We start from the raw sequence: 229057 nt of genomic DNA, 5'->3' as shown, positions 1-229057 counted from the left end.
GCTGCAGAAAAGCGATTTTGCCGCTAGAACGCTTATTGGCGATCCATGCGCCGATTGTTACTTCTTTATCTACAAATTTGCTTACTTCTTTAATCGTTGTTTTCACGTTATGTCCCTCCAAAAAAACCGCAGATCAAAATATATGTACATGCTTCCTATTATACCTTATGGCATCTCCAAACAAAAGAGCGGACCGTCAATTGACGGCCCATCTGCCCATTAGTTTGAACTGTTTTCTTTTACAAACCGTTCGATTCTCTCAAGTGCCGCTTCAATGATGTCAAGAGACGTCGCATAAGAAAGTCTCACATTTTCCGGAGATCCGAAACCTGACCCTGGAACAATGGCAACTTTTTCTTTTTCAAGCAACGCTTCTACAAATTCATCCACTGATGCAAAGCCTGTCATTTCAGCTGCCTGCCTTGCATTCGGGAATAAATAGAAAGCACCTTGAGGCTTCAGGCATGAAATACCCGGGATGGCAACGAGTTTATCATAGATAATGTTAAGCCTCTCTTCAAACGCCTTCCGCATTTCCTCAACAGGCTCCTGTGATCCCGCGTATGCAGCAATCGAGGCATATTGAGCAATGGAAGTCGGGTTAGAAGTGCTGTGGCTCGCAAGATTCGTCATCGCTTTGATGATCTGTTCATTGCCTGCTGCATACCCGATTCTCCATCCTGTCATCGAATGCGATTTGGAAACACCGTTGATGATGATTGTCTGATTTTTCAGCTCTTCTGACAATTCAGCGATGGAAACATGCTTATGAGTTCCATAAATGAGTTTTTCATAAATCTCATCGGAAACAATCAGAACATCATGCTCCAGGCAAATTTGTCCAATCGCTTCCAGTTCTTCCTTCGTATAGAGCATCCCCGTCGGATTGCTCGGAGAGTTAATGATGACAGCTTTTGTCTTCTCGGTAATCGCTTCTCTCAGCTGTTCAGGAGTTAATTTAAATTGGTTCTCTTCAGATGCCTCTACATAAACCGGCACTCCGTCGGCAAGTTTAACCTGCTCAGGGTAGCTGACCCAGTATGGTGCAGGGATGATGACTTCATCACCTTCATTTAAAAGAACCTGAAACAGGGTGTACAGAGCATGCTTTGCGCCGCTGCACACAATCACTTCTCCCGGTTTATAGGCAATTCCCTGGTCACGTTCAAACTTGCTGATGATTTCTTTTTTCAGCTCGGCCAGGCCGCCTGCAGGTGTATACTTTGTCTGGCCGGCATTCATTGCGTTTACGGCAGCGTCCATTATGTGCTGCGGCGTATTAAAATCAGGCTCGCCTGCACCGAGGCCAATCACGTCATGTCCTGCAGCTTTAAGTTCTTTTGCTTTTGCAGTAATGGCCAAAGTGGTTGATGGTGTTAATGCAGATACTCTGTCAGCTAGTTTCATGACTAATAGTCCCCCTATTTCCTGATGGCAATATGCTTTCTGATTTCTCCGTCTGTAAATTGCACAAGATCATATGTATACCTGTTCTGATCATCAATATACTTTACTTCCCAGACAGGAACGTTTCGCTCCATGCCAAGCTGCACGCTAATCAGCTTTTGCGGATTTTGTTCCGATCTGACAGCTTCAAGTGCTTCCTTTTCTGAAATGCCGTCTGACACAAGCTTCAGTACAGGCTTTTTCTTTTTGTCTGAAGGAACAAATACATAAACGGGCTTTCCGCTCTCATCAGATCCTGTAATGACGATGTATTGTTCCAGGCCGTTAAAAGTTTCAGCACTCTCTGCCTTTTTCAGCTCCGTTTCTTGTTCGGCTCTCTGAATGGCTTCTGCATGGCCATCCTTCTTCTGAGCCATAGCCGTGTTGTAGACATTCATAAAAACAGCCGCGGCAATAAGCAGCAGAATTCCTGCAGAAATGGATGCAATCGCTATTTTTCTCCCCATTGTTTCAAATCCTTACGTTCTGTATATCGTGAAAACAGCTTTATTTTTGTCTTCCTGATCAAGAGCGAGCCCAAACATCAGATTTTCTCTTTTCAGCGTCCGGTTCAGCCCGTCGACAATTTTATAGAGATCATCCGAATGCTCCACGGTTACAGTAGACAGAATTTCAATCTTGCTTTCCATGGTCTATACCTCCAGTGCAAAAACAAAAATTGTAACTTATATCACAGCCGCAAACGGCCACAATAAAAGTACAGACAACGACATGTTGTTTTATGTACCCATTATAACAGCATCATGATCATTTAGTGAAAATAAATTTTCTCCTACCCACACCATTGCCTGTGCGCTCACACAGGCTTTTTTACGTTCTGCTGTTTTTCCAGTCTGCCATTTTTCTGTGCAGACGGTTCATCGGCTCAACTGCGACTTCAATGTCGGGCAAAGAATCAATGAAATGCCTGCCGTACTTGGCTTCAATAATTCTTTTGTCAAAGACAAACAGAAGGCCTTTGTCGTTTTCTGTCCGGATCAGGCGTCCAAATCCCTGCTTAAACTTCAGGACCGCTTCCGGAAGCGAATAATGATAAAAGGCATTCTTTCCTTCTTTCGTCAGCTGTTCGCATTTGGCTGCTGTTCTCGGATCATCAGGCGGAGAAAACGGCAGCCTGACAATCACAAGCGTTGTCAGCTCATCGCCCGGAAAGTCCATTCCTTCCCAAAACGTGCTGGTTCCGAGAAGAATGGCCTTTTCAAACTGACGGAAGTTTTTAGTCAGCTTCGTGATACTGCCGCCCCCCTGCCCCATGATGACAAAATCATCCAGGCTCTGATCATTTTTAAGCAGCTGCTGCGTTTTTTTAAGCATATCATAGGCATTGAATAAGATAAGGAGCTTTCCTGACGCCGCTTTGGCTATTTCAGAAACCCTGCCGGCGATTGCTTCCGTATACTCATCAAGCGTAACATGCTGGACAGACGGGAAATCTGTTGGAATCATCAGCATTGCCTGCTTCTTATAATCAAAAGGTGAGTCAATTTTGTGGACAGAAGGATAGAAATCACTCAGCCCAAGCTCAGAAATCATATAATCAAACGTACCGTTTACAGTGAGAGTGGCTGATGTAAGAACAGCGCTTTTCATACTCGCAAAAAATCCGTCAGCCAGCTGATCAGACACAGAAACAGGCTGTGAATACACACTTACTGCATTTCTCGCTCCCCTTGATTCAATCTCAATCCACTTCACTTCTCCCGGGCTGTCCTTAAAGAAGAGGGAATCCAGGCTGTTATATGCAGCCTTAAACCGGTCAATCACTTCCCAGTATTCATAAAGATCGAACGATTCTTCTTTTTCTTCCAGTTTGCTGAAAACATTCTTCTGTTTATTCATAATGGACATCACATCATGCAGCTGAAATTTCACTCTGGCAGCAAGCTCTAAAATGGCCAGCCACTTTCTGCTTTTTTTCTCATCATGCCTGAAGCGGCAGGAGATCCTGTTTGATGAAGAGTCCTTTTCATTCTGCAGCACATAGCTGTGAAGGGTTGTAAACAGGAGCTGATTGTCTTCTGTCAGCTGCTTTAGAATCGTGTCGATTTCAAGAAATGGTTCACTCCATTTCTTTTTGTTAGAAAGCTGCTGCGTTTTGCGGAGCAGACCGTCTGTGTATAGGTTGCCCAGCTGATTTGTCAGGGATTGGAGAGTCAGGTAATGAATTCTTTTCCCTAAATGCTCACTTGCTGTCCGCTCAAAATGATGGGCCTCATCAATGACGACTTCCTCGATGCCTTCAAGCATGTCTGAAGAAGAAGAAACAGCTGAGAGCAAAAGCGAATGATTCGTCATGATCACATCAGCCTGATTTGCCCGCTTATAGGCTCTTGTATAGAAACAGCGTTCCTTCCAAGGATTGGAGGGAGAACCCGACAGCTTAGGATCGTAGTGGAGCCTTTGCCATAGGAGTTTCCCGCCTGAAGGCAGGTTCAGTTCATCCACATCGCCTGTTTCCGTCTCGGTCAGCCAAATAAGCAGCTGCGCTTTCGTCAAAAGATTATCATAATTCATATCTTCTTCATGGAGGTACTTTTCAAATTTCCTTAAGCAAAGGTAATGAGATTTCCCTTTAAGAACAGCCATCGAAAACGGCACCCCGGCTGCCTGTTTTAAAAGCGGATATTCTTTTTCCATCACCTGCTGCTGAAGGGCTGTCGTATATGTGCTGATGAGCACCCTCTTCTTTTCAGTCATAGCATAATAGACAGCGGGAACAAGATAGCCCAGTGTTTTCCCCGTCCCTGTCCCTGCTTCGATCAGACTGTGCTGATGGCTTGAAAATGACTTATAAATCGTTTTCATCATGTTTACCTGTTCACTGCGCTTTTCATATTGCACAAAGTGGGCTGCGACAGAGCCATTTTCATTCATAAGCTTCTCTGCAAACGCATTGAAAGGAAGTTTTTCAGTCCCGGACTGATCCGGATTCTGCTCGATATCGGCCATTTTTCTGACAGCAACGGACCGGTAAACCTCGATATCCCCCGCCTCTTTCAGCCTCAGCTCACTCATTGTTTGAAGCTCCTCAAGCATTTCCTCTGCATCGCTGATAAAAGATGCTGATAATCTTTTGAGGGAATGAAGAGTAACAGACGGCAAGCTTGAAAGCCTGGAAAGAATATGTATAAGCAGTTCTCCCGTTACTTCAGCATCGCTGTCCGCCCTGTGCGGATTCATGTGCTGGATCCCAAGGTCTCGGCACAGCTCGGAAAGCTTGTAGCTGTCAGCACTCGGAAAAACAATCCGGGAAAGCTCAACTGTATCTAAAATCGGCCCTGTAAACATTTGGATTCCGCACCGGTTCAATTCCTCCTGAATGAAAGAAAGATCAAAATGAACATTATGTGCAACAAAATAAGCATCGTTCAAAAGCGATGACACTTTATCTGCAATCTCTTTAAATGCAGGGGCATGTTCCACCATTTCTGTCGTAATGCCTGTCAGCTGTTCAATAAATGAGGGAATCTTTTTCTTCGGATTCACAAAGCTTGAGAAGCGGTCAATGATCTTTCCTTCTTCAATGACAACGGCAGCAAGCTGTATAATCCGGTCTCCCTTTTTCGGAGAATTACCTGTTGTTTCCACGTCAACTACAACAAATCTTTGTTTCATCTTTGCTACACCTCAATTAACCAGGGCTCATAAAAGCCCTATCCAAAAAACCAATATCGTTATTTTACCACTTATAATGCAAAATCCCCCAAGATTTTGGGGGATTTTTTTGAAATCGGTGCTATTTGTTCATTACATGATGGTTGAGGCCGGCTCCTGGCCCAGCATCTCCACGATTTCATTGTTTTCATTCATGATGGCAACCTTCGGCTTGTGTGTGCGGACTTCTTCTTCTGACATCATGGCATAAGTTAAAATAATCACAACATCACCTTCTTGAACAAGTCTCGCTGCAGCGCCGTTCAGACAAACTGTGCCGGAACCTCTTTTCCCGGGTATGATGTAGGTTTCAAAGCGGGCTCCATTATTGTTATTTACAATTTGGACTTTCTCATTTGGAAGCATATCCACTGCATCGAGCAGATCTTCATCGATCGTAATGCTGCCTACATAATTCAAATTGGCTTCTGTCACCCTTGCACGGTGTATTTTTCCCTTCATCATGGTGCGGAACATCACTATCTCCTCCTGAATCTTTCTCTATAGCTGTAACGTAATATTATCGATCAATCTTGCCTTGCTGAATTTGACAGCTGCTGCAAGAATGATGGTTCCTTTTGCTTCCTGCAAAGGCTGCAGTTCCGGATAGGAATAAACCTCGACATAGTCAATCTCGCCGGCTGTTCTTTCTTCAATCCTCTTTTTCACCAAATCAGCCGCATGTTCCGGAGAATGGCCTAAAGCAAGCAGCCCGGCACCTTCGTTCAAGGCTTTATACAGTTCAGGCGCCTGTTCTCTTTCTTCTCCAAGCAAATTAACATTGCGGGAACTTTTGGCTAGTCCGTCCGGTTCTCTGACCGTTTGAACCTGAACAAGCTCAACAGGAAAATGAAAATCTTCAATCAGTCCGCTGATCACCGCAACCTGCTGAGCATCCTTCATTCCAAAATATGCCCTGTCCGGCTGAACAAGATGAAACAGTCTGGTCAGGATTTCAGCCACACCGTCAAAATGACCTGGTCTTGATTTCCCGCAGAGGACATTCGTGCGCTTAACGACCTTCATTGCGACAGATGGTTCATCAGGATACATTTCTGCTGCAGAGGGGGCAAACAAATAGTCTGCACCCTCACCTTTTGTCAGATTAGAATCCCGTTCCATATCCCGGGGATACGAATCAAAATCCTCATTTTCTCCAAACTGCAGTGGATTGACAAAAATGCTGACGACAAGCAGATCATTGTCTTCCCGTGCTTTTTTCATCAGGCTTAAGTGGCCCTCGTGAAGATAGCCCATCGTTGGAACGAAGCCAATGGTCCGGTTTTCTTTTTTATGATTTTTTATAATCTGCTTTAGTTCTTTTATGGTTGTGACAGTTTTCATTTTGCAGCAGTACCCCCGTACAGCGCCTGAAGTTCTTCGTCTTTCATCGTGAATGTATGTTTTTCTTCAGGAAATTCTCTCTTTTTCACTTCCTGCACATAAGCAGTCAGAGCGGACTTCATCTCGCTGCCGGCAGAAGTGTACTGTTTTACAAACTTTGGCACCCGGTCAACACCGTAGCCAAGAACATCGTGGTAGACAAGGACCTGTCCGTCGGTTGAGGCTCCTGCCCCAATTCCGATGACAGGAATGGATAATGTATTTGAAATTTCTGATGCAAGCTGGCGCGGTACACATTCAAGCACAAGCGCAATCGCACCCGCTTCCTCGCACTGCTTTGCATCATGCATTAATTTTTTCGCACTTTCTGCATCTTTTGCCTGAACTTTATATCCTCCAAGCACTCCTACTGACTGCGGTGTAAGGCCAAGATGGGCAACCACCGGCACTCCCGCGCATGTAAGCGCTTCAATATTTTGAAGCACCCCATCTGCCCCTTCTAGCTTTAGAGCATGTGCCCCGCTTTGCTGCATAATCTCCGCTGCATATTTAAGGGTCTGTTCTTTTGAGACATGATAAGACATAAACGGCATGTCAGTCACGATAAACGTGGAAGGCGCCCCTCTTTTGACAGCTTTCGTGTGATGAATCATATCCGCGACAGTAACAGGCACAGTTGAATCGTATCCGAGCACGACCATGCCGAGTGAGTCACCGACTAAAATCATGTCCACACCTGATTCTTCTGCAAGCCTGGCTGAAGGATAATCGTAAGCAGTGAGCATGACGATCGGTTCATTTCCCTGCTTCATTTTGACAAAATCAAGTCTCGTTTTCATTTTTTTCCCTCCCATGTAATGCAGAGGAATTTCGTAACCAGCAAATGGCTGACCGCAAAAAAACCTTCTCCAATAGGAAGAAGGATTGATGGTCTCATCATATCTGGCTGGATATCCCTCTGTCCCAGTCCGAATTCCGGATCAAGGCAGAACTATTAAAATCTGGTTTTCATTGCCCGCAGGTGCAATTCCTTAAAAAGGATACTGCCCGCCTTGAATTATACCAGAAAGTAAAAGGGGATACCAAGTATTTATGACTGGATTTCGATATCAGCAGAATAGATCTTTTCAAGCTTACCTTCATCTGTTTCAAGAAGAAGAACGCCCTCATCATCGATTCCTGCAGCCCTGCCGCGCAGGGTTCCCTGCAGAGTTCTTGCAATCAAATTTTTATTCAGGCTGATGGCGTAGCTTTCCCAAAGAAGCTTGACAGGTTTAAATCCGTGCGAGAGATAGCTCTTATACAGCTTTTCAAAGCGGATCATGACAGACTGTATCAGCTTTGCCCTGTCAATCTGCTGCCCTGTCTCTTCAGCTAAAGATGTAGCAATATGCTGAAGTTCTTCCGGAAATTGCTCCTTTGTATGATTCACATTGATGCCGACCCCGATAATGACAGAATGGACCCTGTCAGCTTCAGCCTGCAGCTCTGTCAATATTCCGACGGCTTTTCTGCCATTAATAAGGATATCATTCGGCCATTTAATTTCAGGAGTCAGTCCCGTGACATCTTCAATGGCCTGAATCAGCGCAACCGCCGTCAGCAGTGTCAGCTGCGGGGTTTTATTGATCGGAATTTCAGGCTTCAGAATCATGCTCATCCAAACGCCGGTCTGTTTCGGGGAATACCACGCTCTAGCAAGCCGGCCCCTGCCTTCTGTCTGCTGGTCGGCTACTACAAGAGTCCCTTCTAATGCGCCGTCGCCTGCCAGAGTATGGGCAATCTTTTGTGTAGAAGCCACCACTTCCTCGAAATGAATATGCCTGCCCATGAATTCCGTTTTCAGCCCGAGCTGTATTTCATTCCCGGTAATTTTGTCCGGCTTGCGGGTAATTCTGTAGCCGCGTTTTCGGACCGCTTCAAGCTGATATCCCTCGCTTCTCAAGTCCTCAATATGCTTCCAGACAGCCGTTCTTGAGCATCCGAGTGTCTCACTCAGTTTCTGTCCGGATAAAAATTCTCCCTCGGCTTCTGAAAAAGCCTGAAGCAATCGCGTTCTTAATTCAGATTGCACGATTTCAACATCTCCTTAATCGCTTCCTTGCTGTTTTCTACCTGACCATTAACTACGGCAAGTTCTATTTTTTCCATATACTCACTCAGCCACGGTCCGGGATTCCGGCCTTCAATAGCCATCAAATCATTCCCGTTCACTGCAAGCTCCCTCTTTGAATGGACAGGAAGTGAATGATAACGCTCTTTGATCTCGCGGATCTTTGATTCACTGAACGGCAGATCGCTCAGCAGACAGAATACAGCTTCCGTCTGCAGCGCACACTGCAGGCCTGCCCTGTACAGATTAACCTTTGGCCAGTCAGACTGCCTGCGCTCCTCCAAGAAGAGAAGATTCTGCCTGATGGACCCAATTTGCCTGTTGGAAAGCTTCCATTTTTTTAAAAAAGCTTCAATGCTGTTTATTCCAATGACGTCCAGGAAGGCGGTCCAGCGCTCTTCATTCGAACTCAGGCAGTAAAAAGGGAGTTCGGCCGCTTGAAGAATCTGCTGCTTCTTTTCTTTTAAGCCAGGAAGGTAGTCACTCATTCCCGTCTCTGCAATCAGCCTCATGCCTTCGCTGCATCCAGAGCCTGCCATCGTTTTTTCAAATTCGGCTGTTTTGCGTTCTGCCGATATATGCTGAAGCAGGGATATATGACTGACAATGGCATCATGTGTACCTCCGCTTAGAGAAAATCCGAGCTGACTGACAAAGCGGACAGCTCTCATCATCCTTAGCGCGTCTTCTGAAAATCGTTCGGCAGGACTGCCCACTGTGGATATCCGTTTTTTTTCAGCGTCTTCCCTGCCGTTAAAATAATCGATGATGCTGCCGTTCTCGTCCATCGCCATAGCATTGATCGTAAAATCACGGCGTTTTAAATCTTCTTTTAATGAGGAAACAAACGTCACTCCGCTTGGCCTGCGGTTATCTTCATACGCCGATTCTGTCCGGAACGTTGTGATTTCGTAGTGAATCCCGTTTTCAATCACGATTACCGTGCCGTGCTCTGAGCCGATATCAATAGTTTTGTGAAAGAGCTGCTGTACCTGATCCGGTGTCGCGGATGAGGCGATATCGACATCTTTAATCGGTTTGCCGAGGAGCTGGTCGCGGACAGAGCCACCGACAAAATAAGCCTCAAAGCCGTGTTTTTTCAGCTTTGAAAGAACAGGAAGCGCCTCCTGAAATTCTCTATTCACCCTTCTCACCTGATTCCAGCAGTTGATAGTAAAGTGTTTCATACTGTTTGACAATATGGGCAGAATGAAAGGTTACTTGTGCGATTTTAACGGATTCCTTTGACATTCGCTCATGTAGTTCATGATCCGTTAACAGCGAAATCGTTTTTTCTGCTATAGCTGAAATATCACCTACATCGCACAGGTATCCGGAAACGCCGTCCTGAACGACTTCAGGAATACCTCCAATATTGGCTGCCACACAGGGAACCCCGCATGCCATCGCTTCAAGAAGGACAAGTCCAAAACTTTCTTTCTGTGAAAGGAGCAGCTTCACATCACTTAAGGAATAAAGTTCTTCAAGGTGATTCTGCTTTCCAAGAAACAGAACGTTTTCACTGATGCCGAGTTCCTTCACGAGTTTGCAGACAGACGTCATCTCCGGTCCGTCTCCGACAAGAAGAAGCTTTGACTTTACTTCTTTGGAAACGCGTGCAAATACCCTGACCACATCCTGCACCCTTTTTACCTGCCTGAAGTTTGAAACGTGAATCAGTACTTTTTCATCCTCCGCAATGCCATATTCCGCTTTTAGATGATTCACATCTTTCTTTTTGTAAATGCGTTCATCGATAAAGTTGTAAACGGTCTGTATGTCTTTCTCGGGATGAAGAAGCTCATACGTCTGATCAGCAAGTGCCTTTGACACAGCCGTCACTGCATCTGAGGCTTCTATGCCGAACTTGATCATATTGGACAGGGACAGATCATGGCCAAGGACGGTAATATCGGTTCCGTGCAGAGTTGTAACGATTTTCAGATGGTCACCTGTCATCTGTTTTGCGAGATGGGCGCAAATCGCGTGCGGCACCGCATAATGAACATGAAACAAGTCCAGCTCTTCCCTTTTCGCCACTTCAGCCATCTTGCTTGCGAGCGCAAGATCATAAGGAGGGTGCTTGAAGACAGAGTATTGATTCACTTCCACCTCATGAAAAAAGATATTGGGATACATTTTATCAAGCCTGAAGGGCCTGCTGGTTGTGACAAAATGAATACTGTGTCCTTTTTCCGCCAGTTTTTTTCCAAGTTCGGTTGCCACTACCCCTGAACCGCCGACAGACGGATAGCAGGTAATGCCGATTTTCAACTTTTTCATAGGTGTTCACCGAGCAGGTCCTTATCAAGCAATAGAGGTGACCTTGAGAAAAATCCCTCTGCATAAGTAACTCCCGCTTCTTTCCCAAACAGCCGCTCACGGCTCTCGACACTTTCTATGTATCCGTTCGTAAGAGGAGTATCAACGGATGATTCCCCTTTAACGAACTGGCTTTCGTACGCATTCAGACTCAATCGCTTTTTCTCCATCGTACCGGTCACATCAACGACAAAATCAGGTTTGTGAAAACCGTTGATCATATAAAAATAGACGCGGCTTACTCTGTGATGAGCCTGTGATTTTGAATCACGGACATTTTTTACACCTGCAGAAAAGCTTGCTTCCTCTACAAGCTTTGCACAATTCCCGTGATCCGGATGACGGTCCTGAAACCAGGGTGCAAATACGAGCTTAGGTTTATACTGCCTGATAACCGTTATGATCTTATCTATGTATTGTTGGTTCATATAAAGTCCCCTGTCAGGGAGGTCCAGGAAAATCCGTTCCTGCAGACCCAGTATGTCTGAAGCAAGCTGCGCTTCTTTTTTCCTGAGGGCAACTGTTCCGTTTGAAGAAAGTTCTGCCTCCGTTAAATCGCAGATTCCCACTCTGTACCCCTGCTCTGCGTATTTAGCGAGAGTTCCCCCCATCCCGATTTCGGCATCATCGGGATGAGCTCCGAATGCAAGGATATCAAGGTTATTCTTTTCCATAGTCATCTTCAATTTCTTTGTCATTTACTATTGCTCTCCATTTCAAATCACCGCGCTCCAGTCCATGAATCAGAATTTCCGCTGTTCCCATATTCGTCGCAAGCGGAACTGCATAAACATCACACAGACGGATTAAAGCGGACACATCAGGCTCATGAGGCTGGGCAGTCAGGGGATCACGGAAGAAAATGACCATGTCCATTGCATTGTTTGCGATGCATGCGCCAATTTCCTGATCACCGCCAAGCGGCCCGGACTGGAATCTGTGTATTTCAAGGCCCGTCGCCTCTGTTACTTTTAAACCTGTAGTTCCGGTCGCATAGAGTTTATGTTTTCCAAGGATGCCTTTGTAGGCCAGTGCAAACTGAATAAGGTCATTTTTTTTCTTATCATGAGCTATGAGTGCGATATTCATCAGACATTCCCCTTTAGTCGATTAAATTTTCAAGGCCGTATACAAGAAGATCCAGCTTCATTACCTGTTCCACGCACAGTTTTACCCCCGACATAAATGATGCGCGGTTAAATGAATCGTGGCGGATCGAAAGTGTCTGTCCGTCTCCCCCGAACAGAACTTCCTGATGGGCAACAAGCCCCGGAAGACGGATGCTGTGCACGTGAATCCCTTTATAGTTGGCACCGCGGGCTCCATCTAATATCTCTTTCTCATCCGGATGGCCCTGTTCTTTCTCTTCTCTGACAGCAGAAATCATTTCTGCCGTTTTCAAACCCGTCCCGGAAGGTGCATCCAGCTTTTGATCGTGGTGCATCTCAAGAATTTCTACATCCGCAAAATACTTGGCGGCCATTTGTGAAAATTTCATCATTAAGATTGCGCCGATTGCAAAGTTTGGGGCAATAATGGCGCCGATGCCTTTTTCTTCTGTCAGCTGCTCGAGTTCTTTCAGGTCAGCATCCGAAAAACCCGTTGTGCCGACTACAGGCCTTACCCCGTATTCAAGAGCTTTCTTCGTATGAATCTTCCCGATCTCAGGTGTGGTTAAATCAATAAGCACATCAGGCTTTGTTTCCTGAAAGCATGCTTCTATATCCGTATAAATAAGGGCTTCGCTTTTGAAATCACCGGCTTCTTTAAGCGTTTGACCTCCGAATTTATGATCAACTGCCCCTACCAGAGTAAAATGCGGCGTTTCTTCAGCAAGCTTAACCGCTTCTCTCCCCATTCTTCCTCTTGGTCCTGCAATGACAACTTTAATCTGTTCCATAGCTGTTTCTCCTTATGACTCTTTTTTTGTCCAGCGGTCTTTATCTCTTGTTGTGAATTTTTTCATGACAAGATCATGCGCTTCTTCAAGATCGATTTGAAGAGAATTAGCAAGGCAGATCAGCACAAACAGAATATCTCCCGCTTCCTCTTCAATCTTCTTTTCTTTTTCTGTATCCTTTTTCGGCTTTTCGCCGTATGTATGGTTTATTTCCCTTGCAAGCTCTCCCATTTCTTCGGTCAGCCTTGCCATCATCGCAAGCGGGCTGAAATATCCCTCTTTAAACTGGCCGATGTACTCATCTACTTCTTTTTGAAGGTCTTTCATTGTCTTTTGGCTCATAGAATCACCTCTTCATTCTTCTTCATGTTAGCGGGTTCAGGACATTTTGACAAATTTTCCGGCTTGTACAAAAGGCGTGATTGCACCTTTTGTTTCCATCATCTATACTATTATCGCAAAGTACATAGAAAAGAGGATGATCGACATCATGTTTCTTCAATTGAAAATACGGAATATTTTCTTTATTTTACTCGGTTCAGCGATTTTTGCATTCGGACTAGTTCATTTTAACATGCAGAACAATCTTGCTGAAGGCGGATTTACCGGAATAACCCTTCTTTTATACTTTCTTTTTAACATTGACCCCTCGATATCCAACCTGGTGCTGAACATCCCGATCTTTTTCATCGGTTGGAAATTGCTCGGCAGGACGACCTTTCTCTATACCATTATCGGTACGGTTGCACTGTCTGTCTTCCTTTGGCTCTTCCAACGATTTCAGATCTTCATGCCGCTTAAAGATGACTTGACCCTTGCTTCATTATTTGCAGGTGTTTTTATCGGAGTCGGCCTCGGCATCATTTTCAGATACGGCGGCACAACCGGCGGTGTTGATATTATTGCAAGACTGGTACATAAATACAAAGGCATCAGCATGGGAAAAACGATGTTCATCTTTGACTTTGTCGTCATTACACTTTCCCTCATTACCTACTTATCCTATAAAGAAGCAATGTATACCCTTGTGGCAGTCTTTATTGGCGCAAGAGTGATCGACTTTATGCAGGAAGGGGCCTATGCAGCAAAAGGAGCGACAATCATCTCGGAGAAAAACGAAGAAATCGCAGAAAAGATCATGCAGGAGATGGACCGCGGCGTCACGACTCTAAAAGGCATGGGATCCTATACAAAAATGGACCGGAACATCCTTTACTGTGTCGTTGCAAAAAATGAAATCGTCCGCCTCAAAGCCGTCATCACATCCGTCGATCCCCACGCATTCGTAGCCGTCAGCGACGTCCACGACGTCCTCGGAGAAGGATTCACGCTCGATGCGGATAAGAATCCTATACAGCGCTAGAAAAGCGGAATCGCCCGTTTAGCTCCGGGGGTCAGATAAGGAAATGGCGGTGAAGGCGCTTTTTGCCTTTGCGGACAGTTCCGTTCTGACAGAGGAGTTGGGCGATGGAGCTGGCCAACAAGAAAAGCGGAATCGCCCCGCCAACTTCATATAAAACAAGTAAGAGGCCTCGTTCACGAGGCCTCTTACTTGTTAAAGTCACGTTCTCTATTCATTTTGTCTTTTTCGCCTTTGTACTTTCTCCACCCTGTATAGGAAAGCGCCATAAAGATAATGCTTCCGGTAGATATCATGACCCACCAGAGAGACGGATCCGCTTCATCTTCTTTTACTCGTTCAAATAAGCTCTGCAAGTCTTCCTCCATTAATGTCAGCTGATTGACTTGTGATTCTACAGGAATTTCTGCAAAAAATGAATCTTCCACCACTGACTTGTGGGCTTCAATTCTCTTAAGCTGCTCAGAATCAAGATCCATCAGCATGCTGGGATAAACCGTTTCATAAAGAGAGACAAATTCCTCCCAGTTCTGTTCAAAAGCCTGATTATTTCCGTCCTGCACATCATCTTTCACTTGTGTGAAGGCACTCATAACAGGCGCTTCCATTGAACTCCACAGAGGCTGATGCTCCGATGCAGCTGCATCGACAACGAGCCTGAGCCGGATCAGGGCTCTTACTTTTTGATCAGGCGAGGAAGCTGTTTCCTGCAGCTTGTCAACTGCCGTCTGCTGAGAAGCCGAAATCGTCCGGATCTCGTTTGCTGAAACTTCGTTATTACCTTTTATGGTTTTCTCGAATTCTCTGCCAAAATAATTGACAAGCTGAAGCGATTCTTCAAATCTGTTTTGTTTCGTCAGCTGAAGTGCTGTATCCGTGAGTTTATTTAAATCTTCCCAGCTGCTTTCCATGTGCCCTGCACGATGATCAGCCAGAGAATAAAACGGCAGAGCCATCGCCATGATCATAAAAACTGCCAATGCGGCTATTCGTTTTTTCATCCTTGTCCCTCCCACAGCTTCTACTTAAAACTATGAAAAAGTGGACAAGGATAGACCTTCTTTTTTGATAAAAGAAAATCTATTTCAGGAGGTCCAGCTTATACGAATCTTTTCTGACCACAAAATAATAAGCCAGAAAAATAGAGAAAAGACTAAGCCAGAAAGTAAAATACCCGATCTCAGGCAAATAGTTCATCAAAACACTGTACTTCGGCATTTGCCCAAACACATAATCAATGATTTCATTATGCAGTGTCCAGACAGCTGCTGCCGCAAGATGCCAGGCTTTAAACCTGTAAAACGGTGCATAAAGCAGCCCCTGAACGGCCATGCCAAGATGGGACAATATCAGCATGTAGCCGACAGTGTCCAATACCCCTGTTTCATTCAATACGAGCAAATTCATGACAACTGCCCATATTCCATACTTAAACAGCGTAATAATGGCAAGGGCTTCAATTAAAGGGAGATTCCTCTTAAAAAGAAAGCCGAGCATGACAATCGTAAAAAAAAGACTTGCCGTCGGGCTGTCCGGCACAAACGGCAGGAAAATGGCCGGCGTTTCGTACAGCTGATATCTGTACCAGTAATACCCGTAGATGGTTCCAAATAAGTTGACCGTAAACATCAGAAAAAGAAAAGGCTGTCTTACAAGCAGATAGTGCATCCATTTCATAATGGTTTCAACTTCCTTTATATGTAGTTCACAACGCAGAAAAAAGCTGACATTTCGTCAGCTTTTTCTGATTATTTTGCAGTAACACTGGAGACAAACTCAGAAAGCACTTTCAATTCTTCATCTGTTCCTTTGAAGATGCCAGCAGGCATGCCGCCCTGACCTTCTACTGCGATCTTGGCAACCTCTTCAGGACTTAAGCCAGTATCGACCAGTGAAGGACCGGCTGCGCCGCCGGCTAAATTGTCGCCGTGACAGGAAACACATGTTTGTTCAGTGAAGATTTTGTAGCCATCTGATTCTTTGTCAATCTCAGCTTCTGCTTTAATTTTTCCTTGTTCAGCAGCTGCTTCCCAGTCGTGAGTTGCAACAGATTCCCAAGTCAGGAAAATCGTTGCCGCTACGCCTAGAAGCATCATTCCGACTGCAACAGGGCGTTTTGCAGGTCTGCGCTCAGGCCCGCGGTCAATAAACGGTGCAAGAAGCAATGCACCAAATGCAAGACCCGGCATGATAAATGCGCCGATCACTGTGTATGGACCTGCAGCATACGTGTACTTGAGCAATTGGTATAAGAATAAGAAATACCAGTCAGGCAATGGAATGTAACCAGTGTCCGTCGGATCTGCAACACGTTCAAGCGGCGACGGATGCGCCACAGTCAAACACAGGAACCCAATCAGGAACACAGCTCCAACCAGCCATTCTTTCAATAAGAAGTTCGGCCAGAACGCTTCCGTTTTACCCGGGAATTCTGAATAGTCTTTTGGAATATTCGGTTTTCTTTCAGCTGGAACACGAGAGTCTCCAACAAATTTCATCCCTTTTCCGCGATGCATGATTTCCCCTCCTTCTTTGGCAGTTCCGCATACTTATGCGGCTGATCATCATTTGTATTTTACAGAGGTCCGGATATACCCTGTTTGCGGATCATGATAAAGTGAGCCCCCATTAAGCCAAACAGCGCTGCTGGAAGGAAGAACACGTGAATCGCAAAGAAACGGGTCAGTGTCTGTGCACCGACGATTTCCGGATGGCCGGCAAGCAATGTTTTGACCTGAGTACCAATCAGCGGCGTTGCTTCAGCGATTTGAAGACCAACTTTCGTCGCAAATAGCGCTTTCATATCCCAAGGCAATAAATAGCCCGTAAATCCAAGACCAAGCATGACGAAGAAAATCAGTACGCCGACAACCCAGTTAAGTTCGCGCGGTTTCTTATATGCACCCTGGAAGAATACGCGGAGAGTATGTAGGAACATCATGACGATAACTAGACTTGCTCCCCAGTGATGCATGCCGCGGACGATTTGCCCGAAAGCGACTTCATTTTGAAGATAATAAACAGATTCCCATGCATTTTTAATGTCGGGAACATAATACATTGTCAGGAACATGCCTGATAATACCTGAATAACCGTTACAAAGAACGTCAGTCCGCCAAAGCAGTATACGAAAGCTGAAAAATGGTGAGCCGGATTTACGTGCTCAGGCACTTCATGGTCAGCAATGTCTCTCCACATAGGCGTAATATCAAGCCGTTCATCAACCCAGTCATAAATTTTGTTTAACACTTATTACGCCTCCTTTCGCGGTTTAGCCGAACCAAGATACAGGAATCCATCCTTCACTTCACTCTTGTATACATCAAGCGGAGCAAGCGGCGGTGTACCAGGAACATTCGTGCCATCTTTATCATACAGGCCGTAGTGGCATGGACAGAAGAATTTGTTTGGATTCGATGGATCACTGTTCCAGTTAACTGTACATCCCAAATGCTTGCAGACAGGAGAAAGCGCTATAATATCCCCATTATCGTTTTTGTAAACCCAGGCGGCCCTAGGCTCTTCAGATTTGTACCAAGCATCAACCTGTTTAATTTTAAAGTTAAAACGGGTTGGTTCATTTGTAATTTCATCTACACTGACAACCTGAACCAGATCCTGATCTTCGACCTTGCCAAGTACCGGATCCAGCGCAAAACGTACCATAGGCATTAGCATACCCGCAGCCATGAAACCGCCTACACCAGTAAGTGTATAGTTGAGAAATTGCCGTCTTGATACCCGATGTTTTTTCTCGCTCATCATTTTCCCCCCTCTATCTTAAGCTGAAGTCCGTCAGGACATACGATAAAACCATATAAAACTAGGACAATCTCATGATATATCAATCTTCCAGTAAGGTCAATATTATCCTTTTTTGGAACTTAATAAATATGTAAGGGTTTTTATTTCCCTCTCCAAAATTGTAAGAAAATGTTCATAATTTGACCGACCTGATCCTCAACCATCTTTCTCTTCAGTGATTCATCCATATGCTCCATAGGTACCTGAGGAAGGTAAATGACTTTTCCGTTTGAAAAAGCTTCTTTGGTTTTCCAATGAGGATCACTTGTCAAAAAAAAGATATGGCTGAAACTCTTTTCAAGCTCACTGTACCATTGCTGCACCGTATTTTCTGCATGTTCGGCTGTCTCTTTGAGATAAGAGATCGGCGGCATGAGGAAAACTCTTCCTTTAAGCTGCCTTTCAAGGTCTTCAGCAATCAGCAAAGCGTATTCACCCTCTGCAGCAGCATGCTTCAGGCCTGTTCCGAAATTGGCCTGGATGAGCGGCACGACTGCCGTATCCACATAATCTGCCGACTCCAGATAGGACGCTGCGTCCCCGGCTGTCCATTTCATTCATTTCAGCTCCTTCAAGTTGTGTTGCTTTTCATTATATAGGTTTTGCAGGAATCGGAAAAGAAGATTTGAAATCTCTACGTTTCTTTGAGACCTTTAATCTTCAAGCAGGCAGCAGATATATGGTGAATGCACACTGCCAGTCAGGAGGCAGCTGGAACCTTTCTAGTAAACACCCGTTTCCAGCAAGTAACGGATCTGTTTTTTCAAGTAAAAGAGGAATTCTTGCATGTATTTTGCTATTTGTGGCAAGTAAGGCACTTGGTGATGCACATTTACCGCCTCCAGCCACTTATAAAAAAAGTGCCCCTGCATCAAATCAGGGACACCTTTCATTCACGTCGGCACTCTATTAAACAGCACGTTTTACAATGCGCCTTTTCAGCACCCAGCCGCTGAAGCCGGCTGCAAGCAGCACGATTCCAATCAGCATGATGCTGTAGGACGCTGTGGCTGTTTCAGGAAGTCCTTTTCCTGCACCGGGAGATGACGTGCTGCCTGATGAGCCGTTTCCGCCGCCAGCATCTCCTCCTTTAGCCGGAGGGGTTCCTTGTCCATCCTTATCATCAGGCTGAACGGCGCCGTCAGGTTTTTCGTCTTTTCCAGGAGGTTTTGGCTGACTGTTTTTTTCAGCCAGAATAAAGGTGCCTCCCGCTTCCCTTTCAGGCAGGTCTGCTGTCACTTTTCCGCCTGCAGAAACTTTGTATTCCTTTCCGCTGTAAAGATCAATCACTTTCGTGTTCTTTTTAAACGGAACAGATACGGTCACTTTTTGAGCCTTTTCTGTTGTATTCAGTCCGACTGCAACAGATTGTTTGCCGTATGATCTGGTGAACACGAGGTAGCCTTCATCGTTGCTGCCCCCGATTTTTGCGCGGGTTCCTTTTGAAAAGACCTTTGAGTAGTCTTTACGGATGTTCAGCAGCTTCTGATAGTGCGTTAACAGGTCATTATTCTCTGTTTTGTCCCAGGCAAAATCGTACCGGTTTTCATTATATTCGCCTTTGTCCATGTCTCCGGCATGCTTGCCCGTCTGTCCAATTTCCTCCCCGTAATAGATGACCGGCTGTCCTTTTGCCGTAATCTGAAGGGCTGCAGCAATTTTCTGCTTGCTGATGTCACCGCCTGCATGAGTCAGAAGGAATCCATCCTCATCGTGGCTGCTGAGAAATTGTCCCATTGTGGCAGAGCTTGTCAGGTTTCCATTGCGTTCTTCGAGTCTTGCTTCTACTGCTTCTACATCACCGTTGATGAAGTCTCTCGCATCGTACTTAAAGTTAAAATCAAGCAGAGAGTCCATCTGGCCGCTGTTTAGGTAGCCCCCGGTGTTGCCGATGCTGCCTCCGTAATATTCACCGATCAGTTTAAAATCAGGATTTATTTTCGTCAGTTCATTTTTAAACATTTTCCACGTTGTATCCTCGACATGCTTGACTGTATCTACACGGAAGTAGTCAATGGCGTTGCCCTTTTCAGTCCGGTGAGCAGCCCATGCCGTCTGCCAGTCTATTATTTGTTTGCGGACAGCAGGGTCTTCTGTCATCAGATCCGGCAAACCGGCGAGCTCGCCTTTGATGACGTCCGTTCCCCCGCTGCGGATCATACCGCTGAAACGGCTTCTGTCCTCATCTGTCGGATAGTTTGAAATTCCCGCATTTCCTGCATCCGTCTCTTTTAAACCGTAACCTGTATGGTTAAGAACAACATCCACCATAATTTTGATGTTTTTTTCATGTGCTTTATCAAGCAATTCATTCAGGTCATCCATTGAGCCCAGATGTTCATCAAGCTTTGAAAAGTCCTTTGCCCAGTACCCATGATAGCCATACTGATGCCCGTTCTTGTCATGGCGCAGGTCCCAGTCAATGTTGTCAACGACAGGAGTGATCCAGATCGTGTTGATGCCAAGGTCTTCAAGGTAATCTAGTTTGTTTGTAATTCCTTTAAAATCACCGCCATGATACGTTTCTAAATGGCTCGTGTCATAGCCTTCCCCGTTTGGATCGTTGTTTGTTTTGTCCCCGTCATTAAAACGGTCTGTCAGCATAAAATAGATTCTTGCTTCATCCCAGTCAAAGTCCCCTTCTCCTTTAGAAACACGCGGTTTAACTGTGATGGATGCAGTCTTAGTATGTTTATTCCCGTATTGGTCAACAGCAGTCACAGGAATTTGTTTTTCACCTGCCGTCACGGTATCCGCAACTGAGAGTGTTGCTTCCATCAGCTGCAGATCAATTTTCATCGCCTGTGGTCCGCCAAGTGCGGAAACGTCAGCTGTCAGCTCGGTAAATTTGACCTCCTGATCTGTTTCAACATCAAGGCTCAGCACAGCATTTTGATTTGAGGTTACGGCCTTCGGCGAAACAGACACATTCATGGATACATCCGGCACAATGTAGTCTACAGATGATTTTTCAAAATACGGGTCTCTTACTTCTGTTTCTGTCCCATTGACAGTGACCAAATAACTGTAGTCATAGGTACCTTCCCCAGGGAGGGCTACTGTATGGGAAAAGTACTCATTTTTTTCGTCATAGGTCATCTCATATTGCTTCCCTGCAACTTTAAGGCTCACTTTTTCAACCGTATCCATTGCATTATCCGCAAACAGCTCGGGATCTCTGTAAAAGAAGGTCGCTTTTCCTTCTGACAGAACAGGGCCTTTTACGGCCGGAACGGTATGAAAGTCCCCTTTTCCGCTTTCAACAACTACCTTTGTGAGAGCTTGTCCCGCTTCTGCAGTGATGTATCTGTCCCCATCAAATGGATCTTTAACAGCCCAGTCCTGGCCTTTTCTGATGACAAAACCGACAGCCGTTGCATCTGAACTGATCTCAAATTTCGAGACGGCGCCTTGTTCTGTTATGTCAGAAAACAGCTTTTCACCGTCCTGCAGTCCGGTCTGCCAGGTCCAGATGTTCCAGTCAGCGTAGTCTGCATCTTCCCTGACATAGGTAAATTGAATAGATCTTTTAGCAGGTTCAATCATGTTTGAGGTTGTAAAAGAAAGAACAAAATCCTCCTGAAGATACGTATTCGTGGACTGTCCCTTTACAGCATCTTTCTTTACTGACAGCGTGTAGGACTGTCCTTTTTTTAGCTGCTCTGCTGTGATGCTGAGCTGATTTCCTTCTGTTTTTACGGCTGCTTGTACATTGCTGCCGTCTTTTTCTGATAGTGTTATAGCATCCTGCTTTTGGGCAGCCACATTTTCATTGAACGTAACAATCAGCGGGGCTTCAGGTTTAAAATCAGCTTCCCCTTCAGCAGGCGTTGAAGACAGAACTTCCAGCTGAGAAGCTTCCTCCACTCCACCTATTGTGTAGCTGCTGCTGTATACTGCCTGGCTGTTTGGATTTCCTGCTTCATTCCAGCTGCCGGCAAGAACATTCCCATCAGCTTCGGGACTTACATCAAATGCACCATGCTCCGCCGGATTGTTTCCGCTTAAAACGGCAATGGCCCTGATCGAGTCATCATTTTTCAGGCCAAGCTCACTGAGCGGAATTTTCCCTTCAAAGCCTTTCGTGCGATCAGCAGCAAATTGTGCCCCTTTGCTGTTTTCCCAGGTTGACAGTTTTGGAGCCGTCAGATCCTCCGAGCTGTATAGAGCAGCTCCGGCAAGTTCATTGTCATTTTTTATTCTGACAGTAATATGAAACTGCGGCTTGGCTTCTGTGCCTCCAAAGTGAAAAGGAGCTCCCCATGGATTGCCTTCTATTTTTGAATCTTCTTCATTCACATTCAGTGCAAGGTTTAAAAACATTCCGTCGCTTCCCCAATTTGGAACATTCTTTGCTTCTGTCCAAAAATAGAGGTACCGGCTGTCGTTCGTTATATGCACATCCCCAATCTGAAACCCCTCGTATCCCGGTGTTCCAGATGATGCAAGCGGTTGCATTTCAGACCAGTCTTCTCCGCTTCCGTCAACCTTTATTGCATCCGGTGCCGAAGCGGCAAATCCCTGCCACGTTCCAAGCACACTGCTCGCGAGAAGGACCAGTATGGCTATAGCCGTTGTCCATCTCCCCCATTTGTTTCTCATTCCATTTCCCCCTTTGGCATATAAAGAAATCGGATGCACTCGAGACCAATGCCTGCCTATGTAAACGATTTCATCAACATCCTTATTTTGTCACGGTTCGACCGAAAAATCAATTGAAAATTCTGAATAAAAATAAGCTGAAAAGCCTAAAAAAAGAAACCTCCTTTTCTGAAGGTTTCTTCTCAAAAGCTGCAGTTCCGGCAGCAGGCAAGCTTATCTGAGGCATTTCAATTTGTCTGTCAAATGGTTGAATGCTTCTTTATCCTGTCGGTCAAGCGCATCATCAATCATTTGAAGGAGTTTTTCTTTTTGGAACGTCTGAATGGATTCTTCAAGAATTCTCTCAGCTACTACACGGTCTTTTTCATTAATATTGAGGTGCTTCGGCATAAACGGGTTTGCCTCAAGCACGGCTGCGTAATTCGGAGACTGATAAGATGAGCGGAAATTGAGCTGGATATACAGATCCTCGTCTTTATTTAACCGAATGTCATGGAACGATTTTTCGGCATCCGTAGTCATGACATTTTCTTTGTAAAAACGAAACGGCACTTCCTCTACACAGTGGGTTGACATGATAATTCCGCGGGGACAATACTGTGCCTGCTCGACAAAATGAACTTTTTCCATCAGAGTATCATGACTCATCAAATAATTCAGAATCCATACACATTCTCGTCTTTTCAGCTGATAATGATTTAAAAACCACCTGATAAAATCCTTCTTCTCAATGACAGATACAGGGGCCATCATATGCATTTCCCTCCTCTGCTAACTGTAGATTCTTACTTTAAAAGTTCAACAGATCCCAGGTGAATTCCTTCCGGCCGAGTGTTAAAAATCATCTTCTAATTGCATCAAAATCTCTTCGATTTCGACATTCGCAGGATCATGCTTTAAAGCCCTGCTGAACATCTCCCTTGCAGCTGTCCGGTTTCCGTCCTCAAGCAGATAATACCCGTACTCCATTAAAAAGTCTGGTTCTTCCTTGAAGAAATTATATGCTCGCTGGTAATGGTTTAATGCATCCGAATATTGTTCTGTTTCATGATAGGCGCGTGCAAGCTTGCGGTCATATTCAGGATCTTCTTCGCCGTACCTCATGACTTCTTTCAGACAGTCGATGACCTCTTCATAAAGCTGTTCCTGCATGTAGATATTCGTCAGGGTGATGGTCGCTTCCACATGACCCGGATCAATGGCAATCGCCTGCTGAAGCAATGCTTTAGCTTCATCCGGCTGATTGTTTTTAAGTGCAGTTTTTCCGCCGTATACATACAGCTCTTTATTGTATTCGTCTACTTTAAGTCCATCTTTAACAGCATCAAGGCTTTCCCCGAGCATTCCTTCAGCCTCATAAGCCTTTGCAAGGAAAAGATAGAGCGATGTATATTCGTGATCCAGTTCTTTCAGCTTCAGAAACTGCTCAATCGCTGTCTTCGGATAATTTGCCTGCAGGGCCGTAAACCCGTAGCCAAACAGCGTGTGCAGATCAACCTGCTCAACTGCTGCTTTTTCGTAAAAAGGCAGAGCCTCTTCAAATTCGCCGCTTGCGCTGATGGATTCTGCCAATCTCTGATAAACGTTTACACCTGTGACGGTACTGTGTTCCTTAAGCACGTCTTTGAAAAAAGGAATGGCTTTATGGTAATGCCCCTGATGAAAATAAAGCTCTCCGAGTGCAAAATCGATAATCGGCTCATCAGGCACTAATTTTTTTGCTGCTTGAAGCTTTTGTTCGCTTACTTCGTTCAGACCCTGCATCTGGTAAAGGTCTGCTGAGAGAATCAATGCCTGTACATAAGCAGGATCTGTCTCCGGAATGGTATTCAGGAGGTCGATTGCTTTTTCTTCCTGATCCATGTCGATATAGATTTCTGCAAGAAATACGGTTACTTCAGACTCTTCAGGATAGAGAAGATGCATATCCTCCATAATGGAGAGTGCCTGATCTGTATTCCCCCACTGATAGTATTTTTCTGCGAGCAGAAATTTTTCTTCATCGTGCAGTTTGTTTTCGAGACCGGAAAGCCTTTTAAGCCCTTCCTCAACCTGTCCCGATTCAACCAGTTCAATTGCTTCAGATAATGTGTTGTTCACCTTTAACGCCCTTTCCATTCCAGTTACGGAACAGCCTGAGCAGCAAACCTGCCGGACATGGCAACGGTGCGCTCTTCTCCAAACCCCGGCTTTATAAAAATCGTTTCACCGGCTTTCAGCAGCTGTCCTTTATGAACCGTAAATTTAGGAATATGACTATGATACCCGCTTGAGGACAAATCTTCAACTGAATTGAATGCATTTCCCTCATACAGGTTATAGTCAACTTCGCCGCCGATGCGGATATCTCCTTTATCAGGAAACAGGCCGATTTTCATCAGAAGGTTTTTATCAAGAATGGTATGCTCTGGCGGGCAGGCAACACTTGCTGAGAAGCGGTGTTTTTTCATCAGAGCTTCGAACGTTTTTTGCTGCTTGTCCTGCAAGGCACGTTCTGGCCATTTTGGCAGAAACGTCATCGGGAATTGGTAGATGCTGCTGCGGATCCACTCCCACGGGAATCCTGTAAGATCATCCTGGGGCTGAATCTCAAGTACAAGCAAAGGAATCTTCTGGCGTTTGCAGGCAATCAGCAGGGATGGAGTCAGTCTTTTGAGCGGAATGGCTGCACCGATGCAGTAATCAATTGGGGAATTAATCATCCTTTGTCTTTTTTTCCTGACTGCATCTGATAATTCACGTTCATATTCGGCGCGGGCAACCGTTATGACGGCTGTACACCCGGCTGCTATGAGCTTGTCCTTAAAAATGGGTTTGGCTTCCGAATAAGGACCGTTTATGGAGAAATCAAGCATAACGTGCCCGGGTGTCATCACATACGGAGAAGCGTCCATTTTCATATAGGCCATATTTTTAACTGAAGAATGGATATAATCCATTTTGTTGTTCCGTACGAGAATGGACGTTTTTTCAGCTGCTGCATGCTTAATAATGACTGCATCTTCAATTATATAGGCCACTTCCGATTATCCCTCCCTTGTCATCTTCTTAAGACAAGCTATGAGGATATAGAGGGAAATATGCTAACAAAAGCGGAAGCGCTTTGATCAGATCCGATAGGCAGATAAGAATCCGACGGAAAAGTCCGGGTCCCGACTTTTTTGTCGGATTTGTTCTGACAGAGGATCTAGGCGCTTACGCTAGCCGTGGATAACTTTGTCATGATATCAATAGTCTTTCCTTAGCGATGAAAAATGCCTGCGGAGATTCTCCGCAGGCTGTATGTGGATTAAACCGCAGAGTTTCCTGAGAGTTCATTCACATGCTCAAAAAATGAAGGATACGAAACATCAATCGCTTCATGTCCGGAAAGGCTGACTTCACCCTCTGTTATCATGGCTGCAACAGCAAGCATCATGCCGATTCTGTGATCACCATGGCTTGAAACGGATGCTTTCTCAGCTGACAGCTTTTGTTTGCCGCGGATAATCATTCCGTCATCTGTCGGGATCACTTCAGCTCCAAGCCTGCCAAGCTCCTGAACGACTGTATCAATCCGGTTCGTTTCTTTCACTTTCAGCTCACTGGCATCTTTAATAATGGTTTCGCCTTCTGCCTGTGTGGCAAGCAGGGCAATGATCGGGATTTCATCAATCAGACGCGGGATCAGGTCCCCTGAAATCACCGTTCCTTTTAATGAGGAAGTTGAGATAGTTAAATCCGCGACAGGCTCATGGGTGCTTGAACCTTTTTCTTCAATTGTCAGATCTGCACCCATTTTATTTAAAACATCGATTATACCTGTTCTCGTTGGATTAATTCCTACATTTTCAAGAGTAATCCTGCTGTTTGGAACAATTGCCCCCGCCGCCAGGAAAAACGCTGCGGATGAAATATCTCCCGGCACGTCCACTTTTGCAGCTTTTAATGTCTGGCCGCCTACAATCTCAGCAGTCAGTCCATCTTCCCGCACCTCTGCACCGAACGCACGAAGCATCCGTTCTGTGTGGTCACGTGATTTATGCGGCTCTGTTACGCTTGTCACTTCCTGATCCGCCTGAAGCCCTGCAAGCAGGATAGCTGATTTCACCTGTGCGCTTGCTACAGGAGACGTATACTTCAGCCCCTTCAGTTTGCCTCCGCGGATGGAAATCGGCGTATAATTGCCTTCCTCCCTGCCGTCAATGGAAGCGCCCATTTCTCTGAGCGGATTCGTCACCCGTGTCATGGGCCGTTTTGCAATAGATTCATCTCCAATGATGCAGGAATGGAAAGGCCGTCCTGCAAGAATGCCAAGCATTAACCGGGTAGTTGTTCCGGAATTGCCCACATCCAGAATGCCTGAAGGCTCCTTAAGAGCATCCATTCCCTTGCCGTTTACCCTGACATGAGTTCCATTTTGCTGAATTTCAACGCCCATTTGCCTGAAGCAGGCGATTGTAGACAGACAGTCCGCCCCCGCCAGGAAGTTGTCGATCACCGTTTCCCCTTCTGCCAGCGCGCCGAACATCACCGCTCTGTGTGAAATGGATTTATCTCCGGGAATAGCTATCGAGCCCTTGAGGCCTTCTGCTTTCTGCAGTTTTCTCTCGCTTTTCATACCAGCACCTCTTAACTGAAAAAAGTTTTGTAATCTGTATATTTTTCTATGCACTTCTGTGCTCGCTCACGGTCGATGTCCGTTTGAAAACTCAGTCTCAGGACACCGTAAATTTCTTCGCGTGTTTCGATGATCCGGATATTCGTAATGCTGATTTCCTCCATTGCAAGGTACCCGGTAATCTCAGAGATAACCCCTGGATAATCAGGAACATCGACATATAAATCATAAAAAGAAGGAATTGCGCCTTTTTCTCTTTCGGGAAGTCCGTCTCTGTAGTCCTTTGCATCTTTAAAATAAGAGAAGAGAGCGAAACTGTCCAGGTCTTCCACCATATGCTTCACACGGCTCATTTCCCGTTCCCAGTCTTCAAACAGAGTGAGGAGCTTCTCCTTATTATGCAGGAGAATGTCCCTCCACATAGCGGGGCTGCTTGAAGCGATTCTCGTAATGTCCCTGAAGCCTCCTGCTGCAAGTCTTTTAATGACAGGATGAGTGTCTTCAAACCGTCCAGCCTGATGAACGAGGCTTGCTGCGACGATATGAGGAAAGTGGCTGATCACTCCTGTTACTTCATCATGGACTTCCGGTGTCATTTCAATAAAATGCGCATTTGTTCCTTTTAGAATGTTCTTCAGTTTATTTATGGAGTCCTCACTCGTTGTTTTGGCGGGAGTCAGAATATAAAACGCATTCTCAAAAAGATGCGCTCGTGCGGCAGTGACACCTGATTTATGAGAGCCTGCCATCGGATGTCCGCCGATAAAATGGACATCGCCTTTAAAGGCTGCTGCTGCACAGGCCGTGATCTTCTGCTTGGTGCTTCCCACATCCGTGATGATGACGTCCTTCTTCAGCTCCATGCCGCTTAACGTATCTATCATTGAAAGAGTTTGTTCCACCGGTGCCGCAAGAATGATTAAATCCGCTGTTTCAATGTCTTCAAACTGGCTGCGGGCTGCCTCGTCTATTACGGTAAGTGTTTTGGCAATCTCAAGCTGGCTTTGATTAATATCATACCCGGTAATCCAGGCATCAGGAAATTCCTTTTTTACTGATAGCGCAATCGATCCTCCAATTAAACCGAGTCCGATCAGATGTATTCTTTTTATTGGCTGATCCATTGTTATCACCTACGGATTTTATGTATGAAGAAAGAGGTGACAGCATCACCTCTTTAGGTTAAGAAATCAATTCGGCAAGGATGCTGATGATTTCCGCGTTTTGTTCTTTTGTGCCGACAGTAATGCGGATAGAAGTCGGAAATCCGAGCGCTTTGCCGGAACGGACAATGTATCCTTTTTCAAGAAGAGCCTGAAACACTTCGTCAGAGTCTCTGTTAAAATCGATCAGAATGAAATTGCCCTCTGAAGGATAGTAGCTGAGCCCATGCTCTTCGCTGAACTGATAGAATTGCTCTAGTCCCTGTTTATTCTTTTCTCTGCACTGAAGAATAAATTCCTGGTCATCCAAAGCATGAAGAGCGGCTGCCTGTCCGAGGCGGTTTGTATTGAACGGCTCTCTTGCAGGCTCAATGCTTTTAATCAGCTCACGATTGGCTGCACCATACCCGACGCGGAGGGCGGCAAGTCCGTACGCTTTTGAAAACGTGCGGAGAATCATGACATTTTTGAATTCTCTAATGAGCGGAAGTGTTTCCGGAAAATCCTCCGCTGTCACATATTCATAGTAGGCTTCATCAAGAATGACAAGCACGTGCTGCGGCACTTTTTCAAGAAAAGCCGAAAGAGACGGTTCATTGATGTAAGTTCCCGTCGGATTATTCGGCGAGCACAGCCAGACAACCTTTGTTTCCGGGTCGATCGCCGCAAGCATCGCATCAAGATCATGGTATCCGTCCACAAGTGGAATTTCTCTGATCTCTGCTCCTTCAATCACCGCATTATGACGGTACTGGGGAAAAGTTGGCGTAGCCATAACGGTATTTGTCCCCGGCTTCAAGAACGCACGGCAAATGATCTGAACGATTTCATCTGAACCATTTCCGAAAATCAGCTCAGACTCGCTGACGTTCAGGAATGAAGCAAGCTTTTCGCGCAGCATGGCGCTGTAGCCATCCGGATAGATGGCAAGCTGATTCAGTTCATTCTGGATGGCTGCCTTGGCAGCTTCGGAGCTGCCGTATGGATTTTCATTAGAAGCAAGCTTGACGATATGAGTCAGATTGTATTCTCTCTTCACTTCTTCAATAGGCTTGCCCGGCTGGTAGGGTTTTAGATTTGTAAGCTGATCTTTAATTTGCATAAGTAGACACCTCTTCTGTTTTGAACGCGAAGGAAGCCTTCGCATACTGCTCTATGATCCGATTTCAACTTCAGCGGGCAATACAAAGGAAGCGGCTTTCTTCTGAAACTCTTCAAAAGCAGCAATCCGCGCATCCGGGTCTTTGAGCTTTTGCGATAATCGTTCCACTTCTTCGATCAGGGCGCTGCCTACAACGACTCCGTCGCACGTTTTGGTCAGTTCTTCCACATGCTGCCTCGTGGAAACGCCAAAGCCGACTAGGACAGGGACATCCGCCTCCTGTTTTACTTCTTCAAGGAAATCAAAGATGCGCTTGTCGAAGGTTTTGCGCGAGCCCGTTACACCGAGCGATGATACGCAGTACAGGAAGCCTTCCGCACTTGAGACGATTTTTTTCAGCCGGCCGCTTGAAGTCGGGGCCACCATGGAAATGAACGTCACCCCATGCTGTCTGCATGATTCCCTCAAATCTCCGCTTTCTTCAAAAGGAAGGTCCGGAATCAGCAGTCCGTCGATTGTATTTTTCTCCGCTAAAGCAAAAAAGGATTCTTTTCCTAATTGTAACACAGGATTATAATACGTAAAAAGAATGATTGGAATAGTCAGACCATTTTCTCTCATCACCGGAACGAGTTCCATTGCTTTTACAATATTCATTCCTTCTGCGAGAGCTCTTTGAGATGCCCGCTGAATAACAGGTCCGTCTGCAAGCGGATCTGAATAGGGAATGCCAAGCTCAATAGCCGAGGCGCCGGCTTTCTGCAGGGCAAGTGCAAGTCCGATGGTCGCCTCACCGTTTGGATCTCCCGCTGTAATGAACGGAACGAAAAGCTTCTTATTTTGTGAAAGCAGGTTCTGCAGGTGTGTCTTCATGCTTGCCGCCCCCTTCAAAAGAATCCATTAATGTGTGGACGTCCTTATCGCCGCGTCCGGATAAACAAATCATCAGTGTTTCATCCCGTTTCATCTGCTTTGCAAGGTCAAACGCCTTTGCCAGCGCATGGGCTGTTTCGATGGCAGGAAGAATTCCCTCCTCCTGCGCAAGGAACGTTAATGCTGACATTGCTTCATCGTCTGTTACACTTTCATAGGAAACACGGCCTGTTAACGAAAGATGGGCATGCTCAGGACCGATTCCCGGATAGTCAAGCCCGGCCGAAATGGAATACGGCTCCGTAATCTGGCCGTGTTCATCCTGAAGCAGATACGTCAGAGAGCCGTGGATGACACCCTTCGTTCCTTTAGCAATCGTTGCTGCGTGAAGGTCAGTATCAGTTCCTTTACCTGCAGCCTCTACACCTACAAGGTCAACTTCTTCATCAATAAAGGCAGCGAACATGCCAATCGCATTGCTTCCCCCTCCGACACATGCCACAACTTTGTCCGGAAGAGTATTCAGCCTGCTTTGAAGCTGCTCTTTTGCCTCGTCTCCTATAACTCTCTGAAACTCTCTGACCATTTGCGGGTACGGGTGTGGACCGACAACGGATCCGATCATATAAAAATGGTCTTCGCAATGCTGCACCCAGTAGCGGATCGATTCATTCGTGGCATCCTTCAGCGTTTTGTTTCCGCTGTGGACAGGAATGACCTCTGCGCCAAGCAGCTTCATCCGGAATACGTTCAGCTCCTGTCTGCTGACATCCTCCTGTCCCATGAATACTTTGCATTCGAGGCCAAACTTTGCCGCTACCGTTGCAGCCGCAACACCGTGCTGGCCTGCTCCTGTTTCAGCTATGATCTTCGTTTTCCCCATTTTTTTTGCAAGCAGCGCCTGGCCGATTGCGTTATTGATTTTGTGGGCGCCTGTATGATTCAAATCCTCTCTTTTCAAGAAGATTTTTGCTCCGCCAAGCTTTTCCGACACGTTTTCTGCATAGGTCAAAGCCGTCGGGCGTCCGGAATATTCCGAAAGCAGGCGGCGGTATTCGTTCATAAACCCGCTGTCTGCAATGGCTTCCTCAAATGCCTCCTGAAGTTCAGCCAGCGGCTGCATTAGCGTTTCAGGAACATACTTTCCTCCGAATTCTCCATATCTGCCAAACTCATCCGGAAATTGATACATGCTGATTCACCCTTTCTTCAAATCTTCTGAGTAATAGCTCGTCTTTTCTCTCATTCTGTTCAATACCGCTCGACAGATCGATTCCACCAGGCGTCAATGCCAGCAGGCCGTCAATGTTGTCAGGACCGATTCCTCCTGCAATAAATATCTTCCTGTTCATTTCTTCTGCTGCTTTTATATAGGCAGGGACACTCGACCAGTCGAAGGTTTCCCCTGTTCCGCCAAACGTCTCTTTAACTTTTGAATCTATAACAAAACCATCGGCTGGATCTTCATAGTCTCTCATAAGGGAGAGAGTATCCTCTTTATGGGGAAGGGCCTTCCAGACTTCCGCCCCGAACCTGCGCTTGATTTCGCCTGCTTGATCAGGGGTTTCGCTTCCGTGGAGCTGGATAACGTCAATCGGAAGTTCTCTCAGAACGCTCTCAATTTCTTCATTTGGCGCATTTACAAACACTGCTGCGAGCTTTTTCCCTCTCAGGTCCACCTTTTGCAGCCACTCCTTTACCTGCTCCGTCTGAACCCGCCTCTTGCTTTTTGCAAAAATCAGACCCAGATAGTCAGCGGATGAAGCCGCGGTCAGTGATAAATCGTGAAGAGAGCGATTCCCGCAAATCTTAATGAGCGGCTTGTTCATTCTGTTTCACCGTAAAGCCTTTGAATGGCCGACGTCTGATTCTCTTCCCTCATCAGGGATTCTCCGACCAGAATGGCGTCAGCGCCCCTGCTTTTAACGGTTTCTACGTCGCTGAACGTGAAAATGCCGCTCTCGCTCACGAGCAGCGTCTCTTTAGGCACTGCCTCACTGATTTTTTCAATTTGACGGATATCGGTTTGAAAGGTCGTAAGATCCCTGTTGTTGACTCCCAGAATCTTTGGCGTGAAATGCGGCAGCAGTTTTTCAAGCACTGGCAGCGAATGCACTTCCACAAGGACGTCAAGATTCAGTTCACCCGCATGAACATAAAGCTCATGAAGCAAAATCGGGTCCAGCGCTTCACCGATCAGCAGGACAGCATCTGCGCCAATATGGCTGGACTCAATGATTTGTTTATGATCAATGATAAAATCTTTTCTCAATACAGGAAGGCTGACTTTCTCTTTTATTTGGGCGATATAATCTCTGTGCCCCTGAAAGAACGTTTCATCCGTCAATACCGACAGGCAGTCTGCTTTTCCGGCTTCATATGCCTTTGCGATTTCAACAGGATGAAACGATTCTTTGATGATCCCTTTAGAGGGAGAAGCCTTCTTAACTTCTGCTATCAGAGCTGGCTTTCTTGCAGATTGTCTGAGGGCACTGTAAAAAGACCTCTCTGAAACGTGCTTTCTTTCAGGTATATTCAGGGATTGAACTTCTTCCCGTTTTTTCTCAAGAATCTGATTAAGCATACTGTTCCTCCTTTTTGCGCTGAAGCCGTGCAAGCTGACGGTATGCCGTACCATTTTCAATCGCCTGTTTAGCAGCCGCAGCTCCTTCTCTCAGACTGTCTGCCTTACCTGCAACGTAAAGGGCAGCTCCCGCATTCAGTGCAACAATATTGGCTGCAGCCCCTTTTTTCCTGCCTTGGAAAACGGAAAGAATTAATTCGGCGCTTTCAGAAGGGCTTTCCACTTGAATGTCTTTTAGTTCCCCTTTTTCAAGACCCATTTCTTCAGGTGTGATTTCATAACGCGTGATGTTTCCGTTTTTCAGTTCTACGACATCTGTTATGCCAGTAATGCTGCATTCATCAAGACCGTCTCTCCCGGTCACAAGAAGAACGTGCTCAGAACCAAGCTCCCTGAGGGCATGAGCAATTTTCTCAGCATATTCCGCCGAAAAGACACCCATCACCTGCCGTCTTGCATTTGCAGGATTGGCAAGAGGACCAAGAAGGTTAAAAACCGTCCTGAATCCGATTTCCTTCCGGGGATTTACCGCATGCTTCATGGATGCGTGATAGATCGGCGCGAACAAAAAGCTCATATCATATTCATGGAGGGCTCTTTTCGCTTCCTCAGGTGAGGTTTGAATCATGATTCCGAGCTGTTCAAGCACATCTGCACTGCCGCTCTTTGACGAAACAGCACGGTTCCCATGCTTTGCCACTTTTACGCCCATTGAGGATGCCAAAATGGCGGATGCAGTTGAAATGTTGAAGGTTGAGGCGCCGTCTCCGCCTGTTCCGCACGTATCAATCACATCTTCTTTATATTCAATCCGCGTCATATGCTGCTTCATTGCTTTAGCAAACCCGACAAGTTCATCGACCGTTTCCCCGCGGAATCTGAGAATGGAAATAAAGCTTGCTATCTGACTAGGAGTTGCTTTTCCTTCCATGACCTGATTCATGGCACTCATCGCTTCCTGTTCAGACAGCGTGTGGCCTTCAATGCATTTGTTCAGCAAAGCTTTCATTCCCGTCACCCTCCTTCTGTCCGAACACTTTTTCAGCAAGCTCGATCGTTTTAATAAGCGCACTTGCTTTGTTTCTCGTTTCCTTCCACTCAAGCTCAGGCTTTGAGTCGGCAACAATTCCGGCTCCTGCCTGTACATAAGCCTTACCTCCCTGAAGAGCGATTGTTCTGATTGTGATGCAGGAATCGATATTTCCGTCAAATCCAATGTAGGCTATGCAGCCGGCGTATGCATTTCTCGCTGTTGGCTCAAGCTCCTGCAGAATCTGCATGGCACGAACCTTGGGAGCACCGGACACTGTGCCGGCGGGAAAGGAAGAAAGCAGGGCATCAATCGGATGTGTGCTGCTTTTCAGCTGGCCGGTTACTTTTGATATCAGGTGCATCACATGTGAAAAGCGTCCAAGCTCCATTAGAACAGGCGTTTTAACTGATCCGTATTCGGCCACTCTGCCTATATCGTTTCTTGCAAGGTCCACCAGCATGTAATGCTCTGCTTTTTCTTTTTCATCCTGTCGAAGGTCTTCTTCAAGAAGCAAATCTTCTTCCTCGGTTTTCCCGCGCTTCCTTGTGCCTGCAATCGGATGGATTTCCAAATATCCGTTCTGTACGTAGATCAGCCGTTCAGGAGAACTTCCGATCAGCTCTGTGCCGTCAAACTTAATATAGAACATATAAGGGGAAGGGTTCACGACCCTGAGCATGCGGTAGAGATCAAATCCTCCTGCCGTTACCGGGATTTCAAACCGCTGAGAAAGAACGCCCTGAAAAATATCGCCTGAGCGGATATATTCTTTGATTTTTTCAACAGCTTCAAGGAAGTCTGCTTTTTCGAAGTTTGAAGTGACACCCTCAAAAGAAACGGATGCCTGATCCGTCGGAGAAAGCATCAGGTCGTGAAAATCCCTTTTCTCGCCAAGCTTTGAGATCAGCTGGCTGATTTTCGCTTCTGCCATTCCGTAGACAGCGCGTATTCCCTCTTCCGATTCCTTGCCGGTAAGACGTTCATATTGGATAAATGAAAGCTTCTTATCCTGATGATCATAGGCAATCATGGTCGAACAGACAAACAGCAGGCATTTTTTAAAGGAAAGATCCTGATGTTTGTGCTGCGGAACCCGTTCAAACATCGTGACAGAATCATATCCGATATATCCGACTGCTCCGCCGGCAAAAGGGATATCGAGTTCCGGGACCTTCACTTTTAAATACGCGTCCATCCACTTGAAAATCTCTTTAAGAGAGGATGATTCATGCAGCGTCTGCCGCTGTTTGGAACGGATACAGTAACGGTTCTTTTCTTCTTCAATAAATAAAAATGGATTTAATCCGATAAAGGAATAGCGTGACCAGGATGATTCCGCGTCTTTGCTTTCAAGCAGATAGACTGCTTCATCCTCAAACACCTTAAAGAGCTGTATTGGCGTAAAGGTGTCAACTTGAAAGGATTTGATGACGGGGATCGTCCGAAACTGTCCGCTGTCCTCTTTAAATGAGGCAAAATCAGTATGAAACATTGTACTCACTCCTCCAGCAGTGTGGAGAATAAGTATTTAGGAGGTTATAGAAGGTTGCCCGCGGTAAACAGAAAAACCCAAAAACAAGGATAACCTGTTTTTGGGTAGACGTATGCCGCAGCGTAAATATAAAAATACCTCAGCTAAACTGACTCATTCTCGGCTACCCTAAACTAAACTCTTGCTAAATGTATCGTGTCTCTTGTATTTCCTGATCTCTAAACTCAGCTAACGCACTGGAACATATTAGAAGCTCTCTTCTAATTTCTATTCTTGTGAACTATGTTAATACAGCTTTTGAATAGTGTCAACGAAAGACTTCCCAGCTGTGACGTTTATTTTCCTGAAAGGTCCGGCCTTAAAACCGTCGCTTTTCCCTGATAAACATGTTTGACTTCCTTTTGGCTAAGCGGTGTTTCAGCCGTCATCATGACCCTGATGCACTTCTCAAGGCTTCCTTCAACCGGAATTTCCTGCATGCACATAACAGGAACATATTCCCAGCCATCAAAATTCCGTAACGCTTTAGCAGGGAACACTGTGGTCAAATCCGCTGTTGTTGAAAACAGGACGGACGTCACATCTTCAGCCTTCACATGATTGAGATCGATCATCTCAAGAAGCAGCGCTTCTGTTGCCTGTATTATTTCCTGCTCATTGTTTTGCTGAACGGTTGCAGCTCCTCTTATTCCCCGAATCATACAGTTCCCTCCTGTCTCCAGTTTTCCAGCAGGGATCTTAAACGGTCTTTTTCAAAGGCTTGCGTTCTGCATTCACCAATAGACTGAAGAAGCACCATTGTGATGGTTCCCGAGCTGGCTTTTTTATCTTTCATCATTTTGCTAATGAGCAGGTCTGTATCAAGATGGCTCGGAACTGCTGTTGGAAACCCGAGCTCACCAAACCACGATTTAATCTCTTCGTACGGAAGATCCGCGCCGAGAGTGAGATTACTCAGCCATACAGCAAACAGCATGCCTGCTGCGACTGCGTCGCCGTGGCTGATCTTCCCGTATCCTGCTCCTGATTCGATTGCATGGCCGAGGGTGTGGCCAAAATTCAGATGCGCCCTCACTCCTGATTCCTTTTCATCTTCTTTAACGACAGCAGCCTTTACAGAAATGCCTTGCAGGATCATCCGCTGCAGCATGGAATCATTGATTCTGCGCACATCATGTATCTCACGACTCAGCCATCTGTATAACTCTTCATTTCCTATCAGCCCATGCTTGATGACTTCTGCAAAACCTGACCGCAGTTCGCTTTCAGGCAGGGATTCAAGGAAATCAAGATCATAAATGACAGCTTCAGGCTGATAAAAGGCACCAATCATATTTTTCCCTTCCGGATGATTGACGGCCACTTTACCGCCAACAGCGCTGTCATGGGCAAGCAGCGTTGTAGGAAGCTGGATAAAAGGAATGCCCCTCATATAGGTAGCAGCGACAAAGCCGGCAAGGTCGCCAATAACGCCTCCGCCGAATGCGAGAATGAGAGATTTTCTGTCAAGTCCTTGCTTCAGGGCAAACGTTTGAATGTCATAATACATTTGAAATGACTTGCTTTCCTCTCCGCTCGGAACGGCATAAGCATCGGACGGGAATGAGCTGACTGCCCGCATCAGCTTATCCCCGTATAGATTCTGAACAGCTGAATCGGCAATAACCAGGATTCTGCTTGGGTTTAACCGCTCCAGCTGTTTCATTAGTTCTGTTTCAATCACACCTGCCCCGACAATAACAGGGTAGGAACTTGCAGAGGTTTCAACAACAAGCTGTTTCATTAGAATTCCCTCGCGTACTCGCGAATTTCCTGAATTTCTTTTTGCAGGGCGTCTATACGGTCAGAGCCGAATTGTTCTACTATGGCTGATGCAATTTCCCATGCGACAACCGCTTCAGCCACAACACTTGCAGCAGGAACTGCACAGCTGTCCGAACGTTCAATACTTGCAGAAAACGGCTCTTTTGTTTCAATATCAACACTTTGCAGCGGTTTGTAAAGGGTAGGAATCGGCTTCATGACTCCTCTGACCACAATCGGCATGCCCGTTGACATTCCGCCTTCAAATCCTCCGAGACGGTTCGTTTTGCGGGAGTAGCCCTGTTCTTTTGACCAAGTAATTTCATCATGCACTTCGCTTCCGAATTTTCGTGCAGCCTCAAAGCCCATTCCAAACTCAACGCCTTTGAAAGCATTGATGCTGATGATAGCACCCGCAATTTTCGAATCAAGCTTGCGGTCATAATGGACGTAGCTGCCTACTCCTGCAGGCATCCCTTCAACAATCACTTCAACAATGCCTCCGATTGAGTCTCCGTTGCTCTTGGCATCATCAATCGCCTGCATCATTTTAACGGCAGCATCCTCATCGAGGCATCTAACCGGCGAATCCTCTGTTACACGCTGCAGTTCTTCAATTGAAGAGTATTCTGTCTTTTCTGCTTTTACAGAACCGATTTCCACAACATGACCTGCCACTTTGATCCCAAGTTCTGCAAGCAGTCTTTTAGCGACTGCGCCTACAGCTACTCTGACCGTTGTTTCACGGGCTGAAGACCGCTCAAGCACATTGCGTATATCGCGGTGTCCGTATTTAATGGCACCGTTCAAATCAGCATGACCGGGACGGGGGCGGCTGATCTGACGCTTGATCTCCTTTTCCTCGCCTTCTTCTAAAGGCTCGATCCCCATAATCTTTGTCCAATGCTTCCAATCATTATTTTCAACAACGAGTGCAATTGGAGAGCCAAGCGCTTTTCCGTGGCGGATTCCGCTTGTTATCTGCACCTCATCTTTTTCTATCTGCATTCTTCTTCCTCTGCCATGTCCTTTTTGTCTGCGCGCAAGATCGCGGTTGATGTCCTCGGCAGTAATAGCAAGACCTGCCGGCACTCCTTCCACAATTGCAGTTAACTGAGGACCATGTGATTCTCCTGCTGTTAAGTATCTCATCTAAAGCTCTCCCTTCATCGCACTAACGCTTTTAAGTAACACTATATCATATCCTCCTAAGGATGAATAGAAAGATTTACAGTTGTTTTTTTCTGTAGAAAAAAGTGCCTGCCGATTCCAGACCATATGTATGGGCATGAAAAATCTGCTCTGTGCTTCCAACAAACAGGATTCCCCCCGGTTTCAGCGCATTTGAGAACTTTTCATAAATGGTTTCTTTCGCCGCTTCTGTAAAATAAATCAGAACGTTGCGGCAAATTATCAAATCAAAGCCGCTTTCATAACGGTCTGAGAGAAGATTATGCTTTCTGAACTGCACCGATTTTTTCAGGTCATTCTTAATTTTATAGCCTGTCCCATCTCCTGAAAAGTATTTGCCCCTCATTCCGTCAGGCAGCTCTGACAGGCTTCTTTCAGGAAAAACCCCCGCTTCCGCTCTTTTTAGTACCGTTTCATCCAAATCTGTTGCCAGAATGCGGATGTCTGACAGGGCAGCGTACTTTGACAAAATCATGGCAAGCGTATAGGGCTCTTCGCCGGTTGAGCAGGCCGCACTCCACACCTTCAGCGTCCCGGGCTTTTTGATCATGTCCGGAAGAAGCTTCGTTTCAAGCATTTCCCACTGTTTTTTATTCCTGTAAAATTCCGTGACGTTTATCGTCATTTTGTCAAGCAGCTCGGCCAGCAGCTCCGGCTCTTTCCGCAGACGTTCACTGTAGTCCCAAAACCCGCTGCATCCTCTTTTTATGTAGAGGGAAATTAACCTTCTTTTCATCTGTGCTTCCTTGTAGAGCGACAGATCAATCCCCGTCATCCTTTTAATTTCGTTTATAAACTGCTCGTATTCCATTAACGTTTCTCCTCTGTACATGCATTATGTATAGTATATCGGATTTGGAGAACGACTTGTGAAATGAGTTTTAAAAAATCTGAAAAATCAGGGTGGATGGATGTTTCAAGCGTACTCAGCTCCTTTTCACTGGCTGTCTGGGGGGAGTGGGAGGGCGCGGGCTTGCTTACCCTCATATATCGTTTTACAGTTTTGCAGGGTACGATTCTGACCGTTGCTTACCTTCCGATATCGTTTTACGGTTTTGCAGGGTACGATTCTGACCGTTGCTTACCCTCCGTTATCGTTTTACGGTTTTGCAGGGTGCGATTCTGACCGTTGCTTACCCTCCGTTATCATTTTTCGGTTTTGCAGGGTACGATTCGGGACTTTGCTAACCCTCCGACATCGTTTTTCGGTTTTGCAGGGTACGATTCTGACCGTTGCTTACCCTCCGTTATCGTTTTTCGGTTTTGCAGGGTACGATTCTGACCGTTGCTTACCCTCCGATATCGTTTTACAGTTTTGCAGGGTACGATTCGGGACTTTGCTAACCCTCCGACATCGTTTTTCGGTTTTGCAGGGTACGATTCTGACCGTTGCTTACCCTCCGTTATCGTTTTTCGGTTTTGCATGGTACGATTCTGACCGTTGCTTACCCTCCGATATCGTTTTACAGTTTTAAATGGAACGATTCAGCCCCTTTTAACCATTCACCAAAGGGAATGTCCTGCAGCAGAAAGAGGTTCTATCTGCTTGCTCTAGTCGAAAATAAATAAAAGCCAGCATCTCTGCTGGCTTTTCATGCGGATCAGTAGATCCAGGTATGAATATCTTTATCGTATTCTACAAGCTCTTCAGCTTTGAAGAATAAGCCGATTTCGCGCTCTGCGCTCTCAGGAGAGTCAGATCCGTGAATGATGTTCTTTCCGACAAATAAACCATAGTCGCCTCTGATTGTACCCGGCAATGCTTCGGCTGGTTTGGTTTTCCCCATCATCGTGCGTGAGATTTCAATCACATTTTCCCCTTCCCAAACCATTGCGAAAACTGGTCCGGATGTGATGAATTCAACTAATTCACCGAAGAATGGCTTGCCGTTATGTTCCCCGTAGTGCTGTTCAGCAAGAGATACAGGGATCTGCATCAATTTTGCCCCGACCAAATGTAAACCCTTACTTTCAAATCTGGAAACGATTTTACCGATAAGCTGACGCTGAACGCCATCAGGCTTGACCATCATAAATGTTTTTTCCATGTTAATTTCTCCACCCCGCGATTGTTATGTATGGGCTTTCATGGCCCATGGAAATCGTACCATTATTTCACTATTTTCGCAATCGCATGGAGCGGATGAAATTAAAATTTTCTTTTTCCAATATATTTTGCAATGCTTGAAAGAGCTGATCTCGCTCTGTTTCTTGGGAGCTCGCTCAGGATTTTGAAACCCTTCTCAAGATACATATCGCTGACCTTTATAGACCGGCTGATCGCATCAGACGCTATGATGGCACGGATGACTTCATCCATCTCCTCTTTCGTCGTTCTGCTGTGCACCTTGCTGATTTTCCGTTTCAGTTCGTCATCTTCCATTGCATAAAGAACCGGGAGCGTAATATTCCCCTGAAGCAGATCTCCCCCTACCGGTTTTCCGAGTTCCTCTTCTGTAGAAGTAAAATCAAGGATGTCATCTGTAATCTGAAAAGACATGCCGACATAATAGCCAAACAGAAACAGTTTTCTGTGAACAGATTCCGGCACTCCTCCTGCGATCGCCCCTAGCTGGCAGCTTGCAGCAATCAAAAGAGCCGTCTTCCGCTTAATGCGTCTCAAGTAGACCCGCAGGTTCTGTTCATAGTCATATTTGTCTTTGATCTGCTCAATTTCGCCAAGCGAAACTTCTACAATGGTTTTGGAGAGAATCTGGTGGGCGGCAACGTTCTCGAGGGATGTCATAATTTCAAGTGATCTTGCAAACAAATAATCTCCGGTGTACATGGCAATGCGGTTGTCCCATTTCGCTTTAATCGTAGGTTTTCCGCGTCTGAGTTCAGCATCATCGATGACGTCATCGTGCACAAGTGATGCCATATGTATAATTTCAAGTGCAATGGCCACTTTTTTCACTTTTTCAATATCATATTCGCCAAACATGGCCGAAAGCAATACAAAAACAGGGCGAATCCGCTTTCCCCCTGCTTGAAGAAGATGCAGCCCTGCCTCGCTTAGCAGAGGCTCTGTGGAGCTAACCGTTTTTTCAAGTTCCTGTTCGATCAGATCGAGATCTGCATTTAGAAACGAATACGCCATTTTAAATTTCATTCAATTCACCTAAATACTCGCATTTTTAAATCCGGATGAACCTGAGCGTGCTGAAAAAAAATAAGTGCAATTCCTGTGAGACCCGTGTTACAGGCCGCATAAGTACTCGTCCTTTTCTACTTTACACCGAGATGCATCGCTGCAACTCCGCCTGTATAAGGTTTTACTTCCACGTCATTAAAGCCAGCATCCCTGAACATCCGGGCAAGCTCCTTCATGCCCGGGAAGTCTCTTGCAGACTCCTGAAGCCATGAGTACTCATCATAGCTTTTGGCAAACAGCTTTCCAAACAGCGGCATGACAAACCTGAAGTAAGCGTAATATGCCTGTTTAAAGCCTATCATCGTCGGCTGTGAGGTTTCCAGGCAGACGACTTTCCCGCCCGGCTTGACTACACGGTGCATTTCTTTGAGGACTGTCATATAGTCAGGAACGTTTCTGAGGCCAAATCCGATTGTGACATAATCAAAGGTATTGTCAGCAAAAGGCAGCTCCATCGCGTTTCCATGAATCAGTTCAATGTTTGAATGGGCTTTGATTTTTTCTCTTCCGATCTTCAGCATATTGTTGCTGAAATCAAGACCGACCGACCTGCCTTCAGGACCGACAGCATCTGCCATGGCAATCGTCCAGTCTGCCGTCCCGCAGCATACATCAAGGGCTGCCGCTCCCCTTTTTACGTTCATTCGCTTCATCGTTTCCCTGCGCCAAGCTATATGGCGCTGAAAGCTGATAACGGAATTCATTTTGTCATAGTTCTTGTAGATTTTCTCAAATACAGAGTGTACTCTTTCCTCTTTTGACTGCTGCATGTTATAACCCTTCTTCCGCAAGCGTAGTGTATCTCATCTCCTGATTATACTTAAAAGACTGCAGCCTCGCCAAGAGAACCTTCTGAAGAGAAGACGGCTGCTGAAAACTGCTTTCGATCAAGGCTGCCGTTTCTTCAAAATAACGGTTGCAGAACTCTTTTAAATAGACACCCGTCCATTCAATGGCACCGGCATTCTTTTTCTTTTTGGCAGAATCACCTGTGCGGTGATGAGATTCTGAGCTGTATTTGCTTTTTTCAAGCAGGAGCCGTTTGTATGAAAGAAACGCAGTCGTAAGCCTTGAGAATATGCCGGCCTGAATATAGTCTGACACATGCTCAAACAGGGAGGTTTCCACTTTAAGCAGGCTTGCTGTGAATGAATCAAAATCAGCCGCCGATTGTTCGTAAAGACGGATTTTGTGTTCATTGATTTCTTTTATTGCCGTTGCTAACGTCCGAATCATTCCGATATCCTGCATTTCAGAAAGAAGCGCGTAATAGAGTCCGCTGAAATAATCCCCTGCAAGAACAATAAGCTGTCTTTGCTTGAACTCTTCCTGCCTGAGATGAGCAGACGTTGAGACTTCATCATGAGTATCAAGGGCAATTTGCACAAGCATCGCAGTAATGATGTAATTTTCTTTCTTTTCCTCCGGAAGATCCGTCTGATCAAACAGAGCATAAAAGAGAAGCAATTTATCTTCATCAATCATTGGAGAAGGTATATATTTCGCTAAAAATGGATGAGTGAGTTTTACATGTAATGCGTCTTTGATTTTAGCTAATTGTACATAGATGTCTTGCAAATGAATCACCCTTGTCCCCACGTAAGAAATTTTTTCGGAAAGCCAGCAATAGCAACAACGTTCGTCATGCTTAGTACTGATTATTATACCATAAGTGCGCCGGGCGGAGTATTATCTTCTGGAATCGCTCTCTATTTCTCCGTGGCCTGTCTGAATAAGCGCTTTGCCCCTGATTTTAATGGCAGATGTGTGTTCTGTAAATTGCGCAATCATCACTTCGCCTTTATCAAGTTTTTCAGAATGATGAAAGCGGGTATCCGACCCCCGCGTAAGCCCGATTACGTTTACTCCGTCTTCGATTGCTTTAATCACAAGGAAATCATTTGTATTTTCTTTCAAGCAGGTTCACCCCCGTTTTTATGTAGTTGCTTATTCTTTTATAAATGAAAGAACTTCTGCTCTGGCAGCAGCATCATTTGTAAAGACGCCTCTGACAGCTGATGTGATCGTTTTGCTCCCCGGCTTTTTGACGCCTCTCATTGTCATGCACATATGTTCTGCTTCGACGACAACCATAACGCCGTGCGGCTCAAGGGAATCGACGATGCTTTCCGCAATAGTTGACGTGATTCTCTCCTGCAGCTGAGGTCTTCTGCAAACGGCTTCAACTGCTCTTGCAAGCTTGCTCAGACCGGTTACTTTTCCGCCTTTGGGTATGTATGCGATATGCGCTTTTCCGAAGAAAGGGACGAGATGATGCTCGCACATGGAGTGAAAAGGGATATCTTTTACTAAAACGAGTTCTTCATGATCCTCTCCGAACACGGTTTTAAAATGTTCCTTTGGATCCTCGTTAAGTCCTGAAAATACTTCCGAGTACATTTTTGCGACTCGTTTCGGAGTATCAAGCAGCCCTTCGCGGTTAGGATCCTCACCTATTGCTTCAAGGATCAGCCTGACCGCCTCTTCAATCTGCTGTGTGTTGATTTGCCCCATACTTTTCCTCCCGGTAACAAGTTATTTGATACAGATTCTAGCACAGGTGAAAGATTAAAAGCAAAGAATGATGCACGTTTGCTCTGTCAGCATAAACTTTCTGCAGGCTTCTTCATCTTTCTCAGCACAAAGGAAAAGCCCCTATAAAAGGGGCTGTCCATTTGTTGTGTATGTATTTTATGCATCATACACGGGTAAGAGCACATTATTTACCGGCTACAGCATCTTTAAGAGCTTTACCTGGTTTGAACGCAGGCACTTTGCTTGCTGCGATTTCGATCTCTTCTCCAGTTTGAGGGTTGCGTCCTTTACGAGCCGCGCGCTCACGTACTTCGAAGTTACCAAAACCGATCAATTGTACTTTATCACCGTTTTTAAGTGCATCCAAAAGTGTATCGAAAACAGCATCAACCGCTTTCGTTGCATCTTTCTTAGACAGTTCGCTAGCTTCTGCTACCGCGTTGATTAGTTCTGTTTTATTCATGCCTTTCACCTCCTCCCAAAGTTTGTTGTCAGATTCAGCATAAATCCATTCTGTTAAATTCATTTCTTCACAGATTCTGCGAAATCTATACATGATAGAAACGCATTTTACTGTGAACACGCTAATCTTATCCGATTAACGCCTGAAATTCAATGTTTTTCCGCATGAATAGTGGGTTTCCAGGAAGATTGCACCAATGCAGAAAATAATTTCTGATAGTAGATTAACACATCAGGTTTCGCTAAGCAAGGAGAAACCTCAAGAAAACCTTTATAAATCAGGCATTGAGGCCACCCCAGGCGAACGTGCATTCTTGCCGGGACTCTATTTTACAAAAAAATGATAGGAGAAGCAAATACTATTTTAAAATATGTAACAACATACGCCGAACATGATTGCATATAAGGGGGTACGAAAGCGAATATTTTACTGAAATACATTTTTGTAACCACTTTGTCATCTGGCTGAAAACTATTATTAAAGACAAAAAGACAGCCACCGAAAGTGGCCGTCATTTTGGGAAAGCTTATAGGATAATCGCAATCAAACCGCCTGATCCCTCGTTAATGATGCGTTCAAGCGTCTCTTTCAGTTTGTATCTTGCATTCTCAGGCATGAGTGACAGCTTTGCCTGGATGCCTTCTCTTACGATAGAGCTCAGGCTGCGTCCGAAGATATCAGAGTTCCAGATCGACAGCGGATTGTCTTCGAAGTCCTGCATCAAGTACCGGACTAATTCCTCACTCTGCTTCTCTGTACCGATAATCGGCGCAAATTCAGACTCAACATCCACCTTAATCATATGGATGGAAGGGGCAACTGCTTTCAGGCGCACTCCAAACCTTGCACCCTGCCTGATGATTTCAGGCTCATCAAGGCTCATGTCGCTGAGAGCCGGTGCAGCTATGCCGTAGCCGGTCTGTTTTACCATTCTGAGAGCATCTGCGACTTGATCGTATTCAGCTTTTGCATAGGCAAAATCCTGCATGAGCTGAAGGAGATGATCCTTCCCTCTTATTTCAACACCCACGACCTCTTTTAAAATCTGATCATATAAATCATCCGGAGCATAGAGGTCAATTTCAGCAATTCCCTGACCCATCTCAATTCCGGCAAGGCTTGCGCGGTCGATAAAGTCGTATTCACTGAAATAGCCGACGACTCTGTCCACATCTCTCAGTCTTTTAATATCCTGAACGGTATCTTTTACAGCCTCCTGGTAGCTTTCGCGCAGCCAGTGGTTGTCGCGCAGAACCATTACCCAGCTCGGGAGATTGACATTCACCTCAAGCACAGGGAATTCATAAAGCGCTTCGCGGAGAACGTTCATGACATCTGTTTCGCGGATGCTCTCCACACTCATGGCCAGCACAGGAATATCATACTTCTCACTGAGCTGTCTCCGGAGCGTTTCCGACTCAGGATGATACGGCTGGACCGTGTTGATGATCATAATGAACGGTTTGCCTACTTCTTTCAGCTCTTCAATCACACGTTCTTCTGCTTCTACATAATCTCTTCTTGGAATCTCTCCGATTGAACCGTCTGTTGTAATAACGACGCCAATTGTGGAGTGCTCCTGAATCACTTTTCTTGTTCCGATTTCAGCTGCTTCATGAAACGGAATCGGTTCTTCGTACCAAGGCGTATTGATCATTCTCGGGCCGTTTTCATCTTCATATCCTTTTGCTCCGGGAACCGTGTACCCGACACAGTCCACCAGTCTGATATTAACGTCAAGCCCCTCTTCAACATGGATCGAAACCGCTTGATTAGGGACAAATTTAGGCTCTGTTGTCATGATGGTTTTGCCTGCAGCACTTTGCGGCAGCTCATCCTGCGCGCGTGCCCGGTCTGACTCGTTATCAATATTCGGAAGCACAACCTGCTCCATGAATTTTTTGATAAATGTAGATTTGCCTGTTCTTACTGCTCCTACTACTCCAAGATAAATATCGCCGCCTGTGCGCTCTGCGATATCTTTGAAAATATCTACCTTTTCCAAGTGATCCCCTCCCGATCATAGGCTTCTTGGGTTATTGACCGTCTGCTTTTTCGTGTTTAGGACACTATATATTTATGACGTTGTCCTATTTCTTTATGACAGTGATCTGAAATTTTTTTCTTGGTTCATTTTATGAACAGGTTTTTTTATAAATGAAAAACCCTTCTTTCAGAGTTTATTTCCCGAAAGAAGGGTTCATGACTTAATTATTCAAAAAGACAGGTTCATTTTTTTCATTAACTGTATAAGGCAATGAAAAAGCAGGAACAAACGGAGAGTCGTTCACAAGGACATTCCGGATATCTTCTCCAGCTTTGTATTCTTCATTGCCTTCGTTCAGCTTTTTGTACAGGTCAATCCGGTAATCAGCATATACTTCGCCTTTATTGTCAATCACAAACGGCAGTGACTCTCCTGAATACGGGCTGACAGCTTGAGGTGCTTCTTTGTAGCCGAGTTTCTTATAATCCAGAGTGAACACGTTTTCAGCGACTACATCCTTATATGGAGGATATCCGTTTGAAGCTTTATACACATTCAGCCTTGTTTTAATATCACGGATCGTCTCTGACATTCTGAGATCAATCAGCTTAACAGTCGGATTGTCCTCTACATCAACAAGCACATACAAGTACACGCCGCCGTTTTCATAAGAAGTTCCCGGCGGTTCAGCCATATATTTGGGAGCAATCTGGCTGAAGTCTACAGGGTATTTTTGATAGACTGGCGTTGTCATATCACGCGTTTTGATGGGAAGAAGGCCTCCTGAATCTTCTCTGAACCGGTCGACTGAATTCTGCACGGCTGCAATCTGATCCTCATATGGGACCTGATTCTGATTCAGCTGCTCCTCAGGATAAAGACAGCCGGATAATAGCATAAGCATGGTAAAAACGGTTGCAAAAATAACAGGCTTTTTCATGAAAATCTTCCTTTATGTAGTGAATTCCTTATTCATTAACGGGTCCGCTGAACACAACAAAAAAGATCAGAAGTCCTGCAAGAATCATAAAAAAGTAGGCGATTGCGGCAAATGCGCCTTTTAAAAACCCTTTCATTTTAAATCTGCTTAAATAGATTGCGAGAATGGCGATAAACATAAATCCCATCGATGCAAGCGCAATCCACATTTTCATTAACGCTGGACTCATTTCTTGTTTTACCTCCCTATCGTTTCGAACATATTATAGCATATATTTCAAAAAGCGGAATTGCCTGGTTCAAAGGCAATTGCTTCAGGCGGATTCATTCAGCCTTCAAACTATTCAGAACGCAAAAAAACCGAAGTAAAGAGGGGGCAGCTCTACTTCGGTCATGCGTTTGCACCTGACTAATCGGTACCCATTGTTTAGAACAACTCATGATTTACTACGATGCATTTTATGCGAATATCAGAGCATTTGCATCCTCTAATGCCTAATTTCACTGAGAAATTCGCCAAAAAGGATACGTAAGTATACAGTTCAATGCTTTCATGTTTCACGTAATTGCACCTAGTGGTCCGTTTTCATGAGGTTGATGAATAGGCTTCACAAACTCAAGGTATAGTATGCAGCCCCAAACCCATGTGCCACAAGGTCAGCAGCGATTTTCGCTGATATTCACAAGATCTTCCATTTCATGTGTTTTCACTCTCGCCATCAGCGAGTCCACAGCGTCCTTCACTTCTTTCCCGTTAAAAAGAACGGCATAGAGCGCTTCTGTGATCGGCATTTTCACATCAAATTTTTGAGCCAGCTGGTAAGCCGCTTTTGTTGTGCGCACGCCTTCTACGACCATGCCCATGTTTTCAAGAACATCTTCAAGCTTCTGGCCTTTGCCGAGCAGATTCCCCGCTCTCCAGTTTCTCGAATGAACGCTTGTGCATGTTACAATCAGATCCCCGATCCCTGTCAGTCCTGAAAACGTAAGAGGATTGCCTCCCATGATGCTTCCGAGGCGGGCGATCTCAGCAAGCCCTCTTGTGATAAGAGCCGCTTTTGCGTTATCCCCATATCCAAGTCCGTCTGTAATGCCTGCTGCAAGAGCAATAATATTTTTAAGCGCACCGCCGATTTCCACCCCGATGACATCAGGGTTCGTGTACACTCTGAAATGCTGGTTCATAAACAGGTCCTGTACAAGCTCGGCAGCTGCAAGGTTATCAGATGAAGATGTAACAGTCGTCGGCTGCCTTAGCCCGACTTCTTCAGCATGGCTTGGCCCGGACAGAACGACGACGTCCTGAAGGAGATCTTCAGGAACTTCTTCTTTAATAATCTCAGAAATACGCAGAAGACTGTCAGGCTCTATTCCCTTGCTTACGTGAACGATTGTCAGCTTATGGCTGATTACTTTGATGACATCCTGAAGAACTTCCCGTATGGCTTTTGTAGGAACGGCGAGAACGGCAATCTGCACATCCTGAAGGGTTTCTCTTAAATCAGTGCAGCCCTTGATGTTATCTGAAAGCTCTATATCAGGTAGATACTTTTGATTTTTATGCGTTTCATTAATTTCCTGAATTAACTCCTTGCGGTGACCCCATAATCTTACATCGTGCTGATTGTCTGCGAGAACAAGGCTTAGAGCAGTGCCCCAGCTTCCCGCGCCAAGAACGGCAATTCGCTGCATCTTCATTCACCTCTATTATTTTCTGGCCCGTGTAAAGATCTTGATCGGTGTGCCTTCAAATCCAAATGCATCCCTGATGCGGTTCTGAAGGAAGCGCTCATAAGAAAAATGCATCAATTCGGGTTCATTGACAAAAATAGCAAACGCAGGCGGCTTGACCGCAACCTGAGTAGCGTAGTAAATTTTCAGTCGCTTGCCTTTATCTGTCGGCGCCGGGTTCATGGCGACTGCATCCATGATGACATCGTTCAATACAGTGGTCTGAACGCGCAGAGCGTGGTTTTCACTTGCACGCACAATTTGCGGAAGCAGTGTATGAATGCGGCGTGTTGTTTTCGCCGAAAGAAAAACAATCGGAGCATAATCAAGGAACTGGAAGTGATCTCTGATCTTCACTTCAAAGTCCTTCATCGTTTTTTCATCTTTCTCAACAGCATCCCATTTGTTTACTACAATGACAACGGCACGGCCTGCTTCATGAGCATAGCCCGCAATGCGCTTATCCTGCTCGATAATGCCCTCTTCTCCGTCTATGACGACAAGAACGACATCCGAGCGGTCAATGGCCTTAAGGGCGCGAAGCACGCTGTATTTTTCCGTTGATTCATATACTTTCCCTTTTTTCCTCATTCCAGCTGTGTCGATGATTACGAAGTCCTGTCCTTCGTAGCGGTAGCTTGTATCGACCGCATCACGCGTAGTGCCGGCAATGTTGCTGACGATAACGCGCTCTTCACCAAGCAGGGCATTGACAAGGGAAGACTTCCCGACATTCGGGCGCCCGATAAGGGAAAACTTAATTGTTTCCTCATCATATTCTTCTGTAACAAGGTTTTTGAAATGCTCTGCCACGGCATCAAGCAAATCACCCAGGCCCAGGCCGTGAGATCCTGAGATCGGAAACGGCTCGCCGAATCCAAGCGCATAAAAGTCATAAACACTCGCTCTCATATCAGGGTTATCAACTTTGTTTACAGCAAGAACGACAGGTTTTTTGCTGCGGTAAAGAATTTTTGCGACTTCTTCATCTGCAGCTGTAACACCTTCGCGGCCGTTCGTCATAAAGATGATGACGTCAGCTTCATCAATCGCGATTTCAGCCTGCTGGCGGATCTGTGCCAGAAACGGTTCGTCGCCAATGTCAATACCGCCTGTATCAATCACATTAAACTGGTAGTTCAGCCATTCTCCTGAACTGTAAATTCTGTCACGTGTTACTCCTGGGATGTCTTCAACGATAGATACACGTTCTCCGACAATCCGGTTAAAAATCGTTGATTTGCCGACGTTCGGGCGTCCGACAATTGCAATTACGGGTTTAGCCATAGCGATCTTTCCTTTCAGCTTACAATTTACGTATTTATGTTAAACAGGCAGCATCAGTCTCATTTTCTGTACAATAAGCTTTTTCAAAAAACTCAGGCTGTACATTGCAGCCTTTCTGACCATGATAACAAGACTCGGGGAAGAGCCTTCATGAAAGAAACCCTTCTCTTTTAGGAAGGGCTTAACTTTTATATATTAGCAGAGATTAGCATGTTGTACAACTCAATGCTTGACAATTATGTAAAGATCCTCGCCGATTCCATGGGCAATGCCATCCAGGATGGCTTCAAGATTCTTTGCGAAAAAATCCATTTCTTCTTTGTCTTTCACAATAAAGACAGCCGTCCCTCCTGCTACCTTCGCCGGGTTGGTCGTCACTGCAGCGAGTATATACTTTTCAAGAGCTGTGTTCACTTGACCGACCTGCCTTCATTATTTGCTTTTGACTCACTTGGCATGCGAATGGCATTCTCAAGGGTAGGTACCTCGCCAATGACGGTTTTTGCAAGCTCTCTGTCTCCGCCCTGCGGAAGGACAAAAACGCCAAGACGGCCGTCATCAAGGTCTCTTTTCGCCAGCGGAACAAGTGAAGGCTCTCCGGAATCGCGATGGACGCCGAGGGCTGTAGACACATCATGAAGGATTGCCTGCCTCTGACCCAGATTGGCAATTGTATTTCGTGCGTTGTAATTTTTTGGAGTCAGCACAAAGCCCATGCCGTATTTTAAGACAGCTTCCTGTTTGTCTGGAACCCCGATGTTCATAATATAAATGTTATCTACATAAAGTCCTGCCCCTTCAAAGTGAGGCGCTACATATACAATGTCCACAATGTCTTTAAGCTTGCTTCCTGCCATCAGTTTTTTTGAGACAAGCAGACAAACCACTCCAGCTGCAATTGCTGCCCATACATTGAGCACTATGTAGAAAAGCGTTACAAGAAGAGATGTAAAAATCACAAGATAATTCCGGCTTTCAAATGCGACGGCAATTCCTTCAATATAAGTAGCACCGCGCGGCACAAGTTCATAGCCGTCAAGCTCTGTTAATGTATTTCGCTCCATGTTTCTTACTTCCCTGAACTGTGAAGCTGCAAGGGTTAAAAACGTGATGGCGGTAAATTCTTCTTCCATGATTGCCGGAATCGCAATTGTGCCAAGGCCCGCTGCTATGACTCCAAGCGCCACATGAATGATTTTTCCGTGAAGATAGGTGGGATACTGCCTGTAATCAGTCCGAAGCATATACAGTCTTGTAAAAACCCCAAATGCTACACCAAAAATGATTGGTAACGTATATTCATTCATCCTATGCCTGCTTCCCCCTTGCTGCTTTCTGCAGAGTTTGATTCAAGGCAGCCATTGCCGCTTCCACGTATGTCCACGCGCAGACAGCCAGCAGACTGACAGCCGCCATATTCATGTAGTCATAGGATCCAATGGCAAGGCCGCTGTAAAACCTGCTTAAGATCCCAAAGAACAGGACATCTCCATGAGCCATTGCCACAAATAAGAAGCCTAAACGTTCATGGATACTTTTCCCAAGATAAATCGCTAATATACTTAAAAGACCGGTCACGACATAAAACCTGTCCACCGCAAACCAGACCGGATCAAACAGTTCCACTAAGTGAACAGCTGCATAAGCCGCAGACATCGTCATCACTGACAAAAAAGAATAGAGCTTTCTAGGTGACTTCGATATAAGATAATACCCCGACAGTAAGGTCAGAACGAACGGCACACTGACCGTAAATGGAGCGACCTGTGCAGTCATTTCTCCTGTTATGATGAATGTCAGCATCAAAAATGAAAGAAGGGTGCGATTTGCAGATTTTTTCATTAAAAACACCGCTATGATCCATGCTCCCCACAAAATCCAATAGTAAAATACGTTCTCCACTCTTCTCACTCCTATTTCTACCAGTATGGCTGCATTCTTAATTCTTTAATCCAAAATACCGGCAAAAATTTTGCTGATGAAGCAAGCGGCATTGAGTCATACTAAGCCATAAAAGGAGGGAAAAACATGGGACGCGACAGACAGGAAAAGAAACTGAAGCAAAGCAGACGAGTGGAATCTGACAGAGATCAATCGTTAACTTATAAAGGCGCTACATCACTTGAAAGTCCGGAAGAATCGAGAGCTCGGAATAAATAATCTTCAAAAGCGGAAGCGCCAAGGCCCGCTCCGATAGGCAGATAAGAATCCGGCGGAAAAGTCCGGGTCCCGCCTTTTTTGACGGATTTGTTCTGACAGAGGATCTAGGCGCTGGAGCTAGACGTGGATAAACTTGTTATATTATCAAATCCTTATATTCGTAAAAATTTCCTTACCAACAAAAAATCCGCATCTCTGCTTAGAGATGCGGATTACTTTATTTCCTGATCATTCGATTGCTCCATGCTTTTGTATCTACATTCCGTTCGGAAAGGTAATGGTGGGTAAACCCGGATATAATGACCGGCGCTTCCTGTAGCTGTTTGACGCTTTCAGCACCAAGGGCAGCCATGATCATTCTCAATTCTTCCTGAACATTTTTAATTTCATGAACGAGTGCTTCATAGCCGTCTTCAATCAGGATCTTTAAAAAGAAGCCTGCCATGCCGGCTCCAGAGGCACCGAGAGCGACAGCTTTAGCGATATCCATCGCATCCTGAATGCCTCCTGAACCAATGATGGAAACACCTTTCACAGATGACGCAATCTCTGCGATTGACGCCGCCGTTGGAATGCCCCAATCATTAAAGCTTTCAAGAAGCCTGCTTCTCCGCTCATTTTCGATTCTGGCAAAGTTCGTTCCGCCATAGCCGCCAACATCAATGGCTTTGACACCTGCATCCGCAAGTCTTGAAGCTGCTTCACGGTTTATGCCGAAGCCCACTTCTTTTACGAAGACGGGTACATCCACAGCATCTGCAATAGCAGCGATACGGGTTAAAGCCCCTGAAAAGTCACGGTCTCCTTCTGGCATCACAAGTTCCTGGACAACGTTAAGATGGATTTGAAGAGCATTTGCTTCAATCATGTCAATCGCTGTTTTTGCCTGGTCAGGCGTTGCCTCGCTGCCGAGGTTAGCAAACAGGATGCCTTTTTGGTTCACCTTGCGGACAATTTCATAAGATTCCCGCTCAGAAGGATTCCTTATCGCCGACATTTGCGATCCGACTGCAACCGGTATCCTGCATTCAGCAGCTGCAGATGATAATGCTTCATTGATCTTAACTGTTTCAGAACCGCCTCCGCCTGTCATCGCATTGATAAAAATTGGCGAACTTAAGACAAGTCCGCCAATTTCAGTATGCATATCAATGTGATGAACAGCTGTATCAGGCAAGCTTTGATGAAGAAACAGGATGTCGCTGAATCCATTATCACGTTTTTGCCCTGTTTTTAAAGCATGTTGAATATGGTCAATCTTTCGCTTAGCTCTGCTCACAGTCATCACCGTTTACTTTTTTAGTTTGTTTAATTGATCACCGATCATTTCACCAAGCTGGAAGCCGGATGATTCTTCCTTTGCCTGATAATTGCGGTAGTCTTCTTCGTCCGCTTTTTCAGGTTCCTCAAGCTCCCGGATGCTGAGGGAAATGCGCTGTTCGTTCTCGTTGACATCAAGCACTTTGACCTGAACGCTCTCGTTTTCAGACAGCACTTCATGAGGTGTGCCGATGTGCTTGTTTGAGATCTGGGAGATATGGACAAGGCCTTCTACCCCAGGAAGAATTTCAACGAAAGCTCCAAAAGAAACAAGACGTTTTACTGTACCCTCAACAACGTCTCCCGCTTTCACCTGGCTTGTGATATTTTCCCAAGGTCCCGGCAGGGTTTCTTTGATGGAAAGAGAAATCCGCTCGTTGTCACGGTCGACAGACAGGACTTTAACTTGGACCTTCTGCCCTTCTTCAACAACTTCAGAAGGCTTGTCAACGTGATTGTGCGAAAGCTGTGAAATGTGAACAAGGCCGTCAATTCCGCCGATATCAACGAAAGCACCGAAATCAGTCAGGCGCTGAACAGTGCCTTCCAGCACTTCTCCCGCTTTGATCATGTCAAGGCGCTGCTGTTTTTTCTCACCCTGCTCTTTTTCTACGACCGCACGGTGAGACAGAATGACGCGGTTTTTCTCACGGTCAATTTCAACGACCATAAGAGAAAGCGTTTTGCCTCTGTAATCAGAAAAATCTTCAACAAAATGTGATTCCACTAAAGACGCCGGTATGAATCCTCTGACGCCGAGGTCTACAACAAGACCGCCTTTGACAACGTCTTTCACTTCCGCGTCAAACACTTCTTTTGATTCAAATTTAGCCTGAAGCTGATCCCAGGCAAGATCTGCATCTATCGCTCTTTTTGAAAGGATGAGGGCTTCATCCTCGACTTTTGTTACTTTCAGCTGCAATTCCTCATTTTCACTTACAACATCGGAAGCTTTTTCAACGTGCAGACTGGACAATTCACTGATTGGAATTATGCCTGTATGCTTTACGCCGTCAATTTCAACAATTACCTGTTTGTCTTCTACTTTGGTAACGATCCCTTTCAGGACATCACCGACTTCCGGTGTTTTTACTTCTACATCATTCATGTCTTCAACCATTCCAATTACCTCCTTGGTCACAACCCACGACTTAGTTGGATATGTATGAAATCACTTTTTAGAATAAAGTGAAAATACTCTTTTTACTAACTTCTAATAAATGCTACATTTTGTCAAGTAGTTAGACTCTTAAGATTGATGTTTTTCGAGCAATTCAGCAATTTTCGACATAATCAGTTCTGTAGCCTCATCTGCGGACGTTTTCTTCTCACGGAGCGGAGCAAAATCGATCGGAGGACCGAAATAAACCCTTACTTTCTGAAAAGGCTTGTAGGTGCCGATAATGGCACACGGGACAATGCTGGCGTCTGATTTCAGCGCAAAGAAACCTGCTCCGGCCAGTCCTTTTCCAAGCTTGCCGTCCTTGCTCCGCGTTCCTTCCGGAAACAGGCCGAGCACTCCGCCGTCTTTCAGGACATTCAGCCCTTTCCTGATGGCTTCCCTGTCGCTCATTCCTCTTTTAACTGGAAAAGAGCCGACTTTCCTAACTATACCCCCAAGAACCGGCACCTGAAACAATTCTTCTTTTGCCATAAAATGCACCTGTCTCGGCGCGCAGATTCCAACGGTTGGGGGATCAAGATTGTCAATATGGTTTGAACAGAGAAGGACAGCGCCGTCTTTTGGAAAGTGTTCTTTCCCGTGAATTTCAATCCTGTAAAGCGGAAAAAAAACCGACGCGACAACACCCTTGGCAAATTGATAAAAACTCATCCGCATCAAAGCCTCTCTTGGACAATTTTTTTGATTTCATCTACAACTCCCTGAATTGAGAGAGAGGTAGTATCGATTTCAACTGCATCCTCTGCTTTTTTCAGCGGAGCTACTTCTCTTTCTGAATCAAGCTTGTCTCTTCTTTCGATTTCAAGTTCGAGCTGCGCAAGATCCGAGGTAAAGCCTTTAGAAAGATTTTCTTCATGCCTTCTTTTTGCGCGCTCTGTAACAGAAGCGCGAAGGAAAATTTTCACTTCCGCATTCGGCAGCACGTGCGTCCCGATATCCCTGCCGTCCATGACAACTCTTCCGTTTTTAGCCATATCCTGCTGGCGTTTCACCATTTCTTCGCGCACAGATGCATGCTTGGCCGCAATGGATACAGAATTAGTCACTTCATGTGAACGGATTTGCTCTGTGACATTTTCCCCATTCACATATACAAGCTGGCCGCTTTCACTTGGAACTAGTTCAATATGTGCATCTGAAAGAATTTCTTTAACAGCTGCTTCATCTTCAAGGTCTTCATTTTTCATAAGAACCTTATATGTGAGTGCTCTGTACATAGCTCCCGTATCAATATATAAATATGAATAATCTTCTGCCAAAATTTTCGCAACTGTACTTTTGCCCGCAGCAGCAGGGCCGTCAATTGCAATAGAAATAGTACGTTCCATAGTTCCTCCTCGGGTAGTTTGCCAGATTCTGAGCTTAAGCCGATCTGGCAGGCTTTTTAGAACAAACAAAAAAGAATGCAGGTTTACTTGTCCTGCACACTGGATTGTTTGAACGTTTCAAGCCATTCGCTGATTGTCAGTTTGTTTACACCTTCATATTGTACCACACGCGAGATGTGAGGCTGCAAACCAGGATTTGTCAGGGCAGCCTGCGCGCATAGGAGCAATATCAGGTGGATCATGATTAATTTAAAGAGTATTCTCTCTGCCCGTTTCATCTGCTTATCAAACTCCGTTTTTACCATTAGTATGGTGCAGGAGCGCGGGTCTTATTCGGCTGCGGCCTTCTTTTTCTTCAAAAGAAGCTCCTGGTCGAAGCAATACTGCAGCAGCTGTTTCCGGTCAGTTTCTGTCAGGTCAGTAAATTCCAGGGCCGCTATTCCGGATTTGCCGGCATTTTTTACTTTCGCCTGAACTTTCGCGTATTGGATACTGCCGTTTTGGAAATGGAGAGAAAGCCACATCCATACTTGATCATTTTCATTAAGCCCTGCATTTGCAGGCACCTTCACGGCGGCTCCGCCTGCACTTAAATCCACGGTTGAACCTGTAAAAGGCTTAAAAGCATCAGATACAGAGTGAATAGCGGCATCGGCATCTGTTTCAACTCTTACATATTCTCGTCTTTGCACTTTTGTAAAGTCATTCTGTTCAGGAAGAGTAAAAGCAAGCATAGGAATCGTTTCTTTTTTTCTGTGAAGCAGAACAGACTGAAACAAATACGCCTGCCCATGCTGAGAAAAAAAGGCGTTTATTTCTGTTCCATTTAAAAGAAAGGACGTTTTGCCTGTTTGATCGTTAATCGGATAATCGGTATATAAGACCCGGTCCTTTAGATCGACTACCCGGCATCTTAATCTTGCCGTATCCCCGCCCTGCACTTCAATATACAGTGTATCTCCAATTGCCAGCACATGATCACACTCTTTCATTCTCTCTTCTTTTATTAAATCATGTAATAAAAAAAAGGAAAAGCCTTATTCTGCTTTTCCTTCTGAAAAAAGTTCTCCTAAATTTCCTGATAAATCGGTTCGGAGTTATCCAGTTTTTCAACCTTTTCTTCTGAACCATCTTCAGCGTTCACAAAGATCCGGTACGTGTCATTCTCCATCGTTCCCAAAAACTCATAGCAGAGAACTTCTTCACCAAGCTCATTTGTGATGATGGCGAGTCTGTCTTCCTGAATCATCAGGTTCGGATTCACAAAGCCTTTAGCCTGCTCTGTGCTTAGCTTTGCCTTTGGAATGTCTCGTTTTCTGTGAGAGGCAAGATAATCCCTTGCGGAAAAACCGATTACTTTGCCGTCATCAAGCGCCACTTTCATGCGGATTGCATCCGGGTACAGCCTTACGTTTTCATAGACGGAAACAAAGGAAAAGATTCCGATGTTCTCAAACTGTGCGCTTTCGTAAAGAATAAGATCTGAAAAACCCTGATCTTTCAAAAATTTGGCCGCATTATTTGATGCCTCATTGAGGCTGATTTTCGGTTCTGCGACTTGGCGGTTCTGAAGGAGCCAGATAGGATATCCGCCTTTTTTCGTGATATCAAGATAGATCTCCGATTTCTTATTAGGGTCATTGACCGATACACTGTAAAATTCAAGGGGAGATCCTTTTCCGTTTGGAGTAACTTTCATATCTCCCGTAGAGCCGGGAACAAATTTTTCGACAATTCCCGGAACTTCTTTTTCAGTAATGACTTTACCTTTTAAATGATTAAAGCCTTCCTCTTCTTTTTTTACCGAAGTAAAAGATGGATCAAAGTCTGTGCTTGAGTACGCATTCACATTTTTTTCAACCGTTTTGAATCCGTTAATAATCGTGTTATCCTGCTTTTCTTCGCCTGCAGCAAGTGCCAGCTCTACATCCATCCAGCGCAGATTATTATCAATAACCATATGCTGAACGTTCCGCAGCTCTTTTTGAATATCTTCTGATTTCGCATACAGCTGCTTTAAAGTTGCGTATTCCTGATCTGAAAGCGGTTCTTTGTCAAGGTCTCTGACAGCTGTGCGGTAGCTGAAGTCAGAAATGCTTGCCAGAAATTCTTCTGTTTTATTGAACGGCAGCAGAGTCAGCGGAAGCTGGCCAACGTCTGAATGTGCTTCTGATGTGATTCTCCAGACTTCAACAAGACCGGGAGAAAGTGACTTTCTTGAATTCATGGCAAGAGTTGCGCCGATTTTATCATGCAGCTGATCCACTTGATAGGTCAGGTCATGGAAAGCCCTCTGATAATTGTTTTCTGCATGTATCAGCACGGCATTTTTCTCCTGATGCTCTTTATAACCCCAATAAGCCGTTCCGACGACACCAATTGTAAGTATTGCGATCAAAATCCCTCTGATCATTTTGTTCACCTCTTAATTACAGAATATGTGCTTTCCAATCTGTTTAATTTGAGGACGTCCCCAAATCCATCCGCTTGTAGCTGTATCAGGGTTAAAGTAGTAAATGGCCCCTTCAGTCGGATCCCATCCGTTGATCGCATCCATGACTGCTTTTTTAGCTGTGTCGTTTGGGGTCAGCCAAATCTGGCCGTCAGCTACAGCTGTGAACGCCCGCGGTTCAAAAATAACACCGGACACGGTATTCGGGAAGGTTGCACTGTCAACACGGTTGATGATAACCGCTGCAACCGCAACCTGTCCGATATAAGGTTCGCCGCGCGCTTCCCCGTATACTGCATTAGCCATCAGCTGAATATCATTTTGTGAAAATCCTTCCGGCATATTGACTGCCGTTGTTTTTGCTTTGCTTTGTGATTTAGGCTGAGCCTGCTTCTTTGGCTGTGCCTGCTGCTTCTGCTGAGGTGCCTGCGCTTTTGGCTGCTGCTTTTGCTGCGCCTGGCCTGCAGGCGCTTTTTGGCCGCCTTTTTTTCCGTAGGTCGCTTTAAGCTTCGCCTTATATTCTTTTGAAGGAGCAACCTGTCTGTCGAGCGGCACGCCGCCATAATGAGTGAAATCTTTACCTTTGTTCAGCTGTCTGTGGACAAAATCACGGTAGTATTTTGTAGTCTGTGACAATTTATGCTTCGTTGCTTCTCCGACCAGACCATCAATCTCTTTCAGTCCAAATTCATATTGAAAATTGCGCACCGCCCAGTATGTGCTCCACCCATACACCCCGTCAATTGAACCGTTATAATAGCCGTTGTACTGCAATCTTGCCTGCAGTTCCACAACATCATCGCCAACAGCGCCTTTTTGAATCACTTGATCCGAAAACGCATGGGCTTCATTTTGATTGAAAATCGTTAATTGAAAAACAAGGGCAATCATCACTGCACCCGCCGTCATCCAAATGAAACGTTTTTTCTGCATGCTGCTGCCTCCTCATGATTGATGAATTTCCTTACAACGTATTTTTTGTACTAATTGGTATTTTATACAGCATGTTTAAAAGTTCTGTTCATTTGGAGGAAAAATGGAAACGGCAGTTCAGCTGTAATCCTGAAGCTGAACCGCACTTTCCGCAGGTGGCGCAATGCGCAAAAAAAGCAATCCTGCCGCAGGATTGCTTTTTCGGATCCGTATTTTATTGTTTTAAAGCGACTGCATACTTGTTATGTTTAATCATTCTCGCTTTTTTTGCTTTATGAAGGGAAAACCACCAGAGACAAAGCATAAATGGCACCATATAAAGCGGCCAGAGCTTGTGTGCAACAAGGATATAGTCATACAATCCATGCAAAATGACGGGAACCATTAACGAAAAAAGAATCCACTTTCTTTTTTCCGAGAGCTCGGAAAACTTTCCTTTTCCCATGTAATAGCCCATAATCACTCCAAATAATGCATGGCTGGAAACCGGCAGAAGCGCGCGGCCGACGGCAAATTCAAGTCCGTTTCCGATTAAGTATAAAATATTTTCAAGTGTAGCAAAGCCCAGTGATGAAGCGACCCCGTACACAATGCCGTCGTAATGTTCATCAAAATGAACGTGCGGATAGATGGTGACAAACAAAATAAACCATTTGAAAAATTCTTCCAGAAGTCCGCTCGAGAAAAAAGCCAGGAGCACCTTAGAATCAATGATCTGTTCCGTCTCAAGCACATACTGAATAAACATGATCGGAAAAACAAGCAGCGCCCCGAATGCAAATGACCGGAACACCATATAAATGGGCTCTGCTTCATATTGGTCTTTTAAATAAAAGTAACTTAAAATGGCTAAGCCAGGGGCTATGCCGGCAGAAATAATGGCAATCATCCGCAGGCCTTCTTTCTTCAAAATTCTTCTATTTATAATGGTATCATGTTATCGTAAAATTGAAAATGAATTGAGAGAAAAGATATTGAACAACCGGAGGGGCTTATGAAACATATTTTTGTCATCCATACAGGCGGAACCATTTCGATGAGCGAGGATGAAACAACCGGCGAGGTAAAGCAGGGCGAATCCAATCCGCTGCTTAAGCATTTGCTTACGTTTAACGATATTGTGATAACTTCAAAGGAACTTTTTTATCTGCCGTCACCGCACATCACGCCAAAAGAAATGCTCGAACTTAAGGAAACGATCGAAAAAGCATGCCAAAAAGATCAAATAGATGGAATTGTCATTACACACGGAACGGATACACTGGAAGAAACCGCATACTTTCTTGACCTGACCCTGAATGTGAAGATCCCCGTTGTCATAACAGGCGCTATGCGATCCAGCAATGAGCTGGGATCGGACGGGCTTTATAATCTCGTGTCATCTATTCAAGTTGCTGCAAGCACTGAAGCTGCAGATATGGGCGTGCTTGTGGTGATGAATGATGAGGTGCACTCAGCAAAAAATGCGACCAAGACCCATACCAGCAATGTAGCCACCTTCCAAAGTCCCCAGTACGGACCGATTGGAATTGTCAACAAGCGCGGAGTATCCTTTCATCATAAACCCGTAAACCGCACTCATCTTAAAGCCGATCATCTCACGAAACAGGTTATGCTTCTCAAAGCTTATGCAGGAATGGACGACACCATCCTGAAGGCAATTGCCGAAGTGAAGCCTGACGGTCTTGTCATTGAGGCGCTCGGACAGGGCAACCTGCCGCCAACCTTGATGCCTTCACTTGCCATGCTGATGAAGGCAGGCGTTAAAATCGTCATTGTTTCAAGATGCTTTAACGGAATCGTACAGGACATATATTCTTACGAAGGCGGAGGAAAAACACTGAAAGAAGCAGGAATCATCTTCAGCAACGGCCTTAACGGGCAAAAAGCCCGCCTGAAACTCATGATCGCTCTTGAAACGACACAGGATGCAAGTGAAATTCAGGAGATTTTCTCTTTCTAAAATAAGATGCAAAAAAAAGACATCACCTCATCAAGTGATGTCTTTTTTTGCTGCGATATCCTCTGCAATCAGTCCGCCATGGAAACGGCCGTTTTCTATAAAAATTTCATTCGCGTTATTGCCTGCAGCGATGACGCCCGCAATATAAATGCCAGCTTCATTTGTTTCCATTGTATCTTCTGAAAAAGCAGGACGTCCTGTAGCGGGATCAATGTCCACACCCATTTTGGTCAAGAAAGAATGATCCGGATGATAGCCTGTCATCGCAAAGACAAAATCATTTCGGATCGTCACTTCTTCTTTGCAGTCTTTTTCATAGACAACTGCATCCTCTGTTATCCGCTTTAAGAGTGAATGAAATTCCATTTTAATGGTTCCGTTTCTGACAAGCGCTTCAAATTCAGGTAGAATCCAAGGCTTAACACTCGGCGAATACGTTTGGCCCCTGTAAATAACCGTGACTCTCGCCCCTGAGTGCACCAGTTCAAGCGCCGCATCGACGCTTGAGTTTTTTCCGCCCACAACAACGACATCCTTATCAAAAAAAGGATGACCCTCTTTAAAGTAATGAAACACCTTTGGAAGGTCCTCACCCTCAATGTTCATATAGTTAGGATGATCATAATATCCCGTTGCGACAATGACGTAATCTGCATTGTATGTATCCTTTGATGTTGAAACAATAAAGGACTGACCTTCCTTCGTGACGCCTGTCACCTTTTCAAAAGCATGAATTCTCAGACTGCTGCGCCTTACTACATCACGGTAATAGGCAAGCGCCTGAATTCTGTACGGCTTCCTGTTTTCAGTAATAAACGGAATGTCTCCTATTTCCAGCTTCTCGGCTGTACTGAAAAAAGTCTGGTGAGTAGGATAATGATAAATGGAATTGACAATATTTCCTTTTTCTATAATAAGGGCATCAATCCCTTTTTCTTTTAAAGCAAGTGCCGCCGCAAGTCCGCATGGACCTCCTCCGATAATGATGACCTCTTCTTTTTTCACCATGTTCACTCCTGAATTTCTGAATTTCTACTTTTTCTACATGCAAAAAAATCTCCTACCGGTAATGATAGGAGATTTTTTGAACAGTTGCAAACAATTAACTTAAATCCAGCCTCTGAACCTTGATGCTTCCGCCATTTTGCGGACACCCACCATGTAGGCAGCAAGGCGCATATCGACCCGTCTTGTCTGTGACGCTTCGTAGATATTATTGAAGGATTTGACCATAACTTTTTCGAGCTTTTCCTCAACTTCTTCTTCCGTCCAGTAGTAGCCCTGATTATTCTGAACCCACTCAAAGTATGAAACCGTAACTCCGCCAGCACTTGCAAGCACATCAGGAACGAGCAGAATGCCGCGGTCAGTCAGAATTTGAGTACCTTCAATCGTTGTTGGTCCGTTTGCCGCCTCAACAACGATGCTTGCGCGGATGAGATGGGCGTTTTCTTCTGTAATCTGGTTTTCAATCGCTGCAGGTACAAGAATGTCGCAATCCAGCTCAAGCAGCTCTTTATTTGTAATCGTATCATTAAATAACTTTGTCACTGTACCAAAACTGTCTCTGCGGTCAAGAAGGTAGTCGATATCAAGACCATCAGGATCGTGAAGACCGCCGTACGCATCGGAGATTCCAATGACTTTGGCTCCTGCATCATGCATGAATTTCGCAAGGTAGCTTCCCGCATTGCCGAAGCCCTGAACGACAACCCGCGCCCCTTTCAGCTCAATGCCCTTCTTCTTTGCAGCTTCATGAATACAGATCGTAACACCTTTAGCTGTAGCTGATTCACGTCCGTGCGAACCGCCAAGTACAAGAGGTTTTCCTGTAATAAATCCCGGAGAGTTAAATTCATCGATGCGGCTGTATTCATCCATCATCCAGGCCATAATCTGTGAATTAGTAAAAACATCCGGTGCCGGAATATCTTTTGTCGGACCGACAATCTGGCTGATTGCTCTTACATAGCCGCGGCTGAGCCGCTCGAGTTCACGGAATGACATATCACGGGGATCGCAGACGATTCCGCCTTTTCCTCCGCCGTATGGCAAGTCAACAATTCCGCACTTCAGACTCATCCAGATTGACAGCGCTTTAACTTCAGTTTCGGTTACGCCAGGATGGAAACGGATTCCGCCCTTTGTAGGCCCTACTGCATCATTATGCTGCGCGCGATAGCCAGTAAAAATTTTAACTGAACCATCATCCATTCGAACAGGTATTTTTACCGTCATCATTCTCATCGGTTCTTTTAGTAATTCATACACTTCTTCAGGATAACCCAGTTTCTCAAGGGCTTTATGTATCACCGTTTGTGTTGATTTCAGCACATCATGCTTTTCTCGTTTATGATTGGTGCTCTTTTCGGCTACCATCGCAGTAAACCTCCTACTGTCTCTTCAGGATGGGTGGAATGTCCACCTTTCATGACATAGTATACACCTTTGGCCCTTTTCTGCAAAGTAGAAATAGCGAAAAGAAAACGTATTTTTGTAAGCGATTTCAATGAAGTGGCGGATATGGATAAAACAGGGTTTAAACACATAAATAAAGTTCGAAAGCTTTGAATAGTAAGACATTTTTATTTAAAGAAGAACCCGAAGTCTAATTAAGACTGCGGGTTTTTCTTCCAGTAATAGGAATACAGCTTTTCTACAGCGAAGTCTTCAAGCAGGCACTTGCCGTACTCATGTAAGTAATGGATGGAAATCATCGACGGATTGCCGTATTCTGCGATAATGGATACAAGCGTATCGACATGTATTGGCTGGTGTTCATCGAGTATAAGAAAAAAACGGTTTTGGTATGAGTAGACTGTTCCTTCCTTCAGACCCTGTGAATAAAGAGCATTTGTCAGCTGGATAATGTCTTCAAAATCATTAAATTCATACACAATGTCGCAATTCTGATCCAGCTTCACCTGCATTTCAATATAGTCATCCGCATAATCTTCATCTGATTCTTCTTCTTCATGGTTTTTGGTGACGATGATCACCATGCCTTGCGCCTGAAGAGAATAAACCTCTACGGCAATTGGGCCGCTCGCTTCAAATCCAAGCTCCTCACTTGCTTCGTCCATCATTTCCCTGAAAAGCTGATGCACTTTCAGAGAGTCTTTCCACAAGTCTTCTTTTGTCAGTCCTCTGTCCATTAAATCATCTATGGTTAAGAAGATTTTGATCTTGTTATAGTTCAATCGCTCTAGCCGCATCCCTTACCCTCCTGCCGTCAGAACGTACTTTTTTCTTTATCATATGAATTGCAGGCGGGATGGTTCGCCTGATTTTCAGCAAGTTTACACCTGCCGGACAGGTTTAGACAAGCAAAATGTTTCAGACAGACAGCCGTTCTTTCAGCCAGGTGTCCCACTCTTGTTTTGTATTGCCGACAAACATGCTCTCATATGGCTTCATGACATCTCTTGAAACCTTATTAAAGCCGTTTCCTCCAAGTCCAATAATCAGATGTTCATGCTTTCCTCTGAGTTCATCTGCAGATGCAATTGTCTTTTCAACATTTTCCTGCAGGGTGCAGGAGTAGAAAAGAAATTTCGGGTTCACTTCACCCAGAACAATATCTATATCTCCGTCTGCAATGCTTGTCCCTAAATAAATGACCTCAAACCCTTTTCTCCGCAGATAGAGGGTGAAAATCAACAGGCCAAGTTCATGCCATTCACCCGGTCCGCACACGGATACCACTTTGGGAAGCAGTCCGTTTACCGGAAGAGTATGAAGGATGATGCCGATTCTTGATCTGAGAAAAGAGGAAGCAAAATGCTCATGGGCAGATGTAATTTTCCCGTTCTCCCACAGATCTCCTATTTTAACAAGCAGCGTTCCGAGGATATCGATAAGCACTTTATCAATCGAGTAAAGGCTGAAGGCTCTGTTAAGCAGCTCATGGGCGGTGTTCTCATCAAAAGACAGCAGCGCAGTCAGAAGCTCCTCCGTTAAATCCATCGACCGGTCGACATCAGGTGCAGCTGAGACGCTGACAGGGTCTTCTGAAGGCAGTTCGCTGTGTTCAAGAAGATTGACAGCCTGGCTGATCGTAAACCCTTTATTCACCTTTGTGATCAGCCATTTTAAAATTTTTATGTGTTCTTCTGTATATAAGCGGTGGCCGGAATCATTTCTGACCGGTGCAATCATGTTATAGCGTCTTTCCCAGGCTCTAAGGGTTCCCGGCTGGATTCCAAGCATTTTGGAGACTGCCTTTATGTTGTATTTGCCTTCTTGACTGGACATATCAAATCCTCCAATTACAAAAATCACTGTAATCAAAGTATATAGGATTAAACACCTTGTGTAAACTTTGTATAACAGTTGAATAGTCTGTTTTCTGGTATTTTCTGATATAACGGGGCAGGTTTCTTTCAATGCGCTCTTTTCGGGTGCTGTCTGTGCAGGAAATAGGATGAGAGACTGTAGATGGCGGTAACACAGGCTATTCCGGCTGTTTGCCAGATGCCAATTTGGGCTAATAGGGCAAAATTCAAAAAAACACAAAAGGAAACTGCCGATTTTACTAGCTTCCTTCCATTCATAACAGCTTCTTTAAGCAAGGATGCGTGAAGAATAAAGGAGACCGTAAAAAAAACCATGCCCAAAAAGGATCTGCCCGGAAACAGGGCAAGCCCCATAATGAATTCAGGAAAATGAAAAGGCAGACGAACCGGAAGAAAGAAGCAGGACACACTCCCGGCAGCAAAGCCTGCGATAAGGCGCAGCAGCAAACTGAACAAAAAAACCCCTCCCCCACATCTTTATATGCAGGGAAGGGAGCTTTATTCATCTTCGTGAATGTCCAGTATCCGGAAGCCGGCTTTTTCAATTCGTTCAATGAACCTGTCTATATTGTCCTTTTTCTCAATTTTCATGACGATTCTTCTGACCATGCTCTCTGTTTCATCAAACGTAACCAGAGAAATAATATCTTCATGAAATTGTCTCGCAAGTTCAGTCAGCCTCGCAATCCTGCCTTCTGTTTCCACAGATGTAAAAGCAATTCTTACACCCTTTTTGTTCATTCCAAAAGCACTTTGAAATTGTTCAAGCACATCATAACGCGTCACGATTCCGAGGAATTCTTTTTCCTCGCCGACTACAGCAATCAGGGGATAATCCTTCAGCTGCAGGAGCGTATTTTCAAAAATTTCTTCGCCTTCAAGATAAACGTCAGTGTGTACAGCAATGTCCTCAGCCTTTTTTTCAGAAAGAAAGGCTTCTTTTTTCAATTCTGACTGGAAAAACTCTTCATAAAGATGAAATCTCGTGACAATGCCTATGTATGCTGCCCCTTTTAGGACAGGAACACCGTCAATCTTATGATGCTCCAATTTTTCAAGAACTGTTTTTAATGAATCGCCTGCTTCTGCATGTACCGTCCGGTTTTTCGGTATCATTGTGCTTTTGACAAACATCGCATCACCCCATTAACGTTTTAGCATACATTCGCTTTTATCTGTCAAATTCCTTTATGATTCATGCAATTATTTGCTTTCGAAATAAAGATTGATGTCATAATGCTTCTTCATCATGTCATAAACCTCTCCTCTTTTTTTCCAATGATACGGCTGCGGCCATAGCTCTGAACTTTTGCGGATGATTTCTGTGCGGAGGCCATGGTATTCCTTTTCATATTTTTCTTCTTTTTTCTTATAATAACGGGCTGTTGCATAGCCTGACCCAAGCAGCAGCACGATGAAAAAATGCAGAACACTGCCGACCAGCTCTCCAAGCATATACCCGATATTGCTTCCATTGGGAACGACAATAAACTGATAAAAATACAGGAAATACACTAAACCGCCAAATAGTGTAAACATCTGCCATTTAAAACAGTTCTTTTTATACCTGTCGTACTTTCTTTTTTTATTCAGCACGCTCTGCAGCATTTCCCTTGTTGCCTGATCTGTCGACCCGCCAAGCTCCAGTATTTGCTTTTCCACATGCATCACATCTCCCGATCGAACAAATTGTCTATTAAACTATATGATGTTGTCCGCCTCCTTATGAAATGCATGTACAAAAAAACACATGCGTTTTTTTGCATGCGTTTTACTGTTTAAGCGGTATTTTCAGGACTTGTCCTTCGTACACACTGTCTCCGCTTAATTGATTCCATTGTTTGATCAGGTCCTCTCCAGATCGTCCCCCGTAGTATTTAACGGATATGCGGTACAGGTTATCCTCAGGTCCAACGGTATGTTCAACAATCCTGTAGTTCTCATTTGGTTCAGATGCGGCTGCCGGCTCCGGCTTTGGCTCTTTTTTTGGCTGAGGTTCCGGCTTTTTATCAGGCTCTTTCTCCTGAAGGTCTTTGCCGGCAGAAAGATCTGCGGAGGCTGTCATTGTATCTGTTTTTTCGGTTTGATCCTCTGAGCCGGCAGCAGAATCGCTTTCATCAGGGGCCAGGCTTGATTGGTCCTCTGCTTCCTGCTCTTCATCATCGCCGTATTTTATCAGCACGTCTTCATAATCGGAAATATTTTCACCATCAACCGTTTTGCTGCGTTCATCAAAATACGAAATGGTGTAGTAAAACCCGATGGGAAGAAGAAAAAAGAAAATGGCAAGCAAACTGACTGCCGGATATTTATAGGGTGACTTTTTTTTCTCTTTCTTTTTGTGAATCTCGCTTCGTGAAGGGTAGCTCCCGGTCCGGGATTTCACGTCTTCAATTTTTGCTTTTTTGGCTAAAGCCGCTCTTTCCATTCTGCTCATCTTGTCACCTCCGTCTTATGTGATTCAAGCGAATTTGAATGGCAAACACTAAATCTATTAAAAAATGGGCAAATACCGTTACAAATAAGTTCCCAGTCTGCTCATACACGTATCCGAGCAGCAGGCTGATCAGCACCACCATGCAAAAAAGCAGCCATTTTGACAAGTATCTGAAATGGAGAACTGCAAAAATGAGGCTCGCTGCCCAAAACCCGAAATGTGTCTGCAGAATTCCTCTGAAAAGCACTTCTTCTGTAAAAGAAATCAGCAGGCACAGAAAAATGATGTGGGGAACAGAGCGGTTCCTGAACATTTTTTCATTGATTCCGCCGTCATCATACATATCTTCAGGCATCGTCTTCATGATGATCCAGTCAAATATAAGAACAGCTCCTGCTGTCAGTCCCCCAATAAGGAGGATCTGGCCGGTGTCAGGCTTCCACAAGCCCGCAAAATCTGACACGCCGTTAAATAATATCATACTCAAAACAGCGGAAATTGTAAGTAGTAAAATTTGAGTAAAGTAAAGCTGCTTAAGCAGCTGACTGTCACTCATGCTTTTAACAAGATCATTTTGACGCTTTACCATGCTATCACTCGTTCTGGCCAAATACAGCCTTTAATTCTGTTTCCCAGTCAGGCAGCTGGTCATCCGTCCTTTTCTTTGACTGTTCCTGTTTTAGAAAAGACAGGCTCACACCGCATCTGTCACAGCAGAATTCCTGTTTTTGAAACGTTTCTTCCCCGAAGTATGCCAATATCCCTTTTCTTCTGCACTCCGGTGAAGACAGCCAGTGCAAGACGCCGTCAAGCTTTTCCAGTTTCAATCGGCGCCGGTTTTCAATGCGGGAAATAATCCAGTCGACAGCTTTCTGTTCAGAACCGTGAATCCCATTTTCAAATGATGGTAAATGATGCAGGATAAACCTGCCCTGAATTTCATTGATCCCCGCCCTGTTAAACGCATCTTCGGGGGCCATTCCGGATGACATGGCATACATGCATTCATGGAGCTGGCTGTAGGTGCAAAACTCAGAATCAATCATGGATAAAGGGAGATCGCGGTCTCCTTTTCCAATCAGTGCGACGGCAGCACTTGGCAGTCCGTCTCTTCCCGCCCTGCCGATTTCCTGAACATAGGATTCCATTTGAGCCGGAAAATGAAAATGAATCACATACCGCACATCCGCTTTGTTTACTCCCATCCCGAATGCGTTCGTACAGCATACAGCATCCAGCTGTCCGTATAAAAACTGATGCTGAATCAGCGTCCGCTGTTCCGGGTCCATGCCTCCGTGATAGAAAGCTGTGTTTTTAATGCCTTCAGCCTGTAAAAACAGCGATATGCTTTCTGTCCACTTTCTGCTTGCACAATAAATAATTCCGGGTCCCTCAAGGGTCCGCACCAGCTCAAGAACCCGCTGAAGTTTATCTTCCAGAGATGAGTATTCCTCAATTTTGATGCTGATGTTGCTTCTGTTGACTGAATAGACGTGCCTGATTGGTTTTGTCATGTTCAATGATTGTTCAATGTCTGCTAAAACCTCTTTTGTTGCCGTCGCCGTCAGGGCAAGACAAGGGGGATTGCCGAGGCGTTCTCTAAGTTCGCCCAATTTCGAGTAGTCCGGCCTGAAATCATGGCCCCACTGGGAGATGCAGTGTGCTTCATCGACAGCAAATAAGGATATTTTGACTTCAGTTAGTGCGGAAAGAACCGCTTCAGACTGAAGGATTTCCGGTGAAGCAAAGATAAACCTGTACTGATTTAAATGAGAAAGAGCCCTCTGCCTTTCAAGATATGGGAGAGAGCCATTTAGACCAATCACTCTTTTTTCACCCCGCAGGCGGATTTGCTGCACCTGGTCTTCCATAAGCGAGAGCAAGGGGGAAATAATCAGAACGGTCCCCTCAAGAAGATAGCCTGGAAGCTGATAGCACAGCGACTTTCCCCCTCCGGTCGGAAGCATGGCAAGGACATCCCGGCGTGAGAGCACATCCCGTACGATCGTTTCCTGCCCTTCCCGAAAGTGATCATATCCAAAATAGCGGGACAATGCCTGCTGAACGTTCATAGCATCCTCCTAGGTCCTTGTGTAGGCAAGCCTGATCTGAAAATAGCTGAACCGGTTATCTAAAGCCTCTTTTACGATTCTCAGCTGATGGGTATTCAGGTCATGAATCTTGCGTGTAATCAGAGCAAGCCCCTCTTCTTCAAGAAACATTGAGATATCAAAACCTGGGTCATTTAATGAAATCTCGACAATGTGGTCTTCTATCGTGCTTCTTTTTAAACGCCTGATGTCAGAAATCGTTTCAACCGACTTTCCTGAGCGGATCAAATGAAGTGTTTTGGAAGCAGATTCAGTCAGAGAATCGCTTTTTGTCAAATCTTTTGAAACGGCATGCAGTATCGGATAGGCGTGAACATTTTTCGTTGATTCCTTTAAAAAACGGTGAACAAGCCCCCAGAACTTGAGCCTGATGTAAACTTCATCGTCATTAAACTTCTCGGCAAGCTGCTGGTAGGTGAAGCCGATTCTGCTTTTGGAACTTAATTGATACACCCACATAGCGGCCGCTGTATTGTCAGCCTGCTTCAGAAATGCCTGCATCTCCTGATACATGCTGAAGGCAAGCTCTTCTTTTGAGAATGGCATCCCTTTAAGATAGGATTTCACCCATCGCTGCACTTTCTCGTCTTTTATCACAGGCAGATAGCGCGCGCTCCCGGCTGCTGCATGAGAAAGCACCTGCGCAAGAAGGACGGTCCGCTTCCAAAAATGCACACCTGCCTGCGAATAGAGGGTGCCGTCCAAATCTTCAGGAAGCGGCTTTTCCTTTAACCTATTTTCTTTATGAATGACGGCATCAGGATTCGGCCGGCAGACATCGCCTTCACCGGGAAGCAGCCACCCTTTCTTTACTAGTCCCACGATGGCTGCATCAAATTCTTTTCTTGAAAGATCGGGAAACATTCCGAAGAGGCGGGACAAACCGAAAAGCTTGCTGTCCTGAATGGTCTGGGAAGATTTTTTCCCTTTCAGCAGATGAAAGACCGCAGATGCAGTCCGTTCGCCTCTGAACCCATCAAGACATTCCAAGTAAATACACTCCATATAAGTATCTGTCATGGTCATCACCCTGCACTTTTTGACACGATTCGATATATGTTCATTGTAACAGATTCTGTATAAAAAAAGGCGTTTAAAGTTGCGTTCAAAGGGTACCTTATATACTAGAAACCCTTATATGATAAGCATTCTCAATGTACTTTACTATTGAAAAGTTTTATAAACAGATTTACAATGTATAAATATAAAGAGGTACGCACTCGTTCAGACTTTCATTTCTTATGCACTGACAAATGAATGACAGTACCATATCATAGAGTGTAACCAATTCAGAGGAGGTTTTTTTGATGGCAAAGTATACAATTGTTGACAAAGATACGTGCATTGCTTGCGGTGCTTGCGGAGCTGCTGCACCGGACATTTATGATTATGATGATGAGGGGATTGCATTTGTAACCCTTGATGATAACCAGGGAATTGTTGAAGTTCCTGAAATTCTTGAAGAAGACATGATGGATGCATATGAGGGCTGCCCGACTGATTCCATTAAAATTGCTGACGAGTCATTTGACGGCGACGCATTGAAATTTGAATAGCATACGAAAACCCTCCGCAAATGCGGAGGGTTTTTTAATGGGCTTAAGCAGCCCGTTTATAGTCATTTTGAGCATGAACCCATGTTTTCAGCTTGGCGAATATCGCCATAAACACAAAGCCCATCACAATTCCTTTAATTAAGTTAAACGGCAGAATACCACTTACAATCAGCGCTTTAAGCTCAGGCGCTGCCATAGCCGGTGCATTCAGGAACCACGTGTAGGCAGGAATAAACAAGTAATAGTTCAGGACGCTCATAGCACCTGCCATGAGGACAGTTCCTGCTGAAAGACCGATTGCAAGACCTTTCATGCTGTTCATTCTTCTGTACAGATAGGATGCCGGCAGAATATAAAGAACACCGGCGGTGAAGTTAGCCAGCTGCCCGACAGGCACTCCAGCTGCATTTCCCATAATAATATAGTGAAGAACGTTCTTCAGCGCCTCGACCATAATCCCTGCGCCAGGTCCGTAAAGAATGGCTGCAATAATGGCCGGCACGTCCCCAAAATCAAGCTCCAGAAAGCTTGAAAAACCAATCGGGAAATTAAAAATCATTAACACAAACCCTACACTGGCAAGCATCGCAATCGATACCTGCTTTTTGACTTTACTTTGCTGCATTTCTGCTTCTCTCCTTTTTCGATCCATCCGGAAAGAAAGGATACGTCCTGTTTTTCCCTGACTAATAGAAAACCCCAAGTGACGATTCACTATGGGGAGAATTTAATCAAGGTCAAATAAACGGTTAAAATCTTCATTTTAAACGCCAGAACCTCCATCTTCTCCCATCCAGACTTTACTGTCGGCTCTGGAATCTCACCAGATCCTGCCATCACAAGGACGGCTCGCGGGCTTTGGAAACTAACTCTTTCCTTACCGCCGGTCGGGAATTTCACCCTGCCCCGAAGATAGATCATATTATTTTGTTTTCGAGATAAGTATACTGCATCTGTTTCAATTTGTGAATACATTTGCTTACGAAACATCTTCCAGCAAATGTCTTTATCGTTGTACCGCGTTAATGTTATTGACACAATAATCGTAATATGATAAATTATCTGATATTTACTAGATGTACTTAGGGGGATAAACATGTACCGAATTCTTGTTTCAGATTCAATGAGTGCAGACGGTCTGCAGCCTTTACTCGAAGCAGAACACGTCGAAGTTGTCCAGAAAAAAGCTGCCGAAGCAGAAGATGAGCTTCATACATTTCATGCTTTACTGGTGCGCAGTGCCACAAAAGTCACAGACGAACTAATTGGAAAAATGACCTCTCTTAAAATTATTGCCAGGGCCGGTGTTGGAATCGATAACATAGATCTTGATGCTGCTACAAAGCACGGTGTTGTCGTCATTAATGCACCGGACGGAAATACCATCTCGACAGCTGAACATACATTTGCCATGATGACATCTCTCCTTCGTCATATTCCTCAGGCAACTGTATCTGTTAAATCCAATGAATGGAACCGGAATGCATTTGTCGGCACGGAGCTTTTCGGAAAAACGCTCGGGATCGTGGGACTTGGCAGAATCGGAACTGAAATTGCCAAGCGTGCACAGGCCTTCGGGGTAAATGTGATTGTATTTGATCCGTTTTTAACCCGCGACCGCGCAGCCAAAATATCTGTTAAAAGCGCCACATTGGATGAAGTTCTGACACAGGCGGACATTATCACCGTACATACACCGCTTACTAAAGAGACAAGAGGCCTGATTGGTGCTGAATCTCTGCCGAAAACAAAAAAAGGCGTTTATTTGCTCAATTGTGCACGTGGCGGAATTATAGACGAGAAAGCAATCATCCCTTATCTTGAAAACGGCCATATTGCCGGTGTTGCCCTGGATGTATTTGAAACAGAGCCTCCGGAAAACCATCCGCTTTTGAAATTTGACAATGTCATTGCCACACCTCATCTGGGAGCCTCAACAAAAGAAGCGCAGCTGAATGTAGCCGCTCAGGTTGCACAGGATGTGCTCCATTTCCTTGATGGAAAAATCGTTACAACATCAGTAAACCTTCCGGCTCTGACTAAGGAAGTATTCGAAAAAATCCAGCCATTTTACAGGCTCGCCAAGAATATGGGCAATATCGTTTCCCAGTGCATGAAAGAGCCTGTTCATGATATTTCCATTAAATACGAAGGGTCTGTTGCAGAGCTTGAAACGTCGTTTGTGACAAAAAGCCTGATTGCAGGATTCCTGACTCCGCGCGTTGCATCAAATGTAAACGCAGTAAACGCAGGCATAATCGCCAAAGAGCGCGGCATCAGCTTCAGCGAAAAAATCACTTCGAATCAGTCAGGATACGAAAACTGTATTACGGTATCCATTCACGGGGACCAGACTACGTTTGAAATAAAAGGAACACATATTCCGCATTACGGCGAACGGATTGTCGGCATCAATTCCTTTAACATTGATTTCTATCCGGCAGGTCATCTTATTTATATTCAGCATACAGATAAGCCCGGAGTCATCGGACGGGTCGGAAGAATTCTAGGAGATCACGAAGTCAACATCGCAACGATGCAGGTGGGCAGGAAAAATGCAGGCGGAGAAGCCATCATGATGCTGTCGTTCGACCGCAAGCTTGATGATTCCCTTATTAAAACCCTTTCTGACATCGACGACATTGTATCCATAAAACCTATTGAACTGTAGGATTAAGAAAAAACGAGCAAGCAGATCATCTGCTTGCTCGTTTTACGTTCTTTTTACAGGCAGGTCAATGACAACTTTAGTGCCCTCTCCCACCTTGCTTGAATACGTGATGGTGCCGCCATGCGACTGGATGATTCTGTAGCTGACCGTAAGGCCGAGCCCTGTTCCTTTTTCTTTAACGGAATAAAACGGCTCTCCAAGGCGTTTCAGCCTCTCCTCTTCCATGCCTTCCCCGTCATCTTCAATCATGATGCGCGCTGATCCGCCTTCTTCAAAAAGAGAGATGGAAATCGTTTTTGATCCTGCTTCAATAGAGTTTTTTATAATATTGATAAAAACCTGCTTCAGCTGATTCGGTTCGCAGTCAATTTCCTTCATCCCGGCGTCTGACTGAAACACAATATTCACCCCGTACATATTCGCCTGTGATTCAAGCAGAGAAATGACACTGCACATCAGCTTGCCTACATTTGTTTTCGTAAAGCGGATGTTTTGAGGCTTTGCGAGAACAAGGAGCTCTCCGACAATCTCATTGATTCGGTCTAGCTCATTTTCCATAATCTCATAGTACAGTTTATTCACACTGTCGTTTTTGTTCATCAGCTGAACAAATCCTTTTAAAGAGGTGAGCGGATTTCTTATCTCGTGTGCAACGCTTGCGGCGAGGCCACCGACGACACTCAGCTTTTCTGCTTTTTGAAGGCGGTTCTCCGCTTCTTTCATCTGGGTGATGTCCCGTCCGATGACGACAAGGGCCTTTCTCGAACCGTCATCATTGAACAGCGGAACCTTAATCGTATCGAAGGTTTTAAAGCTTCCGTCCGGCTGCGGAATCTGTTCTTCACTTCTGCTGACCGATCCGCTCATCCAGGTCTGCTCGTCCGATTCCTCGCAATAAAGCAGCGCGTCTCTGTAGAATTCCGTGTATTCAGCAAGATCCCTGTCCCGCTTTCCCTTGTAGTCCACTCCCTGCAGGTCAAACAGATTCAGCCCGAACGTATTTACCTCAATCCAGCGGCCTTCTCCGTCTTTAAAGTTTACAAAGTCCACCATTGAATTAATAAGCGACAGTAGCTTTTCTTTTTCCCGCTCAAGCTCTTGAAACTGTTCATTCTTGCTGATCAGGTATTTTATGAAGATAAAAGTGGCTGCAATAAAAAAAACAGCTTTTATTTTTGAAATCACAATAAACGTGTATATGTCATAATCAAGCAGTGCAATCAAGTGGTCTGTGCCAAATACCCACACGACGCTTAGTAAAACATAGAAATATAAAACCTTTTTCATTTTTGACATGTATGTCTCCCGAAAATTAAGATGTAGACTTCCATTTTACTACTAAATCCGGGAAAAGGGATAGGCATCGGCTGAAATTTTTAAATCAGACATGTTTTTTCAAGTAAAAAAGACCGCGGGCATCAGCCTGCAGTCTCCTTCTTCAATCTAATGTAACTTCTTTGCGCTCGCCTTTTGAAAATGTCATCAGCGATGTGTATCCAACTCTCTTTGCAAGAGCCACAGCCTGGTCATAATCGGCACCGACATCACCCGGGACATGTGCATCCGAAGACAGGACGATTGGAATTTGCTTTTGATGGCATAGCTTTAACAGCCTTTCATCAGGATACAGTTCGCCGACAGGCTTTCTGAGCCCTGCAGTGCTGATCTCAACGCATGTCTTGGACTGGGCAAGAGCATCTGTCGCCCGGTCATACTGCTTCATTAGAAACTCTTCGTCATCTGGGACATATTTAAAAATTTTGACAAGGTCCAGGTGGCCGACGATATCAAACAGATTCGACTGGGCAAGGGTTACGACCTGATTGAAATAGTGCTCATACACTTCTTTTACATCACGCTTGTCCCATTCATGCAAATATTCCTTCAGGTCAATTCCAAAGTCATCCACCCAGTGGATGGAACCGATCACATAATCAAAATCATATGTATCAATAAACGATTTCATTTCAGCATGCCTGCCTGGTGTATAGTCCATTTCAATTGACATTTTCACATCAATTCCCTGATTCCATGCTTCGTGAAAAAGAGACACGTAGTCCTTCATATCATAGTAGCGCCTCTCGTCTACCCATGGGTTGCTCAAAATGTTTTTTGTCTGATAAAAATGATAGGCATGTTCGGAAATGCCGAAATGCTGTATGCCTTTAGCGGCAGCTTCATCTGTAAATTCCTTTAAATAATCAAGCGTCAGAGTGCCTCTTTCGAGATGATTGTGATAGTCGGTGCGCATTGTCTGCTCCCTCCGCGAAGTTTTGTCCTATTATATCGCTTTTTGGAAAGTGTGACAATGTATTTTCAGTTTATTTAGAAGAAGCTGAAGAATGTGTGATTTTTAAGGTTTGTGCAGGAAAAATAGCTTCAGATGACAGGTCATTTTCTTGCTTCAGCTGCTGAACAGTGATTTGAAGCTGTTCTGCTATCGAATACAGGGTGTCCCCTTTTTTAACGGTGTACTGGCTGACGGAAGCCGTTCTTTGCTCAATCATCAGCTTCTGTCCTGCGTATAGACGGTCAGATACAAGGCCGTTTATTTTCTTCAGTCCATCTACGCTCAGTCCATTTCTTTTGGCAATCCCCCACAGCGTGTCCCCTTTTTGGACAGTGACAGATCCATCTTCGGCAGCAGGCTGTGCAGTCGCGGGAACGGCTTCAATAGAGTGGGCTGCCACCATGATAAATGGATCTACAGCCTGTTTTTTGTCGTATGTCCATTTTCCTTTATGTACTTCAAAATGCAGGTGAGTCCCTCTGGATACACCCGTGTTGCCGATCACACCGATTTTTTGGCCCCTTGCTACTTTTACCCCCTCTGAAACGGTCCTTTTGCTCAGATGGGCATAGACCGTTTCATATCCTTCAGGGTGAGAAATAAAGACGACATGGCCATATGTATTCGAAAGATAGGATTTTGTCACTGTTCCTGACTGTACAGCGGAAATGGCCGTTCCTTCAGGTGCTGCAATATCAATACCTTTATGTTTTCCGCTTCTTGTTCCAAATGTGTCTGTTATTGTGCCCTTGACGGGATGAATCCAGCTTTTGTCTTCAGCTGGACTTTCTGCTTTTGCCAATGTTCCTCCGACAAAGAGCAGCATGACGCAAATTCCGACAATCAGAGCAATGGATAACCTTCTCAGCAAATCTAACATGAGTTCCCCCTAGTTTGTTCATTTGTCAAAAAATGACCAATACTAGTATTATGCAGTCTTTGCCAATTCATACGTTAAAGTTGTGTGAAGAGGGGGGTTTTGGGTGAGGGTTATTCTTACAGCATTCTGTTAGATAAGGCCTAATTATTCTTCTCTAATCTTTAAAGGGAGCCTGACTTTGTGATGATTGTTGGTTTGAAGTGATACCCGTTTCCTTGCGCTCCAGTCACTTGCTTTCCGCGGGGAGTGCCGGGAGCCTCCTGATATGAACGAAACTGTCAAGGCTCCTAACCCACACCGATTTTTGAACGCCTTTAATAAGAGAAGCGATTTTCAGCTTCTTTTCATGTAAAAGTTAAAGCCATAGTGGCTAGCTGATCTCCTTCTTTAGCTTACCTACCGCTGCTCATCTCTCTGGTTAGCGGTCAAGTGCTTTCCTTGATGGCTAACCAGAGAGATGAGATTCTTCTCAAGCTAAAGAAGATGTGAACCCATTTTCCTCTCTTTTTTAATGGCAGGCTGTTTTTATGATCATTGTAGATTCTAAATCGTACCCGTTCCCTTGCGCTCCAGTCACTTGCTTTCCGCGGGGAGCCCCGGGAGCCTCCTCACTTCGTTTGCGGGGTCTCCCGTGCACTCTTCATCCCGCAGGAGTCAAGTGCCTTCCGCTTCAGTCCACTGGTGTTTAAACTTATATTCAGGAAACAAGTACGAACGTAGCCTGCTAAAAATGAAAGGTAAGAACACGGCACGAAGGCAAAAATTTCAACTGCGGTTAGCACTCTGATATTCGTGGGTTTTCACATTTTATCTTTCCGTGTAAAGGACTGTTCCACTAACTCGGCGCGTGCATTCATCATTTTCGACTTAGCACAGAGGAGGCACGTGGGTTTTCCTTTCCGGTTTTTCTCTTTGCCTTCGAGCCCTATTCTCATTCTTCCATTCTCGATACGTTTGTTTCTAACTGGTAGATACAATCTCAATTTGTGCTAGGCATCTCTTCTACTTCTTGCATCACCGCCCAAATAAAGCCGGCTAATTCCCTGGCAACTGCGGTTACAGCTTTCCCTCCATTTTTCCCTTTGGACAACAGCCGGTAGTATTTCTTGTGAAGACGATTTTGTGCTTTCCATGAAATCGATTGAATAGCCGGTGATTGACCTTTTATGCGCCTTTCAAGATCTCCCTTCACAGCTGGCTGATAGCGATAACTCCATGCCGATTCTACAAGCAAGCGCCGAACATGACGATTTCCTGTTTTCGTAATATTGCCTTGTTTTCGTTTTTCTCCACTTGAATATTCGCTTGGAATCAATCCAACGTATGACATAAACTGTCGAGGGGTCGAAAAACGTTTAAATGAACCAATCTCAGCTACGATGCTTGTCGCTGTCACAAGCGCTATCCCTCTTAATGCTTGAAGAGCTTGAACTTTTTCTGCGTGGACACCTTCTTTTGCGTGAATGTTTATTTCTTCCTCTAATCGCAGAATACGCTGTTTTAATTCTTTTAGCTGGTAGTAATATTCTTGAAAAACAACGCGAAGGTGAACATTTTCAAACTGAAGCGTATCCAGCCAACGATAATATTTCACTGTCCATTTATTAATCCCGGTCGGTGGTTTTATATCGTTTCGAAGAAGAAATTTACTCAATCGGTGTTTAGCTCTTAACTCATCTTCTTTCGCATCTTCTCTACAGCGGACAAGGTCTCGCAATGCTTCATCATCTGGAGTTGGAATGTAAATAGATGTTAATTCGGCTGCACGATGTAATTGTGCTAGCCGAATGGCATCCCTGCGATCTGTTTTAATTCGCTCTCCAGGCTTTTGAGGAATAAGGGATGGAGCAATTACCTCACAGTGAATCCCCATATCAGACAATAGTCTGTATAAGGCATAACCTGTAGGACCAGCTTCATAACAGACGCGAAGAGTTTTTGCCTCCCCCAACTTTTTCATTAGCTTTTTTATGGCCTCAGGTGTGTGGTCGATCACTCCCCAGTAACGTGGGGCTTCGCGTCCCTCTTCTGCAATCGCGACCGCAATTTTTTCTTTCGATACGTCTAAACCTACGTATTTCATGGCATCCTTCATAATAACTAGCTCCTTCCGTAATGCAGCTCTGATTTGGTATGTTTTTTTCCAGTAAACATTCTAACCAGATTAACCTACGATGTTACGAATAAGGAGCTAGTTTCGTTCATGATAACTCGGCCAGCCTGCGGGGTCTCCCGTGCCCTCTTCATCCCGCAGGAGTCAAGTGCCTTCCGCTTCAGTCCACTGGTGAGTGGTGATTCTACTTCAGTCAGGAATATATAGTTTAAAAACCTTGATATATAAACTGTGACGGTTCCAATGGTTAAGTACTTGGGACAATCTAGAGTAAATCAAGATTTGCACCGCATTTAGCTGAGGTTTTTGCAGTATAAAAACTCAGTTCATTTTTGAACTGAGTTCATTAGTTATTCAATTGGAGCCTTCGATAGCTTAAGAATGTAAATAGTTTTATTCTTTTTCAACCCTTTTCCAAAATGCCTTTCTATTGTCTCTCTCCGCTATCCAACCAAGAGGTAAATCCCCAATTGAAGCAAGGGAATTATCAATCTCCAGCATTTCTTCAAGAGAAACTATTCTTGCGCAGTCTATATCAAATTTCATTGACCCATCAAAAAATTGCCACATACCATCTTCTTTATCGTGCGACACATACAATACAGGTTTTGTTCCATCTATTATTTCTTTTGTTGTGATGACCATTGTATCAGGAGCATCTTTAAAATAAATCATAGTCACACCATCCATATCCATAGCATAGGCATCAGGAGGTAACAATCCAGCCATTTAAGGATTATCAACAGATACCGTTTCTTCAAACTTCAATCCAAAGTAACTATATGTTATATGCAAACTTTCTATGGGTTCATTATGTACAACACTTATTCCATAACTTTTATCATTTTTAGTTGCCGTTCCATCATTCATCTTTTCTAGTTGGGTTATTGGAGATGTGTCGGACTCAATGTCGATAGTTTCGATATTACTAATGCCAAATTCCTTTTCGTCAAATGTATTAGATATAACAAAACCTTTAAGGGGATTCGTGACCTGTATTTTAAGCTTTATAGGTTCGTTGTAATTATTTACTAGAACTTCATTAATCTTCAGCTTTCCAAACCCCTCATTCCCTATTGCAACAACAACTGCTTTATTATCTTGTGTTGAACCAACTGTCCCACCGACCAATGGAGAATTGATTTTGAGAAAAGAATAAAGCCCAACAAATACTATTATTATGCTTAGAGCTATAATCACAATGAATTTCTTCATATTCCTAAACCCCCCCATACTACTCAATCCCTTCCGATTCCTTACTATGAAGAGGCGATCACATTGTGCAGAAATCGCCTCCGATTGTTAAATATCAAAAAATGAATTTAATGAAATAGGTCACTAATTTCTAAGAGGGCTTTTCTTGATTCTTCTATTTTATATACTTCCAGTTCAAATGAACCTTTTTGTTGTATAGATTCAAGAACCGGATTAAGATCACTTGAATAATACGTTTTATTTAATGTATATCTGATATGGCAAATCGAAGGACTTACCTTATTCGCATCAATAATCACTTCTTCAGGGCTCATACTTGTAAAAGTATGCTGAAATGTATCTATAAAAGAAAGATCTTTGCTTTCACCCAAAAATTTTTCAATGCTTGATAATTCAATCCAGACATTTGGTAAAGATGCTGTAAATCCCCGATTATGAACTTCTAAGTCTACACATATGCTTGGTAAACGATATTCCACTTCTTTTAATATAAATTCGAAATAAGAGAACGCATCTGTTGAAAACATCTTTGTCATCTATAACCAAATCCTTTTTATTGCTTCAATAAATATAATCTTTCGTAAAAGAGGTATGTACTTATGTGCGGCAATCTATTGATGTCTAAAATCATATTTGCCACTGGGAACCTTTAATGTATGACCGTTTATTACTACAGTATCATTGTCTGTCCAAGTAATATTTGCAGAGTTTTCACGATAATTCCAATATATATTTTTAGATTTGTTTTCTTTATTAAATACTAATTCACCTCGAAGTGAATAAGAAGTGGTTGCTCCTCCATTTGTGATATATGCTTTTAAGGTGTACTTCCCATCCGGTGATTTAACTTCAGTAAGATATGATCCTGTCGGCAGCCTGTTCATATCATAAAAGGCCCAGTAAACTCCATATCCTAAAAAAGCCATTACCAATAATCCAACTATTGAAATTCTAATAAATCTCACTTTGTACTTTCTATTTACATCATCTTCAGAAGCCGTATTTTTCTGTTTAAAAAACATATTTAATACTCCTTTACCTAAATCAAATTACATTTACTACATCACTCCTGCCTTAAGATTTTCAATTAGTCTTTTAATGGCATCTACTACTAATACAGGTTCATCATTTTGTATATAATGTGTACTATCTTCAGCAATCATAAATTCACTGATAGAAGATATTTGAAGAAGTTCTTCTTGCATTGTATTCCATAATTCTTGTGACTTGGGTGTATAGTGATTTTTTTTGCCGGCAGAAAGGACTATTAAAGGAATGTTTAATTTCTTTTGGTCTTCTTTTAATTGATTTAAACTTTGCATAAATTCTTCATAATTACCTTCGTGAACAAATTGCTTATTGTATGCTTCTTGAAAATCTTCGGACATCGTTGGAAGAAATCTTTCTCGGTAATCCTCCGGAGTAGAGTCTACTAGAAGCAGCCCACATACATTTTCAGGGTATTTACTCGCAAATAACCGTGCATTTACTCCCCCAAAAGAGTGTCCTACAAGTATATATGGAGGAATTATATTAAGTTTATCTAAAAGTTCTTTCAGTTCCTTTACCATCTCTCTGCTATTCCTGGGATTAGTACTTGGTTCGCTTCTGCCTAGACCTGCTCTATCAAATACAATAACTTCTGTCAGCAAAGAAACTTCGGAAATTATGGCATTCCACCCTTTTGAATAATCCCCATACCCGGCATCCATAACAACGGTTGGTTTCCCCTTTTTTTCTCCAAACAAGTTAGCAAACATTAAAAAGTCACATACTTTTATATACATCTCTTTAGACATCATGATAAAATCCTCACTTTTTTGTTCCTTTGTTATTTGACAATATTTAAATTAACTCCTTTAACGAAATAACCAATATTTACAATAATATCACAAATATCCCATCTGCCATCCAGATAAATCTAAAGCCATAAATAAAATCACAGCACCCTCCTGCTTCTTTTCATAACGGCAAAAAACCCGCAAGCATCATGCTGCGGGTTTTTCCTTCTATTCTTCAAGATCAACGGGGTTTGGCGAGAACGGAACGGGCACGGCCTGTGTTACGTCCATTTCACCAATCCTGCCGGCTTCGATTCCTTCGAATTTTACACTCTCGTAGCCGAAATCTTTAGCGGTCATCAATATCGCTTCGAGCATCAGTGTGTCTGTTTCGTTATCATCAATTGTTGAGGCGTCTGTAAATTCAATGGTTACTCCATTATCTGATTCTATTATTTCATCGATGACAACTGTTTCTTCGATCACCGGTTTTAACCCGAGTGTTCCTTTTTCCTTCATAGCCGTCAGGGCATCTGTCAGCTTGTTAAAGGATAGAAGGGAAGGCGCCAGGAGTTTAGGTGAGTCAAGGCTCTCCTGATACAGGAAATAGGCTTTCTTTTTGAACTTTGTGAATGTCAGCTTATCCTGATAGCCATACGCTCCGATTTCCGCTCCCTTTTCACTGCCGGTGAAATAGTCAGCCTGCATGGCATCCTGCCAGCGGAAAGATTCTTCAAGTCCCTCGGTAAAGAGTCTGTTTTCCGTTTCTGAGCTGGAAGCAGCATATGCATTGCCTTTTATATCAACAGACATCCGGTCTTCTCCTGTCTCATACGAGAGCTTTGTTCCTGATAGCGCAGAAGGACTCAGTCCAGCGCTCCCCGGGTCAAATGAAGACAACGCCGTTTCAAAAAGAGTCATGTAGGAGTCAGAGGAATCGAACTGAAAGCTGAGCGGTATCGTGTTTTGAACCTGAAGATCGGGATAGGCAACCGTTACAATCGTCTGATTGCCCTTTGTCCTTGCTACAAATGACTTTTTCTCAGTCTCTGGTGAAGACTTTGCTTCTAATTTCATGTCTGCGTTCTCTTTTGCCGCCTGGCCGCTTTCGGCTGCTTTATCCGCACTGTCTTCAAGTTTGCTTTCACTCATTTGGAAGTTTTGAAGGAAAAAGGGTGAAAGGATTAAAAGAATAAAAAGGGCGGCAAAGCTTGCAAGAGCCGGCGTTTTCCACTGAACTTGCTTTTTGTGCATACGTTCCTGCAAACGGGTGTATATTTGCTGCTGCGAGCGCCGGTCTTTGATATCCGGCATTGCTTGAAGTTTGTCTGTAATCTGCTCATCGTTCCATTTTGATTGATTCATCCCTTTACTATTCCCTCCTTCCTAATCGAGTGTTCAGACAATTTATTTTTCAGAGCTTTCAGCGCTCTGTGCTGGGTCGTTTTCACTTTGCTTTCTGTAAATCCGAGGGCTGCTGCGGTATCCGCAATGGACATTCCCTGAATATACCTTAAGATAATGACAGCCTTCTGATCGACTGTGCATGCATCAAGCGTCCGGTAAACCATCTGCATCTCTTCATTTAACGCAGCAATTTCCTCCGGAAGCGGCTGCTGATCCCGTATTTGCTCACGGTCCCAGTCAAACGCTTCAAAGATGCGCTGTTTGAGTGTTTTCTGTTTGCGGAAATAATCGATGGCAACATGTCTTGCAATGGAGAGGATCCAGGTTTTTTCACTGCTCCGTCCTTCAAAACTGCTGTGTGATTTCAATATTCGTATATACACTTCCTGAACGAGGTCCTCGGCCTGTTCACGATTCTTCACCATATAAAACAAGAACTGGAAAAGATCGTTGTGATATTTTTCATAAATCCTTTGAAAGGCCTCTTCCATGAACGAACCTCCAATCAATACATTAGTCGGAATGAAGAATAAAAAGTTACACATCTTTTACTATATCGGGATTGCATAGAAAAAGGAAGGCAGTTTCCGCCTTCCTTTTTAAAGAAATTATGACTCTTTCTTTTTAGTAAATACGATGGCACTTCTTTCATACTCCACATCTTTTGAACCGAGTCTGGCATTTGCCGCTCTCGCTGCCGCAAAGAAATAATCGGAAAGTCTGTTCATGTACGTTAAAACATGCTCATTGATTTCCGTTTCTTTTTTGAGCGAAACAATACACCGCTCAGCCCTTCTTGCTACGGTCCTTGCCACATGGATGGCAGCAGCAGCCTCTGTCCCTCCTGGAAGAATGAACCGCTCGAGCGGAGGGGATTCTGCAGTGTACGCATCAATGCGCGTTTCCAGAAACTCAATCATGTCAGGTGTTGTTTTATAGGGATGCTTTTGTTTGCCGTGGATGACAGCAAGATCGCTTCCGCAGTCAAAAAGTTCATGCTGGATTTTTTCAAATTCCTGTTTCATGTCTTTTAGGTTTTCATCGTTCATCCATGTCATGGCAAGACCGGTAAAAGAGTTTACCTCATCGATTGTTCCGTAGGCTTCTACCCTCAGATCATCCTTATCGACCCGGCCTCCAATAATGCTTGTTTTCCCTTTATCGCCGGTTCTAGTATACAAATTCATATTCAGCAGCTCCTGTCCTTTGTTCTCAGACTGTCTTGCCTAAGCTAAAAAGAAAGTCTCTCTCTTATTCTGCCATTATTTTATTGAAGTGTAACGCCATAATCGTTTTTATAGAGATAATACTGAAACGTTTTTTGCATGACCGGGTACAGCACGAGAAAGAAAATGCCGTTTCCTGCTGCATGCATCGTATCAAACGGGATTCCTGCAAGATAGTAGGCAAGTCCATTTTCTGTCAGGACAAACATATTCAGAGAAACGATGAATCCAAAAAGATATCCCGCAAGAACGGCTGCCGGGGTAAAAACGAGAAGTCTGTTTCTTTTAACCGCTTTTCCAAGCAGGCCGAAGATTAGAGCCAAGGTCCCCCAGGCAAGCATCTGCCAGATTGTCCACATGCCCATGCCAAGTAAAAGGTTGCTGAGAAAACAGCCCAGGACGGCGACAATCATTCCATTTACCGGACCGAGAAGGATGGCGGTTATAAGTATGACAGCAGTCATCGGCTGCACATTCGGAATGAACTGAAAAGTCAGCCTGCCTACAACGGACAAGGCAATAAGCAAAGACAGAAGACTGATTCTTCTCGTTGTCATTGTTTCTCACACTTATTCATAATTTCGCAGATCAAATTCAATCTTATCGCCGTCTTTCAGCTTAATGTCATTTGCTCCTGTCATGGCATCTTCCCCATTCACAATTAAATGCCAGTACGTTTTGTCGGATTCACTCGCCTTAATGCCGTCGATTCCGCTGATAAAGCCGCCTGACTCTTCTACTTCAAACTGGCTCTTCATTGCATCCATAAGGCTCTGGCCTTCTTCAAAAACTACTTCTTTCGATTCTACTTTCTCCGCCATCTCATTTTTAGTCAGCGTGACAGAGGCTTTCAGTTCCTCCGCCTGCTCTTCGCTTTCAGCAGCAGGTTTTGCTTCTTCTGTTTTATTTTCCTCTGCCGCATTTCCGCAGGCGCTCATCAGTGCAAGAAGAAGCACTGCGAGAAAGCTGTAAAATTTGTTCATGATCCATCTCTCCTCTTGTTGTCGTGTATGTATTGGAATAGCAAAAAGCCCATCTGTTAGAAGATGGGCTTTTAAAAACGGCATAGAAGAAACTGCAGGCACTGGTGCCATAACTGTGCCGTTTCTATGCTCAAATCCCCGAAGAATAGTAACGTTTGAAAGAACCCGGCAGGTCTACTGACTCGTGCTTCATCCTCAAGCCTGCACCTTCCCGTCTGAATCAGTCATTCTGACAGTGGTCTAAAAGCAGGTATTGTCTGCACTTACAGTTGCGGGGACAGTTCAGGCATCTCACCTGATTCCCTATTAAGCAAAGTTTGCACCAGTTTCTTTTCGTATTCACTTTTATATCCAGCTTTTATTGTACCTAAAACGACATGCGGCATCAACAGGTGTTTCGTATGAAACAAGAATATTCGTCACATTCTATCAGGAAAAACGTTTTTTCGAGGCAGATAGAAACTGAATGTGGTTCCTTCATTTACTTTGCTGTGCACATTAATCGAACCTGAATGAGCATCGACAATGTTCTTGGCAATCGCAAGACCAAGGCCTGTTCCGGAGCGGCCTCTCGTCCTCGCCTTATCTGCTTTATAGAAGCGTTCAAAAACAAACGGCAGATCTTCTTCGACAATTCCTGTGCCTGTATCCTTCACATCAACCTTTATCCCGCCCGCAACGGACTGCACGGCCATTTCGACTGTACCGCCCTCAAGAGTATGCCTGATTGCGTTATCCACAAGATTCGTCAGAACCTGTTCAATTTTATCCGGATCCAGAACAAACTCAGGTTCGTCGAGTGCAAAACTGGAGGTGAGCGTAATATCTTTTTCCCTCGCAAGTCCCTGGAACTTGCGGTTGATTTTTTCAATAAATTCATAAATGGAAATGCTCTCAAGATTGAGGGTGATATGCCCCGCTTCCATCCGGGCAAGATCGAGCAGATCATTGACAAGCCGGCCCATTCTGAGCGATTCATCGTAAATAACCTGGGCAATCTCTTTTTTCTCCTCATCCGAGCTTGCAATATCGTCCACAATTGCTTCAGAATACCCCTGGAGCATGGCAATCGGCGTTCTCAGTTCATGGCTGACGTTTGCGATAAAGTCTTTGCGCAATTTATCAAGGCGGCGCTCTTCTGTCATGTCCCGAAGCACGGCTACCGCCCCCCGGACGTAAGACTGATTGTAAAGAGGGCTCATGACAAGCACCCAGCTTCTTCCCTGAAGAGTTACTTCAACGATATGCTCTCTTTCTGTATTGACAACCCGCTGGAACAATTCTTTTGCTTCCGGAGGAATTTCTTCCCCTTCATTAATCTGCATTTTCTGTTCATAGTACCATGACTGCAGGAAGCGTTCTGCAGGAGGATTGGTCACGAGAATCGTTCCATCAATATTAAGTGTGATAACCCCGTCTGCCATACTGCTTAAAATGCTCGTTAAGTGCTCTTTCTCCTGATTGAGAGCGTTGATGTTAAACTTCAGCTGTCTGCCCATCTGATTGAACGCAATGGCAAGCTCCCCGATTTCATCGTGGCTCAAAATCGGAACTTTTGTATCAAAATTGCCGCGAGTCAGCTCTTGTGTCGCCTCTCTCATTTTTCTCAATGGATAGGTAATTCTAGTAGACAGGAAGAAGGCAAAAACCGTTGTCAGAATGATGGCTATACCTGCTGCAAGAAGAATATATTTTGTCGTGTGCTCGGTCGTCTTTTGAACGGCCTGCAGGGACTGTGACATAAAAACGGCTCCGTCTTTGCCGTCGCTTGTTTTATAGGGAACACCGACTACAAGCACTTCCTCCTTGTTTCCGGAGTTTTTTTGCTGTTCTTCAGGCAGCCGGGTGAGCTTGCTTACATTTTTCTGATCTTGAAACACCTTTGACAGCTCTCTGTCAGCGCGGATGTCCTCCATGCTGAAGGTTGGTGTGTTATCATACTTTTTTGGTGAAAACCAGTATTCATTTACGTTCTCGGCTATCACAATGCTTGTCAGTTCATCCGCAAGCTCCCAGGTGATGGACCTTGCTAGCTCCTGGTCTTCATGGTTTTCCAAAATAACAGACACTTTATTGGCCAGCTGCGTCAGTTCATTTTCAGCTTCATCAACATGAAAGCTTTCAATAAACTGGAGCAGCAGAACGGTCAGGACAAACAAGACGAATGATACAAGAAGCAGAATGGTAAACCAAAGTTTACCGACTACGCTTTTCCAGAACATCATTCACTGCCTGCCTCAAACTTGTAGCCGACACCCCAGACCGTAACTATCATCGAGGCAGCATCGGGTGAAACTTTGCTGAGTTTCTCTCTAAGACGCTTAACATGTGTATCAACCGTTCTCAAGTCTCCGAAAAACTCATACTGCCACACTTCTTTCAAAAGCTTCTCACGGTCATACACTTTGTCAGGCGTTTTCGCAAGAAAATAAAGCAGCTCATACTCTTTAGGCGTTAAGCTGACTTCTTTTCCATCAGCAAGAACACGATGGGCATCATGGTCAATGGAAAGATGCGGGAAGACAATCACATTTTTGGCCTTTGTCTCTGTTTTAAGGAAAGAAGTCGTCGAAGAGCGTCTCAGCAGAGCTTTCACTCTCAAAACAACCTCTCTCGGGCTAAATGGCTTTACGATATAGTCATCCGTTCCGACCTCAAAGCCCTGAACTCTGTTCACTTCTTCCCCTTTTGCCGTCAGCATGATGATCGGGGTCGCTTTTTTCAGGCGCAGCTGTCTGCATACCTCAATGCCGTCAATGCCCGGCATCATTAAATCAAGCAGTATCAGATCATATTCTTCTGCAAGCGCCATTTCCAGCGCGTCGCTTCCGTTGTCGGCTTCTTCTATTTGATAGTTTTCACGTTCAAGGTACATCTTCAGCAGTCTTCTGATCCTGTCTTCATCATCTACAACAAGTATTTTATAATTTGGATTGGTTTCCATTGTGCATTTTCCTCTCTTATTCGGAATCATAGGCACCGAAAGAATGATTACTTCCTATTTTACCAAAAAACCTTCACTTTATAGGAGTGAAGGCTCTTTTTAAACGTATTTTAAGCGTAAGAATGCAATCCGGCAATGACAAGGTTCACAAAAATCAAGTTAAACATAATAATAGCAAAACCGATTACAGCAAGCCAGGCTGATTTTTCTCCCTGCCAGCCTTTTGAAAGCCGCAGATGGAGATATGCCGCATAAAACAGCCACGTAATCAGTGCCCAGACCTCTTTTGGATCCCAGCCCCAGAAACGGGTCCATGCAATCTGCGCCCAGATCATGGCGAAAATCAGAGCGCCTAATGTGAAGACCGGAAAACCGATTGTCACAGAACGGTAGCCAATTTCATCGACAAGGTCCAGGTTGACGTTTTTCGTCAGCGGCTGCAAAAAGGCGGATATCCGCTTTCTTAAAATCAGGCGCAGCGCACCGTACAGCAGCAATCCTGTTCCAAGCGACCAGATCACTGTATTCAGTTTTCGTGCTGAAATCAGGGCCGGAACTTCAACAGCAGCTTCCATTTTTCCTTCTGTCAGCAGTTCGCCTTTATGGGGACCTACTAAAGCAGGAAGGTTATAGACCATTTCTGCTTCCTGTTCGTTCTTATCCGTCCACTTATAAACAGCCTCATAATCCATGAATCTGAATGTGCTGGTAATCGCTATAAACGCAATCGTGGCAACAAGCGCATACATGACCGCTTCAAGCCAGAATGTCTTTTTGGATCTCACGGACTGATCGACTGTACGAATCAGATAAATGACTCCCGCAATAAAACTGATCGCAAGGATTGCCTGTCCAAGAGCTGCAGTGGTCACATGGATGTGAAGCCAGCTGCTCTGCAAAGCCGGAATCAGCGGAGATATGTCTGTTGGAAACATGCTTGCATAGGCAATCAGAAGTAAAGCAACAGGTAGTGTAAACAATCCAAGAACCGATACTTTATAAATAAAATAGAGGACAATAAATGCCAGAACAAGCATCATGCCGAAAAACGTTGTAAACTCAAAAAGATTGCTGACAGGAGCATGCCCGGAAGCCATCCATCTTGTGATAAAATAGCCGGTCTGTGCTGCAAACCCGGCGATTGTTACCCCAATGCCTGCAGCCGCCCATTTCGTGGGCTTTTTATATTCTTTTCTCTTGTCGCGGATTGCTCCTGCAAAAAGAAAGGTTGCAGCCAGGTATAGAAAGAATGCTGCAAATAGCAAATTACTGCTTAAAGCCGCCACACCTTTTCCTCCTCATCGCTTTATTTCTCATCTGACTGGTCAGCCGGCTTTTCAATCACTGTTCCTTCAAGCACAGCTTCCATTTCCTTTTTAATGCCGTACCAGTTTTTATTGGTATGGCCTGCAAGGAGAATGGCATCCCCGTTCCGCCTGATCCAAATGCGGCGGTGATTCCAGTACATGCCCTGAGTGACACCGATCATGAAAATGGCTCCGCCAAGTCCAAGGAACCAGAGGGTATTGTCTTTTCTTACCGTAAGAGCAGAAAGGTTTTTCGTTTCGACTCCTTCAAACTTCATCTTCATCTGATTATCTTCACTCGGCTCAATTGTCTGCTGAATCGCAACAAAACTCGTTTCGCCCTCAGGTTTATCAGGAGAAATCATTTTAAAAACAAATGCCGGGTTATCCGGTATTCTTGTTTTCGTTGCCGGCTCTCCCTCGCTGTTGAAATAAAAATCAGGAAGGTAGCTTGCGACTTCAACTTTATAGCCATTTCCAAGGTCGTACTGTTTTTTCGGATCCAGCAGATCAATGGCAAGCTCACCGTAGCTTTCTTCCGTCTCTTTGTCTATCAGACTGAATTTCATCTTGTTTAATTCGTTCAGTTTGAAGTCAACTTGATAAAGAGCATACGAATCATGCTTTAACGGCTGATTTACTTTAATCTGCTCATCCTTTACTTTCTCAAGCTCAGGATCTGCGCCAACGAGCGCTTCCCCTTTTCGTTCAAATAAGGTGACGTTTGTCTGATAGTTTTTGGCTACACTGCCGTCTCCTACTCTAGTAATCGCGTTTTCAAATACTTCATCTTCGCTTTCTTTCTGGTAGGTTTCCATAATGAACTGATCGCTTTTCAGAAAATACTTGCCGTCTGTTCCAGGGATGACCTTTGTTTCTCCTTCGCGAATCCACAAGACATCATCCACATACATGCCCGGCACGAACCTGAGCATTGCTCCAAACAAAAAGATGATCAGACCGATGTGGTTGACATAGGGTCCCCATCTTGAAAAACGGTTTTTTTCAGCCAGAAGGCTGCCGTTCTCTTCTCTGACATGATAGCGTTTTCTCTCAAGCTTTTCTTTCACCATTTTCAGCTGCGCATCTGCGTCTGTGACAGACGGTGTCTCGCTGAACAGGCGCTGTCTTCTCATAAAACTTTCATGGCGTGTGACGCCCTGCTTTTTCAGCGCCCTGTAAAGCGGTACGAATCTGTCAAGGCTTGCAATGACAAGCGAAGCTGCCAGTGCCCCGATCAGGACAATATACCACCACGAGCTGAAAAGTTCATGAAATCCAAGCTGATAATAAAGCTGGCCGATTACGCCATATTCTTCCCGGTAGAAATCTTTAGGCGTCACATTCGGCGGTATGTACATCACTTGAGGAAGAATGGTGCCGATCGCTGACGCTATTAAAATCAGGACGATAATCCAAATCCCGACTTTTACGGAAGAAAAGAAATTCCAGATCTTGTCGACCGGGGTTCTTTTATAGGTCTGGGACCGTCTTGCACTGCCGTCATACTTCATATCAAGCAGCTTGCTTCCGTTCTCCTTTTCCTGAATAGGACGGCCGCAGGATTCGCAGAGAACCGTTCCATGCGGATTGCTGTGGCCGCATAAGCATTTCACTTCATTCATGATGAAAACTCCCCGTTTACGGCTTGATTGATTCCATATAATCCCTGACCATCCGCTCATTCATCTGGCCAGTGATAATTTCTTTCACTACTCCATTTTTGTCAATGAGAAATGTAGTCGGAAGCGGGACAACTCCATATGCCTCAAGCACCTGTGAGTCTTTATCAAGGACTACGGGAAAAGATAAATCATATGTTTCCATAAAGCTCTGCACGGCAACGTTTGATTCTTCAATGTTCACTGCGAGAATTTCAACGCCCTGGTCTGAATAATAATCATACTGGTTCTGCATATAGGGCATCTCGCGTTTGCACGGCTCGCACCATGTTCCCCAGAAATTCAGAAAAACACCTTTTCCTTTGTAATCAGAAAGCTGGTGCTTTTCCCCTTTCAGGTCTGTTAATACGAAATCAGGCGCCTCGCTGCCAACCTTCACCTTTTCTTTGCTTGAGAAAAAATTTGTGTATAACGTATATCCCAGCGCCCCGGCAAGCAGGGCGAGGATAATGGATCTCATGATCAGACGTCTTTTTTTCTTCATTGAAAACTCTCCCATATCCTCATACATTTCAACTCATTATATCACTGTTTTTTTGGAACATTTTCCTGATAATTTGAAGTTTATGTGAAAATTAAGGCGCTTACTTTCCAAATTTGGCAAGGGATCTGAGCTGTTTCACCTCATGCGGGGAAAGCTCGCGGGCATCGCCTGTTTTCAGTCCCTTCAGGTCAAGGAAGCCGTATGTTTCGCGCTTAAGCTTTAGAACAGGGTGTCCGATCGCTTCAAACATGCGGCGCACCTGTCTGTTTCTGCCTTCATGGATGGTCAGTTCCACAATGCTTGTCTGCTTCTTTTTATCAAGAGATACAAACTTCACCTTTGCAGGGGCCGTTTTCCCGTCTTCAAGCATGATTCCTTTTTCAAGCGATCTCAGCGTTTCACGCGGAGGAATGCCTTTGATTTTTGCCACATAGGTTTTTTCAACTTCGCTCTTGGGGTGCATCATCAAATTGGCAAATTCGCCGTCATTAGTCATGATGACAAGGCCGGACGTATCATAATCAAGCCTTCCAACGGGATAGATGCGCTCTTTAATATGCTGGAAGAAATCTGTCACCGTTTTTCTTCCTTTATCGTCAGAAGCAGTCGAGACCACTCCGCGCGGTTTGTAAAGAATAAAATACACAGGTTCTTCTTTTTCAACAGGAACTCCGGCAACCTCAACACGGTCATTTCCGGATACTTTTATCCCAAGCTCCCGGACGGTTTTGCCATTCACTGTAACTTTTCCTTCTAATATAAGCTCTTCCGCTTTCCTTCTTGATGCAAGGCCTGCGTGAGCTATCACTTTTTGCAAACGTTCCATTCTTTTCACCTCGTTAACATCTTACTGCTAAAAATTTGATTAGACAAGTTCTCGTGGCATGCACGAAGCCTTATTATCTCACAAAAATGATGCGCCTGCTCAAAAATCTTCATAACTGCCGAAACAGGCATATAAAAAAGCCTTCCGGATGAGGAAGACTTGTATTCTATGCCATTAAAAAGCAAGCATCACAATAAAGATAGCAGCCGCAATCCCCAGCAAGTCTGCGAGGAGCCCCACTTTCAGCGCATCCCCCATTTTTTTCACACCGACCGCCCCGAAGTAAACCGTCAGGATGTAGAGCGTTGTATCCGTGCTTCCCTGCATGACGGCAGCCAGCCTTCCGATAAAAGAATCCGGTCCGTAGGCTGCAATCAAATCTGTCGTCATGCCAAGAGCGGCAGTCCCTGAAATCGGCCGGATAAAAGCGAGCGGTACAATTTCACTCGGCACACCGATTGCATCCAGTGCGGGTTTCATCATCCCGACGAAAAATTCAAGCGCACCAGATGCGCGAAAAATGGTGATGGCTACGAGCATTCCCACTAAATAAGGAATAATAGAAAAGGCAATTTCAATTCCTTCCTTGCCGCCTTCAACAAACGTTTCATAGGTCGGCACTTTCTTAAACGTGCCGTAAACAAGAATGAACCCGATCATCAGGGGAATCATCCATAGAGATATGATGCTGACAAGCCCCATTCCTATCTCCTCTCCTTCCGCATTCTTCTATGGTAGAAATAGCGGTCTATCAGAATGGCGCCAATGGCGGAAATAATGGTTGCAAGCAGTGTCGGCCCAACAATATCAGTGGGTGACTTTGACCCGTATGTCATCCTCACCGCAATGACAGTCGTTGGAATCAGCGTAATGCTTGATGTGTTCAGCGCGAGAAACGTAATCATCGACCTGCTTGCATCAGGTTTATTCCCATTCAGCTTTTTCATCTGTTCCATCGCTTTAATGCCAAGAGGTGTGGCTGCATTGCCGAGTCCGAAAAGGTTCGCCATCATGTTCGACAGAATGTAGCCCATTGCCGGGTGTTCAGGAGGAATCTCCGGAAAGAGTCTTTTAACAAGCGGCTTAAACAAATTGCTCAATTTTTCAAGCAGTCCGGCTTTTTCCGCCACCTTCATCAGACCAAGCCAGAACACAAGCACACTGATCAAGCCGATGCTGATGGTAACAGCGTCTTTTGCCCCTTTAAAAACCGCAGCGTTCACTTCTTCCATCGTGCCGTTCACCATGGCAAACACTATTCCGATGACGGTCAGCCCCACCCATATGATGTTAATCATGTCCGCTGTAGCCCGCTCCGATAAAGAATAGCTTCCGGAATTTTTCCCAAAGAGGGGCATTCGGTTTGTTGGTCAGGCCATTATCATAGTAAATGGGCACCTCATCGACACGTTCATCTTCTACAATAACGGACATTTTCCCGACGACATTCGGCACATCTTCCGGCTTATCCCATTTTTTATCCGGTTTGATGAGCGTGATGTCGATTCTGATTTCATCCTCCTCCTCATCGTTCAGCGGATAGTACACATCTCTTTTGATGAACAGCCGGTTCTTATAGATTTTCTCCTGAATATCTTTCAGCGTTCCAGACTCTTTCACTTTAAAAAGATCATAATCTCTGTATGCCATATTGAACATGGCAATATGATCATTCCAGTCATCAGAAGCATCAATCGTAACAGCCACAAGGTTCATGCCCTCTTTAGAAGCAGTTGACACAAGCGTCCGCTTCGCCCGTTTCGTATACCCCGTTTTCCCGCCGGTGCTGTACTCATAAAGACTTGTCAGCAGTTTATTTTTATTTCTCCACACCCGGTCCCACTGCTCATTCGGATTAGGGGCACGGTGCACCTTAGTTCCTGATATTTTCTGATACATCGGGTTTTCCATGGCATACCTTGTCAGGATCGCCATATCATAGGCAGTTGAATAATGATTTTCATGATCATCCAGACCATGCGGATTCGCAAACTCCGTATTCATCATGCCGATTTCCGCTGCCTTCTGGTTCATCATATGGACAAACCCTTCAACACTTCCCCCGACATGCTCTGCTATGGCGACAGCCGCATCATTTCCGGAACGGAGCATCAGGCCGTACACAAGGTCCTCAAGCTTAATCTTCTCACCCTCCTGAAGGTAGACCGCCGACCCTTCAGTATGTATCGCTCGATTGCTGACCGTTGCTTTTTCATCCATCTTCCCGGATTCAATCGCAAGAATGGCCGTCATAATTTTAGTAATGCTCGCAATCCTCCGTTTTGTATGGGCATCTTTTTCAAAAAGGATTCTTCCTGATTCCTGTTCAAGCAGTACAGCACTTCTTGCACTGACGCCCATCGCATCAGCCTTATGCGGCAGACCCGAAATAAGCAAAAGGCAAACAAGTGCGGTCACTGCGATCTGTTTCCATTGCCGCACAGCCCCCACGTCCTTTGATCGTTTTGTACAAGTTTATGCAGGTGGACAAAGGTTATGAAGGAATAATTTCTTCTTTTGGATGAAAAGTGTTGTGATTCTGAAGTTTGATGCTTGTCCTCTGAAATCGAATTACAGCTTGGGAGGGTACGAGTCGCCACATTGCTTACCCTCTCAAATCGTTTTTCGGTTTCCGAGGGTACAATTCACGACGTTGCTTACCCTCGCAGATCGTTTCTCAGTTACCGAGGGTACGATTCAGGACGTTGCTTACCCTCTCAAATCGTTTTTCGGTTTCCGAGGGTACGATTTGCCACGTTGCTTACCCTCCCAAATCGTTTTTCGGTTTCCGAGGGTGCGATTACCGTGCCCGCACCTCATAACAATACCGCAAACCAAAAAAACAGCTGCCCACTGGACAGCTGTTCACATCGTTTATTTGGATTGAATCATTTTTGTACGGTAATCGGTTTCGTAGTATTCAAGCTCTTCGCGGATTTCCTGAAAGCCGCTTTCGAGTGAAGCAATCATCGTTTGAAGGGTTGCCGGTGCAGCATGGCGGTATTTGATGGCGTTTTTGCCTGTATAGGCGGACCTGCTGTCTTCATACCACACATCATTTTTCGGATTATAAAACTCTTCAATGCACTGATGATATATTTTATAAAGCGCCTTTTCGGCAGCAGGCTTCCTGAAAGGCTCATTCTGAAGCACAATTCTGCACGCTTCAAGCCCTTCCTCGCAGTAAACGGACAGCCTTCTCAGATTGCGGAAAAGATCTTCATAATACTCCTCTTCTCCTCCCGCTTCCTCGTTTAAAAAGGATGAGATTGTCGCATGGTTTAAAAACGTATTCAGCTCATTTACGACATTCCCCAAAAAACGTTCCACTTGTTCTGTTTGTGCTTTTACAATGGCATTTCCCACTTGAGACACTTCCCTTCCGTTTGTTTAGATTTCTTTATGTACTGTCATTTTTATTTTTTCAGCAGCATCCAAGAGGCTGATCCTGCCATGCTCTTTTACGTGAGCCGGAATCTCCAGGGCCTGCTGAAGATTGATTCCATCCAAGTACTTGAGGAAAACATCCTGCTCATTTACATAAAATCGTTTCCGCTTTAAGAGCGATTCATTTTGAATAATGCAAATTAACGCCAACACATCCTTTATTGTTGCATCTTTGAAAAGGGCAGGGTTTTGACCGGCAAACACCTCTTCAAAGTACCTGACATACAGGACGTGAAACGTTTTTTCGGTTTTACCTGTGACAATCGTGATTTCAGAGCGGTTAAAAAAATCCTCGGATGTATTCGGCATCTCTTTTTCTAACTCATAGCCTCTGCACATGGTTATGTACACCTGATTGCCCTCCTGATTTAGATTCAAAAAAAGGAACAAAGAGTGTCCTTTGTTCCGTTGTACCCTATTTTACCACAGGTTCTGCTTCAATTGTGTAAATTATTTGATTTCTTCAAATGTCTGATTGAAATTTTCAAAAAAGAGATCTGCTTCTTCTCCGAAGGCCTCGTCGTCTTCTTTTTCGGGAAGTGGAGGAAGCTCCTTAATGTTCTTCAGGCCGAAATGCTCGAGAAATTCCTTGGTCGTTCCATAGAGAATGGCCCGTCCTGTTCCTTCCGCCCGTCCGACTTCTTTCACAAGAACCTTGGCTGTGAGTGTCTGAAGGGGCCGCTCGGACTTGACTCCTCTTATCTCTTCAATTTCAGCTCTTGTAATCGGCTGTCTGTAGGCTACGATTGCAAGAATTTCAAGGGCTGCCTGTGACAGGGAGCTGTGGTTTGGTGTTTCAACCAGTTTCTTTAAATAAGCGGCATGCTTTTTCTTCGTTGTCAGCTGATAAACACCTGCGACTTCAATCAATTCAATGCCCCGCTGCTTTTTCTTATACTCTTTTTGAAGTTCTTCTATTGCTTCTGCTACAACCTCTTCTTCAATCTCAAGCACGGCTGTGAGCTGTTTCTTTGAAAGCCCCTCATCACCTGCAGCAAACAGCAGGGCTTCCATAATGGATTTCCATTTCTCCAAGGCTTTAAACCCTCCCCAGAATATAAATATCTGAAAAATTTTCTTCCTGTTCGATCATGATGCTGTTGTTTTTCATCAATTCCAAGATGGCTAGAAAGGTTACCACTAGATGATCCTTCTGGTCTGAGGGAAACAGCTCGGTAAATTTGCGTCTGCGGGGATTTCGCCTGAATTCATCAAGTATCTCATCCATCCGCTTCTCAATCGGAATTTCCTGTCTGGCGATTTTCGTCTGCAGTGGCTTCTGCAATTTTTTTCTGCGCATCATCTTCTGGAAAGCCCCTAGCATATCATAAATGGTGACATTCACCGGATCTGATCCTGCAGCAGGCTCAGCGGCATATGCGCTAAGGTCACTGGGCGGCTTTGTAAAAACCTTTGACCGTTCTTCTTCCATGTGTCTTAAATCATCTGCAGCTTCTTTGTACTTACGGTATTCAATCAGTCTTCTCATCAGTTCGTCGCGCGGATCTTCTTCAGGTTCAAACCCAAAGTCATCCTCTTCAAGCTCTTCTTCATGTTTTGGAAGAAGCATTCCGCTTTTAATGGACAAAAGCGTTGCTGCCATTACCAGATACTCAGACGCCACATCAAGCTGAAGTTCTTTCATTGTATGTATATAGAGCATATACTGCTCGGTTATTTCAGCAACCGGTATATCATAAATATCAATCTCAAGTGTATTGATTAAATGCAGGAGAAGATCCAGCGGCCCTTCAAATGCATCGATTTTCACTTTGTACTGCACGTTCATCCCACCACTTCATTCTGTACCGCTTAAGCAGACTACCCTTTAGTATAGAACATAATGTGATCAATCTCCATTACTATTTTAGGTGATTCAGAGAACAATGAGAAAAAAGTCCAGAACCGGGATATTCGCCCATACACATCAATGCGCCCTGCATAAGATACCAATGTAAATTCGAAAGTTCTTAAGGAGGAATTAGTAATGGGAGATAAAGGTTTTGGCTACGGTTCTGGATTTGCGCTGATCGTTGTATTGTTCATTTTGTTAATTATCGTTGGAGCTGCTTGGCTGTACTAATCAGCGCCTATTAAAGACCGCAACATTCTGGTGCTCAGGCTAATGAGCACCTTTTGTGTTTCATTTCTTCATGGAAGATGCCCCTTTATGCTAAACTGAAGATACATATTTTCTGATGTGAGGGTGATGTTATCTGTATCCTGAAGCCTATTTAGATTATTTAGTTCACTTCCACGGAGACCGCGACTATTTTGAATGCCATGAAGTGCTTGAAGAACACTGGAAGGAAGATCCTCCCGGAAAGCGCAAGGCATACTGGGTCGGACTCATTCAGCTTGCGGTCGGGCTTTATCATTACAGAAGGGAAAACTGGAACGGGGCAGAGCGGATGATTAAAAATGCCATTTCCATTTGTTCGCAGGAAAAAGATGCGGTTGCTTCACTCGGTCTGCACCCCGAATCTCTTCTTGAGCTGATGAGAAAAACATCTCTCGCAATCGAACAAAAGCGGCCATATGAAAGCATCAGTCTTCCGGTTTCTGATGAAGAGCTTCTGAAGCAGGCGAAGTCACACTGTAAAGAAAACGGCATGACGTGGGGAAACCCAAGCAATCTTACCGATGCCTCCCTCGTTCACAGACATTCCACGAGGGACAGATCGGATGTTATTGCAGAACGGAACAGAAGTCTTCTGCTAAAGAAAAAAAACAGATGAAGCATATGCTTCATCTGTTTTTTTAAAAGCAGGTACTAATACTGTCCCTGCCCAACGTCCTGAAAGTCTGCAGCTAGCAGTCCGGTTCCGTGCACTTTTCGAAAAAAGCTTTTGTCCGTTCATCCGGAACCACTGTTTTTGTTTTGTACTGTTCTTTTAATGCCGCCACCATTTTTCTGCCGATTCCCTGATGACGGTGAGAAGGGTTCACACTTACATGCTGAATCTTCACGCGGTCATCGTCCTCATGCACGACTCCGATTGTGCCGATGATATCATCGTCTTCTTTCCATAGAAACAGCTGCCAGAATTCATCTGTTTCATACTGTTTCATTGTCTGCTGCAAATGCTTTAAATCTTTTTCATTTGGCATAAAAGACAAAAGACCCATGGCAATTTTTTCAAAGCTTTTCTTATAGCGAATTAACATATGAACCCCTCATTAACGAAATAACCTTCCGATTAGAGAAAGCAAAAACAAAAAATGAAAGCCTGTCATCAGACTGATGTTCGGTCCATGTTTCTTCCGTTCACCTAAGCAGATCCCGAATCAGGCAAGAATCACTCTCAGAACATTATAAACAGTTTTCCGGGCTTTTTAAACACTTTTCAGCGAAATTAATCCAATGTGCGCATTAAATTCGCCATTTCGATGGCCGCAACAGCTGCTTCATAGCCTTTATTCCCAGCTTTTGTGCCGGCACGCTCAATCGCCTGTTCAATCGATTCAGTCGTCAGGACACCGAAAATCACTGGAACGCCTGTCGACATGGATGCCTGCGACACTCCTTTAGCCGCCTCATTGCAGACATAGTCATAATGAGTCGTAGATCCTCTTATGACCGTTCCAAGTGTGATCACTGCATCATATTTGTTTGAAGCGGCCATTTTTTTGGCAACCAGCGGAATTTCAAATGCGCCAGGCACCCATGCGATTTCAACGTTCTCTTCCTCTACGCCGTGGCGCTTCAGTGCGTCTGTTGCCCCGCTCAAAAGCTTGCTTGTAATGAATTCATTAAATCTCCCTACGATAACCGCTACTTTTAATCCTGATCCGACTAAATTACCTTCGTATGTTTTCATGACTGTTTCCTCCAATATTATAGGTTAAGTAAATGTCCAAGCTTTCCTTTTTTCGTTTGCATATAGCCTTCATTTTCTTCTTTAGAAGGCATTTGAATCGGTATACGGTCCACAACTGTCAGTCCGTACCCTTCAAGCCCTGCGATTTTTCTCGGATTGTTCGTCAGAAGCTTCATCTCTGCCACGCCAAGATCTTTTAAAATCTGGGCACCAATTCCGTAATCCCTCAGATCATCGGCAAATCCAAGCTTATGATTGGCTTCGACTGTATCATAGCCTTCTTCCTGAAGGGCATAGGCTTTCATCTTATTTAAAAGACCGATTCCTCTGCCTTCCTGTCTCATATATAAAAGAATCCCGCTTCCGGCTTCTTCAATCTGGGCAAGCGCTGCATGGAGCTGGGGTCCGCAGTCGCAGCGGTTTGACCCGAACACATCACCTGTCAGACATTCTGAATGGACGCGCACAAGAGTTGGCTGATCAGGAGAAATTTCTCCTTTTACAAGAGCGATATGCTCTTTGCCGTCAAGAACGTTTGAATATCCGACCGCTCTGAACATGCCGAACTCAGTTGGAAGCTTAATATCCGCTTCTCTTTTTACAAGAGCATCAGACACATTGCGGTAGTGAATCAAATCTTTAATGGTGATCATTTTTAAACCGTGGTGCTCGGCAATTTCCATTAAATCCGGAACCCGTGCCATTTCTCCGTCTTCTTTAATAATTTCACAGATGACGCCTGCCGGGCTTGCACCAGAGAGCCTCGCAAGATCAACAGCAGCTTCTGTATGTCCTGCCCGTCTCAGCACGCCTCCCTGCTTCGCTACAAGCGGAAAAATATGACCCGGACGTTTAAAGTCGGATGGAACGGCATCTTCATTTAAAATCGCTTTTATCGTATCTGATCGTTCAGAAGCGCTTATCCCTGTTTTAGTGGTTTTATAGTCAATACTCACTGTAAACGCCGTTCCATGCGGGTCCGTATTGTCGCTGACCATCGGATGAAACTGAAACTTTTCCGCGTATTCTGCTGACAGCGGCACACAGACAAGTCCTCTGCCGTGTTTAATCATGAAATTGATCACTTCAGGAGTAGCATGGTCTGCAAGGGCTACAAAATCGCCTTCGTTTTCACGGTCTTCATCATCTACGACAATCACAACCCTGCCGTTTTTCAAATCCTCAATTGCCTCACTTATGGAATGAAATGCCATGGTGTATCCTCCATTCTAGTAAAATCCGTTTTCTTTTAAAAAATCAGGTGTAATCGATGAAGATCCCTGTGACTGATCGATGAATTTCTTCACATACTTGCCGAGCATGTCACATTCGATGTTAACAACGTCCCCTGCCTCTTTGCCTCCAAGAACGGTTTCAGAGAGAGTATGCGGGATGATGGACACAGTTACTTGTTCATTCTCAAGGCCGAAAATCGTCAGGCTGATTCCATCAATGGCGATTGAGCCTTTCATCACAAGTGATGAAGTCAGGTCCCTGCTCGTTTTTATATCGTAATAAACCGCATTTGCAGACGGCCGTTTGCGGATAATCGTACCTGTTCCATCCACATGTCCGGTGACAAAATGCCCGCCGAACCTTCCTCCTGCCGCCATCGCCCGCTCAAGATTTACGTTTGATCCCTGTTTCAGGGCATTCAGCGAGGTAGCTTTCACGGTTTCAGGCATTACATCCACTGTAAAGGAGGTGAATGTGAACTTTGTTACCGTCAGGCACACGCCGTTCACTGATATACTGTCCCCAAGCCTCACATCTTCCAAAACTTTTGATGCATGTATGGTCATTTCAATGGCTTTATCGCTTCCGCTCATGCTGCCGATCGTGCCGATTTCTTCAATAATTCCTGTAAACATTTCGCTTTACCCCTCCTTTTTCACGCAGACAAGCTTCAAATCTTCTCCAATCAGCTCAGCTGACTGAATTTTCAGTCGGACCGCTTTATTAATTTCCTTAATCCCTGTTCCTCCTGCAAGAGACGGGGCACCTTCCCCTCCAATCAGAACGGGAGCCGTATAGCTGATGACTTCATTGAACATGCCGCTTTCAATAAAACTTCCATGTACCGTTGCGCCGCCTTCAACAAATAATGACGTCACTCCCATCTCACCGAGGGTCTGCAGCAATTCCTCAATTCTTATGGACGGCGTGTTCATTTTTATCACTTTGGCTTTCTTTTCAAGCAGGCTTATCTTTTCAGCAGATGCACCGCTGCCGGCGATCAGCCACGTTTCCGCAAGACCGTCATTCAGCACGGCGGCTGTTTCCGGAATTCTCAGATGCGTATCAAGCACAATTCGGACAGGCTGCTTTTTAGCATGTTCCGTCCTGCATGTTAAAGACGGATTATCTTTTATAACTGTTTCAATACCGGTAAGGATGGCATCATGCCTATCTCTGTAGGAGTGGACATCTTTCCTTGCCTCTTCCCCGGTGATCCATTTGCTCTCTCCCGTTACAGTGGCTGTTTTGCCGTCAAGACTCCCAGCCCACTTCAGCGTAACAAACGGACGTTTATTTTGAATATAATGGAAAAATATTTTGTTCAGCTCTTCAGCTTCTTCTTTCAAGACGCCAAGCTCCACTTCAATTCCGGCATCACGGAGTTTCCTTATTCCTCTGCCGGCAACTGCGGGATTCGGGTCTTCAACAGCCACAACCACTCTTTTCACTTTGGACTGAATAAGCAGATCCGCACATGGCGGAGTCTTCCCGTGATGACTGCAGGGCTCAAGCGTGACATAAACAGTCGACCCTTCAGCCTCAGCACCCGCCATCCTGATCGCATGAACTTCCGCGTGCGGCTCACCCGCTTTAAGATGTGCACCAAGACCGACAATCCTGCCGTCTTTCACCACAGCCGCACCAACATGAGGATTGGGCGACGTCTGCCCGATTCCCTGTTCTGCCAGGCGAAGAGCCGTCATCATATACTCGCGATCTTCCAAAACCATATCCCCTTTCTTTTAGAATGCAAAAAAGCCCGCAGGTTTGATACCTGGGGGCTTGTCAGGGATTATTGGTCACATTCGCATGCCAAACAAGAGTACCATTCCTCTGTTTTTTCAGAAAAATAATACCCGCACGTCAACACTGTGTTCCTTCTCCCATCCAGACTATACTGTCGGCTCCAGAATTTCACTGGATCCACCGCCTGCACCATGTGCAGCCGGGTCACGGACTGAAAAGCATCTGCTTTATCACCGCCGGTTGGGAATTTCACCCTGCCCCGAAGGAAAACAATGAGTATGAAATTGTTCCTTTCTATCATCTTATCCGGATATGCGGAAGATTGCAACGATTTAATTCCGGGGTTTTCTGATTGGAGATTGAATTTTCAGCTTAGAAAAGGATACTGGTTTTTTGAGAGTACGTTTTATGCGTTTACTTACCCTGCTCACCCGTTTTTTCCGCTTTGCTGGGTAAGATTCCTCCCTTTGCTTACCCTGCTCACCCGTTTTTTCCGCTTTGCGGGGTAAGATTCCTCCCTTTGCTTACCCAGTTGACCCGTTTTTTCCGCTTTGCTGGGTAAGATTCCTCTCTTTGCTTACCCTGCTTACCCGTTTTTTTCGCTTTGCTGGGTAAGATTCCTCCCTTTGCTTACCCTGCTTACCCGTTTTTTCCGCTTTGCTGGGTAAGATTCCTCCCTTTGCTTACCCTGCTCGCCCGCTTTTTTCTCTTTGCGGGGTAAGATTCTTCCCTTTGATTACCCAGCTCACCCGTTTTTTCCGCTTTGCTGGGTAAGATTCCTCCCTTTGCTTACCCAGCTCGCCCGCTTTTTTCTCTTTGCGGGGTAAGATTCTTCCCTTTGATTACCCAGTTGACCCGTTTTTTCCGCTTTGCTGGGTAAGATTCCTCCCTTTGCTTACCCAGCTCGCCCGCTTTTTCCTCTTTGCTGGGTAAGATTCCTCCCTTTGCTTACCCAGCTCACCTGTTTTTTCCGCTTTGCGGAGGAGGATTTAACTAAATTTACACTTTTTCACGTGGCACATAATGAATTGCTCTGCCATTACCTGTCTGTAAAAAATGATTGTTTAAGATCTTCCTGATGGTCTTTTTCGATTTTACCAAATGACACCATTCCCAAACCTGCTCAACAGTAAGCTTTCTTTCAGGAAAGAGAAACTGAAATTCTTCTATCGCACGCAGGATGGCTGGAAAATGAGATTCCGCGAATTCACAATTGGAGCAATGAAACTTGGAGTTTTGGAAAGTAGAGTAGATTGACCCGCAAAACCCGCACCCCACCCCCTTCTCAAGCTCGTCATACCCATACTCAGGCAGCCGCGCAAAACGGGAATCCTCCTGATGAAGTGTCAAAAGCTTCTCCGCAAGCTTCGAGTGAATGGCTTTTAGAGGGGAGACACAATTCTTTTTTAGTGTTTTTGCAAATCGGTCCAGCTGGGAATGGAAAACGATGGGGTGTGAGGATGATGCTTGATAGAGATGAAAACGGGGATTGATAAAAACCAGGATGGCTTCTACGGGTAGCTGAAAGTGGTGTTCCTGCAGCAGGATTCGAAACAGAGTTTCGTTTCTGCTCAGCTGCAGCAAGGGGTTTTTGACTTCTTTTTTAGCCGGAGAGAGCCACTTATCTTTGTCCAGGTGGTAATCTCCTTCTAAGTTCTTTACTTCAAACAAATAGATTTTTTGCGGCGAGATGTACAAAGAATCAACCTGATAAGTTGTTTGATTGGTTTCAAGCAGCAGATCACTCAGAATGATTCCGTTCCCTTGATGAAGTTTAAGCCACACCTCGAACTCCTTCTCCCCATCAAATCCTTTTTCAAGGTTAAGATAATGGGCTGCTTCTTCTGCATCCAAAGCCTTTCGGGCATTCAGCTTCCGGTACATTAGCAGTTCTTTTGATTCTCGCAGATCTTTCACATGCATTCCTCCTTTTCAAAATCGTATTACAGGAGGCAGATTCCGGCAAATTACGAAAATCAAATTTTCGCACAAAAAAAGCCGCCCCTATAAGGACAGCTTTCCATCTATCTTATTCTTCCCAGACTTTAACTTCTTTCATTGCATCGCCCTGTTTGATTTTGTAGACGTTGTCTAGTCCTTCAACAACTTGTCCGAATACAGTATGGACGCCGTTCAAATGAGGCTGAGGCTCGTGAACGATGAAGAATTGGCTTCCGCCTGTGTCTTTTCCTGCATGCGCCATTGAAAGAGCTCCGGCAACGTGCTTGTGAGGGTTTCCTGCTGTTTCACATTTGATTGAGTAGCCAGGGCCGCCTGCGCCAGTTCCAGTTGGATCTCCGCCTTGTGCAACGAAGCCAGGGATAACGCGGTGGAATGTTACGCCGTTGTAGAAGCCTTCTTTAGCAAGCTTTTCAAAGTTTTCTACTGTTTTAGGTGCTGCTTCAGGATAAAATTCGATCACCATTTGATCGCCGTTTTCCATTGTGATTTGACCTTTTTTCATATGTATGAAACCTCCTGCATCTTTTTTTCGTCTAATAGACTGAACGTTATTCATTCTACTATATAACGTTTCATAAAGCCAAACAGTTCGCTGTTTTCCTGAAAAAACCTGTCGCCAAACCGATAAACAGATTATAATGAAGATTGCTGTCATAAAGAAGGAGGTCTTTTTTTTGAAAAAGATAATGATTACTGCATTCTCACTGGCACTGCTTGCTTTTCCGTCAATGGGACTTGCCGATGCAGCACCCGGAGACAAAATTATTACACTTGGAAAGAACTTAACAGAAGCACAGAAGGATTCCATGCTTTCTGAAATGGGAGCGGATGACAGTGCTCAAGTCATAGAAGTGACAAACGAAGAAGAACATAAATATCTCGGAAACTATATTCCGAAGGCGCAAATTGGGACGAGAGCGATTTCCTCTTCAGCCATTACGATTGAAGAGAGCGGCGCAGGCCTTGAAGTTAATACGAAAAATGTCAATTGGGTAACAGATGAAATGTATTTGAACGCCCTGATGACAGCGGGTGTAAAAGATGCTTCCATCCAGGTTTCAGCGCCATTTGAGGTATCCGGCACAGCAGCTTTGACAGGTTTGCTGAAAGCTTATGAAGTAAGTTCAGATGAGGCCATTCCGGAAGATGTGAAACAGGTGGCGAACGAAGAACTTGTCAAAACAGCTGAGCTAGGCGACAAAGTTGGACAGGAAAACGCCAGTGCACTCATGGCTAAAATTAAAGAAGAAATCGCGAACAACGGAGTTCCAGAGACAGATGCCGAGTTCCGCGAACTGATTGAAACATCAGCAAACGACCTTGGCATTACACTGTCTGAAGAAGAAATCAACAGCCTTGTAGACCTGTTCAATAAAATGAAAGACGTCAACATCGACTGGAATCAAGTAGGACAGCAGCTTGATCAAGCAAAAGACAAGATTTCAAAATTCATAGATTCAGAGGAAGGCCAAAACTTCCTTGATCAACTGAAAGAGTTTTTTATTGCTCTTTGGGATGCGATCATCGCTATTTTCAGCAATAAAGATAATGCCTGAAGCAAACAGCCTGCAGAAACTATTTCTGCAGGCTGTTTTTTATCTGATTTCATATTCTCTGCATTTTTCATAAAAGCTTGTTTTCCCAATGCCAAGAAGCTTTGCCGCCTCCAATTTGTTTCCTTTTGCTTCTGATAAAGCATGGAGAATGGCTCCCTTCTCAGCATCAGCTACAATGCTCTTTAGCGGTTTCACAGGACCTTCGAACGTGTTTCTGTTTACTGGCTGCAGCGGCAAGCCGGCAGTGTATGGCATGCTCTGGCTGTGTTCTTCTTTCTGAAGATAAAGAGGCAGATGTTCAGGGAAGATGATTTGTCCGTCGAGCACATTCACAGCCCGTTCGAGCACGTTTTCAAGTTCCCGGATGTTTCCGGGCCATGAATGCCTTTCAAGATCAAGCATCGCTTCTTCAGATAGATCCAGACCATATCTGTGAAATTTCGTCTCAAGTTTTTTCAAAAGAACTCTTGAGATTGGAACAATGTCTTCCTTTCTGTCTGCAAGGGAGGGAATCTCAATTTTTATGACATTCAGCCTGTAGTAGAGGTCCTCTCTGAATTCTCCGTCCAAAACCATCTTCTCCAGATTCCTGTGGGTAGCGGCAATGACCCTGACATCAATTTGAACAGGCCCCCTGCCGCCGATGCGTTCAATCTCTTTTTCCTGCAGTACGCGAAGCAGCTTGCTTTGCATCTGCAGGGGAAGGTCACCTATCTCGTCGAGAAAAATCGTGCCCCCGTGCGCGAGCTCAAATTTCCCTTTTTTCCCTCCTCTTTTAGCACCGGTAAAGGAGCCTTCTTCATACCCGAAGATTTCCGATTCAAAAAGGTGCTCGGGGATGGATGCGCAGTTGACTCTCATGAAAGGGGCAAATTTTCTGCCGCTTGTCTGATGGATGGCGTGCGCAAACAGTTCTTTTCCGGTTCCGGACGCTCCAAGGAGGAGCACGGCTGACTGACTGTCTGAAACTCTTTCTGCGAGCCGCTTTGCTTCCGTGAATTTCGGACTGTTTCCCACAAGATCCCCGAAATGATATTTGCTGAAGAGCTCTTTTTCAAATTTTCTTTTATAATAGTTTAACTCTTCCATGATTGGCTGGATTTTCTTTGAGTAGTCGATCCATTCCTGTGCATTGCGGAACATGACCGTTCCCACAGCGCCAACGAGCTCTCCTTTTACGTATAGGGGATAGCGGTTTGCAATCATCTCGCTGCCCTTAATAGGATGAATGGACGCCACCTCGGCCTGTCCGGTTTTGGCCACAATCTGCATTCTCGTGTTTTCAATCACATCCTGAACAGGCTTTCCGATTGATTCTTCCGCATTCACATGTAAGAACTCACAATAGGCAGAATTGAGATAAAGAACTGTCCCCTCATGATCCACTACTACCATGCATTCAGCTGCTAAGTTGACGACCTCTTCGATCCAGTCTGCAGGAAGCTTTTCCATGAGCCCTTTCATTCTCTCCACCTCTTTCCTTTCTATAAACCGTTTACATTTTATGTTCATCTTACACGGACGCATTGACAAAAATCAATAGATTAAGAGATTCAGCACATAAAAAAGACAGCATGGCACGCTGTCTTTTTTTCACTCTTATTGAACCGTATACCCGCCGTCAAGAATCGCTGCCTGACCAGTTATTCCTTTCGCTTTGTCGCTTGCAAGGAAGACGGCATAATCCGCAATTTCCTGAACAGCGAGCAGTCTCTTTTGCGGAACGAGCGGATAGATGACCTGCTCGAGCACGCGTTCGAGCTCTACATTTCTTGTTTTTGCAAGGTCTGCGAGCTGATTGCGCACAAGCGGTGTATCCACGTAACCTGGACAAAGTGCGTTAACGGTAATGCCATGTTCTGCCCCTTCAAGCGCCGCTACTTTTGTTAATCCGATGACACCATGCTTGGCGCTGTTATATGCCGCTTTTCCAGCAAAACCGATGACTCCGTTTATGGATGCCATGTTGATGATTCTGCCGAATTTTTGTTTTTTCATAATCGGGAAAGCATGTTTTGTTGCGACAAACGGAGCTGTCAGCATGACTTTAATCAGAAATTCAAACCGGTCAGTCGGAAATTCGTCAATTGGAGAAACGTGCTGCAGTCCTGCATTGTTGACCAGAATATCCAGTCGTCCATATTGCTTTTGGACGGTTTCGATTGCTCCAATCATCTCGTCTTCCTTTGTTACATCGCACGCTGCCGCAATGGATTCAAATCCTTCATCCTTCAGCTTTGATGCCGCTGCTTCTGCTGCTTCTCTATTAATATCTGAAATTACGACCGCAGCACCTTCTCTTGCATACTCTTTTGCTATTTCAAAGCCGATCCCGCCTGCAGCGCCTGTGATCAGCGCTGTTTTTCCGCTGAGTAATTGGTTCATCGCCATGTTCCTTTCTGTCTGTAGCTCGCCTTAATGGGCGGTCATCAATGATTGGTTGACCGTAAACGCGGCCTCTGTTTTCTCTTTTACCTCTTCAATGGTCACTCCGTCCTGCAGTTCGACAAGCTCCATCGCACCATCCGCAAAATCAAAGACGGCAAGATCTGTAATGAGGCGGTTGACTACATGCTTCCCTGTCAGCGGAAGGCTGCATTCCTTCTTCACCTTGGATTCGCCGTATTTATTCACATGCTCCATAATAACAATGATTCTTTTGGCGCCGTTTACAAGATCCATGGCACCACCCATTCCTTTTACCATTTTCCCCGGGATCATCCAGTTGGCAAGGTCCCCCTCTTCAGATACCTCCATGCCCCCAAGAATAGCAAGATCAATATGCCCTCCGCGGATCATGGCGAAGGATTCGGCACTGTCGAAGTAGGAAGCTCCAGGCACACTTGTTACCGTTTCTTTCCCTGCGTTGATCAGGTCTGGATCTTCTGTTCCAGAAACCGGGTAAGGACCGATCCCAAGGAGGCCATTCTCTGATTGCAAAAGAACATTGTAATCATCCGGAATTTCGTTAGCCACAAGCGTCGGCATTCCGATTCCGAGATTCACGTTCATTCCGTCCTGAATTTCTTTTACTGCTCTCTGCACCATTTTCCGTCTGCTGTCATTCATGTTTTTGCCTCCCCCTTATGCCTGGCGCACAGTCAGGCGTTCAATGCGCTTTTCATAGTTTGATCCAAGCAATACATGCTGGACATAGATGCCCGGTGTATGAATTTCGTCCGGATCCAGTTCGCCTGCTTCTACAATTTCTTCCACTTCTGCAATCGTTATTTTCCCTGCCATTGCAGCTACCGGGTTAAAATTCCTTGATGTTTTCCGGAAGACCAAATTGCCGAGGGTATCTGCTTTCCACGCTTTTACGAGGGCAAAATCACCGACAATCCCTCTTTCAAGAATATAGGTCCTGCCGTCAAAATTCTTATGTTCTTTTCCTTCTGCGACCTTTGTTCCCACCCCTGTGGCTGTATAAAAACCCGGAATGCCTGCACCGCCCGCTCTCATTCTCTCGGCGAGCGTTCCCTGCGGAATCAGTTCCACTTCCAATTCGCCGCTTAAATACTGTCGTTCAAAAATTTTGTTTTCCCCTACATAAGAGGACATCATTTTCTTAATTTGTTTGTTGGCGAGAAGAAGGCCGAGACCCCAATCATCCACTCCGCAGTTATTGCTGACAACTGTCAGGTCTTTTACCCCTTTATCTCTTAATGCCAGAATCGCTTTTTCCGGAATGCCGCAGAGGCCGAAGCCTCCAACGACCAATGTTGCACCGTCTTCTATTTTTTCTATTGCCTGTTCAAATGAATCGAGCACTTTCCCTTTTCCCATCACTGTTCCCTCTCTTTCCCCGATGTTTTTTTATACTAGACCGAATAGACTGTAAATTCCGATGATGACAAACACGGCAACTGTTTTAATAATCGTAATGGCAAAAATATCACGGTAGGATTGTCTGTGAGTCAATCCGGTAACAGCAAGAAGCGTGATAACCGCTCCATTGTGAGGAAGCGTATCCATACCGCCGGAAGCCATCGAAATGACCCTGTGCATAACCTCAGGAGGAATATTGAACTTTTCAATCGCCTCAAGGTACTTATCAGACATCGCGCTAAGCGCAATTCCCATACCGCCTGATGCAGAGCCGGTAATACCTGCAAGTGTCGTCGTCGTAACCGCACCGTTTACGAGCGGATCTGTGAAAGTAGAAGAAATTCCGTTGCTTACTGCTTTAAATCCAGGCAATGCAGCAATAACGCCGCCGAACCCGTACTCAGCGCCTGTATTCATAGCTGCAAGCAGGGCACCGCCGATACCGGCATTCAGACCTTCTTTAATGTTGGCGGTTACAGCTTTCCAGTCAAAAGCAATCGTCGCGATGATTCCAATCAGCAGCGCAAGTTCAACAGACCAGATGGCTACAACGGACGGCAGTTCGATCTTTCCGAACGCTTCAAGCCCGATGGCTGAAAAATCAAATCCGTTTGGATACCATTTTGGAAACGAAACTGTGAAAAACTTATTCATGACTCCAACAAGAATCAGCGGCACAAAAGCCAAAATCTGGCGCGCCACACTCGGTTCAGTTCCAGCCGATAATGTCGCCTCTTCCTTTTCGCGGACGATCTCAGGATCAAGCCCGGCAGCCGTCTCTGAATGAAATCCGGCATATCCTTCTCCGGCTTTCTCAGCTTTTTTGCGTCTTGATTCCAGATACCACATCCCAATTGAGAGGACGAAGATCGCACCAATGATTCCAAGAACAGGCGCTGCATAGATATCTGTTTTGAAGAAAGTAGTCGGGATTACGTTTTGAATCTGCGGAGTACCTGGAAGGGCATCCATTGTAAAGGTAAACGCACCGAGAGCAATCGTTCCCGGAATCAGGCGTTTTGGAATGTCTGCCTGGATGAAAAGGTTCTTCGCAAATGGATAGACGGCAAACACAACAACAAACAGACTGACGCCGCTGTACGTTAAAATCGCACCCATCAGAACGATGGCAAGAATGGCTCTCTTTGCACCGACAAGTTTGACAATCGTCTTGGCAATCGATTCAGCAAGGCCAGACATTTCAACAACTTTCCCAAAAATGGCCCCAAGCAGGAACACAGGAAAGTAAAGTTTAATGAACCCGACCATTTTTTCCATAAACACATTGGAGAAAAACGGCAGGACATAACTCGGATCTGTCAGCAGCACAGCAAACAGTGCACAGATCGGAGCAAACAAAATAACCGAAAATCCCCGGTATGCCACAAACATCAATAAACTCAGCGACAATAAAATAATAATGATTTCCACAAACATCCCCCTTAGCCTAAGTGTTCTTCTGCATTAGCAGCCCATTTAACGGAAAGCGCTTACAAATTAGGTACCCCTGCCCGCTTGCGCTACCCATCCAAATGACCAGCTCACAGTAATAACTTGCAAGATGCGTGCCAACATAGCCTTTCTTTATAAAAAATTCGGAAAATTGACTTAAATTCAGTGACCGCTTGGCTTGTTAGTTTCTATAAGATTTAAAATTCATTTTTAAAAGGATGATATCTTCCGCAATTTCGGAAATGCACCTCATTTCATTCCGGGATATCGGAATATTCCGGATATGCGGAATGGGCTATTATTACGCATTTTTAATACGGTGTATATATAGAGGTTGCGTTTTTCTTATTGGAACCTTATAATTCCGAAGCTCCATTTTATAGGGATGCACTTTTGTCTTTTACTACCCTATATTTCCGCAGCTCCGATTTATAGGGATGAGGATGCAGTTTCTTCTTTTGCTACCCTATATTTCCGCAGCTCCGTTTTATAGGAATGCAGTTTCTTCTTTTGCTACCCTATATTTCCGCAGCTCCAATTTATAGGGATGCAGTTTTTTCTTTTGCTACCCTATATTTCACCCGCTCCTTTTTATAGGGTTACATTTTCCCTTTTTGATACCCTATATTTCCGCAGCTCCGATTTATAGGGTAGCAGTTTTTTCTTTTGCTACCCCATATCTCACCCGCCCCATTTTATAGGGATGCATTCCACTCTTTTCCTCTCCTATATTTCCGCATCCCAATTTTATAAGGATGCATTTTCTTCTTTTCCTACCCCATATCTCACCCGCCCCATTTTATAGGGATGCATTTCCTACCCCATATTTCACCTGCTCAATTCTATAGGGATGCATCCACTGTAATAGCCAGCCTTTTACCCCTTCCCCAAAAACAAAATAGCCGCCCCCAACCGGAAGCGGCTTTTTCAATCTATCAGCATTGAGACACTTTTGATTTTAACGGCAGATCCAGTGCGACCAGATCCTGATACGTTTCTCTTTTAATGACAAGCTGTGCTTCTCCATTTTCTGCAAAAACAACCGGAGGACGCGGAATGCGGTTATAGTTGTTTGCCATGGAGTATCCGTATGCACCTGTGCAGAAGACTGCCAGCAGATCATCTGGGTTTGCTTGCGGCAGAGGAAGATCCCAAATAAGCATGTCCCCGCTCTCGCAGCATTTGCCGGCGATGGAAACAGAGTCATCCTTTGGATCATTCATCCGGTTCGCAAGGGCTGCTTCGTATTTTGCCTGATAAAGGGCAGGACGGATGTTGTCGCTCATGCCGCCGTCGACAGAGACATATTTGCGGACATTCGGCACCACTTTTTCTGAGCCGATGGAATAAATGGTTGTGCCGGCGTCACCTACAAGCGAACGGCCCGGTTCAATCCAGATTTCAGGCATGGCAATCCCGCTTTCCTTCACCTGCTGCTTGATGCTTTCAACGATTTTTTCAACATAATACGTTGCCGGCATCGGCTCATCTTCTTCTGTATAGCGGATGCCGAATCCGCCGCCTAGATTGACCACTTTCGGTTCATACTGAAACGTTTCTTTCCAGTACGTCACTTTAGTGAAGATTTTTTCAGCAGCCAGAACGAAGCCCGTTGCATCGAAGATCTGTGAACCAATATGGCAGTGATAGCCGAGAAGATCGAATGCATCTGATGAAAGAACACTTTCCATCGCGCGTTCTACCTGGCCGTTTTGAAGGTCAAAGCCAAATTTTGAATCTTCCTGTCCGGTCGTAATGTAGTCATGTGTATGCGCTTCAACACCTGGAGTTACCCTCAATAGAACCGGAACAGTCGTTTTTTCACCAGCGGCAATCTCTTTGATAAGCTCGATTTCTCTGAAATTGTCAACAACAACGCAGCCTATGTTCAGCTTGATCGCCATTTCCAGCTCTTCTCTGCTTTTATTATTGCCGTGGAAATGAATTCTGTCTGCCGGAAAGCCTGCTGTTACAGCTGTATAAAGCTCTCCTCCTGATACGACATCAAGGGAAAGTCCTTCTTCTTCGACCAGCTGAAACATGGCAACGGATGAAAACGCTTTGCTTGCATAGGCAACCTGCGCCTTCACGCCAAGTTTTTCAAATGTATGTTTAAAGCTTCTCGCACGTTCGCGAATAAGCGCGACATCGTAAATATAAAGAGGTGTACCATATTTAGATGCAAGTTCAGTTGCATCTACTCCCCCGATTTCAAGGTGATTCTGCTCGTTGACTTTGCTGCTTCCGTGTAAGAACAATTTAGCATCCCTCTTTCATTCCGTAAAAGGACAAAAGAACAGCTGCTACCTTTTGGGTGAACAGCTGTTCCGCACTTCTGGTCCTTCAGGTAAATTAAGCTTACAATATCACAAAATCCCTGCACTTTCAATCCTTTTAGCGCGGCTGTTTCCTGATATTCTGGGGGTGTACGATGCTTGGTCTGACCTTTGCCCCTGGCACCGATGTACGGATGAAAACCTGCCACAGAGCTTTGGCGTTAAATGGAAGGAACGGCCATAGATATGGCGTGTTCAACGATCTGATGCTCGCTAAGTATAAGAAAATCAAGGTAGTCCCGACGACAAGTCCTTCTGCGTGAAACAGTGCAACCGCCACAAGGAGTACCAGCCTCACCATTTTATTGGCAATGCTGAGCTCATAGCTCGGTGTTGCAAAAGTCCCGATGGCAGCGATGGCAACGTAGAGAATGACCTCGGGAACAAAAAGTCCGACATCAATGGCAATCTGCCCGATCAGAGCTGCCGCAATCAAGCCCATCGCAACGGATAATGCGGTCGGAGTATGAATGGCCGCCATCCTTAAAAATTCGATTCCCAGATCAGCGAGAAACAACTGTACGACTATCGGAATATTTTTCTTTTCATTAGGACCAATGTAATTGATTGCTTCTGGCAAAAGCGATGGTTCAAGCACATAAGCAAACCATAGAGGGACGATAAAAATCGATCCTATGATGCCGAGAAACCTCACCCATCTTAAAAACGTTCCGACAGCAGGGGCCTGGCGGTATTCTTCCGCGTGCTGAACATGATGAAAGTACGTGGTTGGCGTAATGATCACACTTGGAGATGTATCAACAATAATTAATACATGCCCTTCAAGCAAATGATTGGCCGCAACATCAGCCCGCTCTGTGTATCTGACAAGAGGAAACGGATTATATCCCTGTTTCACCAGGAATTCTTCCACCGTTTTATCTGACATCGTAAGTCCGTCTATCTTAATGGTCTCAAGCTCTTTTTTTACCACTTCAACCATATCAGGGTCTGCAACATCTTCTATGTAGCACAGGCATACATCCGTTTTCGAGCGTTCACCGATCTTCATCATCGAAAACCGCAAGCCTTCATCCCGGATTCTTCTGCGCATCAAAGCAGTGTTCACAATGATGTTTTCAACAAAACCGTCTCTTGAACCCCGGACCACTTTTTCTGTATCCGGTTCTTCAGGGTTTCTGCCGGGATAGCTCCGCACATCAACGACAATTCCGTAATCAAAGCCTTCAATCATGAAGACAACTAATCCGGAAAGGACCTGATCGACTGCTTCATCCATCGTTTTAAGCTTTTGCACCTGCTGATGGGCAAGCCTGTTTTCGATAATTTCATTGACTTTCATCCGTTCAAACTCAAAGTCATTGATTTCGACGAGTTCTTTTAAAATCGGAATCAGAAAAGAAGTATCGCAAAGGCCTGTCACGTAGTACATATTGACCTCTACGCCCAGGACAAAAATTTTCCGGACACCGAGGTCAAAGCTTTGATTTAACCCGACATGGTTTTTAAAATAGTTTTCATTGACGGATAGTTTAGATGAAATTTTCGTCTTCTGTTCTGCTTTTTTTTCGCTCATCTGCCATACCGCTCCTTTCCAGGATTAATTCAACTGCTTTCATGGTGATTGGAGAACCGCGGTCAACGCTGTCTTTTCGGGACATTTTTCCAATGTCGCCGATTCCGACGATAATCGGCACATTCAGTCTGTCCAGGCAATAAACGGTGTCTCCCGTCATTTTTCCAACTTCAAATTCTCTTATGCCGCTTTTATCGACCCCATATTCGGAAATCTGTCCGTCCCGGTCGATGGATACATCAATATTCGTCCATTCAGATCCGTGCGTTTTCGCTGCAACGGCAATGACCCCAAGCACTTCAATTTGAGGATGCTCCGCCACATGTATAAGCGCTCTTTCACCTGGACCTTCTTCTAAAAGACCGCAATCATCAAACATGACAAAGACAGGGTCATATGGGGTTTTTAAGATTAGCTTCACAATCTCCGGACCTGTCAAAAAAGTGGGATTTCCTTTAGACTGGGAAATGCATCTGCCGCCGACTTTCTTTGCCGCATAAGCAATCGTTTTGGCCGCATACACATCTCCATCTGTCACGATAATGACCCTTCTTGTCTCTGTCATAGGATGATCTTATCCTTTCGGCTTAAAAATAAGTGCCACGAAAAAAGCAAACACAATAGCAGCTGAGATCCCTGCAGATGTCAGTTCGAAAATACCGATTCCGATCCCGATAATGCCGTGTTCCTCCGCCTGCTTCATTGCCCCGTGCAAAAGGGAATGGCCGAAGCTTGTAATCGGAACGGTGGCGCCTGCTCCTGCAAATTTTATAAAATTATCATAAATGCCGAAGCCGTCAAGAATCGCACCTGACACGACGAACGTACTCATAACATGTGCCGGTGTAAGCTTTGCAAAATCAAGGAGAATCTGGCCGATGACACATATGGCCCCGCCTACTGCAAACGCAATTAAGTATTCCATGTATTGTTCCCACCCCTGTCCACTCTCTCGAAAACAACTGCATGAGCAATTGTCGGAATGGATTCTTTTTGCTGAATCATCGTCGGGCTTAAGAGAGCGCCCGTTGCGACCACCATCACTTTTTTCAAATTGCCGTTTCTCATTTCGTTAAAAAGATGGCTATACGTGACAACAGCCGAACATCCGCAGCCGCTGCCCCCTGCAAACACGTTCTGGTCAGGCCGGTAAATCATAATGCCGCAGTCGTTATGATTGGCATAGACGTCAAATCCTTCTTCTTTTAAAAGATCCTTCAAGATCGGGCTGCCAACAGAAGCCAGATCGCCCGTTGCAATCAAATCGTACTCGGCTGGAGATACGTTTAAGTCTTTAAAGTGCTGCGCAATGGTATCCGCAGCCGCTGGTGCCATCGCAGATCCCATATCAAAGGGATCCGTTATTCCAAGGTCTGCCACACTGCCGATGGTCGCTGACGTAATTCTGATGTCACTCTCGTCGCGGCTGACAATGACGGCTCCTGAACCTGAAATGGTGGACTGGGCTGTTTTCGGCTTTTGACCGCCATATTCGGTAGGGTACCTGAACTGCCGCTCTGCTGTTGCGTTATGGCTGCTCGTAGCGGCTAACACCCTGTTTGCAAATCCCCCGTCAACTAGCGCCGAACTCACAGCCAGTGTTTCCATGGAGGTTGAGCATGCTCCAAACATGCAGAGAAAAGGGATCTTGTTATGCCTTGCTGTATAGTTTGCTGTCACGTTCTGATTGAGGAGATCTCCTGCAAGGAAAAAATCAATGTCTTCCTTTGTGAAATTTCCTTTCTTCAGGGCAAAATCGATCGCATCCTCCATCAGCCGCCGTTCCGCAAGTTCCCAGTTGTCCTCATTGCAGTGGAGATTGTCATATGTTTTATCAAATCCGCTGCCGAGCGGTCCATCTGCTTCTTTTGGCCCGACAGCCGTTCCGCTTGACTGAACATAAACAGGATTTTCAAAAACCCACGTCTGCTTACCGGTTAATCTCATTTTTTATAGCCCCTCCTTCTTTTTAAAATGCCAGTCCGTAAACATATCTGATAATCCCTACCACGTACGCTGCCACAACACCGAAAACAATGACCGACCCGGCAAGCTTAAACATGTTTGTCGCAACTCCGAGCACAATCCCTTCACTTCTGTGCTCAAGGGCCGCACTTGTCATAGAATTGGCAAAGCCGGTAACAGGCACGGCTGAACCGGCTCCTGCAAACTGGCCGATCCTGTCGTAGATGCCAAAACCCGTAAGGAGAGCTGAAATTAATATAAGTGTTGCGACCGTAGGGTTTCCGGCGGTTTTTTCCGTAAAATTAAAGAAGTGAATATACATGTTTGATATGGCCTGGCCAAGCGTGCAGATCAGACCTCCCACTAAAAAAGCCTTCAGGCAGTTCAAAAAATACGGCGGCTTCGGCTGATACGTCTTTACCTTGTTTTTGTAATCGTCCTTTAAATTTGCCATGTTTTCTCCTCCCGGAATTATTGATAGACGAAATAGATCCAGTGAAACAGGGACCCTGCCACTTTTCCAAACACAATCGCCATTAAGAGAATGACAATCTTGTCGGCAATTCCGATTCTTTTTGCGAGAATCGGAAAAACATTCAGTACTTCAGTGAGCGCTGCGGCAAGCATGCCGATAAAGATCCCGTTGATTAAGCCGACGGGCAAAAGAAAAAACTCCGGCAAGAACAGTTTCGAATCCCTTAAGCTGACCCATCCCCCTGTAATGGCCCCGGCTACAATGGCCCACTCGTACGCCTGAATCATATCGACGGTTTTCGTCAGCTGGGTGAGACGGGGAATGATCCCGAGAACCGCTAAAAATGCGACAAACCCCGACCCTACAGCAAGACCCCCTGCAAGCCCGATCAGCATCGTGATCAGAAGGTTAATGATCATCGATTTTTTTCATGCTTTCTTTGTTTTCTTTCATGGACACATACATATCCATGTCGAGCTGATAATTGAACATCTCGACCTCAAGCGGACTGGGCTCTTCATTAATTCTCTTTTTAAAGAGATGATTGAAAAACAGAATCATCCCAAGACCGAGTCCGATCGAATATGGGATTTGCAGAAGAAGCGGATGCTCAGACGTTTTTCCGGTAATAATCGTATACAGCCGTTTATGCACAAGCTGCATGCTGACATCTTCATGAAAATTCATAATCGCAAGCGCAGCTCCAACAAAGAGCAGAATCCAGACAAGCGCGAACAAAACAGGCGAATATGATTTTTTCTGAAACACAATCTCAACAATTGTCTGCGCAGGCCCAACAGCCTGAACATCAATATCCGGGTCTGTCTTATGTACCTCTGCAAGCACCCGCATGACATCAATCACGACGATATTCTTATCACTCGGCTCTACCCTGTGAACAACAAGAGATGATATCCGGGTCCGGAGCTCCTCTTCAGCCACAATCTGAGCAATTTTTGAGACGGTAATACAATCGTCAGGGCGGACCTGCACTCTGTGACGCAGCCGGATGTATACCGTTTTTTCCATCACATTCACTTCCTGAAAATAGGATTGTACCTGTAGTATGCATTGGAAGAATTTATATCATGCAACTTGCAGCGGGCCATTAATTACCAAAGGAGTTTTTATTAAGGGAGTACTCGGGGCTGTGCGCGAAAATGCGGCTGGAGGGGGAAATGGTGATGCGATTAAAGGAAAATTCGAATTAGATTTGAAATACAGCTTCAAATAAGCGATCAATTGCACGATTGTGTGCTGTCGGCAGTCTGACAGCAATCAGGTTTCCGCATTTACTACCAGCTTCTCCTGATTTACTACCAACTTCTCTGCTGCAACTACCAACTTTCGTGAAATACAGCCAACTTTCCGATTTTTACAACCAACCTTTAAAATTTTGAAGCAGATCGGCAATAATACGGCTGCAGATTTCCGATTATCTTCCGATTTTGCGGTTCCTGCAGTCGGCAATCAATTCAATGTCCGATTCTGTGCCGCAAGCGCCCCGTCAGCAATCAGATTTCCGCATTTACTACCAGCTTCTCCTGATTTACTGCCAACTACTCAGCTGCAATTACCAACATTCGTTGAATTACTACCAACTTTTCAGGTTTTACTACCAACTCTCAAAATCCGGGTATCGTTCACAGCCTGCTGCCACCTCAACCTCAATCCATCTCCCTTAGTATTTTCGAAAACTCAAAAAAGACACATCGCATGATATGTCTTTTTGAAAAATTATTGATCCATCCGGTCTTTCATCTGCTGGAGGATCTTTTTTTCGAGCCGGGATACCTGCACCTGTGAGATGCCGAGGCGTTCGGCCACTTCTGATTGGGTCTGGTCTTTGTAGTATCTGAGATACACGATCAGCTTTTCCCGCTCATCGAGTTCTTTTATGGCATCTTTCAGGACGATTTTGTCAAACCACTTCGTCTCGCCCGAGTCAGCGATTTGATCGAGAAGGGTGATCGGGTCGCCATCGTTTTCGTAGACGGTTTCGTGGATGGAGGATGGCGCGCGTACGGCTTCCTGTGCAAGAACGACTTCTTCAGGTGTGATCTCAAGGTAGTCTGCGATCTCAGAGACAGTCGGCATTTTGCCGAGCGATTTTGATAAATCATCTTTTGCTCTTCTGATTTTGTTGCCCAGTTCTTTTAGAGAGCGGCTCACCTTTACTGTGCCGTCATCCCGGATAAAGCGCTGAATTTCGCCGATAATCATCGGAACCGCATAGGTTGAAAATTTAACGTCGTAGGACAGGTCAAATTTATCAACCGATTTTAAAAGGCCGATGCAGCCAATTTGAAACAGGTCATCTGCTTCATAGCCCCTGTTCAGGAATCTTTGAACGACAGACCACACTAAGCGCATGTTTTTTTCAACAATCGTATCTCTTGCCGTCTGGTCGCCTTCCTGGCTGCGTTTGATCAGTTCCTTTACTTCATGGTCCTTAAGCTGAGTTTTCGAGATATCGTTCTTGACCTCCACATCCATAGCAAGTCTCCTTAGTTTACTAAAGCTTTGCTTTTCGATAAGTGTTTTGTAAGCTTTACCGATGTTCCGCGGGATTTTGACGATTCAATTTCCACTTCATCCATGAAGTTTTCCATGATGGTAAAGCCCATTCCTGACCGTTCAAGTTCCGGCTTAGTTGTATAAAGAGGCTGCCTTGCTTCTTCTACATCGCTGATTCCCATACCCTCATCGCGGATGGACAGTTTGACAATGCTGTCTTCCAGTGTGACAGAAATATAGACAATTCCGCTTGGGTCGTTGTCATAGCCGTGAATGATGGCGTTTGTGACCGCCTCAGATACGACCGTTTTGATTTCAGTCAGTTCATCAAGTGTCGGGTCAAGCTGGGCAATAAATGCCGCAACTGTCACCCGTGCAAAGGATTCGTTCTGGCTGAGCGCGGAAAATTGAAGGTTCATCTCATTTCTCATGATGCCACCCCCAGTGTGACGAGCGCTCTTTCTTCAGACGATTCCAGGCGGATGATTTTAAACAGGCCTGACATATCAAACAGGCGTTTGACTGCCGGCGATATGGCACAGACGACCATTTCCCCGCCGATTTGCTTCACTTGTTTGTATCTTCCCAAAATGACGCCAAGCCCTGAACTGTCCATAAAAGACAGGTGCTCAAGGTTCAGTACGATATGCTGAACATTTTCAGATGCAAGAATGTCTGTCACTTTCTGGCGCAGTTCTTCCGCGGTATGATGATCGAGTTCACCGATCAGACGAATGCACAGGACAGATTGTTTGACATCAAGCTCTACTGCTAGACTCATCCCTATTCCTCCCTAAATTCCGGATATAGTCAGTTTCGAGGTTTTGACGCTTTTTTCCTGCCCTGTGACAAAACTAGTGCCTATTCGCCAACATTAGCCAGTTTCTGTTTTCAGCCTGATTTCGTAAAGTCTGAAAGAACTCGTTTAAAGAGTGTCCACCAGCCGGCCTGCTCGATATCGCCTTCTGCTACAAGAGGGCTTTCAACAACGGTTTTGCTGTCTTTTTTCAGAATCAATTTTCCAAGCTCATCGCCTTTTTTAAGCGGCGCCTGAAGATTTTGTTTCATGACAACTTCCTGAGTGACATCTTTTACACTTCCGCCTTTTTTCGTCAGTACTGAAATCGGTTCAGATGTGACAAGATTTAGCGTTTTGCTGTTTCCTTTGCTGATCTTCATTTTTGCAACGACTTCGTTCCGTTTGAACAGAGGGTGCGTTTCATATTGGCTGAATGCGTAATCAAGCATTTTTGTCACTTGTGCATTTCTGTCTTTTGGAGTCGGTGCTCCCATAACAACGGCAATGACACGCATGTTGTCTTTTTTGGCAGTGGCAGTCAGGCAGTATTTTGCTTCATTTGTAAAGCCTGTTTTCACACCGTCGACGCCTTTATAAAACTTTACAAGGCGGTTCGTGTTGACGAGCCAGAATTTTTTATCGGTATCTTCGCGAAGGTAGTCTTCATAAGATCCGGTGTATTGTGTGATTTTTTCAAACTTCAGCAGTTCTTTCGCCATCACGGCCATGTCATGTGCTGTGCTGTAATGGCCTTTTTCAGGCAGGCCTGTTGGATTTTGAAAAGCTGTATTCTTCAGTCCAAGCGCTTTCACGCGTTTGTTCATTTTTTCTACAAATGCATCTTCTGAGCCGGAAATGCGCTCGGCCATGGCAACAGACGCATCATTTCCGGATGCAATAGCAATTCCTTTAAGCATTTCATGAACAGTCATCTCTTCTCCCGGTTCAAGAAAAATCTGGGATCCGCCCATGGAAGCGGCGTATTCGCTTGTGCGGACTTTTTCGTCCATTTTCAGCTGCCCTTTATCGATCTCTTCCATAATCAGCAGCATGGTCATAATTTTTGTCATGCTCGCCGGAGGAAGCTTTTCATCACTGTTTTTATCATAGAGAATGTTGCCGGTGTCGCGTTCGATCAGCACAGCCGATTTTGCTTTATCCGCAAGCTGGACTGAGCCTTCTTCTGCAAAAGCAGGTGTTGCAATGGTCAATATCATGGTGCTGAGCACTGCGGTTGATAGTAGACGTTTCATCTCCAAGCCCTCCATTCATATACTTCCCATTTTTTCCATGTGATGAAAAAATATACTTATGGACACCAAAATTTTTGCATGCAAAAAGCCGGGAGTTCATCCCGGCTCTGGCTGTTCTTATTCTTTTACTGTATCATGCACAAGCGGCGGTGCTTCCACTGACTGCTGTGACACTTTGATGCTCTCATAAAGCTTTGCTTTTACTTGCTCCACATCTTCCTGGTTGCTGTAAATAGTCACTAGAGAATCGCCTTTTTTGACGGCCTCTCCAATTTTTTTGTTCAGCATCAGACCGACTGCAAGGTCGATTTCAGATTCTTTCGTAGCGCGTCCGGCTCCAAGCCACATCGCAGCAACCCCTACAGAATCTGCTACGATTTCAGATACATAGCCGTCTTCTTTTGCAGGAAGTTCAACCTTGTATTTTGCCTGCGGCATTTTGCTCGGGTCATCAACAACTGAACCGTCTCCCCCCTGTGCTTCAAGGAAAACTTTGAGCGTTTCAAGAGCTTTTCCGTTTTGAATCACTTCTTCAAGCATGCTGCGCGCTTCTTCAAGTGATGACGCTTTTTCTGCAAGGAATACCATGTAGCTTCCAAGCGTTAAGCACAGCTCGTGAAGATCTTCCGGACCTTCTCCTTTTAACGTATCAATCGCTTCTTTGATTTCAAGGGCATTTCCGATTGCGTAGCCAAGCGGCTGGCTCATATCAGAAATAACGGCCATCGTTTTGCGTCCGACTGCATTTCCGATCTCAACCATTGCCTGTGCAAGCTCTCTTGCATCATCAAGGTCTTTCATAAATGCGCCTGCGCCTGTTTTTACATCAAGAACAATTGCATCTGCGCCTGCTGCAATTTTTTTGCTCATAATGGAGCTTGCAATCAGCGGAATGCTGTCAACGGTAGCTGTTACGTCACGAAGAGCGTAAAGCTTTTTATCAGCAGGAGTTAAGTTGCCGCTCTGGCCGATAACCGCGATTTTGTTTTGGTTTACAAGCTTAATGAACTCTTCGTTTTCAATTTCAACGTGGAATCCAGGTACGGCTTCAAGTTTATCAATCGTTCCGCCAGTGTGGCCAAGACCGCGTCCTGACATTTTCGCAACCGGCACGCCGACTGCAGCGACAAGAGGTCCAAGAACAAGTGTCGTTGTATCGCCTACTCCGCCTGTGCTGTGCTTATCAACCTTGATGCCTTCAATCTTGCTGAGGTCGATCGTGTCGCCTGAATGAACCATTTCCATCGTTAAGTTTGCGCGCTCTTCTTTTGTCATGCCTTTAAAAAAGATCGCCATTGTAAGAGCACTCATTTGATAGTCAGGAATGTCACCGTTTGTATAGCCTTTGATGATAAAGCTGATTTCTTCTTTTGTCAGTTCTTTTCCGTCACGTTTTTTTTCAATTAAGTCAACAATTCTCATTTTTTCTCCACCTCGCTGTGAATATCTGAAACGATCTTCTTCACTAAATCCAGGAAATTCGCTTTTACCATTTCTGTTGTTTCCATTACTTCGTCATGTGAAAGCGGCTGGTCCAGAATACCGGCAGCCATGTTTGAAATACAGGAAATGCCAAGCACGTTCATGCCTGCATGGTTCGCTACAATAACTTCAGGCACAGTAGACATGCCGACCGCATCGCCGCCAAGCACTCTCGCCAGACGAACTTCTGCAGGTGTTTCATAAGCAGGTCCGGTATTTCCAACATACACGCCTTCCTGTACTTTGATCCCAAGCTCTGCGGCAGCATCTTTAGCAAGAGTTCTCAGTTTGCGGCTATAGGCCTGGGACATGTCAGGGAAACGCACGCCAAGGTCTGAATCATTTGGTCCGATTAACGGGCTAGTCCCCATATTATTGATATGATCAGAGATAATCATTAAATCACCGGGTTGAAACGATTCATTTACCCCGCCTGCTGCATTAGTGACGATAATCGTTTTTACGCCCATTTCCTTTAAAACACGAACAGGGAACGTCACTTTTTTCATGTCATAGCCTTCGTAAAAGTGGAAACGGCCCTGCATAGCAGCAACGTTTGCTCCTTTGAGCGTTCCGAATACAAGCTGTCCGGCATGACCCTCAACAGTGGATACCGGAAAGTTTGGAATGTCCTCATATGGAATTTTAACCGGATTTTCGATTTCATCCGCCAGAACACCAAGACCAGATCCAAGAATCAGACCGATCTCAGGAAGATTTTTTACTTTTTCCTTCATGAATTCTGCAGACTGTTTGATTTCTTGCAGCATGTCACGTTCCCCCTTAGTTTTTCAATTCGCTCAAAAAGCTTTTTCCATGCTTTGGCATAGTCACTTTAAAATTGTCGGCAATCGTTGCGCCGATATCAGCAAATGTTTCGCGGACAGGCAGTTCCGTGCCCTGCTTCATTCGCGGGCTGTACACCAAAAGCGGAACATATTCACGTGTATGGTCTGTCCCATGATGAACAGGGTCATTTCCGTGGTCAGCCGTAATGATGAGCAGGTCATCTTCATTTAATTTGGACATTAATTCAGGCAGGCGTGCATCATATTCTTCAAGTGCACGTCCATATCCCTCAGGATCTCTTCTGTGCCCGAACAGCGCATCAAAATCAACAAGGTTTACAAAGCTTAAGCCAGTAAAATCACGGTCTGCCGTCTGAACGATTTTATCCATTCCGTCCATATTGGATTTCGTGCGGAGCGCATCTGTAATGCCTTCACCGTCATAAATATCCGAAATTTTGCCGATGGCAATGACGTCGAGCCCGCCGTCCTGAAGCTCATTCATAACTGTGCGCTCAAATGGCTTCAGCGCATAGTCGTGGCGGTTTGCCGTACGCTTGAAATCCCCCGGATTTCCGACAAAAGGACGGGCAATGACGCGTCCGACCATATACTTTTCATCAAGGGTCATCTCGCGTGCCATTTCACAGATTTTTAGCTGCTCTTCAATCGGTATGATGTCCTCATGAGCCGCAATCTGAAGAACTGAATCCGCAGATGTGTAGACAATCAGCGCTCCGGTTTTCATATGCTCTTCACCGAGTTCATCCAGAATCTCCGTTCCCGATGCAGGCTTGTTTCCAATCACTTTTCTGCCTGTTTTTTCTTCTATAGCAGAAATCAGTTCATCAGGAAAACCGTCCGGAAACACTTTAAACGGTGTATCAATACGAAGGCCCATGATTTCCCAGTGACCAGTCATCGTATCCTTGCCGTTTGAAGCTTCCTTCATTTTTGTATAGAATGCCTGCGGTTTTTCCTGAGCAGGAATTCCTTCGATTTCTTCTATGTTGCTCAGTCCAAGCTTTGCCATGTTCGGCATGTTAAGGCCTTTCATATGCTCTGCAATGTGGCCGAGTGTGTGGGAGCCTTTGTCGCCAAAATCAGCTGCATCCGGTGCTTCCCCGATGCCGACTGAATCCATGACGATCAGAAAAACTCTTTTATATGTATAATCAGACATGTAGATCCTCCTTATGACTTAAAGTTGCTCTTTACTACCATTTCCAAATCGATGAAGATTGATTTACGCGTTTTCATTGGTCAGAAGTCTGACATCTAAAGTATAAACCGTTTTCACGGATTCTGACAATCATTATCTTTCTTTTTCCTTGTTTTATTTGTTCGAAAACCTTTTTGGCAAAAAAATGATAAAAAGCCACCCCTCAGGATGGCTTATGCTCTTGGATGATATTGTCTGTAGACGTCTTTCAGTCTCGTCTTTGAAACGTGTGTGTAAATTTGAGTTGTGGAGATATCTGCATGGCCAAGCATTTCCTGCACTGCCCGGAGATCTGCTCCATTTTCTAGAAGATGCGTTGCAAACGAATGGCGGAGAGTATGCGGCGTAAGCTCTTTGCTGATGCCTGCTTCAAGAGCAAGCTTCTTCAGATTCTTCCAGTAGCCCTGGCGTGTCATTCTGTTTCCGTGATGGTTTAAAAACAGGGCATCTGTCTGGTTTTTCTTCGATGCAAGCTTTGTTCTTCCCCTGTCGATGTACGTCTCAAGCGCTTCTGCAGCGGTTCTTCCAATCGGAACAATCCGCTCTTTATTGCCTTTTCCGATGCAGCGGACAAAGCCCATCGTTAGATGCACATCAGTTATATCAAGGTTAATCATCTCACTCACCCGTATGCCTGTCGCGTAAAGCAGCTCAAGCATGGCTTTATCCCTGTAGCCAAACGGCGAAGTAAGTTTTGGCGTATCAAGCAGTTTTTCAACTTCTGTCAGTGAAAGCACTTTAGGAAGGGTCCGTTCGACCTGGGGAGATTCAATATGTACAGTTGGATCGTGGTCTGCGGCCTTTTCTCTTAAAAGAAACTGGTGAAAGCTGCGGATGGAAGCAGTGTGCCGGGCGATCGTTTTGCTTGATTTTCCCGCTTCCTTTAAGGATTTTAAGAAATGGATAATTGAAAGTCGCGTCACGTCCTGAAAAGACGAAAGCTCTTCTTTTTCAGTCAAATAGTGATGGTAGCTTTTTAAATCACGTTCATACGAAACAATGGTATTGTGGGAAAGCCCCCGCTCCACCACCAGGTAATGCATGAAATCCTGAATTTGATCTTTCAATTTCCTCTACTCCCCGTTTAAGTAAAAGAAAAGCAGCCTGTTCAGCCAGTGCTCCTCTTCATCGGCCACCATCTTGGTGACCTTAAGCGCTGCACCCTCGGGCTGGTCATAACGGTGCATTTCTTCATACTCTAAGTTAACCCAAATGATAGCATAATAGAAAAGAATCGTAAATCCGGTAAACAAAATAAACACTTTGATCATATCAAACATGGTCCGTGCTGCTCTCACTCGCATTGCCTCCTTAAGAACCCGGCATCTTACCTAAACATATGCCAAAAAGGACAAACTTTATACGAAAAAACGCAAAAAAACCTCTCCAATAATTAGGAAAGGTTTACTCCTGCTCTTCATCCTTCTGTTCTTTCTCCTGACACCGGCGGCAAATGCCGTGAAAGGTCAGACGGTGATCTTTAATTTTAAATTGAAAGTCCCGCTCAACAATCTGTTCTACATCCTCAAGAAGATCTTCTTCTATTTCAGCGACCGCGCCGCAATCAATGCAGACAAGATGATGATGAAAGTGCGCTGCGCCTTCTTTTCTCAAATCATAGCGCGATACGCCGTCTCCAAAGTTTATTTTATCGACAATTTTAAGTTCTGTAAGTAGCTCCAACGTACGATAAACAGTTGCTAAACCAATCTCTGGCGCTTTTTCCTTAACGAGGAGGTAAACATCTTCAGCACTCAAGTGATCTTCTTCGCGCTCAAGCAGTACTCTGACAGTAGCTTCGCGCTGAGGAGTCAGCTTGTAGCTGGATGAATGCAACTGCTTTTTTATCCGCTCAATTCTGCTTTCCATACACACATTCCTCCCTCGCCGCGTTCCTCATCCATTATATCAAAAGAAAGGGATGTGTCCAACGAAAATCATTCCAATCTAATAAATAAAATGATTATTAGATAAAAATCATTCTATTTAGATACAATCTCAATGACATTTTTCATTAATACAGGCGACGCATATGCCTCAAGCCCTGATGCGGCGGCAGTCAGCACAGCAATACCTACAAAGAATGCTGCGTACCGCGCGAACATCGAAAACGGCGACTCTGACAAATTTGATTTTTTATTCAAGAGCTGCTTTACAATTTTAAGAGAAAACGAGATGGCTGTCGTACCCATAATAATAAATGCCGGTATTAAAATCATATTCTGCGGCATAACCGAAACAAATGAAAGCAAAAAGCCCTGCCAGCCCATTTGATTGACCAGAAAACCGACAGTAAAGCCAACGACAATTCCCTTTAAGAATAACATAATCAGAATTACCGGCAAACCTATGATTGAAATGCCGAGCACCCACATCAGGCCCAAATATTTCAGATTATGAAAAAAACTCTGCTGCAGCATTTCCACCGAGCTTGCCACTTTCCCTTCAGAAACTTGTCCGAAAAAGCGGCTTAAATAAAAATACAAATCTTCCTTTTGAGTAAAGTTCATGCTGTTGACGATGACCGCCCCGAAAATAACCCCCATCAAAAACAATACAAAAACAAACAGGTAGAGCGACGAGCGTTCTTTCATATGCTGGATCATCATTGCTTTTAATGGATGTTTGCGCATCATTTCTTCCTCCCGGTTTTTCACTTACTAGATTGTATGAAAAAACGGAAGAAACTATGACAAGCCCCTATTGCATTATTTTCCAAAAAGGTTATAATTCTTAAAAACTGACAAGGCGGTGTTCCTATGAAACGACCAATCTTACTTGATTTTCCGAATGAACTGACAACAGACAGACTCCTGATCCGCGCTCCGCGTCCAGGTGACGGCAAGGCAGTGAACGCCGCCGTAAACGAATCGCTTGAGGAGTTAAAGCCATGGATGCCGTTTGCCCAGAAAACCCAGACCATAGAAGACACGGAAGCAAATATTAGGGAATCCTGTGCTAAATTCATGCTGCGGGAGGATCTGCGTCTTCTTATTTTTGATCGGATCACCGGCGAGTTTATAGGAAGCACCGGCTTCCACCGTATGAACTGGGATGTTCCGAAAGTGGAAATCGGCTACTGGATTTCGACAAAGCACTCCGGAAAAGGATATATGACTGAGGCTGTTGAAGCACTGACTGCCTTTGCCGCCAGAGAATTCGGCGCCAAACGTGTGGAAATCAGGTGCGATCCGGAGAACACAAAAAGCCGCCGCATCCCTGAAAAACTCGGTTATCAGCTGGAAGGCATACTGAGGCAAGACGATGTTTCTGCAGACGGAGGTACTCTCAGAGATACGTGTGTATTCGCTAAAATCTTTTAACGCAAGAGAGGCTGGGACAAAACATAGAACAGTTCACACTAATTGAAAAATTGATTCTTTGTGCGCTGAATTGATTCAGAGCTGAAAATCCCTACAAAAAGGCGTCTACATTATGCTATTTAAACATCAGCTGTAGATTATACCGTACGATTGCGCGTGAATCTTATGCTATTTTTGCTCCGGCCGTTAATTATACCGTATAAAGAAGGTTAATTGTTCGTTATAGGGACCTAGCAGCAAATCACAAAGCAATATAAGAAAAATGAAAGAGGATGAATTTGACTAGTTCACACTCAAATTCACCCTTTTTTTATTTATGTCCCTACCTCTTTTACACTCTAGAAACCCTGCCGTAAATCCCGCCTCCGCCTGGTTCGGCCCCAAGCCTGCCTTCCCTTGCAGCAAGTATGTATGCTGCTGTTTTAGCAGGAAGTACGTTCTCGAGACGTTCCTTTGAAACCACATTCAGGATTGTCATTTCCGTTCCGAATGCAGTCTTCAGTTTTTCCAGTGTTTTCGGGCCAATGCCGGGTATAAACTGCAGCGGAACCTGGTGCAGATAAGGCGGGCGCTCCCTGCCGCTTCCGGCCCTTCTGTCCGCCAGTTCAGCCAGCCGGGTGCTGACCCCTTTTGTAAACCGGGAACTGCCGCAGTTTTTGCATGCCTGTTCATGTCCTTCTTTTGCAGCACCGCATGTCTCACAGACGGTTCTGTAATACTTTCCAAGCAGCGGATTCAGCCCGTGGTTGGATGCAATCCTGCGGTTCCCTTCCTCTTTCAGCGCCATCCGGACCTCTTCAAATGACGGTTCGGCAAGCTTGAGCTTCTGATATTCTCTTCCGATTTTGGCCGTCGAATGAGCATCCGAATTGGTCAGAAACGGATACTTGTCAAGCTCGGTGACCTTCGATGCCATCTCTGTGTCTGAACTCAGGCCAAGCTCAACGGCATCAATCAGTTCCGGATCAAGAATCTCTCCAAGTGATGCACGGACTCCGCTTCCATACAGACTTTTATGCGGAGTGAAGATATGGGCTGGGATAAAAAGCCCGTCAAGCTCCCTTACTTTCTTCTGCAGCGTTTTGGCTTCCCCGTACATTCTCTGTGTACTAAGCGTCAGATTTTTCACCCGGCTGCTGAGCCAATTGGAAAAGTCCTTCATCCTTTCAAGTGTCGGCATGAACACCAGAACGTGCAGCGGCCCTTTGCAAAGAGAATCATACACTTCTATTTCACAGCCAAGCAGGAGGACCGTTTTTTCAAATTGAATCCCTCCGCCCGGAAGCTCGCTCCATTTTCCTTCCAAAATGCCGTTTTCAAGCGTCATAAGAACTTCAGGAACGTGACAGTCTATGACTCCTATGATGTCCATCCCTTTGTGCCCGCTTGCTTCTATTAAAATGTTTTCAAGCGTAAGCTGCTTAGAAGCCGTTATTTTTACAGGCTTTCCGGAAGAAGTCCGGCCTATATGAATATGTAAGTCCGCATAATAATCGTTCATGCTATCTTTGAAGAGCCTGCTTTAACTGCAGATATTGAACTGCATAGGCGGTTTTCGCATCAAAAATCCGCTGCTCATCAATCAGCTGCTGCGCCTCTTCAAGCGTCACCTCCAGCACATCGACAAACTCGTCCTCATCAAGCTCTGCCTTCTCTTCAAGTACGTGCAGGTCATCCGTGTAGTAAACATGCACAAGTTCATCGGCAAATCCCGGAGATGTATAAAAAGAAATCAGATGCTGCAGCGATTGTGTTGTATAGCCTGTTTCTTCCTCAAGCTCACGCTTTGCCGTCACTTCCGGAAGCTCTCCTTTTTCAAGCTTGCCTGCAGGAATCTCAACAAGCACCCGCTCCATGGCTTTTCGGTACTGCTGAACCATCACAAGCTTTTTGTCTTTCGTCAGTGCAAGGACAGCGACAGCACCTGGATGCTTGATAATTTCACGCGTGCTTGTTTTTCCGTTAGGCAGTTCCACCTCTTCCAGGTATAAATCAATAATGCGTCCTGAAAATAATTTTTCTGATGTTTTAGTGGTTTCCTTTAAGTGGTTCATTTCCGTACCTCCGCGTTCTACAAATTCTCATGAATACATATATTCTACCACATTCTTAACAAGCATCAGAGGCACCGCCTGAAACACCGCTTTAATGGACATACTGATATCCACTACACGGGAAGCGAGGCGAATAAACATGAAGATCTACCTTCTTGAAAAGGGCATCGTGCTGGTCGGCAAAGCCTGGGAAGTCCGGGAGAAGCTGAAGGAATACAGCAGAAAATATGAAACAATTGAACAGTGGACAAAGGACAAATAAGCGTCACAATTGCTTTTTCCTCCTGCTTGTACTAATGTCAGAAGAAAGACTATCAGGCAGGAGTGAGACGCATGAAAAAAAGACAGCTTGGCACATCTGATTTACTGGTAAGTGAAGTCGGACTCGGCTGCATGTCCCTTGGCACTGACAAGGAGCAGGCAGAATCCATCATCGATGCAGCGCTTCATGAAGGCATCAACTATTTTGACACGGCCGATCTATACGATTTCGGCCTGAATGAAGAGTTTGTCGGAGCTGCCCTGAAAAAGAAACGAAAAGAAATCATTCTCGCCACAAAAGCGGGCAACCGCTGGAACGAAGCAAAAGACGGCTGGACGTGGGACGCTTCTAAAAGCTACATAAAAGAAGCCGTCAAAAACAGTCTGAAACGCCTGAAAACAGATTACATCGACCTTTACCAGCTCCACGGAGGCACAATCGAAGATAATATCGATGAAACCATCGAGGCTTTCGAGGAATTGAAAAAAGAGGGATTGATCCGCTACTACGGCATCTCCTCCATTCGTCCAAATGTCATTAAACAGTACCTGGAGAAATCCTCCATCGTCTCTGTCATGATGCAATACAGCCTTCTTGACCGCCGTCCAGAAGAATGGTTTCCCCTTCTAAACGACCATGGGGTCAGCGTCATCGGCCGCGGTCCAATGGCCAAGGGACTGCTTACAGACAACTGGGAAACAAAGCTGAATGAAAAAGGCTACCTATCATACAGCGAAGAAGACCTGCGCAGACTGCTTCCGCAAATCGCTGCAGAAAGCGGACTTTCCATGACCGAAACGGCCATCCAGTACTGCCTGAAACAGCAGACAGTCGGAACCATCGTTCCCGGCGCAAGCAAAATCGAACAGGTTCAGGCAAACTGCCGCGCTGCAGAGACTCGCCCGCTTTCAGGCGAAGAGTTTGTTGCGCTGCAGGCATTGACGAAGTTTGATAAATATGAGGCGCATCGCTGAGGATTTCAATTGGAACGAATAACGGCAGAGAGAGTGAATCACTCTTTCTGCCGTTGTTTATGAACTGAAATTTTTCAATCCTTTGATTTGATATTTTTCACCAGCTTTTAAAATAAGACTGTATATAAGGTATCCAAAACCGACACCCAAAACATTGCAAATCACATCATCAATATCTGTTATTCGTCCCCATGCACCAGCAACATTTTCTACAAGCTGTAAAATCTCAATGGTTACCGATACTGCCAGGCCTAATAAAATAACTTCTTTAAATCCCCTAAATTTATTCCATACAACCGGTGCCAAAAAACCAAGAGGCATCAATAATAAAATATTCCCGCCTACGTTTCTGAGAATAAGCGAGACCATAAACAGCACATCACCATCATAGGCAGTTCCTATTTGATTAATAGCGTCAAAAATAGCTACAAGTGGCACAAAGTTGATAAAGTGAACAACATTCACGTATTGAAAATCATATCCGATTGGGAGAGGAAATAACGTCACAGCAGCAACCATACATAGGTACATGATAAAAAGAAAGGTGATCATTTCTTTAAACCAGCTTACGTGTATCTGGTTTCTGTGTTTCCTTGCTATTACAATACTCCGAGTTATGAGAGAACCTATAAAACCCAATAAGATAATAGAACCTCCATTAATCATAATCAATCCAGCAGCATCCCCTGTCCACTCATTATTTATCCTGATTTTACCATAAATCACTTAAAGAAATTGATGAGTTAGGTAATAAAAATAGCCATAGAGCTAACTAATTTATACTCGAGCTTTTTTATCTAAAGATACTGCAATTAGAATAGACCTTAAATAAATTGAGTTCCTATTACATTTCCTCCGGAGCTTTCATCCCCAATAAACGCAGCCCTTCTTTAAGGACTACTGTAACTGCACAAACAAGTGTCAGCCTTTCCTGTTTTAAATGGCTGTCATCTAGAATTCGGATTGATGCATAATACTTATTAAATGCCCTTGCCAGTTCAATCACATATTTTGCAACAAGGGATGGATCGTATTCTTCCATTGCTCTTTTAATAACATCCTTGAATGATCGTAAGGTAGTAATAATAGGCCAAGCTTCGATATCTCTTATGCTTACGGCTTCGTGATTCTTCAAGAAGAGCCCTTTTCTTAAAAGGGAAGAAGCCCGAGCATGCGTATATTGAACGTATGGCCCGGTTTCACCCTCAAATTTCAACATGTCTTCAAAGGAAAATTCGATATCGTTTTGACGGTAATTTTTCAAGTCTTGAAAGATAACCGCCCCCGTCCCTACCTGACGGGCAACTTCCACCTTAGAAACAAGATTTGGATTTTTCTTGTTAATTTGGTCCGATGCTAATTTAATTGCGTTATCTAAAACCTCTTCAAGCAATACAACTTTTCCTTTACGGGTAGACATCTTTTTTCCGTCCTTTAACATCATGCCAAAAGGCACGTGCTTCATCTGCCATTGATATCCCATCTTATCTAACACAGCGAACAGTTGTTTAAAGTGAAGGGTTTGCTCGTTTCCTACTACGTATAAAGATTTTACGAAATGATAGGTTTCCTGACGATAAATGGCTGCCGCTAAATCGCGGGTAGCATAAAGGGTTGTTCCATCTCTTTTTTTAATCAGGCATGGCGGTAACTCTTTGAGCGGAACAACTTGAGCACCTTCAGACTCCTCTGCCAGGTTCATGTCCTCAAGCAGTTGAACGACCCTGTCCATCTTGTCATTATAAAACGCTTCCCCATGATAGGAGTCAAATTCTATCCCCATTAAATCATATATTTTTGAAAACTCCTTTAATGATTCCTCCCGAAACCATTCCCATAGTTGAATGGCTTCAGGATCTGAATTTTCCAGGTTTTTGAACCACGCTCGCGCTTCATTCTCAAGCTTAGGATCCTTTTCTGCTTCTTCATGGAACTTCACATACAATTTCAGCAGCTCTTTTATAGGCTGATTCTTTACTTCTTCTTCTTTTCCCCATCGTTTATAAGCAACAATTAACTTGCCAAATTGAGTACCCCAGTCTCCTAAATGGTTAATTCTCACTGGTGAATAACCGCATTTTTCTGCTATAAGAGCCAGAGAATTGCCGATAACCGTTGAACGTAAATGTCCCATTGAAAAAGGTTTCGCGATATTAGGTGATGAAAAATCAATTGTAATAACCTCGTTGTTTCCAAGGTTTAAATCCCCATAGTGATTCTTTTCAGACAGAATTTCTTTTAGCACAATAGATGAAACCTTTTGCTTATCGAGAAATACATTCACATATCCACTAACTGCTTCTGCCTTTTCAAAGATCGATGCATCAATTTCTGCAGCAATCTCAAGTGCGATGTTTTGAGGTGATTTTCGAAAGCTTTTTGCCAATTCAAAACAAGGAAATGACATATCTCCCATGTTCTCAAATTTCGGTTTTTCTATCATCAGGATGATTTTGTTCTTTTCAAGCTGACCATTCAACACCTTAAATAATATGTCTGCATAAATAATTTTAAAGTCCATACGTTTCCTCCTCCAAAATAAAAAAGCTCCCGTCTCTTAAAAAAGAGACGGGAGCTTTTTATTCCCGTGGTACCACTCTACTTGTTTTTTAAAATTAAAAAACCACTCACAATTAGTAACGAGGTTTCCCCCGGCTCCCCCTACTGATTTCAGGAAAGCATCTCAAAAGTCCGGTTCATTACTTGCTTCATGACAGGCTTACACCATCCCTGACTCGCTTATTTTCCACAAATAATTACTCTCTTTATCAATGATTTTATTATCTATTAATGTATATTATATCCATTTACTTCTGAAAAGCAACCAAAAAATAGCAGGCTAAATTCACATGCGAATTAACCTGCTGTTTTTCGTATTTTCAGTTCTCCCTCCACAACTTAAACTTAAGCGGAGGCGTTTCCTATTTATAATCCGACCCCTTTAAATTACTGTATTAAGCAGTTCATCAAAGCTTTTGTTTTTTTCTCTTCTTCTTTCTTTTCCTTCAGCTTCTGCAGGCGTTCCTGTTACTGTTTTTGCTCTTGTTCTTCAAGAAGGTCTTTTTTTGTCCATTCGTTCTCTATAACCCATTTTTTCCAGAGGCAGATCTCCCACAAATCGCTTACCGGATCCTGTGTGTAAGGAACTGTCGGCATATAGCCCGGCGGACCGTATTCAGGCGTAAAGGTTAAATCGGTTCCCGCGCGTTGATGACGGGTAAAGATCGACCGCCACCATTTCAAATGGGCATCGTGTTCTTTCCGCCAGACCGGATCTCTCGGGTCAGGCACCTGCGGCCCCTGCGCATGGCCGGTTCTCGTATGCACGTGGATGGTTCTGCCTGCCGCAAGCTCGAGACATTCTGCATGCTCTTCAAGCAGTGACTCGCACACACATACCCAGTGGCTGAAATCGGCAGTAAGCTTGAGATCCTCTATCTCGTTTAGAAGCCGTTCTGTTGTCCAAGGGCTGTACATTGCTCTTCCCCTGTGTGTTTCGTGCGCAACAGGAAGGCCAATCCCCTTTTCGACCTCCACTGCCCTCCGGAAAAAATCCAGCTGCCTGTCAAACGGCATGGAGTCTTTGCCGCTTTGGGAATTGATCAGCAGCGGGTTTAATTCAGCGGCTTTTTGAACCTGGTCCTCAAAGCTTTTGCTGTCGTCCGCAAAGATCTGCGCGACATAAACAAACCCGTACTGATGCAGAAGCTCCTTTAATTCGGACCTTTTTCCGCTGTCCGGCAGCGGGCATTCAATTCCTTTATAGCCGGCATCGTAAATACGCTGAAATTGTGTTTCTAAAGGTTCAGGCATTCCCCAAAGCGACTTTATGCTGATTAACTCTGCCGTCATTTCTCATCTGCTTTTTTCGTTTTATGATAAACAAGCGGGTTAAGAGGACTGTTCACAACATCCCCGGTAACAAGCCCGGGCATCCATTGTTTTAAGTCATTTGCTCTTGCTTCATTGTCTATTTCAGCAACTCTTGTTCCGTCTGCCATGTAAATGACGGTCATCACTTCACGGGTTGAGTCCGACGGATTTCCCGGTGCGCTGTGCAGCGTCCATCCATAGTGAAATGTGGCGTCCCCTGCGTTCATGGCGCCATAAGTCACCTTCTTATAATCATTTTGGTCAATATACTCACCGAGTGTCCGGTGAGATTCATCAGAAATGCCGAGCTTGCTGATGTATCCTTGTTTATGGGAGCCTGAAGCAAAACTCATGGAGCCCATTTGATCTGTCACATCCACAAGCGGCATCCACATAGTGATCGTCTTCTCCGTATCGACAGGCCAGTATGTCTGATCCTGATGCCAGGGTGTGTGTCCCCCGCCCGGTTCTTTGTAAAGCGCCTGATCATGATATATCCTTACTCCGTCTGCACCGAGAAGGTCGGCTGCAATTTTGGCAAATCTTTCTGCCATGACGAATTTCTTCACATCCTCCGAATGCTCCCACACATTCATGACCTGAATAAACGCTTTTCCATACGTATCCCTTTCTTCCAATGGCGCAAGCTTCTCTGCGTGGCGCTGCACAGATTGTTGGACAGCGTCCCTGTAGGATGCAACTTCCTCTTCTGAAGCAACTGCTCTAAGACAAATATGCCCATCCTCCTGATATGCTGCAATCTGCTCTTTTGAAAGCTCGTATTCTCCCTTTAAATCCGGAAGCTCCTGCTTGGTTTTCTCTGTCATTGCGATCCCTCTTTCTTTATAAATTGTCTTGCAGACTTTGTCTCTACAATGATCATAAAAGAATGAAAGCGCATAAAGTTTGCTTTTTTTGCTGCCAATGTGCGATTTTTTGATGAAAAGAAGCATTCATGAGCAAAGTCCGTTTTTCTTTGCTATTCTAATGAAAAAGAGATTGGACAGATTATGATGAAAGCAGTAAAGGAACGGCACGAATATGACCCGCTTTTCCCCCTTGTGTACCTCCCAAAATTAACTGGGAATCCAGGTGAGAATGTACCTTTTTATCATTTTCATAACTGGTATGAACTTGTTTTTGTTCACGACGGAAAAGGGTCCTTTTTAATTGATAAGCATTTTTTTAATATGGAGAAAAATGATCTTTATTTGATTCCGGGGGATGTCATTCATAAGGCATCCGCTGAAAAAACAGCCCCTTATACATGCTCAGTCATTCTCTTTCACCCCATGCTTATTCAGATAGCTGAAGTAGGAGATTCTTTTTCCTATCTTGGGCCATTTCATGACCTTATTCGCAGCGGCCGGTTTAAGCTGCGTCTTTCAGCGGAGCGGATGAAGGAATTTGAAAAGCTGCTTGTCATGATGGATGATGAATATGGCAGCGCTGAAAAAGGAAACCGCAGCGCAGTGATTCTCCTGCTTCACTGGATGCTCCTTCAAATCAGCAGAATGAATACGCACTTTGAACATGCGAAAAACGGGCACATACCGGATAAAAGGGACTGGTGGATGAAGGATGTCCTGAATTACATTGACTCTCACTATACGAATTCCCATCTGTCCCTCACCGTCCTTGCCGATCAAGCATTGGTAAGCCCTGCCCATTTCAGCAGAACATTTAAAAAGACGACAGGTTTTACACTCCCTGCTTTTCTGGAAATGAAGCGTCTTGTAAAAGCCAAGGAGCTGCTGCTGACCTCAGACCACAGCGTTTCCTTCATTTCTGATTCGTGCGGCTACAAGAGTCTGTCTCATTTTCATAAACGCTTCAAACAGCAGCTTGGCAAAAGTCCCGGTGAGTTCAGAAGAATGAACTAACATGTCAGGAAATCGTCATAGATCTTTGAACATTTTGTTACGGCTAATGCCATAAGATTGTGCTTTTCTGAGCTTTTAAGTATGCTGATGGTGGATGAAGGGGATTTCAAAAGATACATATCCCCCTTTTAGCCTTCCGTTCAGGAAGGCTATTTTTGTATACTGCGTTTCAATCTTCCATGAACGACAGAAAAATGCCTCCGCATCTGCGAAGGCATTTTTCTATTTATAATCCGACCACTTCAACTGACTATCGTTGAGCAGTTCTTCAAAGCTTTTGTTTTTCTCTTTTTCTTTCTTTTCCTTAAGCTTCTGCAGGCGTTCCTGCTCCTGCTTTTGTTCCTGTTCTTCAAGCAGTCCTTTTTTCATTCCGGATAGCTGTTCGAACAGGCCGGAATCGAGGCGGTCCTTAAGATTCAGGGACCCATCGTCTGTTTTTTTCGGCTGTGCCTTTTGATGTTTTTTCTGTTTTTTCGCCATGATGATCACTCCTATATACACACATTATATACAAGAAAAGGCGATGTTAGAAAGGGATTTGACTGATTAATAGGCGTCCAGGATAACATCGTCGCCGACGATCAGCTCAGGTTCAGTGGAGCGCTTGATATCCTCCACTGTATAGCCTTTTGCGACTTCTTTCAGTTTGAGGCCGAGTTCTGTGACATCAATGACAGCCTGATCCGTTATGATCCGGTTCACAACCCCTTTGCCTGTCAGCGGCAGGGTGCACGTGTTCAGGATCTTCGGTTCGCCGTTTTTATTCACATGCTCCATAATGACAATGATGCGCTGCGCTCCATGAACGAGGTCCATCGCGCCGCCCATCCCTTTAATCATTTTGCCCGGAATCATCCAGTTAGCAAGATCTCCGCTTTCTGACACTTCCATACCGCCTAGAATGGCGACATTTACGTGCCCACCGCGGATCATCGCGAATGATTCCGAACTGTCAAAATAAGCAGAACCAGGAATCGCTGTGACTGTCTCTTTACCCGCATTGATTAAATCAGGATCGACATCTCCCTCTTTCGGATACGGACCGATGCCGAGAAGGCCGTTTTCTGACTGCAGCACAACTTCTTTGTTTTCACTGATATAATTGGCGACCAGTGTCGGCATGCCAATTCCGAGATTCACATAGAAACCGTTTTCAATTTCCTGTTCAGCCCGTTTGGCAATTTTCTCGCGGACTTCTGCTTTGTTTTGGATCATAGCTCTGCCTCCTGTCATCCTGTCTTTTGTACAGTCAGACGCTCTATGCGCTTCTGCTGCTCTCCGAGAATGAGTGCCTGAACGTAAATGCCCGGTGTATGAATTCCATCCGGCTGAATGCTCCCCGTCTCCACCATCTCTTCCACTTCAGCAATCGTGACTTTCCCGGCCGCTGCAATCATCGGATTAAAATTCTGAGCCGTTTTGTTATAGAGCAAGTTGCCCATTTTATCCGCTTTGCTCGCGCGTACAAGGCTGAAGTCTGCTGTCAGCGCTTCTTCAAGCAAGTATTCTTTCCCGTTGAAGTTCCGCGTTTCTTTTCCTTCAGCAATCGGCGTTCCCACTCCTGCAGGCGTATAGAATGCAGGAATGCCTGCTCCGCCTGCGCGGATTTTTTCAGCAAGCGTCCCTTGAGGAACAAGCTCGACTTCAATCTCGCCCGAGAGCACCTGGCGTTCAAATTCCTTGTTCTCGCCGACATACGAGCTGATCATCTTTTTGATTTGCTTATTTTTCAAAAGAAGCCCGAGGCCCCAGTCGTCTACACCGCAGTTGTTTGAAATAATCGTAAGATCCTTTACGCCTGTTTCAACAAGGGCAAGGATGAGGTTTTCAGGAATGCCGCACAGCCCAAACCCGCCTACCATCAGATTGGAACCATCTTTAATCCCGCTTACCGCTTCTGTAAAAGATGTATAGATCTTCTTCATCATTTATCCCTCCAATGAAAGATTTTCAACGATTGTCGCAACACCCTGTCCGCCGCCGATGCAAAGGGTGGCAAGGCCGTGCTTTGCATTTCTGCGCTTCATTTCGTGAATCAGCGTGACCAAAATGCGCGTGCCGCTTGCTCCGATTGGATGCCCAAGAGCAATGGCGCCGCCGTTTACATTCAGTTTTTCTTTCTCAAAATGAAGTTCGCGGTCAACGGCAATCGACTGGGCCGCAAACGCTTCGTTCGCTTCGACAAGGTCCATGTCATTCATTGTCAGCCCGCTTTTTTGGAACGCTTTTTGAACAGCTGCGACAGGTCCAATCCCCATAATGCTTGGATCTACGCCTGCATTTCCATTGGCTGTGATTTTAACAAGGGGCTGAATGCCAAGCTCTTCTGCTTTTTTTCTGCTCATGACCACGACAGCTGCCGCACCGTCATTAATACCGGACGCATTTCCTGCCGTCACAGATCCTTCTTTTTTAAACGCTGCACGAAGTCCGCCGAGCTTCTCTGCCGTTGTGCCGGCTCGCGGGAATTCATCTGTGTCAAACGTTACAGCATCCCCTTTTCGCTGAGGAATCACTACAGGAGTAATCTCCGATTTGAACGTACCGGACTCGATCGCCTTCACTGCTTTTTGCTGGCTCCATGCTGCAAACTCATCCTGCTCTTCTCTCTTAATCTCATATTTATCGCATAAATTCTCTGCTGTCACACCCATATGATAATTATTGAACGCACACGTCAGACCATCAGAAACCATCGTATCAATCAGCTTCTGATCGCCCATCTTAAATCCGTCCCGCGCATTCTTCAATATGTAAGGCGCCTGGCTCATATTTTCCATACCGCCTGCAACCACAATCTCTGCATCCCCTGATAAAATTGCCTGTGCAGCAAGATGGACCGTTTTCAAACCGGATCCGCACACTTTATTAATCGTCATAGACGGCACATTTTCAGGAAGGCCCGCTTTCATAGCCGCCTGGCGCGCCGGATTCTGACCAAGTCCCGCCTGCAGCACATTCCCCATAATGACTTCATCAACCTGCTCTCCCTTTAAACCCGCTTTTTCAAGAGCATCCTTAATCACAATCGCTCCAAGCTCCGGCGCAGACACACCCTTAAGCGCTCCTCCGAAACTCCCGATTGCCGTGCGGACAGCACTCACGATGACTACTTCATTGCTGCTCATACTACACTCATCCCCTTTGTCATGGCTTTATCCATTGGTTTCGCTAAATCCTGATAAATTCCTGCAATCTTTTCAAAATTCAGCTTTCAGTTGCATACACTCTTAGTAAACTATTAATATGGGAATATGTAAACCCTTACATCAGAAAAGCGGAGCCGACTGTTCAGGCCTGGCAGTCAGATAAGAAATCACCGAAAAGTCCGGTTTTGACTTTTTCGGGGATTTTGTTCTGACAGAAGGACTAGGAGGCGGAGCTGGACAATACGAAAAGCGGAATCGTCCGTTTAGCTCCGACAGGCAGAAAAGAAATCACCCGAAAAGTCCGGGTTTGACTTTTTGGGGGATTTTGTTCTGACGGAGGAGCTGGGCGATGGAGCTGGACAATGAGAAAAGCGGAATCGCCTTGGTCAGCTCCGAAGGACAGAAAAGGATCCGTCGGAAAAAGCCGGGCTTGCTTTTTGCGGCGGATCCGTTCTGGCCGAGGAGTTAGGCGATGGAGCTGGACAATGAGAAAAGTGGAATCGTCCGTTTAGCTCCGACAGGCAGAAAAGAAATCACCCGAAAAGTCCGGGTTTGACTTTTTGGGGGATTTTGTTCTGACGGAGGAGCTGGGCGATGGAGCTGGACAATGAGAAATGCGGAATCGTACCCTCAAAACCTAAAAACCTGAATTTGAGGGTACGCAAAATGCCGATTCGTACCCTCAAAACCTAAAAATCTGAATTTGAGGGTACGCAAAATGCTGAATCGTACCCTCAAAACCTCAAAATCAAAATTTGAGGGTATGCAAAATGCCGATTCGTACCACAAAAACCTCAAAATCCGAAATTGAGGGTACGCAAATTGCTGATTCGTACCCTCAAAACCCAAAAATCCAAAATTGAGGGTACGCAAATTGCCGATTCGTACCCTCAAAACCTCAATATCCAAAATTGAGGGTACGCAAATTGCGGAATCGTACCCTCAAAACCCGAAAATCAAGATTTGAGGGTACGCAAAATGCTGATTCGTACCCTCAAAACCCGAAAATCAAAATTTGAGGGTACGCAAAATGCGGAATCGTACCCTCAAAACCTCAAAATCCAAAATTGAGGGCACGCAAAATCCCGATTCGTACCCTCAAAACCTAAAAATCTGAATTTGAGGGTACGCAAAATGCTGAATCGTACCCTCAAAACCTCAAAATCAAAATTTGAGGGTACGCAAATTGCTGAATCGCACCCTCAAAACCTGAAAACCAGAAATTGAAGGTACTCAAAAATCCGAAAGGCTGGTGCTTCCTATGAATCTGCCAAAACAGGCGACATTAATTGAGGTCGGTCCCCGCGACGGGCTGCAAAATGAAAAAAATGAAATTCCGACAGACGTTAAAATTCAGTTTATTAAAGAACTTAAAAAGGCAGGATTCAAAGAAATGGAACTGACCTCTTTTGTCTCGCCAAAGTGGGTTCCCCAGCTGAAGGATGCTGGAGACATCATCACCTATTGTTCCGATGAGAACAGAAACCTTGTTCTGACTCCGAACGAAAAAGGGATTGCGCGTGCAAAAGAAGCAAACTGCAAAGACGTGGCTTTTTTTGTGGGAGTCAGCAGCACCTTCAATCAAAAGAATATTAACGCGACAACAGAAGAAAGCATGCAGAAGCTTCTGCCGCTGATCCGCTCGCTCAAAGAAGAAGACTTTTTTGTGAGGGCGTGTATTTCGACTTCTTTTTATTGCCCGTATGAAGGAAAAATAGAAGCGGATGCCGTTGTTGATCTTTGCAGACAGTTTGCAGATGCGGGAGTTGATGACTTAAGTGTAGCTGACACCATTGGCATGGCAAATCCACTTGAGGTGCATGAGCTTTTTTCACGGCTGAAAAAAGCGCTGCCGGACGTGCTGATTACGGCCCATTTCCATGATACAAGAGGCATGGCGCTTGCCAACATATACGCAGCGCTGCAGGCAGGTGTTGACAGGTTTGACACTTCTGCAGGCGGACTCGGCGGCTGTCCTTTCGCACCCGGTGCTACAGGAAATGCTGCAACAGAGGACGTGCTGCATATGCTGCAGGCTCTGAACATCGAAACAGGCATTGACATGAGCCAGCTTCTGAAAGCAGTTGAGGTAATCGAGCCGCATCTTTCAGGAAGTGTTCAAAGCAAACAGTATCAGCTCAGCAAACGGTCAAAAACGCTTCTTAACTGAATAAAACAGCAGTGGATATAACTGCCGCCCCGAAGCTTGGCAGACCTGCAAGAAATAAGTCCTTTGCCCAATCTGCCCTTGTCTTTCTATGCACGGCTATTTCTGATTGGAAATTTGTGTGCATAGCCTCTCCTCCAAGAAAAGCATAGGTCATAAAACCCGAGATGCCAAAACAGATAAGCGAGATCCCGCACATCACGATAAACAGCAGCTGCAGATCTCCAGCTGTATAGCTGATGAAGCCTGCAGCGCTTGAAACAGCTATACCGATTCCTGTTAATTTCATTACAGTCACTCTCCTTTTTATCTATACGGAGCGAACGGACAAGTTGTTTCACCTCCATGTATATTTCTCCCTCTTATTTCACATCTTAGATGACAGAAAGGAGCGGATATCATGACAAACGAAAAGGCATCTAAGAGCCAAAAAGGCAAGCCGAATGCAGATACGCCAAAGCAAATGATGGCTTTTGAAGAAATGGAAAAGGCTGTACATCCGACAAAACGCCAAAACTCGGAACAATAACGCGGCAGCAAGCCCCATGTGCTTGCTGCTTTTGTTTTTCTCCTTTTCCTTCTTCGTGATAAAATGGATGTATTATACAGCGGAAGGAAGAATGCAGATGAAAAAGTGGCTGATCGGAGCTGGCATCATCCTCTCCTACATCTTTGTCGTAGGATTCTTTTTCACCAACCAGATGATGTACATGCGAAAGAAGTCAGACAAAGAAATTATTGACCGCGAAACAAAAGACGGCCATTACGACGAAAGCGAGTATGAAGCCTACAACAAAATTGAAGTGTCCATCCCGTCCCAATTCGGATATGACATCAGGGGCCATCTGATTGCCCCCCACAGCACCTCCTCCTATGTCATTATCTGCCACGGAGTTACCATGAACCGGATTAACTCCGTCAAGTACATGAAGCTGTTTTTAAAACGGGGCATCAATGTGCTGATCTATGATCACAGAAGGCATGGAGAAACAGGCGGTAAAACAACAAGCTTCGGGCATTATGAAAAGTACGACCTTCAGTCTGTCGTGCATTGGCTGAAGGACCGTGTCGGCGATGACCTGCACCTCGGCATTCACGGGGAATCCATGGGCGCCGTCACGACGCTGCTTTATGCAGGACTCGTAGAAGACGGTGCTGATTACTATATTGCCGACTGTCCGTTTTCAGATCTTCAAGAGCAGCTGCTATACCGTCTGAAATCCGACTTCAAGCTTCCCGGCTACCTTGTGATGCCGATTGCAAGGCGGTTTCTGAAACTGCGGGACGGGTACACCATCCAGGACGTTTCACCGATTGCGGTGATGGACAGAATTCAGCATCCTGTTCTGTTTATCCACAGCAAAGACGACGATTACATACCGTCAGCGATGACCCAGCAGCTGTTCGAGAAAAAATCCGGGATGAAAAAGCTGTACTTTGCTGAAAAAGGCGCCCACGCCATGTCCTACACCGAAAACCGCGAGGAATATGAACGGATCATTGATGAATTTTATGAAGAAATGAAAGAACAGGAAGCAACTGTATAAAACGTAAAAAAGCCCTGATTCCAACTGAATCAGGGCTTTTTGGGGTTTATCCAAGCACGTCCGTAATGTCATGCATATGTTCATCAAGCCAGGCAATTGCTTCATCAATTGTGGCAAATTCCTGTGCTTCAAATGTCATTTCATCCTGAAGCAGCCAGACATCCTTCTTTTCCTCAAACACTCCGCCGATCGACCAGTGAAGCAGGGTGTACGGATGGTTGCTGTTCAAAAACGAAACCCATGTTTTATTTAATGCGATGTTTTTAAGAGTTGTTAAGCGGTCCTTCATCTTTCTCTCCACCTCACTTTACAGTCAGACTCATGCGCGGATTCAAGATTTGCGAAGGACATGTCAGCATGTAGCTGTTCGCTGTCTCGTTAAAATCAATTGTCATCTTTTCATCCAGAAACACCATCTTTGATTTTTCAACCAGAACCGGATATGCGTTCGTCTCAATCTGAACATCATCCCCGTCTTTTTCATCAACAAGCCAGAGTGCAGTCACTCCGCTGACCACGCATCCGCAGCCGTCCGTATCATATTTGAGCTTCACTTGTTTATCGGAGTGAGCCTGCACACTGCCTTCTATTTTTTTCATGGCACGGTCTGTCCATTTAATTTCCATACGTCATGTCTCCTCGTTTCAGGTTGCTTAGGGACATTTTATCACAACTCGGTCAGATGCGCACCGAGGCTTGCCTGTCATACCCCATGCCCCAGCCGAATAACGTCTAAATATAGAAGGAGTGATAAGATGACCAAACCCGTAATTAAAGTAAACGACAACGGCTCCCTGCGCATAACAGGAGACATCGAACTCATCGACGCAGAAGGAAACGTCTTCCAGACCAAACAGAGCTTCTCTCTCTGCCGCTGCGGACTCTCCAAAAAAATGCCGTTTTGCGACGGTTCGCATAAGGGCGTGTTTCAGTCGGTGGTTAGGGCGGAGTAGGAGGTCGGAGGCGGCCGTTTAGTTCAGAAGGTTAAAAAAATCCACCGGAAAGAGCAGGGTTTGCTTTTTCCGGCGGAGCCTCCAAAGTTCTTAAGACAGGATTACAGCACTTTCCCTTGGCTCTCCCGTCTCCAAACTGTTCTTAAAAACCGATTACAACACATTCTCCCGCCTCTCCCATCTCCAAAGTGTTCTTAAAGCTCGATTACAACAATTACACCCGCTTCTTCCATTCTCAAAGTGTTCTTAAAAACCAATTACAACACTTTCTCTCGCCCCTCCCATACACAAAGTGTTCATAAAATCCGATTACAACACTTTCTCCCGTCTCTCCCATCTCCAAAGTGTTCTTAAAATCCCATTACAACACTTTTCCCCATCTCAAACGCCTGCAAAGTGTTTTAAAACAGGATTATAACTCGATACAACAAAAAGAGCATGATCAGTATGATCACGCCCATTCTCACATCTTCGCAAGAAAAGGCAGGCATCCTCCTCCCGCCTTCACCTCACTCCTTCTCCCCTATATCCGTTATTTTTTCTATTGGCAGATCAACGCGCGTGTGGTCTTCGCCGATGATCCGCAGGCATCCGCGGATCGGATCTACGTAGTGTACGCGGCCTTTGAGCACGTGAAAATCGTGATGTTCGTAGTAGGTGAACGCAAGCTCGCGGTTCTCCTCCATGGCGAGACTGATGATTTCGTTAAAATGCTCGAGCTGCTGTTCGTCTACTGCGGGCTTCGTTTTATAGCCCTGTTCAATTTCAAGTTCTCTTAAGATTTTTACATGCTCAGGCAGCATCATGGATGTCCATTTGATATTGCCCCGATCCCGAATCATGAGTATCCCTCCTTTTACGCTTTGTGTCCGCCGACAAGCTTGGCGCGGTGCCTTGCTGTGCCTGCGTTTGTATAGGAAACGGCCCGCAGCAGGGCATTGGGTCCGTATTTCCCGCGGATGGAGTCCATGACATAGCCAAGGATCTGTTCTTTTTCGCGGTTTGGCTGGAATAAATCGAGCTGCATTTCGGAATCATCTTCAATGTTGGAGAGGGCAATCGAAATTTTCCGGACGGTTTTATGTGCGTAAAATTGTTCAAATAAGGCGAGGCATGTTTCGTAGAGCTCCATGGTGATGTTGGTCGGCCGGTCCATCGTCCGGGAGCGGTGAAATCCGCCCCCAAGCTCATCATGGCTGTAGCCGATGCCGAGACTGATCGTTCTGCCTGCCTTCCTGTGCGTGCGCGCCCTTCTTGCGACTTCTTCGCACATTTCAAGAATCACGTGCTTTACTTCTTCCGGATCAGGATAATCCCGCATGAGAATCTGGCTCTTCCCGAAGCTGATCTGCCCCTGCAGAATCGGCGCACCAATTTCAGAGAGATCAACGCCCCAGGCATGGTAATAAAGCTGGTTGCCCATAATTCCGAACTTTTTCTCAAGCACTTCAAGCGGATGGGCGGCAAGCTGCCCTACGTTGAAAATACCCATCCGGTTCAGCGTTTTTTCGACTCTACTGCCGATGCCCCACATTTCCCGGAGCGGCTGCACTTTCCACAGTTTTTCTTTCACATCGTCGTACGTCCATTCCGCAATGCCCTTTTTCTTCGCCTCAAGATCAAGGCAGATTTTTGAAAGCAGCATATTGGGTCCGATGCCGATTGCACACGGCAGCGAAAATTCACGGTCCATATCATCTCTGATTTTTGCAGCAACCTCCCACGCATCTCCCCAAATCCCCTCCACTCCGTCAACCTGGATAAAGCTTTCGTCGACGCTGTACGTGTGGATGGCATCCTTCGGGACATACCGGTGAAAAAGGCGCGTCAGTTCAGTCGAAATACGGACAAAAGAAGCCATTTTTGCGTTCACAATCCGAATGCGGGAATCTTTCGGAATTTCGAACAGACGGGATCCGGTCTTGATGCCAAAATCTTTTTTCAGACAGGGCGAAGCTGCCAGAACAATACTCCCTTGCCTTTCTGTGTCACCAACCACCGCCAAATGGCACGTAAGCGGGTCAAGACCTTCCAGAACCGCGGCACAGCTGGCATAAAAGCTCTTCATATCAATGCACAGAATCTTTCGTTTTGGAAATTGACTGTAATCCTCAATCATCGTTCTTACTCCTCACAACAGAATATATGTTCCCATTCAGTATATGCTAATAGTAAGCGAATATACGTTCGATTTCAATGGTAGTTTTTTCTGCGAAAAGCGGAGCCGACTGTTCAGGCCTGGCAGTCAGATAAGAAATCACCCGAAAAGTCCGGGTTTGACTTTTTGGGGGATTTTGTTCTGACAGAAGGACTAGGAGGCGGAGCTGGACAACACGAAAAGCGGAATCGCCTTGTTTAGCTCCGAAGGACAGAAAAGGAATCGACGGAAAAGGCGCCTTTTGCCTTTACCGGCGATTCCATTCTGACAGAGGAGTTGAGCGATGGAGCTGGACAACACGAAAAGCGGAGCCGACTGTTCAATCCTTTCAGTCAGATAAGAAATCACCCGAAAAGTCCGGGTTTGACTTTTTGGGGGATTTTGTTCTGACAGAAGGACTAGGAGGCGGAGCTGGACAACACGAAAAGCGGAATCGCCTTGTTTAGCTCCGAAAGACAGAAAAGGATCCGACGGAAAAAGCCGGGCTTGCTTTTTGCGGCGGATCCGTTCTGGCCGAGGAGTTAGGCGATGGAGCTGGACAATACGAAAAGCGGAATCGCTCGTTTAGCTCCGGGAGTCAGAAAAGGAATCGCCGGAAAAGGCGCCTTTTGCCTTTACCGGCGATTCCGTTCTGACAGAGGAGTTGAGCGATGGAGCTGGACAACACGAAAAGCGGAATCGCCTTGTTTAGCTCCGAAGGACAGAAAAGAATTCATCGGTATCCTACCCCCAAAAACCAAAAATCAAAAATGGAGGACACTAAAAAGCCGGACCTCCCCTAACACCCGTAAGCCGGACAAAAAATCTCAGCTTGGCATTCTCCGGAAACCCTCATATAATCAGGATACAAACGAGGTGAACTATGAACGAGAAATGGATTTGGAAGATGATTCAGCAATCTTTTGAGCAGTATGAGATGGATGGCAGGCTCAGTGAAGAGGAAGCGGCTGAGCTTGTTGCAAAAGTAAGGGAACAGAGAGAAACGGAAGGATCCGAATGGTTTGAGGCTGTGGAAGATACCGTGTACGGCTATGTCACAAATCAGGAGCTGAATTAAATGGCACGCCGGGTCCATTTAATTCAGCGTTTTTGTATGGCGCTTAAAAAGAATCCCGGCAATCATTGTAAGGGTTAACAGGAGGTACAGGGCGAACCACCAAATCGTCCAATAGCTTGAGACGAAATCCGAAAAGCTGATAATATTTTCATGGATGCCATTTGAGAGCACGAAAACGAAAACTCCTGCCGGCAATAAGAAAGGGCGGTAGGTAGGGTGCCTGGAGATGGACTGAAAGCCAAGCATGGCGCATAAAAAGCAAATTGTGATTTTCACAAAAATCCCAAAGATCCAGGCAATCCCGATCAGCACTTCCACCCGTTCAAGCAGGTCAATGATGTCAATATCCCGCATAAGTTCAAAGGTTGAATAGGTTTGTCTCTGAACGAGATCGTAGCCCTGAATGCCAATGCTGAACAGCACGATCAGCACAAGGATGATTCCTCCTGTAAACAGGGAAAAAAGATAGGCCGCGGGAATGTTTTTTTTCTTGCTCATATAGCCAGTGAGAGAAAAAAGGAGCAGCATTTCAAGAAAGGGGAAGCCGATTGTCGTATAGGCTCCGCTCCAAACAGGTTTTATTCCCCGGTAAAGAACAGGTTTCAGATTGGAGAAATCGAACTGATTGATGACCAAAATAAAGGAAAAAAAGAGAAGCATCATGACGATCGGCGCATAAAACTGATTAACCCTTGCCAGGTTGTTGGCCCCAAAATAGACCGAATAAAGCGAAATTAAAATAATGGCAGCCTGAAACGTGAAGCTGCTTGCCTCAGGGCTGATAGAGGTAGTCATAAAGTTGCTCAGGTTCCTGACGACATAGGCTGCTAAGTGAAGAGAATAAAAAATAATGATGATGTTTATTGCCGTCCCTGCATAACGGCCTGCCGCCTGCTCCATGACAGAAAATATGGAGGCATAATGGAACTGCTTCAGACAGAGCAGAAAAAAAACGTTCAGCAGCAGTCCTGCACCCAAAGCGAAAAGCATGGACAGCCACGCGTCATTTCTGGCATAGGCTGCCGTCAGTCCCGGTGCCATCAGGATCGAACTGCCTGTTACAAAGCTGATATTAAGCAGAAAGAGCTGCGCCTCAGTAAGTTTGTGATTCATTGCATACCTCCAAGGATGAACCGGATAACCGGGCTGAAGACGGCCCGGGTCCAGTCGGCAAACTGGAACAGGCCAATCTTCATCATATAATCCGCTGTATATGCCAGAGTAAAAAGCCAAAAGACAGAAAGGACAAGTACAAAACGGCGATTAGTTGTCTTCATACATGCTCTTCATCCTTAACCCGGTATTTTCAATCGTAAATGTAACATCTGTACTCAGTCTGGCCTCCTGGTACAGTTCGTCCCATCTTGGCTCCCACTTTTTAAACAGTTGAGGATCGGCTTCAAAAATGATCCGTCTTAAACCGAAAGAATCGGTGCTGTTTTCTTTTATCTTTTCAAATACAGCTTGAAGTTCCCCGCTGATTTTCTTTTCTGCCAGTTTCTCAATTTGTTTAATCTGCCCGGAATTGTCGAGGGACTTGCTGCAGGATGCTTCCTGGACGAAGCCCTTGATGCGGATGCGGGTCTGAAAAGACGGGACATCTGCTTTTACATATGATAGGGAGCCTTTCATATGCTGCGCAACAAGAATGATGGAACCGGATTTCGCATTTGGACAATCAATCGTGTAGACAGACGGCCCTGACACAAGTCCCTTCATCAGTCCGAGCGAACGTGATTCATCATATGTGAGCCAGTCAATCAGCTTGTCTTTTTTAAATAATGCCAGACCGGTAATCGTAAAGCTGTTCGGATTTCCATCGATGCTGGACAAATCTTCCGTTTTGCTGGCTGCCTTTTGATTTTGCTGTTTTTCCACTCCGAAAATGAAGGGCTCCTGATGAGGATTGGAAAACCATTTTAAAATGTATTTTAATGTGATTCCGGCTCTGAAACCCATTGAACTTTTTGTGTTTGGAATCCGTGATTCAAGCGATAATGCCGGCATCTTCTGGATGGGCGTATACATTTTCAAAATGGAGGAGGAATCCGCATCTTTGGCAATCAGAAAATTGACGTTCCTTCTGATCTGATAAAACCGTTCGGTAAATTCAAGTACCGGCAGAAGGCCCTCTTCGGCTGCAAAACGCTCACTCACGACAATGGTAGATACATGGGAGAAATAGAGTTTCCGCGAAATAGTGTTTTTAGCCTTTTGCAGAATTTCGCTCGCATTTTTCCCCTCAAAAGAATACGTGTACACCGGGCCTCCCGATCCGCCGCTAGGCGCACCGCTCTGCGAAGCAGCCGTACCGCTTGGATTGATGACCTGAAAGTGCATCAGCAGCCCCTCCCCGCTCTTATCAATTCCGATTCCCGATACAACAATAAGATCATTCAGCTCTGTCCGGCCGCAGCCGGTTATCAGAAAAAGAAGGAGGAAAAATACAAGGTATGCTTTCATTTCGGTTTCCCGCTTTCCAGTTTTCTTCTGTACTTTAAGTAGAAAGCTGTCTGCGTCCACCAGAGAGGAAACCGCAGAAAGCTGTCTTTTTGTTTCTCCGCTTTAAAAGGAGCGAAAGGTTCAAAGTACGGCACACCGAAGGTCTGCAGCGAACTCAGATGAATAGCAAGTGCAATCATAAACATAATCATCCCGTAAATTCCAAGTGTTGAGGCAAGAATCATCAGAATAAACCGGAGCAGCCTTCCTGTTCCGCTGAAAGAATAGTAAGGAGATACAAAACTCGCAATAGCTGTCAGGGAGACGACAATAACAATTGCTGGCGACACAAGCCCTGCAGCAACGGCGGATTCTCCGATGACAATTGCGCCGACAATGGAAACCGCAGAACCGATCGGCCTCGGCATCCGAATTCCAGCTTCTCTTAATATCTCAAAGATCAGCTCCATCAGAAGGGCCTCGAGAAAGGCGGGAAACGGAACGCCCTCTCTCTGGGCTGCGAGACTGACCAGAAGATTCGGAGGAATCAGTTCCTGATGGAAGGTGGTTACCGCAATATAGGACGCCGGCAGCGCAAGGGCAATGATGTATGAAATCAGCCGGATGAAGCGAATAAAGGTCGCCAGGTCAAAGTGATTGTAATAATCCTCTGCAGCCTGAAAAAAGGACCAGAAAGTGGCCGGTACAATAATGGCAAAAGGCGTTCCTTCCATCATAATGACCACCTTGCCCTCGGCAATGGCGGCGGCTGCAACATCCGGCCTTTCTGTCGACTGAAAAGCGGGAAACGGGGTAAACCGCTTCTCCTCCAATAACTCCTCCAGCATGCCCGTATCAAAGACCTTGTCGGTTTTGATTTTGTCTATTTTTACAAGCAGTTTATTGAGAACATCACGGTCTACAAGCTTTTCCATATAACAGACAAGAAGTTTCGTTCTTGTCACATTCCCGATTGTGCGCGGAAGAAAATGCAGGGACGGCGTGGCAATTCTCCTCCTCAGCAGTGTCATGTTAATTTGAAGAGACTCAATAAAGCCTTCTCTCGGCCCTTTTACCATCGTTTGAGTCTGAGGCTCTTCAATTGACCTGTAAGGCCAGTATTCCAAAGGAATGGTATACGCTACTTTCAGGCCGTCAATGAATAGAAGAACGCTGCCGTTTAACAGTGATTCGAGCAGCTGCTTGTAATGAAAGGCTGCTGAAAGCACCGCAGCAGGAGAAATAAGATTCTCAATCAGGGTCTCTCTGTCTGCACCCCCGGCTTTCAAAGATTGCTGATGGACAATGAGCGGTTCAATGACCGTTTCTTCAAGCTGATGTTTATTGATGATTCCGTCTAGATAGGCGATGCCGAATGTGAAGGCCTCCTGTTCATAAACCAATGTCTTCAGATCAGCGCTTTTTCCGAATATGGCGGATAAGCGCTCCATGTTTTCACAGGCATTTTCCCGGATTTCCTCACCTGCAAATTGCTCGAGCTCGCCCTGTTCCTTCTGAATCTGCTGAAGCTTCTTTGTTTCATTGGTTGGTCCATTCATGTCCGGCCTTCACCTCCTGGTAACAGATTATTACACGTAGTATGAGGTAAACACTGGTAAAGTATGAGTTTTCCCCTCAAAAAACAGCCCTGCTCATGAGAGCAGGGCTGTTTTTTGTCTTTATTTTCTTGATAGTGCTTTTCCCGCGAGCTTTTCAAACACGCGCGGCATGAGCTGATAAAAGCTGCTGCCGGCATTCATCCAGCCGGGAAGGTTGATTTCGCGCTTTTCGGTCATCATGGCGCTGACAATTTTTTCAGATACTTTATCAGGATCAAGCATGAAGCGCTGAACATTTTTCACGTACGTTCCGCTCTGATCTGCAATATTGAAAAAATTCGTCTGGATAGGGCCCGGATTGACAGATGTTACGTGAATGCCGGTGCCGGCAAGCTCCATCCGGAGGCTGTTCGTGAAGCCGAGAACCGCATGCTTTGTGGCTGAGTACAGGCTTGATTTCGGTGTTGCGAGCTTTCCGGCCTGTGAGGCAATGTTGATGATATGGCCGTCGTTCCGTGCTCTCATCCCCGGCAGGACCATTTTGGTGCAGGCGATCAGTCCGAATACGTTAACCTCAAACATGGAGGTCATTTCATCCAGCGTTGCTTCTTCCACTGTGTTAAAGATGCCGAAACCGGCGTTGTTCACAAGCACATCAATCTGGGGAACACTGTCTAAAATCCGGGCGAACGTCTGTGCAACAGCGTCCAGGTCGCTTACGTCCAGCGGATAATACGTGCAGGTGACGCCATATTGATCAGAGATTCGTTTTGCTGCTGCCGCAAGCAGGTCAGCCCGTCTTGCAATCAGGATTGGATGTGCGCCGCTTGCCGCTGCGAGTGCGGCCATTTTTTCGCCGATCCCGCCTGATGCGCCTGTAATGACGACATAGCGGTCTTTCAGTTTTTGATTCATTTCGCTCACCTCAGCAAGAGTAAAGGATGTGTACCCCTTCCATTTGACCCTTAATTTCCCCCATAGCTTCCAGATAATCCAGCTGTCCCACCGTTTCTGACATCGTGAGCATCATCTGCTTCTGATAAAGATGCGGAAACAGCCTTTCGGATACTTCAAACGCTGTCATCGGCTTTTCTTTTAAAAACGACAGCACTTCATAGGCGCGTTCTTTTTGTCTTTTCAACCGATATTGTATCAGTTCGTGCGGATTTGCGACAGTTTCACCATGCCCGGAATGCACACTTGAGAGCGGGATTTTCAAAAGAGCCTCAAAGGATTCATTAAACTGCAGCTGCGGTTTCGGCCGCGCCCCGCCTTCCATCGACGGTTCCAATAACGGATTTGCCGATATATGCTTCAGGATATGGTCCCCTCCAAACATCATGCCATCCTCAGCCCTGTAAAGCGCGATATGCGTCTGCGCATGCCCCGGTGTCTCAATGACGTGCCACCCGTTCATTCCCGGAACAGGATCTCCTTCTCTAAGGTCTGATGAGAGCTCCCGTTTGCATGAATATTTTAGATTCGATACAAATCTCGCAAGGTAAGGAAGCTGCTTTTCTTCAACGCCCAACTCGGCAAACAGCTTCAGAAAAAAGGTCTTTTGCTCTTCCATAAATACCTGGTCCTGGCTGATCCACGGAGCATTGTAGCGGTGACCGATCACTTCAGCAGACTCGGGCAGATAATCGAGCAGCCCGACATGATCCGGATGGTGGTGGGTCAAAATCACCTGTTCGATGTCCTCCGGCCGGTACCCGGCATCCTTCATCTGGGCTGTAAGAGCGGCAAATGCCTCAGGTGTTTTCGGGCCGGCATCAATCAGGGTAAGGCGGTCTCCTTTTACAAGATAAACGTTCACATCCCCCACAGGAAAAGGCGTCGGGAGGGTGATAGGGATTATGTAATCTGATTTTAGTTTCATACCATCGTCCTCATTTTGTTATTTTTATATATGTCTACTATATTCAATACATGTAAAATGAATGCTTATTCACCTATTATTAAGCCTATTTTACACGTTCCCTGCAAACGTGTCATTATTTTCAAATAATTCACCGGTCATTATTGAAAAAATACTCCTTGACAAACGCCTGTCCAACCTCGCATAATGATGAACAACTAATATGCTTTAACGCGCGAATGCTGCAAAATAAATAACGTAATGAGCTGTGAACAGGAATAGTAGATCCGCAATGATGAACAGAGAATGAAACCCGCCGGCTGAAAGGTTTCATCATCCTCTTGCCGGTCGAACCTGCCCTGTGAGCTTTCAGGCAAACCTGACGCTGCCCCTCGATACGGGAGCATAAGCTGGAGTGATTCACGTCGCTCAATGAAGGTGGTACCGCGGAAACCGTTTCGTCCTTTTTTTACTGGACGAGGCGGTTTTTATTTTGAAAAAAATTTCAGGAGGAAAAAGATGAAAAACATCGCATTTACAGGTGCAGGAGCTATAGCCGAAGCCATCATCAACGGGTTAATCAGCGACGGTGTCTGCCTCCCTGGCCAACTAGTTGTCACGAACCATTCAAATGATGAACGCCTTTCATTTTTAAAAGAGTCCTACGGAGTCTCAGTCACAAGAGACAAGCGCGAAGCTGTCAAACATGCCGATATCATCATTCTTGCCATGAAGCCGAAAGATGTCAGAGCAGGGATTGAAAGCATACGGGAGCATGTGACAGGCAGCCAATTAATTATTTCAGTCCTTGCGGGAATTTCTACAGAAACGATTCAGGAGCTTTTCGGAAAAAAACTGTCCGTAATCAGGGCTATGCCAAATACATCAGCTGCCATCCGGAAATCGGCAACCGCCCTTGCCTGCACACCGGAAGTCAGCCAGGCGGAACTGGATGCAGCATCCGAACTGTTCCGCGCGATCGGTACGGTCGTGCACGTTTCAGAAAACCAGCTCGATGCGGTTACAGGCCTTTCAGGGAGCGGACCTGCCTACATCTATTACTTAGCAGAGGCACTGGAAGCAGCTGCAGCCGATAATGGCATTGAAGCACACACGGCAAAAGCACTTATTGCCCAGACTCTCCTAGGAGCGGCCGAAATGCTCCTGCATTCTGGAAAACAGCCGGAACTTCTCAGAAAAGAAGTAACAAGTCCGGGGGGCACGACAGAGGCCGGCATTGCAAGGCTTGAGCACTATGCCGTTAAAAAAGCATTAAGAGAATGTGTGAAAACAGCGACGGAACGCTCTGCCGAAATGGGTGAATTGTTTGCAAAAAACGCTCAAAAAGAGCATACTTGACAAGATAAGGTGCAGGAAATATCTCAGCCTTGTTGAAGTTAAAAAGGAACGTCACATTTACAGACAGGTGGTTGCATGTATACAGTTTTTTCGACCTTCGATGTGCCGGATGCAAAGGCCGAAGAAGTCATTTCCATATATCAGAACCGTTCAAGAATGGTAGATGAAGCAGACGGATTTGTTGATTTTCTGCTTCTGCAAAATGATAAGCGGCCGGGAGAATTAACCGTGCAGCTGCTATTTGAAAGAAGAGAAGATTACATGAACTGGGTCAAAAGCGAGGATTTCAAAAAGATTCATGACCTTGAAAAGAAGTATCCGGATCAGGAACTCGCTGCTGTCATTCCAAAGGTAAAACAATACAAGGTGGTCGCGCGATGAGCTTTTTCCCTGCGGATCAGATTGTATATGAAGCAACCGAGAAAATCTATCAAAATGAGCCGTCCCTTCTTGAGAGATTCGGAGAAAAAGGCAAAGAGAAATGCAGAGAAGATAATCATCATCATCTTAAGCACCTTCAAACCGCCTATGACCTGGAAAATGCCCAGGTGTTTGCGGACTATGCCATCTGGCTGAACGGCATTCTTGTCAAACACGGCATGAAGACGCAGCATTTGATTGATAACTATGATTACTTGAAAGAAGTGCTCCTTGAAATGGAGATTCAGGATCAGGAGAGAGTGTCTGCCTACCTGGCTTACCTTAAAGCCGGCACAGATGCACTAATGAACGAGAAATAAAGAGAAATGGGGTGCTCTGTATGAAGAGTTCAGCAGCTTTTGAGTTTGCAAACCTGCTGCTTGACGGCAATGAAACAGCCGCTGTTCAGCTGGTTAAGGACCACAGTCACCTGTCACGGATCCAACTGTTTGAAGAGTTGTTTACCCCCGCCATGCAGCATGTCGGGGACTTATGGGAAAATAATGAGATTACGGTTGCAGATGAACACCTTGCAAGTGTTGTGTGCGACTTTATCCTTTCAACCCTGTATCCACCGGAACAGTATCCCGAGTCAGAAAACAGAAACAAGGCCATGCTGCTTTGCGTGGAAGGCGAGCAGCATTATCTCGGACTGAAGATGGTCAACAGCCTGTTTGATCAGCAGGGCTGGGAAACCCATTACTTAGGACCAAATCTTCCGCTGGAGTACGCCATCAAGAAAGCAGAACTCTGGAAACCGGAAGTGATTTGCCTTTCAGTATCTATCGTATATCATCTTCCGAACGTCAAAAAGTACATTGATGCCCTTTCTTCCCTTCCTAACCACCCGGCGATCCTGCTTGGGGGACGAATTGTCGGCCAGTATGATATCAGTCCTTACAGCTCTGGAAACACAGAAATCATGTACGACCTGAAATCGGTGGACAACTGGCTGAAGAGACACAGTCTGATTAAAAACAGCGGCAGATCTTCTTTGCTTACTGTAAAAGCAAATGAAAGTCTGACCCGATATTAAAAAAAGCGGCCGGACGCCATCCCGTTAAAGGATGACGCCTGCCGCTTTTTTGCGTTCTGCAAGACGGATACTGGTTTTCAGCCACACAGGTGCATTCGAATTGAGCAAAAATTTCCTCCGCCGTCATCCAGGCAACAGCCGAAACTTCCTCCTCGCTTTTCGGATGGGCCGTCCCGCTTTTATATTCGCATAAAAACACGATGTTCACGACAGGAAAGCCGTCATCTGACTCGAACGATGCACTATGAACATATTGGACTTCATCCTTAACCACAACACCTGTCTCCTCTTCCACTTCCCGTTTGACCGTGTTTTCCAGAATATCCATTGCAGCGCCTTCTTTTTCGGCTTTTCCGCCTGGCAGGGAAAGCAGCCCTGCGGCGTGCTCCTCCTGCAGGCTGCGTTCGATAATCAGCCATTTATCTTCTTTAAAAACGGCTCCTTCTGCGTTTACGATGAACATTCTGTTCTCCCTCCCCCGTCTATCTGACTGCATAGCCACTCTACAGCAAGCTTTTCAACTTCATCAAGATGCTCCATAAAACTGTGCGAAGCTCCATCGATCACCTCAAGTTTTGAACCTTCAGGCAGCCACTTCATTCCCCTTTTTGACGTCTCCGAAAGCATCCTTTCTTCTTCGTCCGCATTCCCGTGTATGATCAAAATCGGACAAGCAACGGCCGACAGCAGCTCCTTCTGGTTCCCCTGTTCAAAATCAAGGAGCATCTGCTGATCGATGATGATTTGTTTCCGGGGACCGGAGGAAAGATGCTCTGTAATCACTCCTGTTTCATGCAGCTCTCTCATTTGCTCAGCTGTGAAGTGGTCATTCCAGTTGTACGTGTTCGGGCCTGTTGACGCACCAGTCAGAATCATCGTTTTCACTTCTCTTGTATAGATTCTGCTTCCAAGGCTGTGGCCATAAAGGACAATCGAATGAAAGCCGCGTTGTTTTGCGTATTCAATAACCGACTGAAGATCATCCTTTTCTTTTGCCATTGTCAGCGTATCGTCATCACTCTCGCCGCAGCCGCTGAAATCAAAGGCAAGCACGTTCCATCCGAGCGACTGGAAGACAGCGGCAAACCGGTCGAACCGGCCACGCGATGACTTGTCCGACGTAAACCCGGCACATGATGACAAGTCTGCGGGAAGCTGCTTCATATAAATGGCCGATGAGGGTAAGTCCCCTCGAATTTTTCAGCTCAAGCCTGATGCAGTTCATCACTGTCTGCTTTTTTAAAAATTTGTTTCAATGTATAATTCAGAAGCTCCGGGCACGTTTCAAAGGAGTACGGCAGATGCAGGCGCTCTGTCCACTTATGCGGGTCTTTTCCGTAAGGGCCGACGTTTAAAACAGGAATATTCAGCGCTTTAATTTCATCAAGCGGCAGCTTATAGTGATCCCCGTAGATCGGCATATTGGCCGTCAGCTCGCGGATTGACTCCTCACTGTCACGCAGCTGAAGAAAGCTCAGATCCGACAGGCCCGCAAAGTACTCCTGATTCACAAGAGAGATTCCGAAATTGCTGCCGGCATAGCTCTGCACATCCGACAGGACCTCCTGGATAAACGCGTCCTCTTTAGATGAAACGGACGGATAAAACGGCGGACTGTAGAACACAACGATTAAAGGAGCAAGCTCCTTGCACAGCCCGGACAGACCGGAAACAATTTTATTCGTAAAATGACGGTCATCAAGATCACCGCGGTTGGCTTTCAAGTACCCTATGTGCCTGTTGACTTCTTCCTCGCCGACCTTTTGAATGGCGTAGGCAAGCAGTTCGTCATAAGACATGACCGTTACCCGGTAGGATGCAGGCGTGTAGCCGACAGACTTGCTGTAATGCCTGGCTTTTTCATCATAAAACTTCTCCACTCTGCGCGCTGCGGCAGAGGCGGTATTCATCAGCATCCCGTGCAATTCAAGCATGCTGCGTTTCATCGTCAAAATGTTAAACAGCGAAACGGCTTCATGCGGAATCTGCACCGAATACTCCTCTTTCAAATCTTTTTGCATAAGATTCATCGGCGGCGGTGTCACTTCTCCCCCGACTCTTTCCGAGTAGTTTTCATTCAGCTCAAGCAGCCTGTTCAGCTCGGAAATAAGCAAATTCGCATTCAGTCCCGAAAAAGGCTCCCCAACATGGGTTTCCACCCCGCTGCAGTAAAATCCGGCCAGTACTTTTCCGATTGATCCGCTGTACACATAATAGTTCTCATCATTCGGATACCTCGAAAACATCGGCTCTGAATTGACGCAGGCCGTGTAGGAAAGACCGTGTTTTTGTTTCAGCTTTTGAAGGACGGGCACAGCACCGAGCATCCCTGCTGAATTCACTTCTTCATCAGGAACCGTCAGCAGGAGCAGATTCCCGTCAAACTCCCCGTTCATCGCCTGCTCAAGCATGCCAAGCTGAACCGTCAGTCCTGCCTTCATATCCATCGTTCCCCGGCCAAACAGCCAGTCGCCAGTTTCAATATCCTCTTTTACAGGAGCAGGCAGGAGATTCACTGCGTTGGTCAGCTCTTTCGTCAATTCATGAGGACGGAAGGCAAGATGCTCAAGATGGCCGTAATCCTTCACATCCACCACATCGAAATGGCTCATAAGGATTACCGTATCTTCAGTTTCTTTCTTGCTTTTAACAAAAGCCGTCAGGAAATAGCGGCCGTCTTCAAGAGGATGCAGTTTCACATGATCCGGATGTTCTTTGAAATAAGGAAAATCATTCAGCACATAATAAAGATGCTGGGCAAGAGCGATCTCATCCTTTGATCCCGTGATGCTCGCAAGATTCACTAGTCCTGTTAAAAGCTCTGTCAGCTGCTGTTTCGATTGCCATTTTGCTGTCATGATGAGACCTCCTAAAATAGATGCTGACTCTATTCTAAAGAATTTTCGCAATTTTTAAAAGAGGGTCATTTTGGCTATGGGGAGTGGATTTGGAGGAGTGGGTTTGCACTTTTGGTATCCTATATTTTTTGAGCTTCTAATTATAGGTCAGCATTTTGTCTTTTTGGTACCTTATATTTCCGGTGCTCCCGATTATAGGGCAGCATTTTCGCTTTTTGGTACCCTATATTTTCGGTGCTCGCGATTATGGGATAGCATTTTCACTTTTTGTTCCCCCATATTTTCGGCGCTCGCGTTTATGGGATAGCATTATTACTTTTTGCTACCCCATATTTTCGACGCTCCTGATAATAAGGATGCATTTTTCCTTTTTGTTACCCTATTTCTCCGGTGCTCCTGATTATAGGGCAGCATTCACTCAATGCTCCATCGTCAGGCAACTTACATGAACTCTGACCGCAAAGCTGATATACTTTTTTTATGAAATTTCACTCAGGGAGGCAATCAAACATGAAGAATCACTTATTTACACCATACACCGTAAAAAACGTTACACTTAAAAACCGGATCGTCATGTCTCCGATGTGCATGTACTCATCACACCGCGAAGGCGGAATGGTCGAGGATTTTCATATGACCCATTACATTAGCCGCGCCATTGGCGGTACGGGGCTAATCATGATTGAAGCGACATCCGTTACGCCTCAGGGCAGAATCTCTCCGCAGGATCTTGGCATCTGGAGCGATGACCATATCGAAGGCCTGAAAAAATTAGTTGATGGCATGAAAGAAAATGGCGCCAAAACGGCAATCCAGCTGGCACATGCAGGAAGAAAAGCGGTCCTTGAAGGCGAGATTGTCTCACCATCCGCCCTTGCATTCAATGAAAAAAGCAAAACACCTGTTGAGATGACAACAGAAAAAATTAAAGAAACCATTCAAGCTTTTAAAGACGGAGCAATCCGTGCGAAAAAAGCGGGATTTGATATCATCGAGCTTCACGGCGCACACGGATACTTAATCAACCAGTTCCTCTCGCCGCTTTCCAATCAGCGGACAGACGAATACGGCGGCAGCAAAGAAAACCGCTACCGCTTCCTGAAAGAAATCATTGATGCTGTTAACGAAGTCTGGGACGGACCGCTGTTTGTAAGGGTCTCTGCAAAAGACTACAACCCGGAAGGACTGAATGTTGAGGATTACGTGGATTACTGCTCATGGATGAAAGAACAGGGAGTCGATCTGATTGATGTCAGCTCAGGTGCCCTTGTTCCGGCAGATATCAAAGTCTTCCCTGGCTACCAGGTGAAATTTGCCGAGCGCATCCGCGAAGGAGCCGGCATCGATACTGGTGCTGTCGGCCTGATCACAACCGGAACACAGGCTGAAGAAATCCTTGGCAACGGCCGAGCAGATCTTATCTTCATTGCACGCGCCCTGCTTCGTGACCCATACTGGCCGCGGAATGCAGCAGCTGAACTTGGCGTTGAGATTGAGGCGCCTAAGCAGTATGCACGCGGGTGGTAAAGAAGCGTTATAATCAAACTGGCTACACAGAAAAAGGTACTGCATTATGCATTAATGCAGTACCCTTTTTTGTTTACAAAGCTGGTTACTTCTCCTCTGCTTTTTGACAAACATACACCATTTCTTTACTTCCGCTTGTCAGCGGATCCTCATTCCAGTCCCCGTATACGTTTATTATCTTGAACCCGTTCATACTCAGCAGTCTTTCCATTTCCATAGGAAACACATAGCGCAGAGATATCTCAGTTTTTTTCTCTTTAACTTCCTCTCCCGCCTCATTCTTATACTTCCTTATTGTTTTGTTATGCTGGATCTGGCTGATGGGATCATAAGAGGATAGGCAGTATACGTCTACTTGCAACTTAGACTCTGCATCTTCATAAGTCTGCCAAAATTCCTCTGTCCCTGCTGGAAACAGCTCTTCTGCGCCGGGAAATCTGGTTCCAAAAATAAAAATCCCATCAGGATTTAAATGCCGGCTGACTGAAGCCAATAGCTTATCCTGTTCATCGTTTGTAAGAAAATGCTGAAAAGAATTTCCAACGGAATAGGTGAGATCCGCTGTGGTTTCGAGGTTTAAATCCATACAGTCCTGCTGTATCCAATCGATTTCAAGACGTAAGTCTGAAGACTTTCTCCTTGCCTCATCCAGCATTCCTTTATGGACATCCACTCCAATTACGCGATGACCCTTCCTCGCTAAAGGAATAGTGGCTCTCCCTGTACCGCAGGCAATATCGATTATTGCTCCTTTTGTCAGCGATGCCCATTTCACCAATAAGGGAATGTCGCTTGTATAAGAATCGTTTTCCCCGTCATAGAGCGAGGGGTTGTCGTACTCTTCGAAGTTGTAGTGTGACTTTTTTTCTTGCATGAAGGTCTCCTTTTCTTCTCAATCTTTTATTTCCCACTCTTCATACACCTCAACATCAGGACTGAGCACCTCTTCTTCTACCCACCTAAATGCTTTAAGAACCAGCGGTGATGCCTCATTTATACGTGCCTCACCTTTTGATATCCAAAGCGCACCAAGCGAATCCTGGCCTTCAAACTGATGAGGGATCTTTAAATTGCCGCCAACTTTTTCAACTAAATAAAATGCCGCAATGTGATGAACATATTCATAATCATTCCAGCCCCATGGCAGCATAAAATCTGCTATACCAACGTTTTTTACCACTTTTACTTCAATGCCAGTCTCTTCAAGGAATTCCCTCTTCAAAGCGGCTGTCAGACTTTCACCGGGTTCTAAACTTCCTCCCGGAAGGTCAAAGCGATTTATGTAAGGTCCTCTGTTCTTCTTAATCACGAGCAGGTCTTTGCCCTGTGTGTATATGCCATAAACTCCAAAAGCTCTGTGAATTTTTTTGTCCTTCATTCATTTCCCCCATGTATGACTGTCTGCTCTCAGCTGTAACAATATCTCTTCCTTCTCATTGAAAACCATCGCACCAACTGCAACCATAATTACTTTTTCATGACCTACCATAGATCTCAAATAGTTTATATAGTCCATTGAGTCCTCCATATCAAAACTCACTTCTTATTTCAGACAGTTCGTTTTTTAAAATAAATCACTTCAGGATCCCCATCATCCAAATTTTCCACAATGCCGCTTTCAATGAACCCATTTGAAAGAAAGACTTTATGCATATCTGCATTAGATTGATTCGTTGAAGAAAAAACCTTCTCTTTTGCGGATGACTTCACCATCTCATCCATTAGCAAACTTGCAAATCCTCTGCGTCTCTTGGACGGGGCCACAATAACGAGGGAGATAAACGCACACTCAAAGAAGCTGGTATCATGAATGAGAAATCCAGCAATCTCTTCTTCCTCCATTGCAATGAGGCACTGTCTATTCTCGATAGCACGTTTTATCATTCCCCGCCTGCTTGCGTTGCCAATAACCTCACTGTCTATGTCTACTAACCTATCTAAGTCTGCAATGTCTGCAGCAAGAATACTTTTCATGTTTCTGCCCCTTTATAAGTTTAATAATCTCCTTTAACGTTGGAACCCATGAACAATCACTTTACAGACCTATCCATTTCCTGTTCTTGAATACAATTTGCAATCACTTCGCATTTTTTTATTGCCCAAATGTAATGACTGGATGTGTTTGCTTCAAAATAGCTGTATAAATTACTTGTTTTTGTCCACTTATAGTATTTTTTTGTCATGATTTCTTCATTTGTATGTAAGTTGATTAAGTCCATTACTCTTCCATGGCTTAACTTTACTTTTTTTATGGCTTGATTCAATGTTACATCCTGATATACTTCCCAGATCTTCATATTGAACAGTTTTATACTGCTCCACTTATAACCCGGTGCCGGCATAAACGGATGATCTCCATCCATACCTTCCCGGTACCATCTCTCAAGCATGGCATGCCATTCATAAAGGTGCATTAATACATCGCGAAAATTCTTGTCTCGCTCTTGAGTATCAATAGAAATCGTTCTTTTTCTGCTAGGAACAGATTCGATGATTTCAAGCAATGATTTAAAATTCGAGTCGCTATTCAACAATAGATTTTCTTTTTCATTTATAACAGTCATTTCAATCTCCTTATTTCCCCAAAATTATGTTTTCACTTCTTTCTCAACCACTTACCTCTCTGCCCCTACTGCCCAATGAAGCGCACGCATAGCCTGCAAAGCATGCTGCCCCCAATGCGATTCAAAGGTGAATTTCCAATGCCATGCCGCTTCCAGCCGTTTATCTTTTTGATACATCATCAGACCTTCCTTTACATCTCTGTAAATATCTTGAAGATCATCATTTAAACTGCATGCAACAGGTTCTTCATCCGTGTATGGATCAAACAAGGCCCAATAATCAGCGATATCTCCAAGATTGATATCCGGTAAAGCAAAATCCAATACAGTGATCTTCTCTTCAGCAAGGTCCGATTCTGGAAGAGTCAAAGCTGCTGCATACAAGGATGAAATCGTTCTAAGAAGATTCATAACCTTGTCTGACTCAGAGGATAATGTGAAATTTTCTATCAGATGACAGAATTCTGATGCCATTTTAACAAATGCTTCCGCCTCTTTTGCGCACATCTTTCTCTCCTCCACTTCCGAAAATCCAAATAAGAAAACTGACCAATTTGCATTGCTTCTATAAAAAACGTTGTTCTAGGTAACATGCATTCATTTAATAGTTTTCCAGTTCCATTTCAAGATCCTTAAGCAGAACATCTATACTTACCGCTTCCATATCGTTTCCTAAAGGAAAAATAGATGGGATAATGCCATTCTTTTTCATGCCTGGAAGCCACTTCTCGATAAAATCATCCAAGCTGATTGATCTTGCTTTATACGATGCCCACTCTTTTTCAGCACTGATTTCTGCAAATTCTTTTTTAGGAAAAAAGGGGATCAATAATTTCCCATCTTCATCCCTGAAAGTGGCCCAGCCATCGCTGAACAAACTCCAGACTTCTTCATAATCAGTGACTCTTTTAATAAAATACTCATATCTGACATTGGATGGCAGCTTCAATACTGCGTTAATTTCTACAATATGCATTTAATCATCCCTTAGCGGTTACTTCCTGGAATCAGATTTGCAAAAGGAATTCAGGGAAATTTTTCTAAATCTTTAACTTAATCATATACTATTCCGTTACTAAAATCTTTTCAAATAAAGCTAAATTTCTTATCATTTGAATAAATGAATTTTTAAAAAACCAATTAGATTTTGCTGAATGATTAAAAAAAGAAACCAGCCGCCAACCCCTGCAAAAATAGAAGCATACAGGTTCACTTAATTCTTTACTAATAGATACACGATAAGCAGCAAAACAGCAGTTGATGGAAACCCCCAAAGAACTCCTAAAGCAAACTTACTCAAGCTCTCACTTCCTTCTCCTTGAACAGATAACCAAATAATGCTTAATAAACTTACAAGTGGGAGAGCTGCGATGATTCCTCCATATGCAGGGAAACGACGTGCAATTTCCGTAACAATGCCAATAATGACGGCAGAAACAAGAATTTTAACCAAAAGGTACATTTTGTGCACGCTCCCTCAGCAGTATAAAGGCAGATTCTACTGCTGATTTCTCATTCAAAGACAGACTGTTCCAAATAGCATTCAGCTTATTCTCGTCAAGACTTGTATTTCTTTGCAATACTTCTCTTCCTAAATTGGTCAGTTTCAAGATAACTCTTCTTTCATCTGATGGATCTCTCTCTTTAATCAAGTAATTTTTTTCAATAATTCGTTTTACATTTTCAGAAGCTGTATTGTGGGAAACATTTAGGTATGATGAAATATCATTGATTCCAACATTCTGTTTTTTTTCAATTAGCTGGAGAATTCTTATTACTTGATGAGTAATCTTTTCCTTGTGAGAATAGTGCAAAGCGAAATAGATATCTGTCCAGCAGTCATTTAGCTCTCTAACTTTAAACTCCATATTGAACACCTCATTTTATATCGTATAAGATGATTATATCTACATGTACGACATAATACAATATAATTTAGACGCCTCCATTTGAAAGACGCCATGTGGTTAATTAACGGGTTCGTTTGAAGGGCGCAAACTGCTACATAACACGATAAATATCAGAGCAATTAGCATACTAATCCGCATAGGAATGAACAGGTTCGCTGTTATTTTATTAGTAAATTATCTTCTAGTTCCATCTTTTTAAGAGAATTATTAAGGGCCTCTTTATCAATTTTATTTATAAAAGAATACTTTTCTTTATAAATGGCACTTATAGCTTTTTGAATCTCTTCTTTCCTTTGCTTACTAGTATCAAAATTTTTAATAAAAAGGTTAAGTGGTATATCTTCCACCTCATTATGCAGAGATGGTTGCAAGTATCTAATTTCATCGCACATTTCGTAGTTATTTCTAGCAAAAAATCGATTTCTTTTTATACAATCTTCCTTCTCTCCTTCTGTATGTACGATATCTTGAGTTTCCGTTTCTAACAAAATAGCTTTAAGTGATGCGTTTCCAGCTGAAATGGCATCTTGGAACAATAAACTTTCTAATTCAACTAATGTTTTTGATCCTAATCCCTTACTTCGTACTATTGGATTAGTTACTAAATATACAATGAATCCTGAATTTACGTCAGCAAAATAGTGTCCTGTTGCAAATGAAACGAGCTGATCTCCTTCCAATCCCATCAAAAAATGGTAGTTATTCGGCCTTCTTGTCTTTGCGTATTGTAAACTCCTTAGAAAAACACTATGTGGTTCTCTCACTTGAATAGGAAATGCTTGATCATATAATTCCATAGCCATTTCTAGGTTAATTAAATTATCCTCTGAAATTTCTGTCCACTGTATCGTCATAAGATAACCACCAGTCTATTATTAATCATTTGTAATAGTATAGTCCTTATTCAACGCCCCCCAATTACTCAATAAGAAAAGGAGACCAGCTTTGCTGCAATCGCTGCCACATGGTTGAAGAAGTAACTTACATTTGCTCTTTCAATAATTCTGTCAATCCGCTTGGATAAAGCACCTTTCCTCCAGAAAAAATTTCTTCTTTTAAAATCCATTTTGCACAAGTAACTTTATTTCCTTCAGAAACTGTAAAATATTCTTGCTGGTATAAATTCGTATCTTTAAATTCCACTAAGTATATCTGTGTTATTTCGTGTCCTATGTTTTCGTTTATTTTAAATATATTTTCTATGCAGGAAATATATCTTCTGACAACAACTTCAACGCGTATTTCTTCACTAAACTCTCTCACTAATGTCTCACTCGACTTTTCGCCGAATTCGATTGTACCGCCTATGGGACGGTAATACAAACCTATTCCTTTTGAGTTCTGTCCTTCCTGCTCTTCCAATGTGTTTGCTCTTGGATACATCAATTTATCTCCCTTGAAAATAATGCTATCTAGTAATCTCTATTTAGAACATTAAAATTCTTCTTTCACTAACCTTTATTAATGAATAGGCAATCCACTTTTCAGCAGACGCTCCATTTAAATCAATGAATCTAGATCTTCCTTACCTTTTACGGAATAACAATAAATGACTGATCTCGAACGACAACTGTTTCCGGTTTAAAGCGGATAAGAAGATTATTGTTGTTAAAACTACTAAAACGCTTATCCCATTTCTCTTCAGCTGTTCCTAAATAGCGGGACAACAACCTTTTAGCTAAATTAATGTCAAAAGGTTCAACTGAATGCATTGATTTATCAATCTAAAAATTTCTCCACTATTACTACATACAGAATAAAATTTGAAATTCTCAAAAGATCCCTATTGCATATCAAATTACTAAAAAGAAATGTCCGCAATCATATTCCTTCAATTTCAAAACGTGCTTATATTTTTCAATCCACCTGCCGCACTCCAGATCAGTTTTTAATTTATCCAAACACACCTTAACATCTTCACCTTTGGCAAGTGGAGAAGTGCCTTTTTGAAAGTTTCTGTTTAAATATAATTTTGGTTTTCTCCAACCAGAAAAGAAAAAATGATCTACTAAATCGAAGGGTCAAGGATAGGGTACAACCTCGGCTCGTCGTTCCACCTGTTCCTCAAGTAATTGAAATAATTCATTTATTGGAGGATGAATTAGACAGGCAGTTTCTAAAATAGACTTAAAGTAATCAAATAACCAACAATCTTCATTACATAATCTTGGATCTAATGTGAAGATGACAATTTTCCCGTCATCCTTTAACACCCTTTTCATTTCTCGAAAACAAAGTGATAAATCTTGAAAATGATGAGATGCAAGAGTACATACAATACCATCCACTGAGTTGTCTTCTAATGGTATTTGCTCAGCAAAACCTTCTTTCCAATTTGGATTCTTATGTTTCCTAGCCTGAGTCCTCATTATTTTAGATGGTTGAAGTGCTATGACATCATACCCGCTATCAGCTAATTCATAGCTGTAATTTCCGGTACCTGCACCTATATCTAATATGGTTGAGAATGGTTTTACGCCTAGTTCTTGCAACAATTTTTGGGTAATGCGTGGGTCCGCCTTTCTCTTCCTAAGCCTTATATAAAAAGGCGATCAACTTTGCTGCAATCTCCTTCTTTAATAGAATGCTTGATGATTCCATATTATCACAATTGTCCTATATCCTTTTAAAATTACCTAAATGAAAAAGCACATCATTTTAATTTTTGAATGGCGTGCGAATACTTTGCGATTTCCTGTTTTTCAAATCTGAACCGAACTCGTTAGTGGTTGATTTTCTTTTCTAAAATAAATGTTTTCAAACTATGTCATACTAGGAAAATTCAAAAAAGTGGGATTTTTCCTGCTAATAGATTGTTTATCTACCCAAACACCTGAGCTGCAATTCCAAACAATGTCTGATTTCTTGCAGGCATTGACGTTGATCGAATGATCATTATTGGCGGATTGCTTACCCTTCTAAATCCTCTCTGCATTAGTAACTGCATAAATTCCTTATTCCCTTCCGGTACATCCATTCTCAGTTTTCCACGATACAGTGAAGCCAATTGGTCTGTCAGCAGGGCAGCTATTTGACTATTGGGTGCTACAATGGGTCCCAAGATCACATTTTCAGGACCTAAAACAGCAGCTCCGTAACCAATCACATCTCCATTTGAATTTTTCACAATTAAACATTTCGCTGCTTGTCTGAGTCGATTACGGAGGAATACGTTTCTTCCGGCTCCGAATGCACGCTCATCAATCTTAACGACTTGATTCAAATCTATTTCTTTAAAATCTTCCAGGATAACATCACCGAAGGTTAACTCTGCCGGTGCAAGATAGTTTTCACAAAAAAATTTATGTACACTGCTGACAGGTGTAAACCCCATCTTTTCGTAGAGATTTCTTCCCTCTGGTGTAGAAATCAACATGACTGAACAGGTTTCAGGAACAGAATCAATACACTTTTGAGTAGCCTTTTTCCCCAATCCCATCCCTCTGTACATTTCATCTACGATGACCATTCCTATAGAAGCTGCACCATATTCATATGGAATAATGGCAGCACTTGACACAATTTTGCCTTTGCTGGTCTTATGTCCGAAGATGGTACCAGATGAGATAACAGTGCCAATCTCATTTTCATCATAGTCCCAGCCAACTGATTGGGATAAATCAATCAGATCAGGTATATCTTGTTTTACAAATTGAACTAACTGTAAGAGTGTCTCATTAATCATAATTCTCAGTTTCTCCTAAATGATAGTATAGATATAATAAATACTGTTCACCAAGAACGCACTGGTGAAAGAAGATGAAGATAAGAAGAATGAACAGGTTCAATCTTGACCGGTCTCATTGCTCCGTCAAAACTCAGTCTGATCTCTTTTTCATCTATTACCTTTAAAACTTCCATCAAAAAACGTCCATCCAGTGCAATCTGCAGGTTTGCCTCACCGGTCATTTCCTTAACCGATTGAGTTTCTTCTATTATTCCTATTTCTGACGAGTCAGAGGAAATGTTTATTCTCTTACCGTCCTTCATTTCGAAATGAATCATGTTCTTTTTTCCCTCACTTGAAAAAAGACAAGCTCGATCCACACCCAATAATAACTGTGCTGTATCCAATGTAATGACCGTTCTCGAGTATTCAGGCAATAAACTGGGTATGTTTGGAAAATGACCTTCAACTAATCTTGAAAACATAGAGATAGTTGGTAATTTAAACTTTATATAGCTGTCAGTAATAATAAATCTGTGTATCCCCCGTATCATGCTGAATCAGTTTGGCTAGCTCCGTGAGGCTCTTCCTTGGCACATTGCACGACCCGTCAATAGCTGATCTGATGGTTAGCTCTGTTAATGCTAAACGATGGGAATCCGTCGCTGCACACGAGAAGAGATTTTCGTTAAATGTCATATTGACAGCTGTGAGAACAGGTCTATTCTCACTCGAGGAGACAGCAAAAGCTGTTTGTTTAATGACTTCAATCAATTTGCTGCTTGGGATAACCGCACACTTTTCTTCGTCGACTAAAGGAGTTTTAGGATATTCCTCACCATTTAATCCGTTTAGGCGAGTTACAATATCACCGGACCGAATAGTAGCAGTCTGTTTGTTAACTTTTATATGTATCTTACCTGGAAGTTTTTTTACAAGATTACTAAAATACTTTGCTGAGATAACATCACTGCCCTGTTCAAAAATTTGCAGCACTTGCTTCCCATCAATCACCCTTGGAATCATTTTCTCTATAAATAGATCAGAATCACTCCCTACAAGTACCAAGCTATGATCAGTGGCGATTATCTTAATTCCTGACAGAATCGGAAAAGATGTACTTACAGAAACAGCTTTACTTACATCTAAAATTGCTTTGTAAAGACATTCATTCTCAATCGTAAACTCCATAAATAGGGCCCACCTTAAATTAATCTTGTATAAACGTATTCGACAAAATGTTTTATATTTCCTGTTATTCACTTAATAGGCCGCAATTTCCCATAAAAAAAAAAAAAACGATTACCATTTACAGTAATCGTTCCTTCTGCTAAATCTGCCTTTAAATCAAACAAACACTTACACTATGTCCCGTTTCATCTCTCTTTTCCATATGGCTGACATGAAGACAATCACCGCTCCCAAAAACAGTACATACCCTAACGGCACCAACCAGATTGGCTGCCTAAGACTCACTATGTCACCAATCAAAAACCTTGTCACTACAGCTATCATCACAAAAACCGTCACGATTTGCACACCAATAAGTCCGATTGTATGAGACACAATCGTTGAAATGGTTATCGTTAAAATACTGAGCAGTAAAGAAACTAAAAATATAGCGAGCACTGACAATATGATATACTGCCAAAACGTAAGGTCATACCATGAGTAAAGGTTGTTCATTGCATATAATGGCAAATCAAAATGTGACGATGTTTGATTTGCAGCGTAAATGGACAAGTAAACACCTAGTAAAAGCGTTGTCAGCAATACTGAACTTGCTAATCCGGCCAGCCACTTCGTCTTGTAAATCCTTCTTCCTTTTTTCGAACTATATTGAAGCAGTTCCACAGCTGTCAGTTTATCTCTCAAAAAAATGGGAGAAAGCAAGATTGCTATGCTGATGAAGAGGTTAATCGCCATATTCTTTTTTACATTTATAAAATTATCTAATACAGTACTAGTATAAAATGAATATTTTTCATCACGGATGATTTCTTCAATATGCTTCTTCAGAGCACCAGTTGTTCCCTCAATTTTGGATTCCAAAGAGGCAGTCCGGTATTTATAACGCTCTTCTATCGTGTATTCCATAGCCTGCAGCTCCCAGAAGAGATCTTCATTCCGTTCAAAGAAGACTAAATCGTGATAGTCCATTTGTTTTTGACTATCGTCTTCTGCGTTTTTAAAAGCTTCAAAGGATGTCAGCCCTGCTGCTTTCGCTTTTGGGTCATTCTGCAAGTATGTATCAGCATCTTCCACTTTCTTTTCATATTGCGCAACAAAGTCTGCAAATTCCCGCTCATTCACATCTGGCCCATACTTTGGAATGTTCTGCTGCTCTAAGGTGAAATGGTCAATAGCCGGCCGCCCATTCGGGAAATACTGGATATGAAATTCAAAAAGCAAGAAATATAAAACTGCATTTGCAAATAGAAGGAGAGTGATGATTTTCCAGGAAAAAATTTTTTTCATTTCCATCCAGAATAGTTGCATATTAAACGATATCCTTTCTATAAAAACGCCTCATCGCCAGGCTGCTGATAACAACGCCTGCCGCAAACCAGCTTGCCAATGTAACGATTTCATAATGTTCAAACATTGTTAAACCGGACACTCCAGAAAAATACATATGAGGATTTACTAATAACAGCGTCAAATTGAAATTCATCAAAATCAGAACCAGTGGAATTCCGGCAAAAAAAGACGGGATCACAAACATACTGACCAGCAGCAAAATCATGACGATCCATGTCATATAGCTATTTTTTATAACTATGCTTAATGCAAAAGTCAGTAAAGACACGATCATCAATATCAAGGATAGAATGGCAATTGCCATCCATAAATAGTGATGAAACTCTATTGGCCACCGTGTAATATACGGCAATTTGTATTCCCAGTTCAGACCGCTGCTTATAAGCGAATGCCAAAGCCCCGAATAATCATAAAATTGAAAGTATGCCAGTAAGCTTATTCCGAATAATGGAACGATCAAAAGCAACGTGCTCAGCAGACTTGCCGCAAGCTTATTCCAGATTAATTTCCGACCTCTTTTTGTCGTATACGCAACTAACTGCGAGCGATTTTCAAACTCGTAATTTGAGATAAGGGCTGTGAGGAGGACAACGAGCATGACACCCTCAAGAGCTGTATTTTTAAGGAGGCTTCGAAATAATTCAGTATGCATGCGATAATCTCCAGCAAAAAACCACTGCTTATATTCTGCATTTCCCTTCATTTCCTCAAGTCGTGTATCCAGCTTTTTATATTCAGCCGATACGACTTCTTCTGTAAACCCGCTTAAACTAAGCTCTTTAACCATTTTGTCCCGCATTTGATCGGCATCCAGTTCCGAATAGCGTTCGTCCAGACTTTTTCCCAAGCCTATGTACATCTGCATCAGACCGATACGGTCGATTTCCTGCTGCTCTTCTTTACTCGCCATCGAGTAGTGTTCAAACGTCATAGACTTTAAGAATGCATCGGCATCTTGATAGCTAGAATCAAATTGACGTACATCTTCATTTACATGTTCCTGCATCGTGTTCAAAATGGAATCATCAAAAGTCAGTCCGTATTCTTCTACAATATGATTTACAACCTTTAACTCAGCCTTATTGTCAGCGCCACTGAAAATTGTAAAGAGATTAAACGAAATAAATAACCCCAGCAAACAAAGGATGACGGGTGAACCTAACGCTTTTTTCATTTCCATCCACGTGATTTGCATGTTGATTACCCGCCCGTGCTTTCATTTGCATATTCAACCAAAAAGACATCTTCCAATTGCGGATGAACCGGTTTCCACGCCGGGTCAGCCTGCTCATCTGCAACAAATCTGACCAGCATGGCCCCATGCTCCTGCTTTTCCTGCAGGGTTAAATATGTGTTTCGGAATGATGAAAAATCATCAAACGACATGGACGTCTCAAACACTTTTCCAGCCAGAGTTTCACAAATCTCCGAAACAGAAGCCTTATGCAGCAGCTCTTTATTTTTAATCATGATAATTTCATTTGCGATGGATTCAATATCCGATACAATGTGTGTGGAAATAATGATGATGCGGTTTCGGGCCAATTCAGATAATAAATGACGAAAACGCGCACGTTCTTTCGGATCTAACCCTGCTGTCGGCTCATCGAGGATAAGAATCTTCGGATCGTTCAGCAATGCTTGCGCAATACCGACACGCTGTATCATTCCGCCTGAAAATTTCTTCATTTTTTTATTTTTCACTTCTGAAAGTGCCACCATCTCAAGTACTTCGTCGATGCGCTGTCCTGCAGATTTTCTATCCATTCCTTTTAGCGCTGCTAAATACGTCAGGTATTGTTTTGGTGTCTTGTGTTTGTAATAACCGAATTGCTGCGGCAAGTAGCCTATTAGCTCGCGGTAAGACTCTCCAAGCGATTCAATTGACTCACCCTTATACAGGATGGTTCCGCTTGTGGGCTGAATAAGGGTAACCAGCATTTTAATCAACGTCGTCTTACCGGCACCATTTGGCGAAAGCAATCCGAAAATCCCCTGATCGAACGTTAAATGAACGGCATTAAGCGCTGTAAAATCACCATATCGTTTTCCTAAATCCTTTAGCTCTAACATGCCAAAGCCTCCTCCTGTCTTCGATTAAATACGTGTTTCAAAGAAATCAGATAGATCCAGAAACTAACCAGCAGAATAACGCCATAAGAAATCATTGATAGACTGTTGAGCACCGCTCCATACTCTTCTCCTGGCAAAAGAAATAATGCTGTATTGACCAGAACCCATCCGGCTATAAATAAAACACTGCGTTTCAAAAAATGGCCTGACCTTAAAACGAACAGCAGCCCCGCTGAAAATACAAACAAACCGGTCATTGACACAAGGATTCCACGCAGGACATTGAGATCCACTTGATAGGACAGAATGAAAACAACTGTCATGTTAACAAAAATAGCCATGCTGCTGAACACAAGCATTCTAACAACTAATAATTGATAGACCGTATATTTCATTGTCATCTCTAATTCAAATGTGCCATTTGCTTTTTTCTGATAGTAGTCATATGCCATGAAGCTGAGAAAAGACAGTGGAGACAGAACAAAGAGCATGCCATAAAAGTCAGCTTCCTGAACAGCCGGTTCATTACTTACTAAAAACAAATAGGCCAATACAATAATCATTAAACAGCCGCTGAATAATGCCTCACCCCGATTAATGAAAAGATACTGCCAGCCCATTTGACGTCTTATTTCAGCAATTGACAGTATTAAATTTTGTTTTTTCGGGAGACCCTGTTTTACAATCAGTGCTACCTGTTTATTGATGTCTTCATCAGAAGGATAGGGGATTGACCATTTACTCTTATCCGTTGCCATGATTCTCAATCTCCTTTCTCAGCTTCTTTAAAATGGCATAATACTTTGTTTTCACCGATGATTCAGACAGAACCAACAGCCCTGCAATCTCATGAAATGTCAGTTCTAAAAACAATTTAAAGCGGACAATTTGCTGATCTTTCACATCAAATCTCTGGAGCAGTTCATTCACAAGCTGTATGTCCTCTTTTGTAGAGAGCTGCTCTACAACACTGTCTGACCCTTCCATTTCAATTTCCTCTACATATACCGTTTGCTGGCCAGCCTGATACGATCTCGAGCGGAAATAATCAATGCAATGATTAGACGCAATTCGATAAAGCCATGTGCGGAATGAAGCTTTGTTTCCATCAAAATGCGAAATGGACTGCAGCGCGCGGATAAAAATTTCCTGTGTCAAATCCTGTGCCATTTGTTCGTCCAAAAATTGTCTATAAACAAACGCAAACATTTCTCTATAGTATTTCTTGATCAATTTATTGGCACTTTCCTCATGGGCACTCTGCTGAATTTTTCTAATCCATCTGCCCTCAAAATCCACCGAAGCATCACATCACTTTCATCGTTCACCTGTATATTCGTAAAGACATTTTAAATAGTTTTAGAAATTTAATTTTTTCATCATAAAAAATGCAGGCAGAAAACATATCCGTTTTCTTCCTGCATTTTTCAGTTTACCTATCTATTACGTATTTTTCCATTCATTTTTCAATTTCTTATGGGATAACTCGTTTGAGCTGACCCCTAACCGTTTAGATTCTTTCAACTAAAAGTTTCATCAAAGCCCCATCAAAAGGAAATTCTTCTCTCTTGATTTTCCCTTTCAATTCTTCCAGTGATTGAATGGCGTAGTCTTTAAGATCTGGAGGATAGTTGTATGCAGAGCTATTAATCTCAAATTCATCTTCATCAAGAACTTCCCAGTCGTCATTTAACCGCTTCACCAAATCCAAGTCCAAATCGATAAAGGAAAGACGGTTATCATTAAATACAGATGGCATTGAAATATTGCAGTAATAAGAGATGACTTCCCTATTCTCTACCTCCATCGCAACTGTAAATCCATCCTTTAAAGAAAAAAATTCTAACGACTCATTAGGAATTTTAAAGGTTGTCCCTTTTGTATGATGCGTTAATGTTCTACCCGCCTTGCAAAGCACTAAGACATATTCAGATGTTGTCTTCAGTAATTCTCCCTGCCATTCATAGTGAATGGTGTTTGGGTACTTTAATGCTGAAATAGTGATGATTGGTCCCATAAAACAGCACCTTTTTACGGGGTACGTGCATTCAGGATGTACCCATTTTAGATTTTTTCTAAAATCGCCTTAACAAATTCCGTTTTTTCATCTGCATATTTATGTTTATCATTCAAATTTGAGCTTGCTAAGGCAAGCTTCAGCTGTTCATATTCCTTTCTCTGCGTCTCGTTCCTTCTCAAGTAATCTCTGAATCTCAGCTGTTCAGCCAAGAATCTATTACCTGTTTCGTACATATGGATCTGGTGTGTTCTCGGTTCTCCTTTATTGAAGTAATGCCTTTCCGGTAAAACGTTAGTGCCCCCGTAAGAGTAGCCAATTTTCTCTAGTGCGGGTGCACACTTTTCTCCGTCTGAGAAATCATGTATTTCTATAGCTATGTCAATGATAGGCTTTGCACAAAGACCTTCGATGGCTGTACTTCCAATATGATGAACGCGATGGACGTAAGGACCAATCAAATCTTGAATGCGCTGCTTCTCTGTCTCAAATTCGGTTATCCATTCGTTCGTCCATGGCACTAAAAAAACTTCACCTTTGGGTAATCCGAGCATTTTGCATCTCCTTCCTACTATCACCATTATAAAACCGATACTAGTGAAAATTTCATTCTCAAATAGCCCTGTTAAATCCACTCAGCAAACCAGGCAACATAGTAGGCTGCCGGGATGAAAATAAGCTGAGCAACCACTGTTCCCACAAATTTCGAACTGATCATCGTCAAAGAATAACTTTTCAAAAAAACGTATTTACTCTCTTTGTTTACCACCCGGTCAGCCAGAACGGATGCTTTCGGATCTATGAACAGTGTCAATAATATGGTGGCAATCCCGTTAATGATGCCTGATGACATCAATGCAGCCTGGGCATAATCATCCGGAACCAACATGGAAGCATAAATAGAGGATAGAACCCCAATTGTAAAAACAGCAGAAATGATAACGTTAATGCAGAAAAGGCGCTTCGGTATGGTGCTTAGCGTTATGCCGTTTAAGTAAGAAATTCTGGGGAGTCTGACGCAATGAAAAACCTTTATAAAACCAGTTAGATTAACGTGCTTCTTTAATAAAGACACGATGGAACCTCTTTCTTTTGAAAGATGAATGATTGCTTTCGAAAAAATAGAGATAAATGTGGGGAAAAGCAGAATTCCCGCCAATACACCCAAGGACGTTACACCAATCAGGATGCGGTACTGTCCTTCAATAAACAGCAGCTTATTTGAGTCTGGTGCCTCTGCAATGAGTTTTGCTGTTAAAGGCTGCTGAATCATCGTAGAAAATCTTGATACGATCACCATCGTGCTGAACAGCGAAATAGCTGTCGCAATTAACCTTACTCTGGCTCCAGAAATTCTGGTCGAGTAAGCTAACGTTTCAATAATGGTGATGATGAAAAGAAAAATAGAAATCAACAATACTTTCCCTGTGATCAGGTCCATTTTGTTTTGCCCTCCACACAGAATAATACCAATTATTTCAAATTCATTATATTTATACAAGAGGGAAAAAGCTTACCTGCTAATAGATAAGCTTCCAGCGAAAAAGATATATGTCTTTACCAATGCCCCGGCCTATCCAAATACACCGGAATCTTAGTATGAACATCTCCAATAGCGGAATTAATTTGTGACTGTGTGAGAAAAAGAGCTTCCCTCAGGTCAGCACCCCTTAAATCCGCATCCCGAAGATCAGCACCAATGAAATCAGACCTTCTTAAATCACTGTTGCTTAAGTTTGCTGCTATCATCAATTTCCCGCGAAAATCTTCACTCTGCAAGTTCAGCCCTTTTAAATTTGCACCTATGAAATCCGCAGCCTTTCTGCTCTTTTTCTTTTGACTGTTATCATTTATTCTGCTTCTGTACAATTTGCTTGTTTCTATTAACAGAGCATTCACCTTGCTTCTATGTGCTGACACATCAATTTTTAAAATAGCTTCCGGCTTTCTTAAGGTCAGCTCAACATTTTCCTCATAACTGTTTTGAAGACTTGTTTGGATGGACTGAGTTTCATTTAGATTCAGGGCCTGCTTAAGGTAGAACAGCATTTCGTGCAGCTGCTGCACGATTGGAAAAACAGCGAACATCTCTTCCGCATGCTCTTTATTATCCCGCCAGTCCCGGCCGTTATAGATCGTATGCGAAACATGCTGGCCGGCGCCGAAACACTCATAGGATACACACCCGCGAAAGCCCTTCTCCCTCAATTGACTGTGAATGGCGCACAAATTAGTGGAACATAGATTCCGGCATGGATCTCCACCGTCTTTATCAAAAGGGAAATCGGCTGATTTTCCATAAGGCAACGCAACACAGCATAATCCAAAGCAATTTTGACAGTCAGATTTTAAACCATTGACCATTTTTAGCACTTCCTGTTTATTCATTTCTCAAACGCAAAACAATTTTTCTCTATGTGTTCACCTTTATCCGAAGATTTAATGACAATATCAAACCGATCGCTGTACGGATGCATAAATAACTTATACTGTATCCGGCGCTGGTTGTGGGAAAAGCGTAAGTACTCTTTATCCGTTCCCCTTTCAAGAACATCCCGGTTCATTCTTCTGGCGAGTTCTGTTTCGTCATCCGTATAAAAATAGATGTTCAAATCATAGAGTTCCGGGTTCGTAAAAGCAACAGCCATTCCCTCGACAATTGCTATCCTTTTCTTTGAATCAATCAACATACCTTTTGAATAAGGAGCATCAATTGTAAGAAAATCTAAACCCTGCCTGATCATCTGAACATCTCTTTCCAATGAAGGCAGATGATGAGCGGCGGGATGGCAGGCCGTCATTTTAAAGGAATGATTTTCGTTTCCGTAGCTGTAGTCGATTTTGGCATGTCTTCTAATATATGAACTTATTATGTAAGGATCTGTATTCAAATAATTGGCATCCTCTTTATTTAATGCATCCAAGAGTTTGGCTGCAAAGGTCGTCTTACCTGCAGCCCCGTGGCCAGAAATGCCAATTACGATTCTTTTATACGAGTTTCCAGTCCACTTTAAGATATCTTCGATCAATTGATTCATGTATGGGTCTCCCCCGCTGTGGCGTTCGTTAAATACAATTTTCAAAAGTGAAGAGTGAAAAAAGTACGGGTTTCTGCGTGCGGCAGTCTTTTCATCAATTCTGTTTTACTTACAAATTTAACGGCTTTTATCTCTGGATCAATGGGTTTGAGGAGGTTCAAGTCTCCTCTATACTCAAAGTGAAACATCGTGGTTTCCTGCTGTTTAAAACCCGTTTTTATTTGCAAATGCTGAGGGAATACAAAACAGACTTTCTGTTCAAACTGCCGAATGAACTGAAATTGGTTTGACCCGGTTTCTTCTTCTAATTCTCTACAAATGGAAGCCTTCAAATCAGCGTCAGCCGGCTCAATGCCGCCTTTGACAAAATGCCATTCAGCGGGAATGTTTTCACATTCATTCATTGTGTTTATTTTCGTTTTATGTACAAACATAAACAAATCGTTATATGTAACGATAGCTCCGACTGCCATTCTGATAATCTCTTTCACCGTCCCTTCTGTAAAACGTTCATTAAATATGGAGAAAGTCTCCAAGGCAGTTTTCGTATTTATCGTTATAAATGCTATTAATCAAAAAATCTAATAAGATAAACGATGCCATAAAGAGGTATGCCGACGATCAGCATTCCCGCTGAAAAGTAACAGATACTTTTAAAGATACCCTTAAGGAAATCAGAGATTGCTCAAGCAAAATCATCTATAAAATGCTTCATGACACACACCTTCCATTCAATAAAATAGAATTCAGGTAATTCTTGAAAACCATAACCGAACGAGAAAATGCTGATTGAATAGTCCTCTTTGCACTGGCTCCTCTGAATTCCAATCGTATCTCTCCCTGGGTTTTTACGGTTTTTGCTCCATTAATAATTAAAAGCTCTGACTCTACTTTAGCATATTTATCCAAATCTATAACAGTACTTCCTTCCAATGTTAACCATCAATCTAAAAGATGTTTGACAACCCTTCATTTATCCATTATTATCATTACTAATAACAATAACAATTAAGGGTGAGAACAGTGACTAAGGCCAAGATGGATTTAATCCTGCATCCGGTCCGAATGCAAATTATTCAGCAGCTTTCCAGGAATGATGCAACTGTGAGTCAGCTGAAGGAATGGATCTCTGATATTCCCCAGGCGACTCTTTATCGCCATTTAAATATTCTGAAGGAAAATAACATTATTTTTGTAAAAGAAGAACGGAAAATACGAGGTGCCGTTGAGAGGACGTATGCAATTGAAAAGCAGAATCCTGTGGTGTCTTTGGAAGAGTTGAAAAGTATGTCCGGCGAAGACCACCTGAACATGTTTATGACCTTCCTATCCAATGTGACCGGCCAGGCCAAAAGCTATCTGCTAGCCGATCCTGACTTGTCTAATGATCCATTTGGTTACAGTCAAGTAGATCTCTACTTAACTAAAGAGGAAGTTGAGGATTTATCTAAAAGCATGAATGAACTCCTCAGCCGTTTTCTATCCAATAAACCTTCCCCGGAGAACGAGAAGGTTACTCTTATTCAAATGCTTTTACCGGAGCCCAAGACTATCAAAGGAAGTGCTGACTGACAATGTTAACCCGATTTTATCGTAAAGTGTTTGAATTAAACGGCCATCCAGCCGCTGCAAAATTACTCAAAAGGTTTGCGCAATCTAAAGCAAGTAAACCTTTCACAGGTTCATTTTCAAGACTGTATAAATTAAATATGCAGGAAGCAGGCAAAAGTCTGCAGGACTACGAATCTCTTCATGATCTTTTCACCCGTGAATTAAAACCCGATGTCCGTCCGATTGCAGAAGGACAGGATTCGTTCGTCAGTCCAAGTGACAGTGTCTTATCGGTTGTTGACCACCTGACGCCTGAAAGCAGGTTCGTTGTGAAGGGACAGGAATATACAGTGGAAGAGCTGCTTGGGTCTAAAAGCGAAGCCGAGGTATATTCAGGCGGACAAGTGCTGATCTTTTATTTAAGTCCCACTGACTACCACCGGGTTCATGTTCCAATGGATGCAAAGGTTGAAGAAGTATATACATTGGGGAAAGAAGCAGCGCCAGTTAATACAATCGGATTAAAATACGGACTCCGCCCTTTGACGAGAAATTACCGTTTAGTGACGAAATTCAGCGTGGACGGAGCTCCATTTGCACAAGTGATGGTCGGTGCTCTGAATGTTAACTCTATTGAAAGAACCAATCATCAGCCCAATGTTCGCCGCGGCGACGCGTTTGGTTACTTTTCATTCGGTTCTACTGTTGTGATCTGTGTTCCAAAAGGACGTTTGAATTTTACCGGAAAGACAGGACCAGTGAAAATGGGTGAGGAAATTGGCAAGTGGCAGTCTGCCGGTGACGTGCTGTAATTGCACATTCAGGATATAGCTCCGGTTATATGGAGCCGGTACAATCAAAAAGCAGCCGGACGGCTGCTTTTTGGTTGCTTCATTTATTTTTTTCAATCAGCTCCATGATTTCCGTCTTGGCTGGAAGAGCGGAGATTGCCCCCTTGCCTGCAGCCGTGAGTGCACCGCTGGCATGGGCAAACTGAAGAATTTCAAAGTGTTCTTGCTGCAGGATCGTTTCAAGACTGTCCGGAGTTGCTCCGGCTTTCAGCAGCTTGTATAAGAAACCGCCGATAAATGCATCTCCGGCACCTGTCGTATCCTGAACGTTCACCTTGTACGAGCGGGACTCCCATTTAGGGCCATTCTTGATGTAAAGGTCTGCACCATCAGCACCTTTTGTGTATACAACAGCCTGTACATCACCTATAAAAACAGATTGTACGGCCTCTTCTGTGTCGCGGATTCCTGTTATAAATTCCAGCTCTTCATCTGAAATTTTCACAAGGTGTGAAGACGGAAGAAATTCCAGAATGGCAGCACGGCAATCTTCAGGCCGGTCCCAGAGGGGCAGTCTGACATTGGGATCAAAACTGATTAATCCGCCATGGTTCTTCATACGCTCTATAGCCCGCTTATGGGCCTGCTTCATTGGACTTTCAATCAAATCAACCGAACAGAAATGAAGAACGTCACCTGCCGAAAACCACTCATCTCTTATATCTTCTGGTGAAAACAGCAGATCGGCTGAGGGATTCCGGTAAAAAGAAAATTCCCGCTCACCGTTTTCAGTTAAGGATACAAAGGCAAGTCCCGTATTGGCTTTGTTTGTTCTTTGTATTTTATCTGTTTTTACTCCTGCTTTTTCGAGCTCATCGATCAGATAATCGCCAAAAGCATCCGCTCCGACCTGGGTAATCATCGAGGCTTCTCCTCCGTATTTTGCAACTGCAGCTGCCACGTTGGCAGGAGCGCCTCCCGGGGCCCGTTCGAAGGTAACCACTTCTTTCAGCGATGCACCGCGCTGCTGAGGAATGAAATCAATTAATACTTCACCAATCGAAAATAGTTCACCCATCATCATGCCTCCTAAATAGAAATTCCACGTAACAACTCATGTTTTGCATAGGTTACAGTCAGACTGCCGTCACTGAACACTCTGATGCCATTAGATTGACTGTCCGGGAAGACGCGCGATGTGAACACAGTTTCACCGTCATTAAGAAAAATTTCGACTATGCTTCGATCCGCAAATATCCGGGCTTTAACCACATCAGCTGCGCCCAGTTCCGCACTTCGAATAAAGCCGTAATCACCGCCAAATGATTCGTTGAATTTCTCACGGTTTAAGCTTACCGTCTGACTGGTTCTATCAATAGTCAGCACCAATCCTTCTGTTTCTGATGAGAAAAGCTCTAAACGAATATGCTCTCCATTCATTTCAGAGAATTCAATATCGAGTTCATATTGAACTGATTCATTCTCAATTTCCCGGCTGTCTCTGTCTAAAGTGAAACAATCAGACACCGTATTTCTTCTCAATTGCTCCACTTCTTCAGCTGGCTGCTGAATTAACTTTCCATTCACAATCGAAAGCTCACGCGGAATCGTCAAACAATGCGCCCATAATTCTTTGTCGCTTGGGTAGTCCATCTCCCCCATTCCAGCCCAGGCAAGAAGCAGACGCTCGCCATTTTTGCCCTCAAACGTTTGGGGAGCATAGAAATCAAAGCCCTTTTCGACTTCCTGATAATGGGTGACCTTAAACGTCAATGCTTCAAGGTCAAGATGTCCAATCATATACATCACATTATAAAGATTTTGGTAATCATGACCGTCAGCCTTAAGCCCTTGAGGGGAAACAATCAGAACATCGCGGCCGTCAAGTTCAAAGTAATCCGGGCATTCGAGCATATATACCGTTTCAGGCAGATCAGCCTCAATTGTAAGCTCCCCTTTAAAGGACCAGTCAACGGCATTATCCGAATCATAGACAATAACGGCTCCCGTCTGATCTGATCTTTGGGCGCCAAGAAGCATATAAAATTTATTGCCGCGTTTGAATACTTTAGGATCGCGTACATGCCCCGTATACCCTTCAGGTACTCCTTTAATAATCGGGTTGTGCTCGTACTTGTGAATGGAACCATCCTTTTCCATGACAGCAAGGCACTGATTAGCCGATCTTTCCTCCGGCCCGTACTTAATATTTCCCGTGTAATACAAGTAAAGCCTGCCATCCACTTCAAGTGATGCACCTGAATAAGCCCCGTGTGATTCGTAATCCTCAACCGGAACAATTGCGACAGGAAGACGCTCCCAGTTTATCAGGTCTGCCGACTTTACGTGTGCCCAATGTTTCATCCCATGCATGGCTCCAAAAGGATACCATTGATAAAACACATGAAATTCTCCGTTAAAATAAGCTAAGCCGTTCGGGTCATTAATTAATCCGTACTGTGGATGAATATGAAAGGCAGGCTTCCAGCCGGAATCTGCAGATTTCTTTTTTAATTGCCCGAGTTCATTTTCCTTTGCTTCAAAAATAGTTCTGTACTTTGGTTCCGTATAGCGTGACATACTGTTCCCTCCTGTAAAAGCTTTGAGGAGAGGATGTGCTCCTCTCCCCGATTTATCGTGAATGTTTAGTCTAAAACAGGTTTTTTCACTTTAAGATAAATAAGTGTCAGTACCGCACCCGTGGCAAGAGCCAGAAGGTTTGCGATAATGTAATTTAAATGACCTCCGCCCTGTGCTGCAACGATTGCAAAACCGGGTACGGCCGTGGCCCCGAAGCCAAGAGCTTTGATGCCGGTCAGGTAGACATAGGCTCCTCCGGCAGCTCCGCCGATACAGCCCATAATCAGCGGGAATTTATATCTGACATTCACTCCGAACAGAGCTGGTTCTGAGATGCCGAAAAGCGTAGAAGCAAAGGCAGAGACACCGATCTGGCGGGCCTTATCACTTTTCCAAAGACCAAGAGTGTAGCCCAGAACAGCTCCACCCTGACCCATTAGAGCAACAGACATAAGCGGCATAATAAAGTTAGAGCCTGTGTCCGCAATCAACTGCGCTTCAACAGCTCCGATGACATGGTGCAGACCTGTGATAACAATCACCTGCTGGATGCCGGCAAACAGCATGAATCCAAAGATACCCAGATTATCAACCGACCACATCAGCCCATTTGTTATTCCTTCGGAAAGAATCCTGCCAAAAGGGCCAACTACAGTGAACAGAAGGAATCCTGCCACGACAATGGTCAAAAATGGGGCTAAAAACAGTTTAATAATATCTGGCACTTTTCTGCTGAAAAACTGATCAAGCTTCGCAATGACAAGTCCCATCATCAGGGCAATAATAATACCGCCCTGGAAGGCTACCAGAGAAACCTTCAATCCGAAAATGCTGATTATTTCCGGTTTAACAGATCCATTTCCTACAGCGTAGGCATTCGCAAGATCTGGGTGAAGCATAATGGCACCAAGCACTAAACCAAGTACAGGATTACCGCCGAAACGTTTAGTAGCCGAGTAAACGACCAGTAAAGGCAGAATTGTAAAGATTCCCGTTGACATAATGGAGATGAAGCGGTTAAAGCCTGCAATCTGCGGATACATTTCAACGACAGACTGTGCCCCGAAAATTCCTTTTTGGCTCAGCAGTCCTGTAACCCCCATCAGTAAAGCAGCGGCAAGCAGCCCTGGAATAATTTCTACAAATACATCCGATAATGCCTTGATTCCTCGTTGAAACGCATTCTGCTTCCCGGCAGTCTGCTGTTTCACATCTCCAAGAGACATCCCCTGCACACCCGCTTCTTCAGTAAAGACAGCGTATACATCATTGACCGTTCCGGCTCCGATAATAATCTGAAGCTGGTCTCCGGCCATAAAAGACCCTTTTACATGATCCAATTTGCCGATTTCATTTATGTCTGCTTTCTCGTTATCGTGAAGCACAATACGCAGTCTTGTTGCACAATGTGCAGCACCCTGAATATTTTCTTTTCCGCCGATTAAACGGATGATCTCCTTAACGGTGGGCAGGTATTTAGACTTGATTGATGGTTTAGCCACTTTTGAATTCCTCCCTTTATTAAAAGAGGAACCGGTTCCAGTTACGAGCAAAAGAATGTTCCTCACCATTGATAAGGAACCGGTTCCACAAGACCATTTTAATACAGATTCATTCTTCTTGCAAGCCTTTTCTGCAAACGTTAACACCCCTGTATTCTTTTAACACTCTCACCTTCTACAAGAGTAAAGCCGGAAATCTGCAGCTGCGGCACTTCTTTTCCCTCAGTCATCTGAATAATTGTGTTTGCTGCCATTACGCCGGTTTCTTCGTTGTTAAACCGGATTGTAGACAGCGCCGGATGAATGACTTCTGATATGGAATATCCTCCAAAACCTGCAAGCGACATATCATTTGGCACGTTTTTTCCCAATTTCGATAAAGCTTTCATCGCCCCAAATGCAATCGTGTCTGTGGCGCAAATAATAGCCGTGGGTTCAAAGCTTTCAAGCATCTTAAGCGTTACTTCAGCGGCATCCTGAAAATTAAACTCTGAGTGAAAGACTTCTGTGTTCTTTACACCTGCATCATCAAGCCCCGCTAAGACACCCTGTTTTCTTTTCTGTCCAACAGCGATATCCTTTTCTGTTACACCAATATATGCAACGGATTGATGTCCTTTTTCTCCAATATACTGCCCCATCATAAACCCTGCGTGATAATCATCATTGATGATGCTTGCAACCTCATCCACTTCCTGGGCAACGATCAGCACGGGAATGCGGATAGAATGAATCGTCTCGATATGTTTTTCAGTAACTCCTGTTGCAATCAAAATGATCCCGTCAACCTTCTGCCTGGAAAGACTGATCAGACTCTCGATTTCCCTGTCAACATGCTTGCTTGTACTAATGATCAGTGTTGTAAAATCACGTTTTTTCAGTTCTTCATCAATAGCCATCAGAACAGTTGATGTGACAAAGGAATCAAGGGTCGGTGCGATAACGCCAATAAAATTTGTTTTCTTTGCCTTCAGGCTTTGTGCAAATGAATTAGGTTCATATTTTGTTGCATCAATTACCATGCGGATTTTTTCTTTCGTTTTTTCACTCACATGCCCGCCATTGAGATAACGGGATACCGTACTCTTTGCAACTCCGGCCAGCTTGGCAATGTCATTAATTGTTACACTCATCAAACGAACACTCCAGTCAAAATAGTAGCTCAATGCCTCTATTATAATTCAATTCTGTCAAAACGGGGAATAAGCTGAAGGTCTCCAATTCTCACCCGTCTCTATCTTCTTCGGCTGATGATCTGAACGCCCTGCGCCGGGACAGAACCTGCAGCAGCTTGAAAGAATGACAGAATTCTGCCCGCTTATAATCATCTAACACCTCACATACTTCCGCTTAAACCCAAGCCGGCCTTTATCCAGATCCTTTTGAATATTTTCGAAAGCGTTCAGAGCAGTGCTTTTTTTCGTGTCCCGCCTTATTTCAACTGTTCCGATTGCCTTAGCAGTCTCAACTGCTTTTTCACTCAGCGGGACATACGAAATCCCGACCGTATAAACAAATTGATTCATCGCATATTTCGCTCGTTCCGGCGAATCATGAATGGTATTTTTGACCCCATCAAGCATCGCAGCAATCTTGATCTCGGAAAATTCATGATCCTTGCGGTTTCCAAGCAGCCAGCAGTAGCAGCTCCAGCCTGCAGACATTTTGAGCTCTTCCCCGCTCGCAATCCACTTATCTGCCACATCCTGCGCAATATCTGATTCAGATAGAGTCACAGCCACCACATAGTCCGACAGCATATAAAAATATGCGGCATCGATCCAGCGTTCAAAATCATCCTCCGTCATGGCTTTTGGATCTGCAATAATCCCGGCAAAATACATCGCATCATAATTCCCTGTGGCATACAGCTCTTCTGCCAGTCCCTGATTGATTTTAATTTGTTTGGCAATTGGTTTCATCGCTCCAGTTGCCACACCAAAAAGAGGATCTTGCGCACCATTTGACAGGTACATTTTCTTGGTCCGTTCCTTGCCGAGCGCTTCAAGCTTCTGCATAACCGTTTTGGCATCCATTGTTCTGACACGTCCTTTCATCTGTTTAAGACGTTACTATCCTGAGTTTTTGCTCGAGTAAAAATTTATGTTCATTGACTAGATTTAATAGAGGAAATTCATTGTTATGTATTCTATTTGTTATTCGATGAGCTTCATACCATGCTAGTTCATAAAGCTGCTGATCAATAACTCCCTGCTTGCGGGCTTCCTCAAGTTCTTCTGTATCCAACTGAAACACTTCTCCCGATGGAAGAACCACAATGTCAATGAACAAGTCATCTAACCACGGCACATTCTTTTCTGCCCCAATTTCTTACATATATCTATATACCACTGTGTCACCTTTCCGCAGGAATCAAACATGACAGTCAGCGGAAAATTTTCGTTTTTTGGGAAGTACTGTAGCCATTTGCAGCCGTTATCAGCAATACAAACACTCGTTTCTCCATACTTTTTAATTAGAGGTTCGGTTACTTGGACAATTTCGATTAAGGTTACATGCCCTATAAACTCTTTAGAACAAATTATCGCACTTGCAAACCTTTTTTGTACAACTCGTTTCCAGTCTCTGTAATCTCCGTATTTCCGCTTTAGCATGCCAACCCCCGCTTTCAGGTCGAAAATGAATTATTCCCAATCATTCCTATGATTTGATATAAATGAAAGATCTTTTTGATAATGTTCAAGATGGCCTTCTTCAATCATTTTCTGAAAAGCAGGATGACCTTCACCTGCTTCTCTTTCAATCGTTTTGCACAAGCCTTCAATTCGCAGCAGAACGATATCCAGAACATCTTCTTCAAACGTCTTTCCGTAAGAATCAAAGAACAAATTTATTCTGCGATTAATCCTGCTTGCATGCTCCGATGATTGATAATATACCTTCTCCCCTTTTTCTGAGAGATAAAATCTGCTCAGCGGGACGCATGTATAAAGAGTGTATGCAATGTCCCAAATTCGCGGACCAGGTCCAGCGACATCAAAATCAATGATTCCGATTGGACGCTGGTTATTAAAAATGATGTTATATACCGCAAAATCATTGTGACAAAGTACTTCATATGGCTGAGGAGTGTTATCAAGCGGTTTCCAGCTGCTGTCGAATGAAAAATCACTGACCGCATCATGATAGAGCCTTAGCATTTGAGCTGTTTCTTGCAAAACCGCATCTGACCACATGTACTTTTTCAGCGGATAATGTCCGGCTTCACCTTCAATAAAGGAAAGAATCTCTCTGCCTTTTTCATCGATACCGAGATATTTGGGAGCATACTTATATCCTTTGTGTTCCAGATGCCTTAGTAGTGAATGAATCTTTCTGCTATTTGACTTGCATTCCCGTCTTACTGTCTGTCCTGAGCGGTAAACATTGGACACGTTTCCGCCAGTGAGCAATTCTTCGTTTGAAATATTTGACAAATTCAAACACCTCCTTCTTTTCATTATTCACGGGAGATTTCCTATCCCTTTAGCACTTCCCCCTATGACATATCAGTCGTCATCCTGTGTTTCCCGCAATGAAGACAGGCAAAAAGATGGCCGGTCATGTATGAGTTCATCGCGTTCTTCAATTCATCCACTTGAAAATTGTACTTATCTGCTTCCAGCAGTAAATCCTGCTGCAGTTCCTTCTCCAGGTGACTGATTGTACGCCAGTTTGAAGCTCCTTTATAAGCGCAAAAGTCATGGCAGTGTTCAAGCCAGGAGATTTCCTGCCAGGACCGGATGGAAGGGGTCCGCATATGCAGCTCCTTCACCTTAAAATCATCGTCAAATGTAGCTGCATAAGGCTGATTAAAGAAAACTTCATACTCGTCCCCGGCTCTTCCTGATGCAATGCAGTGAACACAGATCACGTCCAAATCGTCTTCTCCATATGCTCCTTCATGAAAGATATAGCCTTCCTGACTGCATACTTCGCATGTGTCATAATAGAAAGACAAAGATCCGCTTTCATACACATCTGGATGATAGATAAAATGAGGGAGCCCGCGTACAGTTTTAAACTCTTTGATTTCTTTTTCCAAGTCTGTGAGACTGATAGTCCATTTCTGATCTTGTGTTTCTTTGTAAACCGTATAGTCAGCACCGGCACTTACCAGTTCAATGATTGCTTTCATTAGCAGCATTCTGTCATATTCAAAATCTTCCGCGCGGTAAACCTTTTTTTTCTTCGTAACGGCTTTTCTGAAATATTCAAAATCATGGGCAGGCAAGATCTGGCTCACCCGGGAAAAGAATGTCCCCTTTTGATTCTGATGCCACTGGGATAAATCAATTTCTAAAACAAATGTATGAGACATATTGGATCCTTCCTTAAGCAAGTCTAAGCTTCATTTATTAATTGAAAAAGAAAACATAGATTTCCTGAACCATCAAAGTAAGCAAGGCTGTAAGCAAAATATCAAAAACAACCCATTTCTTTTTTCTCTGCTTGTATTTAGAATCAAAAAAATATCTCATTACATAAAACAAGCTGAAAATTCCAATCAGTTCAAGAATCGTCAATTTCCTAGTCCCCCACCCGTCTGTTGTTTTCAAGAGTGTATTCAACAAAAAGAAGCATGAACCCTTCTCCGGACACACGCTTCGGTAAAATCTATCAGGTTTTTTATTAATATATGCTTTCTGTTGTCAGCCACAAATCCTTTTTAGCCAGCAGTTTTCTTATTTCTGTTCGCAAAGAGCGATACCATCAGTGCAATCAGAAACCCAGGGACAGCATAAACCTGGACAACAATTAAAGTCCAGCCCACTGTGTCATATCCAGAACCCTCCGGACTTCCAGAGGGTATAAGGAGTCCAAACAAACAAATCACAAGATACACAGCAACTGGCGGCATGATTACTTCTAATAATTTCATTTCGCATCCTCCTTTAGTGTAATTTTACACTAAATGGACGTAAATGGAAATGCTTTTTTGTCTTTCCCCTACCTCTTCCTCCCGATATATAGCAAATGCGAAGATACCCCCAAAATAGATGGATCCGCTGCTTTCTCTTTGATTAACTCAATTAGTTTCTGAACTTCTTCCTCCCCTTTATCATCCCAGTAAGTCCAGTTTTCTTTTGATAAAATGGCACCCGCATTAGATCCGATTAATTCAAGCGTTTCAAATCCATGGGCTTCCATAAAGGGCTTGATGTCGGCAATCTCAAAATAATAAGCACCTGTGAACCTGCCCTTATCAGCGTGATTAAAGCATCCGGTTTGCGAGAACTGAGTGATGCTGTCCATATTATCGTTAGGTCTCCAGTTGTCGGGAAACAAGAGGGACGTGAGGATGTGTCTGATTCTTGGCATAAAAGCTACAAACACTAAGCCATCCTGCTTTGTTACACGGTATAATCCCTTACGGCTTTGATCCGGTCGTTTTCTTCCTGCAGATGATACATAGGGCCAAGCATTAAGGCTGAGTCAAAGTGTTCATCTTTTAACATGGCCAAATCTCTCGCATCTGCCACATGGAAACCTTCAAACTGCCCGGCTAAATGGAGTTCTTGTACTTTATCCTCAGCTATTTTTACCAGTTTCGGAGTTAAATCGGTCAGCGTCACGCTATATCCATCTGTAGCTAGCGCCATTGAATATTTACCGGGTCCCGCCCCATTGTCAAGAATGTGCCCGGTACTCGGCAGGTATTTATTTATATAATGCCAATTCACTTGGAATTCGACTGGCTCACGTTCAAGCCGGCCCCATTCATCAAAAGTATTGTAGTAGCTGATTATTTCACTCACTCACTTCACCCGTTTTCTTTTTGCAAGCTGTACTTGCTGTTTTTTTCGAAGTTTGTTCAAACGTTTTCAATTTCCCTTTGAATAATCTCAACAATTTTATCAGGCGGAAGTGTACCATCTACTACTAAGTTGGAATCGGGTTTAATCGATTTCTCCATTTCGAGATAAGCCATCCTTCCGTGATTCAGGTAAAAGTCGAGGTCTTGATGCAGATCTCCAACGTTCATTTGAACATAATCTCTTCTTAATCTTCTTGCCATAGCTACATCTAAAGGTGTATCAATGTATATCGAAAAATCGATAAGTTCCTTCATTCTGTCGTTCTTATATGAGAAAGGATAGTCAAGCAATATGTAAGATACTCTTTCCTTAACTGCGATCGATTCAACGTCGTGGATCATTGGTTCCAGATTCCACAAGTTGTAATCAGCTCCCTCATTCACCCACTCAATTAAATCCTGTGGACAATCCTGAAAGTCATACTCATCAAAGAATAATTCTTTAGAATTTTTTAATGTAAGTCCTAATTTCTTTGTTATAGTTGTCTTTCCTCCACCAGATACGGCTGCAATTGATATGACTTTAGGTTTGATCATGGTTAGGTTCACTCACTACATGTGATTTCCGGTTCTTCCATTCTTCTTTCAGTAATCCATATGTCACTCTGTCGTGAAATTCTTCATTCAAGTATTCATAACTTCGAATGACACCTTCTTGGGTAAAACCCAGCCTTTCTGGAATTGATCTGCTTTTAAGATTTTTGCTTGCCGCATTTATTTCAACTTTTCTAAGATTCAGATCGCTAAAAGCGTGTTCAATTAATTGCGTTACTGATTTTATGGCCAATCCCTTCCCTGTAAATTCATCTCCAAGCCAATAACCGATTTCAGTCTTCCTTGCCTCCCAATCTAAGTAAAGAAAACCTATTGAACCAGCAATCTCGTCTTTATACCAGATTCCAGCCCAATAGCCGTTATTTTCGGAAAGCCTTTTTAAAGAACTCTGGATAAATGAATGTGTGTCCTGTACTTGATTTGTCTGACTGGGAAAAGCAAGCCATTGGCCGATACTTTCACGGCTATTATCTATCAAAGCGTATAGTTCGTCTGCATGTCTTGGTTCCAGAATAGCCAGGTATGTCTGTGAATTGATCTTAGCCTTGAACACGGTTTTTCCTCCCTGAGCCTCAGTGATTTCTATTCTATTGAACCAATTCACTGTGGTTTTTATGAATGCACTGGATCATTATTTTCTAAAAAATCACTCATATACTCTACTAACTCACTTTCAACTTCTTCCACTCTTTCATCAAGCAGCTCACCACTTATGGTACTCCCAGGAATCTTCTTTGAGGTAGTCATTCCTAAAAAAGACCGATGGCACTCCCATATTTTAATTGTATATAAATCAATAAGTCCTCCGTTTTCTTCAGAAACGCCAATCGATACAGAAGAACTGTAATCAGGCAGAAAAGGATCGTTTCCTTCTCTATAGAACTCGCCATGCAGATCCAGCTTCTTTTCTGCAAAAGCAGACTTATTTTTAACCAGCAACCTTTCTATCAGTCTCTTCATTGCGGTTTCAGCCGTTATGATTTTGGTAAATAAAGCTTCTGAAAAATCCTTTTGGTGAACCTTCATCTCCATCACCTGCTTTAGCATACTATATTTCCATTTTATCACAGCTGGACAGAACGCCATAAAAAAAACAGGATGCTTGTTTCGCATCCTGTAAACCTGTTTATCATGCTCCCAGAAAACATCCGGTTTCTCCCATCATTCTCCCCTTTTCTGACACTCCGGGCAGTAATACAGCCGCCTGGATGAAGTTATGATCTTCACAATTTCCGTTCCGTCTTTGCGGCAGGGCCTTCCTTCGCGGTTGAAAACCCAGTGGCGGTACTGGGATCTTTTTTCTCCCTGCTTTTTGAGTTTTTCAGCAAGCTCCAGGTCATTTGTAATTCCCTTGTGCCTGTAAGATTGGACTGTGATGCGGATGATGGCCTCGGCAGCTGCGCGGAGCTGTTCCTCTGTGCAGTCGACGGGTCTCATGTCCGGGTGGATTTTTGCCGCATACAGGATTTCGCTTCGCAGGTAGTTTCCGATTCCGGCGACAAAGCCCTGATCTAAAAGCAGAGCTGACCATCTTCTCCGGAAAAAGCGCTTGTCCATGAAACGGTAAAATAGATCCTCAGGCGTGATGTCGTCGTTCAGGACATCAGGACCTGCTTTGCAGATGAACGGATGAGCCGGCACTTCACTGTCTCTGAGAACCTCAATGTCAGAGGCGCTGTACAGTAGAGCCGATTTTTTCTCGTTGTGAATGGCGAGTCTGAGAATCCGGTTTGTTTTAGGATATGTATAGGCATTTCGGACAACCCATTTCCCGTAAAGCTGGTTGTGGGAATAGATGGTGAAGCCGTTGTTGAAGCGGATCAGCATCGCTTTTCCTTTTGTCTCTACTTTTTCCACTCGTGCCCCTTCAAAAAGAGGTTCGTAATCTTTCAGATGGTCAAATGCAAAGGACACCTCTCCTACCGGCAGCGGAAGAAGAGCTTTTTCAATCTGGTCGGCTGCACGCCGGATTTCCGGGCCTTCTGGCATTGGGCAGCACTCCTTTCATCTAAGTAAAAAAACCTTTTGTGATGAAGTGTACCCTCATCCAGCTGCCCTCAAAACAAGTCAGTATGCGGCCAAAAAAAAGAAGCCTTGGAAGCTTCAGCGCTAAAATCCTTTTTTATTCAGAACAATGACACTGTTTTTCAGCGTTTTCACACCTTCAGGCATCGGATCTTTCTGCTGGTAATACCATAGGATTTTATCCTTGAGGTTATGTTTTTGCGCTACTTCCTGCTCGAGCATGGCACCAATTTCAAGTGTCCGTGCCGGTGCACCGTTTACGTTCACTTCAAGTGCTCCTTCGGTGTCAGAAAGAAGACCGTATATCATGGAATTATTGTACACATGGTAGTCAATGAGCTTTTGATCCGCCTTCATTTCTTGCTGGGGGCTGGCTGAAATCGCGCCTGCCTTCCACCCGTAAATACCTTGTTTCATAAATGCCGTACCGAGCTGATCGTTTTCATCAATGAAGAAATAGAGGGCTTCGTCGTTGATATTGTAGGCTGGAATGATGACTTCCATATCCTGCTTCGTCTGTTTGAGAGCTTCAAGGGGTTCGTCGTAGGAGTGAGAGATTTCTGTCATGGACCAGATCACAAATGCCAGGCCAAAACAAATGAACAAGCCTAAATAAATGCGGTATTTATTCATCCTATTCCCCCTTCTCTTTCTGTCTTCTTACCTTTTTATATTCTAGGTCTTTGTGCTGTATTCCTTTTGAGTCAAGGAGAAATCATGCGAGGGATTTCGCTAATTCCAGGCAAGAAAAAAGGAACTTCATCATATTCCGATGAGTTCCCTGTGAATTCTTACTTTGTTTCGCGGTGCACCGTTACTTTTTTAAGGCGCGGAGAATATTTTTTCAGCTCCAGACGATCAGGATTGTTGCGTTTGTTCTTAGTTGTAATGTAATTGCGGTCCCCTGATTCTGTGCATTGAAGTGTAACGTTGACTCTCATGAATGTTCCTCCTAAAAAATAAAACGTAATAATTACGATTTGATAAGAACATTCTATCTTCTCTACCCGAAGTTGTCAACTCCATATCCGGCGAATGTTTGCTTCACCTTCATTTAATTCAATATGGAAAACATCCGGATTGCTCATCTTCATCATGTGGTCATATCCATAGCTCTCTTCAAAGAACCTAAGCAAAAGCGCAGACAGATTTCCATGGCTGACTAAAACGAGGTGCCTCTCCTCAGCTGCCAGCAAGTCGCCAATGAGGGAGCTTACCCGCTTCATGCCTGATTCATTTGATTCTCCTCCGTCAAAAGCGAGGGAAAAATCATCAAACGTTTCCTTCAATTTCTCTTTCCAGTCTGCCATATCTGTTCCGCTCATGACCCGCTCTGCCAGTCTGTCATCCCGTTCAATTTCAAGTCCCCGCGCAGCAGCAAGCGGCCCAGCGGTCTGGATGGCACGGCGAAACGGACTTGAGAGAATCCGGTCTATTTTTTTCCCTTCAAAAAAAGAAACAAGCCTTTCAGCCTGCTGAAACCCAGCTTCGGTCAGAGAGGCCGAAACCTCCTGACCATGCGCCTGACAGTGGCGGACCAAATAGAGGTGTTTAGCTGTCATGTCTCTCCACCTCAAAACATGAAAAATCTTCTGCAACAGAAGTATTCGGGAAAATAGCAGATGCTTCGCTTAGGAGAGTAACCTGATCCTCATTCTGATACCTGGCGCTGATATGTGTCAGAACCAATTTTTTCACTCCTGCATTCAAAGCAGCTCGGGCAGCCTGAGTAGTTGATGAATGAAAATACTCATACGCAAGCTGTTCATCATCCTTGCCGAACGTGGATTCATGCACAAGAAGGTCGGCATTTGCCGCAAGCTCCTCTACCTGAGGGCAAGTTCTTGTATCACCAAGTATCGTAACGACTCTTCCTTTTTTAGGAGCGCCGAGAAAGTCCTGCCCGTGCAAGGTCCGTCCGTCCTCAAGCGTGACCGTTTCTCCTTCTTTCAATTTCTTGTAGAGCGGTCCTGGCTGAACACCCGCTTCTTTCAGCTTATCCACCATGAGCATGCCGGGCAGATCCTTTTCCGTGATCCGGTAGCCGTAGGACGGCACCCCATGGGAAAGCCTCTTGGCCTCTACTTTAAACTGGCTGTCTTCAAAAACAGTCCCGTCTTCAAATTCCACGATTTCAAGCGGATATTTTAAATGCGTATAACTTAACTTCAGAGAAACTTCCACATAGTCTTTTATGCCCGATGGACCATAAATCACAAGCGGTTCTTCCCCTCCCTGAAACGAACGGCTTCCAAGCAGCCCTGGAAGTCCGTAAATATGATCCCCGTGCATATGGGTGATGAAAATCTTCTCTATTTTTCTCGGTTTAATGCTTGTATGCAGGATCTGATGCTGCGTGGCCTCCCCGCAGTCAAACAGCCAGACCGCCTGCCGCTCCTCAAGCAGCCGTAGCGCAACCGACGTAACGTTTCTCGCTTTTGCCGGCATCCCGGCACCTGTCCCCAAAAACAGCAAATCCATGAAGCTTCACCTCATCCGCTTTCTAGTAATTCTAGAATACATGAAAACGGGAAAAAGATGAAGATTGGAAAGAATTTAGATGGGAAAAGACATATATGCTATACCATTTTTCATCAGATTGAAACTTACCTGTTCTTGATTCGTATAACTACTAGCAGTCAAAAACAGAGGAGGAACATCGGTGAAATCATTAACAAAAAAACGAACAAAAGCGATACTAATAGACTTGGCGATCTCAAGCGCTGTAACAGCTGGAGTTGAGTATTTCCTGCGCAAAAAAGTTAAAAGCGAAGCAGTACATACGCTGATCACACCGACTATTGTCATGTGGTCACTCGAGTTCGCACAGCTACGCAAAAGCGGTCAAACCGCCGGCTACAAAAAAATGGGGCTTGTTCTTGAAAATGAGGATGGGTCAAAACCGACTTCCCGCCAAATCATCAAGCGCATGGGCTACAGGGATACAGTAAGTACACTTGATTACATAAAAAACCGGAAAACGTTTGAAGCCAAAGAAGGAGCCGTCCTGCCGCATGATCGCTTTTCGGGTACAGAAGTACGGGAAGTTTAGAGGCGAAGAGGTTTTAAAGTTACTAAAAGGATCGGTCCCTAACCATGCGGACCGATTTTTATAATCATGCACTCTATTATTTTTTTGACATGACGTAAACACCCACGTCATGTCATTGTGCTAAACCCTCCTATATTAAGGAGAATGCTAAGCAATAAGAAGGAGTATGCTATGATTTGGTTATTCATCAACAACTATATTAAGATACAGGGGTAACTGCTATGACAAGCATACAAGATATTTTCAAACTGGATTTTGCCTATCTGGAAACCTTCACTACCAGGACAGACACGGATTGGGGATCTATTTTCTGCAATGAAAATCAGCCTTCCTATTACGATGCAAATCATGCTCATATCGATCAGGTTTGTGAACAGCCTCAACTGGTGATTGATCAAGTCATGAATTTCTATCAACCTAAACAAATCATTCCGAGATTTTATATCTACAACCTGGAAGCTCAACAGGAATTGGTGAACCTTCTGAGGATAAATCATTTTGGATTTGAAGAATTAATCAGCCCTGTTCAATTGTGGGATCAAATCATTCCGGAAAAGGAAATGGATCAGGCAGTTACTATTGAAGTGGTCACAAAAGACAATTATTCTGAAGCATTGGACATAGAGTGCAGCATTACCGAATTTGGGGGCAAAGCCGTCAGGGAAAAGGCTTTTGAAGAAGAATTTAACCACCCAAGCTTCGTACACTATATTCTCCGCTATAATGGGGAAGCCTGTGCAACAGCCTGTCTATTTATCAGTGGCCAGCAGGCTAGGATGGAAAGCGTAGCAACTCAGAAAGAATACAGGGGCAGAGGTTTAATCGGCGAATTGATTCGTTACATACAGACAGAGGTTGCCAGACAGGGTCTGGAGAAACTCTGGGTATTTCCGATTAACGAAAAAATTGAAAAAGTATATCAGAAATATGGGTTTAAGACTGTTGCAAAACTGAAAACAGGGCATGCTTTTTTAGGAGGAAGAAGTATTAAAGACATCCAAGGATAATGCTTTTAGAATACATTAGCCTCCGAATATTTTTCATCCCCAAGCGCTTTCCTATATCAAGGATCAGCGCTTTTTTGCATTTCAAGCACCATCCAAGGCACGATTTCCGGCCTGAAACGCAGTTTTTCCACTTAAATCAATTACCTATTTTCCATTATTGCTGTAACCACAATAGTGTATGTCACATAGCATAAGACAAATAGTGTGTGTCATACAGTATTTAAAAACGAGGTGGGTGAATGAGCACGTTATTGAATTCATTATCGACAGAGCTTAGGAGAGGAACGCTGACATTGGCCGTTTTAAGTCAATTACGGTCACCACAATATGGCTATTCACTTGTACAGTTACTGGAGGAATCAGGCATAAACATCGATCAAAGCACCTTATATCCATTGCTTCGCCGTTTAGAAAAACAGGAATTAGTCACGAGCAGCTGGGACACATCCGAAAGCAGGCCCCGTAAATATTACGGATTAAGCGAATACGGACTGGAAATCTTTTTGCAGCTGAAACAAGAATGGTTAAAAAATTCGAAAGAACTTTATCGTTTGGTAAAAGGAGAGAACGAAGATGAATGTGATTGAGGTTTATATCGATGAAGTCACTCGCAGGCTGCCTGAAAAGAACCGTCAGGATATTGCCCTTGAGCTGCGGTCAACGATTGAGGATATGCTGCCTGATGATTACACTAAAGATGATGCACATGCAGTTCTTGAAAAATTAGGTAATCCTGCAGCATTAGCCAGCGGATACCTGGATCAGCCTATGCATCTTATTGGACCGCGCTATTTTGATGTGTATGTCTCTTTATTGAAAATGATCTTGCCTATTGCTGCTGCTATTTCCCTGATAACGGTTATAGCAGAATATGTGATAGGGTTCCCCCGCGGAGAATCAATCATTGATGCGGTTTTAGCTATAACTGGTTTCGGTATTTGGAAAATGATCGAAGTTAGCATCCACACTTTTTTCTGGCTTACCCTTGTTTTCGTCATTATCGAAAGAACAGATAAAGGAAAAGACCAGCAGCCATTATCCGCAAGTTTGAAAAAATGGACACCTGATGATCTAAAGAACATTCCATATATCCCTAAGAAAAAAGCTATTACGAAACTCGAAGTGTTTGGATATTTAATGTGGACGGCGATTTGGGCAGCCCTTTACTTTCATGCAAATCATCTCTTGGGTATCTATAAAGGCGGAGAAGCGGGTCTCAAATTCTTGATACCAGCCTTTAATCAAGAAATATTGCTTCAGTATTGGCCGATAGTTCTCGTTATCATTGCCCTCGAAATAGCATTATCTCTATACAAACTAATCAAAGGGCAATGGACAAAAAGAATGGCTATCTTTACTGCTGCTCTTGAACTTATCGGAACAGTTGTATTCCTTGTCATACTAAGCAACCCGAAGGTAATGACCCAAGAATTTATCACGTATATGAGTAATTTATTCAACACTACAGCTGTGCAATTTCAAACATGGCTTGTCGGAAGCGCGATAATCATCTATATACTGTCTGCGGCATTCAATGTGTTAAATGGATTTCGCAAGGCTAGAATTCGTTAATTTTGTGTGGGCATGATTTAGCAAGAATTGTGAAACTGTTATATGTATGAAAATTTCATAAGGAACTTTCAACTCAGAAGTTCCTTTATTTTTTTATAAAAAACTTCAACTAAATTCCTTTAGTACACATTAAAACAATACGCCAGCCATCTGGATCTTCAATCGTAATACCAGATTCTTTCCAGTAAGGATTTTCAGGTTCGACCGCCTTGTAGCCCATTGTTGTCAATTGGCTATATAAACGCTGAATTTCATCTTGAACAGGAATATAGAAAACAAGTAAATTATCTTTTGTTGGAGCAGGGCACGGACTTCCATCTATGTGCTGGGTAAATTCTAAATGGTAGGATGCATCCGGAATACCAAACATAACCCCGTTATAGCCTTCATGATTTTGAAATTGCCCGATTTGTTTCAACCCTAATCCTTCTCCATAAAACTGAACGATTTCCTGTAAGTTGTTTGTTGGTCTAGCTACACGAACTTGTACATAATTCATCTAGTCTCCCCCTTTTTATTATGATTACTCTTAACGAAAAGAAAGGCTTCAATATTAGTCTGAATCATGTCCAATTAGGCAGGTATTGACCGGGTCTGCTGCATTAGAGAAACGATCCGAGTTAAATGAAACAGAATGTAAACGTGTCACAGTGGAATCTACAAACTTTATCGTCCAATCGTCGTTCCCGATGATTACTACCTCTGAGTTTTTCTGAATTATTTTCTGACCAAAAAGCGTATTGAATAATGAAGGGTTGTTATTGGAGAATGGTAAGTGTATTTCCATCTGGTCAATTCGTGTATGATTTTCCTCTTGAACAACATCTCTTCTTTTTTGTACTTCTACTTTCACTTTCCAAGGGGTAGAGATAAACGTTCTCCGTACATCTTCATTCACTTCCCACCCCAGATCTATTGCGCTATAAATGATCTGATCATATTCAGCTGAATCCACTAAAAATCCGAAATGATCAAAAATGTCACGAATACCATTGCCAAATGTAATATTTGTTTGCCCTTTTACCATTTCGATAATTCTAAACTTGATATCCTCATGTCTAAAATCATTCCATTGCAGCGGAGGGTTAAAAGCTTCAAACTTACCTTTCAACCTGCCTACTCTTATAGTGACCTTAAAGCCTAATTTCACGTAAAAGTTTTCCATCTCTTCTGTTTTATCCGTCCACCAGTGATAATGGAATAAATTCATTATGATCTCCCTTCAATAATTCGTTCAGCTATTAATTCCAGCTTAATTGTTTTAAAAAGAAAAGGCTTCAGCTGTTTGGAGGAATGACTATACTGCTTTTGATGTAAATTGGTATTTTCTCGGCAAAATAAAAAGCCTTTTCATTAGATAAAGCGGGTCAGGTTGAGTGGCGCAAACAGCTAATTGTCGCGCTATTTACACCACCCAGATACATTAAAAAAGAACTCCAGCTAAAAATGGAGTTCTCCGATTATCTTGCATCAACTGTAAATGTGCCAAAAGGGCAATGACCATTCATGTTGTAAATCGTACCGTGGAGAAAAATGCGATAAGCATTAATTAATAGAAAGATACCGGTAGAAGAGATTTAATTACTGCCTTTCCTGTACAGCAAAATAATGATCTTCATCATCGGCAAAGTTGAACAGTTTTCCAGACGGTAAGTTTACAATCTCACCGACCTTCACCCCTTTATTCTTTAAATCGTCGTACAAACGGTCCACGTTGTCTGTAAAGAACATGAGAGAAGGAGTACCAAGATTCAGTTCAGGTTCCATTTGAGCAATGAAGTCTTTATTATGAAGCACGATACTTGTTCCTCCCCCTTCCGGAGCTACTTCGATCCATCTCATGCCTTGTTTGTTATCTTCTTCTGCAATAACGGTAAAACCTGCTTTTTCCACCCAAAAATCCTTAGCTTGATCTTGATTTTTAACATATACCATCACTTGACCCAGACTGCGTATCATTTGCTTCACTCCATATCCAAAAGTTAATTTAAAGGCAAATCGCCCTTTAATACACTACTAATTACTGATTTCGAGAAAGATGCTCATTATTCCTTCAACGAGTAGAGATGAGACGGCTTCACATAAATCAGAGAAATGCTTATCGTATAACACTACTGATTTCTATTCTTTTTTAAATCTGTAGCCTACGCCCCAAATGGTTTCAATTAATTTAGGCACAGATGGATCCTGCTCAATCTTCTCCCGGATTTTCCTGATGTGCACAGTGACCGTCGTAATGTCTCCAAGAGAGTCATAACCCCAGATCCTCTCGAATAGGTGTTCCTTCGTGAAGACCCTTTCAGGATGGGTCGCCATGAACACCAATAAATCGAACTCTTTTGCGGTAAATGCTTTTTCTTCATGATCGACGTATACTCTCCGGGAATCGAGATCCACCCTCAGGTTTTTAATCTCAATTTCATTTTTCAGGAAATCCCGCTTGATTAACCGGTCATATCTTGAAATATGTGCTTTTACGCGAGCAACCAGTTCACTTGGAGTGAAGGGCTTTACAATATAATCATCTGCCCCGCGGTCGAATCCCCTGATTTTATCAATGTCTTCTTTTCTGGCGGTCACCATGAGAATCGGAATATCCAGAAAGTCCCGAAGTTTTTTGCATAACTCGAGCCCATCTATACCCGGCAGCATTAAATCAAGTAATATGAGATTGTACGAATGAGTCCTTGCCAGGTGCAGCCCTTCCTCCCCGGTAGAAGCGATATCACTGTCAAATCCGTTCACTTCTAAATAATCCCTTTCCAGTTCAGCAATATCCGTCTCGTCTTCAATAATCAATATTTTCTTCACGCTCATTCACCTTTTTCAGTGTAAAATATATACTCGTCCCCACTCCCGGTTCACTCGCTGCCCAGATTTTCCCTCCGTGTTTTTCAATGATTTTTTTGGCTATCGACAGTCCGAGACCGGTGCCTCCCGTAGATGAATTTCTCGATTCATCTGTCCGGTAGAAGCTGTCAAAAATATGGTCAATATCCTTTTTTCGGATTCCGCTCCCATTATCTTTGATTTCCACCTGGACCTCTTTTTCTCCTCCACTCAGGATGATCTGGATCTCTTTCAATGATTTATCCATGTACTTCAAACTGTTTTGGCTGATATTCATGACGACCCTGTTTAATTTCTCCCTGTCCGCTTCCACGATATGAGATTGATGAGGATCATAGATCAGAATCGCTTTCCCTTGTTCCTGTTCAAGTGTTAACGAAAGTTCCTCAATAAAATCATGAAAATAATCGTCCAGTTTTACTTTCTCAAACTCAAATGGAATTTGTTCAAGGTCCAGCTTGGAATAGAGAAACAGTTCATCGATGAGCACATCCATTTCATGAGCGTTTTTTTCAATTTTGGAAAGATAACGGTTCAGTTTCTGAGGAGTGCCCGCCACTCCATCCTGAATGCCGCTCACATAACCCTTTATCGAGGTTAAGGGTGTCTTTAGATCATGCGAAATACTGGCAATGAGCTCCTGTCGGCTCAGCTCGTACTGATGTTGAACCGCTGCCGCTTTCTTTAGTTTCAACCTCATGTCTTCAAAGGTATTGGACAACTGCCCCAATTCATGCTTCTGATCTGAAGCACAGCTGTGATCAAGGTCGCCTTCACTGATTTTTTTCGCCGTCGTGGATAATCTCTCAATTGGATCAAGGATACTCCTCGAAATTGAATAGGTCAGGATGCTGCTGGTGATGGCCAGTATCACAATCATTGCTGCGAAACGAAAGGTTTGAAAGACTCGCATGTCCTCCCCTTCCGGCTTTCTTCCGAGCACATAAAAAAACAAATAGCCGGCTGCGAGTTCGACAATGATTAAAGCGAGAATCGGGATGACAACCATACCGATATTGGATAAAATAAGTCTTTTCTTTAAGGACACAGCCATGTCACCTCCTCATTCACACACATATCTTCAGTGTTAGTTCTGGTAAAGCCGGACATTTCTCCACTTTCACAAAAACGGACTGTCCGGTACCGTTTATATGATTTAGTTATTTCCTTTTGCTGTCATAAAACGATCAAACTTAATAAATCCTACGAAAATGAACAGTGATCCAAAAATATTACACATAACCCTGAACCAATGCACAATCTTGAATTCCTTCACCGTTTGTCTTAAAAATTCTGCAGAATGAACGTCAGCACCTTCAATAAACATAATCTCATTCCGCGGCCACTCAAAAAGAATGGAAGCTGCCCCTTCTAATATGATTGCCAGCAGGCTGAAGAGTACCCATTTTCTTGCCGGTTTCTCTCTCCACACAAAAATCCCTGCCAGAACACCAGTCAAGATACTCGCAAATCCCAACGGAGGAAAATAAGTATGGGGGCTTGCGGCTTCCATCCAATCCATGGAAGATTCCAATGTTTCCGGCACGTTATGAAAAATATTCGGATAGACCATAAACGTATTAAGCAAGATGCCCCCCAATATGATCCACTGAATCCAAAGATGAGATAAAACCGAGTAATAACCTGCTTTTTTTGCCATTCGAAAAAACTCCTTTTCAATCAATAGTTTTCGTCGCCTTATCGGCTAACTAGAACTCATTGTAAGGAACAATTCGAAATGATTTCTTATGTAGTTATTAAATAATTCTTAAATGCCGCAAATAAAAAAACGCAATCTCATAAGGATCACGTCAGAGTGGTATATGTTCATTTTTGAAAATTAATTTAAATTATCTTGAAAGAGAATCTGAAAGCCATGCTTTTTACGTACTGACCTAGCGTAATCTGATTTTGGAAAACAAGGTTATCTAATCGTCCGGTAAACGAGGTCTATGGCTCCAGAGTCAAATGTCTTATTTTCGACTAGCTTGAGGTTGATTTTTTCTTTGATGCCTTGAAATAACGACAGTCCGCCGCCAATCAGAACGGGAGAAACTGTAATTTTATACTCATCTATTAAATCAAGTTGCATAAGATTGTGTGCAAGCCTAGGACTTCCCAGGATGACCATATCCTTACCTGGCTGCTCTTTCAGATGCTTAATCTCTTTCTCAACATTGCTGATCAGAAGGAATTTTTGTGAACGAGGCAATTACTTTATTGCTCAATTCTTGCGCATGATCTTGAATTATCAGCAACTAAATATTTATATTGTTAATTCAATAGTTCTCTACCTCCTGCTCTAATTTTGATATGAACATATCAAAGTTACTTTTATTTCTCCATATAGTTCCCCATACATCATCATTTCGTAATAAAATCCCCATAAACCATATCCGTCTCATGGTGACGAATTTTTTTATTGCATCAATATTTTTTTCATTTATGTTTTTTCGACTTAAATAACCGTTTAAAAATGCTTCCGAGCAAGAACTTTCTAAGTTAGAATAGTTTTGCTTTAAATTCCATAAGAATACAGAGACATCATATGCACGGAAACCTAAACCACAACAATCGAAGTCAAACACTTCTAAATTTTGGGCATATACATGCATATTAAAATTATGAAAATCGCCATGACAAAAACCGTAATCAAGATTGTCAATGTCTCGTAAATAGGTCTTTAAATCATTTATTATTGCTTTGAAAGTGTCTTCTTTATCAATATGAAGACTTTTCAAATTAGGTATTATCAAATCGGCAGGTTCATCTAACAAGTGGGTAAAGTTCAATTCAAAACTTCTTTGATTTTGTGAGGTGAATGTATCTGTTGCATTATGAAGTTCCCCCAATGCTTTTCCAATAATATTACAATTTTCTTCGTTTATCTCTGGTCTTTCCCCTTTGGTGAAATGAAATAATACTCCGTACCTAGTACCCTCTGATGCAGAAATTTCAGTTAGCCATTGACCATCGTTTCTTCTTAAAGGTTTTGATACAGATATACCATAATCTGATACATAATTTATGGCATCAAGTTCATATAAAATGTCCGATTTCATTCTCCAACCTTTTCTATATACACGAAATATATACTTGTTATTTTCAGTAACAACTAAATATGTATCATTTAATCCCCTTGTTAAAAATGAACAATTGATAATTTTTCCAACACCGTATGAATTTGCTATCTTTTGTATAGTATTATTTGAAAACAATGAATGTCTCACTTCTGCAAAATGCAATATTTTTCCTCCCATGAGTAGTTCCATACTCTTTCTTTAAACTAATCAATAAATCCTTCTTTAACTAACCTGCTCCATTCTAATGTTGCTTCTAATATTTTTTATAAGTCATACGGTTCCACTTCTAAGCCGATTAATAGATTAATTAAAGTTCTTTCATTTTTGTTGTGAATATCTGGTACTATTAGAAATAACTATCATAAATTGAAGCTGAAAAGGAGTGTTAAAAGTGGAGCGGTTAGTCTTCTTTTATAGAAAATGTATAGTCGTAGTCATTTCTGCTATGATGTTTACTGGATATTTTTATACAGGTGGTTTTACTAATTTTGAATTGGATCCATCTATTTTGTTTTCAAGTTTGATTGTATTTGCCATCTGCATAATTGGTTGTACAGCTTATGGGCTTCCAATTTCCATCCTTGCAGAGCTTATGACTAAGAAGATATCGTATAATTTTGTACGCGCTTTTGCTTCGGGATTCCTACATTTGTTAGGAGGGGTTTTGTTTTACTTTATCAGTAAAGATTTTATGTATTATGCTGTTCAGTGCTCAATCCTGTTTTTTCTGACAGACGAAGGGTTGAGAGTGCTTGAAAAAAGATATTCGCACATTTGTTTGAAGGGTTGGGTTTAAGTATTCTTATTCATAGTTTGGACGTTTTGCATAAAACGCCCAAACTGCAGAAGATACAACAAATCTTATACTAATTCATTAATTTTTTTAATTCCGTCAAAACAAAATTTTCACGGTGTATCCATACGTTCTTCTCACATTGATTTAAAATGGTTTGGTTTTGTTCTATCGCATCTTCAAGCTTTACCCATTTAGACGTATATTCTTGTTCAGACTCGTAATCCTCTAACTGTTGGCCAATGACCTTCTCGTCTGTTAATTCACACAGATAATAATGTGAAGTCATTTGAAAGATAGCTTCATTATCATAATCATCTAAATGTCTTTCAATGACAACGCCCATTTTGTCTCTAACTGATCCGGTGAGATAGCCTGTCTCTTCTGCTACCTCACGCATTAGACCTTCTGCATGACTTTCATTCTTTTCTACTCCACCACCTGGAAATTTATAGTCTCCAAGATTTGAATGAACCATAAGGATCTTATTGTTTTGGATAATTACAGCCCTGACCGCTTCTCTGTTGTTTATCCTAACTTTTTTATCATCAATCTCCTGAATTCCTAACATTTCATTAAAAATGATAACCCCTCCATTCTGTATAAAGAGAAATAGGTCTCTAAGTACGAATCTTTTGGAGGAACCGCTCTGGTTGCATCATCCAGAATTGTCCCCGATTGTGGAATAACTCTTACCTTGCTTTCATGCCAAAAATCATCTTCTTCATTCTATGGATAAAATCAAGAATTCGATCACCAATCGTAATATGATAAATGTACGTATCAAAGTTAATTGTCGTTCCTGTCAAATAACAAAACTCGATAATCTCTTCGTTGAAGGCAATGTGAGGCTTTTCCTCACCGTAAATACTCGGTACAACCATCAATATGTAATTTACATCGTATTTTTCCTTGAAATTCTGCAGCACTGATATTTTATTTCTTAAATTCTTTATTGTATCTAAACATTGTGCTTCGACATCCAACATGTCTTTATCAGATCTTTCTGCTTCCCAAGATGAAAAAAGATATTCGGAGCAATCTCTTCTTTTATCACCTTTCTTCCAGGAACTAAAAGGTTGGATCCCTAATTCATCTGTGATTTCATTAGGATCAAAAATTCCATTTTTGTTTCCAACTAATCCTTTAGAGCTGATCCATCCATTGCTCTCTATTCCAAAGTATGTATATGTTTGTGTATATTCTCTCTGCATAAAACCTTCCAATCTAAATTTATTACTTAAAAGTTAAGCCTCTACGAAAGGAGCTTATCGTACTAGACTGCAATTGCCCAATTGCGGAAGATTAAACTCTTTCAATTCCTTCTCCAGAAACAACAAAGTGAGAGCTTTTTTCTTTTGAATTAAAAAACCTCCAATGCTCATCTTCTTCTGAACTGTCTGGAAACGTTTCTAACTTATAAGCACTTGATAAAATAACCGAGAATCCCCCGATATCATCTACTTCAATTTCTTCTACGATTATTGGTTCATTATCGTTAATAAAAGATTTAATTCGTTCATCAAATCGATTATTACCTTGAATGTCCCAATCGAAATCCTCAATAAGGCCGTCCCACTTCGAGTTTGGAGAATAGAAATCGCGAGCAGCTATAACAATTTTGTTATCTGATGTAATCCGCCACGAACATTGGATATGTAAGGCATATTCTGCTATTTCTTCTATCTGACCTCTCCTAATAATTTGAACCATTTCACCAAACCCCAGCCAAAATAGGTTGGAGGCTCTTCCTGCATACTGTAATTTCAAACCTTTTATTTTTCCTAATTCCATTTCTATTGCTGCGCGCATTCTTACTCTCCTTATTCTAATACAGCAATTATTCATCGCCCGATTCTTTTCTAATTGATTAACACAATTTGCTATTATGGGCACCATCGGTAGGATAAGAGGTTTCTTACACTGTACTTTAGTAATGCTGAGGAATAAACATCATCCTATATTCAGAACCCAATTCTTCTTTTACCTTTTCAGTCAGGTTTTGCCCGATTGCATTATGTTCATTAGCTGGAATTTTCTTGTATTGTTCAACCCATTGAAATAAGTCATTCTTAAGATCATCCTTCAATGGAAATTCATCAATGTCAAGATTCCATCCACATATGGTGCACCAAATTGGATCAGCCCCATAATCCGCTTCAAGTTTAAATGAATTTGTCAATTTGCATCTACAAACATTTTTCAACATCAAAAGCCAGCTCCTAAAAATTATGTATTGTATCTATTTCTGATTCTCTCCTGTCTAATTCCTCAATATAAGTCCATTACTGACTAATTCTGATGCTAATTCACCTACAAGTTCCAATTTATATTTTCTGTTTTGAACTTATAAACCGATAGTTCTTAGGAGACTTTTATTCAGCGAGTCAATGATAGAAATTAATTATTTGCTATTATCCCAATATGCTTCAGCTTCATCTAAATGATTCAAGACCTCAATTGCGACCTTTTCATAAATACTCTCAGGAGCGTTAGCTAGATCGTACCTAAACCAATCATCTGGTCCATCGTTTAACCTTAATCGATCATCGGGATGTACATCGTGTGCTGTTACTTTGTTCGGCGGAACTTTCTCGCCCCAGTGATGAGTAAGGCCTTTTGGAGAACACTTTGCAACTTCAACAACAAAACCACCACCGTACTTGTCAAATTGGAAAGTAAGTAAATCTATTTTTTTATCAGTGATTCGTCGAAAATGAGGAAAGGAGCCTTTAAAACCTTTTTCTCTAAGTGTGGTAACTACATTGTTCCTTAGAGCAGATATCATTTTCAATCTCCCTGATGGCATATTGCACCTACTTTCTTCGAAATAAAAAAGCGTTAATCTCTTCTTGGTTAACGCCCTCTTAATGAATATTCTAGTTCCAAGTGGTTGTACTTGTTTCAAGCTGCTTACTTCCAGACATTTGATCAATTATCCGTGATAATTCTGAATGGAATTTTACTGATTTTAAATCATTAATAAATTGAATCCCTATAATCTTATCTACTTCATTAATAGCGGGAATTCCACTAGCGGTATTTGCAAAATAAAAGTAGCCGTGCCATTTGATATCTCCGAAATAAAAGCATCCATTACAAATCTCAATCAGATCACTAACATCTATTCCAATTTCTTCTTTCACTTCTCGTTTCGCACATTCTAAAGGCGTTTCACCAGCTTCTTGCTTTCCGCCCGGGAAGCTCCAGTCATCCGCTCTGTCCTGAACAACTAATATATTATTTCTTGTATCTTTAATTAATACACGAGAAAAAGCTGGTTCCAAAATCCATTCCTCCAAGTTGATGACTGCTGTTTGTAGGTTTTGCTCAGTATAAAGGACTATATATCCTGTCCGTATCTGTATCAATTACAAAATCCACTTGAATATCTTCCTCAAAAGGGATGATGTCAAATTTATTTATTCTGCAAAAGATGCTGGGCAGATCACGAACATCAACAGTCATTTGTTTTGCACATACATACATCTGCCTTAATTCTTGTTTTGAACATTTCTTTCCTGTAATCAGTATTTGATGATAAAATCCATCGATTTCAACAATCATTGTATTCACGATCGGTTGCTGGCCAATCTATATAGCACTAGGTATGTATACTAACCAATAAAAAAAGGAGATTTGACCTTCATTAATTAACGCTCCCAATTACTAAAAGGGCGCTACAAGTTCCACTTTTATTCTATCCGGATCTTCAAAATACACGGCATAATGTTCATTACCACCTGCGAATGGATGTTTATCCGGATAAAGGATTGGTATCCCTTTCGACTTTAATTTACTTGTCATTTCAACTACGTGCTCTCGTGAACTCGAGTGAAAGGCCAGATGGTTTAGGCCAACTCGACACCTATTAAAAGAAACATCCATATATCGTTCCTGTGTTTGTACGAAGACAAGGTAAGTATCTTCGATTTTCCAGCTCTGTCCCTGGTCCCATTCTTGATACCTTCTGTAACCCAGGTCTTCAAGAAACCAACCCCAGAATTCAATGGATCTTTTTAAATCAGACACATATATTTCAATGTGATGGATCATTCCTTTTGACAAAATATCCGCTCCTATCATTTTTCATGCATATTTCCCCTTGCTACATTAGCCATTCCACAAAAGAATACACTCCTAAAACAGCAAATAGAACGGTACCTACTAAGACTGTAAGACAGCCGGCAACAAGCAGTTTATCAAACACTGAATCCTCAGGTTCCTCCAGCAGTTTTTCAGTTACTTTTTTTTGTACAGGTGAAAAATTCTCACTGAATTCCAGATCTTTTACTATTTCTTTATCACCTTTAAACTTTAAAGCTCTTACAATCTGAAAAGGATCATTACCCATCGATTTTTCGAATTCAATACAGGCATGCTGCATCTCAAGTGTTTTATTCTTTTCCAAATACCAGTAGCGTCCTGCCATTGACGGGTACTTCAATGCATAGTAAATATCCCCTAATTTTCTGCGGAGCTCTAATTCATCAGGGTACGTTGCAATTAATCCATGCAGTCTGTCCCTGGCTTTCCCTAAATCGTTTTTCTTAAGATCCTCTTCAATCTTAAGGAGAGTATTTGCCGGCACTTTTTCTATGTGAGACACCTCATTTGATTTTTTCGTTCCATCTTTATAAAATCCGTCTTTTTAACAGGAAATCATCTTCATGAAGATCTTCCACTTACCAGTTTGACGACACCAAATAAAAGCCAATACATGATACATACATTCAACAGAAAACCCCAGATTTCGAAGCTGATTTGTCGTCTCCGTAGTACCCAAGCCATTGAGCCGGCATTCCAAAAAACCGGTAGTTTCCTTCCTCCCGGTATCCTATGCCAGGAATAAATGACAGGAAAACTGTCAAAATCAATGAACTGATGAACAGCCATGGTTTCTTATCCACTTGTAAAATAAAAATCACCTCATTAACAGCCGATCACCCGGCTAACCATTGATATCCGATATAAACGGCAATTAATCCGATGACGGCAAAACCGCCAATTGTTGGACTGCCGAAAACAGTACGGTTCCAGCCGTCATCCGTATTGATTTTACTTTTATCTTTCTTCATTGTGTTCCTCCCCTTTCTTATTTCCCTCTATAGCGAAAGCTGTTCATCAGGCAGCTGTCGGCCTATGCTTCAATTTAGCTGGCTATAGGAGAATGTTCAGACTTTGCTTTTTCTCTTCTTCAATGGCAAAAACATTAGTATAAGTGACAAGCCTGCGATTACGTATATGGGCGTTAACCAGATTCGGTAAACAGACCCGGGTTCTCCCACCTGAAACTTGGTGTCGATATTAATGCTGTTCCATTCAAAGCTTATGGGATTGACGGCGTCTGCGGAGAAATGGGGGAGGTGCAGTTGGCTTTGAAACAGTTTAAACAGGATGTAGACAGAGCAGCTTAGTAAGAGCAATGCTCCAGCTAACAGTTTTTTCATAGAACAGGGCCCCTTATACAAATATTCCAATACAGTTCGCCATAAAAAGCGCCAATCCTTCTTGATTGACGCTCCTGTCAGAAGCAAATTAGATGACCATTAAATACGGGTGAGCATTTCCTTTATCTCGTCACGATTTTGTATGCTCGTATTCTTTTCGTTTGGAAAAATGGCTGCAGCTCCCCCGTCTTTTTCAATATCCACCAGCAGTTCTTCTAGAAATTCCGAAAGCGGCATGTTGAATGCTGCTGCTGATTTATTGACATGCGCTGCCTCCATCTCGGCAAAGCTTCGACTTGGCCAAACCGGCAGTAAAAATGGATACTCTCCAAGTTCATCTTCAATTAGAACCAATTCTCCATTCTCGTCCTTAAGCAGCCACACCTGCTCATCTGTTGCAATCATTCCGTAAAAATATGCCAGCCGCTTTTCAGCAGGCCGGTTTAAAATAAATCGTTTAATGAATTTCATCATCTATCTTTCCTTTGTATGTAGTTTCTATGAATCAGGAACTCTAGAGCTCTTTCATTCTCTTGAGTCCGCAGTCAGGCAAGGCATCCTCTTCATCCGCCTGATCCATATTAATTATTCCAAATAGATACACCAGTAACAACACCTTTTTTCATTCAAGAAACATTTATTTCTTTCAACAGAGAGGTCTAATTTATATATCTGAATTCAGCCTTCCTATGATAAACTCATCTTATCAGTATTTTCCAATAGTAATGAAGAAAGGAGATTCAGATATGATGCATGTTCTATTGCTTACTGCGGGACTTTTCGTTTTGCTGTTTGCAGTCCGTAAAATGGTTTCAGGTGAAAAAACAAATCCAAAGACGACTCTTGCAGAAGCAAAACAAATTGCCCGTTCCATGCTGTTGGGAATTGTCATTGTCTTATCACTCATCTTTATCACATATGAGGTCTGGATCCTGGCAGGGAGTTCGGAGGATTGGGATGGCGTTTACATTTCAACAGCTGCTGTCATAGGAACCGTTCTTTTATCTTTTGGCTATTATCATAGAGTGAAATCCAAGTACAGTTAGAGGCTTATCGTTTGCCCCAGCCATCGATTTCTGTCGATGAACAAAGGCAAACGTAAGAACTAAATCGTTCACTTAAGAAGGAAAATATTCCATCGGCTCTACACAATATGCATACCCATTTTTCTTATAATAATCAATGGCATCATCACTTGGCCAAACAATAACAAATTCACACTTAGTATCTTTAATCCACTGATTAATCGAGCCTAGCACCATACTCCCAATCCCCTTATTTCTATATTCAGGAATGGTATACACGTTGGTCATGTAAGCAAAAGGATAGGTTGTTCTTCCTGGCCTCGGGACTTTTTCAATTAGCTCTATGTATATATGAGATACCAGTTTTCCATTTCCTTCAGCAACCCAGATCATCCACCTGTCACCCTTAATAGCGTGCTCCAAGAAACTTCGGCATTCTTTCTCAAAGTCTGTAAAAGATGAGCTTTTCTTGCTCTCATCATGTTCAATAGTGAAATCCCATCTCATTTTTATTAATTGGTCAATATCCTTTTCTTCAGCAAACCTTATTTTCAAATGATATTCCTCTCCTGTCTTCATAACAATAATCATTTCAGAATGAAAACATATAATGTCCCGGTCGCATCTTCTTACTTTATTCTTTTTCAAATCGAAGTAAGTTTGCAAGACTAATCAGTTCCTGCGGATCTATGATGGAATCCTTTTTACTCATTCCAGAAGAATAAATATGATAAATATAGTTTTCAGTAACTACATACAGATCAGTCTTGCCAATTCCTGTTTTTTCTTCCTGCATAACAGCTCTGTGACCTGATATTTTCACTTCGTATGCTGAATCGGATAAACTTGGATATTTCTTATGCGGCAGCAGCATTTCTATTCTTGTACCGATTGGTTCATTGTGTCTTTGAGTATCGATATATATGTGCTGTCCTGGTGCAGTTGTTGTGTATATGGCCTGAGTTTCGAAGACCTCATTCTTACCCTGCTTGGAAATACTTAGATGGATTTCCGGTTCTCCTGCAATGGTATTGATGGTTGCATTGGCATCCATTGGATAGACCGTATTCTCGATTCCTTCATTTGTAAGTACCGCCGTTTTTTGTCCGTTGATTGTCTCCATTTGATAATGGACACCTTCGATGAATTTGCTGTTTCCGCTGCTGTGACCGGGTGAAAAGATGCCTGACTCGGTCAGGTTCAGCTGTCCGCTGATCTGACCAGCCATCACAAACAGAAATAAAGCAGCTAATACTGAGCTTATTGATAAAATATAAACGCGCTGTAGCTTTGACATCATATTTGTTTTATGAATGTTTTTAAGAAGTTTTCTTCGAACCACTTGCGAACGTTGAGGACTCCATTCTATTTGATCATCTACCTTCTGCAGCAGTTCGTCATAGTAACTTACTTCTTTGTTCATCCTGATAACCCTCCTTGATCAATGTTTTTTCCAGGGCAAGAATGGCTCTTGAGAGTGTGGATTTCACCTTGGTTTCTGACCAGCCGAGTATTTCGGACGTCTCGCTGATTGAGAATCCCTTGATTTTACGGAGAATAATAACCTCACGATGCGAATCCTTCAGCATTTCCAAGGCCTGATAAAGCTCCTGTGACCTCTCTTTCATCTCAACGAAATGCTCCGGAAGCAAGCAGGAGTCTTTCTTCTGACGGAAGAGTTCCATTATTAATCGAACCGGCTTTTGCTTTCTTGCGTAATCAACCGTCACATTGTGCGCAATTCGAAACAGCCAGGTTTTCGGACTTGATTCCTGCCTGAAGGTATGATGCTGCCTGAATGCCTTTAAAAACGTTTCGTGCGTTAAGTCTTCAGCCTGCTGATAATCTTTCGTCATCATTAGAATGTACTTGAAAATGGTCTGATGATAGTGGCTGTACCATTCTTCTATTTCGGTCTCTCTAGCATCTTCCAAATGAATCGTCCTCTTCCTTAGATTGTGGGTGCCTGTTATTTAGACGTATGTTGTATTGAAAAGTCGTGTTTTAGTAGAAAAAGTTGAAAAATTATGCTCAATATGAAAGATGTATCTGCTCATATCTAATATTCCACTTAATTTTAAATATATGGTAACGTTTACTTTTCATGATATTATATACTTGGCAGCCTGCAAACTTAAAGATTTTTATAGTTGAACAGAATTTATTTCTATTTGGAAAAAGGGAGAATAAAACAGTGATAACAATCGAAAGAGCAGTCATATCAGATGCAGCAATGCTAACAGACATAATGAAAACTGCATTTGATGAAGAAGCAAGAAGATGGCTTCCAAATCAGGAAATGATTGATTACAACATCCAGCCTCCTGGATATTCTTCAGTTGAAATGACAAAATATATGATTGAAGAATTGATTTACTTTAAAATCATCTATAACAGCAATATTGTTGGCGGCATCATCGTGAGTATAACGGGTAAATCTTTCGGCAGATTAGACCGGATCTTCCTGGCCCCCGATTATCAGGGAAAAAAAATTGGCTCAAAGGTCATTGAGTTAATGGAAGAGGAATTTCCGGCCGTAAGAACATGGGACCTTGAGACATCCAGCAGACAAGTGAATAACCACCATTTTTACGAGAAGATGGGGTATCGAACCACTTTCAAAACAGAAGATGAATACTGTTATATAAAGAGAAGAGAAAGTTCTGCAGATATAGATAGAAAGGCTGACAGAGAATCAAGATTTTTCGAAAACTCAATATGAAAACTGCAATATGAGTCAAACAGAGTTCTATCAAGTAAACGCAGAAGGCAGTTCCTTTAGTAACAGCAATTTAATGAATACTCATATCAGCAACTGTAACCTCAGTCACTCAAAATTTCAGAATATTAATTTCAGACATTCATTTTTCGCGGATTTAAACCTTTCTTACAGCAAAATGAGATTAGTCACTCTTGCAGGAGCCCGCTTTATGGATACAAACCTCGGAGATGATGAAGAACCAATCTCTTTTGAAAGATGTGACCTTCAGGGAACGACCATTACGAACAGCAGCCTGAAAAACATGCGCATCGCAGATTGTGATATAGCAGGTATGACAATTGACGATATTCCAGTCGAAAAGCTTCTTGAGGTATATTACCAGGAGATGAAAAAATAACGAATGCATGAAAAAAACAGCCTCTTTAGGAATAAAGGGCTGTTTAGTATTTCTTTCGAATTAAATCAATTAATTGGTAAATTTGTGAGACTAAAAATGAAAGTAAGATGACGATGATGGCCCCGAATGTGTATACAGCCTCTTCCGCAGCATTTCCCCCTCTCATGAAGAGAGAGCCAAAAAGAAGATACTTATATATTTAGACATACGATCACTCCAAGCGATTTTCAACTAATTTATTATCAATTTTTTCAATATGTCCCACATCTGCCAGCCCAGTAATTAGAGTTAACCTTGTGTCTATTCATACTTTAAAGCACTGTATGTCCATGAATCTCTCCATCTATCTTTTAATTTCAGATGATTACGGAGCATTAATTATGATCAAAAATGCTTTTCACAAGACGAAACAGCATCCTAGGAACAAACGTGATGATATTCCAAACAACTTCAAACAGAATTTCAAATCCAAATTCCCTGCATTTCTCTTTAAATGAGTCTCTTCTTATACTTCTTCTGTTCATATTCGATTGTCGGACCTCCAAAGTAAACTGTCACATCAATTCGCTCGTCAAATTTACTTCTCCTGCAAATAGAAGGTTTCCTCATTCTGATCGTCCCATTTAATTGTCACCTTCTGCTTTTCCCCTTTTCCTGTTACAGAACATCCTCTGCAGTTGGAAGACAGAGTAATCGTAGCGGCTTTAACATTTTTTTCTGATTGAGTCGTCTTTCCATCGCATATGTTTATGTCAAGAGCGTTAAATTGAGTGCTCTCATTTCCGTCTTTAAAATGAAATTCGTAGCTGCCATGCTCTTCATTTCCATCAATAGTTGCTGTGTATTTTCCGGTCCAGCTTTTGCTTTCTCCCGAAAAGTTTATAAATTGATTCGTGCATCCTGACAATACTCCTAATAAAAGGACGGCAATAAATAGTTTCTTCATCAATTTCTCCCTTCTCACAGCGGTGCAGCCTGCTGTATATGGATACAAATACGCTATCTCTTGGTTGTTTTAATTTCTTCGATTCTCCACTTAAGTGTCTTATCATTAACTCCTTCAGTGTTCGTCATGACAAATTGATAATCGTCCTTTATCATTTCTCCTGTTTGATAGGTAAGTATAATTTTTTCTCCTTCGATCCCCAGTTCCTTTAGATCAAGCACAGATTTTGGCTTCCATTCGATGTTTCTTCCGTTTTCAAATGAAAAACCGCAAGGACAATTTCCCGCTCTGTCTAAAGAGGAGAAGCCTGTGGTAGCTGCAACCAACTCTTTTGCCTCACTGAAAGATCCTTCCACTTTATAAGATTCGACTGTCTGAACCGCATCCAGGAAATCTTGATACTCAACTGGTGTTCTTAATTCATCAATTTCATTTTTAAGGCTGGTAAAATCATTAATCAATCGTTCATTTTCTTTCAATGTATCATCTAATACTGAAGATTTTTTTGCATTGTCTTCTTTCAAAGCTGCAACCTGCTCAGTCAGATTGTCTCTTTCCTGCTTTAATTTCTCTGCCTCATCTCCCATATTTAGATTATTGATGATCATCATTGCTAGAAATATGACCAAAGCGATAATTGCATACTTTTTCATACCTTGCCCCCCTTATAAAACAATTGCAAACCCAAAATAAAGTTGATTTGTTCTATTTACGTCAACAGCAGATAAAAGTTTCATTTTTCAAATAATTCACTGCATTTTGGTAGGGTGAACCTGTAATCATTCTGTATGTATCACTGCGAATAGCTCATTACGTGTATCTTACCGTTTTAAAAGAATCTCGGTTCAAAGTTGGAAAGAGGCAATTGTCTATTTTTTTAGCGTTCCTGCGATAACGACTTGATAGATACCAAAGAGTACACACAGTATGATAATTGCAATCCATGTATTTTCTGAGGGTATGATGAAGTAAATGAACGCAAGGATCATCAGAAATACCATGTATCCGAAGGCAAATACTTTTTTAAACTCCATAAAATTTTACCTCCCCTGATTATCAAACTCTTTACGAGCTAATTCTTCATTATTTTTTGATCGTACACTAATTTCATAAGTATCAGTGTCTTATAATAAAGCAGGCAGATTATTTGATACAACATACTCATTAGCTGCCCCAATAAGTTTATTTAGATCATCGCCCTGCAAATTAGTATTTTTCAATGAAGTCTTTAGGATTATTCTTATAGGTTTAGGATTAAAGTCGATTGCTATCCCAGTATATTCTTTATTACTCGTTTTCAAGGCATCATCAATTACTATAGTGACTTCCATCCAGTTTCCCTCAACATCACTAGCTTGAAGTGGTTGAATACCCCCAGGTTCTGAAACTGAAAATTGAGTCCCAAAGTATAAAAGGAAGATGAATAAAAAAACAATAATTACTGCTTCTGCTCCATTTTTACGCTTACTGCTTTTGAATTCAATATCATTTCTGTATTTTTGCTGAATCTTTCTCATCTTTGAATCTTTATTCATGAAAAGGCCCCTGTTCATAATTAATACATTTGTTTAAGATTCATTCCAACAAAGTCCATTGGCAAGTTGCTGACTCTTTAAAAAAAGCGCGAAATCCAAAATTCCCTTTTAATGGTATATCTATTATTTTATCATACTATCATAAAATCCCAGAAGGTTGCAGGATTCATACCATTAATTTTAACGGTAAGTTTCATAATCAATAATCGTATTTACAGCATTTGACCAGGAAACTTTTCCTGCGCAGAAACAGTTTTAAACCTTGTATTAAAAAAATAGCAGGTTCAATTCAATTCGAATGAACCTGCATTTTATTGTGCTATTGATATTTTCCCGCCTCAAACAAAACTCTATCCTCCTCAAATTTCCAGGGCAATAACAATCCAACTACTCCTGGCGCTTCAGCACTTCCTGCAGCGGAATGCGGCTGATTTTTCGCTTTGAGAGCTGCAGGGAGATTACATATGATGCATAGATGATGACAAAACCGGCGGCTGTCATCAGATAGTCAGGTTCGATTGGAAGTGAAAATCCGGTCGATTCTGAAACTGATGCCATCAGTCCTTTATAGCTGATAAATGCAAGGGGAACACCGAGTACGTATCCCGCTATGACGACCGGAGTATAGACATTCAGTAGAAGGGATGAAATTTCTTTCCGGTCATAGCCCATGACTTTCAACAGGGAAATGTTCACGGTGTGCTCATCCATCATCATGCTGGTGATCAGGTAGATGATGATGAGTCCGATCAAGAATGCGAAGACTCCGATGACTGCTGCCGAATAGTTGGTTGGCTCAAGGAGCTGTTGCATGCCTTTTTTCATGGCATTTTTGTCTTCAATCGCAGCGATTGCTTCTCCAGATTCCTTTTCTGGTTTTTCAAGCGTCCATTTTCCGATGTATGCATCTTCTTCAAGGTTCAGAAAGCGGTTCACGTCCCCGCGCTCCATGTAGATGGCATGACCGATAAAGATTTCTGCGATACCGGTGATGGTGACGGATTGCTCCTGATTAGTCCAAGGATTTTGAATCGTGATGGAATCTCCGGCTTCAAGGCCTTCAGCTGCAGCCAAAGCCTGAGTTACGACTGCCCCGTCCGGCAATGTGCTGTTTAATTCTTTTCCGCTGCTTTCAATCAGTTTCAGCAACTGCGTTGAGGAATCCATGCCAAAGAGCTGCGTTTTAACGTCTTTTTTGCCGTCTTTCCCTTTTATAATGGCTTCTGCTGCAGAAAACGGACTTTCCTCTGCCGAAACAGGCTCCGTTTTTACTTCCTGATAATAAACCGCATAGTTATAGCGATAAGCATCTTCATATGTTTTTTCCATCAGCACGTTCATTGAATTCATGGAAATGAATCCAAAGGTGACTAATAAGGAAGAGAAGAGAATTCCTGTAAAGAGTACAAGGCTCTTGGATGGACTGCTGAGCAGCATCTTCAGACGGAACCTTCTTTTAAAGCTCCATTTCAATGGGAGCTTTATCGCTCCTTTTCTTGAAAAAGACGGTCTTGAATGCAGCAGTTGGAGCGGCGGTTTGTTGACTTTTTTCCTGATTGTCAGGAAACCGGCCAGACAAAGAACGGAAATGGGCACGGCAAATCCAGCAATCAGAGTCACCGGATCAAAGGCAAGCCGGTTTAAGATGGGAAGATTGTAAAAAGCGGTGTAGAGCTCTGTCAGCGGCCCCGCTGCAATCAGTCCCGACGCTATGCCGAGTACCGTGCCGGCAATGGAAATGATCAAAGGATACATCATAAAGGAGAACGAAACTTCTTTTCTCGTGTACCCAAGCGCAAGAAGGGTTCCAATTTGAGTGGACTGCACGTCAATTTGCCTTTTAAGCATTAAAACAACCATAAACAGCGCAAGAAGTCCGATAAAGACGGGAAGAACACTCCCAAATGACTGATTGGACTCAATTTCTGCGCCAATGTATGAAATTCTGACGTTGTCTTTTGCATCGGTCCATTTCAGGACAGGAACTGTTTCTGAAACGGCCTTTTTGAGACTGCTTAGAGAATCACCGTTTTCAAAGAATCTACCGGAATAATAAACGGGCGGTTCATTTCCCCCCGGAAAATCCTCTTTTGCCATCAGTACGACACCAAATGTTTTTGGATCGGCCATCAGGTCATTCTCGTTACGAACGCCGTAAATATAGTCCGGAAGATAAACATGGGCAGTGATTCTGTATGTTTTCCCACCGGTTTCCCAGCTCTCTCCCACTTTCAGGCCGTGTGCATCTGCAAAAGAAGCGGTTATGGCTGCTTCATTCTTTTCATCAGGCAAACGGCCCTTTACCACATACGGTTCATTGATTCCTTGCTGAATGGAAAGAATCCGGGCAGTAACTCCCTCCTTCCATTCGATATCCAGCCATTGGCGGGCCTGCAGGTTTACGCCAAATCCTTTTTCAATGGATGCAAGCTGGTTCTCAGACAGCCGCTCTCCTGCTGTAAATTGAAAATCCTCCTGCTTATACTCTTCTCTAAACAGCTGATTGCTCGAATCCATCAGTGCCATTGTGCTTGAGAGCGTTACAAAAAGCATGACGGCAACCGCAAGAAGGAGCGCCGAACCTCCAAACTGCAGCGGCTTTTGCCTGATGGTGCGCAGAGCCATGGCATTGATTTTCATACCCATTTCACCTGCTCTGCAGGTATTGGAGCCCCATTTTTAATGGTTTCAATGATTTTTCCGCTTTTCATTTTCATAACGGTATGGGCCATATCGGCAATGCCTGGATTATGGGTGATCATTAGAATGGTTGTACCGTATATGCGGTTGATTTCCTGAATAAGAGAAAGAATTTTTTTCCCGGTCTCTTCATCAAGAGCTCCTGTCGGCTCATCGCAGAACAAGATACTTGGATTTTTTACGATTGCCCGTGCAATGGCTGTTCTCTGCTGCTCTCCCCCGCTTAATTGATGGGGAAATTTGTGCTGGTGTTCACTCATTCCGACCTTATCCAGGATTTCTTCAGGGGAAAGAGGATCATCGCTGATGTCGGCGCCGGTTTCAACATTTTCCCTGACAGTCAGTGCAGAAATAAGATTATAGGACTGAAAAATAAAGCCCGCATGCTTTCTTCTGAAAAGCGTTAGCTGCCTGTCGTTCATTTCATGAAGGTTTTCTCCCTGGACGGTGACCTGTCCCCCGTCCGCTCTGTCAATGCCTCCGGCCACGTTCAGAAAGGTGGATTTCCCGGAGCCGGATGGTCCTAGAATGACAATGATTTCTCCTTTTCCGCAGGCAATGCTCACGTCATTTAATGCAGGCACCTCTACTTCACCTGTACGGTATATTTTTCTGACATTCTCAAAGATGAAACTCATACAGACACCCCCGATTATTTCTAGTATCTTCCTCTGTATCGTACTAAAAATCTTCATTCTTGACGATCTCTTCTTTTACTTGTAATCATTTTCATTTCCGTTTTATGGATACAATAGAAATGGTTCATACTACTTATGTAGGAAATTGATCTTAAATGTTTGATTTACTTCATGGTTAGCATTAAAATTAAGTACTTGAACAGGTTACATATCAATATTAATAAATCCGCTGATACAAAGTGAGGTTCAATACATGAATACGGAACATAAACCAAAAGCAGTAATCGTAATTTTCGGAGCAACAGGAGATCTTGCCAAGCGCAAGCTTTTCCCCTCCATCTACCGTTTGCACCGCAGCAAAAAAATCGACAGTGACTTCGCTGTTGTAGGCGTGGGCAGAAGACCGTGGACGAATGAAGAATTCCGCTCAAATGTCAGCGACTCGATTCAGTCATCGATTAAGCAGTCATCTGAACTCGATGAATTTGCATCGCATTTTTACTATCATCCATTTGATGTGACAAATCCATCTTCCTACCTTGAGCTGAAAGGAATGCTTTCAGACCTTGACGGCAAATACGGCATCCCTGGAAACAGAATGTTCTACATGGCGATGGCGCCGGAATTTTTCGGAACGATTGCCCGGAATTTAAAAAGCGAAGGGCTGACAGCGACAGAAGGCTGGAGCCGACTTGTCATTGAAAAGCCGTTCGGACACGACCTGCCTTCAGCACAGGAGCTGAACGATGAAATCCGCGAAGCTTTCTCTGAAGATCAAATTTACCGCATTGACCACTATCTCGGAAAACAGATGGTGCAGAATATCGAAGTCATCCGCTTCTCAAATGCTTTGTTTGAGTCGGTTTGGAACAACCGCTATATCTCTAACATTCAGGTAACTTCAAGCGAAGTTCTGGGTGTAGAAGACCGCGGACGCTATTATGAAAATTCAGGTGCGCTTCGTGATATGGTTCAAAATCACTTAATGCAGATGGTCGCCCTTCTTGCGATGGAGCCGCCGATCAAGCTTGAAACAGACGAGATCCGCTCTGAAAAAGTGAAAGTGATGCGCGCACTCCGCCCTCTTACAGAGAAGGACGTGCCTGATTACTTCGTACGCGGACAATACGGCAAAGGCGAATCAGAAGAAGTATCTGTTCCAGGGTACCGCGAAGAAAGCAATGTAGATCCTGAATCCAACACAGAAACATATGTTGCCGGCAAGCTGATGATCGACAACTTCAGATGGGCTGGCGTGCCTTTCTATATCCGCACAGGAAAGCGCATGACGGCAAAATCAACGAAGATTGTTGTACAGTTCAAAGACCTGCCGATGAATCTCTACTCAAATGACGTAGACAGCAAGCATCCGAACCTGCTTGTCATTCACATTCAGCCTGATGAAGGCATCACGCTTCACCTGAATGCTAAAGAAGCAGGCGGCGGCTCTTACGTCAAGCCGATCAAGCTTGACTACTGCAGCAACTGCGTAGATCAGTTCAACACGCCTGAAGCCTATGAAAAGCTCATCTATGACGGCTTGCGCGGAGACGCCACCAACTTCACTCACTGGGATGAAGTGTCCCTCTCATGGAGCTATGTGGACACAATCTCAAAAGCATGGGAAACGAACAAAGCAGAATTCCCTAACTATGCAGCCGGCTCAATGGGTCCCAAAGCCGCTGATGAACTGCTTGAAAAAGACGGCTTCCACTGGTGGCCAATTACGGATATGGTTGATTAAATCAAAAAGTTCAACGATGAATATGTACAATCGCACCGCTTTAAGCGGTGTTTTTTTTTATTGCATAAAAACAGAGAAACTTAAAAACGTCACAATTTCATATTCCTGGTTAACAGCTGGTTGTATTCAGTCCAAAATTCTTCATACAATTCTTTATCGTAGTCATCAGAAATCTGTTTTTCTTTCGAATGATTAAACAATTCTTTCGCCTGAAGGGCAAAAGAGACAATCTGGTCTTTATAATCGACGTTGCTTATTTTCACTTCTGCAACTGGATAATAGATACTCCCCGTAGCCGGATTGGTTGTAGTAATTTTAACAAAATCCGATAAAATTACGTGATCGTCCAAATGTTTGACGCTCCAATGGATAGAAATGGGGCAGCCCATCATCAAGATCGCCCCGCATCCGTGGAGGATCAGGCCTTCATCATGTTCAGGGTCGCAGCAATAATCATTTTCAAGAGTTCTCAGCAGTGCCAAAGCGGACTCACTGATTCCCCATTCTTCGTTCACGGACGACTGTGTAATAACCGTATCATGAACGCTCAAGAAAATTTCACCGTGAGAACATAAGTCTTGTTCGTCATATCCATCATTGCAAAGCCAGCATTGATTCTCGATTTTGATTGCAAAAGGATTTGGCCGTTTCATTGTTCATTCTCCTGTTTCGTTGGCTTAGAATTATTCCTCTTTCATAATTCTAAGCCGCTGCAGCCAAATCCTCCCTCATCATGTTAACCCTTCATATAATTTAGATAGAACGCTGTTTCATTAAAAATCGTTGAATTTGAAAATAAGCCATAATAGGTGATGGAATAATTTGAAACTTTTTTTTTGATATATACGTCTGATTATGTTAAAAGGAGAGGTTGAACTTGAAAAAAATGAAGCTATTACTATTTTTAATGGCAGTAATTCAACTGTTTGCTGCAGGTTGTTCAAACGGTACAGCAGCTGAAAGCATTGAAGTTCTACAGCGTATTGGTGATGAAAATAAATACGAGGATTTCAAAGTCATTACAGATAATGAAAAAGTAAAAAAAGCGGAAGAAATCGTAGATGATGCTGATTGGGAAAATGTAAAAGTAGATATGGCACGTCCTGCTGACTTCCAATTTTCTTTCCCAAATCCAGAAGCCAAAGTGGCTTTATTTGAACTATGGGTAAGTCCAAATAAAGACAAAGTAGAACTCTCAATTGATGCTGAAAGTAAATATATTCAATTAGACAAAAACAAGTCGGAAGAACTGTTTGAAATACTGACAGGCGAACAATTATCTGACCAGAAATAATGTTATGGCCTCGATTTAGAGGCCTTTTATTCAGCTTCTTCTATAGTGCCAGTCCAGTGTACTGATGATTAAAACGTCAGTCTCCAGAACCTATTTATACTCCATAACGTTTAACCACTGGCCATCCGGACCTATTGTGATATGAGGGATTTCATTTAACTCAAATAGGTTATAAAAATCATCGCGCTTATTAAGTTTTGACAGGTACAATGTCACATCTGTTTCAGAAAAAACAATATAGTCCATTGTTGTTGACCTCAAGTAAAATTCATAGATAGATTGCTTACTAAGGTCCTTTACGTACCCCACCTCACCAGTATCCCACTTGAAAAAACGGGATAACGAAATGGTTTTAACTGAGATGAAATTTGCAGAGAGTGTTTTTAAAAGTTCTGCTTCATAGTCTGGGATAATTGCATATATGAAGCAGCCCTCCTTATAATATGAAGATACTTGGTGTATCATTTCTTGTTCATCCATTTCAACGTCAAGCATTACTTCTGTTCTCTTCACCAATCGATTTACCTCCATCCAATTCCAATTATTTCAAATCACAACAAAATTAACAACGTCTTTTCTATAAAAAAGAAGGCTTTATCGGAAAGCCTTCTTCTGTTACTTGAAATTCATTTATTATCCTTATTATGTTTGTTTTCTTTATTCAAAAAGGATGCTGCTATAGCTGAAAAAATATCTCCAAGAAGAGTTAAAAGTGCACTCATGTCTCTCACCCTTTCTCTTTGAGTATTTTTTAACTGCATTTCAAATTGTTCCTTATTCCTTAAACACCATAGAAACTAGTATGGGTGTCACCTCTGGGTAATCATTACACTTATATACTACCATAAACTCACTCATACTGTTTTTGCTGAGCTGGCTTTAATCATATTCGTTGACAGAACCACCTACAAATATTACTATATGTTTAAACACTTAAACATATAGTAGTTGGAAGGATGATCTTAGTAATGAAGAAAACCGTACTTGTCACAGGCGGAACCGGCTATGTTGCAGCCTGGGTCGTTAAAGAGCTGCTTGATGGCGGCCATGATGTAAGAATTACTGTCCGCGATGCAGCGAAGACAGAGAAATACCAGCATCTCCTGGATGCGGAGAAACAATCTGCCGGAAAACTGACAGTCTATGAGGCGGATTTACTGAAAAAAGGAAGCTTTGATGAAGCCGTGAAAGGCTCTGAATATGTTTTTCATACCGCTTCTCCTTTTTTCATCAGCGGATTTAAAGATGCTCAAAAGGACTTGATTGAACCGGCTTTGGAAGGCACGAAAAACGTTCTGGAGTCTGTCAGACGTTCACCTGAAGTGAAACGGGTTGTCCTTACGAGCAGTGCAGTGGCCATTTTTGGGGATAATGCGGATATGGAGGGCAGGTCCTCGTTTAATGAAAAGGATTGGAACACAACAAGCAGTGTTTCCCATCAGCCATACAGCTACTCAAAAACACTCGCTGAAAAGGCGGCCTGGGAAATGGCGGACAAGCAGCATTTTGATTTAGTCACTATTAACCCAACCTTTGTTCTTGGTCCTTCGCTTTCTAAACGGTCAGATTCAACGAGCATCAGTACGATTCTCGACCTTCTGAAAGGCGGATTTAAAAGCGGTGTTCCCAACTTAATCAACGGAACCGTTGATGTGCGCGATGTCGCAAAAGCCCATGTG

Annotated in this window: 261 protein-coding genes, 4 pseudogenes, 3 riboswitches and 1 other annotated feature (2 of these 269 only partly in view); of the genes and pseudogenes, 34 read left to right on the top strand and 231 right to left on the bottom strand. The window is 43.7% G+C overall.

Annotated elements, in window-relative coordinates:
• The 15 genes from asnS to MHB63_17460 all read right to left on the bottom strand — a co-directional run.
• On the bottom strand, positions 1-106 hold the 5' portion of the coding sequence (asnS, locus tag MHB63_17530) for an asparagine--tRNA ligase (protein ID MEK3808324.1). It extends 1187 nt beyond the left edge of the window; the window shows 106 of its 1293 coding nt (coding positions 1-106); it begins with the start codon at positions 104-106; its stop codon lies beyond the left edge, outside the window.
• 113 nt (positions 107-219) lie between these two features.
• Complete coding sequence (locus MHB63_17525) at positions 220-1407, bottom strand: pyridoxal phosphate-dependent aminotransferase (GenBank protein ID MEK3808323.1); 1188 nt, start codon at positions 1405-1407, stop codon at positions 220-222.
• Between the two features lie 14 nt (positions 1408-1421).
• The gene (locus MHB63_17520; protein MEK3808322.1) at positions 1422-1913 is read right to left on the bottom strand and encodes a DUF5590 domain-containing protein; all 492 of its coding nucleotides are present in this window, start codon (positions 1911-1913) and stop codon (positions 1422-1424) included.
• Positions 1914-1925: 12 nt separating this feature from the next.
• Positions 1926-2096, bottom strand: coding sequence for a YpmA family protein (locus MHB63_17515; protein ID MEK3808321.1), 171 nt, complete (start codon positions 2094-2096; stop codon positions 1926-1928).
• 181 nt (positions 2097-2277) lie between these two features.
• Positions 2278-5082: an ATP-dependent DNA helicase DinG gene (dinG, locus tag MHB63_17510; protein ID MEK3808320.1), complete on the bottom strand. Its 2805-nt coding sequence runs from the start codon at positions 5080-5082 to the stop codon at positions 2278-2280.
• 132 nt (positions 5083-5214) lie between these two features.
• Entirely contained in the window at positions 5215-5598 is a 384-nt protein-coding gene (gene panD, locus MHB63_17505; protein ID MEK3808319.1) for an aspartate 1-decarboxylase, read from the bottom strand.
• 24 nt (positions 5599-5622) lie between these two features.
• Complete coding sequence (gene panC, locus MHB63_17500; protein ID MEK3808318.1) at positions 5623-6465, bottom strand: pantoate--beta-alanine ligase; 843 nt, start codon at positions 6463-6465, stop codon at positions 5623-5625.
• The gene (panB, locus tag MHB63_17495) at positions 6462-7304 is read right to left on the bottom strand and encodes a 3-methyl-2-oxobutanoate hydroxymethyltransferase (GenBank protein MEK3808317.1); all 843 of its coding nucleotides are present in this window, start codon (positions 7302-7304) and stop codon (positions 6462-6464) included. The genes panC and panB overlap by 4 nt, the downstream gene beginning before the upstream one ends.
• A 251-nt stretch (positions 7305-7555) precedes the next feature.
• Positions 7556-8539 (bottom strand): biotin--[acetyl-CoA-carboxylase] ligase, encoded by a 984-nt coding sequence (locus MHB63_17490; GenBank protein ID MEK3808316.1) that lies wholly within the window; start codon positions 8537-8539, stop codon positions 7556-7558.
• Complete coding sequence (locus MHB63_17485; GenBank protein MEK3808315.1) at positions 8524-9723, bottom strand: CCA tRNA nucleotidyltransferase; 1200 nt, start codon at positions 9721-9723, stop codon at positions 8524-8526. Before MHB63_17485 ends, MHB63_17490 begins: the two co-directional genes overlap by 16 nt.
• A complete protein-coding gene (gene bshA / locus MHB63_17480) occupies positions 9716-10861 on the bottom strand; it encodes an N-acetyl-alpha-D-glucosaminyl L-malate synthase BshA (protein ID MEK3808314.1) in 1146 nt (381 codons plus the stop codon). The genes MHB63_17485 and bshA overlap by 8 nt, the downstream gene beginning before the upstream one ends.
• Positions 10858-11598, bottom strand: coding sequence for a bacillithiol biosynthesis deacetylase BshB1 (bshB1, locus tag MHB63_17475; protein MEK3808313.1), 741 nt, complete (start codon positions 11596-11598; stop codon positions 10858-10860). Before bshB1 ends, bshA begins: the two co-directional genes overlap by 4 nt.
• Positions 11561-11989 (bottom strand): methylglyoxal synthase, encoded by a 429-nt coding sequence (gene mgsA, locus MHB63_17470; GenBank protein ID MEK3808312.1) that lies wholly within the window; start codon positions 11987-11989, stop codon positions 11561-11563. Before mgsA ends, bshB1 begins: the two co-directional genes overlap by 38 nt.
• Positions 11990-12002: 13 nt before the next feature.
• Positions 12003-12800, bottom strand: a complete 798-nt coding sequence (gene dapB / locus MHB63_17465; protein ID MEK3808311.1) for a 4-hydroxy-tetrahydrodipicolinate reductase — start codon at positions 12798-12800, stop codon at positions 12003-12005.
• Positions 12801-12812: 12 nt separating this feature from the next.
• Positions 12813-13142 (bottom strand): nucleotide pyrophosphohydrolase, encoded by a 330-nt coding sequence (locus MHB63_17460; GenBank protein MEK3808310.1) that lies wholly within the window; start codon positions 13140-13142, stop codon positions 12813-12815.
• Between the two features lie 148 nt (positions 13143-13290).
• Between MHB63_17460 and MHB63_17455 the strand changes: the two genes are divergently transcribed.
• Positions 13291-14163 (top strand): YitT family protein, encoded by an 873-nt coding sequence (locus tag MHB63_17455; GenBank protein MEK3808309.1) that lies wholly within the window; start codon positions 13291-13293, stop codon positions 14161-14163.
• Between the two features lie 185 nt (positions 14164-14348).
• Here MHB63_17455 and ypjB read toward each other — a convergent pair whose 3' ends face one another.
• From ypjB to MHB63_17265, 38 genes are all read right to left on the bottom strand, one after another.
• Complete coding sequence (ypjB, locus tag MHB63_17450; protein ID MEK3808308.1) at positions 14349-15161, bottom strand: sporulation protein YpjB; 813 nt, start codon at positions 15159-15161, stop codon at positions 14349-14351.
• A 79-nt stretch (positions 15162-15240) separates the two neighbouring features.
• The gene (locus MHB63_17445; protein ID MEK3808307.1) at positions 15241-15837 is read right to left on the bottom strand and encodes a DUF1405 domain-containing protein; all 597 of its coding nucleotides are present in this window, start codon (positions 15835-15837) and stop codon (positions 15241-15243) included.
• A gap of 71 nt (positions 15838-15908) precedes the next feature.
• Positions 15909-16676 (bottom strand): c-type cytochrome, encoded by a 768-nt coding sequence (locus MHB63_17440; GenBank protein MEK3808306.1) that lies wholly within the window; start codon positions 16674-16676, stop codon positions 15909-15911.
• A gap of 59 nt (positions 16677-16735) precedes the next feature.
• Complete coding sequence (gene qcrB / locus MHB63_17435; protein ID MEK3808305.1) at positions 16736-17410, bottom strand: menaquinol-cytochrome c reductase cytochrome b subunit; 675 nt, start codon at positions 17408-17410, stop codon at positions 16736-16738.
• A 3-nt stretch (positions 17411-17413) separates the two neighbouring features.
• Positions 17414-17923, bottom strand: a complete 510-nt coding sequence (locus MHB63_17430) for a ubiquinol-cytochrome c reductase iron-sulfur subunit (GenBank protein MEK3808304.1) — start codon at positions 17921-17923, stop codon at positions 17414-17416.
• 143 nt (positions 17924-18066) lie between these two features.
• Positions 18067-18522 (bottom strand): YpiF family protein, encoded by a 456-nt coding sequence (locus MHB63_17425; GenBank protein ID MEK3808303.1) that lies wholly within the window; start codon positions 18520-18522, stop codon positions 18067-18069.
• A gap of 352 nt (positions 18523-18874) precedes the next feature.
• Entirely contained in the window at positions 18875-22567 is a 3693-nt protein-coding gene (locus tag MHB63_17420) for an alpha-amylase family glycosyl hydrolase (GenBank protein ID MEK3808302.1), read from the bottom strand.
• Between the two features lie 213 nt (positions 22568-22780).
• Positions 22781-23320 (bottom strand): ReoY family proteolytic degradation factor, encoded by a 540-nt coding sequence (locus tag MHB63_17415; GenBank protein ID MEK3808301.1) that lies wholly within the window; start codon positions 23318-23320, stop codon positions 22781-22783.
• 81 nt (positions 23321-23401) lie between these two features.
• Positions 23402-24667 carry a tetratricopeptide repeat protein gene (locus MHB63_17410; protein ID MEK3808300.1) on the bottom strand — a complete coding sequence of 422 codons (1266 nt, stop codon included), beginning with the start codon at positions 24665-24667 and terminating at the stop codon, positions 23402-23404.
• 23 nt (positions 24668-24690) lie between these two features.
• Entirely contained in the window at positions 24691-25587 is an 897-nt protein-coding gene (locus MHB63_17405) for a hypothetical protein (protein MEK3808299.1), read from the bottom strand.
• A gap of 269 nt (positions 25588-25856) precedes the next feature.
• Positions 25857-27167 (bottom strand): 3-phosphoshikimate 1-carboxyvinyltransferase, encoded by a 1311-nt coding sequence (gene aroA, locus MHB63_17400; GenBank protein ID MEK3808298.1) that lies wholly within the window; start codon positions 27165-27167, stop codon positions 25857-25859.
• An 11-nt stretch (positions 27168-27178) separates the two neighbouring features.
• Entirely contained in the window at positions 27179-28291 is a 1113-nt protein-coding gene (locus tag MHB63_17395) for a prephenate dehydrogenase (protein ID MEK3808297.1), read from the bottom strand.
• A gap of 58 nt (positions 28292-28349) precedes the next feature.
• The gene (hisC, locus tag MHB63_17390) at positions 28350-29432 is read right to left on the bottom strand and encodes a histidinol-phosphate transaminase (GenBank protein ID MEK3808296.1); all 1083 of its coding nucleotides are present in this window, start codon (positions 29430-29432) and stop codon (positions 28350-28352) included.
• Positions 29433-29483: 51 nt separating this feature from the next.
• Positions 29484-30305, bottom strand: coding sequence for a tryptophan synthase subunit alpha (trpA, locus tag MHB63_17385; protein MEK3808295.1), 822 nt, complete (start codon positions 30303-30305; stop codon positions 29484-29486).
• Complete coding sequence (gene trpB / locus MHB63_17380) at positions 30268-31497, bottom strand: tryptophan synthase subunit beta (GenBank protein ID MEK3808294.1); 1230 nt, start codon at positions 31495-31497, stop codon at positions 30268-30270. Before trpB ends, trpA begins: the two co-directional genes overlap by 38 nt.
• Complete coding sequence (locus tag MHB63_17375; protein MEK3808293.1) at positions 31478-32134, bottom strand: phosphoribosylanthranilate isomerase; 657 nt, start codon at positions 32132-32134, stop codon at positions 31478-31480. The genes trpB and MHB63_17375 overlap by 20 nt, the downstream gene beginning before the upstream one ends.
• Entirely contained in the window at positions 32131-32889 is a 759-nt protein-coding gene (trpC, locus tag MHB63_17370) for an indole-3-glycerol phosphate synthase TrpC (protein MEK3808292.1), read from the bottom strand. Before trpC ends, MHB63_17375 begins: the two co-directional genes overlap by 4 nt.
• Complete coding sequence (gene trpD, locus MHB63_17365) at positions 32882-33898, bottom strand: anthranilate phosphoribosyltransferase (GenBank protein ID MEK3808291.1); 1017 nt, start codon at positions 33896-33898, stop codon at positions 32882-32884. The genes trpC and trpD overlap by 8 nt, the downstream gene beginning before the upstream one ends.
• Positions 33870-35414 carry an anthranilate synthase component I gene (gene trpE / locus MHB63_17360; protein MEK3808290.1) on the bottom strand — a complete coding sequence of 515 codons (1545 nt, stop codon included), beginning with the start codon at positions 35412-35414 and terminating at the stop codon, positions 33870-33872. The genes trpD and trpE overlap by 29 nt, the downstream gene beginning before the upstream one ends.
• A gap of 335 nt (positions 35415-35749) precedes the next feature.
• Positions 35750-36115, bottom strand: a complete 366-nt coding sequence (aroH, locus tag MHB63_17355) for a chorismate mutase (GenBank protein MEK3808289.1) — start codon at positions 36113-36115, stop codon at positions 35750-35752.
• The gene (gene aroB / locus MHB63_17350; GenBank protein ID MEK3808288.1) at positions 36112-37197 is read right to left on the bottom strand and encodes a 3-dehydroquinate synthase; all 1086 of its coding nucleotides are present in this window, start codon (positions 37195-37197) and stop codon (positions 36112-36114) included. The genes aroH and aroB overlap by 4 nt, the downstream gene beginning before the upstream one ends.
• The gene (gene aroC / locus MHB63_17345; protein MEK3808287.1) at positions 37197-38369 is read right to left on the bottom strand and encodes a chorismate synthase; all 1173 of its coding nucleotides are present in this window, start codon (positions 38367-38369) and stop codon (positions 37197-37199) included. Before aroC ends, aroB begins: the two co-directional genes overlap by 1 nt.
• A gap of 76 nt (positions 38370-38445) precedes the next feature.
• Positions 38446-39219 carry a protein-glutamate O-methyltransferase CheR gene (locus MHB63_17340; GenBank protein ID MEK3808286.1) on the bottom strand — a complete coding sequence of 258 codons (774 nt, stop codon included), beginning with the start codon at positions 39217-39219 and terminating at the stop codon, positions 38446-38448.
• A 790-nt stretch (positions 39220-40009) separates the two neighbouring features.
• Complete coding sequence (ndk, locus tag MHB63_17335) at positions 40010-40456, bottom strand: nucleoside-diphosphate kinase (protein MEK3808285.1); 447 nt, start codon at positions 40454-40456, stop codon at positions 40010-40012.
• Positions 40457-40557: 101 nt separating this feature from the next.
• Complete coding sequence (hepT, locus tag MHB63_17330) at positions 40558-41520, bottom strand: heptaprenyl diphosphate synthase component II (GenBank protein ID MEK3808284.1); 963 nt, start codon at positions 41518-41520, stop codon at positions 40558-40560.
• Between the two features lie 116 nt (positions 41521-41636).
• Positions 41637-42332, bottom strand: a complete 696-nt coding sequence (locus MHB63_17325; protein ID MEK3808283.1) for a demethylmenaquinone methyltransferase — start codon at positions 42330-42332, stop codon at positions 41637-41639.
• A gap of 1 nt (position 42333) precedes the next feature.
• Positions 42334-43140 carry a heptaprenyl diphosphate synthase component 1 gene (locus tag MHB63_17320; GenBank protein ID MEK3808282.1) on the bottom strand — a complete coding sequence of 269 codons (807 nt, stop codon included), beginning with the start codon at positions 43138-43140 and terminating at the stop codon, positions 42334-42336.
• A 111-nt stretch (positions 43141-43251) separates the two neighbouring features.
• The gene (gene mtrB / locus MHB63_17315) at positions 43252-43479 is read right to left on the bottom strand and encodes a trp RNA-binding attenuation protein MtrB (GenBank protein ID MEK3808281.1); all 228 of its coding nucleotides are present in this window, start codon (positions 43477-43479) and stop codon (positions 43252-43254) included.
• Between the two features lie 30 nt (positions 43480-43509).
• Positions 43510-44076, bottom strand: a complete 567-nt coding sequence (folE, locus tag MHB63_17310) for a GTP cyclohydrolase I FolE (GenBank protein ID MEK3808280.1) — start codon at positions 44074-44076, stop codon at positions 43510-43512.
• A 205-nt stretch (positions 44077-44281) separates the two neighbouring features.
• On the bottom strand, positions 44282-44560 hold the full coding sequence (gene hbs, locus MHB63_17305) for a non-specific DNA-binding protein Hbs (GenBank protein ID MEK3808279.1): 279 nt from the start codon (positions 44558-44560) through the stop codon (positions 44282-44284).
• A gap of 526 nt (positions 44561-45086) precedes the next feature.
• Positions 45087-46565, bottom strand: a complete 1479-nt coding sequence (spoIVA, locus tag MHB63_17300) for a stage IV sporulation protein A (protein MEK3808278.1) — start codon at positions 46563-46565, stop codon at positions 45087-45089.
• 202 nt (positions 46566-46767) lie between these two features.
• A complete protein-coding gene (locus MHB63_17295; protein ID MEK3808277.1) occupies positions 46768-47487 on the bottom strand; it encodes a hypothetical protein in 720 nt (239 codons plus the stop codon).
• Positions 47488-47515: 28 nt separating this feature from the next.
• Positions 47516-47716, bottom strand: coding sequence for a DUF2768 domain-containing protein (locus MHB63_17290; protein ID MEK3808276.1), 201 nt, complete (start codon positions 47714-47716; stop codon positions 47516-47518).
• Positions 47717-48143: 427 nt separating this feature from the next.
• Positions 48144-49178: an NAD(P)H-dependent glycerol-3-phosphate dehydrogenase gene (locus tag MHB63_17285; GenBank protein MEK3808275.1), complete on the bottom strand. Its 1035-nt coding sequence runs from the start codon at positions 49176-49178 to the stop codon at positions 48144-48146.
• Between the two features lie 15 nt (positions 49179-49193).
• Positions 49194-50504, bottom strand: a complete 1311-nt coding sequence (gene der / locus MHB63_17280) for a ribosome biogenesis GTPase Der (GenBank protein ID MEK3808274.1) — start codon at positions 50502-50504, stop codon at positions 49194-49196.
• Positions 50505-50726: 222 nt separating this feature from the next.
• The gene (locus MHB63_17275) at positions 50727-50918 is read right to left on the bottom strand and encodes a hypothetical protein (GenBank protein ID MEK3808273.1); all 192 of its coding nucleotides are present in this window, start codon (positions 50916-50918) and stop codon (positions 50727-50729) included.
• Complete coding sequence (locus tag MHB63_17270) at positions 50915-51811, bottom strand: YIEGIA family protein (protein ID MEK3808272.1); 897 nt, start codon at positions 51809-51811, stop codon at positions 50915-50917. Before MHB63_17270 ends, MHB63_17275 begins: the two co-directional genes overlap by 4 nt.
• A gap of 1 nt (position 51812) precedes the next feature.
• On the bottom strand, positions 51813-52406 hold the full coding sequence (locus tag MHB63_17265) for a hypothetical protein (protein MEK3808271.1): 594 nt from the start codon (positions 52404-52406) through the stop codon (positions 51813-51815).
• Positions 52407-52532: 126 nt separating this feature from the next.
• Here MHB63_17265 and MHB63_17260 point away from each other — a divergent pair, with 126 nt between their 5' ends.
• Complete coding sequence (locus MHB63_17260; GenBank protein ID MEK3808270.1) at positions 52533-52664, top strand: YpzI family protein; 132 nt, start codon at positions 52533-52535, stop codon at positions 52662-52664.
• Positions 52665-52881: 217 nt separating this feature from the next.
• Here the strand turns inward: MHB63_17260 and fni are convergent, their stop codons facing one another.
• From fni to prsW, 9 genes are all read right to left on the bottom strand, one after another.
• The gene (gene fni / locus MHB63_17255) at positions 52882-53943 is read right to left on the bottom strand and encodes a type 2 isopentenyl-diphosphate Delta-isomerase (GenBank protein ID MEK3808269.1); all 1062 of its coding nucleotides are present in this window, start codon (positions 53941-53943) and stop codon (positions 52882-52884) included.
• Positions 53944-53955: 12 nt separating this feature from the next.
• The gene (gene rpsA / locus MHB63_17250; GenBank protein MEK3808268.1) at positions 53956-55104 is read right to left on the bottom strand and encodes a 30S ribosomal protein S1; all 1149 of its coding nucleotides are present in this window, start codon (positions 55102-55104) and stop codon (positions 53956-53958) included.
• Positions 55105-55233: 129 nt separating this feature from the next.
• On the bottom strand, positions 55234-55818 hold the full coding sequence (locus MHB63_17245; protein ID MEK3808267.1) for a lysophospholipid acyltransferase family protein: 585 nt from the start codon (positions 55816-55818) through the stop codon (positions 55234-55236).
• 5 nt (positions 55819-55823) lie between these two features.
• The gene (gene cmk / locus MHB63_17240; GenBank protein ID MEK3808266.1) at positions 55824-56495 is read right to left on the bottom strand and encodes a (d)CMP kinase; all 672 of its coding nucleotides are present in this window, start codon (positions 56493-56495) and stop codon (positions 55824-55826) included.
• An 83-nt stretch (positions 56496-56578) separates the two neighbouring features.
• Complete coding sequence (locus MHB63_17235; GenBank protein ID MEK3808265.1) at positions 56579-56773, bottom strand: DUF5359 family protein; 195 nt, start codon at positions 56771-56773, stop codon at positions 56579-56581.
• Positions 56774-56824: 51 nt separating this feature from the next.
• Entirely contained in the window at positions 56825-57469 is a 645-nt protein-coding gene (locus MHB63_17230) for a flagellar brake domain-containing protein (protein MEK3808264.1), read from the bottom strand.
• 95 nt (positions 57470-57564) lie between these two features.
• Positions 57565-58908 (bottom strand): germination protein YpeB, encoded by a 1344-nt coding sequence (gene ypeB, locus MHB63_17225; GenBank protein ID MEK3808263.1) that lies wholly within the window; start codon positions 58906-58908, stop codon positions 57565-57567.
• A 12-nt stretch (positions 58909-58920) separates the two neighbouring features.
• A complete protein-coding gene (sleB, locus tag MHB63_17220) occupies positions 58921-59838 on the bottom strand; it encodes a spore cortex-lytic enzyme (GenBank protein MEK3808262.1) in 918 nt (305 codons plus the stop codon).
• Positions 59839-60094: 256 nt separating this feature from the next.
• The gene (gene prsW / locus MHB63_17215; protein ID MEK3808261.1) at positions 60095-60769 is read right to left on the bottom strand and encodes a glutamic-type intramembrane protease PrsW; all 675 of its coding nucleotides are present in this window, start codon (positions 60767-60769) and stop codon (positions 60095-60097) included.
• A 105-nt stretch (positions 60770-60874) separates the two neighbouring features.
• Between prsW and MHB63_17210 the strand changes: the two genes are divergently transcribed.
• Positions 60875-61843, top strand: a complete 969-nt coding sequence (locus MHB63_17210; protein MEK3808260.1) for an asparaginase — start codon at positions 60875-60877, stop codon at positions 61841-61843.
• A gap of 30 nt (positions 61844-61873) precedes the next feature.
• Here MHB63_17210 and MHB63_17205 read toward each other — a convergent pair whose 3' ends face one another.
• From MHB63_17205 to MHB63_17155, 11 genes are all read right to left on the bottom strand, one after another.
• Entirely contained in the window at positions 61874-62848 is a 975-nt protein-coding gene (locus MHB63_17205) for a YpdA family putative bacillithiol disulfide reductase (protein ID MEK3808259.1), read from the bottom strand.
• A gap of 102 nt (positions 62849-62950) precedes the next feature.
• Positions 62951-64222 (bottom strand): Glu/Leu/Phe/Val dehydrogenase, encoded by a 1272-nt coding sequence (locus MHB63_17200; GenBank protein ID MEK3808258.1) that lies wholly within the window; start codon positions 64220-64222, stop codon positions 62951-62953.
• A gap of 233 nt (positions 64223-64455) precedes the next feature.
• A complete protein-coding gene (locus tag MHB63_17195; protein ID MEK3808257.1) occupies positions 64456-65058 on the bottom strand; it encodes a genetic competence negative regulator in 603 nt (200 codons plus the stop codon).
• Between the two features lie 121 nt (positions 65059-65179).
• Positions 65180-66097 (bottom strand): MerR family transcriptional regulator, encoded by a 918-nt coding sequence (locus MHB63_17190; GenBank protein MEK3808256.1) that lies wholly within the window; start codon positions 66095-66097, stop codon positions 65180-65182.
• Between the two features lie 128 nt (positions 66098-66225).
• Entirely contained in the window at positions 66226-66594 is a 369-nt protein-coding gene (locus MHB63_17185) for a hypothetical protein (GenBank protein MEK3808255.1), read from the bottom strand.
• 42 nt (positions 66595-66636) lie between these two features.
• Positions 66637-67272 carry a CBS domain-containing protein gene (locus MHB63_17180; GenBank protein ID MEK3808254.1) on the bottom strand — a complete coding sequence of 212 codons (636 nt, stop codon included), beginning with the start codon at positions 67270-67272 and terminating at the stop codon, positions 66637-66639.
• Between the two features lie 69 nt (positions 67273-67341).
• On the bottom strand, positions 67342-67800 hold the full coding sequence (locus MHB63_17175; GenBank protein MEK3808253.1) for a DUF2663 family protein: 459 nt from the start codon (positions 67798-67800) through the stop codon (positions 67342-67344).
• A gap of 109 nt (positions 67801-67909) precedes the next feature.
• Positions 67910-68575: a LysM peptidoglycan-binding domain-containing protein gene (locus MHB63_17170; GenBank protein MEK3808252.1), complete on the bottom strand. Its 666-nt coding sequence runs from the start codon at positions 68573-68575 to the stop codon at positions 67910-67912.
• Positions 68576-68579: 4 nt separating this feature from the next.
• Complete coding sequence (locus MHB63_17165; GenBank protein MEK3808251.1) at positions 68580-69164, bottom strand: type II CAAX endopeptidase family protein; 585 nt, start codon at positions 69162-69164, stop codon at positions 68580-68582.
• Positions 69165-69168: 4 nt separating this feature from the next.
• Positions 69169-70647: an ATP-dependent DNA helicase RecQ gene (locus tag MHB63_17160; protein MEK3808250.1), complete on the bottom strand. Its 1479-nt coding sequence runs from the start codon at positions 70645-70647 to the stop codon at positions 69169-69171.
• A gap of 9 nt (positions 70648-70656) precedes the next feature.
• Positions 70657-71706: a helix-turn-helix domain-containing protein gene (locus MHB63_17155; GenBank protein MEK3808249.1), complete on the bottom strand. Its 1050-nt coding sequence runs from the start codon at positions 71704-71706 to the stop codon at positions 70657-70659.
• 287 nt (positions 71707-71993) lie between these two features.
• Between MHB63_17155 and MHB63_17150 the strand changes: the two genes are divergently transcribed.
• On the top strand, positions 71994-72242 hold the full coding sequence (locus MHB63_17150; GenBank protein MEK3808248.1) for a ferredoxin: 249 nt from the start codon (positions 71994-71996) through the stop codon (positions 72240-72242).
• Between the two features lie 43 nt (positions 72243-72285).
• Here the strand turns inward: MHB63_17150 and MHB63_17145 are convergent, their stop codons facing one another.
• On the bottom strand, positions 72286-72867 hold the full coding sequence (locus tag MHB63_17145; protein ID MEK3808247.1) for an ECF transporter S component: 582 nt from the start codon (positions 72865-72867) through the stop codon (positions 72286-72288).
• A 152-nt stretch (positions 72868-73019) separates the two neighbouring features.
• Positions 73020-73160, bottom strand: a riboswitch (FMN riboswitch).
• Positions 73161-73338: 178 nt separating this feature from the next.
• On the opposite strand from MHB63_17145, the gene serA reads away from it, so the two are divergent.
• Positions 73339-74913, top strand: coding sequence for a phosphoglycerate dehydrogenase (serA, locus tag MHB63_17140; protein ID MEK3808246.1), 1575 nt, complete (start codon positions 73339-73341; stop codon positions 74911-74913).
• A gap of 42 nt (positions 74914-74955) precedes the next feature.
• Here serA and MHB63_17135 read toward each other — a convergent pair whose 3' ends face one another.
• The 27 genes from MHB63_17135 to MHB63_17005 all read right to left on the bottom strand — a co-directional run bounded on the left by MHB63_17135 (position 74956) and on the right by MHB63_17005 (position 99287).
• Entirely contained in the window at positions 74956-76209 is a 1254-nt protein-coding gene (locus MHB63_17135; protein MEK3808245.1) for an ATP-binding protein, read from the bottom strand.
• Between the two features lie 142 nt (positions 76210-76351).
• Entirely contained in the window at positions 76352-77164 is an 813-nt protein-coding gene (locus MHB63_17130) for a histidinol-phosphatase (GenBank protein MEK3808244.1), read from the bottom strand.
• A gap of 70 nt (positions 77165-77234) precedes the next feature.
• The gene (locus MHB63_17125; GenBank protein MEK3808243.1) at positions 77235-78083 is read right to left on the bottom strand and encodes a LysM peptidoglycan-binding domain-containing protein; all 849 of its coding nucleotides are present in this window, start codon (positions 78081-78083) and stop codon (positions 77235-77237) included.
• Positions 78084-79062: 979 nt separating this feature from the next.
• A complete protein-coding gene (locus MHB63_17120) occupies positions 79063-80178 on the bottom strand; it encodes an IS110 family transposase (GenBank protein ID MEK3808242.1) in 1116 nt (371 codons plus the stop codon).
• Positions 80179-80589: 411 nt separating this feature from the next.
• Positions 80590-80925, bottom strand: a complete 336-nt coding sequence (locus MHB63_17115) for a hypothetical protein (GenBank protein MEK3808241.1) — start codon at positions 80923-80925, stop codon at positions 80590-80592.
• Entirely contained in the window at positions 80926-81411 is a 486-nt protein-coding gene (locus tag MHB63_17110; protein ID MEK3808240.1) for a hypothetical protein, read from the bottom strand.
• Positions 81412-81518: 107 nt separating this feature from the next.
• Positions 81519-81947 carry a hypothetical protein gene (locus MHB63_17105; GenBank protein ID MEK3808239.1) on the bottom strand — a complete coding sequence of 143 codons (429 nt, stop codon included), beginning with the start codon at positions 81945-81947 and terminating at the stop codon, positions 81519-81521.
• Positions 81948-82022: 75 nt separating this feature from the next.
• On the bottom strand, positions 82023-82433 hold the full coding sequence (locus MHB63_17100) for a DUF5412 domain-containing protein (GenBank protein MEK3808238.1): 411 nt from the start codon (positions 82431-82433) through the stop codon (positions 82023-82025).
• Between the two features lie 36 nt (positions 82434-82469).
• On the bottom strand, positions 82470-83210 hold the full coding sequence (locus tag MHB63_17095) for an alpha/beta hydrolase (protein ID MEK3808237.1): 741 nt from the start codon (positions 83208-83210) through the stop codon (positions 82470-82472).
• A gap of 210 nt (positions 83211-83420) precedes the next feature.
• The gene (locus MHB63_17090; GenBank protein MEK3808236.1) at positions 83421-84557 is read right to left on the bottom strand and encodes a hypothetical protein; all 1137 of its coding nucleotides are present in this window, start codon (positions 84555-84557) and stop codon (positions 83421-83423) included.
• Positions 84554-85090: an RNA polymerase sigma factor SigX gene (gene sigX, locus MHB63_17085; GenBank protein ID MEK3808235.1), complete on the bottom strand. Its 537-nt coding sequence runs from the start codon at positions 85088-85090 to the stop codon at positions 84554-84556. Before sigX ends, MHB63_17090 begins: the two co-directional genes overlap by 4 nt.
• A 117-nt stretch (positions 85091-85207) precedes the next feature.
• Positions 85208-85786: a cob(I)yrinic acid a,c-diamide adenosyltransferase gene (locus MHB63_17080; protein ID MEK3808234.1), complete on the bottom strand. Its 579-nt coding sequence runs from the start codon at positions 85784-85786 to the stop codon at positions 85208-85210.
• Between the two features lie 80 nt (positions 85787-85866).
• Positions 85867-86382, bottom strand: a complete 516-nt coding sequence (locus tag MHB63_17075) for an ECF transporter S component (GenBank protein MEK3808233.1) — start codon at positions 86380-86382, stop codon at positions 85867-85869.
• A 12-nt stretch (positions 86383-86394) separates the two neighbouring features.
• Positions 86395-86808, bottom strand: a complete 414-nt coding sequence (locus MHB63_17070) for a DUF4430 domain-containing protein (protein ID MEK3808232.1) — start codon at positions 86806-86808, stop codon at positions 86395-86397.
• A gap of 149 nt (positions 86809-86957) precedes the next feature.
• A riboswitch (cobalamin riboswitch) is annotated at positions 86958-87150 on the bottom strand.
• A gap of 77 nt (positions 87151-87227) precedes the next feature.
• Entirely contained in the window at positions 87228-89033 is a 1806-nt protein-coding gene (locus MHB63_17065) for an ATP-binding protein (GenBank protein MEK3808231.1), read from the bottom strand.
• Positions 89030-89752: a response regulator transcription factor gene (locus tag MHB63_17060; GenBank protein ID MEK3808230.1), complete on the bottom strand. Its 723-nt coding sequence runs from the start codon at positions 89750-89752 to the stop codon at positions 89030-89032. Before MHB63_17060 ends, MHB63_17065 begins: the two co-directional genes overlap by 4 nt.
• A 110-nt stretch (positions 89753-89862) precedes the next feature.
• Complete coding sequence (gene ccsB / locus MHB63_17055) at positions 89863-91038, bottom strand: c-type cytochrome biogenesis protein CcsB (protein MEK3808229.1); 1176 nt, start codon at positions 91036-91038, stop codon at positions 89863-89865.
• Positions 91039-91058: 20 nt separating this feature from the next.
• Positions 91059-92684 carry a cytochrome c biogenesis protein ResB gene (locus MHB63_17050; protein ID MEK3808228.1) on the bottom strand — a complete coding sequence of 542 codons (1626 nt, stop codon included), beginning with the start codon at positions 92682-92684 and terminating at the stop codon, positions 91059-91061.
• 16 nt (positions 92685-92700) lie between these two features.
• Positions 92701-93225 carry a thiol-disulfide oxidoreductase ResA gene (locus MHB63_17045; protein MEK3808227.1) on the bottom strand — a complete coding sequence of 175 codons (525 nt, stop codon included), beginning with the start codon at positions 93223-93225 and terminating at the stop codon, positions 92701-92703.
• Between the two features lie 100 nt (positions 93226-93325).
• Positions 93326-94051 (bottom strand): 23S rRNA pseudouridine(2605) synthase RluB, encoded by a 726-nt coding sequence (gene rluB / locus MHB63_17040; GenBank protein MEK3808226.1) that lies wholly within the window; start codon positions 94049-94051, stop codon positions 93326-93328.
• A gap of 174 nt (positions 94052-94225) precedes the next feature.
• Positions 94226-94753: a spore maturation protein gene (locus MHB63_17035; protein MEK3808225.1), complete on the bottom strand. Its 528-nt coding sequence runs from the start codon at positions 94751-94753 to the stop codon at positions 94226-94228.
• Between the two features lie 2 nt (positions 94754-94755).
• Positions 94756-95349: a nucleoside recognition domain-containing protein gene (locus MHB63_17030; GenBank protein ID MEK3808224.1), complete on the bottom strand. Its 594-nt coding sequence runs from the start codon at positions 95347-95349 to the stop codon at positions 94756-94758.
• Entirely contained in the window at positions 95342-96412 is a 1071-nt protein-coding gene (locus MHB63_17025; protein MEK3808223.1) for a D-alanyl-D-alanine carboxypeptidase family protein, read from the bottom strand. The genes MHB63_17030 and MHB63_17025 overlap by 8 nt, the downstream gene beginning before the upstream one ends.
• Before the next feature lie 513 nt (positions 96413-96925).
• The gene (locus MHB63_17020; GenBank protein MEK3808222.1) at positions 96926-97417 is read right to left on the bottom strand and encodes a DUF3907 family protein; all 492 of its coding nucleotides are present in this window, start codon (positions 97415-97417) and stop codon (positions 96926-96928) included.
• A 24-nt stretch (positions 97418-97441) separates the two neighbouring features.
• Complete coding sequence (locus MHB63_17015) at positions 97442-97849, bottom strand: hypothetical protein (protein MEK3808221.1); 408 nt, start codon at positions 97847-97849, stop codon at positions 97442-97444.
• Positions 97850-97948: 99 nt separating this feature from the next.
• Positions 97949-98533 carry an SMC-Scp complex subunit ScpB gene (gene scpB / locus MHB63_17010; protein ID MEK3808220.1) on the bottom strand — a complete coding sequence of 195 codons (585 nt, stop codon included), beginning with the start codon at positions 98531-98533 and terminating at the stop codon, positions 97949-97951.
• A gap of 4 nt (positions 98534-98537) precedes the next feature.
• Positions 98538-99287: a segregation/condensation protein A gene (locus MHB63_17005; GenBank protein ID MEK3808219.1), complete on the bottom strand. Its 750-nt coding sequence runs from the start codon at positions 99285-99287 to the stop codon at positions 98538-98540.
• A gap of 198 nt (positions 99288-99485) precedes the next feature.
• Between MHB63_17005 and MHB63_17000 the strand changes: the two genes are divergently transcribed.
• A complete protein-coding gene (locus tag MHB63_17000; protein ID MEK3808218.1) occupies positions 99486-99581 on the top strand; it encodes a YjcZ family sporulation protein in 96 nt (31 codons plus the stop codon).
• 133 nt (positions 99582-99714) lie between these two features.
• The gene (locus MHB63_16995) at positions 99715-100236 is read left to right on the top strand and encodes a DUF309 domain-containing protein (GenBank protein ID MEK3808217.1); all 522 of its coding nucleotides are present in this window, start codon (positions 99715-99717) and stop codon (positions 100234-100236) included.
• 73 nt (positions 100237-100309) lie between these two features.
• Here MHB63_16995 and MHB63_16990 read toward each other — a convergent pair whose 3' ends face one another.
• The 7 genes from MHB63_16990 to MHB63_16960 form a co-directional block, all read right to left on the bottom strand.
• A complete protein-coding gene (locus tag MHB63_16990; GenBank protein ID MEK3808216.1) occupies positions 100310-100666 on the bottom strand; it encodes a GNAT family N-acetyltransferase in 357 nt (118 codons plus the stop codon).
• Between the two features lie 188 nt (positions 100667-100854).
• Positions 100855-101319, bottom strand: coding sequence for a 6,7-dimethyl-8-ribityllumazine synthase (gene ribE, locus MHB63_16985; GenBank protein ID MEK3808215.1), 465 nt, complete (start codon positions 101317-101319; stop codon positions 100855-100857).
• A gap of 17 nt (positions 101320-101336) precedes the next feature.
• Positions 101337-102533, bottom strand: coding sequence for a bifunctional 3,4-dihydroxy-2-butanone-4-phosphate synthase/GTP cyclohydrolase II (locus MHB63_16980; protein ID MEK3808214.1), 1197 nt, complete (start codon positions 102531-102533; stop codon positions 101337-101339).
• 15 nt (positions 102534-102548) lie between these two features.
• Entirely contained in the window at positions 102549-103190 is a 642-nt protein-coding gene (gene ribE / locus MHB63_16975; GenBank protein MEK3808213.1) for a riboflavin synthase, read from the bottom strand.
• A 6-nt stretch (positions 103191-103196) separates the two neighbouring features.
• Complete coding sequence (ribD, locus tag MHB63_16970; GenBank protein ID MEK3808212.1) at positions 103197-104282, bottom strand: bifunctional diaminohydroxyphosphoribosylaminopyrimidine deaminase/5-amino-6-(5-phosphoribosylamino)uracil reductase RibD; 1086 nt, start codon at positions 104280-104282, stop codon at positions 103197-103199.
• 147 nt (positions 104283-104429) lie between these two features.
• A riboswitch (FMN riboswitch) is annotated at positions 104430-104575 on the bottom strand.
• A gap of 728 nt (positions 104576-105303) precedes the next feature.
• A complete protein-coding gene (locus tag MHB63_16965; GenBank protein ID MEK3808211.1) occupies positions 105304-106221 on the bottom strand; it encodes a nuclease-related domain-containing protein in 918 nt (305 codons plus the stop codon).
• A 112-nt stretch (positions 106222-106333) separates the two neighbouring features.
• Complete coding sequence (locus tag MHB63_16960) at positions 106334-106768, bottom strand: peptidylprolyl isomerase (protein ID MEK3808210.1); 435 nt, start codon at positions 106766-106768, stop codon at positions 106334-106336.
• A gap of 172 nt (positions 106769-106940) precedes the next feature.
• Here MHB63_16960 and MHB63_16955 point away from each other — a divergent pair, with 172 nt between their 5' ends.
• Positions 106941-107822: a DUF1002 domain-containing protein gene (locus MHB63_16955; protein ID MEK3808209.1), complete on the top strand. Its 882-nt coding sequence runs from the start codon at positions 106941-106943 to the stop codon at positions 107820-107822.
• 39 nt (positions 107823-107861) lie between these two features.
• Here the strand turns inward: MHB63_16955 and MHB63_16950 are convergent, their stop codons facing one another.
• The 24 genes from MHB63_16950 to spoIIM form a co-directional block, all read right to left on the bottom strand.
• Positions 107862-109286: a sigma 54-interacting transcriptional regulator gene (locus MHB63_16950; GenBank protein ID MEK3808208.1), complete on the bottom strand. Its 1425-nt coding sequence runs from the start codon at positions 109284-109286 to the stop codon at positions 107862-107864.
• Positions 109287-109421: 135 nt separating this feature from the next.
• Positions 109422-110207 (bottom strand): 3-hydroxybutyrate dehydrogenase, encoded by a 786-nt coding sequence (locus MHB63_16945; protein MEK3808207.1) that lies wholly within the window; start codon positions 110205-110207, stop codon positions 109422-109424.
• A gap of 30 nt (positions 110208-110237) precedes the next feature.
• Positions 110238-110891, bottom strand: a complete 654-nt coding sequence (locus tag MHB63_16940) for a CoA transferase subunit B (GenBank protein ID MEK3808206.1) — start codon at positions 110889-110891, stop codon at positions 110238-110240.
• Between the two features lie 15 nt (positions 110892-110906).
• Positions 110907-111608, bottom strand: a complete 702-nt coding sequence (locus tag MHB63_16935) for a CoA transferase subunit A (GenBank protein MEK3808205.1) — start codon at positions 111606-111608, stop codon at positions 110907-110909.
• A gap of 30 nt (positions 111609-111638) precedes the next feature.
• Positions 111639-113081 carry a GntP family permease gene (locus MHB63_16930; protein MEK3808204.1) on the bottom strand — a complete coding sequence of 481 codons (1443 nt, stop codon included), beginning with the start codon at positions 113079-113081 and terminating at the stop codon, positions 111639-111641.
• Positions 113082-114037: 956 nt separating this feature from the next.
• Positions 114038-115360, bottom strand: a complete 1323-nt coding sequence (gene lysA / locus MHB63_16925; GenBank protein MEK3808203.1) for a diaminopimelate decarboxylase — start codon at positions 115358-115360, stop codon at positions 114038-114040.
• A gap of 136 nt (positions 115361-115496) precedes the next feature.
• Complete coding sequence (locus tag MHB63_16920) at positions 115497-116975, bottom strand: spore germination protein (protein ID MEK3808202.1); 1479 nt, start codon at positions 116973-116975, stop codon at positions 115497-115499.
• Positions 116932-117540: a stage V sporulation protein AE gene (locus MHB63_16915; protein MEK3808201.1), complete on the bottom strand. Its 609-nt coding sequence runs from the start codon at positions 117538-117540 to the stop codon at positions 116932-116934. Before MHB63_16915 ends, MHB63_16920 begins: the two co-directional genes overlap by 44 nt.
• 9 nt (positions 117541-117549) lie before the next feature.
• Positions 117550-117900: a stage V sporulation protein AE gene (gene spoVAE, locus MHB63_16910; protein ID MEK3808200.1), complete on the bottom strand. Its 351-nt coding sequence runs from the start codon at positions 117898-117900 to the stop codon at positions 117550-117552.
• Positions 117888-118922: a stage V sporulation protein AD gene (spoVAD, locus tag MHB63_16905; GenBank protein MEK3808199.1), complete on the bottom strand. Its 1035-nt coding sequence runs from the start codon at positions 118920-118922 to the stop codon at positions 117888-117890. Before spoVAD ends, spoVAE begins: the two co-directional genes overlap by 13 nt.
• 22 nt (positions 118923-118944) lie before the next feature.
• On the bottom strand, positions 118945-119394 hold the full coding sequence (spoVAC, locus tag MHB63_16900; GenBank protein ID MEK3808198.1) for a stage V sporulation protein AC: 450 nt from the start codon (positions 119392-119394) through the stop codon (positions 118945-118947).
• A 17-nt stretch (positions 119395-119411) separates the two neighbouring features.
• Entirely contained in the window at positions 119412-119834 is a 423-nt protein-coding gene (locus tag MHB63_16895) for a stage V sporulation protein AB (GenBank protein MEK3808197.1), read from the bottom strand.
• Positions 119824-120444: a stage V sporulation protein AA gene (locus tag MHB63_16890; GenBank protein ID MEK3808196.1), complete on the bottom strand. Its 621-nt coding sequence runs from the start codon at positions 120442-120444 to the stop codon at positions 119824-119826. The genes MHB63_16895 and MHB63_16890 overlap by 11 nt, the downstream gene beginning before the upstream one ends.
• Positions 120445-121152: 708 nt before the next feature.
• Positions 121153-121911, bottom strand: coding sequence for an RNA polymerase sporulation sigma factor SigF (gene sigF / locus MHB63_16885; GenBank protein MEK3808195.1), 759 nt, complete (start codon positions 121909-121911; stop codon positions 121153-121155).
• Between the two features lie 11 nt (positions 121912-121922).
• Positions 121923-122363: an anti-sigma F factor gene (gene spoIIAB / locus MHB63_16880; GenBank protein ID MEK3808194.1), complete on the bottom strand. Its 441-nt coding sequence runs from the start codon at positions 122361-122363 to the stop codon at positions 121923-121925.
• Complete coding sequence (spoIIAA, locus tag MHB63_16875) at positions 122360-122713, bottom strand: anti-sigma F factor antagonist (GenBank protein MEK3808193.1); 354 nt, start codon at positions 122711-122713, stop codon at positions 122360-122362. The genes spoIIAB and spoIIAA overlap by 4 nt, the downstream gene beginning before the upstream one ends.
• 110 nt (positions 122714-122823) lie before the next feature.
• Entirely contained in the window at positions 122824-123984 is a 1161-nt protein-coding gene (locus tag MHB63_16870; GenBank protein MEK3808192.1) for a D-alanyl-D-alanine carboxypeptidase family protein, read from the bottom strand.
• 117 nt (positions 123985-124101) lie between these two features.
• A complete protein-coding gene (locus tag MHB63_16865) occupies positions 124102-125406 on the bottom strand; it encodes a pyrimidine-nucleoside phosphorylase (protein ID MEK3808191.1) in 1305 nt (434 codons plus the stop codon).
• Complete coding sequence (locus MHB63_16860; protein ID MEK3808190.1) at positions 125403-126236, bottom strand: purine-nucleoside phosphorylase; 834 nt, start codon at positions 126234-126236, stop codon at positions 125403-125405. Before MHB63_16860 ends, MHB63_16865 begins: the two co-directional genes overlap by 4 nt.
• 13 nt (positions 126237-126249) lie before the next feature.
• Positions 126250-127437, bottom strand: a complete 1188-nt coding sequence (gene deoB / locus MHB63_16855) for a phosphopentomutase (GenBank protein MEK3808189.1) — start codon at positions 127435-127437, stop codon at positions 126250-126252.
• Positions 127438-127649: 212 nt separating this feature from the next.
• Positions 127650-128543 (bottom strand): site-specific tyrosine recombinase XerD, encoded by an 894-nt coding sequence (gene xerD / locus MHB63_16850; protein ID MEK3808188.1) that lies wholly within the window; start codon positions 128541-128543, stop codon positions 127650-127652.
• 6 nt (positions 128544-128549) lie between these two features.
• Complete coding sequence (locus MHB63_16845) at positions 128550-128780, bottom strand: YqzK family protein (protein MEK3808187.1); 231 nt, start codon at positions 128778-128780, stop codon at positions 128550-128552.
• Positions 128781-128880: 100 nt separating this feature from the next.
• Positions 128881-129345, bottom strand: coding sequence for a Fur family transcriptional regulator (locus MHB63_16840; GenBank protein ID MEK3808186.1), 465 nt, complete (start codon positions 129343-129345; stop codon positions 128881-128883).
• 113 nt (positions 129346-129458) lie between these two features.
• Positions 129459-130109 carry a stage II sporulation protein M gene (gene spoIIM / locus MHB63_16835; GenBank protein ID MEK3808185.1) on the bottom strand — a complete coding sequence of 217 codons (651 nt, stop codon included), beginning with the start codon at positions 130107-130109 and terminating at the stop codon, positions 129459-129461.
• Positions 130110-130235: 126 nt separating this feature from the next.
• On the opposite strand from spoIIM, the gene MHB63_16830 reads away from it, so the two are divergent.
• Complete coding sequence (locus tag MHB63_16830; protein ID MEK3808184.1) at positions 130236-130799, top strand: GNAT family N-acetyltransferase; 564 nt, start codon at positions 130236-130238, stop codon at positions 130797-130799.
• Between the two features lie 331 nt (positions 130800-131130).
• Here MHB63_16830 and MHB63_16825 read toward each other — a convergent pair whose 3' ends face one another.
• Both MHB63_16825 and MHB63_16820 read right to left on the bottom strand, forming a co-directional pair.
• Entirely contained in the window at positions 131131-132300 is a 1170-nt protein-coding gene (locus MHB63_16825; GenBank protein MEK3808183.1) for an endonuclease Q family protein, read from the bottom strand.
• Position 132301: 1 nt separating this feature from the next.
• Positions 132302-132853, bottom strand: a complete 552-nt coding sequence (locus tag MHB63_16820) for an NUDIX hydrolase (protein ID MEK3808182.1) — start codon at positions 132851-132853, stop codon at positions 132302-132304.
• A gap of 139 nt (positions 132854-132992) precedes the next feature.
• Between MHB63_16820 and mciZ the strand changes: the two genes are divergently transcribed.
• The gene (gene mciZ / locus MHB63_16815; GenBank protein MEK3808181.1) at positions 132993-133115 is read left to right on the top strand and encodes a Z-ring formation inhibitor MciZ; all 123 of its coding nucleotides are present in this window, start codon (positions 132993-132995) and stop codon (positions 133113-133115) included.
• A 71-nt stretch (positions 133116-133186) separates the two neighbouring features.
• The gene (locus tag MHB63_16810) at positions 133187-134089 is read left to right on the top strand and encodes an aldo/keto reductase (GenBank protein MEK3808180.1); all 903 of its coding nucleotides are present in this window, start codon (positions 133187-133189) and stop codon (positions 134087-134089) included.
• A gap of 57 nt (positions 134090-134146) precedes the next feature.
• Here the strand turns inward: MHB63_16810 and MHB63_16805 are convergent, their stop codons facing one another.
• The 4 genes from MHB63_16805 to MHB63_16790 all read right to left on the bottom strand — a co-directional run bounded on the left by MHB63_16805 (position 134147) and on the right by MHB63_16790 (position 138789).
• The gene (locus MHB63_16805; protein ID MEK3808179.1) at positions 134147-134761 is read right to left on the bottom strand and encodes a VanZ family protein; all 615 of its coding nucleotides are present in this window, start codon (positions 134759-134761) and stop codon (positions 134147-134149) included.
• Positions 134762-134933: 172 nt separating this feature from the next.
• Positions 134934-136610 (bottom strand): arginine--tRNA ligase, encoded by a 1677-nt coding sequence (argS, locus tag MHB63_16800; GenBank protein ID MEK3808178.1) that lies wholly within the window; start codon positions 136608-136610, stop codon positions 134934-134936.
• 40 nt (positions 136611-136650) lie between these two features.
• Positions 136651-136870: a binding site (T-box leader), on the bottom strand.
• Between the two features lie 246 nt (positions 136871-137116).
• Positions 137117-137941 (bottom strand): TIM barrel protein, encoded by an 825-nt coding sequence (locus tag MHB63_16795; GenBank protein MEK3808177.1) that lies wholly within the window; start codon positions 137939-137941, stop codon positions 137117-137119.
• A complete protein-coding gene (locus MHB63_16790) occupies positions 137938-138789 on the bottom strand; it encodes a phytanoyl-CoA dioxygenase family protein (GenBank protein ID MEK3808176.1) in 852 nt (283 codons plus the stop codon). The genes MHB63_16795 and MHB63_16790 overlap by 4 nt, the downstream gene beginning before the upstream one ends.
• A 183-nt stretch (positions 138790-138972) precedes the next feature.
• On the opposite strand from MHB63_16790, the gene MHB63_16785 reads away from it, so the two are divergent.
• Complete coding sequence (locus MHB63_16785) at positions 138973-139845, top strand: AraC family transcriptional regulator (GenBank protein MEK3808175.1); 873 nt, start codon at positions 138973-138975, stop codon at positions 139843-139845.
• Positions 139846-140067: 222 nt separating this feature from the next.
• On the opposite strand, the gene MHB63_16780 is transcribed toward MHB63_16785, so the two are convergent.
• The 4 genes from MHB63_16780 to MHB63_16765 all read right to left on the bottom strand — a co-directional run bounded on the left by MHB63_16780 (position 140068) and on the right by MHB63_16765 (position 142973).
• Positions 140068-140325 (bottom strand): DUF3886 domain-containing protein, encoded by a 258-nt coding sequence (locus MHB63_16780; protein ID MEK3808174.1) that lies wholly within the window; start codon positions 140323-140325, stop codon positions 140068-140070.
• Positions 140326-140391: 66 nt separating this feature from the next.
• Positions 140392-141060: a CoA transferase subunit B gene (locus MHB63_16775; protein ID MEK3808173.1), complete on the bottom strand. Its 669-nt coding sequence runs from the start codon at positions 141058-141060 to the stop codon at positions 140392-140394.
• A 14-nt stretch (positions 141061-141074) separates the two neighbouring features.
• Complete coding sequence (locus MHB63_16770) at positions 141075-141770, bottom strand: CoA transferase subunit A (protein ID MEK3808172.1); 696 nt, start codon at positions 141768-141770, stop codon at positions 141075-141077.
• 3 nt (positions 141771-141773) lie between these two features.
• Positions 141774-142973: an acetyl-CoA C-acetyltransferase gene (locus MHB63_16765; protein MEK3808171.1), complete on the bottom strand. Its 1200-nt coding sequence runs from the start codon at positions 142971-142973 to the stop codon at positions 141774-141776.
• 1282 nt (positions 142974-144255) lie between these two features.
• Here MHB63_16765 and MHB63_16760 point away from each other — a divergent pair.
• Entirely contained in the window at positions 144256-145164 is a 909-nt protein-coding gene (locus MHB63_16760; GenBank protein ID MEK3808170.1) for a hydroxymethylglutaryl-CoA lyase, read from the top strand.
• Here the strand turns inward: MHB63_16760 and MHB63_16755 are convergent.
• On the bottom strand, positions 145157-145450 hold the full coding sequence (locus MHB63_16755; GenBank protein MEK3808169.1) for a DUF5316 family protein: 294 nt from the start codon (positions 145448-145450) through the stop codon (positions 145157-145159). The genes MHB63_16760 and MHB63_16755 overlap by 8 nt on opposite strands.
• 111 nt (positions 145451-145561) lie before the next feature.
• On the opposite strand from MHB63_16755, the gene MHB63_16750 reads away from it, so the two are divergent.
• Together MHB63_16750 and MHB63_16745 are read left to right on the top strand one after the other, a co-directional pair.
• Complete coding sequence (locus MHB63_16750; GenBank protein ID MEK3808168.1) at positions 145562-145690, top strand: hypothetical protein; 129 nt, start codon at positions 145562-145564, stop codon at positions 145688-145690.
• A gap of 97 nt (positions 145691-145787) precedes the next feature.
• Positions 145788-146708, top strand: a complete 921-nt coding sequence (locus tag MHB63_16745; protein MEK3808167.1) for an alpha/beta hydrolase — start codon at positions 145788-145790, stop codon at positions 146706-146708.
• A 46-nt stretch (positions 146709-146754) separates the two neighbouring features.
• Here the strand turns inward: MHB63_16745 and MHB63_16740 are convergent, their stop codons facing one another.
• On the bottom strand, positions 146755-146997 hold the full coding sequence (locus tag MHB63_16740; protein ID MEK3808166.1) for a DUF2552 family protein: 243 nt from the start codon (positions 146995-146997) through the stop codon (positions 146755-146757).
• A gap of 13 nt (positions 146998-147010) precedes the next feature.
• Positions 147011-147334: an iron-sulfur cluster biosynthesis family protein gene (locus MHB63_16735; protein MEK3808165.1), complete on the bottom strand. Its 324-nt coding sequence runs from the start codon at positions 147332-147334 to the stop codon at positions 147011-147013.
• 129 nt (positions 147335-147463) lie between these two features.
• Here MHB63_16735 and MHB63_16730 point away from each other — a divergent pair, with 129 nt between their 5' ends.
• Entirely contained in the window at positions 147464-147661 is a 198-nt protein-coding gene (locus tag MHB63_16730) for a CDGSH iron-sulfur domain-containing protein (GenBank protein MEK3808164.1), read from the top strand.
• Positions 147662-148170: 509 nt separating this feature from the next.
• On the opposite strand, the gene MHB63_16725 is transcribed toward MHB63_16730, so the two are convergent.
• The gene (locus tag MHB63_16725; protein ID MEK3808163.1) at positions 148171-148503 is read right to left on the bottom strand and encodes a YolD-like family protein; all 333 of its coding nucleotides are present in this window, start codon (positions 148501-148503) and stop codon (positions 148171-148173) included.
• A 14-nt stretch (positions 148504-148517) separates the two neighbouring features.
• On the bottom strand, positions 148518-149780 hold the full coding sequence (locus tag MHB63_16720; protein ID MEK3808162.1) for a UV damage repair protein UvrX: 1263 nt from the start codon (positions 149778-149780) through the stop codon (positions 148518-148520).
• Positions 149781-150681: 901 nt separating this feature from the next.
• Here MHB63_16720 and MHB63_16715 point away from each other — a divergent pair.
• The gene (locus MHB63_16715) at positions 150682-150876 is read left to right on the top strand and encodes a YqzH family protein (GenBank protein ID MEK3808161.1); all 195 of its coding nucleotides are present in this window, start codon (positions 150682-150684) and stop codon (positions 150874-150876) included.
• A gap of 18 nt (positions 150877-150894) precedes the next feature.
• Here the strand turns inward: MHB63_16715 and MHB63_16710 are convergent, their stop codons facing one another.
• The 6 genes from MHB63_16710 to MHB63_16685 form a co-directional block, all read right to left on the bottom strand.
• Positions 150895-151989 carry an endospore germination permease gene (locus tag MHB63_16710; GenBank protein MEK3808160.1) on the bottom strand — a complete coding sequence of 365 codons (1095 nt, stop codon included), beginning with the start codon at positions 151987-151989 and terminating at the stop codon, positions 150895-150897.
• Positions 151986-152153, bottom strand: a complete 168-nt coding sequence (locus MHB63_16705) for a hypothetical protein (GenBank protein MEK3808159.1) — start codon at positions 152151-152153, stop codon at positions 151986-151988. The genes MHB63_16710 and MHB63_16705 overlap by 4 nt, the downstream gene beginning before the upstream one ends.
• On the bottom strand, positions 152140-153339 hold the full coding sequence (locus MHB63_16700; GenBank protein MEK3808158.1) for a Ger(x)C family spore germination protein: 1200 nt from the start codon (positions 153337-153339) through the stop codon (positions 152140-152142). The genes MHB63_16705 and MHB63_16700 overlap by 14 nt, the downstream gene beginning before the upstream one ends.
• Complete coding sequence (locus MHB63_16695) at positions 153336-154877, bottom strand: spore germination protein (protein MEK3808157.1); 1542 nt, start codon at positions 154875-154877, stop codon at positions 153336-153338. Before MHB63_16695 ends, MHB63_16700 begins: the two co-directional genes overlap by 4 nt.
• A 120-nt stretch (positions 154878-154997) precedes the next feature.
• Positions 154998-155792 (bottom strand): SDR family oxidoreductase, encoded by a 795-nt coding sequence (locus MHB63_16690; protein ID MEK3808156.1) that lies wholly within the window; start codon positions 155790-155792, stop codon positions 154998-155000.
• A gap of 10 nt (positions 155793-155802) precedes the next feature.
• The gene (locus MHB63_16685) at positions 155803-156759 is read right to left on the bottom strand and encodes an MBL fold metallo-hydrolase (GenBank protein MEK3808155.1); all 957 of its coding nucleotides are present in this window, start codon (positions 156757-156759) and stop codon (positions 155803-155805) included.
• A gap of 498 nt (positions 156760-157257) precedes the next feature.
• Between MHB63_16685 and proC the strand changes: the two genes are divergently transcribed.
• The 4 genes from proC to MHB63_16665 all read left to right on the top strand — a co-directional run bounded on the left by proC (position 157258) and on the right by MHB63_16665 (position 159553).
• Positions 157258-158097, top strand: a complete 840-nt coding sequence (proC, locus tag MHB63_16680) for a pyrroline-5-carboxylate reductase (GenBank protein ID MEK3808154.1) — start codon at positions 157258-157260, stop codon at positions 158095-158097.
• Positions 158098-158172: 75 nt separating this feature from the next.
• The gene (locus MHB63_16675) at positions 158173-158478 is read left to right on the top strand and encodes an antibiotic biosynthesis monooxygenase (GenBank protein ID MEK3808153.1); all 306 of its coding nucleotides are present in this window, start codon (positions 158173-158175) and stop codon (positions 158476-158478) included.
• Positions 158475-158837 (top strand): hypothetical protein, encoded by a 363-nt coding sequence (locus MHB63_16670; protein ID MEK3808152.1) that lies wholly within the window; start codon positions 158475-158477, stop codon positions 158835-158837. Before MHB63_16675 ends, MHB63_16670 begins: the two co-directional genes overlap by 4 nt.
• A 20-nt stretch (positions 158838-158857) precedes the next feature.
• Positions 158858-159553: a cobalamin-dependent protein gene (locus MHB63_16665; protein ID MEK3808151.1), complete on the top strand. Its 696-nt coding sequence runs from the start codon at positions 158858-158860 to the stop codon at positions 159551-159553.
• 24 nt (positions 159554-159577) lie between these two features.
• Here MHB63_16665 and MHB63_16660 read toward each other — a convergent pair.
• The 3 genes and pseudogenes from MHB63_16660 to MHB63_16650 form a co-directional block, all read right to left on the bottom strand.
• Positions 159578-160016: pseudogene (locus tag MHB63_16660) on the bottom strand (NUDIX domain-containing protein).
• Entirely contained in the window at positions 160004-160717 is a 714-nt protein-coding gene (locus MHB63_16655; protein ID MEK3808150.1) for an alpha/beta hydrolase, read from the bottom strand. Before MHB63_16655 ends, MHB63_16660 begins: the two are co-directional and overlap by 13 nt.
• A 41-nt stretch (positions 160718-160758) precedes the next feature.
• Entirely contained in the window at positions 160759-162411 is a 1653-nt protein-coding gene (locus MHB63_16650) for a M20/M25/M40 family metallo-hydrolase (protein MEK3808149.1), read from the bottom strand.
• A gap of 510 nt (positions 162412-162921) precedes the next feature.
• Between MHB63_16650 and namA the strand changes: the two genes are divergently transcribed.
• The gene (gene namA / locus MHB63_16645) at positions 162922-163938 is read left to right on the top strand and encodes an NADPH dehydrogenase NamA (GenBank protein ID MEK3808148.1); all 1017 of its coding nucleotides are present in this window, start codon (positions 162922-162924) and stop codon (positions 163936-163938) included.
• An 85-nt stretch (positions 163939-164023) separates the two neighbouring features.
• On the opposite strand, the gene MHB63_16640 is transcribed toward namA, so the two are convergent.
• From MHB63_16640 to MHB63_16515, 26 genes and pseudogenes are all read right to left on the bottom strand, one after another.
• Entirely contained in the window at positions 164024-164812 is a 789-nt protein-coding gene (locus MHB63_16640; protein MEK3808147.1) for a class I SAM-dependent methyltransferase, read from the bottom strand.
• Between the two features lie 18 nt (positions 164813-164830).
• Positions 164831-165316 carry an NUDIX hydrolase gene (locus MHB63_16635; GenBank protein ID MEK3808146.1) on the bottom strand — a complete coding sequence of 162 codons (486 nt, stop codon included), beginning with the start codon at positions 165314-165316 and terminating at the stop codon, positions 164831-164833.
• Between the two features lie 6 nt (positions 165317-165322).
• A pseudogene (locus MHB63_16630) lies at positions 165323-165454 on the bottom strand (DNA mismatch repair protein MutT).
• Between the two features lie 32 nt (positions 165455-165486).
• On the bottom strand, positions 165487-165912 hold the full coding sequence (locus MHB63_16625) for a GNAT family N-acetyltransferase (protein MEK3808145.1): 426 nt from the start codon (positions 165910-165912) through the stop codon (positions 165487-165489).
• A 56-nt stretch (positions 165913-165968) separates the two neighbouring features.
• On the bottom strand, positions 165969-166502 hold the full coding sequence (locus MHB63_16620) for a ClbS/DfsB family four-helix bundle protein (protein ID MEK3808144.1): 534 nt from the start codon (positions 166500-166502) through the stop codon (positions 165969-165971).
• A gap of 51 nt (positions 166503-166553) precedes the next feature.
• Positions 166554-167009, bottom strand: a complete 456-nt coding sequence (locus tag MHB63_16615; GenBank protein ID MEK3808143.1) for a DUF5063 domain-containing protein — start codon at positions 167007-167009, stop codon at positions 166554-166556.
• A 94-nt stretch (positions 167010-167103) separates the two neighbouring features.
• On the bottom strand, positions 167104-167478 hold the full coding sequence (locus tag MHB63_16610; GenBank protein ID MEK3808142.1) for a DUF2750 domain-containing protein: 375 nt from the start codon (positions 167476-167478) through the stop codon (positions 167104-167106).
• A 237-nt stretch (positions 167479-167715) separates the two neighbouring features.
• The gene (locus MHB63_16605; GenBank protein MEK3808141.1) at positions 167716-167964 is read right to left on the bottom strand and encodes a DUF3147 family protein; all 249 of its coding nucleotides are present in this window, start codon (positions 167962-167964) and stop codon (positions 167716-167718) included.
• Entirely contained in the window at positions 167948-168370 is a 423-nt protein-coding gene (locus MHB63_16600) for a MarR family transcriptional regulator (GenBank protein MEK3808140.1), read from the bottom strand. The genes MHB63_16605 and MHB63_16600 overlap by 17 nt, the downstream gene beginning before the upstream one ends.
• A gap of 200 nt (positions 168371-168570) precedes the next feature.
• Positions 168571-169266, bottom strand: coding sequence for a GNAT family N-acetyltransferase (locus MHB63_16595; GenBank protein MEK3808139.1), 696 nt, complete (start codon positions 169264-169266; stop codon positions 168571-168573).
• 127 nt (positions 169267-169393) lie between these two features.
• Positions 169394-169795 (bottom strand): NUDIX domain-containing protein, encoded by a 402-nt coding sequence (locus tag MHB63_16590; GenBank protein ID MEK3808138.1) that lies wholly within the window; start codon positions 169793-169795, stop codon positions 169394-169396.
• A gap of 638 nt (positions 169796-170433) precedes the next feature.
• Positions 170434-170907, bottom strand: a complete 474-nt coding sequence (locus MHB63_16585; protein ID MEK3808137.1) for a class I SAM-dependent methyltransferase — start codon at positions 170905-170907, stop codon at positions 170434-170436.
• Between the two features lie 326 nt (positions 170908-171233).
• A complete protein-coding gene (locus tag MHB63_16580; protein MEK3808136.1) occupies positions 171234-172097 on the bottom strand; it encodes a GNAT family N-acetyltransferase in 864 nt (287 codons plus the stop codon).
• Positions 172098-172144: 47 nt separating this feature from the next.
• Positions 172145-172564 carry a DNA polymerase III subunit beta gene (locus tag MHB63_16575; protein MEK3808135.1) on the bottom strand — a complete coding sequence of 140 codons (420 nt, stop codon included), beginning with the start codon at positions 172562-172564 and terminating at the stop codon, positions 172145-172147.
• Positions 172565-172598: 34 nt separating this feature from the next.
• On the bottom strand, positions 172599-173270 hold the full coding sequence (gene dnaN, locus MHB63_16570; protein ID MEK3808134.1) for a DNA polymerase III subunit beta: 672 nt from the start codon (positions 173268-173270) through the stop codon (positions 172599-172601).
• Positions 173271-173438: 168 nt separating this feature from the next.
• Complete coding sequence (locus tag MHB63_16565) at positions 173439-174578, bottom strand: hypothetical protein (protein ID MEK3808133.1); 1140 nt, start codon at positions 174576-174578, stop codon at positions 173439-173441.
• Position 174579: 1 nt separating this feature from the next.
• Positions 174580-175815 carry a hypothetical protein gene (locus tag MHB63_16560; protein ID MEK3808132.1) on the bottom strand — a complete coding sequence of 412 codons (1236 nt, stop codon included), beginning with the start codon at positions 175813-175815 and terminating at the stop codon, positions 174580-174582.
• Positions 175816-175820: 5 nt separating this feature from the next.
• Complete coding sequence (locus MHB63_16555; protein MEK3808131.1) at positions 175821-176693, bottom strand: ABC transporter ATP-binding protein; 873 nt, start codon at positions 176691-176693, stop codon at positions 175821-175823.
• Positions 176687-177451, bottom strand: coding sequence for a hypothetical protein (locus tag MHB63_16550; protein ID MEK3808130.1), 765 nt, complete (start codon positions 177449-177451; stop codon positions 176687-176689). Before MHB63_16550 ends, MHB63_16555 begins: the two co-directional genes overlap by 7 nt.
• Entirely contained in the window at positions 177438-177992 is a 555-nt protein-coding gene (locus tag MHB63_16545; GenBank protein MEK3808129.1) for a sigma-70 family RNA polymerase sigma factor, read from the bottom strand. Before MHB63_16545 ends, MHB63_16550 begins: the two co-directional genes overlap by 14 nt.
• A 211-nt stretch (positions 177993-178203) precedes the next feature.
• The gene (locus tag MHB63_16540) at positions 178204-178710 is read right to left on the bottom strand and encodes a DUF402 domain-containing protein (protein MEK3808128.1); all 507 of its coding nucleotides are present in this window, start codon (positions 178708-178710) and stop codon (positions 178204-178206) included.
• A gap of 47 nt (positions 178711-178757) precedes the next feature.
• Positions 178758-179264, bottom strand: coding sequence for a GrpB family protein (locus MHB63_16535; GenBank protein ID MEK3808127.1), 507 nt, complete (start codon positions 179262-179264; stop codon positions 178758-178760).
• 71 nt (positions 179265-179335) lie between these two features.
• Complete coding sequence (locus tag MHB63_16530) at positions 179336-180151, bottom strand: lipid II flippase Amj family protein (protein ID MEK3808126.1); 816 nt, start codon at positions 180149-180151, stop codon at positions 179336-179338.
• Between the two features lie 116 nt (positions 180152-180267).
• Complete coding sequence (locus MHB63_16525) at positions 180268-181074, bottom strand: pentapeptide repeat-containing protein (GenBank protein MEK3808125.1); 807 nt, start codon at positions 181072-181074, stop codon at positions 180268-180270.
• A 20-nt stretch (positions 181075-181094) separates the two neighbouring features.
• On the bottom strand, positions 181095-181748 hold the full coding sequence (locus tag MHB63_16520; GenBank protein MEK3808124.1) for a phosphoribulokinase: 654 nt from the start codon (positions 181746-181748) through the stop codon (positions 181095-181097).
• A 41-nt stretch (positions 181749-181789) separates the two neighbouring features.
• Positions 181790-182239 carry an NUDIX domain-containing protein gene (locus MHB63_16515; GenBank protein MEK3808123.1) on the bottom strand — a complete coding sequence of 150 codons (450 nt, stop codon included), beginning with the start codon at positions 182237-182239 and terminating at the stop codon, positions 181790-181792.
• 547 nt (positions 182240-182786) lie between these two features.
• Here MHB63_16515 and MHB63_16510 point away from each other — a divergent pair.
• Positions 182787-183320 (top strand): helix-turn-helix domain-containing protein, encoded by a 534-nt coding sequence (locus MHB63_16510; protein MEK3808122.1) that lies wholly within the window; start codon positions 182787-182789, stop codon positions 183318-183320.
• 2 nt (positions 183321-183322) lie between these two features.
• A complete protein-coding gene (locus MHB63_16505) occupies positions 183323-184111 on the top strand; it encodes a phosphatidylserine decarboxylase (protein ID MEK3808121.1) in 789 nt (262 codons plus the stop codon).
• Between the two features lie 79 nt (positions 184112-184190).
• Here MHB63_16505 and MHB63_16500 read toward each other — a convergent pair whose 3' ends face one another.
• The 21 genes from MHB63_16500 to rnz all read right to left on the bottom strand — a co-directional run bounded on the left by MHB63_16500 (position 184191) and on the right by rnz (position 199051).
• Positions 184191-185168 (bottom strand): carbohydrate kinase, encoded by a 978-nt coding sequence (locus tag MHB63_16500; protein ID MEK3808120.1) that lies wholly within the window; start codon positions 185166-185168, stop codon positions 184191-184193.
• 11 nt (positions 185169-185179) lie between these two features.
• Positions 185180-186670, bottom strand: coding sequence for a sucrose-6-phosphate hydrolase (locus MHB63_16495; GenBank protein MEK3808119.1), 1491 nt, complete (start codon positions 186668-186670; stop codon positions 185180-185182).
• Between the two features lie 65 nt (positions 186671-186735).
• Positions 186736-188172, bottom strand: coding sequence for a PTS transporter subunit EIIC (locus tag MHB63_16490; protein MEK3808118.1), 1437 nt, complete (start codon positions 188170-188172; stop codon positions 186736-186738).
• Positions 188173-188312: 140 nt separating this feature from the next.
• Entirely contained in the window at positions 188313-189305 is a 993-nt protein-coding gene (locus tag MHB63_16485) for a LacI family DNA-binding transcriptional regulator (protein MEK3808117.1), read from the bottom strand.
• A 195-nt stretch (positions 189306-189500) separates the two neighbouring features.
• Positions 189501-190208 carry a DNA alkylation repair protein gene (locus tag MHB63_16480; GenBank protein MEK3808116.1) on the bottom strand — a complete coding sequence of 236 codons (708 nt, stop codon included), beginning with the start codon at positions 190206-190208 and terminating at the stop codon, positions 189501-189503.
• 25 nt (positions 190209-190233) lie between these two features.
• Entirely contained in the window at positions 190234-190482 is a 249-nt protein-coding gene (locus MHB63_16475) for a hypothetical protein (GenBank protein ID MEK3808115.1), read from the bottom strand.
• Entirely contained in the window at positions 190470-190553 is an 84-nt protein-coding gene (locus MHB63_16470) for a hypothetical protein (protein ID MEK3808114.1), read from the bottom strand. The genes MHB63_16475 and MHB63_16470 overlap by 13 nt, the downstream gene beginning before the upstream one ends.
• Positions 190554-190817: 264 nt before the next feature.
• On the bottom strand, positions 190818-191609 hold the full coding sequence (locus MHB63_16465; GenBank protein MEK3808113.1) for a phosphotransferase: 792 nt from the start codon (positions 191607-191609) through the stop codon (positions 190818-190820).
• A gap of 62 nt (positions 191610-191671) precedes the next feature.
• Positions 191672-192493, bottom strand: a complete 822-nt coding sequence (locus MHB63_16460) for a CbrC family protein (protein MEK3808112.1) — start codon at positions 192491-192493, stop codon at positions 191672-191674.
• Between the two features lie 37 nt (positions 192494-192530).
• Complete coding sequence (locus tag MHB63_16455; protein MEK3808111.1) at positions 192531-192698, bottom strand: hypothetical protein; 168 nt, start codon at positions 192696-192698, stop codon at positions 192531-192533.
• A 143-nt stretch (positions 192699-192841) separates the two neighbouring features.
• The gene (locus tag MHB63_16450) at positions 192842-193054 is read right to left on the bottom strand and encodes a DUF4017 family protein (GenBank protein MEK3808110.1); all 213 of its coding nucleotides are present in this window, start codon (positions 193052-193054) and stop codon (positions 192842-192844) included.
• 68 nt (positions 193055-193122) lie between these two features.
• Positions 193123-193509, bottom strand: coding sequence for a hypothetical protein (locus MHB63_16445; protein MEK3808109.1), 387 nt, complete (start codon positions 193507-193509; stop codon positions 193123-193125).
• Between the two features lie 17 nt (positions 193510-193526).
• Positions 193527-193931 carry a class I SAM-dependent methyltransferase gene (locus tag MHB63_16440; GenBank protein ID MEK3808108.1) on the bottom strand — a complete coding sequence of 135 codons (405 nt, stop codon included), beginning with the start codon at positions 193929-193931 and terminating at the stop codon, positions 193527-193529.
• Between the two features lie 56 nt (positions 193932-193987).
• On the bottom strand, positions 193988-194527 hold the full coding sequence (locus tag MHB63_16435) for a hypothetical protein (GenBank protein MEK3808107.1): 540 nt from the start codon (positions 194525-194527) through the stop codon (positions 193988-193990).
• Positions 194514-195098 carry a GNAT family protein gene (locus MHB63_16430; GenBank protein ID MEK3808106.1) on the bottom strand — a complete coding sequence of 195 codons (585 nt, stop codon included), beginning with the start codon at positions 195096-195098 and terminating at the stop codon, positions 194514-194516. The genes MHB63_16435 and MHB63_16430 overlap by 14 nt, the downstream gene beginning before the upstream one ends.
• Before the next feature lie 59 nt (positions 195099-195157).
• Complete coding sequence (locus MHB63_16425; protein ID MEK3808105.1) at positions 195158-195571, bottom strand: hypothetical protein; 414 nt, start codon at positions 195569-195571, stop codon at positions 195158-195160.
• A 135-nt stretch (positions 195572-195706) separates the two neighbouring features.
• Positions 195707-196534: an endonuclease VIII gene (nei, locus tag MHB63_16420; GenBank protein MEK3808104.1), complete on the bottom strand. Its 828-nt coding sequence runs from the start codon at positions 196532-196534 to the stop codon at positions 195707-195709.
• Positions 196535-196654: 120 nt separating this feature from the next.
• Positions 196655-197203 (bottom strand): hypothetical protein, encoded by a 549-nt coding sequence (locus MHB63_16415; protein ID MEK3808103.1) that lies wholly within the window; start codon positions 197201-197203, stop codon positions 196655-196657.
• Positions 197204-197361: 158 nt separating this feature from the next.
• Positions 197362-197511, bottom strand: coding sequence for a 50S ribosomal protein L33 (gene rpmG, locus MHB63_16410; protein MEK3808102.1), 150 nt, complete (start codon positions 197509-197511; stop codon positions 197362-197364).
• Positions 197512-197586: 75 nt separating this feature from the next.
• A complete protein-coding gene (locus MHB63_16405; GenBank protein MEK3808101.1) occupies positions 197587-198132 on the bottom strand; it encodes a histidine phosphatase family protein in 546 nt (181 codons plus the stop codon).
• Positions 198122-199051, bottom strand: a complete 930-nt coding sequence (gene rnz / locus MHB63_16400) for a ribonuclease Z (protein MEK3808100.1) — start codon at positions 199049-199051, stop codon at positions 198122-198124. The genes MHB63_16405 and rnz overlap by 11 nt, the downstream gene beginning before the upstream one ends.
• Positions 199052-199232: 181 nt before the next feature.
• On the opposite strand from rnz, the gene MHB63_16395 reads away from it, so the two are divergent.
• From MHB63_16395 to MHB63_16380, 4 genes are all read left to right on the top strand, one after another.
• Positions 199233-199622, top strand: coding sequence for an RDD family protein (locus MHB63_16395; protein ID MEK3808099.1), 390 nt, complete (start codon positions 199233-199235; stop codon positions 199620-199622).
• 221 nt (positions 199623-199843) lie between these two features.
• Positions 199844-200629, top strand: a complete 786-nt coding sequence (locus MHB63_16390) for a GNAT family N-acetyltransferase (protein ID MEK3808098.1) — start codon at positions 199844-199846, stop codon at positions 200627-200629.
• Between the two features lie 239 nt (positions 200630-200868).
• Complete coding sequence (locus MHB63_16385; protein ID MEK3808097.1) at positions 200869-201216, top strand: PadR family transcriptional regulator; 348 nt, start codon at positions 200869-200871, stop codon at positions 201214-201216.
• Positions 201203-202201, top strand: a complete 999-nt coding sequence (locus MHB63_16380; protein ID MEK3808096.1) for a hypothetical protein — start codon at positions 201203-201205, stop codon at positions 202199-202201. The genes MHB63_16385 and MHB63_16380 overlap by 14 nt, the downstream gene beginning before the upstream one ends.
• A gap of 109 nt (positions 202202-202310) precedes the next feature.
• Here the strand turns inward: MHB63_16380 and MHB63_16375 are convergent, their stop codons facing one another.
• From MHB63_16375 to MHB63_16340, 8 genes and pseudogenes are all read right to left on the bottom strand, one after another.
• On the bottom strand, positions 202311-202700 hold the full coding sequence (locus MHB63_16375; protein MEK3808095.1) for a VOC family protein: 390 nt from the start codon (positions 202698-202700) through the stop codon (positions 202311-202313).
• Positions 202701-202754: 54 nt separating this feature from the next.
• Positions 202755-203411, bottom strand: a complete 657-nt coding sequence (locus MHB63_16370) for a hypothetical protein (GenBank protein ID MEK3808094.1) — start codon at positions 203409-203411, stop codon at positions 202755-202757.
• 371 nt (positions 203412-203782) lie between these two features.
• Positions 203783-204160: a VOC family protein gene (locus tag MHB63_16365; protein MEK3808093.1), complete on the bottom strand. Its 378-nt coding sequence runs from the start codon at positions 204158-204160 to the stop codon at positions 203783-203785.
• 162 nt (positions 204161-204322) lie between these two features.
• Positions 204323-205012, bottom strand: coding sequence for a response regulator transcription factor (locus tag MHB63_16360; protein ID MEK3808092.1), 690 nt, complete (start codon positions 205010-205012; stop codon positions 204323-204325).
• Positions 204990-206105 carry a HAMP domain-containing sensor histidine kinase gene (locus MHB63_16355; GenBank protein MEK3808091.1) on the bottom strand — a complete coding sequence of 372 codons (1116 nt, stop codon included), beginning with the start codon at positions 206103-206105 and terminating at the stop codon, positions 204990-204992. Before MHB63_16355 ends, MHB63_16360 begins: the two co-directional genes overlap by 23 nt.
• A 102-nt stretch (positions 206106-206207) precedes the next feature.
• Positions 206208-206711: a hypothetical protein gene (locus MHB63_16350; protein MEK3808090.1), complete on the bottom strand. Its 504-nt coding sequence runs from the start codon at positions 206709-206711 to the stop codon at positions 206208-206210.
• 264 nt (positions 206712-206975) lie between these two features.
• Positions 206976-207230: pseudogene (locus MHB63_16345) on the bottom strand (dihydrofolate reductase family protein).
• A gap of 100 nt (positions 207231-207330) precedes the next feature.
• Positions 207331-208296: a phosphotransferase gene (locus MHB63_16340; protein MEK3808089.1), complete on the bottom strand. Its 966-nt coding sequence runs from the start codon at positions 208294-208296 to the stop codon at positions 207331-207333.
• A 229-nt stretch (positions 208297-208525) separates the two neighbouring features.
• Between MHB63_16340 and MHB63_16335 the strand changes: the two genes are divergently transcribed.
• The gene (locus tag MHB63_16335) at positions 208526-208930 is read left to right on the top strand and encodes a hypothetical protein (GenBank protein ID MEK3808088.1); all 405 of its coding nucleotides are present in this window, start codon (positions 208526-208528) and stop codon (positions 208928-208930) included.
• Between the two features lie 70 nt (positions 208931-209000).
• Here MHB63_16335 and MHB63_16330 read toward each other — a convergent pair whose 3' ends face one another.
• From MHB63_16330 to MHB63_16285, 10 genes are all read right to left on the bottom strand, one after another.
• Complete coding sequence (locus MHB63_16330) at positions 209001-209498, bottom strand: NUDIX domain-containing protein (protein MEK3808087.1); 498 nt, start codon at positions 209496-209498, stop codon at positions 209001-209003.
• A gap of 121 nt (positions 209499-209619) precedes the next feature.
• A complete protein-coding gene (locus MHB63_16325; GenBank protein ID MEK3808086.1) occupies positions 209620-210141 on the bottom strand; it encodes a DUF4279 domain-containing protein in 522 nt (173 codons plus the stop codon).
• Positions 210142-210232: 91 nt separating this feature from the next.
• Positions 210233-210739 carry a hypothetical protein gene (locus MHB63_16320; GenBank protein MEK3808085.1) on the bottom strand — a complete coding sequence of 169 codons (507 nt, stop codon included), beginning with the start codon at positions 210737-210739 and terminating at the stop codon, positions 210233-210235.
• Between the two features lie 118 nt (positions 210740-210857).
• Positions 210858-211136: a hypothetical protein gene (locus tag MHB63_16315; GenBank protein MEK3808084.1), complete on the bottom strand. Its 279-nt coding sequence runs from the start codon at positions 211134-211136 to the stop codon at positions 210858-210860.
• 195 nt (positions 211137-211331) lie between these two features.
• A complete protein-coding gene (locus tag MHB63_16310) occupies positions 211332-211835 on the bottom strand; it encodes a DUF4304 domain-containing protein (protein MEK3808083.1) in 504 nt (167 codons plus the stop codon).
• Positions 211807-212214, bottom strand: a complete 408-nt coding sequence (locus MHB63_16305; protein ID MEK3808082.1) for an NUDIX hydrolase — start codon at positions 212212-212214, stop codon at positions 211807-211809. Before MHB63_16305 ends, MHB63_16310 begins: the two co-directional genes overlap by 29 nt.
• A gap of 382 nt (positions 212215-212596) precedes the next feature.
• Complete coding sequence (locus MHB63_16300; GenBank protein MEK3808081.1) at positions 212597-212995, bottom strand: VOC family protein; 399 nt, start codon at positions 212993-212995, stop codon at positions 212597-212599.
• Between the two features lie 40 nt (positions 212996-213035).
• Positions 213036-213536 carry a DUF6584 family protein gene (locus MHB63_16295; protein ID MEK3808080.1) on the bottom strand — a complete coding sequence of 167 codons (501 nt, stop codon included), beginning with the start codon at positions 213534-213536 and terminating at the stop codon, positions 213036-213038.
• Positions 213537-213870: 334 nt separating this feature from the next.
• Positions 213871-214005, bottom strand: a complete 135-nt coding sequence (locus tag MHB63_16290; GenBank protein MEK3808079.1) for a hypothetical protein — start codon at positions 214003-214005, stop codon at positions 213871-213873.
• Between the two features lie 471 nt (positions 214006-214476).
• Positions 214477-214851, bottom strand: coding sequence for a DUF2750 domain-containing protein (locus MHB63_16285; GenBank protein ID MEK3808078.1), 375 nt, complete (start codon positions 214849-214851; stop codon positions 214477-214479).
• Between the two features lie 272 nt (positions 214852-215123).
• Between MHB63_16285 and MHB63_16280 the strand changes: the two genes are divergently transcribed.
• A complete protein-coding gene (locus MHB63_16280; GenBank protein MEK3808077.1) occupies positions 215124-215423 on the top strand; it encodes a hypothetical protein in 300 nt (99 codons plus the stop codon).
• 72 nt (positions 215424-215495) lie between these two features.
• Here MHB63_16280 and MHB63_16275 read toward each other — a convergent pair whose 3' ends face one another.
• From MHB63_16275 to MHB63_16265, 3 genes are read right to left on the bottom strand one after another with little or no spacing between them, the layout of a single operon-like run.
• Complete coding sequence (locus MHB63_16275) at positions 215496-215981, bottom strand: GNAT family N-acetyltransferase (protein MEK3808076.1); 486 nt, start codon at positions 215979-215981, stop codon at positions 215496-215498.
• Positions 215982-216036: 55 nt separating this feature from the next.
• A complete protein-coding gene (locus tag MHB63_16270; GenBank protein ID MEK3808075.1) occupies positions 216037-216825 on the bottom strand; it encodes a hypothetical protein in 789 nt (262 codons plus the stop codon).
• Positions 216800-217336: an RNA polymerase sigma factor gene (locus MHB63_16265; GenBank protein ID MEK3808074.1), complete on the bottom strand. Its 537-nt coding sequence runs from the start codon at positions 217334-217336 to the stop codon at positions 216800-216802. The genes MHB63_16270 and MHB63_16265 overlap by 26 nt, the downstream gene beginning before the upstream one ends.
• Before the next feature lie 299 nt (positions 217337-217635).
• Between MHB63_16265 and MHB63_16260 the strand changes: the two are divergent.
• A pseudogene (locus MHB63_16260) lies at positions 217636-218521 on the top strand (GNAT family N-acetyltransferase).
• Positions 218522-219098: 577 nt separating this feature from the next.
• Here the strand turns inward: MHB63_16260 and MHB63_16255 are convergent.
• The 5 genes from MHB63_16255 to MHB63_16235 form a co-directional block, all read right to left on the bottom strand.
• Entirely contained in the window at positions 219099-219467 is a 369-nt protein-coding gene (locus MHB63_16255; protein MEK3808073.1) for a hypothetical protein, read from the bottom strand.
• Positions 219468-219520: 53 nt separating this feature from the next.
• Positions 219521-220120, bottom strand: coding sequence for a hypothetical protein (locus tag MHB63_16250; protein ID MEK3808072.1), 600 nt, complete (start codon positions 220118-220120; stop codon positions 219521-219523).
• 471 nt (positions 220121-220591) lie between these two features.
• Positions 220592-221002, bottom strand: a complete 411-nt coding sequence (locus MHB63_16245) for a hypothetical protein (GenBank protein MEK3808071.1) — start codon at positions 221000-221002, stop codon at positions 220592-220594.
• Positions 221003-221389: 387 nt separating this feature from the next.
• Positions 221390-223642, bottom strand: coding sequence for an ABC transporter permease (locus tag MHB63_16240; GenBank protein ID MEK3808070.1), 2253 nt, complete (start codon positions 223640-223642; stop codon positions 221390-221392).
• Positions 223639-224340, bottom strand: a complete 702-nt coding sequence (locus MHB63_16235; protein MEK3808069.1) for an ABC transporter ATP-binding protein — start codon at positions 224338-224340, stop codon at positions 223639-223641. Before MHB63_16235 ends, MHB63_16240 begins: the two co-directional genes overlap by 4 nt.
• A gap of 253 nt (positions 224341-224593) precedes the next feature.
• On the opposite strand from MHB63_16235, the gene zwf reads away from it, so the two are divergent.
• The gene (gene zwf / locus MHB63_16230) at positions 224594-226084 is read left to right on the top strand and encodes a glucose-6-phosphate dehydrogenase (protein ID MEK3808068.1); all 1491 of its coding nucleotides are present in this window, start codon (positions 224594-224596) and stop codon (positions 226082-226084) included.
• 89 nt (positions 226085-226173) lie between these two features.
• On the opposite strand, the gene MHB63_16225 is transcribed toward zwf, so the two are convergent.
• On the bottom strand, positions 226174-226737 hold the full coding sequence (locus MHB63_16225) for a hypothetical protein (GenBank protein ID MEK3808067.1): 564 nt from the start codon (positions 226735-226737) through the stop codon (positions 226174-226176).
• A gap of 233 nt (positions 226738-226970) precedes the next feature.
• Between MHB63_16225 and MHB63_16220 the strand changes: the two genes are divergently transcribed.
• Entirely contained in the window at positions 226971-227378 is a 408-nt protein-coding gene (locus MHB63_16220) for a hypothetical protein (GenBank protein MEK3808066.1), read from the top strand.
• A 90-nt stretch (positions 227379-227468) separates the two neighbouring features.
• Here the strand turns inward: MHB63_16220 and MHB63_16215 are convergent, their stop codons facing one another.
• Positions 227469-227894 carry a hypothetical protein gene (locus tag MHB63_16215; protein MEK3808065.1) on the bottom strand — a complete coding sequence of 142 codons (426 nt, stop codon included), beginning with the start codon at positions 227892-227894 and terminating at the stop codon, positions 227469-227471.
• 452 nt (positions 227895-228346) lie between these two features.
• Between MHB63_16215 and MHB63_16210 the strand changes: the two genes are divergently transcribed.
• Positions 228347-229057: the 5' portion of an aldehyde reductase gene (locus MHB63_16210; protein MEK3808064.1), read on the top strand. 321 nt of this gene lie beyond the right edge of the window; 711 of the gene's 1032 nt are visible here — the first part of the coding sequence; its start codon is at positions 228347-228349; its stop codon lies beyond the right edge, outside the window.

Source organism: Bacillus sp. FSL H8-0547 (assembly GCA_038002745.1).
Lineage (GTDB): Bacteria > Bacillota > Bacilli > Bacillales > Bacillaceae > Bacillus_P.
The sequence above is the reverse complement of the archived record's forward strand: the minus strand, read 5'-3'. Positions and strand labels throughout refer to the sequence as shown.

Excerpts from the sequence above, each read along its gene's own strand:
- MHB63_16945 (MEK3808207.1), bottom strand. The coding sequence starts at position 110,207 with ATGAACCAATTACTCAGCGGAAAAACAGCGCTGATCACAGGCGCTGCA.
- MHB63_17005 (MEK3808219.1), bottom strand. The coding sequence starts at position 99,287 with ATGAACGTGCAGTACAAAGTGAAAATCGATGCATTTGAAGGGCCGCTG.
- MHB63_16580 (MEK3808136.1), bottom strand. The coding sequence starts at position 172,097 with ATGATTAATGAGACACTCTTACAGTTAGTTCAATTTGTAAAACAAGAT.
- MHB63_16735 (MEK3808165.1), bottom strand. The coding sequence starts at position 147,334 with ATGGAAATTAAATGGACAGACCGTGCCATGAAAAAAATAGAAGGCAGT.
- MHB63_16285 (MEK3808078.1), bottom strand. The coding sequence starts at position 214,851 with ATGATGAAATTCATTAAACGATTTATTTTAAACCGGCCTGCTGAAAAG.
- MHB63_16290 (MEK3808079.1), bottom strand. The coding sequence starts at position 214,005 with ATGAAGAAAGATAAAAGTAAAATCAATACGGATGACGGCTGGAACCGT.
- MHB63_16725 (MEK3808163.1), bottom strand. The coding sequence starts at position 148,503 with ATGATTCGGGATCGGGGCAATATCAAATGGACATCCATGATGCTGCCT.
- MHB63_16820 (MEK3808182.1), bottom strand. The coding sequence starts at position 132,853 with ATGAACCACTTAAAGGAAACCACTAAAACATCAGAAAAATTATTTTCA.
- MHB63_17080 (MEK3808234.1), bottom strand. The coding sequence starts at position 85,786 with ATGAATTTGTATACTAGAACCGGCGATAAAGGGAAAACAAGCATTATT.
- MHB63_16460 (MEK3808112.1), bottom strand. The coding sequence starts at position 192,493 with ATGTCTCATACATTTGTTTTAGAAATTGATTTATCCCAGTGGCATCAG.
- MHB63_16495 (MEK3808119.1), bottom strand. The coding sequence starts at position 186,670 with ATGTCACGCTATACGGAACCAAAGTACAGAACTATTTTTGAAGCAAAG.
- MHB63_16620 (MEK3808144.1), bottom strand. The coding sequence starts at position 166,502 with ATGACTGTTATAAATGAAAAAGAAAATCTATTGTTGAATAGCGACTCG.
- MHB63_16520 (MEK3808124.1), bottom strand. The coding sequence starts at position 181,748 with ATGAATCAATTGATCGAAGATATCTTAAAGTGGACTGGAAACTCGTAT.
- MHB63_16650 (MEK3808149.1), bottom strand. The coding sequence starts at position 162,411 with ATGACAGCAAAATGGCAATCGAAACAGCAGCTGACAGAGCTTTTAACA.
- MHB63_16350 (MEK3808090.1), bottom strand. The coding sequence starts at position 206,711 with ATGGCAAAAAAAGCAGGTTATTACTCGGTTTTATCTCATCTTTGGATT.
- ndk (MEK3808285.1), bottom strand. The coding sequence starts at position 40,456 with ATGGAAAAAACATTTATGATGGTCAAGCCTGATGGCGTTCAGCGTCAG.
- MHB63_16550 (MEK3808130.1), bottom strand. The coding sequence starts at position 177,451 with ATGGCAACGGATAAGAGTAAATGGTCAATCCCCTATCCTTCTGATGAA.
- MHB63_16775 (MEK3808173.1), bottom strand. The coding sequence starts at position 141,060 with ATGATCCAAAACAAAGCAGAAGTCCGCGAGAAAATTGCCAAACGGGCT.
- MHB63_17145 (MEK3808247.1), bottom strand. The coding sequence starts at position 72,867 with ATGCAGCAAAGTAAAGTCAAAAAGCAGGTATCGATTGCGATGCTTGCC.
- MHB63_16600 (MEK3808140.1), bottom strand. The coding sequence starts at position 168,370 with ATGGAGTTTAAAGTTAGAGAGCTAAATGACTGCTGGACAGATATCTAT.
- trpC (MEK3808292.1), bottom strand. The coding sequence starts at position 32,889 with ATGCTTAATCAGATTCTTGAGAAAAAACGGGAAGAAGTTCAATCCCTG.
- MHB63_16225 (MEK3808067.1), bottom strand. The coding sequence starts at position 226,737 with ATGAAACGGCCAAATCCTTTTGCAATCAAAATCGAGAATCAATGCTGG.
- MHB63_16530 (MEK3808126.1), bottom strand. The coding sequence starts at position 180,151 with ATGGACCTGATCACAGGGAAAGTATTGTTGATTTCTATTTTTCTTTTC.
- MHB63_16860 (MEK3808190.1), bottom strand. The coding sequence starts at position 126,236 with ATGCTGCAAGAAATCAAACAGTCTGCAGAATTCATGAAGGAAAAAGTA.
- MHB63_17440 (MEK3808306.1), bottom strand. The coding sequence starts at position 16,676 with ATGCATCGCGGAAAAGGGATGAAATTTGTTGGAGACTCTCGTGTTCCA.
- MHB63_17025 (MEK3808223.1), bottom strand. The coding sequence starts at position 96,412 with ATGGGCGTCAGTGCAAGAAGTGCTGTACTGCTTGAACAGGAATCAGGA.
- argS (MEK3808178.1), bottom strand. The coding sequence starts at position 136,610 with ATGGACTTTAAAATTATTTATGCAGACATATTATTTAAGGTGTTGAAT.
- MHB63_16590 (MEK3808138.1), bottom strand. The coding sequence starts at position 169,795 with ATGTATCCAAGAGCAAACACATTGGAAGAGCAGGAAGGACAGAACTCA.
- MHB63_16655 (MEK3808150.1), bottom strand. The coding sequence starts at position 160,717 with ATGAAGCAGCTTCCCGCAGACTTGTCATCATGTGCCGGGTTTACGTCG.
- MHB63_16720 (MEK3808162.1), bottom strand. The coding sequence starts at position 149,780 with ATGATTGAGGATTACAGTCAATTTCCAAAACGAAAGATTCTGTGCATT.
- spoVAE (MEK3808200.1), bottom strand. The coding sequence starts at position 117,900 with ATGGAATACTTAATTGCGTTTGCAGTAGGCGGGGCCATATGTGTCATC.
- aroH (MEK3808289.1), bottom strand. The coding sequence starts at position 36,115 with ATGATTCGGGGAATAAGAGGAGCTGCAACCGTTCAGCAAAACAATGAG.
- mciZ (MEK3808181.1), top strand. The coding sequence starts at position 132,993 with ATGAAGATCTACCTTCTTGAAAAGGGCATCGTGCTGGTCGGCAAAGCC.
- MHB63_17460 (MEK3808310.1), bottom strand. The coding sequence starts at position 13,142 with ATGAGCCAAAAGACAATGAAAGACCTTCAAAAAGAAGTAGATGAGTAC.
- MHB63_17150 (MEK3808248.1), top strand. The coding sequence starts at position 71,994 with ATGGCAAAGTATACAATTGTTGACAAAGATACGTGCATTGCTTGCGGT.
- MHB63_16990 (MEK3808216.1), bottom strand. The coding sequence starts at position 100,666 with ATGTTAATTCGCTATAAGAAAAGCTTTGAAAAAATTGCCATGGGTCTT.
- ribE (MEK3808215.1), bottom strand. The coding sequence starts at position 101,319 with ATGAAAACATACGAAGGTAATTTAGTCGGATCAGGATTAAAAGTAGCG.
- MHB63_17200 (MEK3808258.1), bottom strand. The coding sequence starts at position 64,222 with ATGGTAGCCGAAAAGAGCACCAATCATAAACGAGAAAAGCATGATGTG.
- dinG (MEK3808320.1), bottom strand. The coding sequence starts at position 5,082 with ATGAAACAAAGATTTGTTGTAGTTGACGTGGAAACAACAGGTAATTCT.
- panD (MEK3808319.1), bottom strand. The coding sequence starts at position 5,598 with ATGTTCCGCACCATGATGAAGGGAAAAATACACCGTGCAAGGGTGACA.
- MHB63_16540 (MEK3808128.1), bottom strand. The coding sequence starts at position 178,710 with ATGGGACCAATCATCACTATTTCAGCATTAAAGTACCCAAACACCATT.
- trpA (MEK3808295.1), bottom strand. The coding sequence starts at position 30,305 with ATGAAGACACACCTGCAGAACCTGCTTTCACAAAATAAGAAGCTTTTC.
- rluB (MEK3808226.1), bottom strand. The coding sequence starts at position 94,051 with ATGGAACGTTTGCAAAAAGTGATAGCTCACGCAGGCCTTGCATCAAGA.
- MHB63_16435 (MEK3808107.1), bottom strand. The coding sequence starts at position 194,527 with ATGATCAAACCTAAAGTCATATCAATTGCAGCCGTATCTGGTGGAGGA.
- MHB63_16365 (MEK3808093.1), bottom strand. The coding sequence starts at position 204,160 with ATGATACGCAGTCTGGGTCAAGTGATGGTATATGTTAAAAATCAAGAT.
- MHB63_16525 (MEK3808125.1), bottom strand. The coding sequence starts at position 181,074 with ATGGTCAATGGTTTAAAATCTGACTGTCAAAATTGCTTTGGATTATGC.
- MHB63_16610 (MEK3808142.1), bottom strand. The coding sequence starts at position 167,478 with ATGCATATTGTAGAAATTAACGCAGTATTGAAGCTGCCATCCAATGTC.
- der (MEK3808274.1), bottom strand. The coding sequence starts at position 50,504 with ATGGCTAAACCCGTAATTGCAATTGTCGGACGCCCGAACGTCGGCAAA.
- bshA (MEK3808314.1), bottom strand. The coding sequence starts at position 10,861 with ATGAAAAAGTTGAAAATCGGCATTACCTGCTATCCGTCTGTCGGCGGT.
- MHB63_16935 (MEK3808205.1), bottom strand. The coding sequence starts at position 111,608 with ATGGGAAAAGGGAAAGTGCTCGATTCATTTGAACAGGCAATAGAAAAA.
- MHB63_16220 (MEK3808066.1), top strand. The coding sequence starts at position 226,971 with ATGAAGCTATTACTATTTTTAATGGCAGTAATTCAACTGTTTGCTGCA.
- MHB63_17295 (MEK3808277.1), bottom strand. The coding sequence starts at position 47,487 with ATGAAAAAGCCTGTTATTTTTGCAACCGTTTTTACCATGCTTATGCTA.
- rpmG (MEK3808102.1), bottom strand. The coding sequence starts at position 197,511 with ATGAGAGTCAACGTTACACTTCAATGCACAGAATCAGGGGACCGCAAT.
- MHB63_16250 (MEK3808072.1), bottom strand. The coding sequence starts at position 220,120 with ATGAAAAAGTATGCAATTATCGCTTTGGTCATATTTCTAGCAATGATG.
- MHB63_16405 (MEK3808101.1), bottom strand. The coding sequence starts at position 198,132 with ATGACAGCTAAACACCTCTATTTGGTCCGCCACTGTCAGGCGCATGGT.
- MHB63_16315 (MEK3808084.1), bottom strand. The coding sequence starts at position 211,136 with ATGTTGAAAAATGTTTGTAGATGCAAATTGACAAATTCATTTAAACTT.
- MHB63_16795 (MEK3808177.1), bottom strand. The coding sequence starts at position 137,941 with ATGACGGCAGAGTTAATCAGCATAAAGTCGCTTTGGGGAATGCCTGAA.
- MHB63_17095 (MEK3808237.1), bottom strand. The coding sequence starts at position 83,210 with ATGTCTAAAGAGATGTATATAAAAGTATGTGACTTTTTAATGTTTGCT.
- MHB63_17445 (MEK3808307.1), bottom strand. The coding sequence starts at position 15,837 with ATGAAATGGATGCACTATCTGCTTGTAAGACAGCCTTTTCTTTTTCTG.
- MHB63_16565 (MEK3808133.1), bottom strand. The coding sequence starts at position 174,578 with ATGCAACTATTCTGGATGGAAATGAAAAAAATTTTTTCCTGGAAAATC.
- MHB63_17415 (MEK3808301.1), bottom strand. The coding sequence starts at position 23,320 with ATGATGGCCCCTGTATCTGTCATTGAGAAGAAGGATTTTATCAGGTGG.
- dnaN (MEK3808134.1), bottom strand. The coding sequence starts at position 173,270 with ATGGAGTTTACGATTGAGAATGAATGTCTTTACAAAGCAATTTTAGAT.
- MHB63_16980 (MEK3808214.1), bottom strand. The coding sequence starts at position 102,533 with ATGGCATTTCATTCCATAAGTGAGGCAATTGAGGATTTGAAAAACGGC.
- MHB63_16555 (MEK3808131.1), bottom strand. The coding sequence starts at position 176,693 with ATGTTAGAGCTAAAGGATTTAGGAAAACGATATGGTGATTTTACAGCG.
- spoIIAA (MEK3808193.1), bottom strand. The coding sequence starts at position 122,713 with ATGAGTCTAGCAGTAGAGCTTGATGTCAAACAATCTGTCCTGTGCATT.
- MHB63_16275 (MEK3808076.1), bottom strand. The coding sequence starts at position 215,981 with ATGAAGACAGGAGAGGAATATCATTTGAAAATAAGGTTTGCTGAAGAA.
- MHB63_17375 (MEK3808293.1), bottom strand. The coding sequence starts at position 32,134 with ATGAACAAGCCGCTCATTAAGATTTGCGGGAATCGCTCTCTTCACGAT.
- MHB63_16560 (MEK3808132.1), bottom strand. The coding sequence starts at position 175,815 with ATGCAAATCACGTGGATGGAAATGAAAAAAGCGTTAGGTTCACCCGTC.
- MHB63_16380 (MEK3808096.1), top strand. The coding sequence starts at position 201,203 with ATGAATGTGATTGAGGTTTATATCGATGAAGTCACTCGCAGGCTGCCT.
- MHB63_16505 (MEK3808121.1), top strand. The coding sequence starts at position 183,323 with ATGTTAACCCGATTTTATCGTAAAGTGTTTGAATTAAACGGCCATCCA.
- MHB63_17180 (MEK3808254.1), bottom strand. The coding sequence starts at position 67,272 with ATGTTTGTCAAAAGCACAATGATACCGAAAAACCGGACGGTACATGCA.
- MHB63_16485 (MEK3808117.1), bottom strand. The coding sequence starts at position 189,305 with ATGAGTGTAACAATTAATGACATTGCCAAGCTGGCCGGAGTTGCAAAG.
- MHB63_16370 (MEK3808094.1), bottom strand. The coding sequence starts at position 203,411 with ATGAATTTATTCCATTATCACTGGTGGACGGATAAAACAGAAGAGATG.
- MHB63_16255 (MEK3808073.1), bottom strand. The coding sequence starts at position 219,467 with ATGAAGAAACTATTTATTGCCGTCCTTTTATTAGGAGTATTGTCAGGA.
- MHB63_16785 (MEK3808175.1), top strand. The coding sequence starts at position 138,973 with ATGATGAAAGCAGTAAAGGAACGGCACGAATATGACCCGCTTTTCCCC.
- nei (MEK3808104.1), bottom strand. The coding sequence starts at position 196,534 with ATGCCAGAAGGCCCGGAAATCCGGCGTGCAGCCGACCAGATTGAAAAA.
- MHB63_17210 (MEK3808260.1), top strand. The coding sequence starts at position 60,875 with ATGAAACATATTTTTGTCATCCATACAGGCGGAACCATTTCGATGAGC.
- MHB63_16705 (MEK3808159.1), bottom strand. The coding sequence starts at position 152,153 with ATGAAGACAACTAATCGCCGTTTTGTACTTGTCCTTTCTGTCTTTTGG.
- MHB63_17425 (MEK3808303.1), bottom strand. The coding sequence starts at position 18,522 with ATGAAATGGACAGCCGGGGACGCAGCGTCCTATCTGGAGTCGGCAGAT.
- aroB (MEK3808288.1), bottom strand. The coding sequence starts at position 37,197 with ATGAAACAGCTTGTTGTTGAAACCTCTGCAAGTTCCTACCCTGTTATT.
- MHB63_16390 (MEK3808098.1), top strand. The coding sequence starts at position 199,844 with ATGACAAGCATACAAGATATTTTCAAACTGGATTTTGCCTATCTGGAA.
- MHB63_16635 (MEK3808146.1), bottom strand. The coding sequence starts at position 165,316 with ATGAAGGACAAAAAAATTCACAGAGCTTTTGGAGTTTATGGCATATAC.
- MHB63_16895 (MEK3808197.1), bottom strand. The coding sequence starts at position 119,834 with ATGATCATTAACCTTCTGATCACGATGCTGATCGGGCTTGCAGGGGGT.
- proC (MEK3808154.1), top strand. The coding sequence starts at position 157,258 with ATGAAAAACATCGCATTTACAGGTGCAGGAGCTATAGCCGAAGCCATC.
- MHB63_17195 (MEK3808257.1), bottom strand. The coding sequence starts at position 65,058 with ATGCGGCTAGAGCGATTGAACTATAACAAGATCAAAATCTTCTTAACC.
- MHB63_17030 (MEK3808224.1), bottom strand. The coding sequence starts at position 95,349 with ATGATTAACATCATATGGGTGGGGCTGACCGTCATCGGAATAGTGTTT.
- MHB63_16870 (MEK3808192.1), bottom strand. The coding sequence starts at position 123,984 with ATGAAACGTCTACTATCAACCGCAGTGCTCAGCACCATGATATTGACC.
- MHB63_16940 (MEK3808206.1), bottom strand. The coding sequence starts at position 110,891 with ATGAATGACAGCAGACGGAAAATGGTGCAGAGAGCAGTAAAAGAAATT.
- trpE (MEK3808290.1), bottom strand. The coding sequence starts at position 35,414 with ATGTTTCATACTGATTTTGCCTCATTTAAAGAGGACAGCGGACAGTTT.
- MHB63_16750 (MEK3808168.1), top strand. The coding sequence starts at position 145,562 with ATGACAAACGAAAAGGCATCTAAGAGCCAAAAAGGCAAGCCGAATGCA.
- MHB63_17520 (MEK3808322.1), bottom strand. The coding sequence starts at position 1,913 with ATGGGGAGAAAAATAGCGATTGCATCCATTTCTGCAGGAATTCTGCTG.
- MHB63_16235 (MEK3808069.1), bottom strand. The coding sequence starts at position 224,340 with ATGAGTTTCATCTTTGAGAATGTCAGAAAAATATACCGTACAGGTGAA.
- MHB63_16760 (MEK3808170.1), top strand. The coding sequence starts at position 144,256 with ATGAATCTGCCAAAACAGGCGACATTAATTGAGGTCGGTCCCCGCGAC.
- MHB63_16330 (MEK3808087.1), bottom strand. The coding sequence starts at position 209,498 with ATGTTAGGAATTCAGGAGATTGATGATAAAAAAGTTAGGATAAACAAC.
- MHB63_16715 (MEK3808161.1), top strand. The coding sequence starts at position 150,682 with ATGAACGAGAAATGGATTTGGAAGATGATTCAGCAATCTTTTGAGCAG.
- MHB63_16375 (MEK3808095.1), bottom strand. The coding sequence starts at position 202,700 with ATGAATTATGTACAAGTTCGTGTAGCTAGACCAACAAACAACTTACAG.
- MHB63_16575 (MEK3808135.1), bottom strand. The coding sequence starts at position 172,564 with ATGTTTTCAAGATTAGTTGAAGGTCATTTTCCAAACATACCCAGTTTA.
- MHB63_17270 (MEK3808272.1), bottom strand. The coding sequence starts at position 51,811 with ATGAATGAATATACGTTACCAATCATTTTTGGTGTAGCATTTGGGGTT.
- MHB63_16510 (MEK3808122.1), top strand. The coding sequence starts at position 182,787 with ATGGATTTAATCCTGCATCCGGTCCGAATGCAAATTATTCAGCAGCTT.
- MHB63_16845 (MEK3808187.1), bottom strand. The coding sequence starts at position 128,780 with ATGCGAGTGAGAGCAGCACGGACCATGTTTGATATGATCAAAGTGTTT.
- MHB63_16245 (MEK3808071.1), bottom strand. The coding sequence starts at position 221,002 with ATGAATAAAGATTCAAAGATGAGAAAGATTCAGCAAAAATACAGAAAT.
- MHB63_16710 (MEK3808160.1), bottom strand. The coding sequence starts at position 151,989 with ATGAATCACAAACTTACTGAGGCGCAGCTCTTTCTGCTTAATATCAGC.
- MHB63_16920 (MEK3808202.1), bottom strand. The coding sequence starts at position 116,975 with ATGAGCGAAAAAAAAGCAGAACAGAAGACGAAAATTTCATCTAAACTA.
- serA (MEK3808246.1), top strand. The coding sequence starts at position 73,339 with ATGTACCGAATTCTTGTTTCAGATTCAATGAGTGCAGACGGTCTGCAG.
- namA (MEK3808148.1), top strand. The coding sequence starts at position 162,922 with ATGAAGAATCACTTATTTACACCATACACCGTAAAAAACGTTACACTT.
- rpsA (MEK3808268.1), bottom strand. The coding sequence starts at position 55,104 with ATGGTTGAAGACATGAATGATGTAGAAGTAAAAACACCGGAAGTCGGT.
- MHB63_16695 (MEK3808157.1), bottom strand. The coding sequence starts at position 154,877 with ATGAATGGACCAACCAATGAAACAAAGAAGCTTCAGCAGATTCAGAAG.
- MHB63_17135 (MEK3808245.1), bottom strand. The coding sequence starts at position 76,209 with ATGTCAAAAATGAAAAAGGTTTTATATTTCTATGTTTTACTAAGCGTC.
- MHB63_16500 (MEK3808120.1), bottom strand. The coding sequence starts at position 185,168 with ATGGGTGAACTATTTTCGATTGGTGAAGTATTAATTGATTTCATTCCT.
- MHB63_16615 (MEK3808143.1), bottom strand. The coding sequence starts at position 167,009 with ATGTGCGCAAAAGAGGCGGAAGCATTTGTTAAAATGGCATCAGAATTC.
- MHB63_17290 (MEK3808276.1), bottom strand. The coding sequence starts at position 47,716 with ATGAGTCCAGCGTTAATGAAAATGTGGATTGCGCTTGCATCGATGGGA.
- MHB63_17160 (MEK3808250.1), bottom strand. The coding sequence starts at position 70,647 with ATGAACGTTCAGCAGGCATTGTCCCGCTATTTTGGATATGATCACTTT.
- MHB63_16790 (MEK3808176.1), bottom strand. The coding sequence starts at position 138,789 with ATGACAGAGAAAACCAAGCAGGAGCTTCCGGATTTAAAGGGAGAATAC.
- MHB63_17430 (MEK3808304.1), bottom strand. The coding sequence starts at position 17,923 with ATGAGCGAGAAAAAACATCGGGTATCAAGACGGCAATTTCTCAACTAT.
- sigF (MEK3808195.1), bottom strand. The coding sequence starts at position 121,911 with ATGGATGTGGAGGTCAAGAACGATATCTCGAAAACTCAGCTTAAGGAC.
- MHB63_16640 (MEK3808147.1), bottom strand. The coding sequence starts at position 164,812 with ATGCAAGAAAAAAAGTCACACTACAACTTCGAAGAGTACGACAACCCC.
- hbs (MEK3808279.1), bottom strand. The coding sequence starts at position 44,560 with ATGAATAAAACAGAACTAATCAACGCGGTAGCAGAAGCTAGCGAACTG.
- MHB63_17515 (MEK3808321.1), bottom strand. The coding sequence starts at position 2,096 with ATGGAAAGCAAGATTGAAATTCTGTCTACTGTAACCGTGGAGCATTCG.
- MHB63_16700 (MEK3808158.1), bottom strand. The coding sequence starts at position 153,339 with ATGAAAGCATACCTTGTATTTTTCCTCCTTCTTTTTCTGATAACCGGC.
- MHB63_17190 (MEK3808256.1), bottom strand. The coding sequence starts at position 66,097 with ATGTCCAGTCAAGAAGGCAAATACAACATAAAGGCAGTCTCCAAAATG.
- MHB63_16320 (MEK3808085.1), bottom strand. The coding sequence starts at position 210,739 with ATGCGCGCAGCAATAGAAATGGAATTAGGAAAAATAAAAGGTTTGAAA.
- spoIIM (MEK3808185.1), bottom strand. The coding sequence starts at position 130,109 with ATGCGCAAACATCCATTAAAAGCAATGATGATCCAGCATATGAAAGAA.
- MHB63_16270 (MEK3808075.1), bottom strand. The coding sequence starts at position 216,825 with ATGAACAAAGAAGTAAGTTACTATGACGAACTGCTGCAGAAGGTAGAT.
- MHB63_16770 (MEK3808172.1), bottom strand. The coding sequence starts at position 141,770 with ATGAAGAAGATCTATACATCTTTTACAGAAGCGGTAAGCGGGATTAAA.
- folE (MEK3808280.1), bottom strand. The coding sequence starts at position 44,076 with ATGGGGCAAATCAACACACAGCAGATTGAAGAGGCGGTCAGGCTGATC.
- aroA (MEK3808298.1), bottom strand. The coding sequence starts at position 27,167 with ATGAAAAGCGAGAGAAAACTGCAGAAAGCAGAAGGCCTCAAGGGCTCG.
- hepT (MEK3808284.1), bottom strand. The coding sequence starts at position 41,520 with ATGAAATTTAAAATGGCGTATTCGTTTCTAAATGCAGATCTCGATCTG.
- MHB63_17060 (MEK3808230.1), bottom strand. The coding sequence starts at position 89,752 with ATGGAAACCAATCCAAATTATAAAATACTTGTTGTAGATGATGAAGAC.
- MHB63_17065 (MEK3808231.1), bottom strand. The coding sequence starts at position 89,033 with ATGATGTTCTGGAAAAGCGTAGTCGGTAAACTTTGGTTTACCATTCTG.
- spoVAD (MEK3808199.1), bottom strand. The coding sequence starts at position 118,922 with ATGAGATTAACCGGTAAGCAGACGTGGGTTTTTGAAAATCCTGTTTAT.
- MHB63_16950 (MEK3808208.1), bottom strand. The coding sequence starts at position 109,286 with ATGAAAGGGCTCATGGAAAAGCTTCCTGCAGACTGGATCGAAGAGGTC.
- ribE (MEK3808213.1), bottom strand. The coding sequence starts at position 103,190 with ATGTTTACAGGAATTATTGAAGAAATCGGCACGATCGGCAGCATGAGC.
- MHB63_17110 (MEK3808240.1), bottom strand. The coding sequence starts at position 81,411 with ATGAAGAAATTCATTGTGATTATAGCTCTAAGCATAATAATAGTATTT.
- MHB63_17455 (MEK3808309.1), top strand. The coding sequence starts at position 13,291 with ATGTTTCTTCAATTGAAAATACGGAATATTTTCTTTATTTTACTCGGT.
- MHB63_16740 (MEK3808166.1), bottom strand. The coding sequence starts at position 146,997 with ATGAAGGACCGCTTAACAACTCTTAAAAACATCGCATTAAATAAAACA.
- MHB63_16865 (MEK3808191.1), bottom strand. The coding sequence starts at position 125,406 with ATGAGAATTGTTGACTTAATTGAAAAAAAACGTGACGGAAAAGAACTG.
- MHB63_17260 (MEK3808270.1), top strand. The coding sequence starts at position 52,533 with ATGGGACGCGACAGACAGGAAAAGAAACTGAAGCAAAGCAGACGAGTG.
- MHB63_16675 (MEK3808153.1), top strand. The coding sequence starts at position 158,173 with ATGTATACAGTTTTTTCGACCTTCGATGTGCCGGATGCAAAGGCCGAA.
- MHB63_16385 (MEK3808097.1), top strand. The coding sequence starts at position 200,869 with ATGAGCACGTTATTGAATTCATTATCGACAGAGCTTAGGAGAGGAACG.
- MHB63_16780 (MEK3808174.1), bottom strand. The coding sequence starts at position 140,325 with ATGGCGAAAAAACAGAAAAAACATCAAAAGGCACAGCCGAAAAAAACA.
- MHB63_16745 (MEK3808167.1), top strand. The coding sequence starts at position 145,788 with ATGAAAAAGTGGCTGATCGGAGCTGGCATCATCCTCTCCTACATCTTT.
- MHB63_16825 (MEK3808183.1), bottom strand. The coding sequence starts at position 132,300 with ATGAACGATTATTATGCGGACTTACATATTCATATAGGCCGGACTTCT.
- MHB63_16755 (MEK3808169.1), bottom strand. The coding sequence starts at position 145,450 with ATGAAATTAACAGGAATCGGTATAGCTGTTTCAAGCGCTGCAGGCTTC.
- cmk (MEK3808266.1), bottom strand. The coding sequence starts at position 56,495 with ATGGAACGTACTATTTCTATTGCAATTGACGGCCCTGCTGCTGCGGGC.
- MHB63_17340 (MEK3808286.1), bottom strand. The coding sequence starts at position 39,219 with ATGGAATACGAGCAGTTTATAAACGAAATTAAAAGGATGACGGGGATT.
- MHB63_17170 (MEK3808252.1), bottom strand. The coding sequence starts at position 68,575 with ATGAGCAGAATGGAAAGAGCGGCTTTAGCCAAAAAAGCAAAAATTGAA.
- panC (MEK3808318.1), bottom strand. The coding sequence starts at position 6,465 with ATGAAAACTGTCACAACCATAAAAGAACTAAAGCAGATTATAAAAAAT.
- MHB63_17165 (MEK3808251.1), bottom strand. The coding sequence starts at position 69,164 with ATGGTAAAGCGTCAAAATGATCTTGTTAAAAGCATGAGTGACAGTCAG.
- spoIIAB (MEK3808194.1), bottom strand. The coding sequence starts at position 122,363 with ATGAGAAATGAGATGAACCTTCAATTTTCCGCGCTCAGCCAGAACGAA.
- sleB (MEK3808262.1), bottom strand. The coding sequence starts at position 59,838 with ATGATTGCCCTTGTTTTTCAATTAACGATTTTCAATCAAAATGAAGCC.
- ypjB (MEK3808308.1), bottom strand. The coding sequence starts at position 15,161 with ATGAAAAAACGAATAGCCGCATTGGCAGTTTTTATGATCATGGCGATG.
- MHB63_16665 (MEK3808151.1), top strand. The coding sequence starts at position 158,858 with ATGAAGAGTTCAGCAGCTTTTGAGTTTGCAAACCTGCTGCTTGACGGC.
- MHB63_16595 (MEK3808139.1), bottom strand. The coding sequence starts at position 169,266 with ATGACGATACAGTGGACAGAAATTTCAGAGGATAATTTAATTAACCTA.
- zwf (MEK3808068.1), top strand. The coding sequence starts at position 224,594 with ATGAATACGGAACATAAACCAAAAGCAGTAATCGTAATTTTCGGAGCA.
- MHB63_16625 (MEK3808145.1), bottom strand. The coding sequence starts at position 165,912 with ATGAAAAGTATTCTTGCTGCAGACATTGCAGACTTAGATAGGTTAGTA.
- MHB63_17285 (MEK3808275.1), bottom strand. The coding sequence starts at position 49,178 with ATGCAGCGAATTGCCGTTCTTGGCGCGGGAAGCTGGGGCACTGCTCTA.
- MHB63_16915 (MEK3808201.1), bottom strand. The coding sequence starts at position 117,540 with ATGACAGAGACAAGAAGGGTCATTATCGTGACAGATGGAGATGTGTAT.
- MHB63_17235 (MEK3808265.1), bottom strand. The coding sequence starts at position 56,773 with ATGAAACGGGCAGAGAGAATACTCTTTAAATTAATCATGATCCACCTG.
- ypeB (MEK3808263.1), bottom strand. The coding sequence starts at position 58,908 with ATGATCAGAGGGATTTTGATCGCAATACTTACAATTGGTGTCGTCGGA.
- MHB63_16470 (MEK3808114.1), bottom strand. The coding sequence starts at position 190,553 with ATGTTTGATTCCTGCGGAAAGGTGACACAGTGGTATATAGATATATGT.
- MHB63_17395 (MEK3808297.1), bottom strand. The coding sequence starts at position 28,291 with ATGGATCAGCCAATAAAAAGAATACATCTGATCGGACTCGGTTTAATT.
- MHB63_16355 (MEK3808091.1), bottom strand. The coding sequence starts at position 206,105 with ATGGCTGTGTCCTTAAAGAAAAGACTTATTTTATCCAATATCGGTATG.
- MHB63_17245 (MEK3808267.1), bottom strand. The coding sequence starts at position 55,818 with ATGAGTTTTTATCAATTTGCCAAGGGTGTTGTCGCGTCGGTTTTTTTT.
- MHB63_17120 (MEK3808242.1), bottom strand. The coding sequence starts at position 80,178 with ATGAAGGATGCCATGAAATACGTAGGTTTAGACGTATCGAAAGAAAAA.
- MHB63_16685 (MEK3808155.1), bottom strand. The coding sequence starts at position 156,759 with ATGAAACTAAAATCAGATTACATAATCCCTATCACCCTCCCGACGCCT.
- MHB63_16415 (MEK3808103.1), bottom strand. The coding sequence starts at position 197,203 with ATGAATAAATACCGCATTTATTTAGGCTTGTTCATTTGTTTTGGCCTG.
- MHB63_17155 (MEK3808249.1), bottom strand. The coding sequence starts at position 71,706 with ATGACAGATACTTATATGGAGTGTATTTACTTGGAATGTCTTGATGGG.
- deoB (MEK3808189.1), bottom strand. The coding sequence starts at position 127,437 with ATGTCTGATTATACATATAAAAGAGTTTTTCTGATCGTCATGGATTCA.
- MHB63_16325 (MEK3808086.1), bottom strand. The coding sequence starts at position 210,141 with ATGCAGAGAGAATATACACAAACATATACATACTTTGGAATAGAGAGC.
- MHB63_17420 (MEK3808302.1), bottom strand. The coding sequence starts at position 22,567 with ATGAGAAACAAATGGGGGAGATGGACAACGGCTATAGCCATACTGGTC.
- dapB (MEK3808311.1), bottom strand. The coding sequence starts at position 12,800 with ATGGAACAGATTAAAGTTGTCATTGCAGGACCAAGAGGAAGAATGGGG.
- MHB63_17130 (MEK3808244.1), bottom strand. The coding sequence starts at position 77,164 with ATGCGCACCGACTATCACAATCATCTCGAAAGAGGCACTCTGACGCTT.
- panB (MEK3808317.1), bottom strand. The coding sequence starts at position 7,304 with ATGAAAACGAGACTTGATTTTGTCAAAATGAAGCAGGGAAATGAACCG.
- MHB63_16960 (MEK3808210.1), bottom strand. The coding sequence starts at position 106,768 with ATGAAAAAAGGTCAAATCACAATGGAAAACGGCGATCAAATGGTGATC.
- MHB63_17075 (MEK3808233.1), bottom strand. The coding sequence starts at position 86,382 with ATGACAACGAGAAGAATCAGTCTTCTGTCTTTGCTTATTGCCTTGTCC.
- MHB63_16690 (MEK3808156.1), bottom strand. The coding sequence starts at position 155,792 with ATGAATCAAAAACTGAAAGACCGCTATGTCGTCATTACAGGCGCATCA.
- spoVAC (MEK3808198.1), bottom strand. The coding sequence starts at position 119,394 with ATGGCAAATTTAAAGGACGATTACAAAAACAAGGTAAAGACGTATCAG.
- sigX (MEK3808235.1), bottom strand. The coding sequence starts at position 85,090 with ATGGAAGAGGCCTTTCAAAGGATTTATGAAAAATATCACAACGATCTT.
- MHB63_16765 (MEK3808171.1), bottom strand. The coding sequence starts at position 142,973 with ATGAGCAGCAATGAAGTAGTCATCGTGAGTGCTGTCCGCACGGCAATC.
- MHB63_16670 (MEK3808152.1), top strand. The coding sequence starts at position 158,475 with ATGAGCTTTTTCCCTGCGGATCAGATTGTATATGAAGCAACCGAGAAA.
- MHB63_16890 (MEK3808196.1), bottom strand. The coding sequence starts at position 120,444 with ATGGAAAAAACGGTATACATCCGGCTGCGTCACAGAGTGCAGGTCCGC.
- MHB63_17325 (MEK3808283.1), bottom strand. The coding sequence starts at position 42,332 with ATGCAGCAGTCAAAAGAGGAAAGAGTACACTCTGTATTTGAGAAAATC.
- MHB63_16605 (MEK3808141.1), bottom strand. The coding sequence starts at position 167,964 with ATGTACCTTTTGGTTAAAATTCTTGTTTCTGCCGTCATTATTGGCATT.
- MHB63_16535 (MEK3808127.1), bottom strand. The coding sequence starts at position 179,264 with ATGCTCGGATTACCCAAAGGTGAAGTTTTTTTAGTGCCATGGACGAAC.
- MHB63_17035 (MEK3808225.1), bottom strand. The coding sequence starts at position 94,753 with ATGGGGCTTGTCAGCATCATATCTCTATGGATGATTCCCCTGATGATC.
- MHB63_16830 (MEK3808184.1), top strand. The coding sequence starts at position 130,236 with ATGAAACGACCAATCTTACTTGATTTTCCGAATGAACTGACAACAGAC.
- MHB63_17050 (MEK3808228.1), bottom strand. The coding sequence starts at position 92,684 with ATGAATGAAGTGAAATGCTTATGCGGCCACAGCAATCCGCATGGAACG.
- MHB63_16240 (MEK3808070.1), bottom strand. The coding sequence starts at position 223,642 with ATGAAAATCAATGCCATGGCTCTGCGCACCATCAGGCAAAAGCCGCTG.
- MHB63_16730 (MEK3808164.1), top strand. The coding sequence starts at position 147,464 with ATGACCAAACCCGTAATTAAAGTAAACGACAACGGCTCCCTGCGCATA.
- MHB63_16480 (MEK3808116.1), bottom strand. The coding sequence starts at position 190,208 with ATGGATGCCAAAACGGTTATGCAGAAGCTTGAAGCGCTCGGCAAGGAA.
- MHB63_16840 (MEK3808186.1), bottom strand. The coding sequence starts at position 129,345 with ATGGAAAGCAGAATTGAGCGGATAAAAAAGCAGTTGCATTCATCCAGC.
- trpB (MEK3808294.1), bottom strand. The coding sequence starts at position 31,497 with ATGTATCAATTTCCGGATGAGTTTGGCAGATATGGAGAATTCGGAGGA.
- MHB63_16280 (MEK3808077.1), top strand. The coding sequence starts at position 215,124 with ATGATGCATGTTCTATTGCTTACTGCGGGACTTTTCGTTTTGCTGTTT.
- aroC (MEK3808287.1), bottom strand. The coding sequence starts at position 38,369 with ATGAGATACTTAACAGCAGGAGAATCACATGGTCCTCAGTTAACTGCA.
- MHB63_16425 (MEK3808105.1), bottom strand. The coding sequence starts at position 195,571 with ATGAAGGTTCACCAAAAGGATTTTTCAGAAGCTTTATTTACCAAAATC.
- MHB63_17045 (MEK3808227.1), bottom strand. The coding sequence starts at position 93,225 with ATGAAGAAAAAAAGACGTCTGATCATGAGATCCATTATCCTCGCCCTG.
- MHB63_17115 (MEK3808241.1), bottom strand. The coding sequence starts at position 80,925 with ATGGCTGGATTGTTACCTCCTGATGCCTATGCTATGGATATGGATGGT.
- MHB63_17125 (MEK3808243.1), bottom strand. The coding sequence starts at position 78,083 with ATGTTAGATTTGCTGAGAAGGTTATCCATTGCTCTGATTGTCGGAATT.
- MHB63_17525 (MEK3808323.1), bottom strand. The coding sequence starts at position 1,407 with ATGAAACTAGCTGACAGAGTATCTGCATTAACACCATCAACCACTTTG.
- rnz (MEK3808100.1), bottom strand. The coding sequence starts at position 199,051 with ATGGATTTGCTGTTTTTGGGGACAGGTGCCGGGATGCCGGCAAAAGCG.
- MHB63_17000 (MEK3808218.1), top strand. The coding sequence starts at position 99,486 with ATGGGAGATAAAGGTTTTGGCTACGGTTCTGGATTTGCGCTGATCGTT.
- hisC (MEK3808296.1), bottom strand. The coding sequence starts at position 29,432 with ATGCAAATTAAAGATCAGCTTACAAATCTAAAACCCTACCAGCCGGGC.
- trpD (MEK3808291.1), bottom strand. The coding sequence starts at position 33,898 with ATGAAAGCTTTGCTGAACAAATGCATTGAAGGCCACACGCTGTCTGAA.
- MHB63_17105 (MEK3808239.1), bottom strand. The coding sequence starts at position 81,947 with ATGACAAAGATGTTTTCAACAGATGCGTTCTCTTATTTCGAATTTATA.
- MHB63_16450 (MEK3808110.1), bottom strand. The coding sequence starts at position 193,054 with ATGAAATTATTAGAAGTAATCATGCCGCCAGTTGCTGTGTATCTTGTG.
- MHB63_17090 (MEK3808236.1), bottom strand. The coding sequence starts at position 84,557 with ATGAATCAATCAAAATGGAACGATGAGCAGATTACAGACAAACTTCAA.
- prsW (MEK3808261.1), bottom strand. The coding sequence starts at position 60,769 with ATGATTGCCATTATTTCTGCCGGCATAGCCCCTGGCTTAGCCATTTTA.
- MHB63_17070 (MEK3808232.1), bottom strand. The coding sequence starts at position 86,808 with ATGAACAAATTTTACAGCTTTCTCGCAGTGCTTCTTCTTGCACTGATG.
- bshB1 (MEK3808313.1), bottom strand. The coding sequence starts at position 11,598 with ATGACAAAGAAATTGAAGATGACTATGGAAAAGAATAACCTTGATATC.
- MHB63_17100 (MEK3808238.1), bottom strand. The coding sequence starts at position 82,433 with ATGTTTTTTAAACAGAAAAATACGGCTTCTGAAGATGATGTAAATAGA.
- mgsA (MEK3808312.1), bottom strand. The coding sequence starts at position 11,989 with ATGAATATCGCACTCATAGCTCATGATAAGAAAAAAAATGACCTTATT.
- MHB63_16810 (MEK3808180.1), top strand. The coding sequence starts at position 133,187 with ATGAAAAAAAGACAGCTTGGCACATCTGATTTACTGGTAAGTGAAGTC.